Origin of the sequence: Endozoicomonas sp. (assembly GCF_965196975.1) — a bacterium.
In the GTDB taxonomy this organism is placed as follows: Bacteria; Pseudomonadota; Gammaproteobacteria; order Pseudomonadales; family Endozoicomonadaceae; genus Endozoicomonas.
The window spans coordinates 5,087,844-5,318,529 of record NZ_OZ239981.1 but is presented as its reverse complement, the minus strand read 5'-3'; the positions used below and the strand labels follow the sequence as shown (position 1 = coordinate 5,318,529).

The window sequence follows — 230,686 nt, the reverse complement described above, 5'->3', positions numbered from 1 at the left end:
CGACTTTGTTGTGGTGAGTATTTATGTCAATCCTCTGCAATTTGGTCCCAACGAAGACTACGATTCCTATCCACGAACCATGGAGCAGGACCAGCAACTTCTTATGGATCACGGTGTTGACTTGCTCTATGCAGCCAGTACCCATGAAATCTATCCTGAAGGCAGTGAAAACCACACGCATGTGAGTGTCGATGTGCTTGATGGTATGCACTGCGGTAACACCCGGCCAGGTTTTTTCCGCGGCATTGCAACGGTCGTCACCAAACTGTTCAACATTGTTCGTCCGGATATCTCAGTATTTGGTGAGAAAGATTTCCAGCAGCTGACCATTATTCGCAAAATGGTGAAAGACATGGTGATGCCGGTTGAAATTCTCGGCGCACCTATTGCCCGAGAACCGACTGGACTGGCCATGAGTTCACGCAACGGTTACCTGACACCGGAAGAGCGTGGTGAGATAGCACCTACTCTGTATCTCTGCCTGACGGAAGCCAGAGAGGCTATTCAGGCTGGTGAGACCGACTTTGACCTGCTTCGCAGAAATGCGTTTGCCAAAATGGCTCAGGCTGGGTTTAAGCCAGATTACTTTAATATCTGCAATCCTGAAACACTGTTGCCAGCTACCCATAATGAACATTCTCTGGTCATCCTTGCTGCCGGCTATCTGGGCAAAGCGCGGTTGATTGATAACATTTACGTAACTATTCAGCACCCTTCATATAAATCTGGAATTTTCTGATTTTTCGACCATCATCTTATACTCAATTTTTCTAACAAATCTCCAGTATGGAACCAGACTTCCCAGCTACTCCGTTTACCGAAGCTCTCCTTAAAGAGAATGAAGAGCTTCGGACCGAGAATGCGCTTTTACGGGAACGTTGCAGCGAACTGGAAGAAAGGGTTAATAAAAACAGTCAAAACAGTAGTAAGCCACCATCGTCAGATGGTTATCAAAAGCCCAGTAAAAAAGGGAGTGATAAAGGTGATACATCTTCCAAAGAAGCCCCCTGCTCCTCACAGGAAACACCGAACCCCAAAAGCCTTAGACCATCTTCAGGCAATAAACCAGGTGGCCAGAAAGGTCATCAAGGCTCTTGTTTGAGACGTGTCGCCTTACCCGATTATGTCAGGCATCTGAAGGTTGAAAAATGTTGCTGTTGCCAGTCTTCGCTTATCGATATTAAACCCACCAAATACATTGAGCGACAGGTTTTTGATCCAGGTAGACCCGGAGAATTTGAAGTTACCGCGTACTGGGCAGACGTTAAAGTATGTCCTTGTGGTAAACGGAACACCGCTGAGTTTCCCCAAGGAGTGAAAGCCGCTGCTCAATACGGAGAAGTGACTCAGGCAATGGCTGTTCATTTAAACCAGTATCACTTCATCCCATATCACCGGGTGTCTGAGTATTTCAATACTATTTATTGCATGAGTGTCAGCGCAGGCTCTGTTGCCAATTTTGTTGCCTATACCCATGAGAACCTGGCCTCTACTGAGCAGAGTATCCGCGATGCTTTACAAGAAAGTCCGGTTGCAGGAGCGGATGAAACTGGCATGCGGGTTGACGGTTCACTGTGGTGGTTACACATTATGCGAGATGACCAATGGACGCTTTACTACCTCTCAGAAAGGCGAGGTTGTGAAGCAATGGATGCAATGGGCATCCTGCTGACTTTTGCAGGCATTCTGGTTCACGATCATTGGAAGTCCTACTTTGCCTATGCGGCAGTGCATGTGCTTTGTAATGCCCATCATCTGAGAGAGCTTCAGGGAGTTGTCGATAGGGATGCGAATAAGCTGGCTCTGCGGCTGATGAAATTGCTTACGCTCTCCTGGCACTTCTGCAAGAAATACAAAGCAGCCGGTCTGACTCAAATGCCTGGTGCAATACAGCTTCGCATTGAGACGATATACGACCAAATCCTTCAAAGGGCTCTCACGAAGGAAACCGCTTATATGGAAAAACAACGACAGGTGCTTGGACGTAAGAAGGTCAGGAATACCAAGGCCTACAACCTGTTCAAAAGGCTTATTGAGTTTAAGGTTGAAACGTTGCGCTTCATGTCGGACTTTTCAATTCCCTTCGATAACAATGGCAGTGAACGTGATGCCAGGATGGCCAAACTTAAGCAGAAGATCTCAGGCTGCTTCAGAAGCGAAGACGGAGGTACCATGTTTACCCGAATCCGAAGCTATTTATCATCTGCTAAAAAGCAGGGGTTGAACATATTTCAGGCGCTTCTTAAAGCGGTTCGAAATTACAACAATACGCCTTTGCTGGGTGCTGAATAGTTACACATTTACTTTAAACGATAATTCTTTATCTAACTGGATTCAGATTTCTGAATCCAGTTCTAATAAATAGCATAAGGCTATTTATTCTACGCTATACCCATGAGCTTTATTTTGGAAATAAAATTGTGTATGAATCTATATCAAAACTTCTACGCACTCCCTCACCATCAAGGTCACACCATTGCCACGAGGACTCATCTTTAACTTCGAATTGACTCAACCAATCAATCATTGTTTCATCTTTAACAAGTTCGACCTGTGCACTTTGCTGCCATTGACCAAAGTTATCACAGATATCGATATTTAAACTTTTTGAAATACCAAAATAAACTACACCTTCAGGTTCTACCGTTTTTACCACAGCATCAAGAAAATCTGCTTGCATTTTATCGCTCAAAGCATCATAAGCTGCAGTCTTTCTAGTTGAGTCGGGAATTTCAGGAAAATCATACTTTTCGTTAAAGCAAGACTGTGCATAGTCTCTGATTAAAACGCTCAACTGAGAAAGTACAAGAGAAACGCTCACAAAATCTCCGCGAACATTTGGATACTCTCCCTGAAAAGACAAGCCTTTTCGATATACTTCATCCAGACGGGTTTCAAAAAGAGCCAATAGCTCCTCTTTCTCAGTATTTGTCTCGGGTGAGGGTAAACCATCAACAACATGACGGATTAACAAGCATAACTGGTTCATAACCCCCGTCAAATCAGCCTGCATATAAGCCAGTTTACTTTTGTATTCGCTCGATAATCGATTAGATATTGCTACTCTTGGACTAGAAGTATCAATATCGACAAGTGTTACTTTCTTATAGGTCTTCGCCAAAGTTTCTATGGGAATATCGGTAAGGTTACCAGCTCCCATAATAACTGCGTGATTCTTTTGAGAGGGTATACTGGCTGCTTTTTCTATAGACCTTCGAGAAAGAACAAAGTGCTTGCCGTCAAAATGGCTACCACTACGACGACTGGCCCCATCCTGAGTAAAATGCCTTACAACCTCAGGGTAAAGACAACATTCTCTTGCTCCACTGTTCACTACTTTTAAAGCTGGAGCCAGTTCTGAAAAATCGCCCCCTGCATTAATATTGCTTAACTTAACATTCATAATATTATTATTTAGTCAAAATAATGATTCATTGAAATAAAGCTGTTAACGCTAGCCTAAATACACAATAAGAAAATATAAGAACAAATGATCTCGTTGGGTGCTCTCTCTGAATGATTGAAACAATAGTGCTCTATTTTCACAGCTACTATGGGAACACCACTCATAATAGTTAACTGTCATGCCCGCTTCTGTTATTTCCAGCTCTACCAAAAGCATCGTTTTGCAAATTGAAGTTTCTATAGATTCAGGCAACATGCTGAATCTTGAAGATAGTTTACAGCGTGCACTCAATGAAGCCGGGCAGCTTGGAACAAAAGAGTTATTGGGGCTATTTGAATCACCCAATAAAGAACCTATCGTCGTTAATCAGCAGAAGTGGAACTACAAAGGAAAGGTTCTTAAGCACTATGAAACCTTATACGGTCGTATACCTTTGGAGCGCTCCGTATATCAGGGTGTCAGAGGTGGCAGTACTCTGGCAGCACTTGATCTTCGTGCCGGTATTATTGGTTCAGCTACCCCCAAATTTGCCAAGTCTATCGCCTGGAAATACAGCCAGATGCCAGCGCCTGCGGTAAAAGAAGATTTTGAGACCAACCATCAAAGGACGCTTTCAAATTCTTATATCAAGCATTTATCGGACAGAGTAGGTGCATTAATTGAAGACCAGCAAGACACTCACTACCACCTTCCTCCACTAAAAGAGCCTGTTGAAACAATAGCCATTGGTCTGGATGGAACCTGCATGCTGCTTTGTGAAGAAGGCTGGAGGGAAGCCATGTGTGGGACATTGAGCCTATATTCTGCAGATGGAGACAGGCTCCACACGATATATACAGCCAGTTCGCCAGAGTATGGTAAACAAAGCTTTATGAGCAAGCTCGACGAGGAGATTGCAGATCTAAAACGACTCTACCCAAATGCCACATACATCGGGGTAGCTGACGGGGCTAGAGAAAACTGGAGTTATTTGAAACAACATACCTCTGGGCAGATACTCGATTTTTATCATGCATCTGAATATTTAGCTGGAGCAGCGGAAGCACTGTTTCCAACCAGTAAGGCGAAGCGACACCAGTGGCTTGAAGACAGGCTACATAGTTTGAAAAACAAGCGTGGAGCAGCCAAAAAAATCCTTCAGGAAATTGAATCAGCCGAGCTCCCGAAAAAGACAATCGCACTGACAGAGAAGCGCTACAAAGCTGTGAGCTATTTTACAAACAATCACCAGTTAATGAATTATCATCAGGCGCTTAAACGCCATTGGCCAATAGGTTCAGGAGTTACTGAAGCGGCTTGTAAGACTCTGGTAAAGCAACGATTATGTGGTTCTGGAATGAGGTGGAAAGCAACAGGAGCGGAAGTGCTTTTGACAACAAGAGCACTGATCCAGAGTAAGGGGCGCTGGGAACAACTTTGGTCTGAGTTCATGACTGGAAAGGTTGAAGCTAACCTATGAGTCAGTTATCAAATTGAGAGAGCACCCATCTCGTTTATTTTAAATATTGATTGCCTTGGCTAGAAATCTTGCTTAATCCTGAGCTGATAATAACACCCTATTCATCATCACCTTTTATCAAACCCCCCCAAGTATGCGCACTTATTCTGTTAGAATTCGATTCAGTTATTGACCATAAGTTCCATATCATCCTATATAATCAATATGGTTGATTCGTATCATGCTAACTATTTTCCCACTATCAATAAGTAAGGTATATTCTCCACCTCGCTTATCCAGTCTACCTTCCACCCTTATCTAACGAGGCAAGACAGTGAGTATCTCAACTGCCCTGGACCACCTGCCCGCATCCAAAGATCTGACTGCTCTTCAGCAGCAAATGGCGACAACCCACCTGCGCGACTTGTTTGCTGAGGATCCCAACCTTTTTGATCGCTACAGCCTTGAAGCTGCAGGCCTGTTTCTTGATTACTCAAAGCACCTGATTAACGACGATGTAATTACATCTCTGATTAAGCTGGCGGAACAGGCTAATCTGGCACACGCTCGAGAAGCCATGTTTGCCGGTGAAAAAATCAATTACACGGAAAAGCGTGCGGTTCTTCATACCGCCCTGAGAAGCTTTGGCAATGCCCCGGTGATGGTGGATGGTGAAGACATCATGCCAATGATCCGTGAGACCCGAGCCCGCATGAAGGCCATGACTGAACAGGTCCACTCTGGTCAGTGGCTGGGTCATACCGGCAAACCCATCAAGCACATTGTCAATATCGGTATTGGAGGCTCTTATCTGGGACTCAAAACCGCTATTAATGCCATGACCCCATACCACGTTAAGGGTTTTGAACATCACTTTGTGGCGAATATTGATCCGAACGAATTATCTGAAGTTCTGCGCAGCATTGATCCAGAAACCACTCTGTTTATCGTTGCCTCCAAGTCTTTTGGCACACTGGAAACCCTGCAGAATGCTCAGGCAGCCAGAGCCTGGATGATCGAAAAAGGCTGTGCAGAGCAGGACATCCGCAAGCACTTTATGGCCATCTCCACCAACCTGAAAGCCATTGACCAGTTTGGTATTGCTCAGGAAAACACACTGCCGCTGTGGGACTGGGTCGGCGGTCGCTACTCACTCTGGTCCAGCATTGGCCTGTTGATTTCCATGGTTGTTGGCTACGACAACTTTGAGCGCCTGCTAAAAGGAGCTGAAGCCATGGACCAGCACTTCTGCTCAGCCCCTCTGGCGGGAAATATGCCGGTAATTGCTGGCCTGCTGGGCATCTGGTATCAGAACTTTATGGGTGCTGAATCTCATGCAGTCATCTCGTATGACTACTTCCTGCGTGATCTGCCGGGCCACCTGCAGCAGGTAGATATGGAAAGTAACGGCAAGCGTACCCGCGAAGACGGCAGCACCGTTCCATATCAAACTGGATCCGTAATCTGGGGAGGTACCGGCACCAATGACCAGCACGCATATCACCAGCTTCTGCACCAGGGCACTCGGTTAATTCCGGTGGACTTTATCGCGCCGGCCACAACCCATAACCCGATAGGCGAACAACATCCATGGCTGTTTACCAATGCACTGGCTCAGAGTCAGGCCATGATGCAGGGCAAAACACTCGAAGAAGTTCGAGATGAACTTACGGCTTCTGGTATGAGTACTGACGAGGTGGAGCGTCTGGCGCCTCACAAGGTGATTCCGGGGAATCGTCCTAACAGCATGATTGTTCCCGAGAAGATCACACCGGAAACTGCCGGTGCCCTGATTGCCATGTATGAGCATAAAGTCTTTGTACAAGGCACCATCTGGCAGATTAACTCTTTTGATCAATGGGGCGTTGAGCTTGGTAAGGTTCTGGGGGATCGCCTGATCGAGAAAATTCGCTCGAAAGATGAAACAGCGGATCAGGACAGCTCAACTAACGGCTTGATCAAACGCTTCAAACAATTTAACGGTTAAATTCCTATCCCGCCAGCCTCTCTAACCAGAGGGGCTGCCTCCCTCTTTACGACCATTGAGAATTGATTGTACAAGTTTTTTATTCGTACAGGATTAATGGCGATAGACGGGTTAATTCACTAAAAATCCTGTATATTCTTCCGTCAACAACTCTAACAGTCGGATTTGCATTAATGATTACAACATCCATTCCAGTCACTGATATTCACCGCCACCTGGACGGCAATATTCGACCTGAAACCATTCTTGCCCTGGGTCACAAGCACAGCCTTCAACTACCTGCCGATACGCTGGAAGACTTGATACCTCACGTCCGCGTGATGAGCCAGGAGCCAGATCTTATCAGCTTCCTCAGCAAACTGGACTGGGGAGTCAAAGTCCTTGCTGACTACGATGCATGCCGACAGGTAGCTTATGAAAATGTAGAAGATGCGCTGAATGCTCAAATTGACTATGCGGAACTCCGCTTCAGCCCCTGGTACATGGCAATGACCCATGGGCTTAACCCAGAGGGTGTGGTCGAAGCCGTTATTGATGGTGTTATAGCAGGCAGTCGAGACTTTGGGGTTAAAACCAACCTCATCGGCATTCTGAGCCGTACTTTTGGTCAGGAAGCCTGTCAGAAAGAACTGGATGCCTGCCTCGCTTTCAAAGATCAATTAGTCGCCATTGACCTTGCTGGTGATGAACTGGGCAAGCCCGGCGAGCTGTTTGTCGACCACTTCCGCCAAGTACGAGATGCGGGCCTGCAGATCACGATACACGCAGGAGAAGCAGCAGGACCTGAAAGTATGTGGCAGGCGATCAAAGAGCTTGGTGCTACCCGAATTGGTCATGGAGTGAAGGCCATTTACGACCCCAGATTGATGGATTATCTGGCAGAGCATAACATCGGTATTGAGTCCTGCCTGACATCCAATATTCAAACCAACACCTTCCCTAATATTGAGAGCCATCCACTTAAACAGTTTCTGGATCATGGCGTTCTTGCCACCATCAATACCGATGACCCGGCAGTGGAAGGCATTGAGCTTCCGCATGAATATGAGGTTGCAGCTCCCGCTGCAGGACTGACGGGGCAAGATATCCGTAAAGCACAGGAAAATGGTTTGACCATTGCTTTTTTAACTGATGAAGAAAAGGCTTCTCTTAAACTCAAAGTAAAAGACAGGAAATAGTCTGAAATCCATCATACAGATACCTGTTATCAAAAACAGGTATCCACTGTTCCAGATCCCTCTTTCCGACGAGCCGTTATCCAGCATTGCGCTATTCTGCCGAGTAATTATCAGTAAATAGCCATGAGCGGCCTCGGAAGAACCCCGCTCCTACCATCATGAAAATGGCATCAAAAGCTAGACGCTATATAACGGCATTTTCGTGGCTAACAGAGGTTAAAAGCTTGAACGCAGGGAAGGGATACGGGTCATGGATTCAGAACAAATTAAAAAAGGTACAGGCAACGAAGCTCTTTTCAATATAAGTGGTCCATTCCAGCCAGAGGGCAGCACCCCACTGGAATCAGCACCAGATTACCGTAAACTCAAAGGGCAAGTCGTTGCTCAACCTTCAGAAAAAGGTGTTCTAAAGCCTGCGGAACATCCTGTAGATCCATGGGAACATGACTCAGCCTCCATAGAGCAAAAACTGTTTTCTGACATAGACGTGGTGATGACAGTTGCTATCAGTGACAAAATTGAATTAAAGAAGAACCTATCAGACCTTTACAAACAAGCTCATGACCTGATGACTCGCTACAATCAGAGAATTCAGAGTCTATTGATGGAAGATCGCTTTTTATATCGACACTCGTCTGAAATTTCAGCGCTCATGATTCGTGGACTAATGCCTCCATTAGAAGAGATCAAAACACTGGAGAAATCACTCACATCAACGCGGAAAAAGCTGGCGGAAGAGCCAATTGATAAAATCCAGAAATCGTCGACTTCAGCGCTGGAACAAGTCGAGAAGGTTCTAAAGGATGCCAGGAATCGAATAATCAAGCATACCAAGCCATTGAAACCTGCCCAGCTACTGCAAAAGCAACTGGTTCAACAGCTGGACCAGAGAGCCTCTGAACTTCATCAGCACATTGAGAGCTCAACAACCACAGTTTCTGGAGGCAGCTCAGGTAATATTTCCAATAATGCGTTACCCACCATAAAAGCCCAGCCAGCCATTGCTCTTCCTTTCACATCCCATAAGGGTAATGAGCAAGATAAGTCGGTAGAAAGTTTGACCTCAAAGCAACTAAAAGCGTTGGCAATAAAGCTCGACACATCCGGCACAGAAGGTCGAAAGCGCTGTTTTCAGGATATAGTCAGCTACATAGCTTCAGAACACAAACATTATGCCACTCTAAAGCCATTCCTGTCCGTTGCAGAGCAGAAGTGTGAGCTGCTATCAATGAACTCGGATAAAGCCTGCAAAGCGTGTTTGGAAGCACTCCAATTACTTGAAACGTCTTCTCAGGGAGATGCAGACCTGTCACTGGACACATTGATCCAGGTTGACAAAGCCATCAACAGGCTGGCTTCATTTGATAAAAAAATACCGGGAGAAGTCTGGCAGTTATTAACAGAGCTGACACCTTACAATACCGATACCAGATATCATTTATTAAACCTGTTGTGCAGAAAGCTCCTGCTTGATGGTCCAACACCTTTAACGCAAAAAGCTGTGCTCAATAGATTCCGGGATGTTAGGCAGTGTCTGGTACTACTCCAAGAGAACACCAGTGACGAAATATTTGACCTGCAGTTTGCAGCTGTTTATGGCCAGATATTCACCTCACCAACTCAGCTGAAAAAAGCCCTTAATACGGTCAACAAGCCCCACGAAATTTATGCGTTGCTTAAGATATTTTCTCGTCAAACAAAACGTGAACAATCGCTACTCACTGGAGCTCTTGAAAAACTGAAAAATAGAGACAGTGAGAAATATGAAGATCTTCTTTCTGGAGCTGCAGCCTTTGAGTTCCTTGTGAAAGAGTTACCTGAAAAGTTATCATCCGAGATCAGTAAGTACCGTCATGCAGAGCCGAGTCAGACTCATAAGCAGTTAACGCAGTCTGTAATCAAGAAATACTCGGACTACTACAAAGCAATGGAGTTAGCTAAAAAACAGAAAGAAGATATAAATAAAGAAGAGCATCAGCAAAGAAATACTCTAAATCAGCTCGGCAGAGATTTATCAGAAGTTCAGATCAGCCTTGAAGCCTCAGGCAACACTGTTCTGACAAGAATTTGTGAAGAAATACAATCAATTATCTACCAAGCCCAGACAAACGGACAAACCATACAACCTCTTTCCGAATGCAGGACAAACATTATCCACGCACTGGTCACTAAGCATCTTGAAAGTGATCAAACCAGCACGATCATCAAGCTGTTTATTGAGGTTCAGACCGTAATAGAACAGGCGGGAGAGACAAGTTTACAGGAAAACTCGTTTCAGCCTCCCGAGAGCATCACCCAGGCACTGGCCTCTCTGTCAAACGGTGCTTCACCTAAATGGTATAACCAACTCTTTACAAGCCACCTTCAAGAACAAAGAACCAATACTCTGGAGATGGTGAAGGGCCTTTTCAAGGCTTACCAGCAAACCATTGCAGCGCCAATGCAAATAGGGGATTTCATTGAAGCAAGTGCCCTGGAAATTACAAAAGATAATGATGACCCATTGATCAAACAACTTGCGACAGAAATGCAGACCTACGCTCACCAGCTGAAAACACCTTAAATAGCGACCTCCCCCCCGTCGGCAGGTTTACTGTATAACCTGTCGACATATCATCATCCCCCTGCCCTTTTAGCGTCATAACCTTCTTTTTTGAGGTGATCGACCATGATATCCACATGATCCCCTTGAAGCTCAATATTGCCATCCTTAACAGCACCACCACCACCACAACGTTTCTTTAGCTGTTTAGCAAAGGCTTTCAAATCATTACCTGCTAATGGCAGGCCACTGATTACCGTTACAACCTTTCCGCCTCTCCCCTTTTTTTCTGGGCGAACACGGACATTGCCATCACCCACGATCTCAGGCTCATCCTTTTCTTCTTTAATTCTCCCGGAATCTGTGGAATAGACCAGCTTACTTTCAGGGTTACGCTGATACTTGCTCATCACCAACCTCTCAAAACAGAAAGCCACCTTTTTAACGTCATGAACCTTCATTGTCGAGATATACAAACAGAACCAACAAAAAAACCAGCCAAAATGGCTGGCTTTTCAAAAAAAGGGGATGAAGAAAATGTGAACTCACGCGCCTCTGGATAAAATATTACCTTTAACCGCTGACGACATAGACTGTGCTCTTTCACTCTCTGCATCGCTGCCGCGGTTAATCAACGCTTCACTTGCCTGTTGCTCATCCCGAACTCTGCCTGCCTCATCACTCCCCATTAATGCTTTTCTCAACCTTTCATCAAATTGCGCCTGCATCTCAAGCCGGTGCATATACCGTTTGAACTCTTCAGAGCTCATAGGCTCATGTGAGTAGGGATGAATAGGTCGACCGGATTGATCACTCTTGGGGATCATATCTTCAGGGTTCGGTCTCTGGAAAGAGATATCACTGTTTAAACCTTTTATTTGCTCAGACATCCTTTTCTCCTCGCATGACTACTTCTTTAACCCACCGCTTCGAGATCGGAACATTACCTCTGTGATTTAAACAGAAGTGAAAAAACCATCAAAATTAAGCTTAAGTCTAGCTAAAGAAAAACGGCCTTAAAGAAAAACAACGTTTAGTCATTAAGAATCAACAAGATAATAACCATCGTAAAGCTACAACTTCCGTTCCCTGGAAGTATTTTCATACATCCTCAGCAATCCTGAAGCCAACCATTTCGAACAGAAATATCAATTTGTTCAAGAACATAGGCCCATAATGCAGGAGCCAGCCTTTCCAGATGCTGATTTCGTCTCAGTACCTGACTACGAGTCACCTGATACGTGGCCCATGTACCGCCATCACTCTCCATATTCTGAATAACAGGCAATAAGCAATCCATCGCTTTAGCAAAACGTGCGTCAGGAGTTTCAACCTCCTCAAACTCGAGCCACAGCACTTTCATTTCTTCAGCCTGATCATCCGGCAAAAGACCAAACAGACGCTCTGCAGCAAGCACCTCCTTAGCCCCTTGCCCAGAAAGCTCCGAAGTATCGGCAAAAGCAAATGTGTCACCGGCATCAATCTCAACAATATCGTGAATAAGCAACATTTTGATAACGCGAAAGACATCAACAGGCTCTTCAGCATACTCAACCATGGTCATAGCCTGTATAGCAATATGCCAGCTATGCTCAGCACTGTTCTCTTGCCGGTTGTTATCCGGTTTTACTCTGGTTCGGCGATACACGGCCTTGAGTTTATCCAGCTCTTTTAAAAAGGTGAGCTGCTGCTCAAGCTTGGCAGTACTTTCAAACATCTTTTTTTGAACCATATTACTAAATAAGAGTCATACTTCATGATCGTAACAAATAAAGCAGTCACTTTTGAGAATTTATCTATAAAACTTGTAACTATTCAGCACCCTTCATATAAATCTGGAATTTTCTGATTTTTCGACCATCATCTTATACTCAATTTTTCTAACAAATCTCCAGTATGGAACCAGACTTCCCAGCTACTCCGTTTACCGAAGCTCTCCTTAAAGAGAATGAAGAGCTTCGGACCGAGAATGCGCTTTTACGGGAACGTTGCAGCGAACTGGAAGAAAGGGTTAATAAAAACAGTCAAAACAGTAGTAAGCCACCATCGTCAGATGGTTATCAAAAGCCCAGTAAAAAAGGGAGTGATAAAGGTGATACATCTTCCAAAGAAGCCCCCTGCTCCTCACAGGAAACACCGAACCCCAAAAGCCTTAGACCATCTTCAGGCAATAAACCAGGTGGCCAGAAAGGTCATCAAGGCTCTTGTTTGAGACGTGTCGCCTTACCCGATTATGTCAGGCATCTGAAGGTTGAAAAATGTTGCTGTTGCCAGTCTTCGCTTATCGATATTAAACCCACCAAATACATTGAGCGACAGGTTTTTGATCCAGGTAGACCCGGAGAATTTGAAGTTACCGCGTACTGGGCAGACGTTAAAGTATGTCCTTGTGGTAAACGGAACACCGCTGAGTTTCCCCAAGGAGTGAAAGCCGCTGCTCAATACGGAGAAGTGACTCAGGCAATGGCTGTTCATTTAAACCAGTATCACTTCATCCCATATCACCGGGTGTCTGAGTATTTCAATACTATTTATTGCATGAGTGTCAGCGCAGGCTCTGTTGCCAATTTTGTTGCCTATACCCATGAGAACCTGGCCTCTACTGAGCAGAGTATCCGCGATGCTTTACAAGAAAGTCCGGTTGCAGGAGCGGATGAAACTGGCATGCGGGTTGACGGTTCACTGTGGTGGTTACACATTATGCGAGATGACCAATGGACGCTTTACTACCTCTCAGAAAGGCGAGGTTGTGAAGCAATGGATGCAATGGGCATCCTGCTGACTTTTGCAGGCATTCTGGTTCACGATCATTGGAAGTCCTACTTTGCCTATGCGGCAGTGCATGTGCTTTGTAATGCCCATCATCTGAGAGAGCTTCAGGGAGTTGTCGATAGGGATGCGAATAAGCTGGCTCTGCGGCTGATGAAATTGCTTACGCTCTCCTGGCACTTCTGCAAGAAATACAAAGCAGCCGGTCTGACTCAAATGCCTGGTGCAATACAGCTTCGCATTGAGACGATATACGACCAAATCCTTCAAAGGGCTCTCACGAAGGAAACCGCTTATATGGAAAAACAACGACAGGTGCTTGGACGTAAGAAGGTCAGGAATACCAAGGCCTACAACCTGTTCAAAAGGCTTATTGAGTTTAAGGTTGAAACGTTGCGCTTCATGTCGGACTTTTCAATTCCCTTCGATAACAATGGCAGTGAACGTGATGCCAGGATGGCCAAACTTAAGCAGAAGATCTCAGGCTGCTTCAGAAGCGAAGACGGAGGTACCATGTTTACCCGAATCCGAAGCTATTTATCATCTGCTAAAAAGCAGGGGTTGAACATATTTCAGGCGCTTCTTAAAGCGGTTCGAAATTACAACAATACGCCTTTGCTGGGTGCTGAATAGTTACTAAAACTTATTAAGTTATCGAGTAATGAATCTCCCCCCCTCAGGTGATGTCTAATCATATCAATCACCGTTACATTCATTACCAATGATCTAATGACTTAATTCAAAAATGACAATTTATGAAACCATAAGACAGAACGTAACCAGGCTTACACGGCATGGATTGCCCAAATTAAAAGTCAGTAAAGTCCCAAGAGGTCAGTAAACACATGATAAACCTTCAAGCCAGCATCCCCCCTCCCTCTTTCATGGATGATGAACCCATAAGAACATGCTTTATTCGAAACAGTGGGGAAGTACAGGAACTTGAGCCTGCCCTAGGCTATACAGAAGCAGAATCCACGAGACGTTTGGAAGACCATTATGGATGCACTGTTTGTAAAGAAGTTGTTGAGGAAACCCCGTTACGAAGTCGAGCTTGCAGAATAAGGCATGGTGATCACACCAATCATATCTTATGTCGCCCCTGTTTTGATCAACTGACTCCAACACCAAGGACACACATTTTCGCAAGCGGGACCCTAACCAAAAAATGCCCTACATGCCGCGAGGAGCTTGACCCCCCTGAAGCTTTTGAACCCTGGATGCCTCAATTGCCTTGGTCGACCTGGTGGTCAGAACATCAAGTTATTGGACCAAAGCCAGATCCGTTGGAAAGGATACAAGACCCTACTATACTTGCAGACATTCAGAGCACCTATCAAAAGTGCCATGTTCATAGCAGTCAGCATGCCCAACCAGTTCCAACACCAGCACCCGCAACAGTTCCGATACCTGCTCCAGCGACCAGACGATCTGCCACATGGTCTGCAGGGTCAATTGCTCGAGAAGTTTTCTCGCTTCCATTTAGAATTACCAATACCGCGCTGAACTTTGGCCTCTTTGCAGGCTATTACGTTACTGTGATGGTGGGCACCACAATCGCAGCGCTTACTGGTATCGCGGTTGGTATAGCAGACGCAGTCTATAGCAAAATAACCAACCAGCAGCCCAGAAAAACAATTAAAGAATATTGTATCAGTTTTGCTAAAACAGCATTCGAACGATTATCAATGCCTTATAAGATGCTACCAAGACACTCACATGCGGCAGTATTGCCTGCATTAAGTAGTATTCTTTTTTTCGCTTTAGCAGTGAAAAGTTCAAGGGTCTCAGCTCCTATATACGGTCCTTCGATATATAGAGTATCTCAAGCTATTGGCGAATTAACATATCTCGTTTCAAATCCCTACAAACCAGTCACGGATAGAACCGTTAACCTATTCATTAATACACACCGCTACATGACAAACTTATGAAATTTGGAAATTAAGCTGTTATACAAAGGAAGCCTTTCTTAACCAGAGGTTTCCCTTGTATCACTTAACCCGATCTTACCCTTGCTCAAGCAATCGGCGCAGATCAATAATTGCCGCATTCGCTCTGGAAACGTAGTTGGCCATTACCAGAGAATGGTTGGCCAGGAAGCCAAAACCGGAGCCATTGAGAATCATCGGACTCCAGACGGTATCCTGAGTTGCTTCAAGCTCTCGAATAATCTGTCGGACGCTGACAGTTGCGTTTTTCTTTTCCAGAACGTCAGCAAAGTCGACTTCTACCGCCCTGAGAAGGTGTATCAAAGCCCATGAGGTGCCTCGAGCTTCATAAAACACATCATCAATCTGTGACCATGGTGTTTTTACATCCACCAGAACAACACCGTCCGTGGACTGAGCTGCTCCAGTATCACCCGCCAGGTCTGTATTCAGACGAGGCTTACCCACACTGGCACTCAATCGCTGGGAAAGGCTCCCAAGTCGGGTCTCTACATCCCCCAGCCAGCGGGTCAGGTTATCTGCTCTGGTGTAAAACTGAGCGGAGTCATTGGGGTCTGATAACCGGTTCATATAGCTTTCCAGCTTATTAATACCCCGCTGATACTCTCGTTCACTGGAGGGTAAGATCCAGCTTCTGGCATCAAAATTGAATTGCGGCTCGGCAACGGCCAAATCAGGGTCTTCCCTGGACTGGGACTGGGAACGACTAAAGTCCTTTCGGAGTGCTCTGGCCATATCCCGAACCTGAATCAACACCCCAACTTCCCAATTGGGCATGTTATCCATCAGCACACCTGGTGGCATAATATCGTTACGCAGAAAGCCTCCTGGCTTATTTAATAAAGTGTCTGCCAGTGTGTACAAAGTTGCGGTTGTCGTATAGCCGGTGACTACATCCTGCCCATTATCAGTTGCCAGTTTTTCGGCATTAGCCTGAACAGAGAACAACTCTGGCTCCTGACTCCAGTACCAGCCAATGAGTGAAAAAAGCAGTATAAGAACACCAGCACCAACCATCAGGGCTTTGCCATGCACCAAGCCCGATATGCTATGAATTCCTGACTGAAAGGTCTGTTTGATCTTGTCCAGCGCCATAGTCTCCTCGTTCGTCACCGGTCAGGCTTGTTATCCTGATTATGGCGTTCCAAAATGGATGCGCTTATCGAGCAGCCATTATCCTCTAATAATCATGGTTGTGCGAGCTTATACCCATCGTACTTTCTAACTACCATAATGAGTATGGTCGCTCGAAAGTTCGATTGGTATTTTACCTAAGAATCCAAAAGATGAATTACCCGAAACAGAGTCTGTAGCTACAAGTAATCATTTGCAGGGGAAATATAAAAGTTGTACTTCAAATAATAGAGCTTAGAGCCGCTCCGGCTGCCCCAGGAAGTATCCCTGACCACCGGCAATTCCCAATTGCTTCAAGGCTTCCCACTCTTCTTCTTTTTCAACACCTTGAGCCAAAACCCCAATATCCCTTGATTCAGCCAGCATAGAGAGCGTTCTTATATAGAGCTGATTCTCATAACTCAACGTAACATCTCTGGCAAAGCTGCCATCCACTTTCAGGTAATGAGCATTAATCATCTGAAGGAAGGTCAGTGCCTGACTGGAAACTCCAAAGTGATCAATTGAGAACTGACACCCAGTCGCTACCAGTTTATCCACCCGCTCAGCAACCCGTTCACCCACTAGCATCAACGTTCGCTCTGGTGTCTCAAGAATCAGGCGTTTTGCCAGATCCGGGCGAAGTTTAAGTGCATCCAGTAGCCAGTGGTAAAAGTCATCATCCATCAACGAGTAAGGTGAAATATTCAAGCAATAAATCCGATAGTCACCCCGCTCATCAATATAATCAGCCAGTGCAAAAAACACAGCACGGTCGAACTCCGCATACAAATCATAGCGTTCAACAATCGGTAGGAAAGAGTCAGCAGAAACCACATCATCATCCAACTTTATCCGTGTAAGGACTTCCGTAAAGGCAACATCACCTTTCACATCAAATATTGGCTGCCCATACAGTTCAATAAGACCTTCAGACATCACTTTTTCAAGTTTCTCAAGCCACTGGGAGTCACTCCACCGCATATAAGGGTAATCAGTCTCACCACTGACTTCCGTGACCTCCCAGCCATTCTTTACTCGAACTTCCTGCGCCAGTAGCTGCTTATCTCCATGATCCAACAGAAACTCTGGTGAGCAGCGCCCCTGATGGATGACAGAAGCAATGTGCAGGCTATTACTCCCTTCCGGGGAAGAAAAGAACTCCATGGCGGCCAGAACCCTGAAAAGCAGCTCGGTAATCCTGCGATTTTCAGTAACGCCGCAGGCAGGAATAAATACGGTAAAACTTGCCTCATTTCTCCGACCCAGGAATGCTTCCGGCCAGGGGAGCAGGGTTTTACCAATCCAGTGACTGATCGTCACCAGCAGGTCATCAACAAACTTCTGGCCAGATTTACGGTGTAATTCCTCTATTTCTCTCACCTGAATCAGAACCAGACTGCCGCCGGCTTCACCAGCTTCTTCATTTAAAACCGTATTCATCCGGCTTTTAAATGCCTTAATATTAAGCGCGCCTGTCAGAGAATCTTTTACTGACTTGCGACGCAGCTCTTCGGTTAATGCCACCTTTTCAGAAAAGGCCTTTTCCAACTTACCTGCCATGCGGTTCATGGCCTGTACAACTCTGCGAAGGTCTGTCGTTTTTGGCAACTCGGGCTGTATCTCAAAGTGACGATCGCAGATACGGTTTGCCTGATGCTCCATCCGTTTTAACGGTCGCAGAACCACCCCGAGAAGAATGTTCAACCCTACAATGGCAAATAGCAGGCCAGCACTGAACAGAAGGATATCCCCACTTAGTTTTGACCAGAGACTGCGATAGGCATAACCCGGATGGCTGGCCACAAGCAGCTGTCCCATTGGAACCCAGCCGCTATTGATCTCACTGGTAACTTCGGGAGCTTCGAGATCAATCAGTTTCACAAACCAGTCAGGCACGCCTTCCAGAACTACCGGGTGTTCACTGTTCACCAGTACGTTTCCAGACATATCGGTAAAGCGGATCTGTCGGTAGTACCCCCGGTCAAAAACCGCATCAATCATCGAGTCTATTGCGGCAGTATTGCCTACGCCTGCTGAAGCAATTGCGATACCCAGAGATGTAGCCGTATCCTGTGAATGGGAATTCAGCTGTTCCTGTAAATAATGACGGGCATCGCTTACCGTCAACGCAAAGCTGCCGGCAAACAGCAGAATCAAAAGCAACGTTAAAGATAGAGCCAATTCACGAAGTAGTGTCATGGTGGCATCCCTGTTCGTTTCCTGAGAAAGCAGTCTTATCCATTAGCTGCTCGCGTCATTTATTGTTCCCTGACTATTTGACTTCTGTAGCCGCCTGCGTAGCTCCGTCCAGGTTTTTATTTTATTAGATTCACCGACTCTGACACCCTCCCCCCGCTGACGTGATAGCCACAACCCATCACCGTTAAAATTGTAAACGGGAACAAGATCCTTGCGGCTGCTTGCAGGGCGAATCTCACTGATCAGATTGTCCAGAATCAACGGTTCTTCTCCCGGATTTGCAAAGTAGCTGAGCACCATATGGGCCTGATCAAGCTCAACCGCCTTTACATAAGTGATCCTCAGCTTTTCATCGGGAACGCCAAGCTCGCGGAGCGTAAAATATTTAGCAATAGAAAAGTCCTCACAATCGCCAGCGCCACTGGCCAGGAATTCCACAGGGGTTGCCCAGAAGTCCTCTTCCCCCCAGTGATCAATATCATTCATAAATCGCATGCGGTTAAAGAAGTCATTCACTTCAACCAGCTTCTGGGGCTCTGACAGCTTCTGACTGTACGTTATGAGATTCTGCCAATGGGTCAGCCGTTCAGCAGCAGCAACGCCATAGAGTTTGCGAGCACTATCCACCAGGGCTTTACCCACCACCAGATCTCCAGCCAATACAGCAGCAAAGAAAAAATGTAGCCATTTGGATGGAAGTAGGTGAGATAGCATCCAGAATATTACCAACCGATTCCTGATCTTATATAGAATCGGCAGCCATCAGGGTAGACTGTAAGGAAAAACCGGCAAAAGGCGATAACAGGGTTGGCGGCCGGGCAAATCTATGCGTATAATCCAACCCGCTTCAGGGCCTATAGCTCAGTTGGTTAGAGCAGTGGACTCATAATCCATTGGTCGCAGGTTCGAGTCCTGCTGGGCCCACCATTAAATAGCACCCCTTCCTTGCAAATAAGCATTCAATTTTGCCACCGGATTTGCTTCTTAAAGAGTAAGGGCAGCCTCACCTGTCAGATACTCCCTACACGGCATCTCAACAACCACATACCACACATAACTCAACCCCTGACAATGACAGCAGCATTTCTTTTTTCAAAAAACGTCCATTTTGACTAAGAGACTGCTTATCAAGCATGCCCCCATTTACATACAGGCCATTGACCAATCTCTATCCAACCAGATATAAACATAGGGATTCAGTAAACACTTTGTATATTGAATATTTTCGCATTGATGAATATCAAGGAAAGGCAATCTGATGACATCTATAGTTCGAGGCTGAAAAATAAACAGCTTTATTAGATAGTTATCAGTAGAAGACGCTGACATTCTTCTTTGTTATATTATCGAAACGATTAAACAATCCGGAAATCAGCCCAAATAAAGAGACAACTCAGGCTGAGTTGATGTAGATGAGAGCAAGCTGTGACGTCACTGAATAATACAATAAGCAGCCATGGAAGCGTCATTGCCCGCCAACTGACATCATCCAGATTTTTCAAGCTTCATCACCTCAGGACGCTCTGTCAGATTATTCTGATTGTTCTGCTAGCCAGGCAGCTGGCCATCATCACATGGCAGCTTCTGCCAGATAACACTCTCGAGCAATCAACGGTTCAAAGTATCAAGGCACAGATACCGTCTGCCAGAAACACCAGCAACATCAACCCGCTTTCTTCTCTGGAAAGCCTTCAACTCTTTGGTAAACCACCAGTAGCACAACAGGTGCAGGCTCCCGCACCTGAAGATGTCCCCGTTTCACGTCTGGCAGTTCGCATCACCGGCCTTGTTGCCAGCAACAACCCGGATGAGTCTCTGGTCATTATTCGCTCCGGTTCTTCCGATGCCACCTATCGTCCTGGCGACACGCTGAAAGGCACTCGGGCAACAGTGGACACAATTTATGCTGACCGGGTCATCATTCGCAATGGTGAACGTTACGAATCACTGCTGATGTATCCGGATGAAGCAAATAAACGACCGATTCAGAGAGCAACTCAGAAAACGACCACAATACAGCCGGCTAAAAGCAATACCGTTGCAGATATTCGCAGGAAGCTTCAGGATAAACCTGACTCATGGGCAGAGATTGTGACCATTTCACCCGTTCGCAGAGACGGGGAATTACAGGGATATCGGGTTAATCCGGCCCAATATCCGGATTATTTTACTCAGCTTGGCCTTAAAGCGAATGATATGGCAGTAGCCATCAACGGTTATGACCTGACAGACACTAATGAAGCAATGAAGGTCATTGGACAGCTGTCTTCAATGAATCAGATTTCATTAACCATTGAGAGAGATGGCCAGCGTTTTGAGATTGACCTGTCTTCCTGATTATTAAGATATATACGCCATGTGCGACTTTTAGGTTTGCATAAGGAGACATGACTGATCCTGCTTTCTGCTATTAAAAGCAGTAGAAAGCAAAGAAGGTTTCAGTCATGCCCGTTGAAGAGTTTATCACTACAGTCTACTGCTTGATCGACGATTTGGTAAAAGAGCTTTTTCCTGTACCACTGCGACTTCGAGGGTTTCCACCAAAGCTCACTGATAGTGAAGCGATCACCATGGAAGTTGTCGGTGAATGGCTTGGGCATCATAAGGACACTGAGATTTGGAAGTATTTTACCCGACACTGGCGACACCTGTTTCCTGACATTCCTTCACGCTCGGCATTTGTCAAACAGGCCGCCAACTTATGGCATGTGAAACAACGACTGCAAATTCGTATAGTCCAGATGATGCATGCAGATAATGCAGATATCCATTTAATCGATGGTTTTCCGATTGATGTTGTCGTCAGAACCCGTGCACCACAGAGCCGTATCTTTAAAGCTGAGGCTGGTTATGGTTACTGCGCTTCCAAGGACAAGAAGTTCTATGGCTTTCAGGGGCATTTGCTGGTTGAAGCACGAGGGATTCCTGTGGGTTTTACTCTGACCGCAGCGAACGTAGATGAGCGTGATGCAGCCTATGACATGCTCGAGACCATTTCTGGCCTCTTGCTTGGCGATAAGGGCTATATAAGGCCTGAGTTTAAAGCTGATTGTCAGGAATTAGGTATTGATCTTCAGACGCCACTGAGAAAAAACATGCAAGATGAACGTCCGAAGTCGTTTGTAAAGCTGGTATTACGGGTACGACGGAGAATAGAAACAGTGATAGGTCAATTGACAGAGCGCTTTGAAATAGAAAAGTGCCATTGTTGAGATAGATGGCATATGACATCACGTATCGCTCGGAAGTTACTGGCACATAATATTGGTTCTTATCTGAATATAATTGCTGGTCGTCCTGCAATACAGTTTGAGAACCTTATTTCCGAAGATTAAAAAACGGAAAGCAAATAATTGCGTGATTTTGAAGATACAACTTGGACTTACCATCATGCTAGCCCGGATATTTCATAAACGTGCTCCCGTTCTCGCTTGTCCTTTGCCGCCCTAAGGGAGTTTTGCTCGGTCGACCGTACTCCCCGGTACGGCACTCCCTCACAAAATCCCTTAGGGCGACAAAGTCCTGCCCGAGATTCGGGGCAGTTTATGAAATATCCGGGCTAGTAATTTGAGATAGTTTCAGACAAAGTCGCACATCGCGTATATATAGGTACCGCTATGTTTTCATCGTCGGTGTGCGCAGGGGAAATCCGTGCACTGATATCCAGGACGAGCTTTTTATCACTGCGCTGGCCGCAGGCACTATTAAAAGCTCTACCATTCGTGCTGGCGTTGCCTCTATCACCATCCGTGCTGGCAAACAACGCTCCTGCACCAAGCTACAACAGCAGTTATGCATCTTCCCACTCACTGTATTCTGCCAGTTTTGAAAAAGCGGATATCAAAGAGTTTATTCGTACGGTCAGTGCCAACCTGAATCGCACCATCATCATCGACCCTGGCGTTCGGGGTGAGGTGACCATCCGTGCTTATGAGCAACTGAATCGACAGCAGTACTACAAGATGTTTCTGTCGGTACTTTCCGTTCATGGATTTGCGGCAGTTGAAGATGAAAATGGCCTGGTAAAAATCATACCGGACAAAAATGCCCGTACCTCGTCCATACCAGTGGTTGCCGGTAAAAAGCTGGGAGACCAGGTCGCCCACGGTGGTGATGAGATGGTCACCTGGGTTCTGCCAGTCAACCATGTGCCTGTACGTGAGTTGTCACCTATTATCCGACAACTGGTTGATAGCTCAGGCAGTGTCGTACATTACGACCCATCAAACATTCTGATTCTCAGTGGCCGGGCCAATAACCTTGAGCGTGTTGCCGAGGTGGTTCGTCGTATCGACCAGGCAGGCATGCGCAATGTCCAGATCGTCCAGCTGTTCCACGCCTCTGCCAGTGAGATGGAACGAATCCTTATGGCGATCTACGCCGGACAGGGTCAGAAGCCCAACGGTATGCCGCCCATCATTGTCAGCAATGAGGCCAGCAACCAGATCATCCTGTCTGCTGATGCCCAGACCCTGCAACGCATGAAAAGCCTGTTGCTGCAAATGGACGCCGAGCGAAAATCCACGGGCAATATCCGTGTCTTCTACCTCCACTATGCCAAAGCAGAAGACCTGAAAAAGGTACTGGACGGCGTTGGTAAAATGCTGATTGCCTCCGGTAGCAGCAGCAAAAGTGCCTCTGGCGATTACAGCATTGAAGTCCATGAGCAGACGAATGCGCTTGTGGTTACTGCTCGCCCTGATGTGATGCAGGCCATGGAATCTGTGATTGAACGGCTGGATATCCGCCGTGCCCAGGTCATGGTGGAAGCCATCATTGTTGAAGTCGCTGATGGGGACGGCATTAATCTGTCATTCCAGCTGGCCAATGAAGATGGCACCAGCATGATGCAGTTCCAGGACGGTTCCAGCGTTCCTATCGGGGAAATTCTGATGGGGATGAAAGAGGCAGAAGATGAAAAAGGTTCCACCATTATCAATGATGATGGAACAACGATAAATCCTGATAAGCCCGGTGATTACACCGCCCTTGCCGCAGCACTGGCAAAAGTCTCCGGTGCTGCCTTCAGCATCACCTCCGGCGACTGGACTGCACTGCTTCAAGCCGTCACGACATCCAGCCAGTCCAATGTTCTGGCGACTCCAAGCCTGCTGACCCTCGATAACGAAGAAGCCTCTTTTATTGTGGGTGATGAAGTCCCCACTCTCACTGGCTCAACACCCAGCTCCGGTAACGACAACCCTTACCAGACCATCGAGCGAAAGGAAGTGGGTGTCAAACTGACGGTCACGCCGCAAATCAATGCCGGTGATGCCGTAAAACTGACGATTGAACAGGAAGTATCCAGTGTCAATGGCCGTACCCCCGTTGACGTAACCTTTGCCACCCGTAAGGTCAAAACATCGGTCATGGTAAAAACCGGGGACACTGTCGTCATAGGCGGACTGCTGGATGAAAACGTTCAGGAAAGTGTCTCAAAAGTACCGCTACTGGGTGACATACCAATCCTTGGTCACCTGTTCCGCTCGACCTCCAGTAAAAAGGTGAAGAAGAATCTGATGGTCTTCCTTCGTCCCACTATTATTCGGGATGACCTGACCATGAACGCCATCAGCGGCCAGAAGTACGATCTTATCCGTGCTTACCAGCTGGATAAGCAGGCCCAGGGTATTTCATTGATGCCCGGTTTCGATACCCCGGTTCTCCCGGAACAACCCACTGCCCGCGACTTCCTTGATGAACTCAGACGCCAGATGGATGAAGAGTCAGCAGAAGCTAAAGACGCTGAAGCGCAGGAAGAAACCTCAACTCAGGCATCCACAACGCCAGTGCGTCGTACCGGTGGGAGAAGGTAATGACGGAAGTTGCCTTGAGCCCTGAAATGTCGCAACGGGAAGAAGAAGCGTTGAGTGAAGAGCTGGCTCTGACTATCGAGAAACGGATGAGAGAATCGGTAATCTCCGAGCCAGAGCCTGCCAGCCAGGAAGAGCCTCTCAGCGTAAAAAGAGTGCGCAACTTACCGTTTTCGTTCGCCCGTCGCTTTAATGTGCTGCTCTCATACAGTGATCAGGGCAAGGCTCAGGTCTGGTACAAAGGGCTCCCTTCCACCGCTGCACTGCAGGAGGCCAGGCGCTTTGCCGGCACGTCACTGACCCTGATTGCTCTGGACGAAGATGAGTTTGAGCAGAAACTGGCAAACCATTATCAGCAGGACTCTTCCGCTGCACGACAGTTAATGAATGACATCGGCAATGATGAAGGCCTTCAGGCCCTGGCAGAAGAACTGCCAGAAGATGAAGACCTGCTGGAAGCGGATGATGGTGCTCCGATCATTCGCCTGATCAATGCCATGCTCAGTGAGGCGATCAAGGAAGGCGCGTCCGATATCCATATTGAGACCTTTGAGCGAAACCTGACGGTTCGCTTCCGGGTTGACGGTGTGTTACGGGAAATACTCCGTCCTCAGCGCAAACTGGCTGCCGTTCTGGTTTCCCGGGTAAAAGTCATGGCCAGGCTGGACATCGCGGAGAAGCGCGTTCCCCAGGATGGTCGCATATCTCTTCGTATTGGTGGCCGTGCTGTCGACGTTCGTGTATCCACTCTGCCTTCACGCCACGGAGAACGAATCGTTATGCGTCTGCTGGATCGCAACAGTGTCCAGCTGGATCTGGCCAGCCTTGGCATGGAAGGCCCCCTTTGCGAACAGTTTCGAGAGCAGCTGCATAAGCCTCATGGCATTCTTCTGGTTACCGGCCCTACCGGTTCCGGTAAGAGTACAACGCTCTATGCCGGGCTGAGTGCTATCAACAACAGTGAGCGCAATATTCTGACGGTTGAAGACCCGGTGGAATACGATCTGGAGGGCATTGGCCAGACCCAGGTTAACCCAAAGGTGGATATGACCTTTGCCCGGGGGCTGCGCGCGATTCTTCGACAGGACCCGGATGTGGTGATGATCGGTGAAATCCGCGATCTGGAAACTGCTGAAATAGCGGTACAGGCATCCTTAACCGGTCACCTGGTACTCAGCACACTGCACACCAATACCGCTGTTGGTGCCGTCACCCGTCTCAGGGATATGGGAGTTGAGCCCTTCCTGCTGGCCTCAAGTTTGCTGGGAGTACTGGCTCAGCGTCTGGTCAGAACACTCTGCCCGAACTGCCGACAACAGCGCCCTGCCACCGAACTTGAAATCAACCTGATGGGGCTTTCATCCGACCACCCGCTGTGGCATTCCACCGGTTGTGAGGAATGTCATAACACCGGCTACCGCGGCCGAACCGGTATCCATGAACTGTTTCTGGTCAATGACCAGGTACGCCGACTGATTCATGATGGTGCTGGTGAACAGGCCATTGAACAGGAAATACGTCATTCGTCGAATAGTATTCAAACGGATGGCTTCAGAAAAATCCTCAGCGGTATCACCACTCTGGAAGAGGTGATGCGTGTCACCAGGGAATAAAAGCGCATGAGCGTATTTGCTTACGAAGCCCTGGATGCCAAAGGGAAAAAAAGTAAGGGCGTAATAGAAGCCGACTCGCCTCGTCAGGTCCGGCAAAAGCTTCGGGTTTCGGGGCTGAACGCCATCGCGGTCAGTGAAGCCTCTAGTAAAGAAACATCAGATACAACCAAAAGTAATGGCTCATCGTCCGGTCGGAACAGTCTGTTTCGCTCTTTTTTTCGCTCTTATTTTCAAGAAAGGGCAACGGATGCTGAAGTAGCACTGCTGACACGGCAACTGGCAACGCTCGTTGCTGCGGGCATTCCCCTGGAAGAGTGCCTGCAGGCACTGGTAAGACAGCTGCGCAAGCCGCATCTGAAATCAATCATCACCACCGTTCGCTCAAAAATTCTTGAGGGACAATCTCTGGCCGACAGTCTGGCCTGCTACCCGAAAACCTTTGACCGGCTGTATCGTTCCATGGTGGCAGCGGGAGAAAAGTCTGGCCACCTGGATGGTGTACTGGAAAGGCTTGCCGACTTTACCGAGCACCGTCAGAAAATCAAAGGGCAGCTGATTCAGGCAATGATCTACCCGGCCATCCTGACACTGGTTGCCATTGGTGTGGTGGCAGCATTGCTGGTGACTGTCGTTCCCACGGTTGTTGAACAGTTCGCCCATATGGGTGAGCAGCTCCCCGCCATGACGCTCGCTCTGATCAGCATCAGTGACTTTGTTCGTGCTTATGGACCAACCATTGCCCTTGCCCTGCTGGTTGCCCTGGTGATACGTCATCAAATTTTGCAGCGAAGCCGAACCTGCCGACTGGTTCACGACCGCTGGCTACAAAAACTGCCACTGATCGGCAGTGTCCTCAGCGGAGTTGACTGTGCCCGTTTTGCCAGAACCCTGAGCATACTGACCAGCAGCACCGTGCCATTACTGGAAGGTATGGGGATTGCGTCAAAGGTGCTGGTGAATCAACACATGCAGGAATCACTGATCAAGGCGGCTGAACGGGTCAGGGAAGGTTCTTCCCTCTGGCAGTCACTGGAGCAGACCGAACTTTTCTCCCCCATGATGCTTTACATCATTGCCAGTGGTGAAAAGTCTGGCGAGCTGACCGGCATGCTGGCCAGGGCTGCAGACAATCAGGATCAGCAATTTGAGTCCCAGGTGAATATAGCGCTGGGTATTTTTGGCCCATTGCTGATCGTTGCCATGGCAGGTGTCGTACTTTTTATCGTTATGGCTATTTTGATGCCAATGCTCGACATGAACACATTCATTGGCAGTTGATTGATTTGAACGGCAAGGTGTCGATAAGTGCTCCTGCCCTATCGATACTTTGTGGTAAAAAACAGTATTAGACCATTAGGAAAACCCAATGAGCCTTATTAATAAAAGACAGAAGCAGTCAGGTTTCACCCTGCTGGAAATCATGGTGGTGATTGTCATTCTTGGCGTACTGGCCAGTATGGTCGCCCCTAATATTATCGGCAATAAAGATAAGGCCGATCTGCAGAAAGCCGTGAGTGATATCGTTGCTCTGGAAAATGCCCTGGACATGTACAAACTGGAAAATAATGTCTACCCCTCTACTCAGCAGGGGCTGGAAGCACTGGTCAGCAAACCCTCTGGCAGCCCTGAGCCACGATCCTACCGGGACAACGGTTACATTCGCCGTCTGCCAAAAGACCCATGGGGTAACGAGTACCTGATGCTCAGCCCAGGTGAACACGGTCCTGTGGATATCTTCTCCGCCGGCCCTGATGGTCAGCCAGGCACCGATGACGATACCGGAAACTGGAACCTGGATAGTTAACCACGCTCAATGGCTAACAACATTATACAGTCCGAAGCGGGACAGAGAGTAAAGCAGCACGGCTTCACACTGCTGGAAATCATGCTGGTAATGGTACTGCTGGGGTTAGCCATATCCGCCATTCTGCCTTCCATCATGCCTGATGACAGTGGTGCACTCATGCAGAAAGAGGCCCGGCGGCTGATCCTGCTGGCCCAAACCTCACAGGAAAAAGCACTGCTCCATGGCATGGATATGGGTCTTCTGCAGACGACAGAAGGCTATCAATTTCTGATTTATAAGCAGGGAACATGGCAGCCCATCAGCGGTGATCGAATCCTCTCACCGGTAGCATTGAATAAGGCTCTGCGGTTTGCCATTTTGCCAGGGGAGTCTGTATGGCGAGACACTCTGGATCTGGAGCAGGATAACGGTTTTACCTTTGACGCTTCTGATGAAAATTCTTCTTCAGACTCCGAACATGAGGCTGAACCAGACCTGTTCTTCTGGGCCACCGGAGAGATTTCACCGGCAGAGTTAAGGCTCTTTTCTGCAGATGACCCCAGGCATGCCCTGTCCATCAACCTGAAAGAGCATGGTGAAATCGCCCTGGCGGAAGGAGTCAAAAGATGACGCCCTCCAGAGTCTCTGCTGAACAGGGTTTTACTTTACTGGAAGTACTGCTGGCTCTTGCGTTGCTCGCCATTGCTGGCATGTCGGTATTGTCCATGAGTGGCGAAAGTGTGCGTAACACAACAGTACTGGAACAACGCACTCTGGCTCGACTCGTGGCTGATAATCAGATGACGGAAATTCATCTGCAAAAACAGTTGCCGACACTCAGCTGGCAAAGGGCAGAACATGAGCTGGCCGGGCAGCAATGGTTTGCCCGCTTTCGCAGCGTCAAAACCGCTGATAATGATTTTCGGGCGATTGATGTTGAAGTACGAAGCGAACAGGATGAGAAGAGCCCCATACTGGCGACGCTGAGAAGCTATATGGTCAAACAGGGATGATGCAGATCAAAAAAAAGCAGACGGGTTTTACCCTGCTGGAAATGCTAGCGGCCATCGCTATTTTCAGCATCATCAGCCTCAGTGCCAGGCAGATTTTTCAAGTCGTAATGACCGCCCATGATGTTGTGCTTAATAAAAACGAGCGCCTGCGACAGCTGCAATATACGCTGCTGCTGATTGACCAGGATCTTCAACAGATTGCCGACCGGGGAACCCGGGTTGATGGCAGCGTCACAGAACAAAGCCTGTTCAGTGACTCACAGATGCTGGACAGCGACGATGAAGCACTCGCACTGGTTCGCCATGGCTGGCACAACCCGGACTACCGTTTACCCAGACCAGAACTGCAGCGGGTATTTTACCGCCTCCGGGATAACCGTCTGGAGCGCCAGTATCATCATGTCCTCGACCCTGCCTCAATCAATGTCGAGCCGGTAACCCAGACCTTATTAACCAATATCAACTCACTGAAATTCAGTTTTTACATCAATGGCCAGTGGCTGGAGTCTTTACCCGCTGAAGGCGCTCTGCCAGAAGGGTTAAAAATTGAGTTTGGTATGAACGACCTTGGACGTATAGAACGACGTTATATACTGCCGTCACCCTGACAGTCTGCATCATGATGGGGTTCAAATATTATTCATCGCGAAGAGTTCATCAGCGCGCTTTAACGGATCGCCAGCAGGGTATTGCCCTGCTTAGCGTATTGCTGATGCTGACCCTGCTGGTTCTACTGGCCAATGAGTTAACACTCTCCTTTCGCACCCAGTTAACCAGAACCCAGTCCATGCAGGAGCGGGAGCAGGCACGCTGGTATGCCTTTTCTGGTGAGAGCCTGGCGATCAAAACGCTCAAACAGAACTTCAAAGATGATCCGGACATTACCCATCTTGGGCAGTACTGGGCCACTGCCAATGTCGTATTGCCGGTGGAAGGTGGCCACATTGCCGGTCAACTGAAAGACGCTCAGTCCTGTTTTAACATCAATGCCCTGGCAAAGCCGGCCGCAGAAGGGAGCGATACGTATCAGAAAACGCCTGAAAGTCAGGCATTTTCTGCTCTTCTTCAATACCTGGACATTCCCCAGTGGGAGTCCGACAGGATTACCCAGGCAACCCGTAACTGGGTCAGCAGTGAAGACCTTCGCCAGGGTGAAAGCGATACGGATTACCTTGTCCAGCCACTTCCCTATCTCAGTGGCAAAACCCTGATGCGGGATATCAGTGAATGGCGCGCCGTGGCCGGAGTATCAAAAGCGGTTGCTCAACAAGTAATGCCTTACCTCTGCACTCTCCCCATGGCTGAGCTGGCCATCAACGTGAATACCATCCCTGTTGACCAGCCCGAGATTCTGGCGGCTCTCTATATTGATCAGCTGCCCGTTGACCAGGCGCGTAGCATTCTGGAAACCAGGCCACGGGAAGGATGGGATGAGGTGGCTGATTTTACCAGCCAACCGTTACTGGCCAATTTCAGCAGCACGGGGGTAGGCAAACGCCTGACCATCGTCAGCCACTATTTTGAAATGCGTGCAACAGCCAATTACGGCGAAAGCGAAGTCAGACTGAATAGCCTTCTGGCTCGCTCTAAAGACAACCAACTAACGGTCATTCGCCGTAAATTTGGAGGAGTGTAATGAATCCTCACCTGCTATTGAGGCTACCTGAACATCCCGATCAACCGGTTTACTGGCTGCTTTTCTCGACTGAAACATCGAATGAAGAGCAATGTATTGCCAATGGCTCCTGGCCAACAGCATCTGATTTTATTGCAGAATATGCCGACACCACGGTAACCAGCGGAATGTTATCCGGTCAACCCATTGCAGCAATGAATGCTACGGTTCTGGTGCCTGCAGCCCGAGTGACACTCCATACGCTGACTCTACAGGGGCGGCTGACACCTGCCGTTCGACAGTCTCTTCCCTGGCGACTGGAAGAAGAGCTGAGCGATGATGTTGAAGACCTGCATTTTGCCATCCTGCACCACGGGGACAACCAGGCTCATCTGGCAGTCATGCAACAGGCAGACATGGAACAGTGGCAAGGCTGGCTGATGGATGCCGGGGTGATATCAAAACGCTGGGTACCCGATGCTCTGATGCTCCCTGTCGAAGAAAACCAGTGCCGTTTATTAACCATTGATGACCTGATCATTGCCCGGTATGGCCAGTGGCAGATAGCCGCCTGTGAATCACAGTGGTTAACCCTGTTTATGGAGGGACTTAAAAAGGAACAGCCTGAACTGGAGTTTTCAGAAGCAGAACTGCATTCTGCATCGCCATTAACACTGCTGGCTCCCCAAGCCAGGAATACACAGCTCAACGTGCTGCAGGGGCAGTGGCAGCCTGCCTCGCCCTGGCGCCAACGGCTACTTCCCTGGTGGTCAAGCGCACTAATGGCCAGCCTGCTTTTCATCATGCTAACCGTAAATTCAGTGCTGGATACCCACCAACTGGAGCAAACCGCGGCTTCTTATCAACAGCAGGCCAATGGTATTTACCAGCAACTCTTTCCGGGCGAACGGGTTGTCAGATTACAATCCCAGATGCGGCAGAAGCTGGCAGCATTACAGCAACCGGAAGAATCATCACAGAGTATGCTGACCATGCTGGCTCGGATTACCCCGGTGCTGAATACATTCCCTGAATTAAAGGCCAACTCAATGGACTACGACGGTGCACGACAAAGCCTTCGTATTCAGGCACAGGCCAGTGATTTCGAGCTTTTCACACGCTTCCGGGAGCAGTTTGAGAAAGAGCTTAATCGGGGCAGTGAGAAAGGGTTAACCATTGCTATAGAAGCCCTTGAGCGTACCGGAAACAAAGTGACTGGCATGCTGGTCATTTCAGGAGGAGTGTCCTGATGAGCGTCCTTACCAATGCCTTCGAAAGCGCAAAGCCCTTCTGGCAAAGCATGATTGGTCGGTGGCGGCAACTCTCCCAGCGGGAACAGTGGCTCACCGCCACGGCACTGATCACACTGTTTATCTGGCTGATCTGGCAGGGGATTATTACACCGCTTTCGGATCAACAGGCACTGGCAGAGAAGAAAGTAGCGGCCAGCCGCGCACAACTTACGCAGATACAACAGCAAGCTGAACAGATTCTCAGACTGAAAGCTGCAGGTGCCACCGCCCGCCCTGTCAGCAATACGCCCATGGATCAGACGGTCCACCAACTGGCAGGCAGATATCAACTGGTTATCCAGCGGGTGCAGAGCCGGGGTGAAACGCTGGATGTTGATCTGGCCAATGTCCGTTTCGATAAACTGATGAGCTGGCTGACCACACTGGAGCAGCAGCACCGGATCAAGGTTAAAAACATCCAGTTGGAATCCACGGATACCAGTGGTTTTGTCGAAGTGCGCCGCCTGCAGCTTGAACGTGGTTGAATAGAATATGAAACAGGGAAAAATCGGTAAAGTCATACTGCTATCAACGGTTGGTCTGGTCAGCTACAGCGGCTTTCTGATCGCCAATATGCCGGCAGAAAGAGTGTGGCACTACCTGCCAACAGAACAACTGCCCGTCAATATGTCCGGAATTACTGGCACTCCATGGTCGGGAGCCGCTGAAAGTGTAACGCTGACAATGTCACGAAAGCCACTGTCACTGCCATCCATCCGGTGGCAGATTGAACCAGCCTCCCTCCTGAAAGGTGAAGTTCAGGTTTCTGTAGAGCTGGGCAATGCGGCATCCCCTGTTGAAGGCCAGGGAGCTGTTGTGGTTAATCGCCAGATGCTGAGATTGAATAATGTCGAACTGGATACCACTGCACAGTGGCTTGTTGCAGCAACAGGGGGGAAAGTTCCCGGGGAAGTGAAAGGAAATGTTTTTCTGGAACTGGATGAACTGATTGTCAACGACAAAGGGTGCCTGACTATTGATGGTACTGCAGAACTTACAAACAGCGGGTTAGCCTCACCCTTTGGTCAGTTCGATCTCGGGAATTCAACTGCAGAATTAAGCTGTCAGAATAATAACCTGACCGCTAAAGTCAGCCAGAAATCGTCAATCATTAGCAGCTTCGGTGATTTTCAAATCAGCACTAATGGACGTTATACCTTTACCGGAAAAATGACACCGGATGCATCATTGCCTGATTCCATGAAACAAGGCCTGACTATCCTCGGCAAGCCTGACAGCAACGGCGCCTATCCTTTGCGCTTCAGGGGTGCAATTAAGTAATCCCATAAAAAAACCGGCCATATGGCCGGTTTCCAAACACAACACCTCAGGAGTCAGGGGATTACTTCAGAGGAAAGCTATAGGCGATATCAAACTTGGTGTCGTTAATCTTGCCCTCATTCTGCTTGTGGCCTTTATCATCGTAGAATGCCTGCTTAAAGTTAAAGCTCAAGCCTTTCAATGTCCCATGACGGAACAGGTAGCTGGCAGTAAAAGCATGCTCATCTTCATAGGTGTCACCGATAATAGATGTCTCACCATCACGGACGTTATCACTGTGGTAATTACTGCGGTGGTAACCGTAAGTGAACTTTAAGCCCTTCAGCCACTTGTTGCGGCTATAACGGAAGTCCATAGTATTTTCAACAGCCCAGACCTGACCGTTTGGTCTTCTCATACTGCCGTAGTTACCCGCAGTATCATTTTTCAGAACACCTTTCACGTTACCAAAACCGTAACTGAACCCACCGTCACCAATCCGGGTATGGTGGAAAGCAATGGTCCATGGGGACAGGGTCCAGGCAACGGTATAGTTCATCAACTCAGTCTGGTCAGGCTGATCTGCATACTTGCTTGGGTAGCCTTCCGTCTTTTCCCACTCCCAGACTGAGCCGTACTGATGATTTCGGTAGTACTGCGCGCGGAACATCAGATTGTCACGCTTGTTAAACTTCAGCGTGTAATCAGTTCTTGCGTGATAGCGACGCAGATACTCTCTGGCATCGGCTGCCGCCAGAACCAGATTCAACCCGCCAATTTTCTGGTTAAGACCGATGGAGTGAACAAAGTCAATTTTGCGTTTTTCGATATCTTCAGGCTGGCTGTAGTCATAATGACTGGCATAGTTAGGCATCGCCATAATGTCCTGAACACCAGAGTCATCATTGGACATCACACCATTTACGAAAACGTAATCCAGGCGGGTATTGCCCCAGCGGCCATCCAGTTCAAAACCAGTGTACGACGTTGGAATTACATCATCTTCATCACTGGAAGAGATCAACCCACCGTTATAAAAACCAAGACCAGTATTAAAGTTAAGCCGCTCATCACCTTCACCGGCTTTCATTTTAAAGTTAATCTGGGTAATACCTGACGCACCGGAGAACCCATCACAGCGGTACTGGTTACTGTTCCCATAGTAGTAACAGTCCGTCTGCTTCAGGATTTTCATACCATAATTATACAGGCTATATCCGGTGGCGGTTTCACTATACAGCTCACTTCGGCTCAGGGCGGAGAGATCAAGACCGAAGGTGTCACCGATATAACCGGAAATAAAGTTAACCCCCATGGTCAGCTGGGCTTCACCATTATTTTCATAGTCATTCAGCGGATCACCATTACCGTCTTTGGTGTAGTACTTTTCCCGGAACTTACTGTTCATACCCAGGTAAACATCGGAACTGGCACCGGAGAAAAATTCATCTCCCATCTGTTCCCAATCAGCTGCCAGAGCCTGACAGGAAAGAGTGCCCCCTATCAATAACACACCAATACCGGTTACTGCCTTCCTCATTACCACCTTACTCCTGATGATCCTGAAATCTGCCTGCTGCTCGATTGCTTTTATAAGCTTGCTTTGATCATTCTATTCAGGAGTATTCTCGAAGAAACGAAAGACAGATGAAAGATCCTGATATTGACTTCGGTCAACGGGGTAAGGAATTTGTCAGACTTTTGTCAGAAATCGATACTTTTTGATCACTATTCAAACAATTATTCCAATAATATAAACATAACTTGTCGTTTATATTACAAATACATTCATAAAAATCGTTTCAACAAGGAAAAAACAGATTAACACCTCTCAAAAACCTTCAGTTTCTTTACATTTATTAATCTGGATCAACACTTTTTCTTTCAAATCCTATCAGTATCTCCTGCGATAGTGTCGACCCTGGCCAGTGCCTCACACAGAAAACACAGATGACAACAGGCTCGGTCAACGTACGGCGATGGGTATATCAATCAGGCAGTAAATATCATGAGAACAATGAACGCAGGCAGAAAAACCTTACTGGCACTGGCAATTTCTTCAGTTATGGCTGGCAGTACAAATGTCATGGCTCAAGATTACACTCCTAAAGACCCCCTCCTTGACGCAAGTGGCAAACAGGAAATTCTGGCTACTGAAAAGATTCTTGGTGATACCTACGCCATCAAAGTTACAAATGGTAATGCCACTGGAGCGGTCACGAATAATGGCTGGATAGAAGCACAGAATGGCGCAGCCATACTTGTAGAAGAGGGCGGGAATATTGGTTATATCAATAATTCAGGTACTATTATCGGTGGTATTGTGACTCATGCTGATGGAACAAAAGAAAGAGTTGCTATCGATATAAGAGGGGCAAGTGTCCATCACCTTGATGCACTTAAAGTTGGAGAAAGCATAAAAGGTGAGCCAAATAAGGGTGGGACAGTTAAAGGTAATATCTACCTAAACTCCGAACACCTCTCCAACTACACTCCAGATAAAGAAGTTGATGATGGCAATGGTGGAAAAGTCATCATCGACGAGGTAATGAACTCAAGCTACATATCCTTCTATGGTAATAGCTCTGATAAAGCTATTTTTGATGGCACTAAGATAGCTGGAGCAGGAAGAGTTTTTGTTGAAAGTAATAGTTACTTATTACTTAAAGCACAGGACGAAACGATAAAATTCGAATTGGTTGATTACTATTTTGATAATGGTGTAGATAAAGAGAATTCAACCATTAGTAACGGCCATCTTACTCTAAAGAACGACTCGACTCTGGAGATGGAAATCAATGGCCAACTGAGTGCCGACCAGGCATATCTTGACGTAGATGGTGATGTAATTTTCAGCTCTGGTGCAAAGCTTCAGATCACAACTATTGGCGATGTCAATGATATGGTTGGCAGTCATAAAATAATTGAAGCCGACAGTGTTCAAGGCTACGACGAGAAAAATGTTAATGTTAGTGGCGGCTGGATCACTAAAGTCGAACTGATTGAAGGTGATGACAATACTGCCAACATCAAAATTACTCTTGATGAAAAAGTAACATCAGAAACTCTCATTCGAAATGCATCTGCTGGAGGAGCAGATGCAACAGAGCAGGCAGTAATAAAAGCATTTGGTGATTATGCACTTGATGGCTCAGAGGTAACCGAAGATGAGATTACCTACGCAGACACTGTTGCTAATGCAGACGTCAAACAAGAGCTCATTAATCTTTTGAATGCTGCCGGTGACCCTGACTCCGCAGCCCGTCTGTCTGGAGAACTGACTCCTGACCGTAGTGGGGCAGCATTACATGCAGCACAGAGAGCTCAAAACAAACAATTCGATACAATTAGCAACCGGTTGAACAGTCTCCGTGCTGACCAGTTCCATGCAGTGAATGCTTCGAATAGCGGTCTATGGATGCGTGTTTATGGTAATGATGCAAAACAAAACGTTGATGGTCGTATTGATGGTTACGATGTTCAGGGTATGGGGTTCAGCTTTGGTATTGACGGCGATCTGACTGAAAACCTGGTGACTGGTTTCTCCTTCAGCCAGAACTACCAGGATATTGATACCATAACCTACGACACCAATTACGAAGTTAACACCTATCAGTTCTCTGCTTATAGTCTCTGGAACCATGACCAGTACTTTGCGACTGCTGCAGTTAACGCTGGCGTTGATTACTACGATAGCTATAGAACCATAGGTGCCACTACTGGCTATACCGGTGAAACGCGTGCCAATGCAGAATACAAGGCTTTCCATTATGGAGCCCGGGTCACTGCCGGTATGGATCTGGCATTCGACAATATTCTGGTACAGCCAATTATTGCTGGCGAGCTGAATCGCGTAGAAATTGAAGACTACTGTGAAACAGGCTCACCTGCTTCCATAGACTATGGAAAGCAGACTGTTAACCAGGTCAAGCTTGGTATGGGTACCCACATCAGCTCCACATTCGAAATTGCTTCCGGCATTCTGACCCCAAGCCTGACAGCCATGGGTTGGTATGACTTCAAGGCTGGTAACGAGAATATCACTGGAGCTATTGCTGCTGATCCATCTGTAATCGGTGAAATTACTACCGCCACCGGTTCGACTGAAGTTCAGCTCAACCTCGCGGCAGGTATTGACTACACCATCGACGGTGGTCTGAGCCTTGGTCTGGGTCTGCAGCATGACTTCGTAGATGACGGCCATGACACCCAGCTTCAGGCACGTATGAACTACGCCTTCTAATTCAACATCCCCGTTGATACTCCTGAGCCCCTGACCACAGGTCAGGGGCTTTTTTTACCTTTTGAACCATGGAGGCCACAAAGCTCACAAAGAAAAGATCCTTTTTAACTCTTTGTGCTCTTCGTGACCTTTGTGGTTTAAAGCCAAATTCGAAAGATTATCGAAAGATTTTATCAGCTCAAAGATTACATTTTTAACCCAAATCAATTTTCGATTTTACAAAACAACATAAAATCCTCAGTCAGCATTCAGCGTTTACTGGCATGGGCAGGAACATCATTATGAGCAAATCCCGGGTTTCACGCAGACACTTCCTTAAGGGGCTGGCCGCCAGTGGCGCAGCAGTGGCATTAACCGGCTGTAATACCAGTCAGCCGACAAAAGCCGTGTCGGAAAAAACCAACATCCTGATCATTACTGCAGACCAGCTTTCCAAAAAAGGCGTCGGCGCTTACGGCAACCCGGTAGCACCAACCGATCATATCGATAAGATCATCAATGCGGGTACCCGCTTTGAGCAGGTTCATACGCCTTACCCACTCTGCTCTCCAGCCCGAGCCTGTTTCTGGACTGGCCACCTGCCTCAGGTTACCGGCGTCACCGGTAATGACAGTGCCAATATTCCAACTGAACTGACCACACTGGGCGATATCTTCAGCAAAGCCGGTTACAACTGCGTCCACTACGGTAAACGCCATGACTTTGGCGCGTTGAGAGGTTTTGATGCAACCCCGGAAACGCAGCTGCCACTGACCGCGCCGGAAGCCTTCCCTGTTGATTACGACTCTCGGGAAGACCTGTTTGCTCTGCAGAAAGCCCTGGAATTTTTCCAGGATCCAGGTGAAGAACCTTTCCTGCTGGCCGTTGAATTTAACAACCCCCACAACATCTGCAGCTGGGTCGGTGCCTTTGAAGGCCCCCATGGCGACATTCCCGGCATTGGTGAACTGCCTGAATTACCCGATAACTTTGAAGTACTGGACTGGGAGAGTCTACCAGCAGGTGTCGCCTATCAGTGCTGTAACCATTTCCGCGTAAAACAGGCTTCTCACTGGACCGATAAGAATTATCAACAGTACCTGAAGGCCTACTATCACTACACTGGGATGGGTGACACCTGCATTGGCCAGGTAATGAAAGCCCTGGAAAAATCCGGCAAGGCTGACAATACCCTGGTGGTATTCTTCAGTGACCACGGTGACGCCATGGGCAGCCATCGTCTGGTCACCAAACACGCCTTTTTCTATGAAGAAACCAGTAATGTACCTTTTGCTCTCGCAGGCCCCGGCATTCCAAAAGGAAAGTCCGTCGATGCCCTTGGCTCTCTGTGTGACCTGGTTCCGACCCTGTGTGACTACGCCGGCCTGCAGGCACCGGAAGGTATTTATGGCCGCAGCCTGATGCCACTGGTACAAGGTGACGAGCCCGCTGACTGGCGTCAGGAAGTGGTGAGCCAGTGGTTCAGTGAACGCAATGAAACCACCGACATGCCCGCTCGCATGCTGCGAACCAAAGACTACAAGTACACCGTTTATCGCGAAAACAACGACGAGCAGCTGTTTGATCTGAAAAAAGACCCGGGTGAAAACTACAGCCTGGTCAATGATCCTGCCTATTCAGAGGTTCTCGCCGACATGCGTGAGCGCTTCAAGAACTATGTTGCCGCCACTAACGATAATTTCTATCAGCAGTCGGTGACAGTGGATCCCCAGTGGCGCAGCCATAAGCCGGGCTATCCGAACCACACCGGTGGCAGCGCCATGGACGCCATCATCGAAAAACGCAAAGCCATTAACGAAGCCAAGGCTGCCAAGGACTTACAGGGAGCCTGATGTCAGTGAATAAGCAGTTCATGAATGCAATCCCCTTTACCGGAAAACGACAGCTGCTGACCGCTGCTGTCAGCGCAGCCCTTATGTTGAGCGGCTGCTCGTTATTAGAAACCAGAACGGCCCAGGGCGTCAGTGACCACCAGCCTGGTGGAGCGATGTACTTTTTCGAGAATGGGTTGCCAGAAACCATCTCAACCGACAGCAACTCAACCATCCAGCTATCCGGGAAGCACTACCGCGATGGAGCGCACTCCCTTCAGTGGAATTTCAACAATGGTAGTCAACTGACTTTTGATCAACCTGTTGGCTTCAAACATTTCAAGGCGAATGGCTCCAACCAGTCACGACACTCCTTTCTGGTCTGGATCTACAGCGAAGCGCCAGTTAATGATCACCTGACGTTCCAGTTTGGTGAAGATGACCAGGTGAAAACACAGTTCAAAATGAAGCTGGACTTTACCGGCTGGCGTCATGCCATTGTTCCCTTTGGGGAGATGGAAGGAAGCCCCACTGAAATGATGAATCGTCTGACGCTGATTGCACCAGAGAGCATCACCAGCGGCAGCCTGTATATTGACCAGATGATGCTGAGCATCCCTGTTGATCCCCGCTGGCCAACCCGTGATAACCAGCTCCCCTTTGTCAACCTGGCGGCTGACAGCGCTCCAAACAGCCACTGGCTGAGCCTGTACCGTTTTGATCAACTGGCGAAAAAAGCCGCAGTTTCCAACTCAGCATCCACGGAAGCAGTGATATCCGAAAGGTTTAATACCCTGCTGATGGATGAGGTTCGTCCATTAACGGATAAAAAACTGGAAGGGTGCTCTCTCAATTTGATAACTGACTCATAGGTTAGCTTCAACCTTTCCAGTCATGAACTCAGACCAAAGTTGTTCCCAGCGCCCCTTACTCTGGATCAGTGCTCTTGTTGTCAAAAGCACTTCCGCTCCTGTTGCTTTCCACCTCATTCCAGAACCACATAATCGTTGCTTTACCAGAGTCTTACAAGCCGCTTCAGTAACTCCTGAACCTATTGGCCAATGGCGTTTAAGCGCCTGATGATAATTCATTAACTGGTGATTGTTTGTAAAATAGCTCACAGCTTTGTAGCGCTTCTCTGTCAGTGCGATTGTCTTTTTCGGGAGCTCGGCTGATTCAATTTCCTGAAGGATTTTTTTGGCTGCTCCACGCTTGTTTTTCAAACTATGTAGCCTGTCTTCAAGCCACTGGTGTCGCTTCGCCTTACTGGTTGGAAACAGTGCTTCCGCTGCTCCAGCTAAATATTCAGATGCATGATAAAAATCGAGTATCTGCCCAGAGGTATGTTGTTTCAAATAACTCCAGTTTTCTCTAGCCCCGTCAGCTACCCCGATGTATGTGGCATTTGGGTAGAGTCGTTTTAGATCTGCAATCTCCTCGTCGAGCTTGCTCATAAAGCTTTGTTTACCATACTCTGGCGAACTGGCTGTATATATCGTGTGGAGCCTGTCTCCATCTGCAGAATATAGGCTCAATGTCCCACACATGGCTTCCCTCCAGCCTTCTTCACAAAGCAGCATGCAGGTTCCATCCAGACCAATGGCTATTGTTTCAACAGGCTCTTTTAGTGGAGGAAGGTGGTAGTGAGTGTCTTGCTGGTCTTCAATTAATGCACCTACTCTGTCCGATAAATGCTTGATATAAGAATTTGAAAGCGTCCTTTGATGGTTGGTCTCAAAATCTTCTTTTACCGCAGGCGCTGGCATCTGGCTGTATTTCCAGGCGATAGACTTGGCAAATTTGGGGGTAGCTGAACCAATAATACCGGCACGAAGATCAAGTGCTGCCAGAGTACTGCCACCTCTGACACCCTGATATACGGAGCGCTCCAAAGGTATACGACCGTATAAGGTTTCATAGTGCTTAAGAACCTTTCCTTTGTAGTTCCACTTCTGCTGATTAACGACGATAGGTTCTTTATTGGGTGATTCAAATAGCCCCAATAACTCTTTTGTTCCAAGCTGCCCGGCTTCATTGAGTGCACGCTGTAAACTATCTTCAAGATTCAGCATGTTGCCTGAATCTATAGAAACTTCAATTTGCAAAACGATGCTTTTGGTAGAGCTGGAAATAACAGAAGCGGGCATGACAGTTAACTATTATGAGTGGTGTTCCCATAGTAGCTGTGAAAATAGAGCACTATTGTTTCAATCATTCAGAGAGAGCACCCAACTGGAAGCCATTCGAGACCAGTATTACGGCTACCAGATCAAGCGTGAACATGGTCAGGTCTCTGGTATCCCCCTGGACAACACCAACCGCCTGAAAATTTTCCTCGATAAAGGCGTGAATAAGGGCTTACTGGATGACCAGGCCAGTGATCTGCTGTTCAAGAATGCGGACTTGAAGCCGTACGGTGAGCTGATGATGGACATCGCTTCCGCCTGGCACGGCACCGACAATGAAGTCACCAGGGAAGAACTGGCCACGATGTTCATTAACCTGGCCGACTACTTTGATGATCAGGGTTTTGCCTATGGCAGTTCCCTGGGTACCGTTCATCACTTTGGCTACTCCCTGCGCCCCCTGTTCAAGGCTCACTTCCTGATGCAGGACGTACTGAATGAGCGGAACCGCCTGGAGCGTACCCAGCAGATGCTGTCCTGGTTTGCCGGTGCCGGTCGTATCTTCGAGCCAGCGGACCAGATTGACAGCTTTAACATTGATGTTATGAACACCCAGCTGCAGGGAATCCTGGCGAGCATCCTGCTGATCAGCGACAGCAATGAACAGGCCCGCTGGTTAAGCCAGTTAAGCCAATGGCTCTCGACATCACTGGTAACTTCTCCCGGAACAGCGGGTGGCTTCAAGGAAGATGGCTCCATGTTCCATCACTCCCAGCACTACCCGGCTTATGGTAAGGGGGGCTTAAGAGGCCTGACGCCAGTCGTTTACATGCTGAGTGGTACAGACTACGCAATCAGCCAGGAAGCTCATGCCCTGTTGCGTAACGCCACACTGATGACCGCTGTCTATGCCAACCAGAACACGACACTGATGTCCATTGCTGGCCGTCACCCAACCGGCAAAGAGTCCATGGAAACGGATCCTTTCCTCTATATGGCACTGTCCGGCACACCGGATGGCGGGCAGACCATTGATCAGGAAATGGCCGCAACCTGGCTGAGACTGACGGACTCCCCTGCCCCCGCACTTGTGGATAAGTTTACTAGCATGGGTATCTCGGCAAACCAGCCAGCTGTGGGTAACTGGTCAATGAACTACGCAGGCCTTGCCCTCCACCGTCGTGATGGCTGGGTAGCAGGAGCCCGCGGTTTCAGCCGTTATCTGGTCAGTCATGAAACCTATGCCAATGCCAACCGCTATGGCCGTTACATCAACTACGGCATTCTGGAAATCCTGCCAGAAAATCCTGACAACCGGGCCTTCAGTCACGATGGCTGGAACTGGGCTCGCTGGCCGGGAACGACTGCCGTTCAGTTACCTGTCGATCAGTTGAATGCCGATCTGTTGAATGTGGATACCTTCAGTGGTCTGGAAGAGATGCTGTTATCGACACAGAGCTTTAACGGTGCTTGTAACTATTCAGCACCCAGCAAAGGCGTATTGTTGTAATTTCGAACCGCTTTAAGAAGCGCCTGAAATATGTTCAACCCCTGCTTTTTAGCAGATGATAAATAGCTTCGGATTCGGGTAAACATGGTACCTCCGTCTTCGCTTCTGAAGCAGCCTGAGATCTTCTGCTTAAGTTTGGCCATCCTGGCATCACGTTCACTGCCATTGTTATCGAAGGGAATTGAAAAGTCCGACATGAAGCGCAACGTTTCAACCTTAAACTCAATAAGCCTTTTGAACAGGTTGTAGGCCTTGGTATTCCTGACCTTCTTACGTCCAAGCACCTGTCGTTGTTTTTCCATATAAGCGGTTTCCTTCGTGAGAGCCCTTTGAAGGATTTGGTCGTATATCGTCTCAATGCGAAGCTGTATTGCACCAGGCATTTGAGTCAGACCGGCTGCTTTGTATTTCTTGCAGAAGTGCCAGGAGAGCGTAAGCAATTTCATCAGCCGCAGAGCCAGCTTATTCGCATCCCTATCGACAACTCCCTGAAGCTCTCTCAGATGATGGGCATTACAAAGCACATGCACTGCCGCATAGGCAAAGTAGGACTTCCAATGATCGTGAACCAGAATGCCTGCAAAAGTCAGCAGGATGCCCATTGCATCCATTGCTTCACAACCTCGCCTTTCTGAGAGGTAGTAAAGCGTCCATTGGTCATCTCGCATAATGTGTAACCACCACAGTGAACCGTCAACCCGCATGCCAGTTTCATCCGCTCCTGCAACCGGACTTTCTTGTAAAGCATCGCGGATACTCTGCTCAGTAGAGGCCAGGTTCTCATGGGTATAGGCAACAAAATTGGCAACAGAGCCTGCGCTGACACTCATGCAATAAATAGTATTGAAATACTCAGACACCCGGTGATATGGGATGAAGTGATACTGGTTTAAATGAACAGCCATTGCCTGAGTCACTTCTCCGTATTGAGCAGCGGCTTTCACTCCTTGGGGAAACTCAGCGGTGTTCCGTTTACCACAAGGACATACTTTAACGTCTGCCCAGTACGCGGTAACTTCAAATTCTCCGGGTCTACCTGGATCAAAAACCTGTCGCTCAATGTATTTGGTGGGTTTAATATCGATAAGCGAAGACTGGCAACAGCAACATTTTTCAACCTTCAGATGCCTGACATAATCGGGTAAGGCGACACGTCTCAAACAAGAGCCTTGATGACCTTTCTGGCCACCTGGTTTATTGCCTGAAGATGGTCTAAGGCTTTTGGGGTTCGGTGTTTCCTGTGAGGAGCAGGGGGCTTCTTTGGAAGATGTATCACCTTTATCACTCCCTTTTTTACTGGGCTTTTGATAACCATCTGACGATGGTGGCTTACTACTGTTTTGACTGTTTTTATTAACCCTTTCTTCCAGTTCGCTGCAACGTTCCCGTAAAAGCGCATTCTCGGTCCGAAGCTCTTCATTCTCTTTAAGGAGAGCTTCGGTAAACGGAGTAGCTGGGAAGTCTGGTTCCATACTGGAGATTTGTTAGAAAAATTGAGTATAAGATGATGGTCGAAAAATCAGAAAATTCCAGATTTATATGAAGGGTGCTGAATAGTTACCGGTGCTTTATCCATGAACGACAATGGACTTTTTGCCACCATTGTTGAAGGTCATCCGAAATACGATGGCAGCTTCAGCGCCAATAAATCCGTATTCTTCTTTGATGATCGGATTGTAGCCCTGGGCAGTGGCATCAAAACGGCCGATGACCAGCACAACACGGAAACAACGCTGTTCCAGCATGCCGTAAGGGCTGATGCCAAAGCCACCACCATCAATGGCAATAAGCTTGCTTCAGGCGACAGAAAGCAACTGGCCACCAGCAGCACACTGTTAATGGATCCAAACAGCAACGCTTATATCCTGCCAGAAGGCCAATCACTCCTGATTGAGCAGCAACAGCAGGAATCCCGTCACCAGAAAAACAGCAAAGTCACCCATGGTGAGTTTGCCACAGCTGTGTTAAGCCATGGTAAAGCACCTGAAAATGCCGGTTATGAGTACGCAGTGCTGGTGAATACCACTGTGGAAAAAGCAGAACAGTTCAAAAACAGCCTGTCTTCTGAACTGCAGCCTTACCAGGTTATCCGGAAAGACAATCAGGCCCATGTGGTAGAAGACCAGGCTTCAGGCATGACCGGTTACGCCCTGTTCAGTGCAGGTGTCGTAGATGCAGGCGTTGTAGCCTCGGTCGATACGCCGGTTCTGCTGATGACCGAAGGCAATGAGAACAAGCTGTCGCTTACCCTGGTTGACCCAGACCTGCGCCTTTACCAGGGCCGGGATGAAAGCCAGTACGATGAGCAGGGTGTGCAAAAGGAGGTCAGCATTTACTCACGGTCATGGCGCAAAGCACCTTCGATTCCTCACACTCTGACACTGGAGCTTAAAGGCCAGTGGCAACCGTCTTCTCTTCCTGATGATGTCGTGATCAAGGGATACCAGAACGGAAATACCCTGCTTGCCATTACGACAGAGCAGGCAAGAAATATTGAGTTTGAGTTAAAGAAATAACACAACCTTTGGGCTGGCTTTCTCTTTCTGCAGCAAAGCCAGCCGCCTTTTCAGGACGTCATCGTGAACAAACAGCTTAAAACGGTATTCAGGACGGCCAGCGCTCTGCTGGTCGCCATGCCCCTTATCCTTGTTTCCTCTTTCAAAGCTAACGCCAATACTCTGCCGATTCCGGGTATCAGCAAAGGCGAACTGCTTTATCAAAGCAAAATGGACTCTTCAGAATCGGTCAAAGACTGGGTCATGGAAGGTCCGGGCGAGATTGCCTTTGAAGACGGGTGGATGAGAATGTGGTCACCCAACGAAGAGTGGCAACATGTTTTCTGGGCTCCCGAACACTTTCCTGAAAGCTTTGTTGCCCAGTGGGAAATGCAGAACCTGAATATTGAAGCAGGCCTGACCATTGTCTTTTTTGCCGCCACCGGCCCCAATGGTGAAGATGTCATGGATGCGTCCCTGCCAGAGCGGGATGGCACCTTTAAGTTCTACAACAATGATGTACTGAACAATTATCACATCTCTTATTATGCCCACAATCCAGAAGCAGCAAGGCTTGGTGTAACCCGGCTGCGCAAAAACACCGGCAAACACCTCGTATCAGAAGGCCCGACGGGGATCAAACACGACTCTACCGATATTCACAAAATCACTCTGGTAAAAAACAGAGACCATATTGTCTTTTACGTGGATGACCGGGAAATCATTAACTGGGTTGATGATGGCTCCGTCAATGGCAAAGTTTATGGCGCTGGTCGTATTGCCCTGAGACAGATGGAATGGAGTGTATTCCGCTACCGTAATTTCAAAGTCTGGTCTGTTGATGAGCACATCGAGGGCGTAACCAAGCCATGAGTAAAAGAACGATCAGAAAAGCACTATTGATTGGCTGCAGCGCATTCATAATGACTGCGGGCTCTGCTCAGGCACAATTATCTGAAAAGCGGCCTGAAAACCTGACGCTGGCAGAGCACCTCTATTCTGACCAGTTTGAAAAGTCTCTGGATCAGTGGGTGATTGAACAGATTCCCGGCAGTAAAACCACCCAGCTCAATGGTCAGATGGACATTGATGATGCGGGCGGTACCACGGTCTGGTTTAAGGAAAAACTGCAGGCACCGGTGATGGTGGAGTTTGATGCCACCATGGTGATGGCTGGCGGCCCTAACGACCGTGGCAGCGATCTGAACTTTTTCTGGATGGCATCAGACCCTTCATCACCTGATGACTTCTTTGCTAAAAGCGAAGAGCGCAGCGGTTACATGCGCAAATACGATGGCATGAGCCTGTACTACGTTGGCTATGGCGCCAATGATAATACGACAACCCGTATGCGCCGTTATCCGGGCGATGGCACCCGTCCTCTTATGCCAGAGTATGATCTCAGTGGTGAGCCTTACCTGAACAAGATCAATACGCCCATGAAAATCCGGCTGGTACACGATGGTGTTCGCTGGAAAATGTGGCGTGATGAAGTGCTGGTGTATGACATCAAGGATGAGCAACCCTTCCTGGATGGCTACTTTGGTTTCCGTACCTGGAAGAGTCATATGCAGATTGACAACTTCAAGGTCTACCGGGTGAAGCCCGCTCTGGAGAAGAAAGTATTACCTCCGGCAAAAGAGCTTGCTGCCTACAAAGAGCAGATCGTTGGCTTCAAAACCTTTGCCAACAACAACAAGAAGCGGATGTCCTGGAAACAGGGGCCAACCATGCTGGGCGTTAACGCTGCCTACCTGGCTACGGGTGACCTGTCACTGTTTGATCAATCACTTCGCATGAGCGATGAGCTGCTGGCACGTCGAAACGACCCAGAAAAAGGTGAAATGGTTTATACCGCGGGTAAACGGGCACTGGTCTGGCCAACCATCAGTAAGCAATACATTGCCAAAGGACGCAAGCAAGCATTCACCAATACCATTATGACCGCCATGATTCTCCAGCCCATTGCTGAGAATGCGCGAATCATTATGGAAACCCCAGCCCTGTGGGAAAAGAAGGTCCCCTTTGGCGAACAATATCTGGCCGGCTCTGGCAAAACTTATGGGGATAAAGCTGCATTCTATCTCCAGGAAATCGAGAACACTCTGGACGATTTTATTTTTCCGGACTGGTACGACGCCAAGACCAATCTGCTGAGAACCCCAGACACCAAAGAGATGAGAGATATTGAGCCGGATCTGGCAGGTCGCTATCCAGCTTACAACCGATCACTGGCCATGATGCAGGTTCTGGACGATCTTGCCCGTACACGGCAGTTGATGGGAGATACCTCTGACAAAGCCGCTTTCTATCAGTCCATGGTACAAAGCCAGCTGGACGTCTTCTTTGAAGATATTCAGACCTATACCCAGAATGGCAAGAACTACTATTACTGGTATTACGCACCCGCGGACCGCGACAGCCGACAGGAAGACAGCAGCCATGGACGACTGGACCTGCAGATTCTTACCAAACTCTACAACGATGGTGACAACCCTTACGGTCTGACCCACGAGAAGATGCAGCCATTTGTGGATACCTTTCTCGATATTATGCTGACCAGTAATGACAAAGAGGTCACTGCATTTATCAAAGGCAGCATCGCGGACTTTCGTGAAAGTGGTTCGACCTCCAAAGCCAGAAAGAACAAAGGGGCTGGACCTTATATCGTCCTTGGCTGGGCTGGTGATGAGGTAATGGATGTTGCCGAAAAAACACTGAACGAAAAGCTGTCCCTGAGCTGGACCCCCTGGCTCTGGTATTACCGAAACGTTAACGCCAATTTGCAGGGATAACCCCTTTAATATTCTAACCACTTCACTCCGGCTATGAACCAAAGCCGGAGCTGCCACTCTGGACATCTCCAGTTATGAAACTCAACGTACTCTCTCTGGCCATTGGCTCTACGCTGATGATCAGTCTGTGCGGCCATGCCGTAGCGTCTGCACACCTGTCAGACTCAACCTCAAAAGCCGGAAACCTGTCTTCTACCTGGCAGGCCTGGGTTGATTCCCGGGCGCCAGACTCAGACTTGATGGCCAGTGACTTCAGCACTGCTTCACAGCCTGTGGTTACCAACTTTTCTTATGCTGGATACCGTCAAAGTGAGCAGCCACTGCCAACCTTGAACAACGCATTCAGCTGCAGCTCCGGAACCACTATTGACCCCGCCACCGGATACACCATTTTTGATGCCACCCAGTACGGCGCCATTCCCAATGATGGTAAAAGTGATAAAGCCGCCGTTCGTGATGCCATTGCCGTTGCCGAAAAAGCCATTCAGAAAGGCAGTGTAAAAGGTGCCGTACTGCTGTTTCCCAAAGGCCGTTACCGGATGAATGAGTCTTCGGATATGGCTCTTATTGATCCCGACAGTAAGGAGTCACTGGCCAGCCAGAGCATTACCGTGACGGAGAGCCACTTTATTCTGAGGGGCTGTGGCAGCGAAACCGAACTGTATATGGATCAGCCTCATCTGCCGATGGATCCGAAGAAGCTCTACTCCATTCCAAGACTCTTTTCCCTCGGAGATGGCCATCGCGAAAAGGTTAGTACCATTACACAACCGATAAAAGGTGGCACCAGTAAGCAGGTTCAGGTTTCTAAAACCGAAGGGCTTCAGGAAGGCGATTGGATTGAAATATTTGCCAAAGTTTCCAGACCGGATCGTATTCAAGAACATATGGGGCCGTACCGTGTTGAGCCCAGCATGAAGAAACTGAAGCAGGGTCTTGAGCTTCGGGAGATCCATCAGATCACGGCGATCAATGGCAATACTCTGACACTGGCTGCTCCCGTGCAGGTGGATATTCACCCCGGCGATAAATGGACCGTCTACCGCAGTGACCGAACCGAAGAGATTGGCCTGGAAAATCTGGCTTTCCGGGGGAACTGGAAAGAGAAGTTCAAACATCATAAGTCCGCCATACACGACAGCGGATGGGGTTTCGTCACGATCAGAAAATCCGCCAACAGCTGGGTGAAAAATGTCACCTTTACGGACTTTAACCAGGGGCTGCAGCTGACGGATACCGTGAACTCAACGGTTATGGATATCAGCTTCCATGGGAACCCAGGTCACCTTTCCCTGCAGTTCCAGCGTTCTTTCAACAACCTGAGTATGAATGTGCGGGACGAGGCCGATACCTGGCACTCTCCGGGCTTTTCTCACTACTCCTCTTCCAACGTTCACCTGAACACCTGGTATTCAAGCACCTCCTCTCCAGACCTGCATGCAGCACAACCACGGATCAACTTGTTTGACCGCACTGAGGGCGGCTGGATTTATGGTCGCTGGGGTGGTGCTACGGTAAACCAGCCCAACCACCTGGCTGGTCTGGTGTTCTGGAACCCCAAAAATACCGCTGTCGCCTACAGCAGTGATGAGCCTTATGAGTTTATGCGCCCTTCCGCATTTGGTCGCATGATTATGCCGATGGTTGTCGGTATGCATGGCAAACCCGTTCATTTTGCCAGTCAGCAGGACTATTACCGGTACATTAACCGAAAAGAACCACAACTTTATAAAGAGGCTCTGCCCGATGTGCCACAGGCTTATGTTGAGTACAATGGGCAGCCAGTATTACCGGGCTCGCTGTTTCTGGCGCAACTTGAATATCGGTTAGGCGAACTGCCTGAATGGATAAATCGCCGGTAATCAAAAAGGCCACCGGACTTAACGTTTGGTGGCCTTTTTGAACCTAGCCTGGTTACTGAAGATAAATAATATCTATCGTTTAAATCATCCTGCAGTAGCCAGCTGGGCCGTCTTTTTACGTCTGATCAGCATCGCTACTGCAACCAATGCGCTCACTACCACCAGGAACGGCAGAACTTCCATTAGCTGACCACTGGCTGTGAACGTGATGACCAGCATCAGCAGCCAGCCGCTGATCATCGGGATCAGGGTTCTGCGAACAATATCAAAGGGTGATAGCCCCGCTATACCAGCTACTGCAATAATAACTCCGGCAATGGGTGAAATAGTGCGCCCCATCCCTGCAGAAAGCTGGATAGGCAGAATCATCTCAGCAACATTCGCTCCGATCTTATCTGCAATCTGGGGAACCATTGGTGCGAACGAGAAAAATGCCGCATTACCGGACCCCATAAGGGCCGAAATGGTGAATGTCAGAATGGCCATAAACAACACAATAATGCTGGCCGAGAAGCCCGCCTGGCTTCCTGCATTCAGCAGAGCGTCAATGGCACCAATAGACTTAAGACCCATGGCAAAGGTTTCACCGGCAATAATCAGGGTTACTACCGTGGCAAACACTTTGCCCATATTGTCGAATATGTCCTGCAGCCTGCTGAACACAATCTTAACGTCACGGTGCCGAATGTATTCAAAAGCCAGACTGATAAATGAGCTGATCAGAATAGCCGTTGGCAGTCCCACACGGATGGTGCCCACTCCCATTTTGCTGAAAGTCAGCATCAGGAACAGTGGCAGTATCGGCAACAGGATATAGTACAGGGGAGCCTCTACCTCAGAAGAACTGACATTTTCGACCACGTCTGTCTGCACGTCTTGACGCTGATCTCTGGCGTCAAAATATTTCTGAACCAGGGCATGGATGATCCCGACGATCACAATAAGAACACTGATGACAGGAAGCTGCTTGTTCACAAAATACTCGGTAATCTCCAGACCAGCAGTCTGAGCAGCCAGCATCGAATTGCCTGACCCGGGACCAAACTCAATGGCGCAGGTGCTTGCAAGCACAGCTGCAACCGCGGCTTTACTGCATCCCAGGCGAATAAGTACCGGGTACAGCGTTGCCATCAACAACAGCCCAAGGCCGGTGGCACTGGAAATGAACAATGACAATGCCTGTCCCAGCATGAACGCCATGGCCAGCATCACATAGGGTGAGTTAAGCTGCATCAGAGGTTTGGCCGTGATCCGTACCATCACCTGACTGGCACCAATGGCGGACATCAAAACAGCGAAGCCCCCAATCAGCATAATCTGCAGACCAAGCCCTCCAGCACGGTTGGCAAATGTTTTACTGATGTATTCAAAAACATCAAAGCCCAGCCAGCCTGTTGACTGACTGACAAAGGAGGGGGTGCTGGTCAACATGGCAATGGCCATCATGGCGATGCCGGTTAAAAACAGTACTCCCTGCGGGTTGTAGTTCTTAAGGATAAGTCGACCGGCAAACAGCAGTCCGATCACAGCAATGATTAAACTCATGATTATTCCTTACTCAAAGTTGCCTGTGATCAGCAGTTCATGGTTCTGCATTAATGTGTTCCCACCGGCGATAACGCTATTCAGCGTGAAATCATCATTAAATACACAAATATCGGCATCCTGACCTACCTCAATGCGCCCTTTGCTGATACCAAGAGAGCTGGCCACGTTGGCGGTCATCATGGCTATTGCCTGTTCAGGGCAAACGCCCTGATCAATGATCAAGGGCAGTAACAGCAGATTGCTGTCGACCGAAGCGGCGGTCAGACCGATGGTTTCCCCCCGATCATTAAACTTTGGCAGACTGCCATTACCGTCTGAGCTGATGGTAATTCGGGAAGCGGGTACATCAGACTCCAGGGCCAGCTTTACCACCTGCTCAGGAGGCATAAAACGACTGCCGCCGGATGTAATGTCAATAAATCCACCTTTGTGGGCAAACTTCATCGCATCTGCAAACAGTGACTCTGTCCGGGCAACGTGTGTAGGAGATATGTGCTGAACCGGCACTCCCATGGCCAGAAGTTCATCAACCTGTTCAAATGGCTGTGGCAATCCACCCATATGGATATGAAGTACGCCTTTTTTACCGGCCAGCAGGCTGGCAATACGAATGTCAGAAACAATTCTTGCCAGTTCCTGAGTCGTTGGAAACGAGCTCCGATGGTCCGCCAGCGCTATCTTGACGCCAAGAATGGCTGGAATAAACGTCATATCATCCCGAATGGATCCGGTAATTGTTTTGGTTGGCACCTCGTAGGATCCGGTATGCATGTAGGCAGTGATGCCCTCTGCCGTCAATGCAGCAGCCTTGGCATACAGGTCTTTCGGTGAGCGTGAGATGCCATCCGTACCCAGAACACCGACAGCAGTTGTGGTTCCTGCCTTGATCAGTTTGGAAAGCGTTACCTGGGGTGTACGACTGCTGAAGCCTGCCTCACCACCGCCACCAGTAAGGTGTATATGCTGATCAATAAGGCCGGGCGTGACTGTTTTACCCTGACAATCAATGATGTTTACATCATTCAGGCCGCTGACATTCAATTCCGTTTCAATTGCCAGAATTTTTCCCTGGCCAAGCAGAATATCTGCCTTACCAACGTACTCTGGTTTGTATAGATTGGTATTCTTCAGAATGGTAAACATAACGTTTCTCAGCTTAATAAAGTGCCGACACCACGATTGTTATTCAAAAGTAGATAGAGGGTTTATGACTAAATAGATAACGAACTGAGAATAACCAGAGACATAATAAAATAGGACTTTCGCATTGACAGGCAGCTGTAAAAATTGCTAGATCAGCAAAAAATAGCGGATGTCGTCGTGCGTAGAAAGATAACAAGACCTACAACAGCTGGGTGTGATTTGCCGAAATATACAGGGTTTCTATTGTGTGAGCCGAAATCAGCAACCTGTACTCGCCTTAGTGAGATCGGAGATATGTCACACCACAGCGTTAACCGTTTTCTACAACGTGAAGACTTTGCTCCCAATGACCTTTTCATGGAAGTAGCCGCAAGGCTGATTCTTGATGGGGGCACGCTATCGGTTGATGATACGGTGCTGGATAAGCCGTACAGTAACTACACGGCATTCATCGGCTATCATTACTCGGGCAAGCATCATAAAGCCGTCAAGGGCATTAATCTCATAACGCTCTATTACACCGATATCAAAGGCTATAGCCTTCCTGTCAATTTCCGTATCTATGACTCTGCGGACGGAAAGTCCAAAAATGATTATTTTCTCGAGATGCTGAAAGAAGTACTTGTATGGGGCTTACGACCTGCATTTGTTACGGGGGATTCCTGGTATAGCAGTGCCGCAAACCTGAAGACTGTGAAAAACAACGGTCTGGGTTTTATGTTTGCCGTTAAAAGCAACCGTACTGTTTCTATCCAAAAGGGTGACTACCAACAAGTGCAGAGCCTGGAGATTCCTGAAGAGGGAATAACCGTTTGGCTACGTAATTTTGGTTCTGTGCGTTTGTACCGGACGCGGCTAAAAAACGAGCTGCGCCATTACGTCGTCTACACACCCCATGCTGGATCAGAGGTATCACCACAGGTAGGCTTTAATGAACTTCACCTGCACCATTGGGCGATCGAAGAGTATCACCGGGCGCTGAAACAACTCTGCAGTATTGAGCGCTTTCAGGTGAGAGGAAAGCAGCAGGTCAGGAACCATATTTTTGCCTCTATCTTTGGGTATGCCTGCCTTCAGGCCAAGAAAGTATCTGAATCTCTCAGTAGCATCTATCGCGTTAAGAATGATGCGCTCAAGGATGCTATTTGGGACTTCATTAAGAGCTTCTCTGATGGTAAAGACTGGCTGAGACCATCTTTTATCAGAGCTGTCAATGCGTAAGTTCTATAAAAGTATTTTGTTTTCTAGTAACTATTCAGCACCCTTCATATAAATCTGGAATTTTCTGATTTTTCGACCATCATCTTATACTCAATTTTTCTAACAAATCTCCAGTATGGAACCAGACTTCCCAGCTACTCCGTTTACCGAAGCTCTCCTTAAAGAGAATGAAGAGCTTCGGACCGAGAATGCGCTTTTACGGGAACGTTGCAGCGAACTGGAAGAAAGGGTTAATAAAAACAGTCAAAACAGTAGTAAGCCACCATCGTCAGATGGTTATCAAAAGCCCAGTAAAAAAGGGAGTGATAAAGGTGATACATCTTCCAAAGAAGCCCCCTGCTCCTCACAGGAAACACCGAACCCCAAAAGCCTTAGACCATCTTCAGGCAATAAACCAGGTGGCCAGAAAGGTCATCAAGGCTCTTGTTTGAGACGTGTCGCCTTACCCGATTATGTCAGGCATCTGAAGGTTGAAAAATGTTGCTGTTGCCAGTCTTCGCTTATCGATATTAAACCCACCAAATACATTGAGCGACAGGTTTTTGATCCAGGTAGACCCGGAGAATTTGAAGTTACCGCGTACTGGGCAGACGTTAAAGTATGTCCTTGTGGTAAACGGAACACCGCTGAGTTTCCCCAAGGAGTGAAAGCCGCTGCTCAATACGGAGAAGTGACTCAGGCAATGGCTGTTCATTTAAACCAGTATCACTTCATCCCATATCACCGGGTGTCTGAGTATTTCAATACTATTTATTGCATGAGTGTCAGCGCAGGCTCTGTTGCCAATTTTGTTGCCTATACCCATGAGAACCTGGCCTCTACTGAGCAGAGTATCCGCGATGCTTTACAAGAAAGTCCGGTTGCAGGAGCGGATGAAACTGGCATGCGGGTTGACGGTTCACTGTGGTGGTTACACATTATGCGAGATGACCAATGGACGCTTTACTACCTCTCAGAAAGGCGAGGTTGTGAAGCAATGGATGCAATGGGCATCCTGCTGACTTTTGCAGGCATTCTGGTTCACGATCATTGGAAGTCCTACTTTGCCTATGCGGCAGTGCATGTGCTTTGTAATGCCCATCATCTGAGAGAGCTTCAGGGAGTTGTCGATAGGGATGCGAATAAGCTGGCTCTGCGGCTGATGAAATTGCTTACGCTCTCCTGGCACTTCTGCAAGAAATACAAAGCAGCCGGTCTGACTCAAATGCCTGGTGCAATACAGCTTCGCATTGAGACGATATACGACCAAATCCTTCAAAGGGCTCTCACGAAGGAAACCGCTTATATGGAAAAACAACGACAGGTGCTTGGACGTAAGAAGGTCAGGAATACCAAGGCCTACAACCTGTTCAAAAGGCTTATTGAGTTTAAGGTTGAAACGTTGCGCTTCATGTCGGACTTTTCAATTCCCTTCGATAACAATGGCAGTGAACGTGATGCCAGGATGGCCAAACTTAAGCAGAAGATCTCAGGCTGCTTCAGAAGCGAAGACGGAGGTACCATGTTTACCCGAATCCGAAGCTATTTATCATCTGCTAAAAAGCAGGGGTTGAACATATTTCAGGCGCTTCTTAAAGCGGTTCGAAATTACAACAATACGCCTTTGCTGGGTGCTGAATAGTTACAAAATTTCTAAGATAGGATTAAAAACTAAAAAAGGTTAAGGTAACCAAATCACCTTAACCTTTTGTTCAAACAACTTGCTTTTTATGATTAAGCGCAGAGCCTGGCAACTTCTTCTGCCGCCAGCAGGAACGCACCTGCACCGTAATCAATGTTGTGCTCTTTTTTGGTCTCCCTTGGGTTAAAGGCGGGTAACTGAACCCATCCCATCATACCGTCATCGTGTACGCAGGTTTTCAGTGCAGCCCAGGCTTTTTCCAGGGCAGGCATATAGGCGTCACGATCCAGAACACCGTGGTTAATACCCCATGCCAGACCATGAGCAAATAGAGAAGTGGCACTGGATTCCGGTGCAGGGAAGCTCTGAGGATCAAGCATACTGGCACGCCAGAAGCCATCTTCGCCCTGCAGTTTGACAACAGCAGCCATCAGCTTTGTAAACAGATCAAGGTACTTCTGCCGATCGGCATAGTCTTCAGGCAGATGATCAACAACACGACAGATTGCAGAAACTACCCAGCCATTGCCCCGGCCCCAGAATACTTTCTCACCATTTTCTTCACGCAGTTCACTGCCCTGACCATCCGGAATATAGCGCTTGTCGCGGAAGAACAGGTCGGTTTCCGGATCGAAAAGGTGTTCAACACTGTCCCACCACATGCTATTCATGGCTTCCAGATATTTCTGGTCACCGGTCATTTCTGTCAGCATGGCAAACGCAGGAGGTGCCATAAACAGGGAGTCACACCACCACCAGTCTTCCCGACCCGGCTTTGGGTCGTTCAGCATCAGGTCAAACGCTGCCTTTGAAGACTCAGTCATAAAGTCTTCTTTCATCGCCTGATACAGCTCAAGATAGGTCTGGCAGCAGCAGTGGTCGTCAGCAAAACGGTCTTCAGGACCCACATCCCATTTATTGCTTTTTGCCCATTTGATAGCAGCGTTCAAATACTGACTGTCATCAGTGGCTCGCCAGGTTGCCATCACGCCGGGATACATAACTGCACGTTCCCAGTCGGTACCTTTTAATACCCGGGTTGCACCACTGCGACGGATCCAGGACTTGGTTGGATTAGCCAGCTGCCAGTCACACACCATACGCATCAGCTTCACTGCTTCTGCATGATCAAAAACGGCAGGAAGAGTCTTTTGTTCAGTCATCGTCGTATCAATCTGTTTTCGTGAAAAGCGCTTTCGTATGGTGGGAATCAGGAAATACAAAGGGCTTTTCTTTACCCATGAGCATGTGTAAATAAGGGCTCTGTTGAGCCCTTATTTATCTGGATTAACGAGCCAGCCAGCCGCCATCTACTGCTACGGTGTAACCGTTAACGTAGTCACTGGCAGCAGAAGCCAAGAAGACAACAGGGCCAGCCAGATCTTCTGGAGTACCCCAGCGGTTAGCAGGAATGCGGCCCAGGATTTCAGCATTACGCTTCTCATCAGCACGCAGGGCTGTGGTATTGTCAGTTGCCATGTAGCCTGGAGCGATGGCGTTAACGTTAATGCCGTGCTGAGCCCACTCACAGGCCAGCAGGCGGGTCAGGCCAGCAATACCACTCTTACTGGAAGTGTAGGAAGGTACGCGGATACCACCCTGGAAGGACAACATGGACGCAATATTAATGATCTTGCCGCCGTTACCCTGCTCCAGGAACTGCTTGGCAACCGCCTGGCTCAGGAAGAATGGGGTTTTCAGGTTAATATCCATAACCTCATCCCAGTCTTTTTCACTGAAATTCACGGAGTCTTCACGACGGATGATGCCCGCATTGTTGACCAGAACGTCTACACGACCAAATACTTCTACGGTTTCCTTAACAATACGCTCAACCGGCTCAATGCTCAGCAGGTTGGCTTCAACGAAATGAAAACGACGACCTGCTGCTTCGATTTTCTCACGGGTTTCTGGCGCATCAATATGACCAACGGCACAGATATCTGCACCCGCTTGAGCCAGAGCAACCGCCATACCCTGTCCCAGACCGGTATTCGCACCAGTTACCAGGGCAACTTTACCTTCGAGGCTGAAAGAAAACTGTTGAGTCATGGGAATCCCTTAATCTTGGTATTCCCAAAAACCGTACTGGGAATACCTGTTCTGAAAGCTTATATAAGTCGTTTGGTTCCCATGCACTGCATGGGAATAGAGCTGGCCTGTTACTTCAGGTCTGCCATTGGCACGAAGTCCATATCGGAGAAGGTCTGGTTCTCACCAGCCATGCCCCAGATGAATGTATAGTTGGAGCTGCCAACACCGGAGTGGATGGACCAGCTTGGGCTGATAACCGCCTGTTCGTTGCGCACTACCAGGTGACGCGTCTCTGTTGGTTCACCCATCATGTGGAAAACAACACCGTCGTCTTTCATATCGAAGTAGAAGTACACTTCCATACGACGCTCATGGGTATGGCAAGGCATGGTGTTCCAGATGCTGCCTGGCTCAAGAATGGTCATGCCCATCGCCAGCTGACAGGTGTCCAGAACGGCTGGCACCATGTACTTGTAAATGGTGCGACGGTTACAGGTTTCAGAGTCACCCAGTGTTTCCGGGCTGGCCATTTCCTGAGTGATTTTCTTGGTTGGATAGGCTGCGTGGGCTGGAGCACTGTTCAGGTAGAACTTGGCTGGCTTGTCAGCATCAACGCTGGCAAAGGCGACTTCTTTCGCGCCCATGCCGATATACAGGGCTTCGCGGCTGCCAATCTCGTGCTCAACACCATCAACAATGATGATGCCCGCTTCACCGATATTGATAGCACCCAGCTCACGACGGGCCAGGAAGAAGTCAGCACCAATTTCCTTACCAGCTTCAAGCTTCACCGCTTCAGTGCCAGGCATACAACCACCGGCAATCACACGGTCAACATGGCTGTAGGTCAGGTTAATGGTGCCGTTGGCAAAAATGCCATCGATCAGAAACTCACGACGCAGTCCTTCGGTGTCCAGTTGTTTGGCATGATCACTGTGAATAGGCTGACGGATTTCCATAAGTCTCTCTTTCTCTGTTCTTGCTCATCAAAAGATGTGTACTGACACACCTTCTTCGAATTCGGAAAAAAAAGTCCGCCCGAAGACGGACAAAGGCTACTTGGTTCTTTACACACTCAGCACCGCATTAAGCGCGATTGCTGCTTCCACACATATCAATCTTTTCGCGGATCAGGGCAGCCATGGCGTCTTTACCTGGCTCCATGTATTTACGAGGGTCATTGGCTTCAGGGTTAGCCAGGAAGTACTCCTTCACCTTGTCGGAGAAGGCAATCTTCAGTTCAGTGGCAACGTTTACCTTGGTAACACCCAGCTCGATGGTGCGACGTACATCAGCAGAAGCGATACCGGAAGCACCGTGAAGCACCAGCGGCGCAGTCGTTACGTTGCGAATTTCCGCCAGACGCTCAAAGTCCAACTTTGGCTCAGATTTGTACATACCGTGGGCAGTACCGATGGCAACCGCCAGAGAGTCGATACCAGTACGCTCAATAAATTCGGCAGCCTGTGCAGGGTTGGTGTACAGCGCATCTTTTTCATCAACAATCAGGTCATCTTCCTGACCACCCAGACGTCCCAGTTCTGCTTCAACAGTAACGTCACGGGCGTGGGCGTACTGAACGACTTCACGGACGATGCGGATGTTTTCTTCAAAATCGTGGTGAGAACCATCAATCATCACGGACTTCACACCCATATCAATCAATGGCTTGATCGCGCCCAGCGACTCGTGGTGATCCAGGTGCAACGCGATAGGGATATCGTGAATTTCAGACGCTGTCTGGGCAATCGCAACCAGGTAGCGGGCTCCTGCGTAGCTGATGGTACCCGGTGTGCCCGCCAGGATAATTGGGGAGCGCATTTCCGCAGCCGTTTCAACAACAACGCGAACAGTTTCCAGGTTATGGATATTAAAAGCTGGCACTGCGTATTGATTCGCCTGAGCATCCAGCAACATTTGTCTTGTTGAATAAAGTGCCATTAATTTGTCTCACTCCAAGCAGAAAATATCTGCTGACCTTTAACGAGTGTCAGCAGTACATTAAAATCGTCGTCCATTACCGTGAGGCTGGCTTCCATACCTGCAGCAATGGATCCCATCCGGTCATTTACCCCAAGAATTCGAGCGGGTACTTCCGATGCCATTCTGACGGCATCCCACTCAGGCACTTCTGCCAGACGGGTCATATTTCTAATGGCCATGTTCAGCGACAGTGTACTGCCCGCTAATGAACCGCATTCCGTGCGAGCTACGCCATTTTTTACCTGAACCGGTAATTCCCCCAACTGATACGTTCCATCAGGCAAGCCACCAGCACACATACAATCTGTAATGAGTGCAGACCTTTCCGTCCCCTTGCACTTCCAGCTCAGCTTAAGAACAGCCGGATGAACATGAACGCCATCTGCAATCATTTCTGCGATCACCGAGTCACTGGCCAGCATGGCGCCAACACAGCCTGGCTCGCGATGATGCAAACCACTCATCCCGTTGTAGAGGTGAACCCCGATAGTGGCACCCGCCTCAATGCAGTCTTCCACCTGGTCGTAGGTTGCATCGGTATGCCCCATGGCAACACGAACACCACTGGCAACGAGTTGTTTCGTTGCTTCAACAGCACCTTCGGTTTCAGGAGCCAGTGCAACAACTTTCAAAGAGTCACCGGCCACTTCAAGCAGGTCAGCAATACGCTCCTGAGAAGGAGCCAGAAAAAACTGTTCCGGGTGAGCACCTTTATGTCGGGGTGTAAAAAACGGGCCTTCAACATAAGTACCCAGGATTTCGGATCCGCCCTCTATACCAACAGCCATGGTGCTTTTGACATTAGCCAGCGCTGCCAGAATCTTCTGCCAGGGAGCCGTTACGGTGGTTCCCAGAAATCCAACGACACCCGTCTTTGGAAGATCTCTGGCAATGGTTGCCAGGGCTTCCGGAGTCGCATCCATGGTGTCTGCACCACTCTGGCCATGAATATGCATGTCAATCAGGCCAGGCATCAGCTTGTGATTGCCCAGATCCACCAGTGTGTAGTCAGCCTTGAGGCTGTCACTTACCGAATCAATGCGGCCATTACTGATGTGAACAAACGCATTTTCAAGAATGCCTTCAGGCGTAAAAACCTGAGCCGCTTTCAGTGCATAATGGCTGTCAGTGATGCAATCCATCATCATTCAGATTCCGTCATCCGCTGCATCAGTGCTTTTCACAGCACGCAGTTCCTGCTGAAAGCTCTTGATGTTTTCAACACCGGTTTCCATCACCTGTTTAACCAGCTCACCCAGCTCCATACCATCACGCTCAAGGCAGGCTTCGGCGGCCATCACCAGGTTGGTACCGGAAATAACATCTGCATTGCTCATTTCAGACGCAACCTTGGCAGAGCGCTGAAAAGGAGAGCCACCAGGAATGTCGGTCAGGAACAGAACACCGTCACCACTGTCAACCTTGTCAGCCGCTTCACGGATTTTCTGTTCCAGTTCGTCGGTAGACATGGACTCCAGAAAGTCCACATATTCAACCTGTTCACTATCACCAGCGATTGCATTGACTGCAGACTGATAACCAGTAGCGAAGTTAAGGTGCCCGGTGATTACGAGACCGATCATGTTGATTTCCTCATTACTTCAAATGCCATCCTGATGTGGTACAGGGAGAAGACGACACTTTTAAGGACGATTAAGAGCTAAGGTTTTCAAGAGGGGGAGTCATTCCCCCTGCCTGTATTGATTACAGAATGCCCAGATACTTACCGGCGATACCGATCACCATGGTCAGGCCAATCAGACCGCTGGGTGATTTACCCTTTTGCACTAGGTAGTACATCAGGAATACAAAGCCCAGAGGCAGAAGGTTCGGCATGATCTTGTCGAGCAGATCCGTCTGTATGTGCACTGTCGCCTGTCCAGCCTCCACCACCAGCGGTGTGGAGATCTTGATAAAGCTGGCACTCAGCGCGCCCACTACGGTCAGACCAAGAATGGTGGCCGCACGGGACAGCAGGACAGTTTTCTCTTTCAGCTGAGCCAGAGCGTTAACACCGGACTGGTAGCCGTAGAAAGTCAGCCAGAAGTACAGTGGGAAGTGCACCATCTGGTACAGGAAGAAGAACACAAAAGGTCCCGCCACACTGCCATCCAGGGCAATGGATGCACCGATACCCAGGGTAATTGGCATCAGGGTCATGTGGTCGATGGCATCACCGATACCACCTGTTGGCCCCATGGCCGCTACTTTCAGAGAACGAATGGTGCTTGGCTTCTCTTTGTTCTGTTCCATCGCTGCCACCAGGCCAACGATGAAGGTGAACAGCTTTGGAGAAGCATTGAAGAGCTCAAGGTGCATCTTCAATGACTTAGCCAGGTCATTCTTGTTCTTGTGGATCTTTTTCAGGATCGGGATCAGGGTGTAAGCCCAGCTGCCGGCCTGCATACGTTCATAGTTAAAGTTACCTTCCATGAACAGACCGCGGATAGAGATCTTCCACAGGTCTTTCTTGGTGATAACTTCTTCTTTGGACTGATCTTCAAAGAAATCCTGATTCAGGACTTCATCGCTGACACCGTCTACCAGCGCTTTGCTTTCAGCGATGTCGTTGCTGTATGTGGTATCAGATGCCATCGCTGAAATCTCCATGGGCAGAAGCAGGTTGAGCCTGAGCAACTGTCTGCTGACGTTCTACTCGCATCATGTAATCAAGTACGGCAACACAGGTACCGAGAATGGCAACAGCCAGTACCGGTAGCTTCAGGTAAGTCACCAGTACGAAGCCGATAAAGAAGTAAGCTGCCACTTCTTTCTTGAGCATGATTTTCAGCAGCATGGCAAAACCAATGGCAGGCATCATACGACCAGCGGCTGACAATCCGGCAAGTACTTCTTCTGGCAGCAGCGCAACAATGGCACCCGCAGTTTCTGAACCAAAGTAAATCGGTAGGAAAGCAACCAAAGCGTAGATAAAGGCACGAACACCAAGGCCCAGGTAGAGCATGTTATCGATACCACGGGTATTGCAGCTTCTGGCGTATTCATCACACTTGTGCATTACCGGAGCGAACGCAGTGAACAGCAGTACAATCAGACTCTGCATGGCCACAGCGAATGGCATGGCGATACCAATACCCACTTCAGGGTTTTCGCCGGTCAGGATAACGAATGCGGTACCAATAATGGCGCCGATGGTGACATCGGGTGGCTGGGCTCCAGCATTAGGAACCAGACCAAGCCAGGCCAGTTCCATGGCAGCACCGGCCATCAGGCCTGTCTGCAGGTCACCCATGATCAGACCGACAACAGTACCGGTGATCAGTGGGCGGTGAATATTCAGTGCAACATCGTACTTGTCGATGCCGCACAGCGCCGCCCAGAGGGCGACGAGTATGGCTTCCATTAACATACGTATCCCCTCAGAGTGCGCTCATGATTTCGATTGGTTCTTCTTCTGGCAGACGCTGAATGGTGCATTCAATGCCCATTTCAGTCAGCTCACGGAACGCGTCGATATCGCTCTGATCTACGGAAACGGTTTTGTGGATCTGGTTCTTGCCTTCACTGAAGTGCATGTTACCCACGTTAACCTTGGTGAAAGGCACGCCGCCTTTAGCCAGACGCAGAACGTCCTGAGGAGTTTCAACCACCATCACGATTTTCTGTGCAGCACTTGCCTTGTGAATAACGTCGATGGTCTTCTGAATAGAGAAATAACGGGTAGCCATTCCCGGAGGAGCAGCCATATCCATCAGGTTCTGGCGGACAGGGTCTTCAGATGCGGAATCATTCGCCACCAGAATCAGGTTACCACCAGCATGATGGCTCCAGGTAATAGCGATCTGCCCATGCAGCATTCGGTTATCAATACGAACCAGCACAATATTAGGGGTGTTCATGTACCGTACTCCTGAAAGTCTCTAACCAATAGATCTCAAATTTTTTTGAAAATGCCGCCGGAACATTTTCATTCCCTTATCAACGGGAGGTGGCGGCATTTCCAGCTCAAGGCTTTGTTATTGGGCTCAAGGCTGCTTGCTATAAGGGTGAATAATGACGCCCTGGACGACCCTGTTTACTTCACCTGTGGGACAGGGGTTATCCGGTGTTATTTGCAATTGTACGGATTTGAAGAATGCAAAAACTTGAGCTAGAGCAATGAAAGGAAACGAAAGCCAAACATTTTCATATCCTAAATTTTGTCCGAGGCTCATCACATTACCCTTTCGAACGTCATCGTCCTGTTCATCAGTAATGGCGAGAATGTGAGCAGCCTTGTCATCACGACGGAGCTCGGCCAGCAGGTCCAGGTCATACTGTCGTGTGTATGAGTCATTGGTCATGAATTCGATAATGACGGTCTTGTCATTAACGATGGACTTAGGTCCGTGACGAAAACCCAGTGGGGAATCAAATACAGAAACAACCTTACCGGCGGTCAGTTCCAGAAATTTCAAAGAGGCTTCCTGAGCCAGCCCCTTCAGGCTTGCGCTACCCAGAAACACCAGTCTTTCAAAGTCTTGCTCAGCCAGAGCTTTCAGCTCACCAATTTTTTCTTCCAGCAGTTGCTCAGTAACCTGACTCAGTTTTTCAACCAGCTCTGCAGTACCCTGTTCACGGTCAAAGATGCACAGCGCACTCAGCATCATACTGGTGTAACTGCTGGTCATCGCAAATCCTCTGTCGTTAGTACCTTCTGGCATTAACAGGCAGAACATGTTGCTGCGGGACTGACTGGCCAGAGCCAGATCACCTTCAGGGTTACAGGTCAGCAACAGGTGATAGCACTCATCAACCAGCTGATCAGCCAACTCAACAGTGGCAACACTTTCAGGACTACGGCCGGAACGGGCAATCGAGATCACCAGTGTTGGCACCTGTTCAGCAAAGCACTCAGCAGGTGAAGCAACGATATCAGTGGTGCTGACTGCTTCAAAACGACGACCAGTAACGCGAGCCAGGTGAGGCGCAACCACCTGACCTGCAAAAGCTGAAGTACCGGCTCCGGAAAGAACAACCCGCAGATTTTCTTTTGCCAGCAGTGGCGCAAGAAATGCATCCAGTTCTGCACGGCAGGCGTCGATATTAGCGAGAGCTTCACGCCATACCCTTGGCTGCTGGCTGATTTCTACTGCGGTTTGCTCGCCCCCGATATCACGAAGGTAGCTTTCATCTAAACCCAGGTAACTGCTCATCTCTCTTCTCTACTCTTTTCTTTAAACGATTTATTAAAAAACCGTTCAAAATTGCCAGTTAAGGTATCTTTCAGGTTTTGCCGGAGTGTTTCTGAGTTTTTTAAGGCCAGAAGAACCCCCTCCGACAAAACAGAACTTTTTGTCAGCGAATTTAAAAACGGATTTGTTTTCTAATGGTTTCAAGCCTTCTATGCGCTCAAGAAGACTGGAACCCGTGATCAACAGGCTTTCGCGTAATCTTCAGTCACCTGCATAACACGGTGATGAATCAGTGATCTGGCAGTGCCTTTGATTTCACCACGACGTATCGCCCAGTACTGCTCTGGCAGATACTGACTGACCAGCGGCATCGGAATAACTCGGGACTCCAGGTTTTCCAGCAGAGCCGTCAGTGCTTTTTCTGCTCTTTCGCTGTTCCAGTAGTAACGGATACGGTCGCTGTAACTGTAGGTTCTTGCAAAACGACGATCGTCGTCGTTACCAGCATAATACTTTTCCCAGTTACCGGGGTTGGCCATCATCTCTTCTTCCATGGCTTCACGGATATGAGAGCGCTTCGCTTCCGGCACCAGAGAATCTTCAATATGTGCAAGAGCATAAAGCGCTTCACGCATGGCAAAAGTGAGCTGTGGACCTACTTTCAATATGGCAAAATGATCACGAACCAGTGCTTTATAAGCATCAGGTGTTTGGTAATCGGTGGAATGCGCTTCAAAAACGATGTTCGGATCCGCTTCAATAAAGCGACTCAGATCAACAGCTTTTTCAGGCTGATAATCGATAACGGACGTGTGGTCGAACTCAACACCCGGCTGAACTACCAGACCGACTACACGCTGCCAGGCACTCTCAAGGCCAGCTTCTTCAAATATTTGTCGGTGGCAGTCCAGCGTATAACTGGCGCGTTCAGGCGTAGTGATATGAAGACCGGAAATTTCTTCCGCTTCACCACCCGGGACAGGAACTTCGGTTCCGATGACATAAACAATATTGGACTGACCGAAACACTCAACGGCCGTAGTTTCAGCCACTTTACACAGATCAGCGGCACGCTGGGCAACCACCTCATCGCTCAGAACGGCAGGGTCGTCCTGACAGCTCATGCTGGCATCCAGGTGAATTTTGGTAAATCCGGCGGCAACGTAAGCCTTGATCAGCTCACGGGACTTTTCCATCGCGGAGGCTGCTGGTTCATTCTGCCAGCAGTTAGGCCCCAGATGATCACCACCCAGCCAGATATTTTCTACCGGAAAATCAAGCTCACGGGCGATATCATAAACGTATTCGCGAAAAGCAACCGGGTTCATGTCGGTGTAACCACCGAATTGGTTAACCTGATTGGAGGTTGCCTCAATCAGGACTCCGGAGCCGTCTTTTCTGGCCTGCAGAATAGCGGCTTCAAGAACCAGCCGGTTAGCGGAGCAGATGGAGTAAACCCCACACTGTGCTCCCTGTTTATGACGCCTGATGATCTCAATTAAACTGCTCACAGCAACACCTTATGTACTGCTTTCGATTTAAGCTGCGGCGTCACCGATCAAGTGTTATTGCATGAAAGCTACAACCTTTCAATAACTTTGGAATCATCTGAGAAATCAGAAAACGACTTGAAAATTATCGAAAGCGATCAACTGTCAGCAATAATGACTCTGACTCCCTGACGCTGCAAACCTGCCATATAGTCTGCTGGTATCCCCTTATCGGTTACCAGCGTATGGAAAGCGCCAAAAGAGCGGATGAAGTGATAACCCTTGCGACCGAACTTGCTGGAGTCCGCCAGTAGAATAATTTCACTGGAAATGTCACACATCACACGGTTCAGGGTAGCTTCACGATCAAAATGCGTAGTCAGGCCTGCAACAAGATCAAATCCGTCAACCCCGAGGAACAGCTTGTCAAAACGGTATTGACGCAGAGCATCTTCCGCCTGTGAACCATAAAAGGAGTGCGACTTTGAACGGAGGGTTCCTCCGGTCATCATGATCTCAATACCGGAAGCCTTTACCAGCTCACTGGCAACATTAAGCCCGTTGGTCATTACCACCAGGTTCTTGTTGTTCACCAGATGCTTTGCCAGCTGCTGCGTAGTGGTACCAGAGTCAAGAATAATGGATTCACCATCATTAACGAGTCTGGCGGCCGCTGCGCCGATTGCTTCCTTCTGGGAGATGTTCACAGCGCCTTTATCGTCAAAAGGCATCTCTTTAACAACATCATCCAGGGCCATGGCACCGCCGTGAGAGCGAAGCAGGAGACCTTTGTTATCCAGGTAATTAAGATCGTTGCGGATCGTGACACTGGATACCTTGAAGTGCTCAGCCAACTCTTCCACCCGAGCCAGACCTTTGTCACGCACCAGGCGAACGATGGCTTCGCGTCTCTCAACAGTACTCATTTAAACCTCTCTTTCAACTGCGCTTTCACACAGTTGCAGCAAACATACAGGCTTTTCACTTGCCTTTCAATTTTTTGTTTCAAATTTTCACTTGTTAGTGATTTTGCTTTCAAAATAGCGATAAACTCAGTTTTTACACCAAAATATTTTCATTAATAATGATAGAGATCATTAAAATGAAAACTATTTTGTGAGAGCATCATCTAAACACGAAGGAATTCGAAAGACTATGACACTGATCATTAAGCCGGCTTCCATAGCATGCATTGGTGAATGCATGGTCGAACTCACTCAAACTGATGTTTTGGGTGAAAACAACAGCGAAAACGAAAAGTTTCTGAAAGTAAACTTTGCCGGCGATACACTTAACACCACTGTTTATATGGCAAGACTTCTTAAGGAAGCTTCAACCAGTCAACAGAAAGATATCGCTGTTCGCTACGTTACGGCCCTGGGACAAGACAACTTCAGCAGCCGGATGCTAGCCGCATGGCAGGGCGAAGGTATTGACACCCGTCATGTCTACAGTCTGTCGGGTAAGTTGCCCGGTCTCTATTCGGTCAATGTCGATGCAACCGGTGAAAGAAGCTTCCACTACTGGCGCTCAGAATCTGCTGCCCGTTCACTGTTTTCCGATGCTCTGACTCAGGATCAGATAGAAAGCATAGCTTCTGAAAACAGTCTGATCTTCTTATCCGGTATTACGGTTGCAATTTTACCTTACGAATCTCGAAAGCAGCTAGTTAATTTACTGAAAACAGCGAAACACAATGGTTCAATTATTGCTTTCGATACCAATCACCGTCCGGCTCTCTGGAAAGATGCTGAAGATGCAAGACACTGGTATAAGCAGGTTCTGGAGCTGACCGACATCGCTCTGTTGACCTTCGAAGATGAACAACTGCTGTTTAATGACCAGTCGGTAGAAGACACACTTCAGCGCCTTGAGCACATTCCTGAGCTGATTATCAAAAGAGGCTCGGCACCGTGCTTGGTGAAATCCAATGATGATGTACAAACCGTTGTTGCCCAAAAGGTCAGCACGCCCGTAGATACCACCGGCGCTGGAGATTCCTTTAATGGTGCTTACCTGAGCAGTCGCATGCTTGGAGCTTCACCCGTTGAAGCATGCCAGGCCGGTCATCGTCTTGCTGCTGAAGTGATCATGCATCGTGGTGGTGTTATTCCCAAAGAGGTTATGCCTGCGTTATAGCAGTCTCTTAAGAAGATATATAAAGGCATTGTCGTTTTATGAATCTAGGCCCTTCTTACAAAAGCGCTGACAAAAGAAGAAGTTCCATGACAAGCGAATACATTCTTTCAAAGGCTTACCCTGTTCTTCCGGTTATTGTTATTGAAGAGCTGAGCCACGCCGTTCCCCTTGCCCGAGCATTGTCAGCCGGTGGAATTAATGTATTTGAAGTTACCCTGCGCACATCCTGTGCTCTGGAAGCGATTCAGGCAATCAAAGCGGCAATGCCCGAGTGTATTACCGGGGCAGGCACAGTCACTTCTGCCAGTCAGGTAGAAGCCGTATTGAAAGCAGGTGCAGACTTTGCGGTATCGCCTGGAGCAACACCGGCATTATTAAAAGAAGCGAAAGAACAGGGACTTTCATTTCTCCCGGGTGTTTCTACACCGTCTGATGTTATTCAGGCCATGGAGCATGGCTATAACCTGCTGAAACTCTTTCCTGCTGAGCAGTCTGGCGGTATCAGCATGCTCAAAGCCCTTGCAGGCCCCTTCCCTGACGTTAAATTCTGCCCTACTGGTGGTATTGGCCTGCACAATGCAAAAGATTATCTGGCACTGACAAATGTTATGGCCATTGGTGGCTCCTGGGTGTGTCCGGGCAACCTGGTAAAAGAGGAGCGCTGGGATGAGATAACCCGGCTTGCAGGTGAAGCAGTAGACGGACTCCAGAAGGCATAACCATGAAACGCAGAAGTTTTTTAAAGACCCTTGGTATTACTGGCGCTTCCGCCATGCTCCCGCTGACTCTGGGAGGCTGCACCAGCGCCGCACAGCGGGTTAATCAATTACTGGGGGATAAAGAGAATCCGCCCAACATTATTTTGATGGTCACCGACGATCAGGGTTTTGGGCAGTTTGACTTCCTGCCTGAGAGTTATAACAAAACCGTTCTGGCAGAACGTTATGTCAGTGAGCGTTATGCTGTTGATCTGGATGCAGCTATCCATGCTTCCAGATCCGCCATGCCAACGCTGAAAAAACTGGCCGTTGACGGTGTTCGCTTCAGTAATGCACACGTTACTCACCCGGTCTGTGCCGCTTCACGTACCGGCATCATGACATCCCGTTACCCTCACCAGTTTGGTATTTACAACAACGACGATGTAAAACCTGGTGTTCCACTGGAAGAGACCTTCCTGCCAGAAGTCTTCCAGAAAAACGGCTACCGTACCGGCGCTATTGGTAAATGGCACTTGGCCAAGGTGCGTAAAGAAGCGGTGGAAGGCTCTACTTCCCGAGATTACCACGACAACTCGATCATCTGGGCAGAAGAAGGCTATCGTCCTACCGATCGTGGTTTTGACTACTTCTTTGGCTTCCATGCTTCCGGTGTATCCAGCTACAACTCACCGACCTGGATGCGCAATGGTGAACTGGCTGAATCCAAAGGCTACATGACAGACCAGATGACGGATGAAGCACTGGCCTTTATCCGCAGTGTGAAGAAAGATCAACCATTCTTCCTTTATTATGCTCATGCGGCACCCCATATACCGCTGACAGCCATGGCACCGGAAAAATACCTGGGCCGCTTTAATACCGGAAACCAGGAAGTCGACAATTACTACGCATCCATCGCTGCAATTGACGACAGCATCCTTCTGCTGATGAACGAGCTGGAAGCCTCTGGCCGTGCCGACAACACCATCTTCCTGTTCATGCCGGATAATGGCGGTGTTGCTGACTCACCCATGCCACAGAACGGCCTGTTAACCGGGAACAAAGGCTCTCTGATGGACGGAGGTGTTCACATCCCTCTGGTTGCCTGGGGCAAATCACTGCCCAAAGGCATGATTTACGATGGTCTGGTTTCTACCATGGACCTGATGCCCACTCTGCTGGCGGCTTCAGGCCTGAGCGCACCTCAGCCGGAAAAACTGGATGGTGTGAACCTGCTGCCTCACCTGAGCGGAGCTGACAGTGCTGAGCCACATGACATGCTGTTCTGGGCTGGCCCGCGGGCTTTCCACTGGGGAGAGCCGAACGATGACTTCTGGCGAGATTATTTTGAGTACGTATCCGGACGCTCCGAGTCCGATATTGAGCCCAGCAGTCCACACCTGGAAAAATATTCCACAGCCAGCTGGAGTGTACGCAAAGGTCAATGGTCCCTGCACTGGTGGCAGAACGACAACACCGTTCGCCTCTACAACCGTGCTGTTGACCCTGCTGAAGTCAATGACATTGCTGCCCAGCATCCGGCACTGGTCAAGGAAATGCAGGCCGGTATCAGAGAGTGGATTAAAGACAAGCCTGAGCCTGCTGTATGGGGCAAGGACTACTTCAAAGAATTGAAGAACAGCCTGTTAAAAGGCTGATGAATACAGAAAGCCAGTTACCGGCTTAAAGCGACCCATTTAAACATTATTGCGGGCTCCTGATAGAGCCCTGCAACCACCATTCAGGAAATGAAACCATGCAAACTGCACAAATCAAAGTAACCAACGAAAACGGCCTGCACACTCGTCCTGGCGCTGTATTTGTAAAAGCCTGCAAAGAGTTTTCCAGCGCGATCACTGTTGAGAACAAGGGACGTAAGGCCAACGCTAAAAGCCTGATGAAACTGATGTCTGCCGGTATCGTTAAAGACGACGTAATCACTCTGACGATTGAAGGGGATGACGAAGTAGCAGCTATGGAAAAACTGAAAGTCGTTATCGAAAACCTGGAAGGTTAATAAATCGCCGCCCGCTATCCGCTGTCCGGTAAAGCCACATCCGCTTTACGAACAGCGGGCAACGGGAAGCGGTTATCCCCCGTTTCGCAAGTTTCATCAGGTTCAGAGTTACATGATCAAGGGCATCATTGCATCCGAAGGTATCGCCATCGGTAAAGCGGTTATTCACTGTGAGCAGGAACTGATCCTGCCAGACTACAAGGTAACCGAAGACCAGCTTAACAACGAGATCGAGCGCTTTAAAATGGCTCGTGAACAGACGACTGCGCAGCTGGATCACCTGTACCGGGACATGCTCGGCAAGTTTGGCGAAGAAGAAGCTGCTGTATTTGAAGGCCACATGATGGTGGCGGAAGACGAAGAGCTGGAAGAAGAGATTTTCAGCCTGATTGGTGAAGGAAAACCAGCTGCCGTTGCTACTCATGAAGCCATACAGAGCAATATTCAGCTGCTGGAGACTCTGGAAGATGCCTACCTGAGAGAGCGTGTAGCAGACTTCCGCGATGTCGGCCTGAGAATGGTCAAGAACATTCTGGGCATTCGCATCTCCGGACTGGAAAACCTGGAAGAAAACTCAATCGTTATCGCCAACGACCTGACCCCTTCTGACACTGCCCAGCTGGATCTGGATAAAGTCATCGGTTTCGTAACTGACGTTGGTGGACGTACATCTCACTCTGCCATCATGGCCCGTTCTCTGGAAATTCCGGCCATGGTCGGCTGTCAGCAGGCAACCACTGCGATCCTGCACGGCGATCTGCTGATCCTGGATGCCATCAATAACGAAATCATTGTGAATCCTTCCGAAGAGCAACTGGCATCTGCCCGTACTCATCAGGAAACACTGGCAGCAGCCCGCAATGAACTGGCAAAACTGAAAGACCTGCCAGCAGCGACGGTCGATGGCAAACACTTCGAGCTTTGCGCCAATATCGGTACGCCAAAGGATGTCGATGGCGCACTGCGCAACGGTGCTGAAGGTGTTGGCCTCTACCGCACAGAATTCCTGTTCATGGACCGCAACTCACTGCCTTCTGAAGAAGTTCAGTTTCAGGCTTACAAGGAAGTAGCGGAAGCAATGGGAGAAAGACCCGTCATTATCCGTACCCTGGATATCGGAGGTGACAAGGATCTGCCTTACCTGGACCTGCCAAAGGAATTGAACCCATTCCTGGGCTGGCGTGCAGTGCGTATGTGCCTGGATCGTCCGGAAATCCTGCAGACTCAACTTCGCGCCATTCTGAGAGCCAGTGCTTTTGGTAAGCTGCGTATCATGTTCCCCATGGTCATTTCGGTCAATGAAGTGATGCAGCTGAAAGCGCATGTTGAGAAGGCCAAACAGAGCCTGAGAGATCAAGGTATTGCGTTTGATGAGCAGTGTGAGCTGGGCATCATGATTGAAACGCCAGCAGCTGTTATGATTGCTGATCAGCTGATTGAAGAGCTCGACTTTTTCAGTATCGGTACCAATGACCTGACTCAGTATATTCTGGCGGTAGATCGAGGCAATGAAAACATTGCTCACCTTTACGACAGTTTCTCTCCTTCCGTACTGAGAGCGGTTAAGCAGGTCATTGATGCTTCTCACGCTGCAGGTAAATGGACCGGGATGTGTGGTGAGTTTGCCGGCGATGAACGTGCTGCATTGATTCTGGCAGGGCTTGGCCTGGATGAGTTCAGTATGTCTGCACCGTCTGTTCCCATGATTAAGAAGATCCTGCGCGAACAGAACAGTGAAAAGCTTCAAGAGCTGGCAACACAATGTTTGAAAGCGAGAGATGCTGATGCAGTCAGAAGCTTAATTGATACTATACGCTAAAAAACACTATTCATTTTTGTGAACGCATTAAATGAGTATTGATTTTTAGATTTAGACCATATGGTAGAATCAGAGCCTATCTGTTCTCTACCATATGCCAGGGGAAGTACAAAACTATTTTATTGTGCTTTTCAGACCAGATATCAATGAAATATAAGATGCTTTGGTGTCCAATTATCCATCCAAAACAAAAAGCCAATAGATCAGACTATCTAAACTGAAGTAGTTCAGACTTAATCTGACATTTTCTTCTCATCAAAAGAAAAGGGTTACCGATTTAGAAAGAAGGTGTCTGTCAGGTCAAATTCAGGCTATGAACTTTTCCTTCCAGATCTCTTTCCCATCAATCAGTGTTTCTATCGGCGTTTTCCCGTTGCACTGCTTACCTTGATGGGTACGCTCAGTATTGTAGTGAATTAACCATTCGTCCAGATCTGACTGAATCATCTCAATACTCGTATACAGCGTCTTTCTCAATGCAGGTTGATAAAACTCCTGCAGAAGGGTGCTCTCTCTGAATGATTGAAACAATAGTGCTCTATTTTCACAGCTACTATGGGAACACCACTCATAATAGTTAACTGTCATGCCCGCTTCTGTTATTTCCAGCTCTACCAAAAGCATCGTTTTGCAAATTGAAGTTTCTATAGATTCAGGCAACATGCTGAATCTTGAAGATAGTTTACAGCGTGCACTCAATGAAGCCGGGCAGCTTGGAACAAAAGAGTTATTGGGGCTATTTGAATCACCCAATAAAGAACCTATCGTCGTTAATCAGCAGAAGTGGAACTACAAAGGAAAGGTTCTTAAGCACTATGAAACCTTATACGGTCGTATACCTTTGGAGCGCTCCGTATATCAGGGTGTCAGAGGTGGCAGTACTCTGGCAGCACTTGATCTTCGTGCCGGTATTATTGGTTCAGCTACCCCCAAATTTGCCAAGTCTATCGCCTGGAAATACAGCCAGATGCCAGCGCCTGCGGTAAAAGAAGATTTTGAGACCAACCATCAAAGGACGCTTTCAAATTCTTATATCAAGCATTTATCGGACAGAGTAGGTGCATTAATTGAAGACCAGCAAGACACTCACTACCACCTTCCTCCACTAAAAGAGCCTGTTGAAACAATAGCCATTGGTCTGGATGGAACCTGCATGCTGCTTTGTGAAGAAGGCTGGAGGGAAGCCATGTGTGGGACATTGAGCCTATATTCTGCAGATGGAGACAGGCTCCACACGATATATACAGCCAGTTCGCCAGAGTATGGTAAACAAAGCTTTATGAGCAAGCTCGACGAGGAGATTGCAGATCTAAAACGACTCTACCCAAATGCCACATACATCGGGGTAGCTGACGGGGCTAGAGAAAACTGGAGTTATTTGAAACAACATACCTCTGGGCAGATACTCGATTTTTATCATGCATCTGAATATTTAGCTGGAGCAGCGGAAGCACTGTTTCCAACCAGTAAGGCGAAGCGACACCAGTGGCTTGAAGACAGGCTACATAGTTTGAAAAACAAGCGTGGAGCAGCCAAAAAAATCCTTCAGGAAATTGAATCAGCCGAGCTCCCGAAAAAGACAATCGCACTGACAGAGAAGCGCTACAAAGCTGTGAGCTATTTTACAAACAATCACCAGTTAATGAATTATCATCAGGCGCTTAAACGCCATTGGCCAATAGGTTCAGGAGTTACTGAAGCGGCTTGTAAGACTCTGGTAAAGCAACGATTATGTGGTTCTGGAATGAGGTGGAAAGCAACAGGAGCGGAAGTGCTTTTGACAACAAGAGCACTGATCCAGAGTAAGGGGCGCTGGGAACAACTTTGGTCTGAGTTCATGACTGGAAAGGTTGAAGCTAACCTATGAGTCAGTTATCAAATTGAGAGAGCACCCCTGCAGAATCGTTTTATGGAAGCGTTCACAGATTCCATTCGTTTGTGGATGCCGGGTTTTCGTCTTCGTATGTTCAATGTCGTTCACCGCCAGGTAAAGTTGATAATCGTGTTGATCAGCACGACCACAATACTCTGTACCTCTGTCTGTCAGTATTCTGAGCACAGGCAGCTCTCGTGCTTCATAGAATGGCAACACGCGGTCATTGAGCAGGTCTGCAGCCGTAATTGGGGTCTTTGTCTTATAGAGCTTGGCCTGCGCTACCTTGGAGTAAGTATCAACATAAGTCTGCTGATAAACGCGGCCAACACCTTTAAAGGTTCCAACATAGAAAGTGTCCTGTGAACCAAGGTAGCCAGGGTGCGCTGTGTCAATCTCACCACTGGCCTCATCATCCAGATTCTTGCGCTCAAGTGCCCTGACCTGGGACTCGGTGAGAATGATTCCTTCTCGAGCCACTTTCTCTTCAAGGGCTTTGAGGCGCAGTTTGAAGCTTCCCAGATCATTTCTTAGCCAGATGCTTCTCACACCGCTGGGAGAGACGAAGATACCTTGCTTGCGAAGTTCATTGGAAACACGGGCCTGCCCATGGGCAGGATCTTCTACCGCATACTCAAGAACGGCTTTTTCAACAGCGGGGTCTACTCGGTTTTTGAGGTTTGGAACTCTTCGGCTTTGATCAAGAAGTGCTTCCACTCCACCTTCATCCACAGCATCCCGGTAACGATAAAATGTATCTCTGGAGACACCCATGGTTTTACAGGCTTTAGAGATGTTTCCGAGCTCATCTGCAAGGTTCAGTAGCCCAACCTTGTGCTTGATGATTTTCTGGTTGGTGTGAATCATAAGGGTCACCTTTAATGATTTAGATTTCAGTGAACTCACCTTCTTTGTAAATCGGTAACCTTTTTCTTTTGATGAGAAGAAGTTGTCAGATTAAGTCTGAACTACTCCAGCTTATGGACTCCATTCCCGGTTCTTCTTGTGCATCCCCAAAAACGACTATTTCTTCTGGAGATAAGTGTTGCGTTTGTCTTGACGATTTCAACGGTCGTGATGTTGCACCGACTATTGTCAAGTCTCAATGCGGCCACCGCTATGATCTGGACTGTATTTCTCAATGGCTATTGACTAGACCTGTAGGGTCACGCTTGTGTGCCATATGTCGGCAAGAGCCATTACCACTAATGCGTGAGGCTGGTGCCAATTTTTATGAAACATCCCCCTTTTGTGAAGCTACGCCCTTACAAGTCTGCCGTGCTGGTGATCTCAAACAATTACAGAACTTATTAGTACTGCATCCGAAGATTGTTCGGGAAAAGTTTCAATCTGCGATTTCCGGCGAGTTTACAAAACTGTTGTTCATCGCTGCCCTCAATGGTCACACCGAATGCGTGAAAGCTCTGCTCGATGCCGAAGCGGAGCCAAATGATGAACAGACACTTGGTCTCAACCCAGTGTTCATCTCTGCCCAAGAAGGCCATGTTGCCTGTCTGCAAGCACTGATCGATGCCAAGGCAAATTTGGACACTACAACGGCGACGGGAGCAACTCCAGCGTACATCGCTGCCGAGAACGGTCGCACCGAATGTCTGAAAGCTTTGATCAAAGGCGGAGCCGATTTTAATAGAGCAAAAGAGACAGGGGTCACCCCGGTATTCATTGCAGCCCAGAATGGACAGATCGAATGCCTGAAAGTCCTGATCGAAGCGAAGGCACAGTTGAACACCTCGAAAACGAATACTGGTACTACTCCTGTGTTCATCGCCGTATTGGAAGGGCGTACCGAATGCTTACAACTCCTGATCACTGCCGGTGCAGATTTTACTATCGCAAGCACGACGGATGGTGCCCCAGTGTTCGTTGCCGCTCAGTTCGGACAAACCGCATGCTTGAAAGTTCTCATCGAAGCTGGTGTGGATATTAATGCAGCGAGGACTTCGGATGGTGCCACTCCAACCTTGATTGCGGCTCAGCAAGGCCACAGAGAATGTCTGCAAGCCTTGATCGACGCTGGAGCTGATATTGATGCGGCGAGAACCACAGATGGTGCCACTCCCATGTCCATTGCTACCTTGAAAGGCCACCAGGAATGTCTACATGCCTTAATCAGAGCCAAGTGGGCTAGTGGAGTTGTTGATAACAATCTCCTCGAAGAATAACAGACCCAAGGAAAATGTCCTCCTGTTCCAAGTGCCTCAAGGTTGAGTGTCGTATGTTGCTGGTACTTTGTTTCAAAGGACGGCATTTTTCTAAGCAAACTACCGCAATTTATTGAGCCCCTTCTTGAGGTAATGGTAGCTGGGGGCTGTTTGCACCAATGCGCTGTCAGAAAGCTTAAACTTGACATCGCTATCAGGATGAAGACTGTAACTGTAAAGCTTTTGAACGACCTCATAGGGAGGGTTGGTTTCTTCAAGGTTGACAGTACGAGCATGTCCACTATCTGTAAGCCCCAGTCTTATCATCCAATCAGGCAGGTATTCCAAACGTTCGCAGCCGAAAAAAGAAAGATCATATGCTGCGTTGAGTTTCTTGGGAAGCGTTGTGAGACTATGGCAATTCTCAACTCTGAGGTCCGCTCCCACAACAAGGGTATCGGATAGAGTCGTGAGACTTTGGCAGTTCTCAATAGAAAGAGGCCCCTGTACGGTGAGAATCTCAGGCATAGTCTTCAGCTTGGGGCAATTTTGAACAGAGAGCCTCCCCTCGATAGTCATGTACTTGGGCAGAGCGTCTAGGCTTCTGACATGATCAAACTCAAGGCTACCTTTAACTTTGTAATGAACATCATCAGAAAATTGATTGTTTAAAATAAGCTCTTCCATTTTTTTACTGGAAATGTGGTCAGTTTTAAGCTGATTCAAGACCTGCAAATGCGGCGGAACCACCCTATCACTAGGTGTCACGAATTCCTCTGGAAGAATTTTAATAGGTGTCACGAATTCCTCTGGAAGAATTTTAACTTTTCTTGAAAATAAACTTTTGAAAAACGTTGCAGTTCGTTCAAACAGCAAGGATACAGCATTCATTAGTGATTTAGCTGCTCGACCCCATGCTGTGCCCGATTCTACGGACGATTCTTTAATGTGGTCAGATGTCGGTGGTATATTAACGACGGTATCCCTCTGTTTAATATTGCTATTGTCGTTTATAGGCATGTTACTTCTTCTCCCTTTATTTATTGCTTGAATTCAACTTTACCAGACACCTTGCTACTGAGGCTTATACAAAATATGACTATATTCTGCTTTGGTTGTTTTTTCTAGTTTATAACGCCATCTCTTTTTAGTTCACCATCTATCTGACACTGTTGCTGAGAAGATTATGAACAGGCTCTCAGAATGTCAAAAGATTGTCTTTTTAAATATCCACTCTTTCACTCTCTAGTATTGCCGTATATATTTGGCATTATGGGGGGGATTCCCAACAACAAAACCATCAAAAACATCCAACTTTAATTACTGGGGAATTTTTATGCAGAATAATGGCATTGGAGCTTCTTCTGGTAGGGTCGGCAGTATTAATACTGATACAAATAGGGCTTTGATTGACGGCCAAGATAAAACAGAATCCCCGTATTCTCAGGGCTTACGCACGAGTATTCTCATTTGCATTTAGCGATTAACTTAGCCAAGTTCTATTTCCACCGGATTACAGATATAGTCGCTGATTGGGTGCTCTCTCTGAATGATTGAAACAATAGTGCTCTATTTTCACAGCTACTATGGGAACACCACTCATAATAGTTAACTGTCATGCCCGCTTCTGTTATTTCCAGCTCTACCAAAAGCATCGTTTTGCAAATTGAAGTTTCTATAGATTCAGGCAACATGCTGAATCTTGAAGATAGTTTACAGCGTGCACTCAATGAAGCCGGGCAGCTTGGAACAAAAGAGTTATTGGGGCTATTTGAATCACCCAATAAAGAACCTATCGTCGTTAATCAGCAGAAGTGGAACTACAAAGGAAAGGTTCTTAAGCACTATGAAACCTTATACGGTCGTATACCTTTGGAGCGCTCCGTATATCAGGGTGTCAGAGGTGGCAGTACTCTGGCAGCACTTGATCTTCGTGCCGGTATTATTGGTTCAGCTACCCCCAAATTTGCCAAGTCTATCGCCTGGAAATACAGCCAGATGCCAGCGCCTGCGGTAAAAGAAGATTTTGAGACCAACCATCAAAGGACGCTTTCAAATTCTTATATCAAGCATTTATCGGACAGAGTAGGTGCATTAATTGAAGACCAGCAAGACACTCACTACCACCTTCCTCCACTAAAAGAGCCTGTTGAAACAATAGCCATTGGTCTGGATGGAACCTGCATGCTGCTTTGTGAAGAAGGCTGGAGGGAAGCCATGTGTGGGACATTGAGCCTATATTCTGCAGATGGAGACAGGCTCCACACGATATATACAGCCAGTTCGCCAGAGTATGGTAAACAAAGCTTTATGAGCAAGCTCGACGAGGAGATTGCAGATCTAAAACGACTCTACCCAAATGCCACATACATCGGGGTAGCTGACGGGGCTAGAGAAAACTGGAGTTATTTGAAACAACATACCTCTGGGCAGATACTCGATTTTTATCATGCATCTGAATATTTAGCTGGAGCAGCGGAAGCACTGTTTCCAACCAGTAAGGCGAAGCGACACCAGTGGCTTGAAGACAGGCTACATAGTTTGAAAAACAAGCGTGGAGCAGCCAAAAAAATCCTTCAGGAAATTGAATCAGCCGAGCTCCCGAAAAAGACAATCGCACTGACAGAGAAGCGCTACAAAGCTGTGAGCTATTTTACAAACAATCACCAGTTAATGAATTATCATCAGGCGCTTAAACGCCATTGGCCAATAGGTTCAGGAGTTACTGAAGCGGCTTGTAAGACTCTGGTAAAGCAACGATTATGTGGTTCTGGAATGAGGTGGAAAGCAACAGGAGCGGAAGTGCTTTTGACAACAAGAGCACTGATCCAGAGTAAGGGGCGCTGGGAACAACTTTGGTCTGAGTTCATGACTGGAAAGGTTGAAGCTAACCTATGAGTCAGTTATCAAATTGAGAGAGCACCCCGCTGATTTTGAACTCTAAATGCTTAAGCCTGCCCCTCTCATCATCTTACTAAATGATCTTAAAGACCCGCGTGCTCGCTCCAACGCCTGTGAACACAAGTTTATCGATATCCTGATCATAGCCATCTGCGCCATCATGAGTGGTGCAGAGACCTGGGAAGATATTGAAAGTTATGGTCATGATAAAAAGGACTGGCTCTGTACCTTTTTGGAGTTACCTCACGGTATTCCATCACACGACTGTTTTTACCGAATATTCTGCGTCCTTGACCCTGAAGCTTTGTAAGTCTGCTTTATTAGATGGTAACTATTCAGCACCCTTCATATAAATCTGGAATTTTCTGATTTTTCGACCATCATCTTATACTCAATTTTTCTAACAAATCTCCAGTATGGAACCAGACTTCCCAGCTACTCCGTTTACCGAAGCTCTCCTTAAAGAGAATGAAGAGCTTCGGACCGAGAATGCGCTTTTACGGGAACGTTGCAGCGAACTGGAAGAAAGGGTTAATAAAAACAGTCAAAACAGTAGTAAGCCACCATCGTCAGATGGTTATCAAAAGCCCAGTAAAAAAGGGAGTGATAAAGGTGATACATCTTCCAAAGAAGCCCCCTGCTCCTCACAGGAAACACCGAACCCCAAAAGCCTTAGACCATCTTCAGGCAATAAACCAGGTGGCCAGAAAGGTCATCAAGGCTCTTGTTTGAGACGTGTCGCCTTACCCGATTATGTCAGGCATCTGAAGGTTGAAAAATGTTGCTGTTGCCAGTCTTCGCTTATCGATATTAAACCCACCAAATACATTGAGCGACAGGTTTTTGATCCAGGTAGACCCGGAGAATTTGAAGTTACCGCGTACTGGGCAGACGTTAAAGTATGTCCTTGTGGTAAACGGAACACCGCTGAGTTTCCCCAAGGAGTGAAAGCCGCTGCTCAATACGGAGAAGTGACTCAGGCAATGGCTGTTCATTTAAACCAGTATCACTTCATCCCATATCACCGGGTGTCTAAGTATTTCAATACTATTTATTGCATGAGTGTCAGCGCAGGCTCTGTTGCCAATTTTGTTGCCTATACCCATGAGAACCTGGCCTCTACTGAGCAGAGTATCCGCGATGCTTTACAAGAAAGTCCGGTTGCAGGAGCGGATGAAACTGGCATGCGGGTTGACGGTTCACTGTGGTGGTTACACATTATGCGAGATGACCAATGGACGCTTTACTACCTCTCAGAAAGGCGAGGTTGTGAAGCAATGGATGCAATGGGCATCCTGCTGACTTTTGCAGGCATTCTGGTTCACGATCATTGGAAGTCCTACTTTGCCTATGCGGCAGTGCATGTGCTTTGTAATGCCCATCATCTGAGAGAGCTTCAGGGAGTTGTCGATAGGGATGCGAATAAGCTGGCTCTGCGGCTGATGAAATTGCTTACGCTCTCCTGGCACTTCTGCAAGAAATACAAAGCAGCCGGTCTGACTCAAATGCCTGGTGCAATACAGCTTCGCATTGAGACGATATACGACCAAATCCTTCAAAGGGCTCTCACGAAGGAAACCGCTTATATGGAAAAACAACGACAGGTGCTTGGACGTAAGAAGGTCAGGAATACCAAGGCCTACAACCTGTTCAAAAGGCTTATTGAGTTTAAGGTTGAAACGTTGCGCTTCATGTCGGACTTTTCAATTCCCTTCGATAACAATGGCAGTGAACGTGATGCCAGGATGGCCAAACTTAAGCAGAAGATCTCAGGCTGCTTCAGAAGCGAAGACGGAGGTACCATGTTTACCCGAATCCGAAGCTATTTATCATCTGCTAAAAAGCAGGGGTTGAACATATTTCAGGCGCTTCTTAAAGCGGTTCGAAATTACAACAATACGCCTTTGCTGGGTGCTGAATAGTTACATTAGATGGATTAAGTCATATTTCCCAATGGCTCTGCCCCTTGGAGAAAGCCAGACAGACATTGTTCCCATTGATGGCAAGACGATCCGTGTATCAAGAGGCAAGGGTAAACGGGCTGTGCACATGGTCAGCGCCTGGAGCAGCCGACTCAGGCTGGTGCTCGGTCAGAAAAAGGTCGATACGAAATCCAATGAGATAACGGCGGTTCCTGAACTGTTCGAGATCATTGATTTAAAAGGGGCTCTCATCACTGCCGATGCCATCAGTTGCCAAAAAAGCATTGCTGCTAAATGTATTGAGAAAGAGGCAGATTACCTGCTGGCGGTGAAAGGCAATCAGGAAACGTTACAGAACGATATTCAGGCAGTTGTTGAGAGCCATTGGGAACAAAATCCTGTTGACCAGCCATGCGACAACTTTGCCGAACAGAGAAACACAGGCCATGGCCGTCATGAATATCGTTGCTGTTGGGTCTTTAATGACCTTACCCTGCTCTCCACACTTACAGAATGGGAGGGTCTGAAACAATTTGGTGTCGTACAGGCAGACAGAACCATTGATGGAAAAGCGACGACAGCCCTTCGCTTATACATTACGAGCAAGGCAATGACCGCGGAGGAAATGCTGACTGCCACGCGAATCCACTGGGAAGTGGAGAATAATGTTCACTGGATGCTGGACATAGCCTTTAATGAAGATGCCTGTCTAACTCAGGATAAAAATGCGTCTGAAAACCTGTCAGTTTTACGAAGAATCTGTCTGAATATTTTTAATATGGATACAGCCAATAAAGGAAGCATGAAGCGTAAGCGCAAGAGGGCTGGTTGGAATAATGGCTATCTGGCAGGGCTGCTGAATAGGTATATATTCGGTGAGGATAGTGGCTCAAATGCGAATGATTATCCTCGTGCGTAAGCCCTGCCCGTATTCTCGTTTTAAAGTCTCTGTATCTGGCGGTGAAAAATTACTGCCTGCGGAAAATAACAATCTCAAAGATAATCAATCGCCTAATTTGAAAAGCAGAGTTTGCGTTCAATCAGATCACTTGGAAAGAATGATTCCGACATCTAAATAGCATCTAAAAGAATTAAAGGCCGATGTGCATCAAAGATATAAGTCTGAAAGAGCTGTCCTTGCAAATAACTTAAAAGACATTAGGAAAAAATTCCGTAGTGAAAAAAGCATTAAAAAAAACGTAACTATTCAGCACCCTTCATATAAATCTGGAATTTTCTGATTTTTCGACCATCATCTTATACTCAATTTTTCTAACAAATCTCCAGTATGGAACCAGACTTCCCAGCTACTCCGTTTACCGAAGCTCTCCTTAAAGAGAATGAAGAGCTTCGGACCGAGAATGCGCTTTTACGGGAACGTTGCAGCGAACTGGAAGAAAGGGTTAATAAAAACAGTCAAAACAGTAGTAAGCCACCATCGTCAGATGGTTATCAAAAGCCCAGTAAAAAAGGGAGTGATAAAGGTGATACATCTTCCAAAGAAGCCCCCTGCTCCTCACAGGAAACACCGAACCCCAAAAGCCTTAGACCATCTTCAGGCAATAAACCAGGTGGCCAGAAAGGTCATCAAGGCTCTTGTTTGAGACGTGTCGCCTTACCCGATTATGTCAGGCATCTGAAGGTTGAAAAATGTTGCTGTTGCCAGTCTTCGCTTATCGATATTAAACCCACCAAATACATTGAGCGACAGGTTTTTGATCCAGGTAGACCCGGAGAATTTGAAGTTACCGCGTACTGGGCAGACGTTAAAGTATGTCCTTGTGGTAAACGGAACACCGCTGAGTTTCCCCAAGGAGTGAAAGCCGCTGCTCAATACGGAGAAGTGACTCAGGCAATGGCTGTTCATTTAAACCAGTATCACTTCATCCCATATCACCGGGTGTCTGAGTATTTCAATACTATTTATTGCATGAGTGTCAGCGCAGGCTCTGTTGCCAATTTTGTTGCCTATACCCATGAGAACCTGGCCTCTACTGAGCAGAGTATCCGCGATGCTTTACAAGAAAGTCCGGTTGCAGGAGCGGATGAAACTGGCATGCGGGTTGACGGTTCACTGTGGTGGTTACACATTATGCGAGATGACCAATGGACGCTTTACTACCTCTCAGAAAGGCGAGGTTGTGAAGCAATGGATGCAATGGGCATCCTGCTGACTTTTGCAGGCATTCTGGTTCACGATCATTGGAAGTCCTACTTTGCCTATGCGGCAGTGCATGTGCTTTGTAATGCCCATCATCTGAGAGAGCTTCAGGGAGTTGTCGATAGGGATGCGAATAAGCTGGCTCTGCGGCTGATGAAATTGCTTACGCTCTCCTGGCACTTCTGCAAGAAATACAAAGCAGCCGGTCTGACTCAAATGCCTGGTGCAATACAGCTTCGCATTGAGACGATATACGACCAAATCCTTCAAAGGGCTCTCACGAAGGAAACCGCTTATATGGAAAAACAACGACAGGTGCTTGGACGTAAGAAGGTCAGGAATACCAAGGCCTACAACCTGTTCAAAAGGCTTATTGAGTTTAAGGTTGAAACGTTGCGCTTCATGTCGGACTTTTCAATTCCCTTCGATAACAATGGCAGTGAACGTGATGCCAGGATGGCCAAACTTAAGCAGAAGATCTCAGGCTGCTTCAGAAGCGAAGACGGAGGTACCATGTTTACCCGAATCCGAAGCTATTTATCATCTGCTAAAAAGCAGGGGTTGAACATATTTCAGGCGCTTCTTAAAGCGGTTCGAAATTACAACAATACGCCTTTGCTGGGTGCTGAATAGTTACTGCAATTTAATTTGTGTAAACGCTTGTCGTTAATACTCCAAAATGGAGAGTAACAATGAGCGTTGAAATCAACGAAAAACTGGTAGATCAAATAGCCAGTCAGATTAAAACTCAGGATCATCTTGCCGACTTCAGCCGTTTACTTATTAAGGCGACTGTTGAACGTGTTATGGCCGCTGAATTGGAAGAGCATCTGGGTTATGCCAAATACTCGCCTGAAGGCCATAACACGGGCAACAGCCGCAACGGCAGCACCTCAAAGAATATCAAAGGAGATTTTGGTGAGGTCGAAGTCAAAGTCCCCAGAGATCGAAATAGTGACTTTGTTCCTCAGCTGATAGCCAAAGGCCAGACTCGGCTAAACAAGCTTGATCAGCAAATCCTTACCCTCTATGCCCGAGGCATGACCACCCGTGATATTGCCGAAGCCATTCACGAGATGTACGGCGCTGAGGTGTCACCTACCTTGATATCCAAGGTAACTGATGCTGTCTACGATGAGGTCAGGACATGGCAGAATCGCCCGCTGGACAGGCTTTTCCCCATCCTGTATCTCGATGGCCTTGTGGTTAAGGTTCATCAGGATAAACGGGTTATTCGTAAAACCGTGTATGTTGCTCTTGGCGTGAACACTGAAGGCCATAAGGAACTGTAACTATTCAGCACCCAGCAAAGGCGTATTGTTGTAATTTCGAACCGCTTTAAGAAGCGCCTGAAATATGTTCAACCCCTGCTTTTTAGCAGATGATAAATAGCTTCGGATTCGGGTAAACATGGTACCTCCGTCTTCGCTTCTGAAACAGCCTGAGATCTTCTGCTTAAGTTTGGCCATCCTGGCATCACGTTCACTGCCATTGTTATCGAAGGGAATTGAAAAGTCCGACATGAAGCGCAACGTTTCAACCTTAAACTCAATAAGCCTTTTGAACAGGTTGTAGGCCTTGGTATTCCTGACCTTCTTACGTCAAAGCACCTGTCGTTGTTTTTCCATATAAGCGGTTTCCTTCGTGAGAGCCCTTTGAAGGATTTGGTCGTATATCGTCTCAATGCGAAGCTGTATTGCACCAGGCATTTGAGTCAGACCGGCTGCTTTGTATTTCTTGCAGAAGTGCCAGGAGAGCGTAAGCAATTTCATCAGCCGCAGAGCCAGCTTATTCGCATCCCTATCGACAACTCCCTGAAGCTCTCTCAGATGATGGGCATTACAAAGCACATGCACTGCCGCATAGGCAAAGTAGGACTTCCAATGATCGTGAACCAGAATGCCTGCAAAAGTCAGCAGGATGCCCATTGCATCCATTGCTTCACAACCTCGCCTTTCTGAGAGGTAGTAAAGCGTCCATTGGTCATCTCGCATAATGTGTAACCACCACAGTGAACCGTCAACCCGCATGCCAGTTTCATCCGCTCCTGCAACCGGACTTTCTTGTAAAGCATCGCGGATACTCTGCTCAGTAGAGGCCAGGTTCTCATGGGTATAGGCAACAAAATTGGCAACAGAGCCTGCGCTGACACTCATGCAATAAATAGTATTGAAATACTCAGACACCCGGTGATATGGGATGAAGTGATACTGGTTTAAATGAACAGCCATTGCCTGAGTCACTTCTCCGTATTGAGCAGCGGCTTTCACTCCTTGGGGAAACTCAGCGGTGTTCCGTTTACCACAAGGACATACTTTAACGTCTGCCCAGTACGCGGTAACTTCAAATTCTCCGGGTCTACCTGGATCAAAAACCTGTCGCTCAATGTATTTGGTGGGTTTAATATCGATAAGCGAAGACTGGCAACAGCAACATTTTTCAACCTTCAGATGCCTGACATAATCGGGTAAGGCGACACGTCTCAAACAAGAGCCTTGATGACCTTTCTGGCCACCTGGTTTATTGCCTGAAGATGGTCTAAGGCTTTTGGGGTTCGGTGTTTCCTGTGAGGAGCAGGGGGCTTCTTTGGAAGATGTATCACCTTTATCACTCCCTTTTTTACTGGGCTTTTGATAACCATCTGACGATGGTGGCTTACTACTGTTTTGACTGTTTTTATTAACCCTTTCTTCCAGTTCGCTGCAACGTTCCCGTAAAAGCGCATTCTCGGTCCGAAGCTCTTCATTCTCTTTAAGGAGAGCTTCGGTAAACGGAGTAGCTGGGAAGTCTGGTTCCATACTGGAGATTTGTTAGAAAAATTGAGTATAAGATGATGGTCGAAAAATCAGAAAATTCCAGATTTATATGAAGGGTGCTGAATAGTTACAAGGAACTTTTGGGTCTTTGGCTTGCCGAAACAGAAGGTGCCAAATTCTGGCTTTCTGTGCTGACAGAGCTTAAGAACCGTGGGGTTGAAGATGTCTTCGTTGCCTGTGTTGATGGGCTCACCGGATTCCCGGAAGCGATTAACACCGTGTTCCCAATGGCTCAGGTTCAGCTGTGTATTGTGCATCAGGTACGTAACTCGCTGAAATACGTCTCCTACAAGGACCGTAAATGCGTCGCCAGCGACCTGAAACGGATTTACCGGTCAGCGACTGCTGAAGAAGCAGAAATGGAGCTGGAAGCCTTTGAAGAAGCCTGGGGGGAGAAATTCCCATCGATTGGTAAGTCCTGGCGTAATAACTGGGATAACCTGATTACTCTGTTCGACTATCCTGAAGATATTCGAAAAGCGATTTATACAACGAATGCCATTGAGTCCTTGAACAGTGTCATTCGTAAGGCGATCAAGAACCGGAAGATTTTTCGGACGGATGAGTCAGTCATGAAGGTAATCTACCTGGCCATGGAAAAAGCTTCCGAGAAATGGACCATGCCGATCAGGAACTGGAAAGCCGCCATGAACCGGTTTGAAATTATGTTTCCTGACCGGTTCAAGGAGCAGTAGTTTTGGTGGCGTTTACACAGAATTATTTACAGGCTCAAATGGCAGTAAACCACTCAGACATAACAGTGCCTGTGATTGTAAGACTATCAGGTTACCGAGTTGGACAGTGGTGTTAAGTAGTTAGCCAAATGAAATCATATATTTCTGACCGACTTGCTCAAACACTCGTATCTAAACCTAACTTGATCTCTCTGATTTTCAAAGTCTCTCATAATATCTTCAACCGGGTGCTCTCTCAATTTGATAACTGACTCATAGGTTAGCTTCAACCTTTCCAGTCATGAACTCAGACCAAAGTTGTTCCCAGCGCCCCTTACTCTGGATCAGTGCTCTTGTTGTCAAAAGCACTTCCGCTCCTGTTGCTTTCCACCTCATTCCAGAACCACATAATCGTTGCTTTACCAGAGTCTTACAAGCCGCTTCAGTAACTCCTGAACCTATTGGCCAATGGCGTTTAAGCGCCTGATGATAATTCATTAACTGGTGATTGTTTGTAAAATAGCTCACAGCTTTGTAGCGCTTCTCTGTCAGTGCGATTGTCTTTTTCGGGAGCTCGGCTGATTCAATTTCCTGAAGGATTTTTTTGGCTGCTCCACGCTTGTTTTTCAAACTATGTAGCCTGTCTTCAAGCCACTGGTGTCGCTTCGCCTTACTGGTTGGAAACAGTGCTTCCGCTGCTCCAGCTAAATATTCAGATGCATGATAAAAATCGAGTATCTGCCCAGAGGTATGTTGTTTCAAATAACTCCAGTTTTCTCTAGCCCCGTCAGCTACCCCGATGTATGTGGCATTTGGGTAGAGTCGTTTTAGATCTGCAATCTCCTCGTCGAGCTTGCTCATAAAGCTTTGTTTACCATACTCTGGCGAACTGGCTGTATATATCGTGTGGAGCCTGTCTCCATCTGCAGAATATAGGCTCAATGTCCCACACATGGCTTCCCTCCAGCCTTCTTCACAAAGCAGCATGCAGGTTCCATCCAGACCAATGGCTATTGTTTCAACAGGCTCTTTTAGTGGAGGAAGGTGGTAGTGAGTGTCTTGCTGGTCTTCAATTAATGCACCTACTCTGTCCGATAAATGCTTGATATAAGAATTTGAAAGCGTCCTTTGATGGTTGGTCTCAAAATCTTCTTTTACCGCAGGCGCTGGCATCTGGCTGTATTTCCAGGCGATAGACTTGGCAAATTTGGGGGTAGCTGAACCAATAATACCGGCACGAAGATCAAGTGCTGCCAGAGTACTGCCACCTCTGACACCCTGATATACGGAGCGCTCCAAAGGTATACGACCGTATAAGGTTTCATAGTGCTTAAGAACCTTTCCTTTGTAGTTCCACTTCTGCTGATTAACGACGATAGGTTCTTTATTGGGTGATTCAAATAGCCCCAATAACTCTTTTGTTCCAAGCTGCCCGGCTTCATTGAGTGCACGCTGTAAACTATCTTCAAGATTCAGCATGTTGCCTGAATCTATAGAAACTTCAATTTGCAAAACGATGCTTTTGGTAGAGCTGGAAATAACAGAAGCGGGCATGACAGTTAACTATTATGAGTGGTGTTCCCATAGTAGCTGTGAAAATAGAGCACTATTGTTTCAATCATTCAGAGAGAGCACCCCTTCAACCTGCTTATAAAGATCTACTCGGGCTTTTTCCAGATCTTCGATTTTTCTATTAATATCCTTTAGCTCTTTATGATCTTTCTTGGTTACTTTTGAATGTTTCTCTTCATACATTTTTGCAGAATGGTAGGATCCATCACTACTCATATCCAATAAGTTCTGAGCCATCTTACCCTCTTCAAGTTCAACGATAATCGTAGGAACTTCTGGCTGCTCTTCTAGATTACTCAGTTTTTTTTCCATAAGTCGGTCAGCATAAGAGCTGAAGCTTACTCTTAATTTCTTATCTGGGGACCCAAGTGAGTCAGAGGATAAGTGCGATGAGATAAGGTGTCCTTCCACTATAAGCCCAGAACCATGAGGGGCACTCATTCCCTGTTCTTTCTTGAGAAAAGCAAACTCATTTCCTGCCTGAGGCAACATAATAACAAAATGTTCTTTACCACAAGCTCCATTGATATCGGTGCTACTTCTTGTGAACTCATAATGAGGTAATGTTTTCCTGACAGCTGGAATCAAATTTTTGATCTCATAGTCCAATCGTCTGGAGTGATCCGGATCTGTCAAGTTAAGAGAAAGAGTGAAGCCAAAGTGTAAATCATCCTCCTTCATTCCAAAATACACAGAATCTCTCTTAGTACTATTCGCCTCCAATGCACCAAATCGAATCGGCACGCTATATTCTTCATCAACGACAACATTGAATACTTTGCCTTTTAAAAAACACCCGCTCTGATTGTTCTCATTTATTTGTGCAGCGGCTAGATGCCCAGTATTAAAAAACGCAGAACTCATAATTAATGCGGGAAACAGACTCTTCCAAATCATATACTACAACCTATTTATCTCTGAGGTTTTCCCAGTATATGTTATATCCAGAATTTAGCCTATGTATTATCAAGTTATTTTTATTTTTTTAATACTTAGAAAAGAAAAAGACTTAAGAAATCATTAATAAAAAAGACGATACACTTATATTATCTATTATTAGTTAGACATCAAACATATCCACTAATTGCACACTTGATGTTCATAACTATTTTGATCATCTAGTTATACAGTTATTGAATGTCACTAAATAATTAGCCAGTTGTTATGGTTAACCGTAACAACTGGCTTCAACATTCAAATATCAGCTAACAATACTGGTAAAGCTACCAGATTCTCAGGCATTATTCATAATAACTGATACCACCAATCACACCCTGCCTGATCACCATTCCGGAGTCAGAGGTCAGAATCTCGGCAGCCTGTTCCAGAGAACCAATCGCTGCCATCTTTCCTCCATTGCGAACAAACTCAACAACTGACTCCACTTTTGGTCCCATGGAGCCGGCAGCGAAGTCAAACTGATCCATCGCCTCTGGCGTAGCACAGCGAATGTTACGAGAGTCAGGGTGACCGAAATTGGTCGCAACCGCAGGCACATCAGTGAGAATCAGGAATGCATCGGCCCCGAGCCCTTCTGCAAGGAGTCTGGAAGAGCGGTCTTTATCAATCACTGCTTCAATATTCTGAAGCTGACCGTCTGGACCACTGGTTACCGGAACACCGCCACCACCTCCACAGATAACCGTAATGTCTTCAGCAGAGATCAAATGCTGAAGCGATGGTAATTCCAGAATTTCTTTAGGTATCGGAGAAGCAACAACACGACGGAAGTGTTTGCCATCCGCTTTAACCGTCCAGTCTTCATGAGCTTTCAGTAATTCATCCGCCTGCTCACGGCTATATACCGGCCCGACAAATTTATCCGGATCACCAAAAGCAGGGTCATCCCGATCCACCAGAGTCTGTGTTGATACGGTACAGACTTTATGGCCCGGCATCTGATTACGCAGTTCCTGCTCGAACATAAAGCCGATCATTCCCTGCGTCTGGGCACCAAGTGCATCCAGTGGGTAGGGAGATACACCTTTATAAGCATCATTCATTAATGCCAGCAGGCCAACCTGGGGACCATTACCGTGTGTCAGAATAACCTGATGGTGACGGGCAATACGGGCAATCGCTGCCGCAGCCTTACGGATGTTTCTGCGCTGGGTTTCGCATTCAAGAGGTTCTCCACGTTGAAGGATTGCGTTTCCACCCAGGGCAATTACGATTCTCATGACTGTATTCCGTTAATAAATTTACTATTGGTCGTTTTTTAAAATCTCGTAACTATTCAGCACCCTTCATATAAATCTGGAATTTTCTGATTTTTCGACCATCATCTTATACTCAATTTTTCTAACAAATCTCCAGTATGGAACCAGACTTCCCAGCTACTCCGTTTACCGAAGCTCTCCTTAAAGAGAATGAAGAGCTTCGGACCGAGAATGCGCTTTTACGGGAACGTTGCAGCGAACTGGAAGAAAGGGTTAATAAAAACAGTCAAAACAGTAGTAAGCCACCATCGTCAGATGGTTATCAAAAGCCCAGTAAAAAAGGGAGTGATAAAGGTGATACATCTTCCAAAGAAGCCCCCTGCTCCTCACAGGAAACACCGAACCCCAAAAGCCTTAGACCATCTTCAGGCAATAGGTTGCTCTCTCAATTTGATAACTGACTCATAGGTTAGCTTCAACCTTTCCAGTCATGAACTCAGACCAAAGTTGTTCCCAGCGCCCCTTACTCTGGATCAGTGCTCTTGTTGTCAAAAGCACTTCCGCTCCTGTTGCTTTCCACCTCATTCCAGAACCACATAATCGTTGCTTTACCAGAGTCTTACAAGCCGCTTCAGTAACTCCTGAACCTATTGGCCAATGGCGTTTAAGCGCCTGATGATAATTCATTAACTGGTGATTGTTTGTAAAATAGCTCACAGCTTTGTAGCGCTTCTCTGTCAGTGCGATTGTCTTTTTCGGGAGCTCGGCTGATTCAATTTCCTGAAGGATTTTTTTGGCTGCTCCACGCTTGTTTTTCAAACTATGTAGCCTGTCTTCAAGCCACTGGTGTCGCTTCGCCTTACTGGTTGGAAACAGTGCTTCCGCTGCTCCAGCTAAATATTCAGATGCATGATAAAAATCGAGTATCTGCCCAGAGGTATGTTGTTTCAAATAACTCCAGTTTTCTCTAGCCCCGTCAGCTACCCCGATGTATGTGGCATTTGGGTAGAGTCGTTTTAGATCTGCAATCTCCTCGTCGAGCTTGCTCATAAAGCTTTGTTTACCATACTCTGGCGAACTGGCTGTATATATCGTGTGGAGCCTGTCTCCATCTGCAGAATATAGGCTCAATGTCCCACACATGGCTTCCCTCCAGCCTTCTTCACAAAGCAGCATGCAGGTTCCATCCAGACCAATGGCTATTGTTTCAACAGGCTCTTTTAGTGGAGGAAGGTGGTAGTGAGTGTCTTGCTGGTCTTCAATTAATGCACCTACTCTGTCCGATAAATGCTTGATATAAGAATTTGAAAGCGTCCTTTGATGATTGGTCTCAAAATCTTCTTTTACCGCAGGCGCTGGCATCTGGCTGTATTTCCAGGCGATAGACTTGGCAAATTTGGGGGTAGCTGAACCAATAATACCGGCACGAAGATCAAGTGCTGCCAGAGTACTGCCACCTCTGACACCCTGATATACGGAGCGCTCCAAAGGTATACGACCGTATAAGGTTTCATAGTGCTTAAGAACCTTTCCTTTGTAGTTCCACTTCTGCTGATTAACGACGATAGGTTCTTTATTGGGTGATTCAAATAGCCCCAATAACTCTTTTGTTCCAAGCTGCCCGGCTTCATTGAGTGCACGCTGTAAACTATCTTCAAGATTCAGCATGTTGCCTGAATCTATAGAAACTTCAATTTGCAAAACGATGCTTTTGGTAGAGCTGGAAATAACAGAAGCGGGCATGACAGTTAACTATTATGAGTGGTGTTCCCATAGTAGCTGTGAAAATAGAGCACTATTGTTTCAATCATTCAGAGAGAGCACCCAGGCAATAAACCAGGTGGCCAGAAAGGTCATCAAGGCTCTTGTTTGAGACGTGTCGCCTTACCCGATTATGTCAGGCATCTGAAGGTTGAAAAATGTTGCTGTTGCCAGTCTTCGCTTATCGATATTAAACCCACCAAATACATTGAGCGACAGGTTTTTGATCCAGGTAGACCCGGAGAATTTGAAGTTACCGCGTACTGGGCAGACGTTAAAGTATGTCCTTGTGGTAAACGGAACACCGCTGAGTTTCCCCAAGGAGTGAAAGCCGCTGCTCAATACGGAGAAGTGACTCAGGCAATGGCTGTTCATTTAAACCAGTATCACTTCATCCCATATCACCGGGTGTCTGAGTATTTCAATACTATTTATTGCATGAGTGTCAGCGCAGGCTCTGTTGCCAATTTTGTTGCCTATACCCATGAGAACCTGGCCTCTACTGAGCAGAGTATCCGCGATGCTTTACAAGAAAGTCCGGTTGCAGGAGCGGATGAAACTGGCATGCGGGTTGACGGTTCACTGTGGTGGTTACACATTATGCGAGATGACCAATGGACGCTTTACTACCTCTCAGAAAGGCGAGGTTGTGAAGCAATGGATGCAATGGGCATCCTGCTGACTTTTGCAGGCATTCTGGTTCACGATCATTGGAAGTCCTACTTTGCCTATGCGGCAGTGCATGTGCTTTGTAATGCCCATCATCTGAGAGAGCTTCAGGGAGTTGTCGATAGGGATGCGAATAAGCTGGCTCTGCGGCTGATGAAATTGCTTACGCTCTCCTGGCACTTCTGCAAGAAATACAAAGCAGCCGGTCTGACTCAAATGCCTGGTGCAATACAGCTTCGCATTGAGACGATATACGACCAAATCCTTCAAAGGGCTCTCACGAAGGAAACCGCTTATATGGAAAAACAACGACAGGTGCTTGGACGTAAGAAGGTCAGGAATACCAAGGCCTACAACCTGTTCAAAAGGCTTATTGAGTTTAAGGTTGAAACGTTGCGCTTCATGTCGGACTTTTCAATTCCCTTCGATAACAATGGCAGTGAACGTGATGCCAGGATGGCCAAACTTAAGCAGAAGATCTCAGGCTGCTTCAGAAGCGAAGACGGAGGTACCATGTTTACCCGAATCCGAAGCTATTTATCATCTGCTAAAAAGCAGGGGTTGAACATATTTCAGGCGCTTCTTAAAGCGGTTCGAAATTACAACAATACGCCTTTGCTGGGTGCTGAATAGTTACAAAATCTCTTTGTTTTTTTCACCAACGCATAACCGACGGGTGATCACCCGCTTTTCAGAAACAAGTTGATGAGGAATGCTTTCAGAAGTGATCGGGTGAATCCCTGAAACTGCAACGAAAGCGAAGGGTTGATATCATCCGGAATGATTCCGGTTTTTCTTTTGATCGATATTGATCACATTTTTTCTATACCCAAAGGATTTCAAGTTGCTACGCGACGGCAAAAGAGCGAATCCCCAGGAGCTTAGATAAACTAAGTGACTGGGGTGAGCGAGTGCAGCCAACAAAGTAGCACCTTGAAAGGCGACGGGTATATTTACCGGGTACTTGAATAAACCAGCCGTCCATCTACATAAGTGCGATAGATATTCCGATCATCTCCCAGCGTCATCAAAACAAACAGTTTCTCATCCAGTGCTTTGGAATTATCCCATCGCAATTGCTGAACCTGCGTAGCAACCGGATCCAGAACCACAAAGTCCGCCTCTTTACCGATATCAAAATTACCAATGCTGTCATCCAGATACAGCGCATGCGCTCCACCCAGGGTGGCCCGGTAAAAACCTTCAATAGCAGGCAGCTTTTCTTTCTGCATCTGAACAACCTTGTAAGCTTCGTTCAGTGTTTCAAACATATTGAATGAAGTACCTGCTCCCACATCCGTTGCCATACCGACACGCACACCACTGTCAGCAGCCCGGCGATACTTAAAGAGACCACTGCCAAGATACATGTTTGACGTTGGACAGAAGGCAACGGATGACCCGGTTTCTTCCATCACCTGCCACTCTTTGTCGGTCAGATGAATACAGTGGGCATAAACGGAACGCTCGCCGGTCAGACGGTAGTGGTTATACACATCCAAATAGCTGTCGTGTTCCGGATACAGCGATTTCACCCACTCAATTTCATTGAGGTTCTCGGATAAATGCGTCTGTACATAGGCATCAGGAAACTCTTCGCGCAGAGCCATGGCCTTCTCAAGCTGCTCTGGTGATGACGTTGGCGCAAACCTGGGAGTAATGGCGTACAAAAGTCGGTTGCGTTTGTGCCATTTCTTTAACAGTCGGCGGGAATCCTGGTAACTGCTGTCCGGTGTATCCAGCAGAGCTTCCGGAGCATTACGATCCATCATCACCTTGCCGGCAATCATCCGCATATTCCGACGGTCACATTCTTCAAACAGGGCATCTACTGATTCAGGATGAACACTGCAGAAAACCATGGCGGTCGTTGTACCGTTTTTCAGCAGCTCATTGACAAACAGACCGGCCATTTCGGTAGCGTAGCGCTTGTTGCCATACTTCTGTTCTGTTGGAAATACATAGGTATTCAGCCACTCCAGCAGCTGTTCACCATAGGCACCTATGATCTCCATTTGAGGATAGTGAATGTGTGTATCTACAAAACCGGGAACCACCAGCTTGCCACGGTAGTCGCAGATACGCAGTCCCTCTGGCAGCATATCGCGGCCATCTTCCCAACGGCCATGCCAGGCAACTTTTCCCTGGTCAATAATCAATAGTCCGTCACTGATGTAACGAAGGTTGTCCTCCAGATCGCGAGGATCACTCACAACCTTTTGGATATCCAGTAAAGCCCCCCTGACTGCCTTTACGGTATTGGAAAACATCATAATGGTCTGTTCCTGCTTATTTTTACTTCCGGGAGCAGCTCCCTTCCCCCGGAGCCTTCTCCCCCACCTTATTGCCTGTTCTTATTTCTCCGCCTGTTCCCTTTTGCTTCCATAAAACCTGTCTGAACAGGTTAATATTTCCTGGCTCCATCGACTGTACGGATGTAGTTAGCCCGTTCAAATGCTTCCGGATTCGCAACAGAACGCTGACTCATCAACCCGCGCATTTCATTCAGGTCTTCAAAATCCCGCTGTTTCAACCACACTTCCAGACCTTTCAACAGCACAGAAACATAGTCCGCACCATTACGGATCAGTGCTGAAGCCAGCATCACAGTATCCGATCCACCCAGCAGATATTTGATAATATCTTCATGATCATAAGCACCGGATGTTGCCGCCAGAGAAGCATTGATCTTGCCATGCAGTACACTGATCCAGCGAAGCGGTATACCGATTTCACCTGCTTTACTGATGGGCCAGTTGGGCTCCACCAGCATGTTGTTGAGATTAAAGTCAGGCTGCAGCATCCGGTTAAACATAACCAGTGCGTCAACACCAATCTCATCAAACTGCCTGGCCATGTTGCCAAAGGCACTGAAAAATGGGTCAATTTTCAGTGCAACAGGGATGGTGACACTGTTTTTCACACGTCTTGCGACGTCCAGATAAACTTCCTCAACCTGGCGTCCGGTAATATCCAGTGAGGGCGGGTTGTAATAAATATGCAGCTCAATGCCGTCTGCCCCCGCCTGCTCAATCTGCCGGGCATAATCCACCCATCCACCTTCTGAGCAACCATTCAGGCTGGCAATCACAGGAATATCAACCGCTGCCTTGGCTTTATGGATGGTATCCAGATATGCCTGGGAACCACGCTCCAGGGTCAGGCCTGAAGGCAGAAAAGAGGTAGCCTCCGGAAACAGGTTATTTCTGGACAGGGCAATTCGCTCTTCTTCTTCCTGTTCCCGGCGAATCTGCTCTTCAAACAGTGAAGGCAGAACCACAGCAGCAATGCCCGCCTTTTCCAGACGCTGGATGCTTTTTACTGTAGACGTCAGTGGACTGGCAGCCGCCATCAACGGATTTTTAAGGCTTAACCCCATATATTTGGTGGTCAAATCCATCATCTTTACTCCTCAATCACCACAAAAGCATCGGAATGCAGAACATTCTTCCTGCCCAGCTCTCCCACATGGGCAGGAGCCCTTTGCTTCTGTGGTCAATATTCTCTTAATGAACAGCCGACACCTTCTCGGGGACAAAGTCCATGGCATTGTGTGTTGCCATTTCCTCATAGACGCCCCACTTCCGGTTGATCACCTTCTGGGCTTCTTCCAGAATCGCTCCCGCCTCATCCGGACAGGCGATATTCAGTGCCCGATAGCGAACCTCACCGCGAATATAATCCGTTAAAGGTACATTGGGCCTCAGAGAATCCAGCTCAAACGGGTTCTCGTGGTGATCTGTGCGACCAGGATTGTATCGGAACAATGGCCAATGCCCGGAACGAACCGCCAGTCGCTGCTGCTCCATACCATGGGTCATGTTAATGCCATGGGCAATACAGTGAGAATAGGCGATCACCAGTGAAGGTCCTGGCCAGGCTTCTGCCTCACGCATGGCCTGCAGTGTCTGCTGTGGGCTGGCACCCATGGCAATCCGGGCCACATAAACATTGCCATAGGCAATGGCCTGAAGCGCAACATCTTTCTTGGCGGATCGTTTACCCGCAGCCGCAAATTTTGCAACAGCACCCATTGGCGTGGATTTTGACGCCTGACCGCCTGTATTGGAATAGACTTCGGTGTCCATTACCAGCACATTCACATTGCGGCCGCTGGCCAGCACATGATCAAGGCCGCCGGAACCAATGTCGTAAGCCCAGCCATCGCCACCAACGATCCAGACGACACGCTTCAGAAGTCGATCCAGAACCGCTCTCAGACTATCCGCTGCCGGTGTGTGGATACAGGCCAGTTTATCCCGGACCGTTTTCAGCCGATCGCGTTGCTGATGAACCTCTGTATCATTTCCCTGAGGAGCTTGAATAATGCTGTCCACAAGATCAGAACCCAGCATTTCACGGAAGGATTCCAACTCAAGCATGGCCTGCTCAGCCTGATGGTCACTGGACAGACGGAAACCAAAGCCAAACTCGGCATTATCTTCAAACAGGGAGTTCGCCCAGGCAGGCCCACGACCTTCGGCGTTCTTTGACCATGGGGTAGTTGGCAGGTTACCGCCATAAATGGAAGAGCAACCGGTAGCATTAGCCACCAGCAAGCGGTCACCAAACAACTGGGTCAGCAGTTTCAGGTATGGCGTTTCGCCACAACCGCTGCAGGCACCAGAGAATTCGAACAATGGCTCAAGGTACTGGATACCCCGTACGGTTGAGAAATCTACCTGCCGGCGATCATTAATGGGTAACTGCTCAAAGAACGACAGGTTCTGTTTTTCCTGCTCCAGAACCGGTTCCTTGTCCATCATATTGATGGCACGGTAACCGCTCTTCTTGGGATTACGAACCGGACACGCTTCCACACAGAGACCACAACCCGTGCAGTCCTCTGGATAGCACTGCAGGGTATAGCGGGTTTCGGGGAAACCACGGGCACTGATAGGTGCAGACTTAAAGTCCTCCGGTGCATCCGCCAGACTGGCCTCATTGTAGAATTTCGCACGAATAGCCGCATGAGGGCAGACCATGCTGCAGTTACCGCACTGGATACAGACCTCTTCATCCCAGACAGGAATCTGCAGTGCAATATTACGTTTTTCCCAACGGGTTGTGCCGCTTGGCCAGGTGCCATCTACTGGAATCTGGCTGACCGGGATCAGGTCACCCTGCCCACTTATCATGCGGCTTGTGACTTCTTTAACGAAGTCAGGCGCTTCTTCAGAAACTACCGGCTTCTCGACAATCTTTTCACCTGAAGAGCCCACTTGCTCAAGCTGCTCAGGGATTTTCACGGAGTAGAGATGTTCCAGAGTCTGATCCACCGCCCGGAAGTTCCGCTCAACCACATCAGCGCCCTTGCGTCGGTAGGTCTTCTCAATTGCCTGCTTGATACGGGCAATGGCCTCATCTCTGGGCAGAACACCGGACAAGGCAAAGAAGCAGGTCTGCATGATGGTATTGGTACGGTTGCCCATACCTGCCGATTTAGCCACAGCAGAACCATCAATCACGTGTAGCTTCAGTTTCTTCTGAATCAACTGCTCCTGCACACGCCGTGGCAGGTGAGCCCACACTTCATCGGGTCCAAAGGGACTGTTCAGCAGGAAGACACCGCCATCCTCGATATTGCCAAGAACATCGGTTTTCTCCAGGAAGTTGAACTGATGACAGGCAACAAAGCTGGCAGACTGAATCAGGTAAGGTGCTTCAATCGGCTGCTTACCAAATCTCAAGTGAGAGATGGTTTGAGAACCCGATTTTTTAGAGTCGTAAACAAAGTAAGCCTGGGCATTAAGCTGAGGGTCACTGCCGATGATCTTCACGGAGTTCTTATTGGCACCGACGGTACCATCGGCTCCCAGACCGAAGAACATCGCACGGACACTGTCCTGATCTTCGATAACAAAAGAGGCGTCATACTCCAGGCTGGAGCCCATCACATCGTCGTTAATGCCAACGGTAAAATGATTCTTCGGCTTTTCATTAGCTAGCTCATCATACACCGCCTTAACCATGGCGGGTGTAAACTCCTTGCTGGAAAGGCCGTAACGGCCACCAATGACCCGAGGCATTTTCTTCAACCGGTCATTCATATAGCCTTCGGACAGTACCGTCATCACGTCCTGGTAGAGAGGCTCCCCACTGGCTCCGGGCTCTTTAGTGCGGTCCAGCACCGCAATACTGGTTACCGATTCAGGCAGGATATGAAGGAATCGCTCTGCAGAGAATGGGCGATACAGGCGGACCTGAATCATTGCCACCTGATCATCTTCGGGCAGCTCCCGGTTCATCGCTTCCATGGTCATCTTGACCGTTTCCGCACCAGAGCCCATCACAATAATCAGGCGTTTGGCATTCTTTGGCCCATACCAGCTGAAAGGCCGGTAATGACGACCGGTCAGGCCGGCAAAACGCCACATGCAGGCTTCAACAATATCCGGTGTTTTTTCATAGAAAGGATTGGCACTTTCCCGGGCCTGGAAGTAAACATCCGGGTTCTGTGCAGTACCACGAATGACCGGACTTTCAGGATTCAGTGCTCTACGACGATGATCGTGTACCAACTGATCATCAATCATGGCCCGGATAACTGAGTCCGGAAGCAGAGAAATCTTGTTGATTTCGTGAGAGGTACGGAAACCATCAAAGAAGTGCATGAAAGGTATACGGGACTCCAGGGTCGCCGCCTGGGCAATCAAGGCCAGGTCATGGGCTTCCTGAACCGAGCTGGCGGCCAGCATGGCAAAGCCGGTGCTTCTTGCGGCCATGACATCCTGATGGTCACCGAAAATAGATAATCCCTGGGTTGCCAGTGAACGTGCTGCCACGTAGAACACTGCCGGGGTCAGTTCACCGGCAATCTTATACATATTGGGCAACATCAACATCAGCCCCTGAGAGGCGGTAAAAGTGGTGGTCAAGGCGCCGGTCTGCAATGAACCGTGAACCGCGCCAGCAGCACCAGCCTCACTCTGCATCTGAGCAACGTGTGGCTTGCCACCCCAGATATTTTTGATGCCTTCGGCAGCCCACTGCTCTGCCAGCTCCGCCATATTAGACGACGGCGTTATAGGGTAGATGGCACAGACTTCGTTGGTACGATAGGCTACGTAAGCGGCTGCCTCATTACCATCGATAGTGACACGAACAGGCTGTTCTTTAGATTGCTGAGACATTACCGTACCTCCATATGAGCAGCCATGACTGGCAATGAAACGTCCTGTTGAACGGCCTGCATCTCGATGGCGTGGCATGGGCACTGGCGGAAGCAGGCCATACAGCCGGTACAGAGGTCATGATTGACCTGATAGCCCTCCCCTTTGCCCAGTTTGGTAATGGCACCTTCCGGACAGGCCCCGAAGCAGCCATCGCATTCAAAACAGTTCCCGCAGGAGAAACAGCGGCTGGCCTCAAAACGAACCTGGGCTTCACTGAGCCCGTGCACCACTTCACTGAAGTCATTACGCTGTTCTGGGGAAAGCGCATCTTCATGCTGACGATCTGCCTGGGTACGGTACCAGAGGTGTAATCCGTCGTAGTCCACCAGATGCTTTACTGCGATTTCATTGACTTTTTTACCGGTTAACCAGCTGCCCATACAGCGGGCAGCTTTCTTACCATGCCCCACCGCAATGGTGGCAGTACGATCGGAAGGCACCATATCACCACCGGCAAAAATACCTTCGCAGCCAGTCATCATATTGTCATCAACGGTCAGTGAGCCCCAGCGATCAAATTCCAGACCGGGCACTCTGTCCAGCATGCCTCTTTCCACGTCCTGGCCAAGAGCCAGAATCAGAGAGTCCACCGCCAGTGTTTCATAACGGCCGGTAGGACGAGGGCGACCATCGTCCCCAATCTCCATGATCTCAACGTTAAAATCACTGCCTTCAATATTCTGGATGGTTCTCAACCAGTGGATATTGACGCCTTCGGCTTCGGCTTCATCCGCTTCGAAGCTGTGGGCAGGCATATGATCACGGTCGCGGCGATAGATGATCATGGCCTCATCGACACCCATTCTTTTTACCGTCCGTGCGGCATCCATCGCAGTATTACCGCCACCGTATACCGCCACCCGGCGACCAAGCACCGGCTTTTCCCCCATCCCGGTTTCCCGAAGGAAGCTGACTGCATCCAGCACCTTGCCAGCGTCACGGGCAGGGATATCCACCTGCTTGCCAATATGCGCACCAATGGCCAGATAGACTGCATCGAACCGTCCTTCCTGCTTTTCAGCCATCAGGTCTTCTACCCGGTGATTCAGGGTGATCGAGATTCCCATGGATTCAATACGGGCAATCTCCGCTGCGAGCACTTCCCGTGGTAAACGATAAGCAGGGATACCAAACTGCATCATGCCACCGGCAATCGGTGCCGCTTCACGAATCTCAACGGTATGCCCCTGCAGACGCAGATGGTAAGCGGCGGTCAGACCGGAAGGGCCTGCACCAATCACCAGAACTTTTTTACCGGTCTCATTTTTTGGGGCTGGCATATGCCAGTTCTGCTCAATGGCCATATCGCCCAGGAAACGCTCGATGGAATGAATACTTACACCGTCGTCCACCTGAACACGACTGCAGCCACCTTCACAGGGGTGATAGCAGATTCGACCATGGGTTGCCGGCAGCGGGTTATTCTTCATGAATGTGCGCCAGGCTTCTTCAAAGCGCCCTTCCTGAGCCAGTGCCAGAGCACCCTGGATATCATTCCCCGCCGGGCAGGTGTGATTACACGGGGGCAACGAGTTCTGATAAACCGGCTTGCGGGTAACGACCGGACCAGTACCCTGTACCGGAGATCTTCCGGGGGGTTGTGTCATATCCAGGGTATTCATAACGACTCCTTTACTGAACACTTTCCACCATACCAGAGCATTTCTGAGCAGCACTGATCAAAGTCATGGGAAGTGCTCGTCACATCAATTTCAAGACGCTAATTCAGTATTAAACGATGATTGTTTATTTACAGATTCTGCTTTTACCTGCTCAGGTTCTTCCATTTCCTGAGGCTCAGGAGAATCCTGTTTGAATAATTGATTCAACAGCACGGCAACCAGTGCTCCAGTGGTGATTCCTGAAGAGAGGCTGACCTGGAAGAATGAAGGCAGGTTAGAGAGAATATCCGGGCGAGTGGTAACGGCCAGACCGGCAGTGATGCTCACGGCCACAATGACACTGTTACGTTCATTAAGATCCACTCTCGAGAGCATTTTGATGCCCGCGGCGATGATCATGCCGAACATAATAATACTGGCACCACCCAATACCGGTTGTGGCACCGTTACGATCAATGCTGCCAGCTTGGGAAAGAGGCCAGCAATCATCAGTAATACACCGGTCAGTGCAACAACAAAACGACTGGCAACACCGGTAATGGCAACAATTCCCACATTCTGACTGAACGATGAGAATGGTGTGGTTCCAAATACCGCAGCCAGAGCACTGCCGACACCATCACACAGGATACCGCGAGACAGTCGTTTGCCGGTCAGTTTGCAATGACTGACTTCACTCAATGCCAGGAAATCACCGGTAGATTCCATAATGGTCACCAGATAAACAATCCCCATACTGATGACACCGGTAATCGGGAAGGTTAAGTCCACAGGCAGCAGGCTGGGAATTCGAATGAATGCAGCCTCACTGATTGGTGCAAAATTCACATCCCCCATCAGTACACTGAGCAAATAACCCGCAGCCATACCAATAACAATGGCACCGGTTTTGAATAGACCGGATCCTTTGCGGTTCAGCGTGATAACCACCACGGCAACCAGCAGACCAATCATCAGGTGAGGGAGGGCGCCATATTCGGCACTGCCTGGCAGAGCACCCGCAAACCAGTCTGTCCCCACTGGTACCAGAGAAACGCCAATCATCAAAATTACGGTGCCGGAAACAATGGGTGGAAACAGTTTCCGAACCTGCACCATGAACTGGCTACCAATGATCATGACCAGAGACCCGCCCAGGGCAGACCCCAGAATGCCGGATAACCCATGCTCCTGGCCGATGGCAATAGCCACGGCAACAAAGGTAAAGCTGGTGCCCATAACGCAAGGCATACGAATGCCGACAGGCCCAAGCCCCAGGCACTGAACGATGGTAATGATTCCGGAAACCAGCAAAGCAGCACTGACAATGCTGACCATCGTGCTTTCTGGCAGCCCCAATACTCCGCCCACAACCAGAGGGACAGCAATGATGGCACCGAAAGCAGCCAGCATATGCTGAAGAGCAAGAACAAGTGATGTTCCCAGTGGAGGCCGATCTTCAATCTCGTAAAACGACTTCATTGCTGTTTCCCCGAAATCCAGGCAAGACGATCCCGTCAACGCACCGGACTGGCTTGTTGTTGGTATGAAATAAATGGGTATTAGCTATGTTCTCTATCGAGGATGGCCTACTGCGAAGGTACTGTTAGTTTTCTGGTACTTTCGCAGTAGAGCCTCTTTGGTAAGAACAAACGTCAGCGTTACAGTACTGATTCCTTCAATGCGTTAAGCATTTTTTCCGGTGTAATGTGCCAGTCTCTGACCCAGACTCCGGTGGCGTCATGGATAGCGGATGCAATCGCTGGCGCTGCTGCATTCACGCTGATTTCAGAGACAGACTTGGCACCATAAGGGCCTACCGGGTCATCGCTGGGTACCAGTATTGCCTGGAAGTCCTCTGGCAAATCACCAACCATTGGCGCGCCATAGTCGGCAAAGTTGGCATTCACGACACGCCCCTGGTCATCATACTGAATGGCTTCCTGCAGCGTATGGCCAATTGCTCTCATGCTGGCACCGTAGATCTGACCAAGAGCCAGTTCCGGGTTGATGGGTGTGCCGCAATCCAGCAGCGCATGGAACTTGCGCAGCGATACCTTACCGGTACGGGTATCCACCGCCACTTCGGCAAAGTTGGCACCGTATGGGAAGGCAAACTCACTGGTAATAAAGCTGCCCTGCCCCATCAGCTGACCACATCCGGTACCACTTTCGGCATAGTGAGCAATTTCTCCGAAACTGATGGAACCCTTCTTGTTATGGACAGAGCTACGAACCACACCAGGGTATTCTACAATCAGCTCTTCCACTGGTTCTTCCAGCAGATGGGCTGCCGTTTTCAGAACCTTGCCGCGCAAATCCTCTGCGGCCAGACGAGCAGCGTTACCGGAGAAGCAGGTACCACTGGAAGCATAAGCACCCTTATCAAACAGACAGTGGTCAGTATCACCGGAGATTACATGGATATCAGCCAGTTCAGTGCAGAGCACTTCAGCGGTCAGCTTGGCAACCACCGTATCCAGACCAGTACCGATATCAGCACCGCCAGAGTGCACAATCAACGTGCCATCAGACGCCAGTTTGACCCAGGCATTGGCCTGATCAATATCCGGAATACCGGACTTCTGTTGCATGGTGGCAATACCACGGCCAATCTTGATGTGTGGATTTCCCGGTTCTTCTTTCGGGGTTCCCCAGCCAAATCCGACGGCGCCCTGCTCAAGGATTGGACCCAGAGCACAACTGTAGGCAGTGGGCACTTTGGATGGCAGTTTGCCTTCACCAACCTTGCCCAGCAGATCCAGCTTCTGGCCTTCTCTTACCCGGTTCTTCTCGATCATCTCCAGATGATCAATACCCAGGGCATCGGCCATTTCAGCCACAATCATCTGTACAGCGAAGTTACCCTTTGGACCACCGTATCCCTGGTAAGCACCGGTAGGCACGATATTGGAATAGTAAGTGTCTACCTTGAAGCGAACGTTAGGGCATGGGTACAGTGGCAGAGAGATCGCCGGTGCATTACAGGGTACGGTCAGGGCATGGTTGCCATAAGGGCCGGTATTGAAGCGGAAGTTCACATCAAACGCGGTGATGGTACCGTCTTTCTTCGCCCCCATCTTGATATCAATTTCAGCCACATGTCGTGTAGAGGTCGCAATAAACTCCTCTTCACGGGTATGACGGAACAGAACAGGGCGACCGGTAGTGTGTGTGGCAAAGGCGCAGACTTCTTCGACCAGAATGTCCTGCTTGGAGCCAAAGCCGCCGCCCAGACGCTCCTTGATTACATGCACCTTATGCTGCTTCAGACCAAGAACAATGGCAATCTTGCGACGGACATGCCATGGCACCTGAGTAGCTGCACGGACAACAATCCGGTCACCCTCCATATAGGTGTAGCAGAGGTGCTGCTCAGGAGGCAGTTGTTGAGACTGGCGTGACTGATAAGTCCGTTCCAGAATCATATCCGCTTCGGCAAAACCCTGCTCAATATCACCGATTTCACCATGACCACGGGCAGCAATGTTCTTCTTGGGATCGCCACCAAAGGGGAAGTTGAAATGAATCTTGCCATCACGGAGATCAGAGGTTTTGTTCTGCTCATCCAGATCATCCGGTGCTCCAACGCTGTAGCTGATCACACCGTTATGCACGACAGGTGCATCTTCCGCCATGGCTTCCTTGATAGAGAGCACCGGCTTGAGCACTTCATACTCAACCTTAATGGTCTTCAGGGCAGCTTCTGCCTGCTCTTCCGTTTCGGCAACTACCGCAGCAACACGGTCACCGTAATGCCGGACCTTCTGGCCAAACATACGACGATCCAGAGGAGAAGGTTCGGGTGCAGTCTGGCCACCAGGTGTGTAATACACGTCTGGGCAGTTGCGATGGTCAAATACGGCAACAACACCAGGCATCGCTTCGGCTTCGCTGGTATCAATACGGGTAATGTAGGCATGGGCATGAGGACTGCGCAGCATCTTCAGGACACAGGCATCCGGTGCGACAAAATCCTCAACAAAGCAGGGTTCAGCCTTGATGGAACGGGCTGCGTCCACTTTGCCACCGGGCTTACCGACCTGACGATTCTCTCCGGCAAAGGAAGGCACACTGGTAGCAACGTAGTCAGGATCTGATAGACGCTGACGGGCAATGTCGACCGCATCAAATACCTGCTGGTAAGCACTCTCACGCAGGAAGATGGACGACATTACATCGGTAATTTCGGCTTTGGTGGGGTTCGGGCTGCGCTTGAACAGGTCAGTAATCAATAACGCCAGTGCAGGATCGTTGTAGCCGGACTGAATAACACCCGCATCGATCAATGCTGACTGTACCGGACTCAACTTGCCATATTCATTCAGAGATTCAGGCGTAACCACTTCCCGGCCATCGAGCTGGGCTGCAATCAACAGGGATGCGTTGACAGAACAGCCATCCAGCAAAATAGTATCGGAACCGGCAAAGCCGTAGCCATCATCACTGTTACGGACAGCTCGCATGCCCAGTCGCTTCAGCAGTACCTGAACATTTTCACCGGCTTCTGCCTGAATCGCTTTCTGCTTGCCATTGAGGGTAAAGACGATTTCCACGATCAGTTACTCCGTCCATTAAACTCTTCCACCAGCAGGCCAACCAGGACACTGCTGAGATGACGCTTGTACTCGGCACTGCCAAGGAAATCAGTTTCAGGGAAGACTGATTTTCCAACGGCCTCTTCAATGGCTTCACGACCCTGCAGCCCCTGATCAGCAAGCAGGGCTTCTACGTCATGAAGTCGAATGGCTTTTTCAGCAACACCGGCCAGCGCAATACCAAACTGCTGCTTGCCTTCTTTAATGTTCACCGCCAGGGATACGCTGACGATTGGCAGACCTGCACAGCTCTTAACCACTTTCTCACTGCGGCAATAGTCCACACTGGCAGGGATGATAACTTTGGTGATTAATCCGTAGGGTTTTTGCTGCCAAGCCTCAACGGTCATGCAGCCACCTTCTGCCACTTCAACTTCTGCATCCATGGCCAGCAGTGCAGGAACAACCTGGCAAGCTTTCAAATTGGCAGCAATTTCGCCACCGAGAGTAATCTGGTTACGCATATTACGGCTGAAGATCAGGGCTGCAGCTTCCCGCAGGCCTTCAGGCAGCTCAGGACTGTCGATGACCTGCTGAAGTGTGGTCAGCGCGCCAAGCTCCCATCCTTTATCGGTTTGCACAATACCCTGCAGACCAAGACGGGAAAGACTGATGGCAATGGTTTTATCCGTCTTCGTCGGCGCAGCATTCAAACGTGCACCACTGGCCATATACACGGCCTGATCACCATGCTGCTCTTTCATGGCCAGAGCCTCTTGAAGAGTCTCGGGCTGCAAAAATTCCCTGATCATATTGTTTGCCTTTTATATACCGGAAGTTATATCTACAGGATCATGGATCTCTTTTTTCCGCAGCATAATTCAGGCCAGAAGGTAGCGCTGGTATGAGGAGATAAGCAGTGAATAAGAAAAAAATGACTTATGGCAAATCTGTTCCGGAAAGTTTTCACAAACTCTTAAGACAGTGATAAATCCAGCATCCTATTGTTATGGTTGCCATCCGAATACCTGGAAATATCGCTACATGAACACTGTGATTATCAGAATGATGCATCATTCTGATAATCACGTGGATCTGAAACAAAATCCTGCGAACATTGTCAAAATACCAATCGTGCTTTCTAACTCCCGTTATGAGCAAGAAGATTTGAGACTTAAGACAAGGCGTCGTGAGGAGTCATAGCCTTAGCTATGGCGACGATCGGCAACGCAGGATTAAGGCTCAAATCTTCAGCGCAATAGGGAGTTAGAAGGTACGATTGGTATAACAGAGAAGGGAAAATCAATACATACTGAAGGAGAGAAGATAGGATGTTGTGAAACTCAAAGCGAACCTCTCAGCCAGAATTTCACAACAACCTCACGCATGCGATAACGAGATTAGCCGCCTGTCTTATATGCCAAAGATAATAAACTTAAGTGCGAACATAATGGCCAGAGCCCAGACACTGATGCTCACCTCCTTAACACGTCCGGCCAGCAACTTGATGACTGGGTAAGCGATAAAGCCCAGGGCAATACCATTAGCAATGGAGAAACTCAACGGCATCATGATGGTAGTGATCACAACAGGACCCGCTTCGGTCAGATCGGACCAGTCCATCGCACCCAGGCTTCCGGTCATCAGAACGGCTACATACAGCAGAGCACCGGCAGTTGCGTAACCGGGAACCATGCCAGCCAGCGGAGAAAGGAAAAGAGTCAACAGGAACAGAAGGCCAATGAATACTGCAGTCAGGCCAGTACGACCACCGACAGCAACACCGGAAGCACTTTCGACATAGGTGGTCACCGTAGGAGCACCAAATACCGCACCAACCCAGGAGGCAGTACCGTCAGTCACCATGGCCTTGCTCATGTTTTCCATCTTGCCATTTTCATCAGCAAGACCGGCTTTATCACCAACCGCAATCAGCGTGCCGGTGGTATCGAACAGGTTGACAAACATGAAGGCCACGATAACACCGATCATATCGGGGTTCAGAGAGCCCATAATGTCGAGCTTGGCAAAAATGGGTTCAATACTGGGAGGAAGGGAAACAATGCCGGTAAACTGAACCTGTCCGGTAAAGAGAGAGATCAGCGTTACCACGGCAATAGAGACCAGTACCGCTGATTTCATCTTGCGGTAGCTCAGGGCAAGAATGAGGAACAGGCTAAGGCTCGCCATGACCTGGGCAAAACCGGTGATATCACCAAGACCAACAATGGTGCCGGGGTTAGCCACCACAATACCGGCTGACTTGAGTCCAATCAGAGCAAGGAACAAACCGATACCAGCGGTAATACCAATTCGCAGCCCTTTGGGAATGCTGTCAACAATCCACTCCCGGACTTTGAAGATACTCAGCAGCATAAAGCCGATACCCCCCCAGAATACGGCACCCATCGCCTGTTCCCAGGAGTAGCCCATGCCCAGAACCACGGCATAAGCAAAGAACGCGTTCAATCCCATACCTGGAGCCAGGCCTACAGGCCAGTTAGCTTAAAGCCCCATGGCAATACAGCTGATGGCGGAGATCAGACAGGTAGCAACAAACAGTGCTCCCCGGTCCATGCCTGCAGCGGACAACATTTCCGGCACAACAAACACCACATAACACATGGTGATGAAGGTGGTGCATCCCGCCAGCGCTTCCATCTTCACGGTTGTCCCGTGCTGCTTCAACTTGAAAAGTCGCTCCAGCAAAGAGTTGTCGTGAGACCCTGCATTCTTCTCTATGGAAGACTGGTCAACATCGGTATTTAGCATGATTTCCCCCAAAGGCCGGTTGTGTGGGAGAAACCATCAAAGGCTCTCCCCCGGCTTATGACTGATTATTTTTCAGCTGAGACTGTCCATACCTTTCCACAAACGCCGTGCCGCTTTCCGTGCTTCGGCATAAATTTCGTTGACATCAAATGGATAGCAACCGTCTTCCAACACAACGGCGCCATCAACAATAACGGTTCTCACACCACTGCTGTTCATTCCGAATGCCAGATGGCCCGGCAGGTTTTCTGCCTGCAGCGGTGTTGGGCTGTTGTAATCGTAAATGACCAGATCCGCCTGATAACCCGCTTCCAGTCGACCAAAATGACCACCGAAGTTTCTTTCCAGCAAGCGGTTACCGTTATTGAGGAACTTAACGAAACTGTCAGGCCACAGTGGACCACCGGCGTCACGGTGCTTGAAGAAAGCAAACTTCAGTTCTTCAAACATATCGCTGCCAATACCGTCTGTACCCAGAGCAACGTTTTTATAAGACGTGAGTTTTTTCGTTATAGCCCACATGGTTATTCATGTTGGAGCGTGGGTTATGCACCAGGAAGGCATCTTTCTCATTGAGTAATTCAATATCAGAATCCGCCAGATAGATGCCGTGCCCTATCAGGGTCTTGTCGTTGATCAGGCCAAAACTGTCCAGACGCTGAATCAGCTCCTGCCCATAATGATGACGGCTCCAGGTCGCATCGTACTTGTCTTCTGCAACGTGGATATGCAGGCCTCGACCGGTTTCACGTACCGCATCGGACAACATGCCCAGTCCATCATTGGAAACCGTGAAAGGTGCATGGGCGCCAATATGAGCTTCTACCAGATAAGGTTCATCCCCCCTGACTTTGGCACTGCTTACCAGGTTGGCAAATTCAATGTTCTCCCGAACACCGGCTTCAAGCTCTTTAATACCGCCATTACGGTCAGTGGTTTCAAAACAGGTCATGCCCCGCAGGCCTGCTTTGAGGAAAGCCTTCCGCAGTGTATTCAGGGAGCCTTTGATATAGGAGGGAGAAGCATGGTGGTCAATAACAGAAGTACAACCGGCCTTGATGGCATCCAGTGAGCAGATCAGGCCACTATAATAAAGAATCTCCTCATCAATGGCCCGGTCCACTTTCCACCAGAGGTTCTTCAGCGTGCTGACAAAATCAGGACAGGGTTTAATGTCAGCCATTACGCCCCGGGAAAGGCCGGAGTAGAAATGGTTATGGCTGCAGACAATACCCGGCATCACTAAACGACCGGCTGCATCAATAGTTCTGGTCGCCTTGGCACGATCCACCTGAGAGCCGACTTCCACAATTTTGTTGCCATCCACCAGAATATCCACCCCTTCGGTGACTCTGGCAGGTTCAAACTGAACAGCAGTGGCATTTTTTATCAGTAACATACAACGTGTCCTTATTCAAAAAGAACGCATCCCGCCTCCCGCTGCCCGCAACCCGAAAAAGCAAAGTGCCTCATACTTTTTCGGGAGACGGGCTGCGGATAGCGGGCAGCGGTCTTATGGATAGACCTTACCCAGCAGATAAGCGTTATTCAGGTAGACATGACTGATGATCCTGCACAGATCATCCTGTCCTCGGGGGATCTCGCTCAACTCGCCCATCACATTAATGGACATCTTGTTGACCCGCTCTTTTCCATCAGAGCCTGCACTGCGCAGCCAGACCATATCGTCCTGAACCAGGAAGCCGCTGTTGGTGCTGTTTTCAAAGTCCTCCATCAGACTGAAGACTGTGAACTTCTCTTTATAAGGCTTGCTTTCCCAGTTACAGAACTGGGCACAGTTGCCACATTCGTTGCAGTAAGCATCCAGGTGCAGAATCTGGTACTTCTCTTTGAAGCCCGGAATTTCAACAGCCACATTTGCACGGTTCGGACAGACATCCACACACTTGTTACAGATGTGGTTGCACTCAAGGCAGCGCTCACCTTCCTGGCGGGCAAAGGCTTCCACATCATCCGCTGGCACAGAGCTCATGGGAATCAGGCCGCGGCGGGCACGAATCACTTTCTCATCAGCCACAGGCACTTCAGTGCTCTTGTATTCAAAAGAGTGATGAACCAGAGCCTGATTACGAGCAATGGCGGTATCTGTCGCTCTTCTGGCTTCATCAATACAGCGAACCACAGTGGATGGACCGGTATGCGCGTCACCGATCAGGAAGACATTGCTGACGCCAGTCTCTTTGGTCTGACGATCAACAGCAGCCCAGCCATCGGTACCCAGTGGGATACCCATCTTGTTCAGCAGCTCAGAGTCCGCCTGCTCACCAATTGCGGTAATAATGGTATCAACTGCCAGTGTGCAGGTTTCTTCGGTGGCCACAGGACGGCGGCGACCACCGGCATCCGGCTCACCCAGCTTCATGATGCGGCAGGTGAGCATACCCTCTTCCGTCATGCTTTCAGGGTTGGTCAGGAACTGGAAGCGGGCACCGTCTTTAACGGCATTGCCATACTCTTCGCGGTCAGCTGGCATTTCCTCTTCAGTACGGCGGTAGAACACACGAACTTCTTCGACTCCAGGTACTTTCAGGGCAGCGCGCGCACTGTCCATGGCGGTATTACCACCACCAACCACCACCACTCGCTTGCCAAGCTTGATGGTTTCTGGTGCTTCATTGAACTGGCGAAGGAACTGCAGGGATGGCAATAAACGACTACGATCGCCTTCCAGTGGCATCCGGTTACCCTTCTCGGCTCCGATACCCAGGAAGACATAATCAAAGCCGCTGTGTTTCAGATCCAGTACATCCAGCTTTGGATCGCAGCCGAACTCGAACTGCACACCATGGGCTCTGACAAAATCGATGTCCTGCTGAATCACTTCGGCAGGGATACGGAAATTGGGCAGGACATTACGAATAATACCGCCGGCATCTCTTTCTTTTTCAAACACCACCACCGGGAAACCGGCACGAGCCATGAAATAAGCGGCAGACAGACCCGCGGGGCCAGCACCGATAACGGCACAGCGAGCGGTCTGCTCCTGAGCAGGTTTCTGCCAGGCGGCCTTGTAATCATCCCAGCCTTTTTCCATGGCAATCCGCTTCATATCACGGATACGAACAGCACCTTCGTAATCTTTACGGGAACAGCTGAACATGCACTGATGGTCACAGATATGACCGGTAATACCTGGCAGAGGGTTCTTGTCATAAATCAGACTGAGGGCCTGCTGGTATTCACCGTTAGCGACCAGCTGAATGTACTCAGGCGCATCCTGACCAATGGGGCATGCCTGCTTACAGGGAGCAATGGTGCAATCGGTCAGTGGTGAGGTGGCCTTCTGGCGCACAGGGGTTTCGTGCCAGTTCTTTTCAGTGTACTCATCAGCGGTTAACGCTTTGGCGGCCAGTGTTTCCAGGGCAGCAACATCAACAGTTTCACGAGCCCAGCTGTCGCACTCTTCCAGCGCCAGAGCGCAGTCACGCAGACGCATATAGCCACCGGGCTTCAGCATCTCGGTTGCCATGGTGATTGGACGGATACCGGTATTAAAGATATCAGTAACATTACCTTTCCAGGCACCGCCGGAGTAAGACATAGGCATCTGGCCATCAAATTCACGGGCGATAACGGCCGCAAGATTGATGGTCAATGGGTAGAGTGAGCGGCCAGACATGTACATCTCATCGCCAGGCAGACGTCCGCGATTATTCACACAACCCAGAGTATTCGAGAGTTTGACCCCAAAGCTCAGCCCCAGGTCAGCACCGGTTTTGCGCAGCCGGTGCAGCATGGGGATTGCATCTTCCATCTGCAGGTCATGGCTGAAAGACTCTTCTTTCAAACCAATGTATCCAAAGCCTCTGTCGTCCAGAACCTTACGTACATAGGCGAAACCCAGCAGGGTCGGGTTCAGTTTTACATAAGTATCAATGTGCTTTTCTGTCATCATGTAGTGACAGATCGCTTCGATCTCGTGGGGAGGGCAACCGTGCATGGTTGAGAGGGTAACGGAGCGGGCAATCTTGCCGGAGATTCGATCAACGGTTGCCAGCAGTGAATCCACCCGGTTTTTGCACTGGAAGGTTTCCTGAACGGCTTCGCTCTTCAGCCATTCCCGGGCAACGGCCTGATACTGGGCAAACTTCTCATGACCGCTGCTGTCCATCATATTATCAATGAAGGTCTGCATGGGCACGGTCTTGATGCCCTTGAGGTCGTAACCGACACTCATATTAAAGATAAAGCTCTTTTCACGACCAGATCCCATTGCAGGATCAAACATCTCTTCCAGCACATGGAGAACCACCCAGGCTTTCAGGTATTCATCGTACGCTTTTGGCAGGGTAAATTCGGTAGACCATTCGGTGTTGTAACACTCATCTTCCGGATCGATACAGGGCTTTTCGATCTCCAGAGTGTCCATGATCTGAACGGTTTTCAATTCGATAAAGCGACCACCGACTGCCCAGGAGGCAATGATGTTCTGTGCCAGTTGAGTGTGTGGGCCAGCGGCAGGACCTACAGCAGTGGATGCCGTTTCTGAACAGACCTTGATGCTCTGGTCTTTCTTTTTGCGAAAGAGCAGGTCTGCCCGGATACCAAAGAGGGATTGGCTGCTTTTGTACTCTCCATGGATTCGGTCCAGCATTTCCCTCAAAGGGACAGGACGCATGATATCACCCATTGTCGAAACTCCTCATCCTCAAGATTCTCAAGCTTTCTTGGAAAGTCAGCGGCTGCCACCCTTAATGTGCAAATCCTCAAAGGGCTTCGTTTTTCCGCTTTTATCTGCCTTTCATTGCAGGCAGACGCTCTTGTATAGATGCAGAGAAAAACGCAGGATTCAGGCCAGATTTGACAGATGACCGTACCAGGAGAGTGAATACCCATTGATAAAATGACCTGAAGCAAATTTATGATCAAAAATGTTCACAAATTTTATTTCTGGTATTTTTGTCCTACCCAGAAAGTCACAATCGATAAATGACCTGAATCAATGTCTGATATTTTCACATTGGATTCGATTTAAGGCTGTCGTTTACTAAATGAGAGTAATTATTATCTGGTTGATCATGGATTAGCCTCTACTTCAATAATGAGAAGGGATTTATCATTTTGATGGATCAAGCTGAGAAAGCAAAGCAGTAAGTTAAACTCATATAAAAAATCATACGTTAGTAGTTAGGTGTCTTATAGTCATCGCCTTATAACTCGGCAAAAAAGATTCGTTATTATATTAGAGATAAAACGCTTTCCTTACACTGGACATATAATCCTTTACCTAAATAACAAAAATGTATTTCAACTCTTATTAAGATCAGTACTACTTTATATGTTTAATTGTAATCACCCTATAATTTATAACTATTACTTCTCTGGAGAAAAAGATGACCTGAGAACACGTCAATCCAGTAAAGCACCAATTCTTATTCAAAAGCTAGGAGTCAATTATGTTTATCGATACACCATTCCAAACCAGTGAAATTTTAAACACCACATCACTTGTAACTTGTTTATATCGCCACAAAAAACCAAATCATACCGCCCAATCAGAACACATAAAGTCAAAAACATTAAATATCAACCAACACCATTGTTTACAAAAAATCCATCTAAAAAATTTTTCCATCTTTAATTAATAAAGATACACCCGGTTAAGAAAAATTATTTTCCCAACACATCACTTACTTGATCGTTGTGCCTGTCCACAATGGTTTCATCTGACGTGTTAAATATCGATAGAAATCTTCAAAAAAACAAATAAAGAGTGAGAAATTCTGATGTCGAATGTAAGCACAAGCTATGCGACACCACCATCGGCGCAAGGTGGATTTTCTATGGAATCCATGGAAATGGAAAACATTCATACCCCCGAGGATGTAAGATTAGAAATAGGTGAAGAAAGTAAAGCTCAAGATACAAATGAAAGAACTCCACTAAATCCTGAGCTAAAAACACATGAACATAACCTGCCACATCAAAGAGCAACGAATGAAAAGCACAAAGGATCACTACCAGGAATTAATCTATTAGAAACAAGCTCAACTGCCTCAAAGGTAGATCTAATAAAAAAGTTAAGAGATGAGGGGGATACTATCAGAATTAATCTACCTGCTCCTGATGGCCAAAGTGAGAATATCGAATACCCTTTAACAATAACCCTTGAATTAAGCCAGCCAGATCCAGGTTGCAGGCTATTGAAGAAAGGAGAGCATATTGTTGTCACAGTCAAAACCGCGTCAGGCAAAGAGACTAAAACTGAGGCAATAGGAGGTTACTGGATTCAAAGCGGTCCAAAAGTACACTGTGTTCTTGATCATAGAGAGCAGCGCCTTATGGACTACCAGTTGACGGTACCTGAAACAGACATGGATCCTATGTGTTCAAAAGATTGCAGTGGTGAGAAAGCACCTTATCAAGCCGAAGGCTCCACACTTCAAGTTAAAGATTTTGTTGTTCCAAATGTTACACACCTTGAAAAGGCAGCTCATACTGATGGCTATTATCAAACACATAATGCCGTGCTGCCTGATGGTTTCTCCATACCGACCGCTTTAATTGAACATGATTTTGAACAATGGAACAGTACTCCTCATGCAGTTGGCAGATTGTTCAGGAGTATTGCGGGCATCATTAGCCATGCTTCTAAGAACCCTGGATTTGATACAAGAACTATCTGTCATATTCTCGCTGCTGTCGGGATTGGAACTGGGGGTTTTTTGGGAGGTGATGAGCTATCAGCATTGATCCAGACAGCAGCCGGCTTCCCTGCCAAAAGCTTTTTAGGCGGAGACATTACTGACCCTACAATGAAGAAATCACTAACCCTTGGTTTCTTTCTTAGCCTTTTAACCTATTTCGGTTTTGAAACAACAAAAGATGCTATGGGTGTTAGCACCCAATTTGTGAGCGATCCCGCCGAGAAACGAAAAATCGCTACCAAAATGGCTCTTTTGGAAGTTTTTGGAGGGCAAGTCATAACAGGGCTGGTCATAGCTGCTTCAACATTAACAGGGCAAAAATTGGCAAATGGCAGCGTGCCTGGTGGTGAAATAGCCAAAACATTAATAAATATGCTTGTTCCTCAAACACTGGGAAATGGAATTGCAACATTAGTACAATCATATCTCATCTCCGAGAAAAACTGGCCAGCTTATAAAGCCTGGTTTCCATTTTTGGGGCTCAGAATTTTATGTTATCGGGGGCTTGCACTCGGCACTCAGGCATTAACAGCTCATTTCTTCGAGGAAGGTGGTATTACCAAAGACAAAATTTACAGCATATTAATTGCAAATGCAGTTAATGAAGCTGTAATGGGTGCTATGAATGGTTTGTCTTACCTTGCTGGCTATTTTAAATCGACAGATGGTTCTGAAGAAGACCTAATGGCCTACGAACAAGATATGAAAAAAATGCTTGCAGAACAGCTGAAACTTGCAGGCATCGATGAAGATACGTTGATTCAATCTCTTGAAGCTGCTGGAACATCCATAGATGAGATGACCAAATTACTTGAAGGTTCTGGCTTATCAATGGAAGAGTTACACAGGCAGGCAAAATTAGTGGGAGAGAGTAACACCCAGGACCAAATGAAAAATATTCAAGAGTTGGTCACTCAACTTACCAGACAACTTGAATTCAATACAGAGACAGGAGAGCAGCTTGCCACGGAGTTGGGTGCTATGCGAACGTCCTTGGCAAAACTTACCGAAGAGCTTGAATTCAGCGCTCTGCCAAAAGGAAAAATCGCTGAACAGCTTACATCAATGAGTAGATTTCTAGAAATGGCAAAGGTTCGTTTTGTAACTACAAGGCCAGAAGGGCAAGTGGTTACTAAAGCAATAGCTGATAGCCAGGAAAAGCTGGAAGATATGCAGGCAACATTAGAAGGTTCTGGGGCAATGGCTTCAGGTGCCTCAGAATCTCTTATGGCATTACAAGCAGAACTTGATAAGGAATTAGCAACAATAGCGTCAGGTATTACAGAGTTAGGTAGTTTAGAGCATGAATTGTTAAAGAAAAAAGATGAATCAGCTCCCAGTGCTCAATCCATGGATGGAACCTCTACTCAAGTGGGTGAGCAGCTTGAATCTACTGAGAAAGTGCTTACGCAACTCGTACAACTATTTGGCTCAGCAGATATCTCGGATCAGAAACTTGAAGAATATGCAGCCACTATCGGCTTGAAAGTGAATGGATTACATAGGTTCCGACTGAATGTAAGCCGAACGATTGATAAGGTTGATACTCTTCCCAAAACGGCATGGAGCAAAGTTTCTAACTATTTCATGAATAGAAATCCAGACAGTATTGCTACCAGAGTTGTTACCAGTCCATTTGTCAGCGCCCTTGTAGGTGAGTCTGACTATTCATATGAGCAAACTCAAAAAAATCTAGAGTCTTTGCGAAAAGCCCGCGAACAACAACAGGCTGAGGATGCTGCAAAAGCCTCAGAGACGCCCCTGCCTGCTGAACTTCAAGTACCAATGAAAGCAAAAACACCCTTATCAGAAGCACGAGGAGAGCCTGCTGTTTTACAGGAAACAAGAAAAGCCTTGCATGAGCGTGTTGTGAGCGCTCCACCCAGCAGAACGTGGACAGATACATTCAGGTCATTAGGTCGAAATCTAATTCAAGTTTAGTTACCTAAAATATTGATGCTTACATTTATAAATTTTGAGGCTGAGTAACGCTATGCAAAGTGATGACAGTTGTAAAAAATATTTTTCATTCTTTAGCCCTGACAACAACTTTTCTGATAAGGATCTTGATTTGCAGGGCACAGATAGCCCAACAGAAAAAAAACTAAAAACCTACCTCAAAGAGAAGCAGGAAACTTATAAGGGCAAAAAAATTGAAGACATGAATAATGAAACAATGGAGTCTGAAATTAGTGAACTGAGCAACCTATTAGGAGAGCTTGGAGCTTCTGACGAAAAGAATAAAACTGATATTATGGAAGCATTATCTTATGCACTTACTGAAATGACTGATTTTATGCTTCATGAGCCTGATCAACACTTCTCCTTAAGCGAGCAAGATAGGGAGCAGCTGCATAAGTCAATGATTAGCACAATGAAAAATATGGGGGTATCAGAAGAGCAATCTGTCTTATGTGAATCAGTATTCCCTGAGGTGGTAAGTCAGCTAGAGCTCTTGATGGCAAAATTAAAAACTCCTCGAGTTTGAGAACTAGCTGAATAACTCATTTACTTCATGTTCGAGATCATATTTCTTAATCTTACGATAAAGTGTGGCAATGCCTATTCCCAGTTCATCTGCCACACGCTGCTTTCCTTCGCTCTTGCCAAAAGAACGAAGTGCCCTGCTTACCAGGAGTTTTTCCATTCTTTCCAGATTAAAGGCTTCCTGGTTCTTTGAAAATGTTTGGGTATCAACATCGATATGGCTTTCCAAATCATCTATTGGTAATGGGGCCATATCATTATTACAAATATTTGCAGGCAGTAAATCGACAGTGACCGACTCTCCAGGTTCAGCCATATTCACCAGATATTCAATAGTATTCGCCAGCTCCCGAACATTACCAGGCCAGGACCACATAGTCAGCACATCCATTGCCTCCATGGTTATTCCAGGTTTTGTTACCCCAAGAGCCAGTGCATGCTTTTTTAGAAAGAAGTCAACGAGCAAAGCAACATCACCAACCCGATCACGCAGCGGTGGCAATTCCAGAGGAATCACATTCAGGCGGTAAAACAGATCTTCCCGGAATTTTTTTGCACTGACCAGACTTTCAAAATTCTGATGGGTGGCTGAAATAACCCGGATATCCACAGGAATGACATTGGAGGCACCTACCGGAATGATCTCCCTGCGATCCAAGACTCGAAGCAACTTTGCCTGCAGATGCAGAGGCATATCGCCAATTTCATCCAGAAAGAGCGTACCGCCATCGGCCTTTTTCACCAGGCCTTCCCGCCCCTGGTTAGATGCTCCGGTAAATGCCCCTCTGGCATAGCCGAACAGTTCACTTTCCAGAAGCTGTTCAGGGATAGCTGCACAGTTAATGGCAACAAATGGCTGGTCTGCAGAGTTGCCAGACTCATGAATCATCCGCGCCACGACTTCCTTACCCGAACCGCTTTCCCCACGGATCAGCACACTGGAAGGGCTGGATGCAATTCGTGCAATCTGTTGACGTAGCTTATTAACGGCGGGAGAGCTCCCAACCATTTCTGTTCGATTACCAGGAAGAGGTTTTACACCTTGCACAGAAAACTGTGCCCGGAGCACAAGGAAACGGCGCTCATCCAGTATCAGCATGCGACCGGGCAGTATCTTTTCCTGCTCGCCCACCTGAATAATAAACTCCTCCTGTTGATGGTTACCTTCCCTGGTTCTCCCAAAAGGCCTTACCTGAACACCATTGATCCGGCTATTGGACTCCACACCCAGTAACTTTCTGGCAGCTGCGTTCATATGCTGGCATACTCCCTTACTATCCAGCTCCAGCAACCCTTCAACCAAATCTTCCCCGACTTCCTTGAGCATCAATTCACTGCGGCGAACCTTATCGTGGTAGATACTCTCCATGGTTTTGGCAATAAACAGCTGTGCCGTGTTTTCAATGGACTCAATATAGAAGTCGATGTTACCCAGCAGTTTTTCCCGCTGCTCTTCGCTGAAACAGACAAGACTGATCACGCCAATACAGTCACCGTGAAAGATAACCGGGACACCAAGAAACGCTTTTTCCCTGCAACCCACACGCCGACTGCACATCAAACATTCCGGATCCTGACCAGAACGCTCAATCACTTTATGACGACGGGTGCTGATGACAGACTTGAAGGCATTGGTCCCCGTCGTCAGCGGACGACCAAGATTGCTGGAATAGGGTCCCGTACCGGCAATCCGTACCAGGTTGTCATCCACCACTTCCACATCCAGATTCAACATTCTGGACAGAACCTGTACAAAACGGAGCACCGTAGACTGGATGGACATCAAGCGGGATGTGGACTGCATCTTTTAGGGTCTTCTTGTGTGATTACCCCTTTATTGTCCATTTCAGAAGAGCTCAGTACCTTGAGCCAGAGCAGTATTTTTTACAGTAGACTTGACCCATCTCTCATTTTTTGGAGTAAATAGTACAGCCTCATACCTGATAGCAAATGACTTACTTCTATAAGCCTCAATTACTTCAGAGCCATACTGTTTCAACAGTTTTTTATGGAATGCTTCTGAACCTGTTAACCATACACCTGCAAAGGATCTTCTCAGACCGATAAACAAGATTGGACCGCGGCACGCCCAAGCATCCAATATTTCTACATCATTAGGATTACTGATAACTCCACCTTGTATCTCCCGATCACCTGGCGGCCAGGAAATAACCAAAAATTCAGCTTGTCTATTTTTTCTTATGGCAGAAACAGCATCCATTTCCAGTACATCAACGCCAATGCAATGAGTGGCCTCTGAGACAATATGTTGATGGGTTTTAAAGATATCCGTCGCTTTCACTTTTAGTTCATAATTTTCATTAAGAAAATGAGAAAGTGCTCCCTGACCTGCCATTATCTCAAGCCCTTCACCTGAAAACTCTCGTGAGAATTTAGCCCTTAGCTTATCAACAGCAATTCCCATCCAAGCTTTTGAAGGTACAAAATACAGGCCGAAATCATCCTCTAACTTTGAATTTTCCCCCTCAAGATACCTTAGCAGACCAAATATGTAGATATTTCCTACATTAAGAGCCTTAATTCTCTGCCACTTATCTTCAGAAAGCTGGTATGTATAGTCAGACGGTAAATTACCCGCCCTTAGTTGCTGATAGTAATCAGCATTGTTATCAGCAACCCCTTTAACACTCATGATATCCTGATAAGTAGCTGCACTTATTGCGTTAAGCCCTCGTCGAGCCTCTTCGTACTCATCAACATTGCAATCCCCATACATTTCATTGATGTAGCATTCTTGTAAACTTTCAGCCTCTTCACTGAGTTCATTTGCTGTTATTTGCCAACTGAATAAAGGCTTGTGTTCTAGAGCCTCAGTATTAGATGGATCACCTTCCAAGCTATTTGACAGTTGAGTAGCTAATTCATCCGAGGACAACTCTCTGACTGGCTTATTCCTTACTAACGGCGGCCCTGAATCAGATGTAAAGTAACTCCATATGCGAGAGAAGACACTCCCAACAGACATACCCCTATAACTCCTCAATATTAATGTTTCGAATAAAAGTAAAACCTCAATCGCTGACATTAATATCGAAGATCAGTTCAATTGTTTTCACAGATATTCAATTCGATTAACTGCCTGTTATTGACTCAAGTCACGGACAGCCAGTGCGCATCATTGTCATGCTAATTGCAGCTGCTGGTAGCGTTCTGGCGTATCAATATCCTGGTGAATGGCTTCGGTGCCAACCGAGATAAAACGATGGGGGCCAGCCATTAACAGGGATCTCATCCGGGAGTGAGAAGGAGCATTCAGGACTGCCTCAAATACACTGTGATGCAAAAGGGCTGGGTGTCCCGGCTGCTCATCAACGGTACTTACTACTGGAAAGAGGGTATCAAAGTCCCGTTGCCGCCAGAGTTCAGAGAATACGGTGGGAGGAATCAATGGCATATCACCATGGGTGATAAACAGATAGTCCGTTTCACAGTGACTGATTCCCGTTTGAATTGAGCTGAAAAGTCCCAGGGAATACGACGGATTGTGAACCAGCTTGATTCGGGGGTGATTCTCATATCGTGAGTGAATTTCTTCACCTCGGTAGCCCGTTACCAGAATAACCCGCTGACAGAAACAGAGCGCATTGGCAATGCTGCAGTCAAGAATGGTTTCACTGCCATCCAGCTCTTTATTTGACTCTCTGTTCGGTTCCCTGCTGGAGAAGGGCAACATCATTTTCCAGCGACCCATTCGTGATGAGAGCCCTGCTGCGGTGATCAGACAATCCACAGGTTTGGTTAAATCCGCTGACATAGTGAAGCTCTCATCGATTCAAGGGAGAATGTCATGTTCAAGTTTCCAGGTAGCCTGTCATGGATAAACCCGGAAGAAGACCGCATTATTGCGGCAACCGGGGCCGGAGGAAAGACCAGCTGCCTGGAATACCTTGCGCTTCAGTTCAAGCAGTTGGGACACAGAGTACTGCTGACCACGACGACACGAATTTTCCGGCCTTCTCAAACTGGCTTTGGTCAATATATAGACCGACTGATTGAAAGTAATGTTCTTGAACAGGCAGGAATCGAACCCAAGGCGTCATCAATCACGTTAGCAGGCTTCCCAGACGAGAACCCTGAAAAACTGAAGGGACTGTCTCTCGCAGATATCCAGCAACTGATCGAACTTGATATATACGACAACATCCTTATAGAGGCCGATGGTTCCAGACAGCGGCCATTAAAAGCCCCCAGAGATGATGAACCAGTTCTGCCTGACGACTGCCAGATCATTATAGGTGTGACCGGCTGGAATGGTATCTCTAATCCTGTCAGCCCACAGAATATTCACCGCTGGGAACAGTTCGTCAATATTACCGGGTTGTCTGAAGGTGAAAGACCAACCCCCAGAACCCTGTTTCCACTACTTAATGACAAGCACGGCCTTTTCAAAAATGCACCAGCCAGCGCACGCAAGGTCTGGCTAATCAATCAGGTAGACCAGCTTTCAGACCGCACATGTGCCAGAGAATTTATCGCATCGGTGCAATCCCTTTCACCACCACTTCATCACTATGTCATTAGCAGTTTCCGGAGCCAGTCAGCCCCATTTGTAGAGGGTATCACCTGGAAAACTGAATCATCTGAGAATAATCATTTAATTTGATAATGGGGGAAACCAATGAACATTTTTGCAGAAGCGGCTCGACTCTATGAACAGAATACCCCTTTTGCTTTAGCCTCAATTATAGAAACCAAAGGGTCTGCTCCCCGTCATGATGCCATACTGCTCATTCAGGAAGATGGCCGGACCCAGGGCACCATTGGTGGCGGTATGATTGAGCGGCATGTGATCAGTGAAGCCATTGATGCATTAAAGGAAGGTCGCTCAAGAGTGGTAAAAGGCAGTATGTCCAGAACCGGCAAAGATGCCATGGATATGGATTGCGGTGGCACTATGACCGTCCATATTGATGTACAGGGTATTCGCCCGGATATGCTGTTAATCGGTGGAGGTCATGTGAACCGCGCGGTGGCCAAGCTGGCATCCGAGCTGGGTTACCGGATTACCGTTGCAGACTCATGGGAACCCAACCTGAATGCAAAGCTGTTTCCACCCAATACTCAACTTATTCTGGGAGAGACTATTCAGGATGCCATCGACCAGGTGACCATTCGAGACAATACACAGGTCATCATTGCAACCAACCATGAAGACACGACCGCATTACCAGCCATTCTTAAAAGTCCTGCCCGTCATATCGGCCAACTGGCCAGTCGTCGCAAGGTAGAAACGCTTCATAATAAATGTCTGGAACTCGGAATCAGCGAAACACGTTTTCAAGAGGTTCGCACCCCGGTAGGTCTGGATATTGGAGCAGAAAGCCCGGAAGAAATTGCGGTGAGTATTATGGGAGAAATTCTGGCACTTTCCCGTGGCAAGACATTGAGAAAAAGTGGCGGGAAGCCAGCAATACTCTCTTCTGTAACCAATGGTCATGATAATCTTGTGATCATCCGGGGTGCTGGTGACCTGGCATCCGGTACTGCCGTCAAACTGCATAACAGTGGCTATAAAGTGGTCATGCTGGATCTGCCAAAACCAACGGTGATTCGTACCAATGTTTCTTTCGCTGGTGCTCTATTGAACGAAAGTGGTCAGATAACCGTTGAGGGCATCACTGCACAAAAAGCCCGGTCCGTTGCTGATGCACTGAGAATTATCAATAACGGTCGTATCCCGATCATGGTCGATCCGGATGGCCAGACACTCCGTCAGTTTAAACCGGCGGTACTGGTTGATGGCATTCTGGCCAAGCAAAACCTGGGGACGCATCGGAAAATGGCACCGGTGACCATTGCGCTTGGCCCTGGATTCAATGCGGGACAGGATGTTGATGCCGTCATTGAGACCTGCCGGGGTCATAACCTGGCCAGAGTCATTTACCAGGGAGAAGCTGAACCCAATACCGGAAAGCCTGGCACTATCATGGGCTACGCAGAAGAGCGAGTATTACGGGCCCCCTGTGCCGGTCAAGTTATCCCAGAAGTAGCCATTGGTGAGCTGGTTGAAGAAGGACAGATCGTTGCAAACATCAGTACAGAGATTGGAAACCAGCCGGTGATTACCCGGATTGGAGGTAAGGTTCGGGGTATGATCAGCACAGGATCTGAAGTCCCTCCAGGATTCAAAATTGGTGATATTGACCCACGAGGAGCCAGTGTTGATCATACAACAATTTCTGATAAAGCCCGTGCTATTGCCGGTGGGGTTCTGGAAGCGATACTGAAACTTTCAATACCTTGAGATTACTTTTTGAACCATGGAGGTCACAACGTTCACAGTGGAAATGCAAACGCTTTCTTTGTGCTCTTCGTGATCTCCGTGGTTCAATCAGTGCATGCAGAACATGTAGACATACTCAATTTAATCCAAACCCCCATTCCACTATAAAGCCCCCTTTTTATTTCTCTCATCAATAAAACCGATGACATTCTGAAGCTCTGCTATGCTGATCATGCAGTCAGTGCACAGCTGTATCTATAAAACTGCCATCACCTGAATACCAGGTTGAAAAATAGCACTCGCTTTTTTACAAAAATTTTTAATACGAGTGCTTTATGGCTGTCTAAATACAAAATGTTTAAACACAAGGCTTTGTAACACAACAAAAGACAGGTAGCTGTATGTCGCTAGAAACAAGAGTTGAGATGCTGGAGAAACAACACCAGTCCCTCTACAACACGATTCATGGCCTGGTGAAAGCGATGGCGGATATCAAACACATCGCGCTTAAAAACCAGCATGAAATCATTGGCGTCAAAGTCAACATGTCTGGGATTCAGGCTGAAGTTACCGGCGTTAAGGAAGATGTCTCGGAGCTGGCTCAGGCCACATTGTCCGGTTTTGAGCGTACCAGTGAGTTAATGGATAACACCCACAAGATTCTGGATGATATCAGCGAGCATCTGGACACCATTAATGGTCGGCTGGATGAAACCAATAAACTGGTCGATGGTACCCATGAGCGTGTTGATGAAACCTATGAACGGTTAAACGAGACGAATGAACGTCTCGGTGAAAACAATGAACGACTTGACGAAGCCAATGAACGGCTGGATGAAAACAATGAGCGACTCAGCAGTACCAATGAATGGCTTGGTGGCATTAACCAACGCCTTGAAGGTGTGGAGAGTCAGGTAAAAGAGGTTCGAAAAGACATTCTCACTCTTGGTCAGATGATCAAGCATCGTCTACCAGAAAAGTAATTTTTCGACCTCCCTTGTTGGCACATCTGGCAGGTACCTTAGGTTTTGTTGACATAAGCCCTGCCTCATTTAACCAAACTACTGTCACTTTGATTATCAACGCACTTTAAAATTATCAAACTGATAGATCAAAACGAACCTGTCGCATCTTTGGGGCTGATAAAAATTTGCTTCAAGTCATTTTTTTATTTTCTGCCAGCCTCACCTCTATTAACTTACTTTTTAACCAGTCGTCCAAAACCCTCAGTTATCAATGGCTGCAGGATAATAACGAACAGAACACATCGAACTCCATCCCTGTTTTTCCTTTTCTCACAGCATCCTCACAAAAGTTGGCACGTAAGTTGGCTATTAAAAGATACCAGTTAGCCATCTGACTGATTTACCAGGGTCGCCTCTTCAACTGCGCCAGACTCAGTCAAACAACAACCCCAGATCCGATAGCACTGTCTTCGCTCAAAGGGTCTGATATTCAGAAAAAAGGAAATACCGTGAGCAATTTCGACCAGTTACTTCAAGATATCAAGGCACTGAACACCAAACTGCATAGCAAAGACTTTCTCCTGACCTGGGAACAGTCTACCGATGAATTGAAGCAGGTATTGAAAGTAGCAGAAGGCCTGCGCCTGCTGCGCAACGAAAACATCTCTACCAAAGTTTTCGACAGCGGCCTCGGTGTTTCCCTGTTCCGTGATAACTCTACCCGTACCCGTTTCTCCTTCACCTCCGCCTGTAACATGCTGGGTCTGGCGATCCAGGATCTGGATGAAGGTAAGTCCCAGATTGCTCACGGCGAAACCGTTCGTGAAACCGCCAACATGATCTCTTTCTGCGCTGACGTAATCGGTATCCGTGATGACATGTACCTGGGCTATGGTAACCAGTACATGCGTGAAGTGGGCTCAGCTCTGGACTTCGGCAAGGAAAACGGTGTTCTGGCTCAACGTCCTGGCATGGTAAACCTGCAGTGTGATATCGACCACCCAACCCAGAGCATGGCTGACCTGGCATGGCTGATCGAGCATTTTGGCAGTCTGGAAAATCTGAAAGGCAAGAAGATTGCCATGACCTGGGCTTACTCTCCAAGCTACGGCAAGCCTCTCTCCGTACCACAGGGCATCATCGGCCTGATGACCCGCTTCGGTATGGATGTCACTCTGGCTCACCCAGAAGGCTATGACCTGATTCCTGAAGTCGTTGAAACTGCGGGTCGCCAGGCAGCAGAAAGTGGCGGCAGCTTCACTCAGGTAAGCACCATGGCTGAAGCCTTCAAGGATGCTGATATTGTTTATCCTAAGTCCTGGGCACCTTACCACGTCATGGGTCGTCGTACTGACCTGCTGAAAGCTGGCGACCACGCTGGTCTTAAGACTCTGGAACAGGAATGCCTGGCTCAGAACGCTCTGCACAAAGACTGGCACTGCACCGAAGAAATGATGAAGCATACCCGCAACGGTGAAGCGCTTTACATGCACTGCCTGCCTGCAGACATCACCGGCGTTTCCTGCAAGGAAGGAGAGGTAACTGAAGGTGTATTCAACAAGTACCTGATCGACACCTACAAAGAAGCTGGCTGGAAGCCTTACATCATCGCTTCCATGATCCTCAACCGCCGCTTTGCCAACCCAGACGTAGTGCTGGAAAACCTGATGAAGAAAGGCGCCCGTCGCGTTGACGCCTGATTAAGGGTTATATGAATAACCACAAAGTCACAGAGACACTAAGGAAAAGAAACAATCTTTGTGGCTTCGTGACTTTGTGGTGAAAAAGCTTTTTGGCATATAGCGGCTTAGGGGGCATCTGATGTCAGAATTCAGTTTATCCATAAAACAGGAGCCTAACCGCTTCTTTAACGGTGAATCTTCACCACTCTTCAGTACCGAAGTGGCCAGAATAGCCCGTGAATTCCACCAGCGAATTCCTGGTTATGAACCAACACCACTTCGCTCTCTTGACCAGCTGGCTCACCAGCTTGGCCTGAAAAAAATTCTGGTCAAAGACGAATCCTATCGTTTCGGCCTGAACGCATTCAAAGTGCTCGGTGGCTCTTACGCCATTGGCAAGTGCGTCAGTAATAAACTGGGTATTCCACTTGAAGAATTCAGCTTTGACAGCCTGAAAGGACAAGAGCCCATTACCTTTGCCACTGCGACGGATGGAAACCACGGCCGAGGTGTGGCCTGGGCTGCCATGCAACTTGGCCAGAATGCCGTTGTTTACATGCCCAAGGGTGCTGCCAAAGAGCGTGTAGAAAACATCCGTCGTTTAGGTGCCGAGTGCATTGTTACCGACCTGAATTACGACGATGCCGTACGCCTTGCCTGCAAGAATGCCGACGAGAATGGCTGGCTGATGGTTCAGGACACGGCTTGGGAAGGTTATACCGAAATCCCGACCTGGATCATGCAGGGTTACATGACCATGGCTGATGAAGCTGTTGAGCAAATGCAGACTATGGGCATTGATCGACCTACTCATACGATTTTGCAGGCCGGTGTAGGCGCCATGGCCGGTGGTGTTCTCGGCTATTTGGCCAACCGTTTTGGGGCTGACCGCTTTACCGGCATTACCGCCGAACCTCATCAAGCGGACTGTATTTATAAGTCTGGCTGCAGTGGCGAAGGTTCTGCCGTCAATGTTACCGGGGATCTGGATACCATCATGGTCGGCCTGGCCTGCGGTGAGCCAAACCCACTGGGCTGGGAAGTCCTGAGAAACTGCAGCCGTCACTTCATGTCTGTAGAAGACCGTACCGCAGCCCTGGGCATGCGCATCCAGGCCAGCCCATTGCCTGGCGATGAACGGATTATCGCGGGTGAATCCGGCGCTATTGGTGTCGGCACACTTTACGCCATCGCACACCACCCTGATGGCAAAGCCATCATGAAAGATCTGGGACTTGACCAGAACTCTGTTGTCCTGCTGTTCAATACCGAGGGTGATACTGACCCGGTTAATTACCAGGACGTGGTCTGGGAAGGCAAATACGGCATCTGATCAATCAATTTTTTAAACAGAAAAAACCGGCAGTGCAGCAGTGGATTCATTCGTTCAATCCTTCACTGCATCGCCCGCTAACAAAGGATAGATAACCATGAGCAGTGAACTGAAAATCCCCTTCGCAGAAATTCTCAAAAAAGCCGAAGAGTACAAGCCAGATATGACCCGTTTCCTGCGGGACATGATCGCTATTCCCAGTGAATCCTGTGATGAAGAGAAAGTAGTACTTCGCATCAAGGAAGAAATGGAAAAGGTTGGCTTTGATAAGGTAGACATCGATCCACAGGGTAACGTGCTTGGCTATATCGGTCATGGTAAGCACATTATTGCCATGGACGCTCATATCGACACCGTCGGTGTGGGTAACCTGAGCAACTGGACCTTCGACCCTTATGAAGGCTACGAAGATGAAGAAACCATCGGTGGTCGTGGCGCATCTGACCAGGAAGGCGGTATGGCTTCCATGGTTTACGCCGGTAAGATCATCAAGGACCTCGGCCTTGAAGACGACTACACACTGGTAGTGACCGGTACCGTTCAGGAAGAAGACTGCGATGGTCTGTGCTGGCAGTACATCATCAATGAAACCGGACTGCGTCCTGAGTTTGTTGTCAGCACCGAACCTACTGACTGCAACATTTACCGCGGCCAGCGCGGTCGTATGGAAATCCGTGTAGATGTCAGCGGTGTCAGCTGTCATGGCTCTGCACCAGAGCGTGGTGACAACGCCATCTTCAAGATGGGCCCAATCCTGAACGAGATCAAAGAACTGGCTGACAATCTGGGCGATGATGAGTTCCTGGGCAAGGGTACACTGACGGTTTCTGAAGTGTTCTTCACCTCTCCAAGCCGCTGCGCCGTTGCAGATAGCTGTGCTATCTCCATCGACCGTCGTCTGACCTGGGGCGAAACCTGGGAAGGTGCTCTGGAAGAGATCCGTGCATTACCTGCCGTTCAGGCAGCGGATGCCAAGGTTTCCATGTACAACTATGACCGTCCAGCATACACCGGTCTGGTTTATGAAACCGAGTGCTACTTCCCTGCATGGGTACTGCCAGAAGATCACCTGGTCACCAAAGTTACCAGTGACTGCTTCGAGCTCCTCTTCGACAAGAAGCCTCTGGTGGACAAGTGGACGTTCTCTACCAACGGCGTTTCCATCATGGGCCGTTATGGTATCCCGGTTGTTGGTTTTGGTCCTGGTAAAGAGCCAGAAGCTCATGCTCCAGACGAGAAGACCTGGAAAGACCATCTGGTTAAGTGTGCTGCCATGTATGCTGCTATTCCTGGCATGTACCTGCATAACCTGGAAGAAAAATAAGCAAAACCAGTAAACCCCTCGCTCTCATGCTTTTCGTGAGAGCGAGCTGATAACAAAAAGGTACGGGACCATGAACGTCCTTATAAAAAATGCAACGCTGGTGAATGCCGATACCAGTGAGCGGGCGGACCTGTTGACCCGTGACGGTATCATTGAGCGTATTGCCCCGAATATTGAATTACCTGAAGACCCTTCTGTCGAAATCATTAACGCCGCCGGTCACTATGTCATACCTGGCGGCGTTGACGTTCATACTCACCTGAATATTGATGTAGGTATCGCCCAGAGCTGCGATGACTTTTACAGCGGCACGGTGTCAGCAGCCTGCGGTGGAACCACCACGATTGTTGACCATATGGGTTTTGGCCCCGCCGGATGCTCCCTGCACCATCAGCTTGAACGTTACCACGCATTTGCCCGTGACAAGGCCGTTATTGATTACAGTTTTCACGGCACCATCCAGCATATAGACGACAGTATACTTGAAGAAATGGAGTCCATGGTGCTGGAAGAAGGAATCTCCAGCTTCAAACTCTACCTGACCTATGGTTACAAACTGGATGACAGTCAGGTTCTTGCAGCACTGGAACGTTTAAACCAGCTGAATGCCCTCACCTGCGTTCACCCTGAAAACGACGGAGCTATCCGCTTCCTGAAAGAAAAGGTTCTCGCCCAGGGTTCCAATGCCCCCATTTATCACGCCTTGAGCCGTCCACCAGAGTGTGAGGCCGAAGCAGTGGGTCGCATGATCAACCTCGCCACACTGGCAGGCGATGCACCGATCTATATCGTTCACCTTTCCAACGGCATTGGTCTGGAATACATCCGTCAGGCACATCAGCGAGGACAGGCGGTCTTTGCGGAAACCTGCCCCCAGTACCTGTCACTGGATATCAATAAATACAACAGCTCCACCGGTGAGAATGGTGCAGCTGAACACCCTTATGATGAAGGGTTGAAATACATCATGAGCCCTCCCCTGCGTGACAGCTACCACCAGAATCAACTCTGGCAGGGGGTAATGGACGGAACCATCAGTACGGTAGCTACCGATCATTGCGCGTTCACCATGTCACAGAAACGCGCGGGGCGGGATGGCTTCCAATATTGCCCTAATGGTATTCCCGGCGTTGAAAACCGTGTGCCCCTGCTCTTCTCTGAAGGGGTGATGAAAGACCGTATTTCCATCAACCATTTTGTTGAACTGGTCAGTACACGCCCTGCCCAGTTGTTTGGGCTCTACCCACGCAAAGGCCTGATCGCAGAGGGAGCCGATGCTGATCTGGTAATTATTGATCCAAATAGAGAGGTAACACTCAGCCAGCGACTGATGCATGGTCGCTCTGATTACTGCCCATATGAGGGTATGAAAATGCAGGGCTATCCGATCATGACCCTGTCCAGAGGCGAAATTATTGTGCGGGATGGCCACTTTACCGGTAAGCCGGGTCATGGACAGTTCCTGCATCGCCAACCGTTGAATGAATGCTTCCGTTACTGGGAAAAGTGATTTCGGCAGGCATTTTTTGAACCACAAAGAGCACGAAGCTTTTTAAAAATAGGCCTTCGTGATCTTTGTGGTTCAGCGCTTTTTTGTCACGCGTCAACACCGATCTACTTTTGTGGAAACAATAGGAATCAACCATGTCTGTCGGACTCTCACAGGAGCGCCTGGATGCCAAAGCCAAGGTAACCGGCCGCTGTCGTTTTACTGGTGATCTGGCTCTTCCCGGTACACGCATTGCCAAATATCTTCACAGCAACATAGCTCACGGCAGGGTGGTTGATATTGATACCACTGAAGCCCTTGCCATAACCGGTGTTGAAGCCTTTTTCACCTTTGCGGATATTCCCAGGATACCCTTTGCCACCGCCGGTCATGCTTTTAACCTTGACCCGGCAGCAAGGGATAAGGAAGACCGTCTCCTGCTGACAGACTATGTCCGTTACCACGGTGATGAAATTGCCATTGTCGTCGCGGTCGATGGTTTGACGGCCAGCAAGGCACTGAAAAAAATCAAGGTCACTTATGAAGAGTATCCAGCCATTCTGAATCATGATCAGGCGCTGGATGAGAAGGCCACAGAGTTACACAATGGCAGTGGAAACCGCGTCGGCGAGCATAATTATCAATGTGGTGATGTTCAGGCTGCTATTGCTGCAGCCGATCACTCTCTGACGGGGCAGTTCCAGACCCAGATGGTTCAGCACTGTCACATGGAAAACCACATTGCCTGGGCCTATATGGACGACACTGACCATATTGTGGTCATGTCATCCACCCAGATTCCCCACATCTGCCGCCGAATTGTCAGCCAGGCTCTGGATATTCCCATGAGCACCGTTCAGGTGATCAAACCTGCTATTGGGGGGGGCTTTGGTAACAAGCAGGATGTCGTGCTTGAGCCGATGGTTGCTTTCCTGACGAAAAAATTAGGCGGCATTCCAGTGATGCTGGAACTGACCCGTGAGGAGTGCCTGAGCAGTACCCGAATTCGTCACCCATTCCGGGTGAATGTGGAATGTGCAGTGAATAATGATGGCGCACTCAAAGCCCTGACCATGGATGTTTCTTCCAATACCGGTGGCTATGCCTCTCATGGCCATTCCATTGCCAAAGCGGCCGGTTCCAAAGTCGTTCCTCTTTACCCCAATGCAGCGCTCTCCTATCAGGCAATCACTCACTACTCCAACCTGCCATCTGCAGGTGCCATGCGTGGCTATGGCTCACCCCAGCTGGTTTATGCCGTTGAGTCCATGATGGAAGAGGCTGCCAGAAAGGTTGGTATGGACAGCATTGATTTCCGCCTTAAGAATGCTGCACAGACTGGAGATATCAACCCTCTGACTGGCAAGGTCATTGAGAGCGCGGGTATTCGTGAATGTCTGGCAAAAGGCCGTGAGACATTTGGCTGGGATCAGAAAAAGCAGGATCACCAGACATTCAAGACAGGAAACATACGACGAGGACTGGGTGTTGCGTGTTTCTCATACGGCAGCGGAACCTACCCTGCATCCGTAGAAATTGCCGGCGCTCGGATGATTCTGAATCAGGATGGCCGGGTCACCGTTCAAATCGGTGCTACCGAAATTGGCCAGGGCTCAGATACCGTTATTGCCCAGATGGCTGCGGAGAAACTGGGTATCCCCGTCTCTGCCATTCGCCTGGTGTCCACCCAGGATACTGACACGACACCCTTTGACCCGGGATCCTTTGCCTCAAGACAGACCTATATTGTCTGCCAGGCCGTAGCAGAGACCGGTGATCTTCTCAGGCAGCGTATCCTCGAGTATGCCAGTACCATGCTTGAGCTGCCTGTTGATCAGCTGACCATCTCTGGAGATGCGGTACTCAATCGTGATGAAACAGTCCGCCTCTCCTTAAACGAGCTGGCCCTTGATGCTTACTATCACAAAACCCGCGGACAGCAGTTAACCGCTGAAGTTTCCCGAAAGGTGACCACGAACGCCTATTCCTATGGCTGCACCCTGGTGGAAGTGGAAGTGGATATTGCCCTCTGCCAGGTGTCGATCCTTGGCATTCGCAACGTTCATGACTCTGGCAAAATCATCAACCCTGACCTGGCTGCTGGACAGGTTTATGGTGGTGTCGGCATGGGTATTTCCGGAGCCCTCAGTGAAGAGCTGCTGGCAGACCCGGAAACCGGCTGGATCTACAACAATAACCTGCTGGATTACAAAATCGCTACCATGATGGATGCTCCAGACATCAGCTGTGACTTTGTTGAAACCCATGAGCCGACAGCCGCCTTTGGTAACAAATCCCTGGGTGAGCCTCCTCTGCTTTCCGTTGCGCCGGCCATTCGCAATGCCATTCTGGATGCGACGGGTGTTGCCATGAACCAGCTGCCCATGTCTCCCAAGGCATTATTCACCGCATTCCGTGATGCAGAGTTAATTTAGGGCAGCCTTGAGCGCTATATAAAGGTGGAGAGAAAGCATGTTCCCCATTGATCACTATCATCGAGCCAGCAGCATTGAACACGCCTGTCACCTGTTGGCCGAAAACCCCGGCAGCAAACTGATTGCCGGGGGAACCGATGTACTTATAAGACTGAGGGAAGGTAAATCCGGTTTTAGCTCTCTTGTGGATATCCATGACCTGGACGAACTGACCTGGATCACCCACACCCCGGATGGTGCACTTCAGATCGGCTCCGGGGTGACGTTTACCCGGCTGATTAACTTCCTCAAGAATGATGGGCTGCTGCCCGCCCTGGTGGAAGGCTCCTCCTCAATTGGAGGTCCCCAGTTGCGTAATATGGCGACCCTGGGTGGCAATATCTGCAATGGCGCACCCAGTGGCGACAGCGCCGCCCCTCTGCTGGTGTTTGATGCCAGAGTCACCCTGCAAAGCCACAGGGGAACACGGGAAGTGCCCGTTGAAGAGTTCTACGCAGGCCCGGGTAAAGTTCATATTGAGGATGATGAGATGGTGACCCGCTTCACTATCAATCCTGAAAGTCATCAACATACCGGCAGTCATTTTTATAAATACGCCATGCGTAAAGCGATGGATATTGCCACTATCGGCTGTGCTGCTGCCTGTAAACTGGAAGATAACCGCATCGAAAGCCTGCGCCTGGCCTACACGGTCGCAGCCCCAGTACCCAAGCGCTGCCGAGTGCTTGAAGAACAAGTTATTGGACAGCCGGTTTCCAGAAAGCTGATTGCAGATATTGCCTCCATGGTGCTTGAAGAGCTCTCGCCCAGAAACTCCTGGCGGGCCAGTAAGGATTTTCGCGAACACATCATCCGTACGCTCGCTGACAGAGTGATCAGCGAAGCCATGATTCGGGCTGGAGGCCAGCTATGAAACAGATTATTCAATGCCAGCTGAATGGAAAACCGGTGGAACTGGTCATCGATGTTCGTCAGTCATTGCTTGAAGCATTGAGAGATCACGGTCTGACCGGATGCAAGGAAGGCTGTGGTGTTGGCGAATGTGGAGCCTGTACGGTACTGATTGATGAAGTGCCTGTTGATAGCTGTATTACCCTGGCGATCAGGGCTGAAGGCAGGGAGATACGTACCATTGAAGGAGAAAGCGTCAATGGCGAGCTATCTCCGGTGCAACAGGCCTATGTGGATGCCGGAGCCGTGCAGTGCGGCTTCTGTACCCCCGGACTGGTGATGAAAACCACTTCTTATGTAGAGGGGCTTGCTCAATCTGCCGGGGGCTGCTGTCAGAGTGGCAGTAACGGCATCAACCGTGATGATATTCGCAGGGAGCACGCAGGTAACCTCTGTCGTTGCACAGGTTATCAGACGGTGGTGGACGCAGTAGAGAAGAGCATTCAGTACTGTGGTAGTGGGCAGAAACCCACTTCAACAACTGATACTAAATTATCTAAATGGTAATAAAAACATAGAAAGTTCTGTCGGGTTCTTTATTTGAATCTGGCGGGAACTTTCTGAGAACCTTCCGCTCTTTAACTAGGATTCATAAAACTTAATATCACATCATAAGTTTACCATATCATGAACTCCACACCTCCATCATCATTGAATACTTCTATAAACCAACTTTCCCGTAATTTATCTAGACTAAATGGGGAAGCTGTTGCACAGGCACGCAACTTTGGGCATCGTATAGTATCAGTCGAAACGTTTGGACCAACTCAGATTAAAGCCAATACAAAGTGCTATTTACCACCAACAAACAATCAACGTTGTGATGGAATTGGAGGGTTGTTTTTTGATACGACAGTCCGGGGCTTAAGATTGGTAAACTCTGATTTCTGTCATAGCCGTTCCTGCGCAAATAGCAACGGCCTATCAATGCTGTTCTCTACGATGCAAGTTATTGAGCCATCAGCTACAGAGGTAGCTTTATTAGACTCAATAATTGCTCAGCCCTCTGATGAGGGTTGAAAAACTGCAACTTTTTCCCATTTAATAATTATGTGGTAACTATTCAGCACCCAGCAAAGGCGTATTGTTGTAATTTCGAACCGCTTTAAGAAGCGCCTGAAATATGTTCAACCCCTGCTTTTTAGCAGATGATAAATAGCTTCGGATTCGGGTAAACATGGTACCTCCGTCTTCGCTTCTGAAGCAGCCTGAGATCTTCTGCTTAAGTTTGGCCATCCTGGCATCACGTTCACTGCCATTGTTATCGAAGGGAATTGAAAAGTCCGACATGAAGCGCAACGTTTCAACCTTAAACTCAATAAGCCTTTTGAACAGGTTGTAGGCCTTGGTATTCCTGACCTTCTTACGTCCAAGCACCTGTCGTTGTTTTTCCATATAAGCGGTTTCCTTCGTGAGAGCCCTTTGAAGGATTTGGTCGTATATCGTCTCAATGCGAAGCTGTATTGCACCAGGCATTTGAGTCAGACCGGCTGCTTTGTATTTCTTGCAGAAGTGCCAGGAGAGCGTAAGCAATTTCATCAGCCGCAGAGCCAGCTTATTCGCATCCCTATCGACAACTCCCTGAAGCTCTCTCAGATGATGGGCATTACAAAGCACATGCACTGCCGCATAGGCAAAGTAGGACTTCCAATGATCGTGAACCAGAATGCCTGCAAAAGTCAGCAGGATGCCCATTGCATCCATTGCTTCACAACCTCGCCTTTCTGAGAGGTAGTAAAGCGTCCATTGGTCATCTCGCATAATGTGTAACCACCACAGTGAACCGTCAACCCGCATGCCAGTTTCATCCGCTCCTGCAACCGGACTTTCTTGTAAAGCATCGCGGATACTCTGCTCAGTAGAGGCCAGGTTCTCATGGGTATAGGCAACAAAATTGGCAACAGAGCCTGCGCTGACACTCATGCAATAAATAGTATTGAAATACTCAGACACCCGGTGATATGGGATGAAGTGATACTGGTTTAAATGAACAGCCATTGCCTGAGTCACTTCTCCGTATTGAGCAGCGGCTTTCACTCCTTGGGGAAACTCAGCGGTGTTCCGTTTACCACAAGGACATACTTTAACGTCTGCCCAGTACGCGGTAACTTCAAATTCTCCGGGTCTACCTGGATCAAAAACCTGTCGCTCAATGTATTTGGTGGGTTTAATATCGATAAGCGAAGACTGGCAACAGCAACATTTTTCAACCTTCAGATGCCTGACATAATCGGGTAAGGCGACACGTCTCAAACAAGAGCCTTGATGACCTTTCTGGCCACCTGGTTTATTGCCTGAAGATGGTCTAAGGCTTTTGGGGTTCGGTGTTTCCTGTGAGGAGCAGGGGGCTTCTTTGGAAGATGTATCACCTTTATCACTCCCTTTTTTACTGGGCTTTTGATAACCATCTGACGATGGTGGCTTACTACTGTTTTGACTGTTTTTATTAACCCTTTCTTCCAGTTCGCTGCAACGTTCCCGTAAAAGCGCATTCTCGGTCCGAAGCTCTTCATTCTCTTTAAGGAGAGCTTCGGTAAACGGAGTAGCTGGGAAGTCTGGTTCCATACTGGAGATTTGTTAGAAAAATTGAGTATAAGATGATGGTCGAAAAATCAGAAAATTCCAGATTTATATGAAGGGTGCTGAATAGTTACATTATGTGTTTAGTGAGAGGAAGCTGATGACTGCAAACCCGGATCCGGTCACCCTGATGATTGCCAATACCATAAGGCCCGGCAAGCTGGAGGAGTACCGAATCTGGGTAAAAGGTATCAGTGATGCCGCCAGAAAGTTTGACGGCTATGAAGGAACCCAGTTCATCAAGCCCCCAACCGAAGATGATCATACCGTTCATGCCATGATTCGTTTTCGGGATCATGTATCACTGTCTGCCTGGGAAGAGTCCGAAATTCGTCAGCAATGGCTTGATAAGCTCCCTGAACTGGTCGAATCGAGACAGGCAGAGAAGATTGAAGGCATCGAATTCTGGTTTGAACCACCGAATACCCCTCTGCAGAAGCCGCCTAAATATCGCATGGCCCTGGTAACGCTGCTGGCAATTTATCCACAGATTCTGTTCATCCCTCCCCTTATATCCATGCTGTTACCGGATGATGTGCCCCGCTTCCTGGCCATTCTGGTGAGCTGCATGTGTACCGTATTGCTGATGACCTGGGCAGTCATGCCCGCCATGACCAAAATTTTCTCATTCTGGTTATTTCGGAAATAGCCGATAAAACGGTATCAACGGGATCTGTTTAAATAGCAGGCTATATTTTTCTGGCTACTTGGACGGGTGCTATAAAAGGCAAAATGCAGGGGCATCCCCGTAGCGGTATAACTGGATTTGTAGTGCGGCAGAATGCCTGAACAAAACAAGGAGTCAAAATATCTGACTTCATATAACTTGCTGCTTATCTCTGATTCAGGGTTAATAATTCATGGAAAAGGACAGTCCCGACAAAGGATCTAGCCAACAAAACAATCAGACAACTTCCGGGATAAAGAAGCGGAATATCATCTCACAGCAGGATGTAAAGCGGACGTTGCTATCCAGTGCAGAATTCCCCCGTCCAGAAGTAAAGCCTCTTGCAGAGCGATTGGTCAGCCAGAAACCGGCTACCCTGAAAGAGGCACTGAAACCACTGAAAGAAGGCGTAAATTACGCTTCTGACCTTATTCATCGCCTTAAGGATGCTCACCCTTCAGTTAAGCGGGAAAAACGACAACACGCTAACCGTATCAAAGACACCATTCACCTATTGGAGGGGTTACAGAAAGCCCTTGAGAAAGAGACAAAAGACCTGTTTAACGGACATAACGAAGTAGAGATGGGTATGCAAGACGAGACGTCAGAAGACCATGCCCTCTATATGGAGTCATCAGCGTTACTGAACACACTTAAATCTTATATTCAAACATTAGAGAAGATGAAATCGACATCTGTTGAATAGACAATTCATCTTACCTATTCAACAGACATTCAAGATACATCAAACAACTGCAGGACTACGGTCAAACAAAAAGCGGTCAAAAGAATCTTCTGTTTTGTCAGATACACGCAGCAGGGTGGTTTTCACATTTTCCAGATGCTGCCACATGGCATTTCGCGCGGCCTCAGGATTTTTACAGGACAGGGCATGAATGATTTTATCGTGATCATCAACCCACTCTTCCAGATAATCCACATCATCAATCCACTCATGCAGGCGCTTCCACATGGGGCTTTTTCTGCGGATCTCCCAAAGCTGTTGGGTTAGTGCCACCAGCACACTGTTCTGAGTGGCCTCAGCCACCGCCATATGAAACAGCTCATCCCCTTTGCCGGTGTTCACCCCCTGGCTCAACTCCTGCTTTTCCAACTCAAGCGCCGAACGCATATTCTGGAGGTTGGTTTTATTCAGCTGAGTGGCGGCAAAAGAGGCAATATGACTTTCAATTAACTGCCGGGCCTGGAGTAACTCAAATGGACCGACATCGTTAAAAGCCGCAGTTTCATTTTCGGAAGCTGTGGCCGCATTCTGGGTATTTTCACTGGCAATAACGTGTATACCGGACCCTTTGCGCACTTCAATCAGCCCTTCCAGCTCAAGCATGATCAATGCTTCACGGACAATCGTACGGCTGACATTCAGCATTTCCGCAATATCACGTTCAGCAGGCAAGCGGCTACCTACTTCGTAGACACCATCAACAATCTGCTGACGGATATCACGACCAATCTTCTGATATAACCGCTTGGGTTCTGCCAGGCCCAGCATTTACTTTCTCCAACTTGATTTGTAAACAGGGTAACCACCAGAAGCAGTAAGATCGATTTTCTCTAACTTACTGCTCTAATGTGGCTAGCCCAGAGTAACCTCTTTGGCTAACCGGGTAATTTCAGCCCAGTTAGCACGCTCCACGGCTGATTTCGGTACTAACCAGGAACCACCTACACACTCAACATTGCCCAGAGCCAGGTAGTCCCGATAATTATCCTGACCAATGCCACCGGTTGGACAAAAGCTGACCTGAGGAAATGGGCCGGCCAGTGATTTTAACATAGACTGGCCACCAACAACCTCAGCAGGGAATAACTTCAGGACATTAAAGCCAAAGCCCATGGCCTGCATGACATCCGATGCAGAGGATACGCCCGGCAGCAGCAAAATGTTTTGATCACGGGCAGTTTCCAGCAGTTCAGCAGTGGCACCCGGTGTAATCACAAAATCAGCACCCGCCTGGTGAACCGTCTGTAACTGCTCGATATTGATTACCGTGCCAGCGCCGACCAGACAGTCCGGCATATTGCTTTTGATCAGCTCAATAGCAGCAACGGCACAATCAGAACGGAGGGTGATCTCAAATACAGAAATGCCACCGTCGTACAGCGCCTGTGCCATTGGCAGCGCCTGTTCAATGGTTTCAATGACCATCACCGGCATGACCGGGTAGGCCCGCTTTAATACATCCTGTGCTGTCAGCATGATGTTTCTATTTCCAATAACTGTGAAGTCACTGCTTCGGGAATGATCGCCCCTTTATACTGAATCACCGTCCCTGCCAGCTTATGCGCAAACGCTGCAGCAGCTTCAGGGGAGTCACCCAGCATGCGACGGGCCAGATAACCACCATTAAAGGAGTCACCGGCGGAAGTGGTATCAATAACCTCACTGACGGGTGTCGTTGGTACATAAACCGTGTTCTGGTTATGTACAATCGTACATCCCTCACTGCCCTGCTTGATGACCACTTCACCAACGGATGACAGTCGGGTCAGTGTTTGAGAGACGGACTGGTCATGAAACAGTGCCTGCTCATCTTCAAAGGTCACCAGCGCAATATCCGTCAGCACCAGAAACTCCAGGGTAACCGCCTGTGCTTCTGCCTTTGATTTCCAGAGCCTTGGGCGGTAGTTACTGTCATAAGCCACTCTGGCACCCCGTGCACGAGCGCGAATCAGAACCTGCTTGAGCAGCGAGCGACTATGATCATCCAGAATCGCCAGGCTGATGCCGGAAAGATAATAAAGGTCAAAGGACTCGGCCAGCTCTACAATCTGCTGCTCTTCCAGGCCATGACTGAACAGTGACCTGGCTGCAGAGTCATTGCGCCAGTAGCTGAAACTGCGTTCACCGTACTGGTCCAGCTCAATGGAGTACAGACCGGGCAACTTGTCCGCCAGCCGAACAACCCATTGGCTATTGATGTTTTCACTCTGGAAGAAATCAATCATTCGATCACTGAAGTGGTCATTACCCACCGCAGTGATATAACTGGTATCAATGAACTTGCCGGCAGTACGGATGGCATAGATTGCAGTATTCAGGGTATCCCCGGCAAAGGCCTGTTTATACAGGCCCCGGTCCGCAGGAGACAACTCCACCATACATTCGCCTATGCATGCCAGGCGAGGGAGGCTCCGGGTTGTCATTACAGGCTCCGCTCAATACCCATCATCAGACCCCGCAGTTCTGCCAGACCACGCATACGGCCAATGCAGGAATAACCGGGGTTGGTCTGCTTGGCAAGGTCATCCAGCATCTGGTGACCGTGATCCGGACGCATGGGAATCAGACAGTCTACCCGCCCTTCTTCCTGACGACGACGCTGTTCCATAATCAGTGCACGCGTCACGTCGTACAGGTTAGCCATGCCTTCCAGATGATTGGCTTCATAGAAACTGCCATCGTCTTCACGCTCAACACTGCGCAGGTGCACAAAATGAATGCGACTGCCCAGCCTTTCGACCATACCCGGCAGGTCATTGTCTTCCCTTGGACTGAGCGAACCAGTACAGAAGGTAATGCCGTTATAAATGCTATCCACCGCCTGAGTAATACGAATGAAATCGTCTTCGGTACTGGCAATACGTGGCAGGCCCAGAATAGCCCAGGGTGGATCATCCGGATGAATGCACAGGCGCACACCGGCCTGTTCAGCCGCAGGAACCACTTCACGCAGGAAAGAAAACAGATTCTGGCGCAGCCCTTCCGCATCGATATGGGCATAGCTGTCCAGTGCCTGCTGGAACTGCTCCAGCGTATAACCTTCTTCAGCACCCGGCAGGCCTGCAATCAGGTTTTTGGTCAAACGGGTGATGTCATCTTCCGTCATGGTTGCAAAGCGTTCTTTAGCCTTGGCCTGATCGTCTTCACTGTAATCAACCTCTGCACCAGGACGCTTGAGAACGTAGAGTTCAAAAGCTGCAAACTCATATCGGTCAAAACGAAGCGCTCGACTACCGTCTTTCACTTCGTAGGAAAGATCGGTGCGTGTCCAGTCCAGAACCGGCATAAAGTTGTAGCAGACAACATCAACACCGCAGGCACCCAGGTTCAGCAACGTAGTGCAATAGTTTTTAAGGTGACGCTCATAGTCTCCGGTGCGCTTCTTGATATCTTCTGATACCGGTACACTTTCTACCACTGACCAGCGCAGGCCGGTTGAGCGGCCTTTTTCTTCGTCCCACTCGATTTCACGCTTACGCTTTTCGATCTCTTCAACGGTCCACACTTCACCATTAGCAATGTGGTGCAGAGCGGAAACAATACCGGTTGCACCGGTCTGCATGATGTCACGAATGGTTACCGGGTCTTTGGGTCCGTACCAGCGCCAAGTCTGTTCCATGATGTAATCCTCTCAACGTGCCTCTATCCTGTTTCACTGTTCGCGGACAGAGGCAAAATATGTCGTTTAAATAGTTTCAGCCAGCAGAGCGACCGCCTGTTTGGCACCCTGCTCACGAATGGTGTTGTAGGCGTGGGTTACCGCTTCTACAAAACGCTCATTCGCCGCAAGGGAAGGATCGAACACTGCATCCAGTGACAGGAAAGCCTTCACCAGCTGCGCAGGCTCGCCCTGATGCTCAATGGCAACGGCCTTCAGCTGTTCAGCCATCGGATCACGGACGTCAATTGCATTGCCCTGCTCATCCGTGCCAGAGACGTAGTGCATCCAGCCACCAATACCCAGTGCAATGGCAGCAAATGCCTTCTCTTCCGCCAGCAGTGTTCTTGCGGCGTTCAACCAGCGCTGTGGTACCTTCTGGGATCCATCCATGGCAATCTGCCAGGTTCTGTGTTTCAGGCCCGGGTTGGTAAAGCGCTCAATCAGTTTCTCGGCGTAGCTGGCAAAATCAGTGGGTTCTGGCATTTCCAGGGTGACTGCCGCTTCGTTGTTCATGTAGTGACGGGTCACTTTCACGAACCGTTCATCCTGCATGCAGGCATCAATGGTTTCATAACCGGCAAGGTAGCCAAGGTAAGCCAGAATGGAGTGGCTGCCATTGAGCATGCGCAGCTTCATCTCTTCGTAAGGCTGTACATCGGATACGAACATCGCGCCGTCTACCTTGTCCCACTCAGGACGCCCCATGGTGAAGTGATCTTCAATCACCCATTGGCGGTAGGCTTCGGTCACAATGGCACCTTTGTCTTCAACGCCCAGGTAAGACTGGACATCGGCAAAACTTTCTTCCGTCATGGCCGGTACAATGCGGTCAACCATGGTGCATGGGAAGGCCACTTCTTCACGAATCCAGACTGCCAGCTCTGTATCCATCGCTTCTGCCATCTGAATGACCGCAGCACGCGCACGTTTGCCGTTGTCCGGCACGTTGTCACAACTTAATACCGTGAATGGCAGCATGCCCTTTGCCTTGCGCTGTCCCAGTGCGGCAACAATCAACCCCAGCGCCGTCTTTGGGTTTCGAGTGTTTTCCAGATCATGAGCAATCAGAGCGTTATCGACCATCAGTTCACCGGTGGCCGGGTTCAGGCAGTAGCCCTTTTCGGTAATCGTCAGAGAGACAATACGTGTGGTCTCTGCAGACATAATGTCCAGCAATGGTCTGCGGTCGTCTTCTACGGCCAGTGACTGAGCAATGGCAGCAGCCAGTTTTACCGTACGGGAACCGTCCGGATTCATCTCGGTCACGGTATAAGCGTTATCCTGCGCCTGCAGTTCCTGAACCAGCTCCTGACCACCGAAAATATTGGCAGCACAGATTCCCCAGTGAAATTCACCGGTGGCAGCAATGGTTTCATGGGTGTACAGCGCCTGGTGAGCACGATGAAAAGCCCCCAGGCCAATATGCACAATACCTGCGGTCAGCTCAGTGCCGTCATAGCCCCTGGCAACCATTTTTTCACTATGATACTGCTTACTAATCATTTGTTTTCCGCTCACAATCTGTAGGCTTTTTTGGCCAGTCCACTGGTCAGTTCATGGGCCAGGTCAAAGGCTTCTTCTTCGGTTATACGGTGCTCACAAACCAGAGATGCCAGGAAGTTACAGTCCACACGACGGGCAACATCGTGACGGGCCGGAATACTCAGAAATGCACGGGTATCGTCGTTAAAGCCAACAGTGTTATAGAAACCGGCGGTTTCGGTCACCATTCGACGGTAACGCATCATCCCTTCAGGGCTGTCATGGAACCACCAGGCAGGACCGAGCTTCAGTGCAGGGTAATGACCAGCCAGCGGTGCCAGTTCACGGGCATACACATCCTCATCAAGGGTGAAGAGAATGATGGTCAGATTCGGGTCATTGCCCACTTCATTCAGCAGCGGACGAAGGTTGTGAACAAATTCGGTTTTCAGCGGAATGTCGGCACCTTTATCAGCACCAAATCGTGTGAAGAGTGACTGGTTATGGTTGCGGAACACGCCACAGTGAACCTGCATCACCAGACCATCCTCCTGAGACATACGGGCCATTTCCACCAGCATATGTCCACGGAACTGATCGGCTTCCTGTCCAGTAATGGTGCCTGCCAGTGCCTTGCTCAGCAGGTTCTGACACACCTCATCCGTCAACACTGTGGTATAAGGCGTCGGGAAGCTGTGATCGGTTGCGGTTGCACCTGTGCTTTTGAAGAAGGCACGACGCGTGCGCAGTGCATTGAGATAGTTTGCCCAGTTGTGGATATCTTCACCGGTCTGCTCAGCCAGAAGTTTCATATGTGCAGTAAAGTCTGGATGATCAGGATCCGTTACCGAGTCAGGACGGAACGTAGTGATAACCCGTCCTTTCCAGCCACTGTCGTTAATGCGGAGGTGGCTGTCCAGCGTGTCGACTGCGGTCTCCGTAGTCGCCAGAACGTCAATATTGAACCGTTCATAGAGACTGCGTGGCAGGAAAGCGTCCGTTTTCAGCTGGGCATCAATATGTTCATAAATAGACTGGGCAGTTTTACTGTTCAGAGGCTGATCAACACACAGCACTTCTGTCATGGCATGATCCATCCACATACGGCTTGGGGTACCACGGAACAGGTGATAATTATCCGCAAAAACCTGCCACGCTTTACGCGGGTCCTGCTCTACCTCAACCATTGAGTCTCTGGCAGGAATGCCCAGACTCTCCAGAGCGATGCCCTGGCTGTAGAGCATACGAAAGGCATAGTGATCAGGCTGAAGCAGCAGAGCTGCTGGATTACCAAATGGCTTATTGTCGGCAAACCAGGACGGGTCAGTATGACCGTGCGGGCTGACAATAGGCAGTTGTCTTATTTCCTGATACAGGGCACGAGCTACGCTGCGAATGCTGCTATCAGCATCAAAAAGGCGGTCGGGGTGTAACGAATAGGCTTGGGACGACATAATGGCTGCTGACTGATCGATGGGTTAATGACGAACATATCTCTGCAAACCTGTTATACCAAAATCAGGAAAATTGGATCAACCTATTTTCATAGAATGATGATAAGATTTTGATTTAGCGCAGTTTTGCAAACGCCATAAAAAAAGGGCCACCAAATAGCGGCCCTTTTTTCAATGTAAGAGAGCGAATCAAGCGCCCGCTTTGCGGATTTCTTCAACAATGGCAGACAGCTCTGCATTGTTTTTCTTCAGTTCTACGTACATCGGCTCAACAGATTTTACGAAAGGTGTCTTGTCGATAGACATAAAGGTAACACCCATCTTTTCTTCTGCGTATTTGCGATTCTTGTCTTCTGCCTCAGCCCACAGGTCTTTCATCTCCATGGAAGATTCAAGAGCCGCCTGCTTCAGAGCTTTCTGTTCGTCAGCACTCAGCTTGTCCCAGGAAATTTTGCTGATGACCAGTACGTCGGGAATCATGGCGTGTTCGCTGAAGCTGAACTGCTTGGCCACTTCACCATGACGGCTGGTCACAAAGGAGGTGATGTTGTTTTCTGCAGAATCCACAACACCCTGGTCCAGTGCGGTATACAGTTCACCGTATGCCAGAGGGGTTGGGGATGCACCCATATGCTGAACCATGCTGACCGCTGTCGGGCTTGGCTGAACACGTACTTTCATGCCTTTGAGGTCCGCAGGGGACTGAATCGGCTTCGCTGCGTAGAAGTTACGGGAACCGGCATCGTAATACGTCAGACCAATAAAGCCTTTATCTTCAGAAGAGGCCAGGATTTTTTCACCGATTTCACCCATGGTCACCTGATAGAAGTGGTCTCTATCCCGGAACAGGTAAGGCATATTGAATGCAGAGTAGGTGGACTCAAAGGACTCTAGCTCACTGGCATTGGACTTGACCATGTCCAGAGCGCCAATCTGCAGCAGCTCTGTAGACTCACGCTGTGTACCCAGGGTGGCATCAGGATAGATGCGGACCTTCAGGGAACCACCGCTGAGCTCTTTGGCACGCTTGGCCATGAACTGCATAGCTTCATGCACCGGGTGATTCCGGTCATGGTTATGACTCAACTTCAGGGTAGCGGCAGATACAGAAGCACTGCAGGCCAGTACGGCGGTAGCGACGATACTACTAACCAGCTTATTGATTGCCATTTGAGATAACCTTTTTGCTGTTTTTAAGAAATGGGGCAAAGCAGTTGTTATACCAATGAGTGGTAGGCTATCTCAGTCGGACCATCCAATAAAAGACAGAAGTTGTAAATCTCTGTGATATTTTCCAATAGGTTGACCAATATCAAATAAACCGGGATGACTTGCCACACAAGGAGCCCCGCGCACAAAAATACAGCAATACACTGAAATAAAAGAGCCTTTCTGCAATACCCATCTCTTTGATCTGCATCAACAAGACGACAGTAACTCTCTCCTATCATAGCGCCACACTCAATATTGGTCAGACCAGTTTGCCTTATCCCGGGCAAGTGGACAGGAAACAGGTAGAAAGCTGTCATGCAAGCTCTCATTAATGTTGTAAACAGGTCATTAGCAGGCCTGGTGATTCTATTATCGTGCTCGTTGGTTGCCTGCGTGGTATGGCAGGTGTTAAGTCGATACCTGTTGGGTGATCCAAGCACCATCACCGATGAACTTGCCCGATACCTTTTCATGTGGACCGGCCTGATCGGTGCGGCCTACACTTCCGGCCAGAAAAAACACCTCGCTATTGACCTGCTGACCATGAACCTGACCGGTACACGCAAACGCATCTCCGAGCTGTTCATTGAAGCCACTACCATCCTGTTCGCTTCGGTCATCATGATTTACGGCGGCGGCAAACTGTTCCTGAAAGTACTCGCCATGGGGCAGGTATCTCCAGCACTCGGTATGCCTATGGGCCTTGTCTATCTGGCGATCCCAGTATCTGGCGCACTGATTCTTTTTTACAGCGTTCTCAGCATCATGAATCTCCTCCGTGGCACGGCTGATGCCTGATGGATGAACAACTCTGAATCGTATTAAGCAGCTTTTCAGCGTCTCATCACGCTGGCCCTGATCACTGAACAATGCGGGTATCAAGAGTCCCGGCATTATCATAAAAACTGGAGAAACATCGTGGATTGGCTTTCAATACTTGCCCTGTTTGGCACCTTCGCCGTCCTGCTGGCATTAGGTGTGCCCATCTCTTTTGCTATTGCCCTGTCCAGCCTTGCATCCATACTGCTGGCACTGCCTTTTGAACCTGCCATTGCCGTTATTGCCCAGAAGATGGCAACCGGTCTTGATAACTTTGCCCTGCTGGCCATTCCTTTCTTTATTCTGGCGGGCAACATTATGAATAATGGCGGTATCGCATCCCGTCTTATCAACTTTGCCCAGATTCTTACCGGCCGCCTGCCAGGGTCTCTGGCCCACTGTAACGTAATGGCCAATATGCTGTTTGGTGCCATCTCCGGTTCTGCGGTGGCTTCTGCGGCGGCCATTGGAGGTGTAATGTCGCCTATTCAGAAGAGCAAGGGCTACGATCCGGCTTATTCTTCAGCAGTGAATATTGCCTCCTGTCCAACGGGTCTGCTGATTCCCCCCAGTAACACCCTAATCGTTTACTCTCTGGTCAGTGGCGGTACTTCCATTGCAGCCCTGTTCCTGGCCGGTTACCTGCCAGGTATCCTGATGGGACTCGGCATCATGACCGTTGCCGGCATTATTGCCAAGCGTCGTGGTTACCCGGTAGAAGCCCGTCCTACTTTCCGACAGTTTCTGAAAGTCACCTGGGAAGCGGTACCAAGCCTGTTCCTGGTATTCCTGATCATGGGTGGCATTATTGGTGGTATCTTCACTGCAACAGAAGCTTCAGGTATTGCGGTCGTCTATACGCTGGTACTGGCCATTTTCTTTTATAAAGAAGTGTCATTGAAAGACCTGCCAAAAATCATTCTGGACTCTGCCATCACCACCGCCATCGTCCTTCTGCTGATCGGTGCTTCCATGGGCATGTCCTGGGCCATGACCAATGCTGACATTCCTTATATGGTGTCTGATGCACTGCTGGCACTGTCGGATAACCCAACCGTCATCATGCTGACCATCACCCTGATCCTGCTGCTAGTGGGTACCTTTATGGACATGACACCGGCCATGCTGATTTTTACCCCAATCCTGCTGCCAGTAGCGCTGGAGCTGGGCATTGATCCAATTCACTTCGGCATCATGATGACCTTCAACCTCTGTATCGGTATCTGTACACCACCGGTAGGCAGCGCTCTGTTTGTGGGCTGTTCGGTCAGTGGCGTCCAGATTTCTGATGCCATTAAAAACATCCTGCCTTTCTATGCAGTGCTCTTTATCACCCTGCTGCTGGTTACCTTCATTCCAGACATCAGCCTGATACTGCCACGCATGTTTGGCTTCTAATTATTGTCATTGACTGCAGGATCTCCTTTGGGAGGTTCTGCAATCAATTAGCGATGAATATGATCAACGTCAGTTAATTAATCAAAAAGGTACTCATTAAATAAAGTACGTATCCATAACAATAAAAATCAAATCAGCTCCAAAACAGATTAATCAAAAAAGAAAGCACAGTCGTTTTTTATTCAATTTTTGAAATCCGTTAAAAACCAAAGCAAGTCGATTAACCGGGGGAAAACATGAAACACACTCTTTTAAGAGTTGCGCCTTTGGCATTCGCCATTGCGCTGGCCGGCTGTGATTCTGACAGCAATGATGACAACAGCCAGAGCTTTACCCAACCGGCAATATCCACTCAAACGAAACCATTACTCTCTGTATCCGGCTATTCCTTTAAAGACTCTAATAACAATGGCACTCTGGAACCTTATGAAGACTGGCGGCTCTCAAGTACGGAGCGGGCAGAAGATCTGACCAGTCGAATGACACTGGAAGAGAAATCAGGGATGTTGCTGATTGATACATTAAATGCCGACTTTGGTGGTGATGTATCAAACCTGGCCTATCAATACATTGAACAGGAGAAAATGACCCGTTTCATTTTCCGCAACGCGATTGTCGATAACCCACAGCCCAGTGACGGAAATGGCAGTCCAATGGCGGGGGCTCAGATTACCGCCAGAGAAGCTGCCGAGTTTATGAACCAGGTACAACAGCTGGCAGAAGAAACACGACTGGGTATTCCTTTACTGTTCAAATCCAACGCCCGAAACCATATTGACCCTGATGCCAGAGCCGGAATTAACGTCTCCGCAGGTTCATTCTCCAGCTGGCCAAAAGAGGCTGGTCTTGCGGCAACTGGCGATATGGAATTAATCAAAGAGTTTGCGGAAACCATGCGTTCTGAATGGACGGCAGTGGGTATTCGCAGCATGTATGGTTACATGATGGATCTCGCCACTGAACCCCGCTGGTACCGTGTGCATGAAACCTTTACGGAAGACGCGGTCCTGGCCTCAAACATTCTTTACTCCATTGTTGAAGGCCTCCAGGGTAAACGCCTGGATAAAGACAGTGTAGCCCTGACCATCAAGCACTTCCCTGGCGGTGGCCCACAGGAAGGTGGTGCTGATCCCCATTATGATTTTGGCAAAAACCAGATCTATCCTGCCGGCATGTTTGACTACCATATGAAACCTTTCAAGGCTGCGATTGATGCTGGCGCCACCTCCATCATGCCTTACTACGGTATTCCAGTTGATCAGGGTTATGGCATTCAACTGGAAGGCGAAGATCAGCCGAGAGACGTCGGCATGGCCTTTTCAAAAGGGATAGTTTCCGACCTGCTGCGGGGTGAACTGGGCTTCACCGGATACGTCAATTCTGATACTGGCATTATTGGTGACCGGGCCTGGGGACTTGAAGACCTGACCGTTGAAGAACAGATTGTTCTCTCAATTGATGCAGGTACAGATGTCCTGTCAGGCTTCCATGAAAATGCCACCATCAAAGGACTGGTTGACAAGATGCTGGTTGCTGAAGAACGGATAGACCTTTCCGTTAAGCGTCTGCTGAAAGAACAGTTCGAACTTGGCCTTTTCGAGAACCCCTATGTTGATCCAGACCATGCTGAAACACTGATTGCCAGCAAGGAGCTTCAGAAGAAAGCCGACCTTGCCCAGCGAAAGTCCATTGTTCTTCTGCAAAACCAGAATCAAACGCTGCCATTGCCGGAACCAGTTGCAACCCCAACCACGCTTTACACCATGGGAATGGATGCAGCTGTCGCTGGTGACCCACAGTGGGGCTTTAGCGTAATTGATGGCAGCTATGATGCTGAACAAAGTGAGCAGAGACCCGCAGCAAACAGCGCTGACTATGCACTGATCCGTGTCAGTGTCAGCAATGAAGGTGCCGACCCGAACCTGTATTTTGGAGGCGCGAACCCGGATGAACTGGACTACCTAGCATTCTCGGATATGGTTGGCAAACATTCCTGGAAAATCTCTCCCAGCCTTGCTGATATTCAAGCGGTCATGAATGAAGTAGGCGCTGAGAACACCATCCTCTCCATCTACTTCCGCTACCCGTTTGTTCTGGATGATGCCAGCGGCATGAAAAATGCCGGAGCGATTCTCGCCACCTATGGCGTAACGGATCCTGCGATTATGGATGTTGTCTCAGGACAGTTTAATCCTCAGGGCAAACTGCCAATATCTCTGGCAAACAATGCGCGTGCCATTGTTGACCAGGCACCGGATGCTCCGGGATATGCTGAAGAAGATACCCTGTTCCCATTCGGCCATGGCTTAAGTTATGAAGCCAACGCTGAAACGAGTCATTGATACCCCTTAATGAGAGAAGCCTTATGGCTTCTCTTATCTTCGTAGAAATACCACGTATTCAATCGATAAACCCTGCCTGCATAATAAACGACAATTAACATTTAATTATTAGTATTCCATCAGCCTGACATTGCCCTGCAAACCAACAAGCTGATCATTCAAAGAGAAACAGTGATGTTTATTGCCCAACTTGTTGGTGGATTCGCCTTCCTGATCGGCATCATGGCCTTCTGGCAAAAAGATGACGTGAAGTTCCGCTATCAAATGACTGGCTACTGCTTTGTGATGGCACTGCACTTTTTTCTGATGGGTGCGACAGTGGCTGCAATAGGTGCGGTTATTAATGGCCTGCGCAGCTATGCATCAGTTAAGAGTCAATCAAAAGTCCTGATGGCCATTTTCATCGCCCTGCTTATCGGCCTTACCTTTCCCAATGTTGAGCAGTGGTATGAGATACCTACCATTGTTGGTTCAGCCATTGCCACCTGGGCCCTGTTTTCCACAAGAGGCATTCCACTACGATCGCTGATACTGTTGAACTCCTGCTGCTGGCTCGTTCACAACCTGTTAACCGGGTCCATTGGCGGCAGCCTGATTGAAGCGACATTTGTGGTTACTAACAGCATTACCATCTATCAATTGTTCAAGACTCAAACATCAACAGGTTTGCATGGAGTTGAACCTGGAAAGTAGTCATTCATGGTTATTTCCAGGTGAACAAACCATCACACTGCCTCCATCCGGTTTCACTGTTTACGGAAGGAGGCAAAATATGTCGTTTAAATAGTTTCAGCCAGCAGAGCGACCGCCTGTTTGGCACCCTGCTCACGAATGGTGTTGTAGGCGTGGGTTACCGCTTCTACAAAACGCTCATTCGCCGCAAGGGAAGGATCGAACACTGCATCCAGTGACAGGAAAGCCTTCACCAGCTGCGCAGGCTCGCCCTGATGCTCAATGGCAACGGCCTTCAGCTGTTCAGCCATCGGATCACGGACGTCAATTGCATTGCCCTGCTCATCCGTGCCAGAGACGTAGTGCATCCAGCCACCAATACCCAGTGCAATGGCAGCAAATGCCTTCTCTTCCGCCAGCAGTGTTCTTGCGGCGTTCAACCAGCGCTGTGGTACCTTCTGGGATCCATCCATGGCAATCTGCCAGGTTCTGTGTTTCAGGCCCGGGTTGGTAAAGCGCTCAATCAGTTTCTCGGCGTAGCTGGCAAAATCAGTGGGTTCTGGCATTTCCAGGGTGACTGCTGCTTCATTGTTCATGTAGTGACGGGTCACTTTCACAAACTGTTCATCCTGCATGCAGGCATCAATGGTTTCATAACCGGCAAGATAGCCAAGGTAAGCCAGAATGGAGTGACTGCCATTGAGCATGCGCAGCTTCATCTCTTCGTAAGGCTGTACATCGGATACGAACATCGCGCCGTCTACCTTGTCCCACTCAGGACGCCCCATGGTGAAGTGATCTTCAATCACCCACTGGCGGTAGGCTTCGGTCACAATGGCACCTTTGTCTTCAACGCCCAGGTAAGACTGGACATCGGCAAAGCTTTCTTCCGTCATGGCCGGTACGATGCGGTCAACCATGGTGCATGGGAAGGCCACTTCTTCACGAATCCAGGCTGCAAGCTCTGCATCCATCGCTTCTGCCATCTGAATGACCGCTGCCCGCGCACGTTTGCCGTTGTCCGGCACGTTGTCACAGCTTAATACCGTGAATGGCAGCATGCCCTTTGCCTTGCGCTGCACCAGTGCGGCAACAATCAACCCCAGCGCCGTCTTTGGGTTTCGAGTGTTTTCCAGGTCATGGGCAATCAGAGCGTTATCGACCATCAGTTCACCGGTGGCCGGGTTCAGGCAGTAACCTTTTTCGGTAATGGTGAGAGAGACAATGCGTGTGGTCTCTGCAGACATAATGTCCAGCAGTGGTCTTCGGTCGTCTTTTGCTGCCAGCGATCGGATAAGGGCTGTTACCAGTTTCACAGTCCGGGAACCATCCGGGTTGATCTCAGTAACGGTGTAAACGTTGCCCTGAGCCTGCAGTTCCTGAGCCAGCGGCGGATTACTATTAATACTGGCAGCACAGATTCCCCAGTGGAATTCACCGGTAGCAGCAATGGTTTCATGAGTATAGAGTGCCTGATGAGCACGATGAAAAGCCCCGAGGCCAATATGAACAATACCGGTCGTCAGCTCGGCACAGTCATAGTCCCTGGCCGCTATTTTTTTGATCTGGTTCTCGAATAGAGAAAGCTTATTAGTCATTTCATTCACTTCGGCTTTCAACAGGTTCGCAAACATTATGCGCCTGATGATCTTTTTATTTTCACCACAGAGATAACCAGTGTATCTCTTTTTCGTAAATGTAAGTTCAGTGACATTACAATAATACTTACCATCGGCCTGCTTCACAGGACACGAACTACACAGCAAACACTGTTATTCGAATTAAAAGACAGTCGATGCTTAAAAAACAATTTCAGGAAAACATTATGGCTACTGATTGACCTCTAACCTGACCATAAATACATCACTCGAAATCTGTTATACCAAAAAGCGCAAAAATTGATCAACGACAAGTGAAGTATTATTACCTGCAATATTTGACTTAAGCGTTTTTTTCTTTAAAAATCCTACAAAAAAAGATAAAAAATAGCCACAGCATCAACAAAGACCAACAACAAAATTGGTCAAACCAAAGCAATATAAAACTATAAAAACAATGAATTGGTTGGTCATCTTGAGAACCAAGAGCGTTATATCCATCTCCTTTGGGTATATAACCAGACTGCTCAGAACGGGTCTGAAGTTCTGCTTATCCGAGATGCAGTTCGATGTCAGGGGACACACTCAATGGCAAAAATACTAACAATAGCCAACAGGGTCGGTTACGGGCTTGGGGATCTTGCCAATACACTGTCGTTTGGTATGACCGCTGGATTTCTTCTGGTTTACTACACGGATGTGCTGGGTATTTCTGCTGCTGCGGCTGGCACTCTTTTCCTGGTGGCCAGAATCTGGGATGCAATCAATGACCCGATGATGGGCACACTGTGCGATAAGCTTTTCCAGAAAAATAACGGAACGGGCGATAAATTTCGGCCATTTCTCCTGAAAGGAAGCTGGTTACTGCTGGTCTCCAGCATACTCGTATTCTGGGCTCCTGAGGGACTTTCAGATACCCAGAAACTCATCTGGGCTTATGTAACCTATATCACCTGGGGTATGTGTTACACCTTCATCAATATTCCCTATGGTTCACTCGCTACCGTCATGACCCAGGATCCCGCTGAGCGTTCATCACTGGCTGGGGCACGAGCCATGGGAGGGGTTATTGGAGCTGTAGCCCCCAACCTGGTGGTCCCCCTCTTTCTCTCAATTTTTGCTGACGCTATGGGGCAGGCTTACCTGTACAGCATTGCGTTACTGGGTGGCATTGCTCTACTTTGCCACCTTGTCGCCTATCGTTTTACTGAAGAGCACATCAAATACACACCCACAGCACAGACAAGCAGCCCACTCAGTTTTGCCGAAACACTCCGCACAATGAGTAAAAACAAGCCATTTATCTGTGTCAGCATTGCTTCCATGCTGATATTGACCGCCATGATGGGACAGGGCTCCATCTCTTATTATTATGTCTCTCAAAATCTGGATGGAGCGGTCTGGATCATCAGTGTGACAGCCATTTTCCAGGTCGCTGCCATCATTATTCTTGGCTCAGTCATCGGTAAGCTCACCACTCGCTTTGGTACCAAAAAAATCATGGTCAGCGCATTTTCCGGTGTTGCCATTGCCTCAGTAATTGCTTTCCTGCTACCCACATCGATTGCCGGCCTGTTTGTTTTCTACGCGATTGGCACCCCGGCTTTCATGCTCACCCATATCCTGGTCTGGGCCAATGTTGCTGACTGCATTGATTATAACTACGAGATTTCCGGCCAGCGCCAGGAAGGGCTGATCTACTCATCTTACTCATTCATGCGCAAAATGGGGCAGGCCATTGCCGGTTTTATTGCCGGCATGGGCTTGAGTGTCATTGGCTATGATGCAGCCCTGGAAATACAGAAGGACAGCACTCTTATGGGCATCAAGGCCATCATGTTCCTGATGCCCGCCGTATGTGCTGCCATCTGCGTGCTTCTCTACAAAAGCATGTGGACCCTTGACTCCTCCAGCAAAGCAGGAGGTCAAGAAACCAGTGCAGAGCCGGAAGTCGTTTAATAAACAACAATAAAATCCGTTTCACCAGGAGTAGACCATGACAGCATTTCTTTACCCACATGAAACCAGAACCCGTCGCATTGTCGATATCAGTGGCATCTGGAAATTCCGGCTCGACAACAATAATGAAGGTCGTGCCAATGGCTGGAAAGATGGCCTGACCGATACCACTCTGATGGCAGTTCCTTCCAGCTACAACGACATTACGACAGAGAAAGCCCTGCGCGACCATTGTGGCGATGTCTGGTATGAAACCGAGTTCTATGTTGCTGAAGAGTGGCAGATGCGTGATGTATTTGTTCGTTTCGGCAGTGCTACTCATCGAGCCACCGTATACGTAAACGGTGAAGAAGTGGTCAGTCATGACGGTGGCTATATGCCATTCGCCGGAAAGCTGAATGATGTCGTTCAGTTTGGCGAAAAAAACAAAATGGTGGTTGTCGTCAATAATGAACTCAGCCATTCCACCATTCCGGCAGGCACCATTGTTAAACATGCCAACGGTACCCGCGAGATCAAACCATTTTTTGATTTCTTCAACTACGCCGGTATTCATCGTGCCGTTAAACTGATGGCCCTGCCAACAAGCCGGATCGAAGATATCACGGTGCTGACCGACTTTGACCAGGATCTGGGCAAGGTGGATTACCAGATCAGCGCCCTGGGGCAAGGTGATGTCACCGTGGAGCTGCTGGATGAAGAAGGAAAAACCGTAGCGACCAGTGAAGGCAATGAAGGCGTTTTGGAAATCGACAACGTCAATCTCTGGCAACCAGGTAATGCTTACCTGTACACCCTGCAGGCCAGCCTGAGCGACGATGGCCAGCTGATCGACCAGTACCCACTGGAGGTTGGCGTACGTACCGTTAAAGTAGAGGGCACAAAATTCCTGATTAATAACGAGCCTTTTTACTTCAAGGGCTTTGGCAAGCACGAAGACTCCGCAATCCGCGGCCGTGGCTACGACGCCGCTCTGAACCTGCGGGATATGGAACTGCTGGAATGGATCGGAGCCAACTCCATCCGCACTTCTCACTACCCCTACTCTGAAGAGTTTATGCAACTGGCTGACCGCAAAGGTCTGGTGGTTATCAATGAAACACCGGCCGTTGGCCAGTTTGATGTCATGATGAACTTTATGTCTGCCGCAACAGGTGGTCAGTCCCAGTCCAACTTCTTTGATCGTCCGGATGTTCAAACCCAGGGGATGGAAGCTCATAAACACGCCATTGCGGAGTTATTCAAACGTGACAAGAACCATGCCTGTGTCGTGATGTGGGCACTGTCAAACGAGCCAGACACTTCTCAGGAAGCATCGGAGCCTTACTTCAAAGAGATTTTCTCCTACGCCCGTGAGCTGGACCCACAAAACCGTCCACTGACACTGGTCAACTTTATGATGGCCCCGTACGGTACCTGCCGCGCTCACCAGTACGTCGATGTTATCTGCCTGAATCGGTACTATGGCTGGTATATGATGGGTGGCCTGGAAATGGACAACGCCGGAAATATGTTTGCCATGGAGCTGCAGGGCTGGTCGAACGAGGGCAAGCCTATAGTAATCACCGAGTACGGTGCCGACACTATGGCCGGCATGCATAAACTGCCCAGCGTACAATGGTCTGAGGAGTATCAATGCGAGTACCTGGATCAGCAGCATATGGCCTTTGATGGCTGTCCCGCAGTAGTCGGGGAGCAGATGTGGAACTTTGCTGACTTCCAGACCTGGGAAGGTATTATGCGTGTAGATGGGAACAAAAAAGGTGCTTTCACCCGAGACCGTCAGCCCAAGATGTCAGCCCATCACCTGAAGCGTCGCTGGGATAAAATTGACAGCTTCGGTTACAAAGAATGAGCATTGACGCACTCTGACAGCAGGCAATACCAGGAAAATGGCCAGGCTGTACTGTCCATGGTCTTCCTTACCAATCGTTCCCACGACTCCCCGTGGGAACTTATTCTCTGCAATTCCATTGCGATCGCTGACACTTTTTAACTATTTCTACTTTTCCCTTGAAACACCGCATTAATATCCCGAATAATAAAAGCTGAATATTATTCATATTTCCGGTTTCATGCCATTGGCGTCACCGGTTCCTGGGGAAGTGGGGAAATGAGATGAAGACCAGTAGCGTGCTCTATCACCTTGTAACGGCAGTAATGCTTTTGTTTCCACTGCACCTGATGGCTCAAGGGGGAAACCAGCCGGTGAAGCAGTTAAAAGTCCTGCAGTTCAACATCTGGCAGGAAGGTACCGAAGTTAAGGGCGGATATGACGCCATCATTGATGAGATCGTGCGATCCGATGCGGACCTGATCGCATTAAGTGAAGTTCGCAATTACTGGTTTCGAAACCTTCACACCCGGCTGGTTAACTCTCTGAAGGAAAAAGGCTACCAATATTACGGTGAAAAGAGTGAGGACACAGGCTTACTGTCCCGCTATCCGATCATTGAGCAGACCGCCCTGTACCCTGTGAGCTTTAACCACGGTTCAATTACCAAAGCCAAAATAAAGGTCGATGGTCATACAGTAGCGTTTTACTCTGCTCACCTGGATTGGAAAAACTGCAGCTTATACCTTCCCCGGGGTTATCACAGCAGTAACTGGCGACAGCTGGATGCCCCCGTTGTGAACATCGATGACATTCTCAAGGACAACAAAAAATCCAAGCGGGACGAAGCGATACAGGCTTTCATCACTGACGCCAATAAAGAAAGAAGCGAAGGCAATCTGGTCATACTGGGGGGTGACTTTAATGAGCCCTCTCATCTGGACTGGGTTTCCACTACCCGAAACCTTTACGATCATCAGGGGCTGGTTATTCAATGGCCAACAACCCTCAGTCTTGAAGCAGCGGGTTTTCAGGACGCCTATCGAGAACAATACCCTGATCCGGTTTCTCACCCCGGTTTTACTTTTCCATCGGACAATCCCGCCGTGAAAGTCAGCAAGCTGGCCTGGGCACCAAAAGCGGATGAACGGGATCGCATTGACTTTATTTTCTATGACCCGTCACACAACCTGTCACTGAAAGATATTGTCATTATTGGCCCCAGCCGTTCCATTGTCAGGAACCAACGGGTAGAGGAAATGAGTGAAGATCCTTTTATAGCTCCAGTGAATATCTGGCCCACGGATCACAAAGCGCTGTTAGCGACCTTTTCTATGCCTGTTATAACAGCAGAAAAGCCTTAAAAGACAGTTATACGATAACTATTGTTTAAAATGTGCCGGCTAATCAGGCAGACATTAAAAAACCCCACTCGAAGGTGGGGTTTTTTAATGTCTGCCTCAGAGAATAAGGCCGAACATAATGGGTTTAGAAGTCATAACTCAGGCTAACACCCCAATTACGACCAGGCTGAGTTCTACGATCAATGCCCTGATCATCTGCTGGAATACCGGTTACATCCTGGTATAGCCAGTACTTCTTATCAAAGGCATTGAACAGTCCACCACGAACCATCATGTTTTCCATTGGCTCATAGTACGCTGTCATATCTACGACGGTGTAGCTAGGCGCATCCATATTGTCTTTATTTTCTTCAGACCAGTCGCCACCGGTTTTGCCGGCTACATGAGTAACATCCAGAGCACCACCCCACTTTTCACTGGGTGCATCATAACCAAGGCCGACAATCGTTGTCAGAGGTGCTACGGTGTCCAGGCTGCCCCCCGTATCCTTATTCTTACCATTTGCATAGGCAATAGAAAGACGAGAGTACATACCCACCGGTGCATTGAATGCTTCATCCAGATAAAGCATACCGGTAAACTCTGCACCATAGATTTCAGCATTGCCTACGTTGACTTTGGTTACCTTACCATCAGGGTATGCTGGGTCGCTGGTATCTGTTCGTTCTTCAATAAAGTTGGTGTAGTCATTGTAGTATCCGGCCAGTTCAAGGCTACCGAACTGGTTTTCTGCACGAATACCCAACTCATAAGAGTTGCTCTCTTCCGCTTTCAAATCTGGGTTAGGCACCAATTCGTAACTGCCTCCTGTATATGAGTAGTACAGGTCCTGTAACGTTGGCGCCTTGAAGCCCTGACTGAACTGGGCATAAGTACTGAAACCCGGAGTCCAGTGATAAACACCACCCAGCTTTGCAGTCACTGCATCATTCTTGCTCTCGGCGTAATCGCTATCACCGCCAGGCTTAGCCTTGAACGCGTCGTAACGCAATCCACCCGTAATCACAAGTGCGTCATCCATCAGGAACAGCTGGTCCTGTGCATAGATACCCCACTTTGTGGAATCCGCTTCTGGTATTTCTGGTGTCTTTGGCGTCGTCTCACCGCTATCCAGATCAGTGTCGGTGTAATTCAGAGAGAAACTGTCTTTAGAGCCTGATACACCATACGTCAGTTGATGCATTGAAGAACCAAAGATGTAACTATTCAGCACCCTTCATATAAATCTGGAATTTTCTGATTTTTCGACCATCATCTTATACTCAATTTTTCTAACAAATCTCCAGTATGGAACCAGACTTCCCAGCTACTCCGTTTACCGAAGCTCTCCTTAAAGAGAATGAAGAGCTTCGGACCGAGAATGCGCTTTTACGGGAACGTTGCAGCGAACTGGAAGAAAGGGTTAATAAAAACAGTCAAAACAGTAGTAAGCCACCATCGTCAGATGGTTATCAAAAGCCCAGTAAAAAAGGGAGTGATAAAGGTGATACATCTTCCAAAGAAGCCCCCTGCTCCTCACAGGAAACACCGAACCCCAAAAGCCTTAGACCATCTTCAGGCAATAAACCAGGTGGCCAGAAAGGTCATCAAGGCTCTTGTTTGAGACGTGTCGCCTTACCCGATTATGTCAGGCATCTGAAGGTTGAAAAATGTTGCTGTTGCCAGTCTTCGCTTATCGATATTAAACCCACCAAATACATTGAGCGACAGGTTTTTGATCCAGGTAGACCCGGAGAATTTGAAGTTACCGCGTACTGGGCAGACGTTAAAGTATGTCCTTGTGGTAAACGGAACACCGCTGAGTTTCCCCAAGGAGTGAAAGCCGCTGCTCAATACGGAGAAGTGACTCAGGCAATGGCTGTTCATTTAAACCAGTATCACTTCATCCCATATCACCGGGTGTCTGAGTATTTCAATACTATTTATTGCATGAGTGTCAGCGCAGGCTCTGTTGCCAATTTTGTTGCCTATACCCATGAGAACCTGGCCTCTACTGAGCAGAGTATCCGCGATGCTTTACAAGAAAGTCCGGTTGCAGGAGCGGATGAAACTGGCATGCGGGTTGACGGTTCACTGTGGTGGTTACACATTATGCGAGATGACCAATGGACGCTTTACTACCTCTCAGAAAGGCGAGGTTGTGAAGCAATGGATGCAATGGGCATCCTGCTGACTTTTGCAGGCATTCTGGTTCACGATCATTGGAAGTCCTACTTTGCCTATGCGGCAGTGCATGTGCTTTGTAATGCCCATCATCTGAGAGAGCTTCAGGGAGTTGTCGATAGGGATGCGAATAAGCTGGCTCTGCGGCTGATGAAATTGCTTACGCTCTCCTGGCACTTCTGCAAGAAATACAAAGCAGCCGGTCTGACTCAAATGCCTGGTGCAATACAGCTTCGCATTGAGACGATATACGACCAAATCCTTCAAAGGGCTCTCACGAAGGAAACCGCTTATATGGAAAAACAACGACAGGTGCTTGGACGTAAGAAGGTCAGGAATACCAAGGCCTACAACCTGTTCAAAAGGCTTATTGAGTTTAAGGTTGAAACGTTGCGCTTCATGTCGGACTTTTCAATTCCCTTCGATAACAATGGCAGTGAACGTGATGCCAGGATGGCCAAACTTAAGCAGAAGATCTCAGGCTGCTTCAGAAGCGAAGACGGAGGTACCATGTTTACCCGAATCCGAAGCTATTTATCATCTGCTAAAAAGCAGGGGTTGAACATATTTCAGGCGCTTCTTAAAGCGGTTCGAAATTACAACAATACGCCTTTGCTGGGTGCTGAATAGTTACGCTTTTTCTTTTCCGGGGAGGGCTGTTTCAGCCAGAACAGGAGCGGTTTGAGCAAGAGAAACTGTGGCCGTCATCACAGCCAGCGCCAGCGTATTTTTTGAAAACTTCATTAATTTCAATCTGTACCAGTGTGGGCTTTGACAGCCACCAATATTGCTATTATGACAGCCGACAATGACCGTCTACTTTTTCTGATCCTCATGCCAAAAATAAGCAATGAGAATAAACAATGTCGGCATAATAATTATAAAAACTATCAAATGCAAATCATTATCATTTAGTTTGATATTGGCGCAGACCTGCCTGGCATCCCTTCCAGGCCGGCTGGTAATCAGACGAATAGCATATTAAGACTGTCTTTTTATAGGCGTTCCTCCCTGTTTATTTTTCTCTTTTCCAGCAAAAACACTTAAGCGAATTCGACACATTTGTCATGGCAGAGGTTAGAACATGTATCGAAGGTTCAGGCGATAGCTGCGACCGGGCTGATACAGTTCCTGCCAGGCAACACGATAGTATTTATCTGCAGCGTTTTTAATCGTGAAATCAGCTTTCAGTCCTTTCAGGCTTCCAGAAGCCGGCTCATAACTCGCATAAAGATCCACCAGATCATAGCCTTCATACTGGCTAACGGTATTATCTGGATCGACCCTATTCTGATCATTCACATGCGTATATCGTGTCCCTACTTTTACATCGCCCTGGAAAGCCAGGTAGGCCAGATCAGCTACGATCTTATCCGCTGGAATATTATCCAGTGCCAGACCTGTACTTTTGTCCTTGCCACGGGTCTGGCCATAAGAAAGTCCGGCTTCAACATTTTGGATACGATACTTTCCTGCTATTTCAAAACCTTTAAGTTCAGCATCTTCAACATTGATCCACGTTGTCTTACTGTCGATCAATTGTCCAAACACCAGCTGAGGATCATAGGTAATTTGATTGATAAAATTGTTTACATCATTTTGGAAAAGGCTGGCATTCAGCTTAAGTTCATCGCCCCCGAGGATTTCATTAAACTCCATACGGGCAGATAGTTCTTTATTCTTTGCTTCTTCTGGCTTCAAATCCGGGTTTGGAACAAATTCATTTTTGAAGAATGGCCCCATGGAAAAGTGTGTACCTGTTGAAAACATCTCTTCCATGCCTGGTGCACGAAATGCTTCATTATAACTTGCGGTCAGAGTAAGCCATTCATTCGCAGACCAGATAACCCCCACAGAAGGAGACAATGCCTGATCGGTTTGTTTCTTGTTCGTTACATCCGAATTTGACCGATTGTCTTCTGAAGAAAAATGGTCATAACGAACGCCAGCCTGCAGTGTCCAGTCCCTGGCAATCGGCATACTTCCCTGAATAAAACTTCCCATGGTCGTAGACTGCCCATCCAGGCCTTCAGGTCTGGAGTCTGAAGCACCGCCTGTGGTATCACGAACGGTCGTAATCTTGTTCTGGTAAGCATCCAACCCATAAACCAACTCAATAGTGTTAACCATGGAAAGGTTAGTTAGAGCCAGCCCATTCGTTTTATAACGCGTATCGTCTTTCTGACCTTGAGAAATACGATCTTCTTTATAACGAGTGTCGTTGTAAAACAGCTGCAACTTACCATCAATTAATTCACTTTCAGGGTCAAACAACCAGGCAGCGGACAGGTTTGAGCTTTTCGAGTCTCTTTCCACCAGTGGCGAAGAGGTACCTTCATTTGCAGCAGGGTTACTCGGAACCAACCCGTTATACAGTAAGTGCTGGGCTTTAAATTCAAGCCGACTATCGTTGTTTACATCCCAACCCAGTTTAGCCATACCTCCCTGCTCTCTGGATCCGGAGTTTTCTAAATCCTGGCCATTACCCAGCTCATAGTTTTCACCATCGTTGTAGTAACCATTGAGCAACCAGTCAACATCTCCCTGTATTCCATACACTGCACCACTGGTCAATGAACGACTGTTATTGCTGTGGTAACCCTGAGAAACATAGCCACCCAGAGTTTTACCGTCTTCCAAAAGGTCCTGAGCATCCTTTGTGTTCTGAACAACAACACCCCCAATAGCACCGGACCCCCACAGGCTGCTTGATGGGCCTTTAACAACTTCAACCGATTTCAGTAATTCAGGGTCAGTAAAATACGTTCCGCGGTGACCATTAGAGAAATTCTGCCTCGCCCCATCAACCACCTGAAGAACACGAGTACCGCCAAGGCCACGAATATTGATTCCCTGAGCACTGCCCCTTGGGCCACCAGTCACTGATACATTGGGTAGATACTCCATTAATTCCGGCACTGATGAAGCCTGTTGCTGTTCAATTTCTGCCTGATCAATCACTTCAATACTCTGGACGACATCAGAATGATCTTTTTCCGCCCTGGTTGCAGTGACTGTCACCTGCTTCAATAAAACGGGTTTTGATTGAGCTTTATTTTCCTTCTCTGCCACTTCTTCAGCAAAAGCGACCTGAGTAGAAGCAAGAGAAACCGTAGCGGCCATCACCGCCAGAGCCAGCGTGTTTTTCGGGAACATCATTGTTTTTCTGTACCAGTGTTAGTGTTATCAGCAAGCGGGAAATACCAATTAAATTTTCTAAACCCGTTGTGAGCATGGTGATCCGGGTAGAAAGGCAAGGCAAAGTGACGAGTCATAGCCGAAGCTATGGCAAGGAGCTTTAACGTAGCATTTCTGCCCGGATCAACAGCGCAATAGGGATTTAGAAAATGCAATTGGTATAACAACCCTGTCTGTTTTTTTATTTTTACGCTTCGGTAATGAGGGTTCCGAAGCAGTAGTGGGCGCCATCATATTGCCTATTTATATTTAATGCAAATCATTATCATTTAGCTTTGTATAAATATTTACACAATGAAAGGAAAACGACGGCAAAAAAGATTAAGGGTTCAGGGAGTTAGGCTATCGTTTGTTCATCAGGGGGAGTGGGTTCACAGGCGCTATAGTTCAGAGATTTAGAAGTTTGATAGCCAGCATTGATTTTTTACACGACGAATAATTTTTATTTTTTACACTCATTTTTACCCAGAATCGGCCCTAAGCGGCGAGATAGACCGTGACGGTTTTTCGCAAACAATGAATAGCCAAAGTCGGCAATACAGGCGACACCCGGCCAGCGCAGAGGAGCAACAAAACAGCCCATACCGACGGCTTCCCAGGCAGCCAGCGTGGCATCAACACCTTTAACTACACGACCATCGGCCAATTTCGCATGAATAAACCGATCCAGCTCTACTACGTCAAATTCCGGATATTTTTCCTGAAAACCATCCTGTCTGATATCAATCAGCTTTAGGAGTCCTTTTCTGTTCTTTTTGGACAGGTGATCAATTTCACGCATGCACAGAGGACACTCCCCATCGTAGAACAACGTAACTGGCAGTGAGATTTCTTTTCTTTTTAGTACCATAACTGTGACCACCGAAATTGAATGATTTCTTAGATGTTTAAGGGTCTTAAATAGACATTTTTTTGGCATTTTTACGGCCCAGATAGTGCTCTAGATCAAATAATCAACGGATATTACTAATTAGCACAAATAATGCGAATTATTATCATTTAGGTTATTGAACACATTTTATGCTTCGAGTAACCTACGCTCCTGTTATTAGGTCGATTAACACTATTACTGTTCCTGGTCATGCCTAAAAAAGCCTTATTCACATTGCTGATCTCCATTGCGACCCACGTGGCCGTCGTGGTTGCGCTGGATCACCAGGAATCTGAGCCCAGAACCATCCACATGGGTTCTATCCAGGCACCGGTTTCCCTGAGTTTTTCTACCGTCAGTCAACCTAAACCACCGATCGAAGAGCCGGTTGTTAAAGAAGAACCCAAGCCTGAGCCTGAACCAAAGGTCGTTCAGAAGCCGATAGAGAAGGCCAAGCCTGTTCTTAAAAAGAAAGAACCCAAACCTGAGCCTGTAAAGAAAAAACCAAAAAAAGCGGTTGAAAAGCCCAAGCCGATTGAGAAGAAACAACCTGAAGTGACTGAGCCTGCAGAGCCAGTAATGGAGAAAACCGTTACGGAAAAGAGCCAGTCTCCAGGTCTGAGCAATGAACCCGTGATGGTGACTGAGCCAGAAATCCGTGACTGGGTTGAGCCTCGTTATCCAAAACTGGCTCAGCGGAGAAATCAGCAGGGCGTGGTTATGCTGGATGTGATTGTTGATGAACGTGGTTTTCCGCTCACCATCGACATTCTTGAGTCGTCCGGTTACCCCGTTCTGGATAAGGCAGCCATTGATGCCGTTAAGCGCTGGTCATTCAAACCAGAGCAACGTAATAGCCAATTTGTGAAATCCCGGGTGCATATCCCCGTCGCATTTGAAATCAGTTGATTCAGCTAACCATTTATAGACGTCAGATACTTAGCAGGTAACGCCATGTTGACAGAACATCTTGCATCACTGGGGATCATGGCCTGGCCATTACTGATCACCTCTTGCCTTGGACTGGCCATGATTCTTGAGCGGCTGGTGACCTATGCCCTGCTGCCTTCAATGAATCGCAAGGGACTGACAGAGCTGTTTAATGAAGTCCGTCAATGCTGTGGCTGCGAAAAGCACGCTGAAAGCAAGAGCAACCTGTGCCAGAACCTCTGCAAAGGCAAAGGCATTCGTCAGGGTGTCGCAGTCCTGCTCAGTCACAACACCTGTGAAAAGTCGGTGCGTGAAGAAGTTGCCGGTCTTTGGCTGCTCAAACAGAAGCGCAGCCTGAATGCCTGGCTGAAGCCGCTGATGCTGATTGGTGTGCTTGCCCCAATGCTGGGTCTGCTGGGTACCGTATTGGGCATGATCGATATGTTCCGTGATATTGCTGCCGCTGCCGGTCCAGTGACTCCAGACATTCTGGCCGCTGGCCTCTGGCAGGCGATGTTCACAACCGCATTCGGTCTGATTATTGCGATTCCAGCCCTGGCCGCTGCACACGGCTTTGGTGTCTGGGCCAACCATTATCTTTCTAAGCTGGAGTTTGCACTGAATCACACCAACCTGCTTCTGGAAGGTCTGACCATGGACGACGATGGTTTAGCAACCACACCTTCAGCATCTACGGTTAAAGGTTTTACGGTAAAAAAGGATAGTGCCAGCTCACAAACTGGCCACCCTGAAATCATCGATGCCGGAGCGGTAGCGGCATGATTCGCATCAACGATATTGATGAAACCAGTGCATCACTCTCCATGGCGGATCTGACGCCGCTGTTGGATGTAGTGTTTATCGTCATGGTGTTTCTGCTGTTCACAGCCAATGTACAGACACTGAGCCTGCCGGTGGAACTGCCTCAGGCGACCCAGCAGGAAGTCCCGTTAACCACGGCGCCAAAGACACTGACCGTCAGTATTCTGGAACAAGGCGAGCCCTGGGCTATTGGCGAACAGAAGTTCGATCAGTGGGAAGTATTTGCTACGTCGCTACTGAAAAAGGTCAAAGAAGCTCCCGACACCACAGTACTGATTGCCGGTGATAAAGATGCCCCTCTGGGCAACCTGGTTAAGCTGATGATGTTTTTGAGCCAGCACAAGATTGAGGCTGCGCAAGTGTTGATGGAACAAGAAAATGGAAAAGGCGACTCATGAAGAAAACGTTTAAACCACTGTTTCTATCCACCGTTATGGCTGTTTCTGCAGCCATGGGCGCCAACACTGCACTAGCTCATAATTCACACGACAATCAGCGTATTGTTTCTGCCGGTAACGGAGTTACCGAGATTATCTACGCACTGGGTGCTGGCGATCAGGTAATCGCCGTTGACCAGACCAGCACCTGGCCAACGCAAGTCAACCAGCTGCCAAGACTCGGCTATCATAAACAGCTGTCTGCTGAGGGAATTCTGGCGCTTGAGCCCACCATGCTGATTGGTACGGAAGACATGGGACCACCTTCAACCCTGGCTCAACTGGAAAGCGCTGGTGTTGAGGTAGAAGCCCTGCCCCTGAAGCATACCGCTGAAAGTATTGAAAACCAGATCAAGTCTCTGGCAAGCATTCTTGGTAAAGAGCAACAGGGCAATGCATTGTGGGAGGACATTGAAGACTCTCTGGACGAAGCCAAAGCGCTGGCCGCTTCTTATGAGAAGAAGTATGAGAAGAAAGTACCGGTTCTTTTTGTGTTGGCCATGGGCGGACGCTCTCCAACCATCGCAGGCACGGGGACTGCGGCTAATGCCATGATTGGTCTGGCCGGTGGATACAACCCTGCTGCAGAGCAGTTCAAAGGGTATAAGGCGCTTTCCAATGAAGCCATGCTGTTGCTGGCACCCGAGGTGATCATTTTCCCAGGGTCCACCAGTAACCCGAATATGACTCCGGAAACACTGCTGGAGCAGATGCCTATCCTGAAGCAGACGCCTGCGGGTAAAAGCGGCCGGGTGGTTGCCATTGATGGTAATATGCTACTGGGCGGTCTCGGCCCAAGAACAGGAGACGTTGCATTGTCTCTGGCAAAATCTTTTTACTTAGACCAAGGTAATCCATCCTCCAATGAGTCGTAACCATCAGGGGGCACTGCTGTTAACCGGACTGGCAATCCTGCTGCCAGTCGTGGTGATTGTGTCCATTGGAGTTGGCGCTGTTCCAATTCCCGCAGGCGATATTCTGACCATACTGCTTGACCGGCTCGGTTTATCTGACAGCGCCATCAGCAGCCAGTCAGCTCTGATTATTGAGTCAATTCGTTTACCCAGAACCCTGCTGGGCCTTATTGTCGGTGGTTCGCTGGCCGTGGCTGGTGCCTCCATGCAGGGCTTGTTCAGGAACCCGCTGGCTGACCCCAGTATCATTGGTGTGTCCACGGGAGCGGCCCTGGGAGCAGGCATTGCTATCGTTCTTGGTGGCCTGCTGTTTGCTGGTGCATCGTCCCTGATTCAAAGCTACAGCGTATCCATTCTTGCCTTTGCAGGTGGAGTATTGTCCACATGGCTGGTGTATAAAGTGGGCACCACTAACAATGGTACTTCTGTTGCCACCATGCTGCTGGCCGGTGTCGCTATCAACGCCCTGGCCGGTGCTGGTATGGGCATGCTGAACTACATCGCTGATGACACCATGCTCCGCAACCTGACCTTCTGGCAAATGGGCAGCCTTGGTGGTGCTACCTGGGATCTGGTCATCATCTGTGCCACGTTATTAGTCCCCGTTATCCTGATCCTGGGTCGTTATGGCCTGGTACTAAACGCGCTGCTGCTGGGTGAGTCTGAAGCCCGTCATCTGGGCATTGACGTACAGAAGGTCAAACTGAAACTGATCTTCCTGACCGCTCTGGCTGTGGGTGTATCCGTTTCCGTCAGTGGTGTTATTGGCTTTGTAGGGTTGGTGGTTCCGCACCTGATCCGATTAGCCGTTGGCCCCGATCATCGTATTCTTCTGCCAGCCTCAGCCATGCTGGGCGGTATTCTGTTACTGGCAGCGGATATGATTTCCCGCACCATTGTCGCCCCTGCAGAACTTCCCATTGGTATTGTCACTGCCTTGATGGGTGCCCCTTTCTTCCTGTCACTGTTGTGGCAGCAGCGTAAAAGGATTGCCTGATATGGAAAGAGCAGTAGTAAATACTCTGGAAGTTCAGGGAGTCTCGGTTCAGATCGAAGGCAGGAGCCTGCTTCAGGACATTAACCTGACCCTGAAGCCCGGTGAAGTGGTTTCTGTACTTGGTCCGAACGGTGCCGGTAAAAGTACGTTGATGAAAGTCATCAGCGGCGAGAGAAAACCATCCAGTGGCGATGTACTGCTTAATGGCCGGAATGACTGGCCATTGAATCATCAAGCGTTAATGCTCGGTGTTTTGCCACAGTCGTCCTCATTGAGTTTTCCCTTTACCGTGGAAGAAGTGGTGCTGCTTGGCCGAATTCCCTGCGCCAGTCATCATGATGAAAATCTTATGATTACCCGGGAAGCCCTTAAGAAAGTTGATGGCTTACACCTTAAGGATCGTCATTACACCACCCTGTCCGGTGGTGAGCGCCAGCGTGTTCATATGGCACGGGTTCTGGCACAGATCTGGGATGAAAGCCCTCATGGTCAGCGTTATCTGTTACTTGATGAACCTACGTCGGCGCTGGATCCAGCCCATCAGCAGCTGACCCTTAAAATGGCCCGGCAGGAAGCGGATCAGGGTATTGGCGTTATGGTCATCATGCATGACCTGAATCTGGCAGCACGATATTCTGACCGGATTGTGATCCTGAAGAATGGAAAGATGGCAGCGGAAGGAACACCTCATCAGGTTCTGACACCAAAAACCATTGGGCAGGTGTTTGATATTGAGGTCAGTGTATCGGATCATCCTGCCTATCACTGCCCGCTGGTAGTCAATCATTGATAAAAATAGCGGTATTTCAGAATACAAAAAAAGGTTTGGATCAAAAAACCAAACCTTTTTTTTAAAGATTATAATGTGTTCAAATAATAACGCCATGTGCGACTTTTAGGTTTGCATAAGGAGACATGACTGATCCTGCTTTCTGCTATTAAAAGCAGTAGAAAGCAAAGAAGGTTTCAGTCATGCCCGTTGAAGAGTTTATCACTACAGTCTACTGCTTGATCGACGATTTGGTAAAAGAGCTTTTTCCTGTACCACTGCGACTTCGAGGGTTTCCACCAAAGCTCACTGATAGTGAAGCGATCACCATGGAAGTTGTCGGTGAATGGCTTGGGCATCATAAGGACACTGAGATTTGGAAGTATTTTACCCGACACTGGCGACACCTGTTTCCTGACATTCCTTCACGCTCGGCATTTGTCAAACAGGCCGCCAACTTATGGCATGTGAAACAACGACTGCAAATTCGTATAGTCCAGATGATGCATGCAGATAATGCAGATATCCATTTAATCGATGGTTTTCCGATTGATGTTGTCGTCAGAACCCGTGCACCACAGAGCCGTATCTTTAAAGCTGAGGCTGGTTATGGTTACTGCGCTTCCAAGGACAAGAAGTTCTATGGCTTTCAGGGGCATTTGCTGGTTGAAGCACGAGGGATTCCTGTGGGTTTTACTCTGACCGCAGCGAACGTAGATGAGCGTGATGCAGCCTATGACATGCTCGAGACCATTTCTGGCCTCTTGCTTGGCGATAAGGGCTATATAAGGCCTGAGTTTAAAGCTGATTGTCAGGAATTAGGTATTGATCTTCAGACGCCACTGAGAAAAAACATGCAAGATGAACGTCCGAAGTCGTTTGTAAAGCTGGTATTACGGGTACGACGGAGAATAGAAACAGTGATAGGTCAATTGACAGAGCGCTTTGAAATAGAAAAGTGCCATTGTCGAGATAGATGGCATATGACATCACGTATCGCTCGGAAGTTACTGGCACATAATATTGGTTCTTATCTGAATATAATTGCTGGTCGTCCTGCAATACAGTTTGAGAACCTTATTTCCGAAGATTAAAAAACGGAAAGCAAATAATTGCGTGATTTTGAAGATACAACTTGGACTTACCATCATGCTAGCCCGGATATTTCATAAACGTGCTCCCGTTCTCGCTTGTCCTTTGCCGCCCTAAGGGAGTTTTGCTCGGTCGACCGTACTCCCCGGTACGGCACTCCCTCACAAAATCCCTTAGGGCGACAAAGTCCTGCCCGAGATTCGGGGCAGTTTATGAAATATCCGGGCTAGTAATTTGAGATAGTTTCAGACAAAGTCGCACATCGCGTAATAATACTAAGCTCCCACAGGCCGAAGAACTCGTCCACCTGTTGGTTTAATATTAAAGAGTCCAGACCCTTGTACAAATTTTTCAAAGACCTTTGATACGTGCTTTTCAAGAGAACGCAACCCGGGGTCTGTATCTGTTTCAATAAATGCAAAGATCTCATCATAGCCTTGCTTAGGAAGGGAAAAGTCAGCAAAGTGCTTCCCAGCAGATCGAAACCGCCTTTCCTTGTTAGGAATCATGATATTGCTCACAATATCCCACTTGGCTGCTTTATCAAACCCTTCAAATACAACCTTATCAAGCCTGGAAGCCATAGCTTGAAGCTCATAGTCATCTCTACTTAATTCGTGAATATCCTGATTACCCGCCAAAATAATAGTGTCCGGAAGTCGAATGTCTGTTTTCAAATAAGGATTATGGAAAGAACGATTTGCTGGATTAAGAAGCTTTAACATGAATGAAAGTACATCCTTGGTTTTTTCATTGCCAGAGATAAATAAGCGATCAAATTCATCAATCAACAGGATTTGATTATGATGGTTGAGATCAAGACTTGAATCAGTACGAGCAATAATTGCGTCCAAGAGACGTCCAGCTTTGGCCTCAGCACTTTCGAAGGGAGCGCCGATAATGTCCTCTATTGTGGCACCATCCAAAGTGACAACGGCAAGGTTGGTACCCATCGCCTCAGCCAGCTTCTGCGCCGCATAAGTTTTCCCAGTGCCAGGGACACCTTGGAAGTAAACAGGGTAATGGCTATCTGCAATAGCAGAGTCTGTCTGCTGATAAATTAATTCCGCTTGAGCAAAGAGTTTCAATCTTTCAGAAAGATTTTTGGGATAATTTCGCAAGTATTTATCGATTTTACCTTCATCATAGCCCAGCTCTTTTGAATAAAATGGTAGCCTTAACGCTTTATCCAAACTTTTCTGTAGTCTGTACAAAGCATCACTACTGGGGCTTCTCCAAAAGCCATAGAAAAGCTCGTCCTCTATGTACGACTGAGTCCTTTTATCCAGCAGCCATTTCTTTGCACCGTAGGCCAGTATGAGATTCTCTTCCGGGAGCTCTGGGGGGAATGCCACATAATACCCATGGCTAATTATAGCGATCGTAGGAATTATAGAAAAAATAGCAAAAATTGACCCTAGAGAAAATTTAAAAGCCCCAATATCGGCTCGTGGAATATTTAACCGAAGTATCCAATTTGGCAGTTGCTTATATGCATAACCTCCCGCCGCGGCGACTACCGCCATATAGGCTACGAAAGGCAGTGCATCCCATAGTGGATACTCTCGCAGAATCCACCTATACTGCCGCTCAGCTTCTGCAAGCCCTTCCTTAACCTGCTGCTCAATAGTGCCTCCTGTCGTGATGGGTTGAATTCTGTTAAAAAAATGATGCTTCGCCATGTATTGACGAAGATAACTGATGTGTATTTTCGTTGGTGACCCGGCGACTTCATCAGCTTGGGTGACTGGTAAGAAGGCGAGATAGGTTATCAGGAATACACCTAATAATTTCAGGAACTTCATTCTTAAAACCTTATCAATTTAATTTCTTGTCTTTAAAAGACCATGGTTTTCAAACAACATTCGCCATTAGAAATTCATACCACGAAACACCTTTGTCTGTTTATTTGATCAGTAAAAAACCTTTAATCATAGTTTAAAAATTTAAAATTAATATTTAACAAAAAAATTATCTTCTAACCATTAGAAATAACTGAAGTAATTTCTTTACCAAAATAAAAATATATAATTTGAAAAATATATTCAGACTACCAATCGGGCAAATATAATAAGCCACCAGTTTTTCGACGTTAACTGACAGTGAATACTACGTTTGTTCAGGCTGAACCAAACTCAGGCCAGAGAGGGTGCTCTCTCAATTTGATAACTGACTCATAGGTTAGCTTCAACCTTTCCAGTCATGAACTCAGACCAAAGTTGTTCCCAGCGCCCCTTACTCTGGATCAGTGCTCTTGTTGTCAAAAGCACTTCCGCTCCTGTTGCTTTCCACCTCATTCCAGAACCACATAATCGTTGCTTTACCAGAGTCTTACAAGCCGCTTCAGTAACTCCTGAACCTATTGGCCAATGGCGTTTAAGCGCCTGATGATAATTCATTAACTGGTGATTGTTTGTAAAATAGCTCACAGCTTTGTAGCGCTTCTCTGTCAGTGCGATTGTCTTTTTCGGGAGCTCGGCTGATTCAATTTCCTGAAGGATTTTTTTGGCTGCTCCACGCTTGTTTTTCAAACTATGTAGCCTGTCTTCAAGCCACTGGTGTCGCTTCGCCTTACTGGTTGGAAACAGTGCTTCCGCTGCTCCAGCTAAATATTCAGATGCATGATAAAAATCGAGTATCTGCCCAGAGGTATGTTGTTTCAAATAACTCCAGTTTTCTCTAGCCCCGTCAGCTACCCCGATGTATGTGGCATTTGGGTAGAGTCGTTTTAGATCTGCAATCTCCTCGTCGAGCTTGCTCATAAAGCTTTGTTTACCAGTAACTATTCAGCACCCTTCATATAAATCTGGAATTTTCTGATTTTTCGACCATCATCTTATACTCAATTTTTCTAACAAATCTCCAGTATGGAACCAGACTTCCCAGCTACTCCGTTTACCGAAGCTCTCCTTAAAGAGAATGAAGAGCTTCGGACCGAGAATGCGCTTTTACGGGAACGTTGCAGCGAACTGGAAGAAAGGGTTAATAAAAACAGTCAAAACAGTAGTAAGCCACCATCGTCAGATGGTTATCAAAAGCCCAGTAAAAAAGGGAGTGATAAAGGTGATACATCTTCCAAAGAAGCCCCCTGCTCCTCACAGGAAACACCGAACCCCAAAAGCCTTAGACCATCTTCAGGCAATAAACCAGGTGGCCAGAAAGGTCATCAAGGCTCTTGTTTGAGACGTGTCGCCTTACCCGATTATGTCAGGCATCTGAAGGTTGAAAAATGTTGCTGTTGCCAGTCTTCGCTTATCGATATTAAACCCACCAAATACATTGAGCGACAGGTTTTTGATCCAGGTAGACCCGGAGAATTTGAAGTTACCGCGTACTGGGCAGACGTTAAAGTATGTCCTTGTGGTAAACGGAACACCGCTGAGTTTCCCCAAGGAGTGAAAGCCGCTGCTCAATACGGAGAAGTGACTCAGGCAATGGCTGTTCATTTAAACCAGTATCACTTCATCCCATATCACCGGGTGTCTGAGTATTTCAATACTATTTATTGCATGAGTGTCAGCGCAGGCTCTGTTGCCAATTTTGTTGCCTATACCCATGAGAACCTGGCCTCTACTGAGCAGAGTATCCGCGATGCTTTACAAGAAAGTCCGGTTGCAGGAGCGGATGAAACTGGCATGCGGGTTGACGGTTCACTGTGGTGGTTACACATTATGCGAGATGACCAATGGACGCTTTACTACCTCTCAGAAAGGCGAGGTTGTGAAGCAATGGATGCAATGGGCATCCTGCTGACTTTTGCAGGCATTCTGGTTCACGATCATTGGAAGTCCTACTTTGCCTATGCGGCAGTGCATGTGCTTTGTAATGCCCATCATCTGAGAGAGCTTCAGGGAGTTGTCGATAGGGATGCGAATAAGCTGGCTCTGCGGCTGATGAAATTGCTTACGCTCTCCTGGCACTTCTGCAAGAAATACAAAGCAGCCGGTCTGACTCAAATGCCTGGTGCAATACAGCTTCGCATTGAGACGATATACGACCAAATCCTTCAAAGGGCTCTCACGAAGGAAACCGCTTATATGGAAAAACAACGACAGGTGCTTGGACGTAAGAAGGTCAGGAATACCAAGGCCTACAACCTGTTCAAAAGGCTTATTGAGTTTAAGGTTGAAACGTTGCGCTTCATGTCGGACTTTTCAATTCCCTTCGATAACAATGGCAGTGAACGTGATGCCAGGATGGCCAAACTTAAGCAGAAGATCTCAGGCTGCTTCAGAAGCGAAGACGGAGGTACCATGTTTACCCGAATCCGAAGCTATTTATCATCTGCTAAAAAGCAGGGGTTGAACATATTTCAGGCGCTTCTTAAAGCGGTTCGAAATTACAACAATACGCCTTTGCTGGGTGCTGAATAGTTACGTTTACCATACTCTGGCGAACTGGCTGTATATATCGTGTGGAGCCTGTCTCCATCTGCAGAATATAGGCTCAATGTCCCACACATGGCTTCCCTCCAGCCTTCTTCACAAAGCAGCATGCAGGTTCCATCCAGACCAATGGCTATTGTTTCAACAGGCTCTTTTAGTGGAGGAAGGTGGTAGTGAGTGTCTTGCTGGTCTTCAATTAATGCACCTACTCTGTCCGATAAATGCTTGATATAAGAATTTGAAAGCGTCCTTTGATGGTTGGTCTCAAAATCTTCTTTTACCGCAGGCGCTGGCATCTGGCTGTATTTCCAGGCGATAGACTTGGCAAATTTGGGGGTAGCTGAACCAATAATACCGGCACGAAGATCAAGTGCTGCCAGAGTACTGCCACCTCTGACACCCTGATATACGGAGCGCTCCAAAGGTATACGACCGTATAAGGTTTCATAGTGCTTAAGAACCTTTCCTTTGTAGTTCCACTTCTGCTGATTAACGACGATAGGTTCTTTATTGGGTGATTCAAATAGCCCCAATAACTCTTTTGTTCCAAGCTGCCCGGCTTCATTGAGTGCACGCTGTAGACTATCTTCAAGATTCAGCATGTTGCCTGAATCTATAGAAACTTCAATTTGCAAAACGATGCTTTTGGTAGAGCTGGAAATAACAGAAGCGGGCATGACAGTTAACTATTATGAGTGGTGTTCCCATAGTAGCTGTGAAAATAGAGCACTATTGTTTCAATCATTCAGAGAGAGCACCCGCCAGAGATATTGTTTTATTTCATCAAAAAATCATCTACTTGGTGTAGTGAAACCACTTATAAATAGTACTAGCAAACCATAATACTTACACGACACCGGTAAACCGAAGTTTATCCTCCGAATTTTGTTGATCTCTATCAATTGCACACCAGCCGATAAATACAAATAATAATAATTCTCATTTTTAGATTAGAACGATCCAATTATGGTTGCCAGACACACCCTGGGTCCCGAGCTGACCGGGATATCATCCCCTGATCCACTGAAGTTTGCCTTTGCCGGCAAAAAGTCAGCCCATACCCACAGCGGCTCCATTCCGGTTCCTGCAGAGCAGACTCAGGACGTGTACCGGCAACTGATGGATAGCCCTGCAAACCCTCTGCTGCTCGCTTCTGGTAAGCGACTGGCCTATATCCACATCCCTTTTTGTCGCACTCATTGCTCTTATTGTGGTTTCTTTCAGAACACCACGAAGAAAGATGAGGTAGCCCGTTATGTTGATTACCTTGAACGGGAAATTCGCATGTCGGCGCAAGATGCCTGGACACAGGAAGGCCTGTTCCATGGTGTTTATTTTGGCGGTGGTACCCCCACGGATCTAACACCAGAACAGATTCTTCGTCTTGGCAATGCGGTTCGAGAGTCCTTGCCGCTGGCCAATGACGTAGAGATGACCTTTGAAGGTCGCTTTCATGGCTTTGATAACGACAAAATTGCTGCCTGTCTGGAATCAGGGTTTAACCGATTCTCACTGGGGGCACAGAGTTTTAATACGACATTGCGCCGTCGCATGAGCCGTATTGATTCGGGTGAATTCCTGCTGGAAAGACTGGACTACTTTAACAGTCTCAACAACGCAGCAGTCGTCGTAGACCTGATGTTTGGTTTGCCTGGTCAAAGCCTGGATGACTGGGAGCAGGATCTTCACACCTTCCTGCAATCCAAAGCTCATGGTGTAGACCTTTATCAGCTGATTCTTCTGGGCTCCAGCCGAATGAAACAGTCCATTGAAAAAGGTTCCATGCCACAGCCAGCCAGTTCACCTGAGCGTGCAGAAATGTTCCGCAGGGGTGTTGATATCCTGAGCTCCCACAAAGTAGGGCGACTGAGCGTCAGCCACTGGGGAAGGGATACCCGTGAACGGAATATCTACAACCATGGTGTAAAGTCTGGTGCCGAAATCATGCCGTTTGGTTCCGGTGCAGGTGGTAACTTTGCCGGGCACAATGCCATGAGTCTTAGAACGCTACCTGCTTATTACGAAGCTCTGGATGCTGGCAAAAAACCCCTGATGATGATGAGCAAGGCTACGGGAAATAAGCCGCTATTGGGCACCATCGGCTCTGGCTTTGACCGTGGCTGGCTGGAAATTGGCAAGCTTGATCATGTCGGCGGAGAAGGAATGAGCGAGCACTGCATGCCACTTTTTGAAGCGTGGCAGGACAACGGTCTGGCCACTATTCACCATGGAATTCTCGACCTGACGCTACCAGGTCAGTTCTGGAACGTGACCATGCACCAGGCACTGATTAACTTTCTTGAACAACACCCATTAGACGGACAAAACACGGAGAAAGCTGCATGACTCTGGCTCAACAGGTGCAGGATATTCTGACTAAAAACCCGGCGATTTTACCTGCAGAAATGGCTAACAAGCTGAATGCCAGCGAACTGGACGTGATTCAGGCCATGCCTGCTGACATGGTGACATTGATTGATGCCAGCCATTACCTGGATGTACTGAGGGATATCAAAACCTGGGGTGAACTGACTCTGGTTATTGATGTAGATGGTTCTATTTTTGAAATGGTCGGCCATTTTCCAAAAGGCGGTGAGAAATTCGGCTATTACAATCTGAGTGATCGCCGTACACCACTGAAAGGACACCTGAAGGTGGATAATGTTGCTGTTATCGCTCTGGTCAGCAAGCCATTCCATGGTGTAGAAACCCGTTCTGTTCAATTTTTAAGCAAACAAGGCCGTATGTTGTTTAAAGTTTACCTCCGGCGGGATAAAGAGAAGAGCTTCTTACCTGATCAGCTGGAAAAGTTTGAGGCATTGAAGAAGCTCTCAGCAATATAACTTTTATATATCTGGTGACTAATGTACCTTTCTTTAGTTACCAGAACATATTTTGGTTATGCTCTAACGACAATTTCATTACTATCTGGTGGACTGCTATCTACTGCAACCTCCGTTTTTCTGATGGGATAATAGTGACGGTAGCTATTGCCAATACATAGAGTTGGAAGATTTTCATCAGTTTTATTTGGGTGCTCTCTCAATTTGATAACTGACTCATAGGTTAGCTTCAACCTTTCCAGTCATGAACTCAGACCAAAGTTGTTCCCAGCGCCCCTTACTCTGGATCAGTGCTCTTGTTGTCAAAAGCACTTCCGCTCCTGTTGCTTTCCACCTCATTCCAGAACCACATAATCGTTGCTTTACCAGAGTCTTACAAGCCGCTTCAGTAACTCCTGAACCTATTGGCCAATGGCGTTTAAGCGCCTGATGATAATTCATTAACTGGTGATTGTTTGTAAAATAGCTCACAGCTTTGTAGCGCTTCTCTGTCAGTGCGATTGTCTTTTTCGGGAGCTCGGCTGATTCAATTTCCTGAAGGATTTTTTTGGCTGCTCCACGCTTGTTTTTCAAACTATGTAGCCTGTCTTCAAGCCACTGGTGTCGCTTCGCCTTACTGGTTGGAAACAGTGCTTCCGCTGCTCCAGCTAAATATTCAGATGCATGATAAAAATCGAGTATCTGCCCAGAGGTATGTTGTTTCAAATAACTCCAGTTTTCTCTAGCCCCGTCAGCTACCCCGATGTATGTGGCATTTGGGTAGAGTCGTTTTAGATCTGCAATCTCCTCGTCGAGCTTGCTCATAAAGCTTTGTTTACCATACTCTGGCGAACTGGCTGTATATATCGTGTGGAGCCTGTCTCCATCTGCAGAATATAGGCTCAATGTCCCACACATGGCTTCCCTCCAGCCTTCTTCACAAAGCAGCATGCAGGTTCCATCCAGACCAATGGCTATTGTTTCAACAGGCTCTTTTAGTGGAGGAAGGTGGTAGTGAGTGTCTTGCTGGTCTTCAATTAATGCACCTACTCTGTCCGATAAATGCTTGATATAAGAATTTGAAAGCGTCCTTTGATGGTTGGTCTCAAAATCTTCTTTTACCGCAGGCGCTGGCATCTGGCTGTATTTCCAGGCGATAGACTTGGCAAATTTGGGGGTAGCTGAACCAATAATACCGGCACGAAGATCAAGTGCTGCCAGAGTACTGCCACCTCTGACACCCTGATATACGGAGCGCTCCAAAGGTATACGACCGTATAAGGTTTCATAGTGCTTAAGAACCTTTCCTTTGTAGTTCCACTTCTGCTGATTAACGACGATAGGTTCTTTATTGGGTGATTCAAATAGCCCCAATAACTCTTTTGTTCCAAGCTGCCCGGCTTCATTGAGTGCACGCTGTAAACTATCTTCAAGATTCAGCATGTTGCCTGAATCTATAGAAACTTCAATTTGCAAAACGATGCTTTTGGTAGAGCTGGAAATAACAGAAGCGGGCATGACAGTTAACTATTATGAGTGGTGTTCCCATAGTAGCTGTGAAAATAGAGCACTATTGTTTCAATCATTCAGAGAGAGCACCCTTTTATTTATAATCTCATCCTCTCTTTCAAAAAATCCCGTTCCATAATTAAATTCAAAATCACCCACTAACACAATTTTCACTTCCAATGCTATAGCCAAGACTAACCCTTCCACATTATGTCGTCCCCAAAAGGTGCCACCATTTATAATTAATAACTTATATTCAGAAAAATCTTCATAAAAAATTGACTGTGGATCTTGATTATTTTCCATTACTAGACACTTTAAGTGGGTGCTCTCTCAATTTGATAACTGACTCATAGGTTAGCTTCAACCTTTCCAGTCATGAACTCAGACCAAAGTTGTTCCCAGCGCCCCTTACTCTGGATCAGTGCTCTTGTTGTCAAAAGCACTTCCGCTCCTGTTGCTTTCCACCTCATTCCAGAACCACATAATCGTTGCTTTACCAGAGTCTTACAAGCCGCTTCAGTAACTCCTGAACCTATTGGCCAATGGCGTTTAAGCGCCTGATGATAATTCATTAACTGGTGATTGTTTGTAAAATAGCTCACAGCTTTGTAGCGCTTCTCTGTCAGTGCGATTGTCTTTTTCGGGAGCTCGGCTGATTCAATTTCCTGAAGGATTTTTTTGGCTGCTCCACGCTTGTTTTTCAAACTATGTAGCCTGTCTTCAAGCCACTGGTGTCGCTTCGCCTTACTGGTTGGAAACAGTGCTTCCGCTGCTCCAGCTAAATATTCAGATGCATGATAAAAATCGAGTATCTGCCCAGAGGTATGTTGTTTCAAATAACTCCAGTTTTCTCTAGCCCCGTCAGCTACCCCGATGTATGTGGCATTTGGGTAGAGTCGTTTTAGATCTGCAATCTCCTCGTCGAGCTTGCTCATAAAGCTTTGTTTACCATACTCTGGCGAACTGGCTGTATATATCGTGTGGAGCCTGTCTCCATCTGCAGAATATAGGCTCAATGTCCCACACATGGCTTCCCTCCAGCCTTCTTCACAAAGCAGCATGCAGGTTCCATCCAGACCAATGGCTATTGTTTCAACAGGCTCTTTTAGTGGAGGAAGGTGGTAGTGAGTGTCTTGCTGGTCTTCAATTAATGCACCTACTCTGTCCGATAAATGCTTGATATAAGAATTTGAAAGCGTCCTTTGATGGTTGGTCTCAAAATCTTCTTTTACCGCAGGCGCTGGCATCTGGCTGTATTTCCAGGCGATAGACTTGGCAAATTTGGGGGTAGCTGAACCAATAATACCGGCACGAAGATCAAGTGCTGCCAGAGTACTGCCACCTCTGACACCCTGATATACGGAGCGCTCCAAAGGTATACGACCGTATAAGGTTTCATAGTGCTTAAGAACCTTTCCTTTGTAGTTCCACTTCTGCTGATTAACGACGATAGGTTCTTTATTGGGTGATTCAAATAGCCCCAATAACTCTTTTGTTCCAAGCTGCCCGGCTTCATTGAGTGCACGCTGTAAACTATCTTCAAGATTCAGCATGTTGCCTGAATCTATAGAAACTTCAATTTGCAAAACGATGCTTTTGGTAGAGCTGGAAATAACAGAAGCGGGCATGACAGTTAACTATTATGAGTGGTGTTCCCATAGTAGCTGTGAAAATAGAGCACTATTGTTTCAATCATTCAGAGAGAGCACCCCTTTAAGTGTTCTTTTACTTCTAAGGTCTCGAGTAAAACCACTTTAAGAATATCATACTCTGGTCGCTGATCCCCCTTTGACCACTCTTCATTTCCAAGCTCAGAAAAATACGTATCGAACAGCTCTCTTCTTTTATTATCACTTATTCCTTGCCATATAGAGTCATACAGACAATCACCGTTATCCACCGAAAGTAATTTTTCATAATCGTTTGTGAGATCAGATGACCGCACTTTATTCCGAGAAAGATCAAAATGTTTGCAAATACCTTCAAAAACAGCCTTGCATTGATCATCATCCTTAATAAACCACTGTTTTTGTAAATCCGAATTCGAATTAAAATATTCAGAAAAATACTTCTTTAAGTCTTGCAGCAACTCAACTCGCCTATCGATATCCGAAGGCAGGATAGATAAGCTCACTTCCCATAGACTCTCAAATTTCTGTAGAAGAGCTATTGGGTTGTTCAAATCAAACTCCAGGGCTTTTGTTTCAAGTAAATGAGTCCGTTCGTGTGATAAGCCTGTTGATGAACTACAAACCATTTGAGGAAGAGAACAGGCTTCTGTATTAATATTCCCAATGCATTGTTCTAAATCCTCAAGATTGTGATTTCCAGACGTAAAATAATGATATGCCCTCAACCCAAAATAAAAAGCCTCTGCCAAAACTGTCATTATTGGAAAGGTAATATAAATAGCAGGACTTCTTTGTTCTATTCCAACCCCTGTACAAATACCACCAACAAGAACCATACCCGCCGCAGTCAACTTTGAAACCGTGCTTTTACTTTCTGATATGAGGAACCCTTTCCAAGTAGCAGCAGGGTTAGAAGCACCAGAACCCAGGCTTCTGAGATCAACACTCCTCACTCTGGCAATATCAACAGGTCCTTCAGCTCCATTAGAGAGCATAGGAAACTCCCACTCCATGAATTATGGTTCTTATGATCAGCTACATTAATCTATAAACGATTAACACATCACTTTAATCAGCGTGTTCGCCACAGTCTCAACCTGTTCACTAGCCATACCTGGATATATCGGCAATGAAAGGCAGTGCTCTGATAACTGCTCGCAGACTGGTAATTCATATTCACTTGCCCCCCCTGCCAGAGCTCTTTGTTTATTTAAAGGCAAAGGGTAATAGATCGCACTGGCAATCCCCTTACTGGCAAGCCGTTTCTTAACCATATCTCTCCCTGAAGGCAAGACAACTGTATATTGATGATAGATATGCTCCTCTTGGTCTGAAGGGAAAATGACTTCCGTATCTTTCAAAAGTTCACGGTACCATTGAGCAACTTGCTGGCGTTGAGCATTGAATTCGTCAATATGCTCTAATTTGACTCTTAACAGCCCCGCCTGAATGGCATCCAGACGACTGTTGTAGCCTGTGCACTCGTGATAGTACTGACAGGCACTGCCATGATTACGCAGCATGCGTACCGTTTCGGCTGCTTTTAAGTCGCTGGTAATGATCAATCCACCATCTCCAAACCCGCCAAGATTTTTACTGGGAAAAAAACTGAAGGTACCAAGCAATCCGAAATTGCCCGTTTTTCGAGATTGGTAAGATGCACCAAAAGACTGTGCACAGTCCTCCAGCAGAATTAAACCATGGCGATCACAGACAGCCTGAATCTCTGACAGAGCCACAGGCAAACCAAAAAGATGAACAACCAGTACGGCTTTACATCGGGACGAAATACTTCGCTCCAGCTCAAGCGGATCAATATTGAATGTCTCAGAGTCTATATCAACCAGAACGGGAGTTGCTCCCACCTGCAGAATGGCTTCGGCGGTGGCAAAGAAGGTAAACCCGGTTGTTAATACCTCATCCCCTGGTCCAATACCAGCTGCATGCAGTGCCAGAACAAGAGCATCGGTACCATTCGCACAGCTGATGGCATACTTGGCTCCAAGATAATGAGCCACCTCCTGCTCAAACGCCTCAACTTCTTCCCCCATAATAAAACGACCACTGCGCAATATCTCCAGTGCTTTTTTTTCTAACCGCTCCTGAATTGGACGATGCCACGCCTGCACATCCACCATTGGAATGTTATTCACGCTATTTTGAGTCATGACTCCCCTTTTGCAATTCAGAAAATGGTACCAATCTTTCACTCAAACCAATGGCTTTCTACCCTTTATAGTTTATAACGCGCTTATAGACTCAAACCCGTCTCCGCAATAATTTCCGAAATTCGGTTGGCGGTATTCAGTGCATCTCTACCATCTTCACCACTGACCTTCGGTGGGCTTGATGCTTCAACACTCAGAAGAAAGTCTTCAATTTCCAATCTGAGAGCATCACTCCCCTGATAGCTTTGCTCATTACACTCAATGGCAGGAATTCCCGGATGCAGCTCACCTTCCCCTTTAAAGAAATGACTGACTTTTAATTCCTGAAAGTCAACACAGATGCAAGAGCTCTTCTGAAAAATGCGCATCTTTCTTTTGCTTTTCTGACTGATTCGGCTGGCGGTCACATTTGCAACGCAACCATTAGCAAAAGACAAACGCGCCTGGGCAATATCAATCGTCTCCGACAATACCGCACTGCCATTTGCGGCAATATCCATTATCGGTGAATCAACAATATTCAGAATAATATCCAGATCATGAATCATCAGATCCATAATCACGTTGATGTCCATGGATCGAGGTTTAAAGCTGGCCAGTCGATGAGACTCAATAAACCGGGGCTGCTTAACCTTATCAGAAACGCTGCCCAGTGCAGCGTTGTATCGCTCCAGAAAGCCGACCTGGAGAATGAGCTGTTTCTCCCGGGCAAGCTTAATCATCTCTTCAGCTTGAGATAAATTACTGGCAATAGGTTTTTCCACAAGCACATGTACGCCTGCCCTGAGAAAGTCACTGGCAATGGAGTGATGCATGGAGGTAGGGACAACAATGCTGACGGCATCAACCTGACCAATCAGATCCCGGTAATCACTGAAATAGTGGGTATTGCAGATACTGGCCACTTGCTGGCCACAGACCTTGTCAATATCCGCAATGCCCACCAGATGGCTGGATGCCAGTCGAGCATACTTCTCTGCATGAAATTTCCCGAGATAACCCGCACCAATCACCGCCGTTCGTAGCATTTACTAGCATCACTCTTTAACTGATATGAACGCCGCCACTCTAGAGCACTATTTAGCCGGATATACAATAAGTTGAGTAAACGGTATTCCCTGATCAAGGTAGTCGATAAATAGAAACAGTAAAGATAGACAGAAATTGCAGTTCTGCTAGGTGAATGGAAAGAATTAGGAAGGATATGAAAGGCAGCAAGACACGCTGCCTTTAGGAGGCTCTTTAAATAGAATCAGCTGCGCTTACCGTATACCGTCACTTCAGCATACTTATGGCCACCAACAGCCGTTTTGTAGTCCATCTCAATCTTGTTGATGATGCGGTCACCATCCAACAGGCGGAATGGCAGAGAACGCTTGCCTCTGTGCAGACGCTTGTTGATGTGGATGGTCTGTGACTTACCATTACCAAAGACAACTCTGATCTTTTTCATGAAAATCGGAGCTCTGTCCACTTTAAAGGCGATGGTGTCGTACTTACCCTTGAAGCCGCTAACATGGATTACATCCTGCTCGCTCTGGAAAGAAACACGACGCTCACCAAGTTTCTTCCAGTCATCGGCCATAACGCCAAAGCTCAGCACACTCATCAGTGCCAGGGTCAAAAGCTTTTTCATGGTAATCCTTATCTACTCTTACATCGTACAAAAATTCGAGCGGATATTAAGGAAACTGAAGCCACAGCCATAGTCAGTAGACACCCAAAAATACGACGGAATACTGCTACCTGACGAGATCACAGCACGTAAGCACTCAACCATTTGAAGCCATATTTACTAACCACAGATGACCGAGCACCTAGCGAGATTAATTAATCAAATCCCGAAAAAGATAAATTTGAGAATAAATAATGCGGCCAGCACCCACACACTGATACTGACTTCACTGGCCCTGCCTGCCAGCAGTTTTACCAGAGGATAAGCAATAAACCCGAGCGCAATGCCATTAGCAATAGAGAAACTCAGCGGCATCATGATGGCGGTAATCAGTACCGGGCCCGCTTCTGTCAAATCATTCCAGTCAATATTCGCCAGGCTACCGGCCATCAACACCGCGACATAAATCAGGGCACCTGCGGTTGCATAGGCTGGAACCATTGCTGCCAGTGGTGAAAGGAACATGCAGAGCAGGAACAAAACACCCACAGTGACGGCTACCAGACCTGTTCGACCGCCTGCAGCCACACCTGACGCACTTTCTACATAGGAGGTAACCGTCGGTGTTCCCACCAGTGCTCCAGCCCAGGAAGCAGTTCCGTCGGTAATCATCGCCCGATTCATGTTATGCATCTTGCCATTCTGATCAGCCAGACCCGCTTTATCGCCAACAGCAATCAATGTTCCAGTGGTGTCAAACAGATTCACAAACATGAACGCAACGATAACACCCAGCATCTCCGGTTTCAGAGCTCCCATGATATCCAGCTTGCCAACCACAGGTTCAAGGCTGGGCGGGGCAGAGTATACTCCTTGAAAGGCAATATCTCCGGCCAGAAGGCCTATTCCCGAGACAACAACAATGGCTAACAGCACAGCTGCTTTAAAGCCACGATAAGCCAGCCCCAGAATCAGCAGCAGGCTAAGACAGGCCATCACAGGGCTGAACTGCGTAATATCACCCAACGTGATAATGGTCCCCGGGCTGGCAACCACTATACCGGCGTTTTTCAGGCCAATCAGTGCAAGGAAAAGGCCGATACCTGCAGTAATACCCACTCGCAGGCCTTTCGGAATGCTGTCAATAATCCACTCACGGACTTTAAACAGGCTCAGCAGCATAAACCCAATACCACCCCAGAAAACGGCGCCCATGGCCTGTTCCCATGAGTAGCCCATTCCCAGAACAACGGCATAGGCAAAGAAAGCATTCAGGCCCATACCGGGAGCCAGGCCTACGGGCCAGTTGGCATACAGGCCAATAGCAATGGAACTTAAACCTGCGACAAGGCAGGTAGCCGCAAACAAGGCGCCTTTATCCATTCCTGCATCGGACAGCATACCTGGTATCACAAACACCACGTAACACATGGTAATAAAGGTGGTGAAACCGGCCACCAGCTCTGTTTTTACCGTTGTATTATGAGCTTTAAGCTTGAACAGCCGATCCAGAAACGCTGGCTTATCATCTGCCGATGATAGTGACTTCGTATCCACTGAGTTCATAGAAACTTCCAGTCCTGTATTTTTTATTTTTTATGTTCTGCGCATTGAGGATTTTTTATCCAGCCTGGCAAGACTAACAAGTTGATCTGAATCAATGCAAATTTCTGACTTTATGGTCAACAAAATTCACAGCTGATCCCTTGCTATTTTCCTGACCAGATAGTCAAATTAATAAAAAGTAAAAAGCTGGAAATGTCATACAGCCTATCTAACGAAAGCTTCAACGAGCTGTCATGGCATTCTCGTCATAGAAAGTCATAATAAAAAGAATGAAAAAGGGACATTGCCATCGTGATTCGCTTTCTTTTAAACGATCGGCTCGTCGTAGTTGAGGACACCGCTTCAGACACCACGGTTCTTGATTATCTTCGAGGCAATACTGAAACGAGCTCTTCAAAGCCTGTGGCTGATGAAAAGCGTACTGGAACCAAAGAGGGCTGCTGCTCGGGTGACTGTGGCGCATGCACCGTTGTGGTCGGTGAGCCAGAAGGTGGACAGCTGAAATACAAGACTATGAACGCCTGTATTGCCCTGATGCCTTCGCTTCATGGTAAGCAGCTACTGACGGTAGAAGATCTTGCAGGCTCTCACGAGGCCGACCAGCACAATAAAAAGGGTGAGTTGCACCCTGTACAGCAGGCACTGGTTGATCACCATGGATCCCAATGTGGCTTCTGCACACCGGGCATTGTGATGTCGTTGTTTGCTCTTCACCATGAAAGTGCAGAAGACAAACCCGATGTTCTTGAAGCCCTTGGTGGAAACCTGTGCCGGTGCACCGGCTACCGCCCCCTGGTTGATGCGGCTAACAGCCTGGCCAATGCTCAACCAGATGATGAGTTTTTCAGAAACCGTGAGGAAACCCTGTCCAAGCTACAAACCATAGAGCAGCAAGGCAGTGTGAATGGTAGCGGTGCATGTATTCCTGCCAGTGAAGATGAGCTCGCACAGTATCTGTTGGATAACCCTGACGCCAGAATTCTGGCCGGTGGTACCGATCTTGGGCTCGATGTAACCCAGCAACTGAAGAAAATTGAAAAACTGGTCTCCGTTAAGAATATTCCTTCTCTGCAGACCATTCATGAAGATAACAATGAACTGGTAATTGGCTCTGCGGTCACTTATCGGAGCATAAAGTCCATATTTACAAAGTACTATCCTGAGTTTGCTCAAATGCTGGATCGGCTGGGCTCCCAGCAGATACGTAATCAGGGAACCCTGGGTGGCAACATCGGCAACGCCTCACCCATAGGCGACACGCCTCCTGTTTTATTGGCTCTTGATGCGTCTCTGGATCTTCGTCACGGAGATAACATCAGGAATATCCCGCTTAACCAGTTTTTCCTGGATTACAAAAAGACCGAACTTACCTCGGGTGAATACATTGCCCGAATTCGTATTCCCAAAAAACCTCACCAGCTAAAAGTTTATAAACTCAGTAAGCGCTATGGTGATGACATCTCTACCGTCCTTGCCGCGATTAATCTGGAGACCAATGGTGATGGTCAAATAACAAGGGCAAGAGTGGCGTTGGGCGGCATGGCGGCCATTCCCAAGCGAGCGGAATTGTGTGAGCAGATTTTAACCGGATCACCACTGAATAACGAAACGCTCAGTCGGGCAAAAGCAGCTATCCGTCAGGAGTTCAAACCCATGTCGGATGTTCGGGCCAGCAGCGAGTACCGCCTTGAAGCTGCCTGTAATTTGCTGGAGCGTTATTTTATGGAACTGTCTGGCCAGAATGTAAGGATTATCTGTCATGCGTAAACTACCGGATCTGGCCAGTGAACTGAAACAGACTCATAAGCTCGATGGCAGCCCTGAGTTCAATGACAGCCATGAGCTGACGAACAGCCCTGAACTGATCATGAGCAAAGAAACTGAAACTCCGATTTCGGCTGACGAGCGTCACGCTCTTCACATGAGCGGAAACCGTTCCGCTAAACACGACAGTGCTCACCTTCATGTGACTGGTAAAGCACTCTATATTGATGATCGCCCGGAAATGGCCAACCAGCTGCATGCCGGATTTGGCCTTTCGACAGAAGCCCATGCAGAGATCGTCAGCATCAATTTTGATGAAGTATGGAATACTCCCGGTGTTGTGGCAGTCATAACCGCAGACGACATCCCGGGTCACAAAGATATCGGCCCTGTTTTTCCGGGAGACATGCTGCTGGCTGAAGGCCGGGTGGATTATATCGGACAACCGATTTTTGCAGTGGCAGCAACTTCCCATAAAGCCGCAAAAAGAGCCGCTCGAAAAGCCGTTATTCAGTATCGCGCACTTGATGCCATTCTGAGTATTGATCAGGCCATGGAACAAAACTCGTTTGTTCGGCCTGACCACACCATGAAGAAAGGTGATGCCAGACAGGCCATCAGTCATGCTGATCACCAGCTGTCAGGACAGATGTCGAACGGTGGTCAGGAACATTTCTACCTGGAAGGGCAAATCGCCAGCGTTATTCCCCAGGAAGATGGTCAGCTTCATGTATACACGTCAAGCCAGCACCCTTCAGAGGTTCAGAAACTGGTTGCTGAAGTCATCGGCGTACCGCTGAGTAAAGTAGTGGCCGATGTGCGCCGCATGGGCGGCGGTTTTGGTGGCAAGGAAACCCAGGCAGCCGCCCCGGCCTGTATTGCAGCGCTTCTGGCAGTAAAAACCGGCAGACCGGTCAAGTTTCGAGTTGATCGACAGCAGGATATGGTGTCTACCGGTAAGCGTCACCCTTTCCGCCATCGCTACAACGTCGGTTTTGATCAGGAAGGCATGCTGGAAGGTGTTGATATCGAGCTGGCCGGTGATGCCGGACACTCCCCGGACCTGACCGACGCCATTGTCGACCGGGCCATGTTCCACTCAGATAATGCCTATTATCTGAATAACGCTACCGTGATCGGTCATCGCTGCCGAACCAATACCGCATCCAATACCGCCTTCAGGGGCTTTGGTGGGCCTCAGGGCATGCTGGTCATTGAACGGATTATGGACGACATCGCACGCTCAACTGGCCTGGATCCTCTGGAGGTTCGCAAGAGAAACCTCTATGGCATTACGGAACGGAACACCACTCATTATCACCAGCGGGTAGAACATAACGTACTGCACGATGTTATCGGTAAGCTGGAAGAAAGCTCTGACTACTGGCAACGAAGAGAAGCAATCAGTGCCTTCAACCAGCAAAGCCAGGTACTGAAAAAAGGACTGGCTTTGACACCGGTAAAGTTTGGTATCTCTTTTACCGCGAAACACCTGAACCAAGCCGGTGCTCTTGTCCATGTCTATACCGATGGCAGTATTCAAATCAACCATGGCGGAACAGAGATGGGCCAGGGTCTCTACACCAAAGTCGCCCAGATCGTAGCCAACGAGTTCGGCGTTTCTCTTGAGCGGGTTCAGGTCACGTCGACCCGAACCGATAAAGTACCCAACACTTCACCTACCGCGGCATCCAGTGGTTCCGACCTGAATGGCAAGGCAGCACAGGATGCTTGTCAGAAAATCAGGGATCGTCTGATTGAGTTTGCTGTTGAGCACTATGGTGTTTCAGGCCAGGAAGTTTCATTCCATGATAACGAAGTGCATCTGGGTGAGCGTCAAATGCCGTTTGAAGGCTTTATTCAGGCCGCTTATCTGAACCGTATCTCTCTATCCAGCAGTGGCTTCTACAGCACTCCGGAAATTCACTACGACCGGGAAACCGCCAGTGGTCGGCCTTTCTATTACTTTGCCTGCGGTGCTTCCGTTTCAGAAGTGACAGTGGATACTCTAACGGGAGAGTATAAGGTTGATCGAGTGGACATTCTTCATGATGTGGGTCACTCACTGAACCCGGCTATTGACCAGGGGCAGATTGAAGGTGGCTTTATCCAGGGCATGGGCTGGATGACAACTGAAGAGCTGGTATGGGACGACAATGGACGGTTGCTGAGTAACAACCCTGCCACCTATAAAATCCCAACCATTGAAGATATTCCACCGGTATTTAATGTTGAGCTGTTCCAGCAGGCGAACCCGAAGCACACGATCTATCACTCAAAGGCGGTCGGTGAGCCCCCCTTTATGCTGGGTATGTCGGTGTGGTGCGCCATTCGGGATGCGGTATCCAGCCTTGCTGATTATCAGGTAAATCCACAAATTGATGTGCCTGCTACTCCGGAAAGGGTATTGACGGCAGTCACATCCATAAAAAATGCAGCGCTATAAAAAGACCGATGTGAGAGGGACAGAGTATGTGGATTGACGCATTGGCCAATCTTCAGAAAACCGGTGAGTCTGGTGTACTGGTTACCATTCTGGGTTCAGCAGGCTCTGCCCCCAGAAAGTCCGGCAGTAAAATGCTAGTCACGGCTGACCAGTGCTTTGATACCATCGGTGGCGGGCAGCTGGAGTTTCTGCTGATCCAGAAAGCCCGGGAGCTGCTGCTTAATGATCATTCAGAGCCGGTTCTGGAACACTTCCCTCTTGGCCCCAAACTCGGGCAGTGCTGTGGTGGCAGCGTCAGTGCGCTGCTGGAACCCATCACCACCTGTGGTTTTCGCATTGCCCTGTTTGGCGCCGGTCATGTTGGCCATGCGCTGGTGAATGTTCTGGCACCTCTGGATTGCCAGATTACCTGGATCGACAGCAGAGCAGAGCTGTTTCCAGAAGAGATACCGGGAAATGTCCAGGTCTGTATCAGCGATCAGCCCGAGCTGGAGGTCGAAGACCTGCAAGAGGATACGTTTGTTCTGGTCGTCACTCACAACCATCAGCTGGATTTCGCAATTACTGAAGCAACATTGAAGCATGACAACAGCCGTTGGCTGGGCGTTATTGGCTCAGAAACCAAGGCCAAGCGTTTTCGCCAACGGCTTGAGCACAAAGGCAATTTCTCACAAGCCCAAATTGAGCATATGCGCTGCCCGGTTGGACTGGAAAGTATTGGCGGCAGAAAGCCTGCTGAAATAGCCATTGCGATTGCCGCTGAAATTCTGGCCACACAAAATGGGAATAGAGGTGAGAACCATAAAAAGCGGGAAGGCGTTGCTTGGCAAGACTTAAAAAAACTCTTACATTCTCATGAGCATGAAGTTGCTAAATGATAATAACTAACTTGTGTCGACCATATGCTGTCATCTCTTCCTTCTTTTCTTAGAGGTTTTATATCCGCGAGTGTGCTCGGGATAAACACACTTATTCTGTGTATACCTCTACTTGCGTTCAGTCTTAGCCATTTTCTAATCCCCATAAAACCGTGGCACAAATTATGTACCCGTATATGCATCGCTATTGCTGAATGCTGGATCAGTATCAACAGTGGTTGGATGAAACTCACCCGCCCTATGCTGTGGCAGGTTGAGGGGCTGGAAAGCCTCAAGAAAGATGAATGGTATCTTGTAACGTGCAATCACCAGTCGTGGGCGGATATTTTTATTGTTCAACACCTGCTGAACCGCAGAATTCCAATGCTGAAGTTCTTTCTGAAACAGGAGCTGATCTGGGTGCCGGTCATCGGCTTGTGTTGGTGGGCTCTGGACTTCCCTTTTATGAAGCGCTATTCAAGAGCCTATCTGGAAAAGCACCCAGAGAAACGCGGTGAAGATCTAAAGGCCACCCAAAAAGCCTGTGAGAAGTTTCGTGATGTTCCCGTATCGGTTTTCAATTTTATACGCCATGTGCGACTTTTAGGTTTGCATAAGGAGACATGACTGATCCTGCTTTCTGCTATTAAAAGCAGTAGAAAGCAAAGAAGGTTTCAGTCATGCCCGTTGAAGAGTTTATCACTACAGTCTACTGCTTGATCGACGATTTGGTAAAAGAGCTTTTTCCTGTACCACTGCGACTTCGAGGGTTTCCACCAAAGCTCACTGATAGTGAAGCGATCACCATGGAAGTTGTCGGTGAATGGCTTGGGCATCATAAGGACACTGAGATTTGGAAGTATTTTACCCGACACTGGCGACACCTGTTTCCTGACATTCCTTCACGCTCGGCATTTGTCAAACAGGCCGCCAACTTATGGCATGTGAAACAACGACTGCAAATTCGTATAGTCCAGATGATGCATGCAGATAATGCAGATATCCATTTAATCGATGGTTTTCCGATTGATGTTGTCGTCAGAACCCGTGCACCACAGAGCCGTATCTTTAAAGCTGAGGCTGGTTATGGTTACTGCGCTTCCAAGGACAAGAAGTTCTATGGCTTTCAGGGGCATTTGCTGGTTGAAGCACGAGGGATTCCTGTGGGTTTTACTCTGACCGCAGCGAACGTAGATGAGCGTGATGCAGCCTATGACATGCTCGAGACCATTTCTGGCCTCTTGCTTGGCGATAAGGGCTATATAAGGCCTGAGTTTAAAGCTGATTGTCAGGAATTAGGTATTGATCTTCAGACGCCACTGAGAAAAAACATGCAAGATGAACGTCCGAAGTCGTTTGTAAAGCTGGTATTACGGGTACGACGGAGAATAGAAACAGTGATAGGTCAATTGACAGAGCGCTTTGAAATAGAAAAGTGCCATTGTCGAGATAGATGGCATATGACATCACGTATCGCTCGGAAGTTACTGGCACATAATATTGGTTCTTATCTGAATATAATTGCTGGTCGTCCTGCAATACAGTTTGAGAACCTTATTTCCGAAGATTAAAAAACGGAAAGCAAATAATTGCGTGATTTTGAAGATACAACTTGGACTTACCATCATGCTAGCCCGGATATTTCATAAACGTGCTCCCGTTCTCGCTTGTCCTTTGCCGCCCTAAGGGAGTTTTGCTCGGTCGACCGTACTCCCCGGTACGGCACTCCCTCACAAAATCCCTTAGGGCGACAAAGTCCTGCCCGAGATTCGGGGCAGTTTATGAAATATCCGGGCTAGTAATTTGAGATAGTTTCAGACAAAGTCGCACATCGCGTAATTTTATGGAAGGAACTCGCTTTACGGATGCCAAGCACAAACAGCAAAAGTCGTCTTTTCAACACTTGCTGAAACCCAGAGCCGGTGGCGTTGGTTTTGTACTTGGGGCCATGGGACAACAACTTCGTACCTTAATTAATATCACCATTGTTTATCAGGAAGGCGTTCCATCTTTTTGGGGTTTTCTGTGTGGCAGAGGTGACAAGATCAGAGTGAAAATTGAAAAACAGGCAATCTCTGACGCTTATCTTGGCAGAGATTACAGCAATGACGAAGTGTTCCGTGATCAGTGTCAACACTGGGTGAATGAGCTATGGACTCAAAAGGACCAATTGATCCTATCGATAAAGGAAAACCATGCAAGAGAAGAGGCTGCTGAGCATGTATAAATTAATGCAGCCAAATCTCCGGCTGCCACAGCAACCAGCTTTTTTCAGGTTCATCGGCAAGATCAAAACGATGCCCTGACTGAATAGGCCGCTCTGGCTTTTCTGGCGTCGCAAAAGCGATCCCTCCCGCCAGTAGAGCCTCCAATGAGTCGGCCCTGATACTGGTTCCCCGAAACAGACCAACATCAATATCAATACCACTGACATTCCAGAACCGACTATCATTACTGATCAGTCTTCGGTAACGGTCTTCAATATTAACAATAATAACCACCTGATCAGCCGGGTTAGCCAGACGGTACCCAGTGACGTCACCAACCGGTACATCCCGATAATAGACTGGACTGCCCCGCTGTATTGAACCCAGGCTCTCACTCACCAGCTCAAGAACCAGGCCTTTTGCTTTTGGAATATCATCTGGCTCTCGGTGCTGACCAATAAACCTTGTTGTCTCTGGTCCCGGGATGGCCGGCATTTCAACCTGAATGTATGGACCGATGATCAACGTTTCCAGATTCGATGTTCGAGCAAGCCCCAGTTTTGGTTCAACCAGCCAGAAGTGGACGCCTTTCCTCATCAACCAGGACTTATCATTGTCAATCAGTGCTTTAACAGTCACCCCCTGATTTTCTCTGCTGACCAACAAACGGGTAACCCGACCGACTTCTACACCACGAAAGCGAATTTGAGTGCCTTCACTTAAGCCATCAGCACGATCGAAGTGAATCTCTATCTCCTGATCACCACTGAGCGCAATGGTCTGATCTGAAAAGAGGGGAAATTTTGCCCCATTCTCTACTCTTTCCGCATCCGGTTTACCTGTGCTAAAAGCAATGCCTCCAGATATCAGACTTTTAATGGAAGCCATATCAACCCGAAAAGTCCGTAGATCCCCCTCAAACTGAAGCCCACTGACATTCCAGAAGCGACTGCTCATATTAACCAGATGTTGGTAACGTGCTTCTATAAGAACCTGGATGGATAAACCACGGCCTTTCAAATCATAGGACTGAACAAATCCAACAGGAACGTTCCGGTACAAAACCGGGCTTCCTATATCGATACCTTTCAGCGCATCTGTCTCGAGCGTCAGACTCAAACCGATGGCCCCTATGGGTGTTGCCGGTCGGGTCTCCATACCTTTAAAGTGACTGACTGCCGAGCCCGCCTGCATCACCCTTTTGTTGATATCCATTGCCACATACCGGCCACTGATCAACGTATCCAGATCAGACACACCATCCAGCCCCAGCTTGGGTTCAACAACCCAGAATCGTGTACCAGCAACCAATGCAGGCTTTACTTCCGGCCTGACAATCGCTTCAGCAATGACACGGCTGACATCCTCGCTGACGTCCACAGAACGAATCCGCCCAACCTCCTGACCATGAAAACGAATGGGGATATTACTGTCGCCAAGAGAAACCCCGAGAGGGAACTCAATAGTAATGGGTATCCCGGCTTCGGCAGTGTCGTAGTCACTGTAAAGGGAAAACTCTGCACCACTTGAGACTACCGGCTTCACTTCTTCCCATTCAGGCGTATAAAAGGCCACACCACCCTTTAATATGGAAACCAGTGATTGAGCCTGTACTTCCAGGTTGGTCATATTAGCGGAAACTTTTAAGCCACCAGCGCTCCAGAAACGGGTATTCTCATGCACTAACTTTGAAAACTCAGACTGGATGTAGATTTGTGTCTCTACGAAAAGGCCATCTTCTGACAGGCCATAATCAAACACCTCCCCAACCTTTAGCTTTCGATAGAAGACCGGACTGCCAATTTCCAGTGATGGCAGTTCATCAGACGTTAATGTAAGGCGAAGTCCATCCCTTCCTCCCATCATTCCCGGCGCTCTTTTTAACGCCGTAAATTGGGTTTTCATAAGACCTTCAGACGATGGGCTGAACGCGATGTAGTTACCGGTGATCAAGGTATCCAGACCAGAAACTTCTGTCAGGCTCAACTGAGGCTCAACCAGCCAGAAAGCGCTGTTTTCAGTAAGAAGCGGTTTGAAGCGCTGGGTCATTTTCACCGTTACATTAACCGCATCAAAGTCATGGCTGGGAGCAAGCCTGGTAACATGACCAACCGGAATACCGTTGTGCAGTACTTCCGTTTTATCCACAGTAATGCCGCGACCATTTTCAAACTGGATCATGACCTCGATACCGCCGTGGTCCAGCTCACGCCATAGCAGCCAACCAACTGCAATCAAAACAGCCAGAGGCAATAACCAGATGGGTGTAAAGTTCAGTCGATCTTCAATATTCGCGCCAACAGGTGCTTCTCCACTCCCTGCTTGATCAACCTCAGAATGATGATTTTCCTGGCCCATTCAACGGCACCTCCTGTGCCTGATCTCTTACTTACTTTCTGTCTTGTAATAAACGATGGTTATCCCACAACAGCCGTGGGTCAAAGCAGTTGGAAGCCAGCATGGTAAGAATGACAACCGCAGCAAATGCCCAGGCTCCCGCTCCAGGTTCAACCTGCCCGAGCTGGTCGAACTGAATCAGCCCCGCCAGCAGAGAAATAATGAAAATATCCAGCATTGACCAGCGACCAATCCAGGAGATCACTCGGTAAAGTTGCACCTTCTGTCTTATCCCCAGCCCCATTTCATAACCAAACTGAATAGAGAACAGCAAAACAGCCATTCCCATGAGCTTCATTAACGGAATTACGATACTGGCAACAAAAACCAAAACAGCAATGAGTGCCATATCGTTCTCAATAAGCTTAACAACACCAGAAATGATGGTATCTGGCACCCCTCCCTGTCCCAACCAGCTAATGGTCATCATTGGGAATATATTGGCCGGAATATAGAGAAGTGCTGCAGCCAATGTCAGAGCCCAGGCTCGGGCAATACTGTTTTTTCTCCTCATCAACACTCTGCCACCACAACGTTGACACCTTCTCTGTGATTGAGGACAGACCTGATAACACACAAGACAAAGCTTCAGGCCAAGATCAATACCGTTCATTGATAACTGTTTTCCCTTCAACAGCCTTTGCCCCAGCATCCCTGCCCAGAGCGATCCATAATCTTGCCTCATTCAGCGTTATGCTGATGGCGATCTCGATCAGCATCAGACCGGTGTAGCAAAATACCCCAAGACCAGCTTCGACTGTCGCCATATCGACCAGCTTTATTGCAGAGATCAGTACACCTAGCATGTAGATTTTTGCCATTCCCCACTGACAGAGAAAAAGGTAATCACGAAACAGAGACCGGGAAAATCGAGATCCATCCCTTAAGAGAGATGCCCAAATGATGGGCAGCAGCATTATTAATCGCAACAGCGGGACTAGAATGACAAAAACAAACACCAACGTAGCAACAATCGGCAGGCCATCACGCCACAATGCGACCACACCTCCCCAGATAGTACTGCTGTGTTGTCGCCCTGCCAGCTCCAAGGTTAAAACGGGATAGATATTGGCAGGGATGTAAAGCAGTAATCCGGTAATCACTAATGCGAGCAACGTTTGAATACGGTAGTAAGCATGCTTTTCCAGTGTACGGAAACAACGTGGGCAAGTGGCGGCCTGTTTTTGTTTTAATGCTGGAATGGTGATCAGTAAGTCGCAGTCTGGGCACAGGAGTGCATGAGGCCGTTCAGCCTTCTTATCCATTCGTTGCTTTTGAATCAGCAGCGCCTGTATATGCCTACTAAACCCTTTTCTGACTCTTTCATTTTCCATAAACAAACCCAAAGCAAATAAGGCTATATCTGTGAATGAAAAGTTGGGAATACTTCCTCATTCTGGTGATATAATCCCCCGCAAAATGCCCATTGACCGGTCTTCTGCATACGAGTGCTATCAGTTCAATACCGTAAGGTAACCCTGTAAGCCCCTCTTACGGGAAATTACTATCTCTGAATACTCATCGGCAGCAAGCATTATTACCGTTGGTCGAGTCCTGAAAATCTGATTCGCTACCCGGTTAGATCAACAGAACGGGCAAACTGATCATGCTCCATTTAAAGAGGTACAACTATGCTCCCGGTTGAACGTCGCGAACACATTCTTGCTTTTGTTGAAGAAAAAGGCTGTGCCAACATCGAAGAGATGGCCGAGCGTTTCGATGTCTCCCAAATGACCATCCGTCGTGATATTCGCACTCTGGAGCAAGAAGACAAGCTGCGCGTGACTTATGGTGGCGCCGTGTCCAAAAGCTTCCTGATGGAAGACATTCCTTACGAAAAGAAAAACGCAGTTAATATTGAAGAGAAAAAATCCATTGCTCATGAGGCCCTGAAGCAGATTCGTGAAGGGCAGATCGTCCTGCTGGACTCTGGCACCAGCACAATGGCTCTGGCCAAGCTCATGATGCGTATGAAGGTGACTGTCATCACCACTGACCTGAAGATTGCCCTGCAGCTGTCAGACTCTTCAACGGTCAAGGTATTCACCACCGGTGGTAATGTCAGTGCCATCACTAAAGCCCATACTGACGTTGCAGCACTGTCATTTCTGGACAGCATCAATGCGGATATTGCCTTCCTGGCAACCAACAGCTGGAGCCTGAACAATGGCGTGACCACGGCATCCAATGATCATTACTACATTCGCCGTAAAATGATGGAACGGGCCAATAAAACCGTTCTTCTGGCTGATTCCAGTAAATTTGGTGCCTCCAGCATGAAAACCATCGCTCGCCTGGAAGACCTGGATTGTATTATCACCGACAGCAAGTTTGATGAAGAGAATCTGGCGGCAATCCGCGAAGCCGGTGGCAACATCATTCTGCCATCCTGATCAGCAGGATCGTGTTTTCAGGGAGCCCTAAGGCTCCCTTTTTTGTGGCACCCAGCATTCCTGCTAAGCTGATAAAGTTTTCCAGTCTTGCAGGCGGTCGTGGTATGACCGATAGCAGAAATGCCTCCCCTGATCTGTATTCCAATGGGTGACCCAGCCGGTATCGGCGCAGAGATCGTTATCAAATCTCTATGCAGCCCAGAGCTTGCAGGAATCTGCAGGTTAGTAGTGATTGGTGACCATCAATGGCTGGGACAGGCTGCCAGCATCTGTAAGAAAAAGGTGAGTTTCCAATTGATCAAGGACTCCCCACCCGGCCTGCATTGTCCAGGACAAATCAACCTGATCCACAGTCCAATTTCGAATATCGATACTATTATCTTTGGGAAAGTCTCTGCGGCATCGGGAGTGGCAGCATACCAGTTCATTGAGCAGGCTGTTCACTATGTTCAACACCAAAAAACAAGTTCAATCGTTACCCCTCCCATCAATAAGATGTCTCTCAAATCTGCAAAGATTCCTCATATAGGTCATACGGAAATACTGGCATCACTGACTCACACCCATGACCCGATTACTCTCTTCCAGGTTGCTGATCTCAGGGTCTTCTTTCTTACCCGCCACCTGTCACTGAGACAGGCCTGTGATGCCATTCTGGAAGACAGGGTTTTCAAGGGCATTTACAAGTCATACCAGATTCTCAAGTCGCTGGGCATACCTTCCCCATCGCTGGCCGTTGCCGGCCTGAATCCCCACTGTGGAGAAAATGGGCTGTTTGGAGATGAGGAAGTCTGCGCCATTGAACCTGCGGTTATGCGGGCCAGAAAGGAAGGATGGAATGTCAGCGGCCCAATTCCTGCGGATTCAGTTTTTCATCAGGCGCTTAACGGAGCCTACGACGGCGTGCTGTCCATGTACCACGACCAGGGCCATATTGCGACCAAGATGGTGGACTTTGAACGTACTGTTTCCATTACCTGTGGCCTGCCATTTCTGAGGACCTCTGTCGATCATGGAACAGCCTATGATATTGCTGGCACTGGTCAGGCCAGCGAAGTCAGTCTGACGGAAGCGATCAAACTTGCCATACAGTATACAAAGATAGGGTCTGTTGACGTTTCATTATGAAGCACAGTGACTCTGATGCGCTGTGAACGTAATAAAACGCCAACAGCCTCTGATGAAGCCTATTGGAATCAGTAATCAGCCTTATGCTTCAGGATCTCACGACGCTGCTTTTTATCGGGACGGTGATCGGGTCTTGGCATTGCACCTCTCAAGGCTTTTCGATTAGCGGCTGCTTCTTCCCGGGCCTGAAGGCTCTCAGGCGTTTCCTCATAGAGCTGTTGAGCCAGCTCTGCCTTCTGGCGCTTATCATTAAGCGCCTTAACGATAACGATTCGCTCATCCCAGCCAGCCCGAAGTTTTATCACATCACCAACCCTAGGCTCTTTTCCTGGCTTGCAACGCTGACCATTCAGATGCACTTTGCCGCCATCAATAGCTTCCTTGGCGATATTTCGGGTTTTATAAAAGCGTGCTGCCCATAACCATTTATCAAGTCTGATCTTTTCGCTATTACTCATTCTGTCACCCTGACTGCTTTTTATCATGAAAAGACTGCGACAGTTCAAGCTCAAAACCTCAGGCAGTCTTTTCAGGGCAAATGATCTTTAAGAAGAAATAAACAGTTCCCGGAAGTCCTCAACCGCATTATAGGATCCTGTATCCCAGGGTCCTTTTTGACTGTCCGGGTGACGGATGGCCAGCAACTCTGCTACACCATAGGTTTTTGCTGAATTAAGAATGCCGATATTGTCATCTATGAACAGAGCATGCTCCTTATCAAGCGCAATATCGTCTTCCAATGCCCGCCAGAAACTTTGGTCTTCCTTGGGATACCCATAGTCATGGGAACTGATTAACTTATCAAAGTAGTGTGCCATGGGGAGACGTTCCAGTTTCAGAGAGAGACTGTCACGATGAGCATTGGTGATCATAATCACCTGCTTGCCATGATCCTTGATATTCTGAAGAAACGCATCGGCGTAAGGTCTGAAAGAGATGAGATGAGTGATCTCATGCTTCATGGCCATAATATCCAGATCCAGCTCTCTGGCCCAGAAATCCAGACAGTACCACTGTAGCTTGCCATAGGTTTGTTCAAACCGTGGGTTGAGCTCTTCTTTAGCTCTTGTTAAAGAAATACCATGTTTTTCTGCGTATTTCTCCGGCACATATTCCTGCCAGAAATAATTGTCGAAATGCAGATCCAACAACGTTCCATCCATATCCAGCAGAACTGTGCTTATCGAGTTCCAGTTAATCATGATGGCATCTCATCGAAAGCAGTTTGGGAAAGAGACCATGCGCTACCAGGAGCAAAAAGTAACCAATACATGCTCGATAACCATAGATACTTAACCCTCCATAGCAGCACCAACTGCTTGGTATAATTGGAGGTGTCACTAGCAAATTACCAGCTCAGAGCCAGTTTATCAGCACAGTCGTACAATAGACATTCTGTATATTAAATTCCGGACGAGCCAAGATAACTCGGGTTATGCCGCTAAAAGTGAAGAAGAGAGAACTATTCTCTTATGGGGCTCAGTGGCGATATGGAAGAGAACCACATAACAACAAGGAAGTATAAAATCGTGGAATACGCCTCCGACTCGGGCTATCCCCCAGCTAGAAGCCTATCCGAGAATAGACTCCTAGAGGCAATAAATAGAGTGGTATTTCCGCTACTTACTCATTTTTACCAGGAATTGGAAGCAAGGACTTCCCTGGAAATGCAGTTGCTGATGGATCAGAAGAGCCCTCATCGTCAGTTAACTCTAAAACGATCATGCCCATAACAAAGAATTTTTGCAGATAAGAGCCTAAGGCTTTCCACTCTCCTGATACTTTAACAAGTACCATTGTATCCGACTCATCATCCTGCTCTACATCACCAGTATCTTGAGTATTAAATTTCACCTCTACTGCTTGATCGTTTAGAACTTTGATGCTTTTAACCTGCAATTCAAAAGCAGGCTGATCGGTTGGTGTAACCCCCAGTTCACTCATTAATTGAGTGAACACCAGCCTGGTCAGTTCATCGGCTGGCATATTTTCAAGATCTGACAGAGTTATACCTTTTAAAAATGATTTGAATTCTTCATCCTCATAAGAATCCACAATCATTTCCTTAAAGAGAATCAGTCCTTCATTACTAAAAAAAGATGGGACTTCTAAATAATTGCCAGACCTGAAACTCAATAACAGCTTACTCATCACCTCTGAGATTTCATTCTTATCTTTTTCTGAAAGCACATCTTTAATAAGGGTGTACTCTTTCGATAACACCCCACTCCCCTTATTCAGCGAACCCTGATGGACTTCTGACAAATCAGCAAAGGCAACTGCATTATAAAGAAATAAACTGCAGAAAATCAGGTTACGAAGTTTCATTCTATTTTCCTCATAAAGCCAAATAAGCACTGATGAGTGTAGTATCAACAACACCCACGATGGCCAATACTCTGAAACAGGTAGAAAACGCTTATGAATTTAGATTATATAAAAGAAGGTAGGTTCCCAGTTTAGCCGATGAATTTATAGAAATTGTGCATGTTTCTGTTTCATCATACTCCCTAGTAAAGCCCACTATAAAAAGTTCAGCCAAACCATAGAGTAAAGTAGAATAGTTTTTTTGGCAGGGTTTCCCATAATGCCCTCGCCCAAGCTAGTCACAGCCCGTTCATTAAAATTAATACTGTAATATTTTCAACACTCTTATGCCAAAAGACCATGTAAGTAACCATTTGCCAGAAATTCGATCACGTAGAGAGATTACACGGACCCGGCTTTTCAAAATAGAAGAGCTGAATATCCGCTTCTCGAACGGAGCAGAGCGACTTTACGAACGTCTGGGTGATTTTGATACCGGTCACCGCGGTGTCATGGTGGTACCTCTTATCGATTCACAGCACTTCATGATGATCCGGGAATATGCCGCCGGTACTGAAAGCTACCAACTAACCCTTCCAAAGGGATTAGTTGAACCAGGAGAGTCTCTTGAAGAGGGAGGAAACCGGGAGCTTAAAGAAGAAATTGGTCTTGGCGCTCGTCAATGGCAGTCCCTTGGAGACTTCACTCTGTCACCCAACTATATGACACGCAAGATTCACGTTCTGATCGCTCAGGACCTTTTTGAAGAGAGACTTGAGGGAGATGAGCCTGAGCCACTGGAAGTAGAGCACTTTTCTTTCGATCAACTAATGGAACTTTGTGCACGACCAGACTTTACTGAGGCGAGGGTAATAGCAGCACTGTTCCTTGTACGTGAACAAATCAGAACCGGTTTATTGACCTGCAAATGACGTGTTTATACAGCATAGAGTAAAGTGTAGAAGTTCAGACCTGACCTGACAGTTACCGATTTTCAAGAAGGTGTCTGTCAGGTTAAATTCAGGCTATGAACTTTTCCTTCCAGATCTCTTTCCCATCAATCAGTGTTTCTATCGGCGTTCTCCCGTTGCACTGCTTACCTTGATGGGTACGCTCAGTATTGTAGTGAATTAACCATTCGTCCAGATCTGACTGAATCATCTCAATACTCGTATACAGCGTCTTTCTCAATGCAGGTTGATAAAACTCCTGCAGAATCGTTTTATGGAAGCGTTCACAGATTCCATTCGTTTGTGGATGCCGGGTTTTCGTCTTCGTATGTTCAATGTCGTTCACCGCCAGGTAAAGTTGATAATCGTGTTGATCAGCACGACCACAATACTCTGTACCTCTGTCTGTCAGTATTCTGAGCACAGGTAGCTCTTGAGCTTCATAGAATGGCAACACGCGGTCATTGAGCAGGTCTGCAGCCGTAATTGGGGTCTTTGTCTTATAGAGTTTGGCCTGCGCTACCTTGGAGTAAGTATCAACATAAGTCTGCTGATAAACGCGGCCAACACCTTTAAAGGTTCCAACATAGAAAGTGTCCTGTGAACCAAGGTAGCCAGGGTGCGCTGTGTCAATCTCACCACTGGCCTCATCATCCAGCTTCTTGCGCTCAAGTGCCCTGACCTGGGACTCGGTGAGAATGATTCCTTCTCGAGCCACTTTCTCTTCAAGGGCTTTGAGGCGCAGTTTGAAGCTTCCCAGATCATTTCTTAGCCAGATGCTTCTCACACCGCTGGGAGAGACGAAGATACCTTGCTTGCGAAGTTCATTGGAAACACGGGCCTGCCCATGGGCAGGATCTTCTACCGCATACTCAAGAACCGCTTTTTCAACAGCGGGGTCTACTCGGTTTTTGAGGTTTGGAACTCTTCGGCTTTGATCAAGAAGTGCTTCGACCCCACCTTCATCAACAGCATCCCGGTAACGATAAAATGTATCTCTGGAGACACCCATGGTTTTACAGGCTTTAGAGATGTTTCCGAGCTCATCTGCAAGGTTCAGTAGCCCGACCTTGTGCTTGATGATTTTCTGGTTGGTGTGAATCATAAGGGTCACCTTTAATGATTTAGATTTCAGTGAACTCACCTTCTTTCTAAATCGGTAACCCTTTTCTTTTGATGAGAAGAAAATGTCAGATTAAGTCTGAACTACTCCAAGTAAAGGATATGACTGAAACTAACCTTGAACCTCTAGTATCTCAGTTGATCAATATCGCCCGTGAAGCAGGCCATGCCATCCTGACGATCTACCATCAGGATGATCGGGGTATTAAAACCAAAGCAGATACTACACCGGTCACTAACGCAGACATTGCGGCTAATTCAGTCATAGAGTCAGGGCTTAACAAATTGTCAGTCCAATACCCCCTGCTCTCTGAAGAATCTGAACATACGACCTGGTCAGAGAGAAGGGACTGGAAACGCTACTGGCTGGTAGACCCTTTGGACGGCACCAAGGAGTTTATTAACCGAAATGGCGAGTTTACAGTCAACATTGCTCTGATCGACAACAACTATCCCCTGCTTGGCATTGTCCATATTCCCACCACTGATACCACTTACTGGGGAGGTATGAACCTTGGTGCCTGGAAACAGGCTCAGACCGGGAACGCAACCCCCATAGCACCCAGAAAACTCAACACTGACCAGCAATTGGTCGTTTTAGGCAGCCGAAGCTATGGAACCCCTGAGGCCCAACGGTATCTTGAATCTTTGAAGTCTATTTATCCAAATCTTGAGTTCCAACAAGTAGGCAGCGCTCTTAAAAGCTGTCTCATAGCGGAAGGAAAGGCGGATATTTACCCAAGGCTTGGTCCTACTTCAGAGTGGGATACGGGAGCGGTTCAGGCAGTAGTTGAGGGAGCCGGGGGTATATTCCTGACCCCTGATGGCAAACGCTTCAGCTATAACCGTAAAGAGAGCCTTATCAATACCGATTTTCTGGTGATGGGTGATAAATCGACACGGTGGGCTGATTTCTGGCCACCTGAAAATGTTATCTGAAATTAAAATATCACCAAAGATTTTAACTATAAATATTCAGCATGTAATTAGAAAACATAATGAATATCATCGACTTCTACCCTTGGAGCTCTTTCAGGGGGGTTGTCTACCTCTCCCTTGATGACAACAGGAGAGTTTAATTTAACCCTATGATCCGGCTTTGCGGATTCTTCGATCACTACTTTGATCTCACCGGTTTCTCCGCGAAAAAGGTAAATCTTTCCTTTGATTTTTTTAACAATTTCACCAGAAATTTTCACCAGTTCTTCATCATCGGATTTATTTAAAATCTCCTCAACACTGTGCTTTTGATATAAAGGTTTATCAAACTGTGACTTTTGATCAAGAACAGAGTTTTTTTCATGTGCGTTAGCAATAGCAACGAAACCTGAAAGAATCACTGCCAATAAATATCCTTTTCTCATCATACTTATCTCTTATTCGGTCCATTACTGTTTTTCGCATACACCATATTTATGGCGAAAATCCATTCAACCCATTGAAAGATATAGCTTTTTATAAATCGCTATCAACAGATAGATTCCACTCAATATTTCCAAGCACAGCATAGCAAATATTTATGAATGCACGTCAAAAAGAATAACCATATGTCGATATAACTGTCTGAATTATCATAGCATTAGTTAATTAGAAAACATCGAATCATTAATTTAATGATATAGAGAAGCCGATTATCTTTTAATAATAAAGGATATTAATATGTCTGGATACAAAAGCCTGCCATTCACAATCAATTACTTGATTTTAATAATGGCTTTTTTTGTAAGCAACAGCAGTCCAGCAGAAGAAGAAGGTTGTACTAGCCTCTATGAACAGGATCAATACTCTGGCCAGTCTTTCTCTCTATGCTCAGATACTTCTAACACACAAGTTTTCTATGTTAATCAACACTTTACAGATAACTCCATCACCTCCATTAACCTGGCATCAGGCCATGCTTTAGAAGCATGTGAACACCCGGATGGAAATGGAGTTTGTCGAACGTACTTTAGCTCTTCCAAACACGTCGGAGAGCAGCTCAATGATACATTCTCATTGGCTCGCCTGATTCACTTTAAATACAATGATTTTCATATGGCTTTTCTGTCTGACCCACAATACCCATGGTCCTGCAAGAAATCGGGGGAAAACTGTGATGATCAGAATAAAGCCTGGCAGGAAAATACAAATCACATTCATAGCCTGAATGCTTTAAAAAGCAGCATTGGGAAAGACCGATTTGCAGGTGCAGTCATTAATGGTGATTTAACGGCTTTTGGTCATGACTGGCAGTTCAATGCCTATAAAGAACTTTATCACCAACAACTGGATATGAATGTTTATCCGGGTTTGGGAAATCATGATATTTCCAATAATGTTGATGACTGCTTTGTTAATAATTGTGCATCAAGAATGGCTATTTATCTTAGAGATCAGGTTAGAACTCTCAATGTCAGAAGTTTTGATTATTATGATACGGGCGTTATTTATGAGTTCCCATCTTTAAAAAAAGAGTACAGCAAAAGCTTTGCTTACTCATGGGATATTGGGAATATCCATTTTGTCCAACTTAATAATTACCCGACCTACACTGCCAAATGGAATGGTTGGAACTTTAGCCGGGCTCGTTATGATTATTTTAATATCCAGTCTGCCAGAAACTGGCTAATCAATGATCTAAAAAAAGCCAGAAAAGAAGGTAAGCACATCATCCTTAATTATCATATTTCAGGATACACGAATGAAATTAAGGACATTCTGCGCAGATATCAAGTTTCAGCGATCTTCGCTGGCCATCTCCATCCCTACATTGGTCTTATGAACTCACACACTTTATGGAACGGGTGCTCTCTCAATTTGATAACTGACTCATAGGTTAGCTTCAACCTTTCCAGTCATGAACTCAGACCAAAGTTGTTCCCAGCGCCCCTTACTCTGGATCAGTGCTCTTGTTGTCAAAAGCACTTCCGCTCCTGTTGCTTTCCACCTCATTCCAGAACCACATAATCGTTGCTTTACCAGAGTCTTACAAGCCGCTTCAGTAACTCCTGAACCTATTGGCCAATGGCGTTTAAGCGCCTGATGATAATTCATTAACTGGTGATTGTTTGTAAAATAGCTCACAGCTTTGTAGCGCTTCTCTGTCAGTGCGATTGTCTTTTTCGGGAGCTCGGCTGATTCAATTTCCTGAAGGATTTTTTTGGCTGCTCCACGCTTGTTTTTCAAACTATGTAGCCTGTCTTCAAGCCACTGGTGTCGCTTCGCCTTACTGGTTGGAAACAGTGCTTCCGCTGCTCCAGCTAAATATTCAGATGCATGATAAAAATCGAGTATCTGCCCAGAGGTATGTTGTTTCAAATAACTCCAGTTTTCTCTAGCCCCGTCAGCTACCCCGATGTATGTGGCATTTGGGTAGAGTCGTTTTAGATCTGCAATCTCCTCGTCGAGCTTGCTCATAAAGCTTTGTTTACCATACTCTGGCGAACTGGCTGTATATATCGTGTGGAGCCTGTCTCCATCTGCAGAATATAGGCTCAATGTCCCACACATGGCTTCCCTCCAGCCTTCTTCACAAAGCAGCATGCAGGTTCCATCCAGACCAATGGCTATTGTTTCAACAGGCTCTTTTAGTGGAGGAAGGTGGTAGTGAGTGTCTTGCTGGTCTTCAATTAATGCACCTACTCTGTCCGATAAATGCTTGATATAAGAATTTGAAAGCGTCCTTTGATGGTTGGTCTCAAAATCTTCTTTTACCGCAGGCGCTGGCATCTGGCTGTATTTCCAGGCGATAGACTTGGCAAATTTGGGGGTAGCTGAACCAATAATACCGGCACGAAGATCAAGTGCTGCCAGAGTACTGCCACCTCTGACACCCTGATATACGGAGCGCTCCAAAGGTATACGACCGTATAAGGTTTCATAGTGCTTAAGAACCTTTCCTTTGTAGTTCCACTTCTGCTGATTAACGACGATAGGTTCTTTATTGGGTGATTCAAATAGCCCCAATAACTCTTTTGTTCCAAGCTGCCCGGCTTCATTGAGTGCACGCTGTAAACTATCTTCAAGATTCAGCATGTTGCCTGAATCTATAGAAACTTCAATTTGCAAAACGATGCTTTTGGTAGAGCTGGAAATAACAGAAGCGGGCATGACAGTTAACTATTATGAGTGGTGTTCCCATAGTAGCTGTGAAAATAGAGCACTATTGTTTCAATCATTCAGAGAGAGCACCCTATGGAACTTCTATGGACCCGGTAAACACCTACCGGTATTTTTAGGCAGTGCAGCAGTTTTTCAGAAGTATCTGCTGGTTCGTTTTAAAGAGAATCGCTTTGAAGTCAGTATTGTAAACAGCACTCAAGGTGCTAACTATCAACTTGTGAAAGAGGGAGTATATCCACTGTATTAACCCCCCATGTACAACACTATTTTGCAGGGGACGCCCCCAGTTTACTTTTTATTTCCAAAGCAAGATTAAGAGTATTGGAAGGCATTTGCCAATGCCGGTCATGCTCAAGCTTTGTCTTACCTAATATCTGTTCACTACCTGTTAATATCATTTTTTTAATAATTGCTGAACAGTTCCGCGTCAGTACATTAAACGTCTTTCCTTTTATACTTTCCCGCCACTTCTTTAATATGGCTTTATTATCCATACCTTCTAACTTAACAATATTTTTTTCAGCCAGCATATCCTCAAAGGCATAAATGTCATACGCCAGTTCATTAATTCCACCTCCTCTTTCTTTGTAACTTTCCTCAGCACCAAAAGAGAGATAAACCGGCTTCTGCAGAATGTCATCATAAACCAGCATGGCACTATGGCGGCTTCCCCGGAATGTCAAAACAACAGTATCCCCCGGCTTAGTACACCTATTCATTAAGTCCTGCGCCCGTTGATGGCGGATTTCTGGCTTCTCAATCCCGGTCAATACGGCATGCTTATCTTTGGCTCCTCTAGCCCAGTTTACGATACCTGCCAGAGGTAGCTTTCTCGGTTTTTTCCTTTGAACGCCCAGTTGGTCAATCTGGCCTTCTGAAACACTTCTGGTTAAATGAGCAGGCCTTGGGGGAAGTTCTGGTGGAAGGTCTGGCAGGCTATATGGATCCTCATCAATGGCTTCATCCTTAAACTGATCCATCCCTGTGTCTAATGACCTACTCCTCGCAGGCTTCGAAGGCTTGAATAGTTCATCGACCTCCTCATCAAAGACGGTGTCATAAATAGGATCTTCGTCGCCAGGAAGACGTTGATACCCATCTTCTTCAAGATCCAGATGTTCGTTTGAGATATTAGAGCTCTGTGCTGTCCAACCACTTTCATCGACCGTGTCATAGTCAGGGTCGCTTCCCGAAACGGGAAAGGCTTTTGTGTTCAGTTGGCACTCATTTATTGTTGAATAAGGCGGATCATTATGCTCACTGGTATCAATCTTCGGTTCTGTAAGGTCTTCCCTATTTTCAGGGATTATCGAATAAGGATCTTCAGGAATTATCGAATAAGGATCTTCCTCAACAACTGTCTCTTTGCTCCCGTCTTTACCTTGCAATGTCGATAACAGGTTACTATCCGTTAAACTAGCGCCCTCTTGATCTCTTCCAACATGGACATCACCACTTTCATCATCTTCTGTCAAATAAAGTCTTGGGGGTAAGGAAGGAGCTGCTTTAGTAGAATCAGAGTCTGGGTCAGAATAATCATTCTCAACCGAAAGCAATCCATCACTACTGCTCGATTTCTGAGCAGACACCTTGCCTTCATCAGATACGCTCAGCTTATCCGGCCGTGGACTTTTCTGAACTTTTGCATAAATTGGGATAGTTTTCGTTGCCTGCTTGCTCTCATCTTCGGAAACAGACTGATCTTGGCCTGAGCGTCTGCTATCTCCCGACACAAATGTTTTACCCGATTTATCATTGGTATCTGAAATACTGTAATCGGATAACGCTTTTTTTGTTGTCTGCGCTTTTGGCGAAAATGACTCTTTGAGGGATAGCAGCCCTTTTTTTATAGGAGATACGCGATGTGCGACTTTGTCTGAAACTATCTCAAATTACTAGCCCGGATATTTCATAAACTGCCCCGAATCTCGGGCAGGACTTTGTCGCCCTAAGGGATTTTGTGAGGGAGTGCCGTACCGGGGAGTACGGTCGACCGAGCAAAACTCCCTTAGGGCGGCAAAGGACAAGCGAGAACGGGAGCACGTTTATGAAATATCCGGGCTAGCATGATGGTAAGTCCAAGTTGTATCTTCAAAATCACGCAATTATTTGCTTTCCGTTTTTTAATCTTCGGAAATAAGGTTCTCAAACTGTATTGCAGGACGACCAGCAATTATATTCAGATAAGAACCAATATTATGTGCCAGTAACTTCCGAGCGATACGTGATGTCATATGCCATCTATCTCAACAATGGCACTTTTCTATTTCAAAGCGCTCTGTCAATTGACCTATCACTGTTTCTATTCTCCGTCGTACCCGTAATACCAGCTTTACAAACGACTTCGGACGTTCATCTTGCATGTTTTTTCTCAGTGGCGTCTGAAGATCAATACCTAATTCCTGACAATCAGCTTTAAACTCAGGCCTTATATAGCCCTTATCGCCAAGCAAGAGGCCAGAAATGGTCTCGAGCATGTCTTAGGCTGCATCACGCTCATCTACGTTCGCTGCGGTCAGAGTAAAACCCACAGGAATCCCTCGTGCTTCAACCAGCAAATGCCCCTGAAAGCCATAGAACTTCTTGTCCTTGGAAGCGCAGTAACCATAACCAGCCTCAGCTTTAAAGATACGGCTCTGTGGTGCACGGGTTCTGACGACAACATCAATCGGAAAACCATCGATTAAATGGATATCTGCATTATCTGCATGCATCATCTGGACTATACGAATTTGCAGTCGTTGTTTCACATGCCATAAGTTGGCGGCCTGTTTGACAAATGCCGAGCGTGAAGGAATGTCAGGAAACAGGTGTCGCCAGTGTCGGGTAAAATACTTCCAAATCTCAGTGTCCTTATGATGCCCAAGCCATTCACCGACAACTTCCATGGTGATCGCTTCACTATCAGTGAGCTTTGGTGGAAACCCTCGAAGTCGCAGTGGTACAGGAAAAAGCTCTTTTACCAAATCGTCGATCAAGCAGTAGACTGTAGTGATAAACTCTTCAACGGGCATGACTGAAACCTTCTTTGCTTTCTACTGCTTTTAATAGCAGAAAGCAGGATCAGTCATGTCTCCTTATGCAAACCTAAAAGTCGCACATGGCGTAGGAGATATAAGGTACTGCCAACGACTCCCTTTCTTCTGAGGTGCACTGCTTTCATGTATATGCGGCGTCCTACTCTGCTGAATAGGAGAGGAGTTTAAATCGTTTCTCATCAGAAGGCCTGTTATCAAAGAGCTGACTATCAGGTTATCGACCTCGAAGAAACCGCCTTGATAGATTCACTAAGTATCACCGAACGTCTTGTCAGAGATATCATAAAAGCCACAAGCTCTTAAGGAAGCTTTAAACATTTACATGGAACCTCTGATTCAAGAGATACAGACTGCCCCCCTTGGCCTGAGAGCGGGATCAGATCATAATTCGCCATTGAACTAACAATAAGAATAGTGAAGTCATGTCAAAAGCTATCAGTCTTACTTTCTGGGCTCTTGCTCTTGTTTATATCCTGCTAATGAGTCAACTGCCTGTTGTACTAGCAGTAGTATCAAAAGCAGCACCAATTATTCTGCTACTGATTCCTGTCTGGAAACTTCTTTCCGGTAAGTTACGGTTAGGCATGGTAATAGCGATTCTGTTTTCTGCCGGTGGGGACATTCTGCTGGCTCTGGATGACGCGGTTGGAAATTTCTTTGTCCCTGGTCTTGGCAGTTTTTTAATAGCACAGGTGACTTATGCCATCCTGTTCTGGCAACACTGCAGATTTAATAGCCAACGACAATGGCTGGCTGCAGGCTATATTCCCATTGCTTTCATCCTAGCCTGGTTTATTTTACCAGCCAGTGGAGAACTCCTTATTCCGGTAACTGCCTATTTAACCGCCATCAGCGCCATGGTGCTTGGGGCAGCCTTCTGCAATCGCCCGTGGCAATGGTTGTTTGTGGGTGCCAGTACGTTTGCTCTATCTGATAGTTTGATTGCCATTGATAAATTCATACAACCGCTCCCTTATGCCAGCGTAGCAATTATGGTGACCTACTATCTGGCGCAGTATATGATCGTGAGCGGAATGATTAAGCCAGAAGATAAAGATCTGTGAAGACGATTGGGTTGCTTGGCGGAATGAGTTGGGAGTCCACTGCGAACTATTACCGACTCCTGAATGAAGGTGTAAAAAAGACCCTGGGGGGGCTGCACTCAGCAAAAATTTGTCTCTACAGCGTAGATTTTTCAGAGGTGGAGCAACTGCAGCATCAGGGAAAATGGGAAGACGCCGGGGCATTACTTGCCAATGCCGCAAAAAATCTGGAGACCGCTGGTGCAGAAGGTCTGATGATCTGTACCAATACCATGCATAAAGTGGCTCCTGCCATTGAGCAGGAGCTATCGATCCCACTGCTTCATATTGCCGATGCGACAGCTCAGCTGCTGGTCGCTGATGGCATCTCAACCGTTGGCCTGCTGGGTACAGCATTCACCATGGAGCAGGACTTTTACAAAGGCCGGTTAACTGATCATTATGGTCTGCAGGTTCTCACACCAGATGAGCTCCAGAGAAAAGTGGTCCACGATATTATCTATAACGAGCTCTGCCTGGGGGATATTCATGAATCATCCCGTCAGTCCTATATCGATATTATTAACAGCTTGAAAAAGCTGGGGGCTGAGGCTGTGATTCTGGGGTGTACTGAGATTGGCCTTTTAGTCCAACAGCAACACGTTTCCATTCCTTTGTATGATACAACTCGAATTCATGCAGAATCTGCTGTGAAATGGATGCTTCAAGAGCCAAACTCAGTTGCTGATAACCTATTATAAGACAGTCGATGCATTAACGACGGTAGTCTGGAGGGTGTATTACGCCTGTCCCGTAAAAAAATATGGGCATGGGCCAGCCCCTTTACCGATCGGTTGGTAGGGGGGTTGATATGCACCACCCACTCAAAGCCTGATTCACTGAATAGCTCTGGAAAGTGTAGCTTTAGCAACTCTTCTGATTTCTGTTCCAGGGCTTCCCTATCCCAGACTGGGTCTGTGGAAAACATCAGCAGCTGGTAGACGCCATCCTCCAGCCAATAACCATAGTTATTGGTTACCAGCCGGTATTGTTCAGGACACCCCTGCTCGACACACCAGGCTGCCCTGTGTTTATCCATACCAAAGATGTTCTGATACACAGAGAACTCCGGCGAAAGATTTTGTGCCTTCAACTCAGCAAGGTACTCATCGTAAATACGCTGACCTTCTGCTGTCCTTACCGGCAGGAGCTGTCCTGACTTAATCTGCTGCCAGGTAACGGCTTCAGTGAGGGCTCCCTGATGACACCCAAAGAGTACCAAGGCAAGAAATGCTGGCTTAACAAGACTTTTCATATTCCAAGTCAGTCAGTTTCAATAACTCCACTATAGACCGGACAGTGAAAACGGAGCTTCAGATATGCGCACCAAACAGGACCACTTTTATGCCTGCTTTTTGGTGATGTATCAAAACTGTTGATAGTGGTTTCGCGAGATAAATTCCCCGATAACCTTATCATGAATGTCTATTGATCTTGAGAAGCAAATAGTCCTTCTGGATAACCGTTTCAAGCAAGTTCTCAAGGTCAGATTCTGCCGCTCAATCCGCTGAGTAAAGTGCTTTCCAATGATATGTTTATCTTCTGGTAAACAGGATGTGTATGGCTGCCAGTCATCTGTGCAGTAAAAACTAACTTTGAAGCGGGCCAGACGCCCCAACAGCTTTTTGAGCGTCTCTGTGCTTCTGGAGCCGAACGCATGGGCAATGATCTTCTTGAAACGTGGCTCCCATGCATAAAACAGCCAGCGTTGCTGCTTCTTGCTACCAACAAATGACCACTGCTCATCCATTTCGAAAATAATCTTGACTTGGGCATTTTCGAAGGGGAGTTGTGTTACTGTTGGCGGGTCGAGTTTTTTAAATGAGCCAATACAGTCGTTGGACTGATCTCAAGGACACGTCCGATATCTCTGACCCCGGAGCCATTCATGGTCATCTTTATGATCTGCTCATGAGTACCAGGCAGATTGCCATTATAGCGATACTCAAGTTGGAAGCTCTTATTACAGTCCTTGCATCTATACCGCTGGTGACCCGTTTCAGCTTTCCCGTTCTTAACAACATTGATCGTTTGTTGACAATGGATACAGGCAACTTGAACTACAGCCATAGATGACTCAAAAAGTTAGGAATGTATCAGATCAACAGCTCTGACACATCACCTGCTTTTTGGGCAGGTAACACATTTAACGCTACGGCGTAATTATTAACTACTCCTCAATTCACCGCAATCCATGAATCAACAGATGAAAAAACAAATAGTTAGAAGCCATATCCTGTTAAGCGACAGTAAATCTGACTAATTGGCCAGTTAATTGCTTAAGCACTAAAAGCTGATGATTTAGTCAGCAATTAACAAGCCTGACAATTATAAAAAATAAACAGCTGACAGGGTGACAGCTGAAAGGGGAAACATATGCACAGTGAAAAGGCAGAAGCTGGAAATCAGGATCTTATCTATCAACTGGATGACCGGCCACCAGCACCGCAGGCGTTTTTCGCAGCCCTTCAGCATGTACTGGCCAGTTTTGTCGGAGTGATTACTCCGACACTGATCATTGGAGGGGTCCTTGGCCTGGGAGAACACATTCCCTACCTGATCAGCATGGCGCTTATCGTTTCCGGGGTGGGTACCTTTATTCAAGCCCGACGGTTTGGGCCTGTTGGTGCAGGCATGATCTGCCTTCAGGGTACCAGTTTTGCCTTCCTGGGCTCTGTACTCGCAGCGGGGTTTATTGCCAAGAGTCAGGGGGGAGGGCCTGAAGAAATTCTCTCTTTGATTTTTGGTATCTGTTTCCTGGGTGCGTTTGTGGAAATAGTCCTGTCCCAGTTTCTTGATAAACTGAAAAGAATCATTACGCCTCTGGTAACCGGTATTGTCATCACCATTATCGGAATTTCACTCATAAAGGTTGGCATGACCGATCTGGCTGGAGGATTCAAAGCGCCCGACTTTGGCAGCCTGCAGAACCTGGCACTGGGTGGTTCGGTACTGGCAGTCATCATTATGCTCAATCGATCCAGTAACCAATGGCTGCGACTGTCGTCCATTGTCATTGGTTTGATTACCGGTATGGCTCTGGCCCTGTTTATGGGTAAAACCAGCACTGCAGCCATTATGGAATCGATTTCGCAGCAACCATGGCTCAGCATTCCCGTTCCCTTCAAATATGGCTTCTCTTTTGACTGGGTCGCCTTTCTGCCCATTGCCATCATTTATCTGATCACAGCCATTGAATCTACCGGAGACCTGACCGCTAACTGCATGATCTCCAAGCAGCCCATTCAGGGAGAAAACTACCTTCGTCGCATTAAAGGCGGTGTTCTGGGTGATGGTTTCAACTCCATGCTGGCTGCTGTTTTCAATACCTTCCCCAACACCACCTTCAGCCAGAATAACGGGGTTATTCAACTGACTGGTGTGGCCAGCCGTTATGTCGGTTATTTTGTGGCTGGCATTCTGGTCATTCTCGGCTTGTTCCCTGTGGTAGGTGCCATCCTGCAGCAGATTCCCAAGCCTGTTCTGGGTGGAGCAACGCTGGTTATGTTTGGCACCGTTGCCGCCGCTGGGGTCAAGATTCTGGCAGCAGAACAACTGGACCGTCGAAAGCTGCTGATTATGGCGGTCTCTTTCGGGATTGGACTGGGGGTTACGCTGGTACCCGATCTGTTGAAAGAAATGCCGAAAGTGGTGCAGAACATTTTTGGCTCGGCAGTCACTTCCGGAGGCCTCTCTGCCATTCTCCTGAGTCTTCTCCTGCCATCTGATGAAGCAAAAGAAGAACACGTTTCTCCTGCGGTTGCCGAGCAGGTCTGACGTTTCCACCATCTATTAATTCCTAATTCCAAGAATCCACCGCTGAAGGCCTAGGCCTTCAGTGTCAGGGAAGCTTTGTCCTGAAAATAACAACCCAAAAGGAAGTCACCATGAAAATGAAAAAAACGATAACCGCCTTTGCCTCTGTACTGGCACTAACCTCTATAAAAGCTGAAGCTAAAACCCTCTGGAGTGATAACAGCATCAGCCTACTCTATGGCTCAACCTTTGAAGGTGCTGAAGAAGATAAGAAAAAGGTCACCTTGACCCTGGAGCATGCCAGTGGCCATAGCTGGGGGGATGTATTCTTCTTTATGGATCGCTTGAGGGCAACGGAAGGGGATAACAACAGTGAAGTCTGGTCAGAACTGCATCCACGCTTCAGTATTCCCAACTTGATGGGAATGGACTGGGACAGTGGACCGATCAAAGATTTTTATCTCTCAACACAGATTGAAATGGGCAGCAATAAAAACGTGAACCAGACTAACTATCTGGTCGGTGCAGGCGTTGACTTCGATGTGCCCGGATTCAAGTTCCTGAAGCTGAACGCATACAGTCGATCCAATGAAAACTACGACAGTAACTACCAGGTTTCTCCCGCATGGGCAGTACCCATTGAACTCGGCAATCAGAAGTTTCTCTTTGATGGCTGGATCGACTGGGTCAGTAAAACGAAAAATAACGGCGCAGATGTTGCCTCAAACTGGCAGACCCATCTGCAACTCAAATATGACCTGGGCAATCTCTGGGGTAGTGAGCATACCGTTTATGTAGGCACCGAATATCGTTACTGGCACAACAAGTTTGGCGTAAGTGGCTGGAATGAACGAGTGTGGCAGGGCTTGATAAAAGTGCATTTGTAATATCGAAACATACTGCTTTTGAAGTATCATACCGGCTTGGTATCACCCTCCCGGCCATGCCGGTATCAGGAATGATACTTCTTCTCTCATCACCTGAGGTTACAACCATTAGCAGGATTGAATGAGCATATGGAAGCAGTTGCGAAAAAATACCGTCCCGGCAAGATTCGGGAAAATAATAAAAAAAGCATTCTGGCCGCTGCCGAACAAGAGTTTGTGACCCACGGCTTTAAGGGCGCTACCATGCAGCGTATCGCTGAACGGGCAAACCTTCCCAAAGCCAACGTTCACTACTACTTCAGCAGTAAACTCTCGCTGTATGCTGCCGTTCTGTCGAACATCCTTAAGCTATGGGATCAGAGCTTTAACCGTTTGAGTCCCGAGGATGCCCCAGAAGAAGCACTGGCAGCCTATATACATACCAAAATCATGTTCTCCCGAAAGAATCCCCTGGCATCCAGAATCTTTGCCCAGGAGATCATCAATGGCGGCCCTCATCTGACGGAATATTTTGGTGAAGATTATCGAACGTGGTTTCGTGGACGGGCACAGGTATTCAAGGCCTGGTCTGACCAAGGGAAAATGGATCCGGTCGATCCTGTGCACCTGATCTTTCTGCTCTGGTCATCCACTCAGCATTATGCAGATTTTTCCTACCAGATCGCCCAGGCCCTTGGGAAAGACAAGCTTGAGCAGTTTGACTACGATCAGGCAACAGAGACGTTAACCCGGATAATTCTGAAGGGACTGGGCATTACTCCAAACCAACGTTAACGCTACTTGCAAGATCGGCCTATCTCGCCTCATTCCAGCGACGAAAGGTCGATATCATTGCCTGAGCAGCCCTGTCATCACGGGTATGGGCAGGCAGCTTATTGTATTCCTGCCAGCTTCGGTAATGCTCAATAAGCGCTTTAGGCGCAAGTTCACGATAAGTTTCCGGATTCTTACGACCATACTCCCACTTCTGAAAGGCTGATCGAATCGAGTTCAATCCCATTGGAGTCTGGTGACAATCTGAGCCCTCTTTATCCATAAGTGCATGAACTGGCTGGCAAAATAATAGAAAGCAAACAACGGTAATAGAAAAAACATGTCGAAAGGGAAACACGAAAGCACTCCTTAATTCTTTACACTCCTTATGTAAATAATAGGCCTTAATTTTACCTTTAACGGGTGCTCTCTCAATTTGATAACTGACTCATAGGTTAGCTTCAACCTTTCCAGTCATGAACTCAGACCAAAGTTGTTCCCAGCGCCCCTTACTCTGGATCAGTGCTCTTGTTGTCAAAAGCACTTCCGCTCCTGTTGCTTTCCACCTCATTCCAGAACCACATAATCGTTGCTTTACCAGAGTCTTACAAGCCGCTTCAGTAACTCCTGAACCTATTGGCCAATGGCGTTTAAGCGCCTGATGATAATTCATTAACTGGTGATTGTTTGTAAAATAGCTCACAGCTTTGTAGCGCTTCTCTGTCAGTGCGATTGTCTTTTTCGGGAGCTCGGCTGATTCAATTTCCTGAAGGATTTTTTTGGCTGCTCCACGCTTGTTTTTCAAACTATGTAGCCTGTCTTCAAGCCACTGGTGTCGCTTCGCCTTACTGGTTGGAAACAGTGCTTCCGCTGCTCCAGCTAAATATTCAGATGCATGATAAAAATCGAGTATCTGCCCAGAGGTATGTTGTTTCAAATAACTCCAGTTTTCTCTAGCCCCGTCAGCTACCCCGATGTATGTGGCATTTGGGTAGAGTCGTTTTAGATCTGCAATCTCCTCGTCGAGCTTGCTCATAAAGCTTTGTTTACCATACTCTGGCGAACTGGCTGTATATATCGTGTGGAGCCTGTCTCCATCTGCAGAATATAGGCTCAATGTCCCACACATGGCTTCCCTCCAGCCTTCTTCACAAAGCAGCATGCAGGTTCCATCCAGACCAATGGCTATTTTTTCAACAGGCTCTTTTAGTGGAGGAAGGTGGTAGTGAGTGTCTTGCTGGTCTTCAATTAATGCACCTACTCTGTCCGATAAATGCTTGATATAAGAATTTGAAAGCGTCCTTTGATGGTTGGTCTCAAAATCTTCTTTTACCGCAGGCGCTGGCATCTGGCTGTATTTCCAGGCGATAGACTTGGCAAATTTGGGGGTAGCTGAACCAATAATACCGGCACGAAGATCAAGTGCTGCCAGAGTACTGCCACCTCTGACACCCTGATATACGGAGCGCTCCAAAGGTATACGACCGTATAAGGTTTCATAGTGCTTAAGAACCTTTCCTTTGTAGTTCCACTTCTGCTGATTAACGACGATAGGTTCTTTATTGGGTGATTCAAATAGCCCCAATAACTCTTTTGTTCCAAGCTGCCCGGCTTCATTGAGTGCACGCTGTAAACTATCTTCAAGATTCAGCATGTTGCCTGAATCTATAGAAACTTCAATTTGCAAAACGATGCTTTTGGTAGAGCTGGAAATAACAGAAGCGGGCATGACAGTTAACTATTATGAGTGGTGTTCCCATAGTAGCTGTGAAAATAGAGCACTATTGTTTCAATCATTCAGAGAGAGCACCCCCTTTAACCGTAAGACAGGGGAGACTTTATGACTGGATAAAACCAAAAAAACTCAGGATTCTTTCAGCAATTAGAGGTTACGAATGATTATTTTAATAGCACCAAGTTCAACACGGGTCAAAATCAAGTCTTAAGCCAGAGAGGTAGTTATTTTATAGGCAGACTTTAATTAACTTATTTACCGGACAAAAAGCACGCAGCCAAAAGGAATAAGATCAACTGGGCTTTGCAGAGCAAAACCCATGAGGAATAACTATTTCAACTATCTGATTTTATCAGCATGACTGCAATTATAGGCATTCGCCATCATGGTTACTGAACTTAAAAAACCAAATGGCCGATAGAGATACAGCGTGTCCGCATCCATTTCCACAGCCTTTATACTCATCTGATTAATAGTGCCCCAGACCATATCGCGATCACTGTGCAGCCAGTAATCGTAAAAATGGCCTTCAGAACCATAGACGGTTCCCTTCAACTCACATCCTTCAATTCGATCCGTTTCATCCCAGATGACCTGTACCTTTCCTGAATCTTCTGTTGGGAAGGTAATACAGCCCGTCAGGCTCAACGATACGATCAGCCCAAAAAGACACTTTTTAACATTCATAAGGTTCTGTCTGTCAAACACGAAATGCTGGGCAGTATAAGGAAAAGGGGGCATAAGAGAATAAGTGTAAATCCACTGCCAAAAACGACTACCTACCGTTTTCTGCAAAAAACAAAGCCCCGACTGGCGGGGCTATAATCTCAGTACTTCCTCGTTGTTGTTATTATTTCCCTGGGGAGGCCATCCTTGGCCTGTACTTCCTTCCTGGAACCGGTACTGAGTTGTATCCTTTCAACCTAATATAATCACTTTGCATGCCAACTATGGCTATTATCACGAATACCAGAGCTTTGAGCACAAACACCAAATTTACAAAACCTATATATTTGAGTAAGTGTTACTAATAAGATGTCACCAAGAGAAACAAATCACCATTCAGTGCTATCTTAATAGCGTCACGTTTAGTCAATTTCTTTAGAAAGCATTTCAACAACCATTTTCAGACTGGATTATGTCAAGAAAATTCCAGTGTTTGCAGTTTGGTTCCTGTGAGATATGTGGCCTTGCTCAACTGCCTGAGCAGCTATCTTTTCTTATGATTCCACTTGATACTAACAAGAGTCGCTTCTTTACTCTTTTTTATTGTTCTGATAACCCTCAATGCCACCTGAAAGCAATTGACAAACTTTCAGAAAAAGAAAAACAGCGCTATTCAGGTATCCGTTGCCGTGAAGCGGATTGACTCTGATAAAGGCCCCATTAAATATCCCAGCAGAGTCCGCTTTCCAGCCAGAATATTTAACTCAACGGTCATGCCCGGAATCAGCTGGCTGTTTTTATCAAAACCAGAACTCTCCGTTTCAATCATTGCCTTGTAATAATGTTTGGCAGTGATATCGTCCTTATAAGTATCCGCACTGACCTCAAGAACCTTCCCTTTAAGGGAACCATAGGTTGTATAGTCATAGGCCGATACACGGACATTGACCTCCTGCCCGGGCCAGACCTTAGCTCGATCATAAGGCGCCACCATAGCTTCCACCATCAGGGGAACACCATCTGGAACAATCTCAGCCAATACCGTGCCCGAGGGTACTACTTCACCAATGGTATTGACATGCAGGGTATGCAGAGTACCTGTCACCGGTGCAGCAACCTTTTCACGCACCTCTCGCTCCCTGGATGAACGAATCTGTTCCTGAATCTGGGCAATATCCAAACGAATTTTATTGTATTCGTGTTGAGCTTCTTCACGAAAATCTGTCGAAAGCTTGTTTTGCTTTAAACGCAATTCGGCAAGTCGTGCCTCAATAACAGGAATCTGCTTCATGGACTGGTTTATCCGGGTTTCAATTTTTAACAGAACCATCTTCTTTTCCAGTTGGTTCTGAACAGATCCCGCACCTTTTCGTAAAAGGGTAGAAAGAATATCCAGCTGTTTCTGGGCAACTGCACGCTCGTTATTCATATCCTTGATCACCTGATCAAGCTCTGACAGTTGAGCTTCTTCTTTGCTAATCTGTTGACGAACAATAGATACCTGCCCGTTTAGCTTTTTAATGCGCTTTTTATAAAGTTCCAGCTCATTCAGATAATATTCATCATTCTGTGAAATCTGCTCAATTGAGGCCGTCAGATCCTCTCCGGTCATTTCCGCATACAACCGCTGAGCCTTGGCAACCAGTCCTCTGAGCTTCTGCTTCAAGATACTGATATTCTCGGTTAAAGTAGGATTCATTACTGAAAACAGCACCATATCCTTGCTGACACGCTGACCTTCCGTCACGTGCAAACCCGTTAAGATTCCTCCCTCAAGATGCTCAACGACCCGATTATTACTGAAGGTCGTCACCCGACCATCACTTTTCACGACTACGTCAATTTGAACAACGGCAGACCAGATCAGGAAAAAAAGTACAATAAAACTGATGACAAAAATAATGGAGTACCGAGTAAATAACCGATGTTGCATACGATTCAGTAGTGGCTTCATGAGTCTTTCTCCACTACTTTGATGATAACTTCGTTTCGCTGATCGGTTCCTGAGTCATCAAGCCTGATTTTAATATTTCCCGAAGGAACACCCTGTTTGGTTAAAATAGATCGGATTAATGTTATTCGACTGAATGACACTTCATAATTAACCGTTTTGGCTATTTCAGAACTATTAAGTAGACTGATGATATAGATTGTCTTTTCCTGAATCTTATCTAGATTTTCTTTCAACCATTTATCAAGCTCTGCCCTTGCAGCTTCAGATAACTTGGCATTGAAGTCCTGATATTTGATACGTATCAGCTTATCCTTCAACTCGGTATTAACCTGACTTTCCAGATTCACTTCCAATGCTTCAGAAACAATTTCCTTATCAAAGTCTGCTTCTACTGAAGCCTGCTGGCCAATATCCAGAGCATCCAGAGTCCCTGCACTTTTCTTATCCGTTTGAATAACCGACTTTGCTATATCAAAGCCAACCTGCACACTCAGTGCGGTTACCACCAGAATCAGTACCACCACCAGGAATACAAATACCAGTAGCGTTGTTGAAAGCGCATCTACGAATCCGGGCCATGGGTTACTTTCGGGTTGTTTCGCCATTACGCTCCACCAGCGGATCAACAGTGTTGTGATTAATGACTATCTGAACAACCTTGCTGGTTTTCAGTACAAGCATGTCGCCCGAAAAATCGTCTCCTTATTTTATCGCCTGAACGCACCCTTTCTTGATCAGTACTGCATTATTCTGGCCACCTGAAGTAGCCAAATTCCATTACAGCTCTCACGGCTCTGGCCGATGAAAACAGGGATTATTTCCAGTATAAAACGGATACAGGCGGAACTAACCTTATGAAGCTGAAATGTTTGGTGGGAGTTTCTTCATTACTGCTCCTGACCCCAGCTCATGCACTCACATTAACAGAGGCTGTTGACAGAGCTCTGGAGTTTAACCCCATAGTCAAATCTCTCGAAGCGTCCGTTGATGTGAATAAAGCCAGATTACGCCAGAGTTATTCTGATTATCAGCCCGCTATTACCTGGCAAGCCGAAAAAGGAAAGTCCAGAAGTACTGGCAGTGAGTGGGAGGATAAAACAAAATCAACGGTTAGCTTGAATCAGGTAGTTTATGATTTTGGCCGTATCTCCAATACCGTAGATTCCAGAAAGCACAAACTCACTGCTGCTGAGCATACCTACAAAGATGGAAGTGAGAAACTGGCGCTTCTGACCACAAAAGCCTATCTGGAAATTCTCAAACTAGAAGAAGTTATTGACTTTGTGGAAGAGAATATTGCGTTCTATAAACGCTTTCTGGGTATTCTTGAGACACGAAACGAGGCAGGTGCAGCAAGTAAATCGGATGTACAACGCCTGAACAGTTTGAGTCAGAACGCTGAATTGGAACTGATTCAATACAAAACTGACCTGACCTTTGCCAGAAAAACATTCAAAAGCCTGACAGGGATTGAGCCAGACAACCTCACTTCCCCAGTGCTTGACGGTATTGTGATTGAACACACTCTCGAACAATTGGTTGAATTTGCGACCAGCAGGAGTTACCAGATTCAAGCACTTAAGGCCAATATTCATTCCGCTGAAGAAAATAGGGATAAGGCCAAATCAGACCTTTATCCTTCATTCGGTCTTAAGCTTGAAACAACCAGAGAGTTTTCGCAGGACACATCAGCCGCTTGGAAGACAACAGAATCTGGTCTGGTGACCATGACCTATAAGCTCTGGGATGGCTTTAAAACACGTCGAAAAGTTGATGAAAGCAATGCCAGAGTTATGCAGGCAGAGTATCGTCTTCGGGAAGCAGCGCTAACACTGGAGAAAAAGGTGGAAGAAGCTTACAGCTCCACCTTAAAACTGATGGATGAAAAGGTTGTGAATGACCGGGCAATGGAAACCAACCGTGAAATCGTTGACCTCTACTATAAAGAGTTCGAGCTTGGCGAGAAAACACTGCTGGACATAACAACGGCCCAGGGTGATTACCATATCAGCCGCATTCAAAGCGCTGTTTTTCAGTACGACTTTTACAAAAGCGTATTAGACATCCGTTTCTATCTGAATGATGTCATCAACACAATCCGAAGTTTGCAAGATAGTTAAAACCCTTTCAGAGCCCGGACTTGCTCTGGTTTAGAACAAAGGCAGACCAAAAGGTAAACAGGGACATGTCTGAGCTGCATATTGCCGACCCACAAAGGATTGTTGGCTTTCTGAAGAAAATGAGCGGCGTAGTAGTTGCTACCATAGGGCTGGTTTTCTTTACAAGGGACTTCTTTGGTCCTGCACTCATGTCGAACCTGCCATTGAACGGAACCATTCTATTCGTTTTCGTCCTTGGCTCTTTTCTCTCTTTTTTGTACGTATCTCACCTGAAAGATGACGTACAGGTAATTGCCAGCCTGGATGACATCTTGTTTGGAGACGAAGAGAGCCAGCCACCCAAGCTGAAAATGCACCTAATGTCGACAACCGTTGTTCTGCTCAGAAACAACGTTGCCTCATTGGGCCTGATCAAACTCTCTGCACCAGCAACCAGAGCACTGATAGACTCTCTTCAGGACAGTCTTGATGAGAAGATTGCGTTCATTCGTTACTTCACAGACTTACTGGTCTTTATCGGACTGCTCGGTACCTTCCTGGGTCTGACCATTACCATCGGTTCCATAGGGGGCATCCTGGCAGACCTGGCTGAGGGCCTCGGTGGTGATGTTGATATTATGACCACTCTGGTAAAACTCATCAAAGGCCTTGAAGGTCCTCTCGGTGGTATGAGTACCGCGTTCGGATCATCGTTGATGGGGCTGAGTACTTCTTTGGTACTGGGCATTCTTCAACTTAACCTGAACAAAGCCAGCAGCTATTTCTCTTCCGCCATGGAAAACTGGCTTGCACAGCACACCGTAGAGCACCTTGCCGGCGGTGGAATGAGCGTCAGTGGTTCACAGACCATATCAACCGGTACTGCACCAGCTCCGGTGATTGATAACAGTCAGCTGAGTCAGATTAATCAACAGCTAGGAAATATATCCACTATTTTGAAAGGCATTGCTGAGCATGGATCTGTCGGTGAAAAGCAGTGGAATGAACTGACAACGCTCATCAGTACCAACCATAAGGAAATGATTGAACAAACGTCGTTAATTTCCGGAACCGTACAACAGGCTGGAGAACACCTTGGAAGCGTGGTTGAGTTGCAGTCCAGTCAACTGACTGAAACAGAGCTGCAGCGTAGAGAGACTGAAAAACTACGCCAGCTATACACTACCCAGACCGATGCCAGCATTGAAGCCCTGGGTGCAGTCCAAGAAAGCAAACACCGACTGGTTCAGATTGTCACTGCACTGCTAAATGAACAGAAAACACTTCATCAAAGTCAGCTGAAAACCAGTGAGAGTGTTGCTGGCGTAAAAAATACGCTCACAGATAAAGTGATCAGCTCTTCGAAAGAGTTCAATGATGTTGCCAGCCAGATAGAAGACTGCTCAGAACAACTGCAAAGCCTCTCGGAAATTGTACAGGAAGAAAATCAGAAAACTGAGAAGCGTCAATCCAGGCTGGACAAACTCTTTAACGCTCTGACCAAAGCGGTCGTTGATCTAAAAAATAAACTTTAAATACCGACCAGCCTGAACACTCATGAAAAGACAGCTATTTCAATTGATCTGGTGTCTGACAACGTCTGTTTCCGCCGCTGAAAAGCCTCAGTTCATCTTTCCTGTCGATTGTGATTACGGCGTTGACTGCATTATTCAGAATTACGTTGATAACGATCCGACAGACGCTTACCGGGATTATCACTGTGGTCACCAGACCTATAATGGCCACACCGGAACTGACATCAGAATCATAAACCTTCCTCAAATGGCTTCAGGCATAGCAGTGCTTGCTGCTGCGGACGGCACCGTGGTTGCCATCCGTGATGGCGTGCCTGATATCTACCTTGATCAAAAAAAGCGTGATGAGATCAGTAAAATAGGGCTTGGTAATGCGGTTGTTATTGAACACAACGATGGCTGGCGCACTCTCTATGGGCATCTCAAGCGGGAAAGCCTGATGGTTCAAAAAGGAGATATCGTTACCAGCGGACAGAAATTGGGGGATATTGGTCTTTCAGGTTTAACTCAGTTCCCTCACGTCCATTTTCAAGTGCAATACCTTGGACAGACCACAGACCCATTCACTGGGTTACAACGTTTCTCCCTATGTGAAGATACTGAAAATAACCTCTGGAGTGAGGATGCCTTTGAGCAGGTAATTTACCAGTCAGGCTTTTTACTGGATTATGGGGTCAATGACCGGCCTCCAGTCAGCTACCGGGACATAGAGAGCGGAGAATTTAATCAAGGCACCAATGATGACAGCGAGAACCTATTTGCCTGGGTAAGATTCATTGGGCTTCCTGCAGGCTCCCAGGTAACCCTCAGCATCACATCCCCAGACGGGGAAACAGTAAAATCCAAAACATTTGATAAACTCAAGACCAGCAAGGCGCAAAACTTCTACTACATGGGAATGCCCAACCCGGTAGATCAACCCGGAAGCTGGCAAGCAGAAGTTATTTTGAAGCGCCCATCCCAACCTAAAAGCAGGCAAGTATTCTCTTACACTGTCGATGCAGTAGAGGACTGAGAAAGCTCCTCCAGAACGCGGTTTCTATTATCATCGGCGATGATACGCCCTTCTGCCATCACAATAATACGATCCACCAGCTGCAAAAGATTCATTCGGTGAGTGATCAGAATCAAAGTTTGATTATCTTGCAGTATGCTGGGTAAACGCTGACAGAACAGGGTTTCAGTGTAGTTATCGTAAGCACTGGTAGGCTCATCAAGAATGGTCAGGCGGCTACGTCTCAAAATCGCTCGAGCAAGGCAGAGAGCTTGCCGCTGGCCACCGGAAAGGTTTTCCCCCCGCTCCAGAACCTTATGGGCATATCCTCGTGAACACTGTCTTACAAAACCGTCCAGGCCAGCTACATGACATGCTTCATCCAAACGTTCAGTCGATACAGAGCTTTTGCCAATCATCAGGTTACTTTTCAGGGTTCCACTAAATACTGAAGGTTTTTGAGGTGCGACGGCACAATGGCTGCGATAATGCTCCAGGTTCAAGTGAGTCAGGTTCTGTCCATCAACCAGAATGTTCCCTTCCGAAGGTTCAACCAATCCCTGCAACATTCGAATCAAGGTACTTTTTCCTGAGCCGGAAGCCCCAAGAATAGCGACACGCTCACCTGGTCGGATTTTAAGATTAATGTCCTTCAAGATTTCAGGCTCAGATGGCGAGTAACGATATGACACCTTTTCAAACTCAATATCGCCTTTCAGAACCGGAACATTGATCTTGTCGTTATTATCATCTTCACCAGAGAGCCCAAGAAGCTCATTAATTTCTTTTAATGACTTAAGCGAGAAATTCAATCGGTTAACGGCCATTGCCAGATTCATCAATGGAGCAATCGCCCGACTGCCAAGAATAATACAGGCAAAGAGCGTTCCTGGAGAAATGCTACCACTGTGGATCTGGTAAACGCCAAGTACCAGCATACCAATCACGACACACTGAGTAGCACTGGCAATCACAGTATTCAGCAGGACATTTGCCTGCTTGCTGGACAACGATGCACTGGCCGAATTCGTTACCAACCCTCGCCAGCGGGCCAGTGCTTTTCGGCTGGCTCCCAGCGTTTTGATGGCTTCCAGCTCTGAGCTGACCTCATAAAGGAATGTGCTTTTTGCGTTATTCGCCTTAGTCAGTTGATTGGCCTGCTCCCGTGATCGTCGGTAACTGACAATAGTAATGGGCACAAGACAGGCGGCAATCACCAGAGGAACCATCACCATTGCGCCCCCAATCAACCCAATAACCAGAGTAAACAGCAGGAAAAATGGAACATCCAGGATGGATAGAATAACGGTACCAGAGAGAAATTCTTTGACCCGCGAAAAATTTTCAATCGCATGGGTTATTCTGCCTGGAGAATCTGGTAGCTCACTCTGTTTCAACTGGACCAACCGCCCTAGAATGAACTGCTCACTCCGCTTCTCAATAAGCCGGCATGCATCATCCACAAAAAAGCTACGTAACCAGCGCAGTATAAAATCGAAAGCCACAACACACAGCATGCCAATGCTGACCGTCAACAATGTATCTGTCGCAAATGTGGGTATGAGCTTGTCAAAAACCATGTTCGTAAACAGCGGTAATGCCAGAGTCAACAGGTTAACCATGAACGTTGCCAGGAGTACCTGCACATAGTGTGGCCAGAGCTCTCCCATCTGATCACGAAACCAGGCTGGCATTAATGATTTGACCAGAAATGTCCTTTCTTTCCGTTCAGTGAAACGATAGATCACGCCTGAATAGACATTGACCAGTCTGGCTATTGGCATCCAGATACCAATATTCTGTTTGCGGGAGGCAACAAAACACTCACCTTCACGAATCTCCGTGACAATCATGAAGTGCTTTTTCTTTAACTGAAGAATACAGGGAAGGTCATCTTCTGAAAGATCAATCAAGTCCCTTTGACTTTTTACAACATTCAGCCCGCAATAGGCTGCAGCCCTTTGCAGACAGCGAAGATCAAACTCCTGTCCATCACGGGTAAGCGCTTCTATATCTTCACTGACGAGATCGGCGCCAATATAATGGCAAATTGCCAGGAAGCTCTCTTTGAGGTTGAATTTAAGCATATACGCCACTGCAATCCGTTGTCGGTGGCCCTCTGAGTAGCTAAGAAGAAGATCAGAGGAAGTTCACGGTTATCGTATTGCCGCTACCATCGGTATAGATATCCTGGCCGGCATTGTTCTGAACATTGGTAGCATCATTCACCGTAACTCCATCGGTGCCATTATCTACATCAATGACCAGACTATTCCCTCCAGTAATGGAACTGACATCATTCATGGAGATAGTGATGGTATCGGCACTTCCTCCGGTGAAATCAATGTTTTCGACATTGTCGATCAGATTGGCATAACTGCTGAGATTGAAGGTAACTCCTTCATCCAGGTTGAGAGTATCGTTGTTTGCTCCACCATTCAGAACTGTTGAAGCATTCTGCAGAGCAGCAAGGTTTGTATTCAGGACATCATCACCAGCACCACCAATAAGCTGGTCACCTGCAAAGCCCGTTAATGTATCATTACCGGCATTACCTTCCAGTATATTGGCAATGGTGCTGTGAGCAGTCAGGTTATCACCCGAGATCGTGCTGTTAGAGCCAAGAACCTTCTCAATACTGTTAAGGGTGTCGGTACTGCCGCTGGCATCCGTTGCCGAACCAGACTGCAGATTGACGGTGACACCACTGGCATCATTACTGTAATCAGCAGTATCCGTGTTATTACCCCCATTCAGCGTATCGGCTCCTGAACCGCCTTCCAGAATATCATCACCATCACCGCCATTCAGGGTATCATTACCATTGTTACCTCGAAGGATATCTGTACCTCGGCCACTGGTGAGAATGTTATTGGCATTATCACCAATCAGGGTGTCATTACCATGGTCAGTGGTGACGTTCTCAAACCCTTTAACCAGGTCAGTACCAGTGTTCGCGCCACCACCATAACTCTTGTTAACGGTGATATACCCCTGGGCATTTGGAGTAGCAGAAAGGTCAACGGTAATATCATCCGGTGTGTCACTAGCGCCGGTAACATTACCAACCATATCCAGAGTATCACCAGCGGCCGTATTTGAGCCCCCATCCAGAGTATCATTACCGAAGCCACCGTGGATGGTATCGTCTCCAGCATCACCGTTGATGGTATCGTTACCCTGATTACCGTTGATATCATCATTACCGGTACCACCATTTAACGTATCAGCACCAGCACCACCAGCAATATCATCGTTACCGCCGCCACCATTAATGATATTGGCTAAGCCATCACCGCGCAGGATGTCACCAGTCGCGTTATCAGAACCAGTAATATTTTCAATGCCAGATAATGAGTCGAAACCACCACCACCATCCAGGCCAAAGGTACCAAAGAGATCAACAGTAACTGCACCGGTATCCTGACTGTAATCCACCGTATCATTATCAGCACCACCAATCAGTGTATCACCGCCAGCACCGCCAATAAGTACATCGTCTCCCGCTCCACCATCCAGACGGTTTACCGAATCATTACCAGTTAACGTATCCTGGCCCGAGGTCCCGGTAACATTTTCAATACTCCTCAGCGTATCAGAGCCACTGGTTTTCGTAGCAGAGCCGTCACCACTATTCGCCAGTGTGACTGTCACACCTCCAGAGATAGTTGAGTAATCAGCCGTGTCTGTATTTGCTCCACCATCCAGAATATCGTTGCCCGCACTGCCAGAGAATGTGTCGTTACCACCGTTACCTTCAAAACTGTTGTTACTGCCATCTCCAGCAAAAGAGTCTATAGCTGAGGTACCAATAACGTTCTCAACATTGC

The 230,686-nt window shown here is 47.7% G+C and carries 184 protein-coding genes, 1 tRNA gene and 8 pseudogenes (2 of these 193 only partly in view); 103 read left to right on the top strand and 90 right to left on the bottom strand.

Going from position 1 to position 230,686, the window contains the following annotated elements; all coding sequences use genetic code 11:
* Positions 1-739 carry the 3' portion of a pantoate--beta-alanine ligase gene (gene panC / locus ACOCLE_RS23630; protein ID WP_419534498.1) on the top strand. Its footprint begins 143 nt before the window's first position, so 739 of the gene's 882 nt are visible here — the last part of the coding sequence; the start codon falls outside the window, past its left edge; it ends in the stop codon at positions 737-739.
* 47 nt (positions 740-786) lie between these two features.
* Complete coding sequence (tnpC, locus tag ACOCLE_RS23625) at positions 787-2,292, top strand: IS66 family transposase (protein WP_419532963.1); 1,506 nt, start codon at positions 787-789, stop codon at positions 2,290-2,292.
* A 109-nt stretch (positions 2,293-2,401) separates the two neighbouring features.
* Here the strand turns inward: tnpC (ACOCLE_RS23625) and ACOCLE_RS23620 are convergent, their stop codons facing one another.
* Entirely contained in the window at positions 2,402-3,403 is a 1,002-nt protein-coding gene (locus ACOCLE_RS23620) for a hypothetical protein (protein ID WP_419534497.1), read from the bottom strand.
* 181 nt (positions 3,404-3,584) lie between these two features.
* Here ACOCLE_RS23620 and ACOCLE_RS23615 point away from each other — a divergent pair, with 181 nt between their 5' ends.
* From ACOCLE_RS23615 to ACOCLE_RS23600, 4 genes are all read left to right on the top strand, one after another.
* On the top strand, positions 3,585-4,865 hold the full coding sequence (locus ACOCLE_RS23615; RefSeq protein ID WP_419532972.1) for an ISKra4 family transposase: 1,281 nt from the start codon (positions 3,585-3,587) through the stop codon (positions 4,863-4,865).
* 313 nt (positions 4,866-5,178) lie between these two features.
* Positions 5,179-6,831: a glucose-6-phosphate isomerase gene (gene pgi / locus ACOCLE_RS23610; protein ID WP_419534496.1), complete on the top strand. Its 1,653-nt coding sequence runs from the start codon at positions 5,179-5,181 to the stop codon at positions 6,829-6,831.
* Between the two features lie 173 nt (positions 6,832-7,004).
* Positions 7,005-8,009 (top strand): adenosine deaminase, encoded by a 1,005-nt coding sequence (gene add / locus ACOCLE_RS23605; RefSeq protein ID WP_419534495.1) that lies wholly within the window; start codon positions 7,005-7,007, stop codon positions 8,007-8,009.
* A 250-nt stretch (positions 8,010-8,259) separates the two neighbouring features.
* Positions 8,260-10,572, top strand: coding sequence for a hypothetical protein (locus ACOCLE_RS23600; RefSeq protein WP_419534494.1), 2,313 nt, complete (start codon positions 8,260-8,262; stop codon positions 10,570-10,572).
* Positions 10,573-10,625: 53 nt separating this feature from the next.
* Here the strand turns inward: ACOCLE_RS23600 and yciH are convergent, their stop codons facing one another.
* The 3 genes from yciH to ACOCLE_RS23585 form a co-directional block, all read right to left on the bottom strand.
* A complete protein-coding gene (gene yciH, locus ACOCLE_RS23595) occupies positions 10,626-11,012 on the bottom strand; it encodes a stress response translation initiation inhibitor YciH (protein WP_419534493.1) in 387 nt (128 codons plus the stop codon).
* An 84-nt stretch (positions 11,013-11,096) separates the two neighbouring features.
* Positions 11,097-11,441: a hypothetical protein gene (locus tag ACOCLE_RS23590; protein ID WP_419534492.1), complete on the bottom strand. Its 345-nt coding sequence runs from the start codon at positions 11,439-11,441 to the stop codon at positions 11,097-11,099.
* Between the two features lie 221 nt (positions 11,442-11,662).
* On the bottom strand, positions 11,663-12,268 hold the full coding sequence (locus ACOCLE_RS23585; RefSeq protein ID WP_419534491.1) for an HD domain-containing protein: 606 nt from the start codon (positions 12,266-12,268) through the stop codon (positions 11,663-11,665).
* A gap of 179 nt (positions 12,269-12,447) precedes the next feature.
* On the opposite strand from ACOCLE_RS23585, the gene tnpC (ACOCLE_RS23580) reads away from it, so the two are divergent.
* Positions 12,448-13,953 (top strand): IS66 family transposase, encoded by a 1,506-nt coding sequence (gene tnpC / locus ACOCLE_RS23580; RefSeq protein ID WP_419532963.1) that lies wholly within the window; start codon positions 12,448-12,450, stop codon positions 13,951-13,953.
* A gap of 587 nt (positions 13,954-14,540) precedes the next feature.
* Positions 14,541-15,254, top strand: coding sequence for a hypothetical protein (locus ACOCLE_RS23575; protein ID WP_419534490.1), 714 nt, complete (start codon positions 14,541-14,543; stop codon positions 15,252-15,254).
* Between the two features lie 75 nt (positions 15,255-15,329).
* On the opposite strand, the gene ACOCLE_RS23570 is transcribed toward ACOCLE_RS23575, so the two are convergent.
* The 3 genes from ACOCLE_RS23570 to ACOCLE_RS23560 form a co-directional block, all read right to left on the bottom strand.
* Positions 15,330-16,367 (bottom strand): DUF2333 family protein, encoded by a 1,038-nt coding sequence (locus ACOCLE_RS23570; protein WP_419537258.1) that lies wholly within the window; start codon positions 16,365-16,367, stop codon positions 15,330-15,332.
* 273 nt (positions 16,368-16,640) lie between these two features.
* Positions 16,641-18,587: an EAL domain-containing protein gene (locus ACOCLE_RS23565; protein WP_419534489.1), complete on the bottom strand. Its 1,947-nt coding sequence runs from the start codon at positions 18,585-18,587 to the stop codon at positions 16,641-16,643.
* A gap of 42 nt (positions 18,588-18,629) precedes the next feature.
* Complete coding sequence (locus ACOCLE_RS23560; RefSeq protein WP_419534488.1) at positions 18,630-19,301, bottom strand: transglutaminase-like cysteine peptidase; 672 nt, start codon at positions 19,299-19,301, stop codon at positions 18,630-18,632.
* Positions 19,302-19,437: 136 nt separating this feature from the next.
* On the opposite strand from ACOCLE_RS23560, the gene ACOCLE_RS23555 reads away from it, so the two are divergent.
* From ACOCLE_RS23555 to ACOCLE_RS23490, 14 genes are all read left to right on the top strand, one after another.
* Positions 19,438-19,514, top strand: a tRNA-Ile gene (locus tag ACOCLE_RS23555).
* A gap of 498 nt (positions 19,515-20,012) precedes the next feature.
* Complete coding sequence (gene gspC / locus ACOCLE_RS23550; protein ID WP_419534487.1) at positions 20,013-20,924, top strand: type II secretion system protein GspC; 912 nt, start codon at positions 20,013-20,015, stop codon at positions 20,922-20,924.
* A 107-nt stretch (positions 20,925-21,031) separates the two neighbouring features.
* Complete coding sequence (locus tag ACOCLE_RS23545) at positions 21,032-21,799, top strand: IS982 family transposase (protein ID WP_419534486.1); 768 nt, start codon at positions 21,032-21,034, stop codon at positions 21,797-21,799.
* Positions 21,800-22,204: 405 nt separating this feature from the next.
* Positions 22,205-24,403, top strand: a complete 2,199-nt coding sequence (gene gspD, locus ACOCLE_RS23540; RefSeq protein WP_419534485.1) for a type II secretion system secretin GspD — start codon at positions 22,205-22,207, stop codon at positions 24,401-24,403.
* Between the two features lie 86 nt (positions 24,404-24,489).
* Positions 24,490-26,013, top strand: a complete 1,524-nt coding sequence (gene gspE, locus ACOCLE_RS23535) for a type II secretion system ATPase GspE (protein ID WP_419537257.1) — start codon at positions 24,490-24,492, stop codon at positions 26,011-26,013.
* 6 nt (positions 26,014-26,019) lie between these two features.
* On the top strand, positions 26,020-27,291 hold the full coding sequence (gene gspF, locus ACOCLE_RS23530) for a type II secretion system inner membrane protein GspF (RefSeq protein ID WP_419534484.1): 1,272 nt from the start codon (positions 26,020-26,022) through the stop codon (positions 27,289-27,291).
* 88 nt (positions 27,292-27,379) lie between these two features.
* Positions 27,380-27,817: a type II secretion system major pseudopilin GspG gene (gene gspG / locus ACOCLE_RS23525; protein WP_419534483.1), complete on the top strand. Its 438-nt coding sequence runs from the start codon at positions 27,380-27,382 to the stop codon at positions 27,815-27,817.
* A gap of 9 nt (positions 27,818-27,826) precedes the next feature.
* Entirely contained in the window at positions 27,827-28,429 is a 603-nt protein-coding gene (gene gspH, locus ACOCLE_RS23520) for a type II secretion system minor pseudopilin GspH (protein ID WP_419534482.1), read from the top strand.
* Positions 28,426-28,812 carry a type II secretion system minor pseudopilin GspI gene (gene gspI, locus ACOCLE_RS23515; protein WP_419534481.1) on the top strand — a complete coding sequence of 129 codons (387 nt, stop codon included), beginning with the start codon at positions 28,426-28,428 and terminating at the stop codon, positions 28,810-28,812. The genes gspH and gspI overlap by 4 nt, the downstream gene beginning before the upstream one ends.
* Positions 28,809-29,420 (top strand): type II secretion system minor pseudopilin GspJ, encoded by a 612-nt coding sequence (gene gspJ / locus ACOCLE_RS23510; RefSeq protein ID WP_419534480.1) that lies wholly within the window; start codon positions 28,809-28,811, stop codon positions 29,418-29,420. The genes gspI and gspJ overlap by 4 nt, the downstream gene beginning before the upstream one ends.
* Positions 29,421-29,431: 11 nt before the next feature.
* Complete coding sequence (gene gspK / locus ACOCLE_RS23505) at positions 29,432-30,448, top strand: type II secretion system minor pseudopilin GspK (protein WP_419534479.1); 1,017 nt, start codon at positions 29,432-29,434, stop codon at positions 30,446-30,448.
* Positions 30,448-31,677: a type II secretion system protein GspL gene (gspL, locus tag ACOCLE_RS23500; protein ID WP_419534478.1), complete on the top strand. Its 1,230-nt coding sequence runs from the start codon at positions 30,448-30,450 to the stop codon at positions 31,675-31,677. The genes gspK and gspL overlap by 1 nt, the downstream gene beginning before the upstream one ends.
* The gene (gene gspM / locus ACOCLE_RS23495; RefSeq protein ID WP_419534477.1) at positions 31,677-32,204 is read left to right on the top strand and encodes a type II secretion system protein GspM; all 528 of its coding nucleotides are present in this window, start codon (positions 31,677-31,679) and stop codon (positions 32,202-32,204) included. Before gspL ends, gspM begins: the two co-directional genes overlap by 1 nt.
* A gap of 7 nt (positions 32,205-32,211) precedes the next feature.
* Entirely contained in the window at positions 32,212-33,000 is a 789-nt protein-coding gene (locus tag ACOCLE_RS23490; RefSeq protein ID WP_419534476.1) for a type II secretion system protein N, read from the top strand.
* 61 nt (positions 33,001-33,061) lie between these two features.
* Here ACOCLE_RS23490 and ACOCLE_RS23485 read toward each other — a convergent pair whose 3' ends face one another.
* Positions 33,062-34,519 (bottom strand): OprD family outer membrane porin, encoded by a 1,458-nt coding sequence (locus ACOCLE_RS23485; protein WP_419534475.1) that lies wholly within the window; start codon positions 34,517-34,519, stop codon positions 33,062-33,064.
* A 477-nt stretch (positions 34,520-34,996) separates the two neighbouring features.
* Between ACOCLE_RS23485 and ACOCLE_RS23480 the strand changes: the two genes are divergently transcribed.
* The 3 genes from ACOCLE_RS23480 to ACOCLE_RS23470 all read left to right on the top strand — a co-directional run bounded on the left by ACOCLE_RS23480 (position 34,997) and on the right by ACOCLE_RS23470 (position 39,905).
* Positions 34,997-37,222, top strand: a complete 2,226-nt coding sequence (locus tag ACOCLE_RS23480; protein WP_419534474.1) for an autotransporter outer membrane beta-barrel domain-containing protein — start codon at positions 34,997-34,999, stop codon at positions 37,220-37,222.
* Between the two features lie 281 nt (positions 37,223-37,503).
* Positions 37,504-39,054 (top strand): sulfatase-like hydrolase/transferase, encoded by a 1,551-nt coding sequence (locus tag ACOCLE_RS23475; RefSeq protein ID WP_419534473.1) that lies wholly within the window; start codon positions 37,504-37,506, stop codon positions 39,052-39,054.
* 5 nt (positions 39,055-39,059) lie between these two features.
* Complete coding sequence (locus ACOCLE_RS23470; RefSeq protein WP_419534472.1) at positions 39,060-39,905, top strand: chondroitinase family protein; 846 nt, start codon at positions 39,060-39,062, stop codon at positions 39,903-39,905.
* Here the strand turns inward: ACOCLE_RS23470 and ACOCLE_RS23465 are convergent.
* Complete coding sequence (locus tag ACOCLE_RS23465) at positions 39,900-41,180, bottom strand: ISKra4 family transposase (protein WP_419532972.1); 1,281 nt, start codon at positions 41,178-41,180, stop codon at positions 39,900-39,902. The two genes, ACOCLE_RS23470 and ACOCLE_RS23465, sit on opposite strands and share 6 nt — an antisense overlap.
* Between ACOCLE_RS23465 and ACOCLE_RS23460 the strand changes: the two genes are divergently transcribed.
* On the top strand, positions 41,179-42,669 hold the full coding sequence (locus ACOCLE_RS23460) for a chondroitinase family polysaccharide lyase (protein WP_419534471.1): 1,491 nt from the start codon (positions 41,179-41,181) through the stop codon (positions 42,667-42,669). The genes ACOCLE_RS23465 and ACOCLE_RS23460 overlap by 2 nt on opposite strands.
* Here ACOCLE_RS23460 and tnpC (ACOCLE_RS23455) read toward each other — a convergent pair.
* The gene (gene tnpC, locus ACOCLE_RS23455) at positions 42,636-44,141 is read right to left on the bottom strand and encodes an IS66 family transposase (RefSeq protein WP_419532963.1); all 1,506 of its coding nucleotides are present in this window, start codon (positions 44,139-44,141) and stop codon (positions 42,636-42,638) included. The genes ACOCLE_RS23460 and tnpC (ACOCLE_RS23455) overlap by 34 nt on opposite strands.
* Before the next feature lie 102 nt (positions 44,142-44,243).
* Here tnpC (ACOCLE_RS23455) and ACOCLE_RS23450 point away from each other — a divergent pair, with 102 nt between their 5' ends.
* A complete protein-coding gene (locus ACOCLE_RS23450) occupies positions 44,244-45,185 on the top strand; it encodes a polysaccharide lyase family 8 super-sandwich domain-containing protein (RefSeq protein ID WP_419534470.1) in 942 nt (313 codons plus the stop codon).
* Here ACOCLE_RS23450 and ACOCLE_RS23445 read toward each other — a convergent pair.
* Complete coding sequence (locus tag ACOCLE_RS23445) at positions 45,174-45,389, bottom strand: hypothetical protein (RefSeq protein WP_419534469.1); 216 nt, start codon at positions 45,387-45,389, stop codon at positions 45,174-45,176. The two genes, ACOCLE_RS23450 and ACOCLE_RS23445, sit on opposite strands and share 12 nt — an antisense overlap.
* A gap of 6 nt (positions 45,390-45,395) precedes the next feature.
* Between ACOCLE_RS23445 and ACOCLE_RS23440 the strand changes: the two genes are divergently transcribed.
* The 3 genes from ACOCLE_RS23440 (at position 45,396) to ACOCLE_RS23430 (ending at position 49,821) form a co-directional block, all read left to right on the top strand.
* On the top strand, positions 45,396-46,037 hold the full coding sequence (locus ACOCLE_RS23440; RefSeq protein ID WP_419534468.1) for a DUF1961 family protein: 642 nt from the start codon (positions 45,396-45,398) through the stop codon (positions 46,035-46,037).
* Entirely contained in the window at positions 46,034-47,959 is a 1,926-nt protein-coding gene (locus tag ACOCLE_RS23435; protein ID WP_419534467.1) for a DUF6250 domain-containing protein, read from the top strand. The genes ACOCLE_RS23440 and ACOCLE_RS23435 overlap by 4 nt, the downstream gene beginning before the upstream one ends.
* A gap of 74 nt (positions 47,960-48,033) precedes the next feature.
* Entirely contained in the window at positions 48,034-49,821 is a 1,788-nt protein-coding gene (locus tag ACOCLE_RS23430; RefSeq protein WP_419534466.1) for a DUF4955 domain-containing protein, read from the top strand.
* 84 nt (positions 49,822-49,905) lie between these two features.
* Here the strand turns inward: ACOCLE_RS23430 and dcuC are convergent, their stop codons facing one another.
* Positions 49,906-51,366 (bottom strand): C4-dicarboxylate transporter DcuC, encoded by a 1,461-nt coding sequence (gene dcuC, locus ACOCLE_RS23425; protein ID WP_419534465.1) that lies wholly within the window; start codon positions 51,364-51,366, stop codon positions 49,906-49,908.
* Between the two features lie 9 nt (positions 51,367-51,375).
* Positions 51,376-52,512 carry a beta-aspartyl-peptidase gene (gene iadA / locus ACOCLE_RS23420; RefSeq protein ID WP_419534464.1) on the bottom strand — a complete coding sequence of 379 codons (1,137 nt, stop codon included), beginning with the start codon at positions 52,510-52,512 and terminating at the stop codon, positions 51,376-51,378.
* 177 nt (positions 52,513-52,689) lie between these two features.
* On the opposite strand from iadA, the gene ACOCLE_RS23415 reads away from it, so the two are divergent.
* Entirely contained in the window at positions 52,690-53,733 is a 1,044-nt protein-coding gene (locus tag ACOCLE_RS23415) for a transposase (RefSeq protein WP_419533005.1), read from the top strand.
* Between the two features lie 115 nt (positions 53,734-53,848).
* Entirely contained in the window at positions 53,849-55,354 is a 1,506-nt protein-coding gene (gene tnpC / locus ACOCLE_RS23410) for an IS66 family transposase (RefSeq protein ID WP_419532963.1), read from the top strand.
* A 92-nt stretch (positions 55,355-55,446) separates the two neighbouring features.
* Here the strand turns inward: tnpC (ACOCLE_RS23410) and ACOCLE_RS23405 are convergent, their stop codons facing one another.
* From ACOCLE_RS23405 to agaR, 12 genes are all read right to left on the bottom strand, one after another.
* Entirely contained in the window at positions 55,447-56,517 is a 1,071-nt protein-coding gene (locus ACOCLE_RS23405) for a glycoside hydrolase family 88/105 protein (protein ID WP_419534463.1), read from the bottom strand.
* Positions 56,518-56,641: 124 nt separating this feature from the next.
* Complete coding sequence (kduD, locus tag ACOCLE_RS23400; RefSeq protein ID WP_419534462.1) at positions 56,642-57,406, bottom strand: 2-dehydro-3-deoxy-D-gluconate 5-dehydrogenase KduD; 765 nt, start codon at positions 57,404-57,406, stop codon at positions 56,642-56,644.
* 110 nt (positions 57,407-57,516) lie between these two features.
* Positions 57,517-58,347 carry a 5-dehydro-4-deoxy-D-glucuronate isomerase gene (kduI, locus tag ACOCLE_RS23395; RefSeq protein ID WP_066016775.1) on the bottom strand — a complete coding sequence of 277 codons (831 nt, stop codon included), beginning with the start codon at positions 58,345-58,347 and terminating at the stop codon, positions 57,517-57,519.
* A 127-nt stretch (positions 58,348-58,474) separates the two neighbouring features.
* Entirely contained in the window at positions 58,475-59,329 is an 855-nt protein-coding gene (locus ACOCLE_RS23390) for a tagatose bisphosphate family class II aldolase (protein WP_419534461.1), read from the bottom strand.
* Complete coding sequence (nagA, locus tag ACOCLE_RS23385; protein ID WP_083232739.1) at positions 59,329-60,519, bottom strand: N-acetylglucosamine-6-phosphate deacetylase; 1,191 nt, start codon at positions 60,517-60,519, stop codon at positions 59,329-59,331. Before nagA ends, ACOCLE_RS23390 begins: the two co-directional genes overlap by 1 nt.
* Positions 60,520-60,954, bottom strand: a complete 435-nt coding sequence (agaF, locus tag ACOCLE_RS23380) for a PTS galactosamine/N-acetylgalactosamine transporter subunit IIA (RefSeq protein WP_066016777.1) — start codon at positions 60,952-60,954, stop codon at positions 60,520-60,522. It abuts the gene before it with no gap.
* A gap of 121 nt (positions 60,955-61,075) precedes the next feature.
* On the bottom strand, positions 61,076-61,966 hold the full coding sequence (locus tag ACOCLE_RS23375) for a PTS system mannose/fructose/sorbose family transporter subunit IID (protein ID WP_419534460.1): 891 nt from the start codon (positions 61,964-61,966) through the stop codon (positions 61,076-61,078).
* Entirely contained in the window at positions 61,956-62,741 is a 786-nt protein-coding gene (gene agaW / locus ACOCLE_RS23370) for a PTS N-acetylgalactosamine transporter subunit IIC (RefSeq protein ID WP_066016779.1), read from the bottom strand. The genes ACOCLE_RS23375 and agaW overlap by 11 nt, the downstream gene beginning before the upstream one ends.
* Positions 62,742-62,751: 10 nt before the next feature.
* Positions 62,752-63,231 (bottom strand): PTS N-acetylgalactosamine transporter subunit IIB, encoded by a 480-nt coding sequence (agaV, locus tag ACOCLE_RS23365; protein WP_066016780.1) that lies wholly within the window; start codon positions 63,229-63,231, stop codon positions 62,752-62,754.
* Positions 63,232-63,357: 126 nt separating this feature from the next.
* A complete protein-coding gene (locus tag ACOCLE_RS23360) occupies positions 63,358-64,527 on the bottom strand; it encodes an SIS domain-containing protein (RefSeq protein ID WP_419534459.1) in 1,170 nt (389 codons plus the stop codon).
* A gap of 218 nt (positions 64,528-64,745) precedes the next feature.
* Complete coding sequence (locus ACOCLE_RS23355) at positions 64,746-66,017, bottom strand: D-tagatose-bisphosphate aldolase, class II, non-catalytic subunit (RefSeq protein WP_419534458.1); 1,272 nt, start codon at positions 66,015-66,017, stop codon at positions 64,746-64,748.
* 137 nt (positions 66,018-66,154) lie between these two features.
* Positions 66,155-66,922, bottom strand: coding sequence for a transcriptional repressor AgaR (gene agaR, locus ACOCLE_RS23350; protein ID WP_066017242.1), 768 nt, complete (start codon positions 66,920-66,922; stop codon positions 66,155-66,157).
* Positions 66,923-67,151: 229 nt separating this feature from the next.
* Between agaR and ACOCLE_RS23345 the strand changes: the two genes are divergently transcribed.
* The 5 genes from ACOCLE_RS23345 to ptsI all read left to right on the top strand — a co-directional run bounded on the left by ACOCLE_RS23345 (position 67,152) and on the right by ptsI (position 72,672).
* Positions 67,152-68,135, top strand: coding sequence for a sugar kinase (locus ACOCLE_RS23345; RefSeq protein WP_419534457.1), 984 nt, complete (start codon positions 67,152-67,154; stop codon positions 68,133-68,135).
* Between the two features lie 86 nt (positions 68,136-68,221).
* Positions 68,222-68,854: a bifunctional 4-hydroxy-2-oxoglutarate aldolase/2-dehydro-3-deoxy-phosphogluconate aldolase gene (locus ACOCLE_RS23340; RefSeq protein ID WP_419534456.1), complete on the top strand. Its 633-nt coding sequence runs from the start codon at positions 68,222-68,224 to the stop codon at positions 68,852-68,854.
* A gap of 2 nt (positions 68,855-68,856) precedes the next feature.
* Positions 68,857-70,494 (top strand): sulfatase-like hydrolase/transferase, encoded by a 1,638-nt coding sequence (locus tag ACOCLE_RS23335; protein ID WP_419534455.1) that lies wholly within the window; start codon positions 68,857-68,859, stop codon positions 70,492-70,494.
* A 98-nt stretch (positions 70,495-70,592) separates the two neighbouring features.
* A complete protein-coding gene (locus ACOCLE_RS23330) occupies positions 70,593-70,853 on the top strand; it encodes an HPr family phosphocarrier protein (protein ID WP_066017238.1) in 261 nt (86 codons plus the stop codon).
* 112 nt (positions 70,854-70,965) lie between these two features.
* Positions 70,966-72,672, top strand: a complete 1,707-nt coding sequence (gene ptsI, locus ACOCLE_RS23325; protein ID WP_419534454.1) for a phosphoenolpyruvate-protein phosphotransferase PtsI — start codon at positions 70,966-70,968, stop codon at positions 72,670-72,672.
* A 306-nt stretch (positions 72,673-72,978) separates the two neighbouring features.
* Here ptsI and ACOCLE_RS23320 read toward each other — a convergent pair.
* Positions 72,979-73,179 (bottom strand): annotated as a pseudogene (locus ACOCLE_RS23320) (IS481 family transposase); the annotation flags it as partial.
* A gap of 79 nt (positions 73,180-73,258) precedes the next feature.
* Between ACOCLE_RS23320 and ACOCLE_RS23315 the strand changes: the two are divergent.
* Positions 73,259-74,539, top strand: coding sequence for an ISKra4 family transposase (locus ACOCLE_RS23315; RefSeq protein WP_419532972.1), 1,281 nt, complete (start codon positions 73,259-73,261; stop codon positions 74,537-74,539).
* A gap of 30 nt (positions 74,540-74,569) precedes the next feature.
* Here ACOCLE_RS23315 and ACOCLE_RS23310 read toward each other — a convergent pair.
* Positions 74,570-75,412 (bottom strand): annotated as a pseudogene (locus ACOCLE_RS23310) (IS481 family transposase); the annotation flags it as partial.
* A 71-nt stretch (positions 75,413-75,483) separates the two neighbouring features.
* Between ACOCLE_RS23310 and ACOCLE_RS23305 the strand changes: the two are divergent.
* A pseudogene (locus tag ACOCLE_RS23305) lies at positions 75,484-75,675 on the top strand (hypothetical protein); the annotation flags it as partial.
* Between the two features lie 78 nt (positions 75,676-75,753).
* Positions 75,754-76,728: an ankyrin repeat domain-containing protein gene (locus tag ACOCLE_RS23300; RefSeq protein WP_419537256.1), complete on the top strand. Its 975-nt coding sequence runs from the start codon at positions 75,754-75,756 to the stop codon at positions 76,726-76,728.
* Positions 76,729-76,827: 99 nt separating this feature from the next.
* Here the strand turns inward: ACOCLE_RS23300 and ACOCLE_RS23295 are convergent, their stop codons facing one another.
* Positions 76,828-77,727, bottom strand: a complete 900-nt coding sequence (locus ACOCLE_RS23295) for a hypothetical protein (RefSeq protein WP_419534453.1) — start codon at positions 77,725-77,727, stop codon at positions 76,828-76,830.
* 597 nt (positions 77,728-78,324) lie between these two features.
* Here ACOCLE_RS23295 and ACOCLE_RS23290 point away from each other — a divergent pair.
* The 6 genes from ACOCLE_RS23290 (at position 78,325) to ACOCLE_RS23265 (ending at position 84,983) form a co-directional block, all read left to right on the top strand.
* The gene (locus ACOCLE_RS23290) at positions 78,325-79,605 is read left to right on the top strand and encodes an ISKra4 family transposase (protein WP_419532972.1); all 1,281 of its coding nucleotides are present in this window, start codon (positions 78,325-78,327) and stop codon (positions 79,603-79,605) included.
* 46 nt (positions 79,606-79,651) lie between these two features.
* A complete protein-coding gene (locus ACOCLE_RS23285) occupies positions 79,652-79,918 on the top strand; it encodes a transposase family protein (RefSeq protein ID WP_419534452.1) in 267 nt (88 codons plus the stop codon).
* Between the two features lie 106 nt (positions 79,919-80,024).
* On the top strand, positions 80,025-81,530 hold the full coding sequence (gene tnpC, locus ACOCLE_RS23280; protein WP_419534451.1) for an IS66 family transposase: 1,506 nt from the start codon (positions 80,025-80,027) through the stop codon (positions 81,528-81,530).
* Positions 81,520-82,449, top strand: a complete 930-nt coding sequence (locus ACOCLE_RS23275) for an ISAs1 family transposase (protein WP_419534450.1) — start codon at positions 81,520-81,522, stop codon at positions 82,447-82,449. The genes tnpC (ACOCLE_RS23280) and ACOCLE_RS23275 overlap by 11 nt, the downstream gene beginning before the upstream one ends.
* 369 nt (positions 82,450-82,818) lie before the next feature.
* The gene (gene tnpC / locus ACOCLE_RS23270) at positions 82,819-84,324 is read left to right on the top strand and encodes an IS66 family transposase (RefSeq protein WP_419532963.1); all 1,506 of its coding nucleotides are present in this window, start codon (positions 82,819-82,821) and stop codon (positions 84,322-84,324) included.
* Positions 84,325-84,383: 59 nt separating this feature from the next.
* A complete protein-coding gene (locus tag ACOCLE_RS23265; RefSeq protein WP_419534449.1) occupies positions 84,384-84,983 on the top strand; it encodes an IS256 family transposase in 600 nt (199 codons plus the stop codon).
* Here ACOCLE_RS23265 and tnpC (ACOCLE_RS23260) read toward each other — a convergent pair.
* Positions 84,984-86,489 (bottom strand): annotated as a pseudogene (gene tnpC / locus ACOCLE_RS23260) (IS66 family transposase). It abuts the gene before it with no gap.
* A gap of 89 nt (positions 86,490-86,578) precedes the next feature.
* Between tnpC (ACOCLE_RS23260) and ACOCLE_RS23255 the strand changes: the two are divergent.
* A pseudogene (locus ACOCLE_RS23255) lies at positions 86,579-87,202 on the top strand (IS256 family transposase); the annotation flags it as partial.
* 252 nt (positions 87,203-87,454) lie between these two features.
* On the opposite strand, the gene ACOCLE_RS23250 reads toward ACOCLE_RS23255, so the two are convergent.
* From ACOCLE_RS23250 to ACOCLE_RS23240, 3 genes are all read right to left on the bottom strand, one after another.
* Entirely contained in the window at positions 87,455-88,735 is a 1,281-nt protein-coding gene (locus ACOCLE_RS23250) for an ISKra4 family transposase (RefSeq protein ID WP_419532972.1), read from the bottom strand.
* A 60-nt stretch (positions 88,736-88,795) separates the two neighbouring features.
* Positions 88,796-89,650 carry a hypothetical protein gene (locus ACOCLE_RS23245; protein ID WP_419534448.1) on the bottom strand — a complete coding sequence of 285 codons (855 nt, stop codon included), beginning with the start codon at positions 89,648-89,650 and terminating at the stop codon, positions 88,796-88,798.
* A gap of 344 nt (positions 89,651-89,994) precedes the next feature.
* Positions 89,995-90,933 carry a carbamate kinase gene (locus tag ACOCLE_RS23240; RefSeq protein ID WP_419534447.1) on the bottom strand — a complete coding sequence of 313 codons (939 nt, stop codon included), beginning with the start codon at positions 90,931-90,933 and terminating at the stop codon, positions 89,995-89,997.
* Between the two features lie 218 nt (positions 90,934-91,151).
* Here ACOCLE_RS23240 and ACOCLE_RS23235 point away from each other — a divergent pair.
* Positions 91,152-91,244: pseudogene (locus tag ACOCLE_RS23235) on the top strand (DUF6444 domain-containing protein); the annotation flags it as partial.
* Positions 91,245-91,374: 130 nt separating this feature from the next.
* On the opposite strand, the gene ACOCLE_RS23230 reads toward ACOCLE_RS23235, so the two are convergent.
* Entirely contained in the window at positions 91,375-92,655 is a 1,281-nt protein-coding gene (locus ACOCLE_RS23230) for an ISKra4 family transposase (RefSeq protein ID WP_419532972.1), read from the bottom strand.
* A gap of 126 nt (positions 92,656-92,781) precedes the next feature.
* On the opposite strand from ACOCLE_RS23230, the gene tnpC (ACOCLE_RS23225) reads away from it, so the two are divergent.
* Positions 92,782-93,975 (top strand): IS66 family transposase, encoded by a 1,194-nt coding sequence (gene tnpC / locus ACOCLE_RS23225; RefSeq protein WP_419533273.1) that lies wholly within the window; start codon positions 92,782-92,784, stop codon positions 93,973-93,975.
* 320 nt (positions 93,976-94,295) lie between these two features.
* On the opposite strand, the gene guaD is transcribed toward tnpC (ACOCLE_RS23225), so the two are convergent.
* The 11 genes and pseudogenes from guaD to ygfK all read right to left on the bottom strand — a co-directional run bounded on the left by guaD (position 94,296) and on the right by ygfK (position 114,079).
* Positions 94,296-95,615, bottom strand: a complete 1,320-nt coding sequence (gene guaD, locus ACOCLE_RS23220) for a guanine deaminase (RefSeq protein ID WP_419534446.1) — start codon at positions 95,613-95,615, stop codon at positions 94,296-94,298.
* 131 nt (positions 95,616-95,746) lie between these two features.
* Positions 95,747-96,745: a dihydroorotate dehydrogenase-like protein gene (locus ACOCLE_RS23215; RefSeq protein ID WP_419534445.1), complete on the bottom strand. Its 999-nt coding sequence runs from the start codon at positions 96,743-96,745 to the stop codon at positions 95,747-95,749.
* A gap of 103 nt (positions 96,746-96,848) precedes the next feature.
* Positions 96,849-100,475: a pyruvate:ferredoxin (flavodoxin) oxidoreductase gene (gene nifJ / locus ACOCLE_RS23210; protein ID WP_419534444.1), complete on the bottom strand. Its 3,627-nt coding sequence runs from the start codon at positions 100,473-100,475 to the stop codon at positions 96,849-96,851.
* Entirely contained in the window at positions 100,475-102,139 is a 1,665-nt protein-coding gene (locus ACOCLE_RS23205) for an NAD(P)-binding protein (RefSeq protein WP_066018260.1), read from the bottom strand. The genes nifJ and ACOCLE_RS23205 overlap by 1 nt, the downstream gene beginning before the upstream one ends.
* Before the next feature lie 90 nt (positions 102,140-102,229).
* Positions 102,230-103,600: a nucleobase:cation symporter-2 family protein gene (locus ACOCLE_RS23200; protein WP_419534443.1), complete on the bottom strand. Its 1,371-nt coding sequence runs from the start codon at positions 103,598-103,600 to the stop codon at positions 102,230-102,232.
* Between the two features lie 179 nt (positions 103,601-103,779).
* A complete protein-coding gene (locus tag ACOCLE_RS23195; protein WP_419534442.1) occupies positions 103,780-106,674 on the bottom strand; it encodes a molybdopterin-dependent oxidoreductase Mo/Fe-S-binding subunit in 2,895 nt (964 codons plus the stop codon).
* Positions 106,675-106,676: 2 nt separating this feature from the next.
* Entirely contained in the window at positions 106,677-107,420 is a 744-nt protein-coding gene (locus ACOCLE_RS23190; protein WP_419534441.1) for an FAD binding domain-containing protein, read from the bottom strand.
* A 649-nt stretch (positions 107,421-108,069) separates the two neighbouring features.
* Positions 108,070-109,317: pseudogene (locus ACOCLE_RS23185) on the bottom strand (NCS2 family permease).
* Between the two features lie 183 nt (positions 109,318-109,500).
* The gene (locus ACOCLE_RS23180; protein WP_419534440.1) at positions 109,501-109,950 is read right to left on the bottom strand and encodes an amidohydrolase family protein; all 450 of its coding nucleotides are present in this window, start codon (positions 109,948-109,950) and stop codon (positions 109,501-109,503) included.
* On the bottom strand, positions 109,916-110,827 hold the full coding sequence (gene ssnA / locus ACOCLE_RS23175; protein ID WP_419534439.1) for a putative selenium metabolism protein SsnA: 912 nt from the start codon (positions 110,825-110,827) through the stop codon (positions 109,916-109,918). The genes ACOCLE_RS23180 and ssnA overlap by 35 nt, the downstream gene beginning before the upstream one ends.
* 114 nt (positions 110,828-110,941) lie before the next feature.
* Positions 110,942-114,079, bottom strand: a complete 3,138-nt coding sequence (gene ygfK / locus ACOCLE_RS23170) for a putative selenate reductase subunit YgfK (RefSeq protein WP_419534438.1) — start codon at positions 114,077-114,079, stop codon at positions 110,942-110,944.
* Between the two features lie 1,096 nt (positions 114,080-115,175).
* Between ygfK and ACOCLE_RS23165 the strand changes: the two genes are divergently transcribed.
* The gene (locus tag ACOCLE_RS23165; protein ID WP_419534437.1) at positions 115,176-118,037 is read left to right on the top strand and encodes a hypothetical protein; all 2,862 of its coding nucleotides are present in this window, start codon (positions 115,176-115,178) and stop codon (positions 118,035-118,037) included.
* 52 nt (positions 118,038-118,089) lie between these two features.
* The gene (locus ACOCLE_RS23160) at positions 118,090-118,584 is read left to right on the top strand and encodes a hypothetical protein (RefSeq protein ID WP_419534436.1); all 495 of its coding nucleotides are present in this window, start codon (positions 118,090-118,092) and stop codon (positions 118,582-118,584) included.
* A gap of 3 nt (positions 118,585-118,587) precedes the next feature.
* Here ACOCLE_RS23160 and ACOCLE_RS23155 read toward each other — a convergent pair whose 3' ends face one another.
* The 3 genes from ACOCLE_RS23155 to ACOCLE_RS23145 all read right to left on the bottom strand — a co-directional run bounded on the left by ACOCLE_RS23155 (position 118,588) and on the right by ACOCLE_RS23145 (position 122,358).
* Entirely contained in the window at positions 118,588-120,387 is a 1,800-nt protein-coding gene (locus ACOCLE_RS23155) for a sigma 54-interacting transcriptional regulator (RefSeq protein ID WP_419534435.1), read from the bottom strand.
* Positions 120,388-120,429: 42 nt separating this feature from the next.
* On the bottom strand, positions 120,430-121,440 hold the full coding sequence (locus ACOCLE_RS23150) for a hypothetical protein (RefSeq protein WP_419534434.1): 1,011 nt from the start codon (positions 121,438-121,440) through the stop codon (positions 120,430-120,432).
* Positions 121,441-121,725: 285 nt separating this feature from the next.
* On the bottom strand, positions 121,726-122,358 hold the full coding sequence (locus ACOCLE_RS23145) for an NTP transferase domain-containing protein (protein WP_419534433.1): 633 nt from the start codon (positions 122,356-122,358) through the stop codon (positions 121,726-121,728).
* A gap of 33 nt (positions 122,359-122,391) precedes the next feature.
* Here ACOCLE_RS23145 and yqeC point away from each other — a divergent pair, with 33 nt between their 5' ends.
* The 10 genes from yqeC (at position 122,392) to ACOCLE_RS23095 (ending at position 135,513) form a co-directional block, all read left to right on the top strand.
* Positions 122,392-123,207, top strand: coding sequence for a selenium cofactor biosynthesis protein YqeC (yqeC, locus tag ACOCLE_RS23140; RefSeq protein ID WP_419534432.1), 816 nt, complete (start codon positions 122,392-122,394; stop codon positions 123,205-123,207).
* A gap of 15 nt (positions 123,208-123,222) precedes the next feature.
* On the top strand, positions 123,223-124,848 hold the full coding sequence (yqeB, locus tag ACOCLE_RS23135; protein ID WP_419534431.1) for a selenium-dependent molybdenum cofactor biosynthesis protein YqeB: 1,626 nt from the start codon (positions 123,223-123,225) through the stop codon (positions 124,846-124,848).
* Positions 124,849-125,228: 380 nt separating this feature from the next.
* The gene (locus tag ACOCLE_RS23130) at positions 125,229-125,810 is read left to right on the top strand and encodes a coiled-coil domain-containing protein (RefSeq protein WP_139117216.1); all 582 of its coding nucleotides are present in this window, start codon (positions 125,229-125,231) and stop codon (positions 125,808-125,810) included.
* Positions 125,811-126,301: 491 nt separating this feature from the next.
* Complete coding sequence (gene ygeW, locus ACOCLE_RS23125; protein WP_066013970.1) at positions 126,302-127,492, top strand: knotted carbamoyltransferase YgeW; 1,191 nt, start codon at positions 126,302-126,304, stop codon at positions 127,490-127,492.
* Between the two features lie 121 nt (positions 127,493-127,613).
* Positions 127,614-128,807: a diaminopropionate ammonia-lyase gene (dpaL, locus tag ACOCLE_RS23120; RefSeq protein ID WP_066013971.1), complete on the top strand. Its 1,194-nt coding sequence runs from the start codon at positions 127,614-127,616 to the stop codon at positions 128,805-128,807.
* A 97-nt stretch (positions 128,808-128,904) separates the two neighbouring features.
* On the top strand, positions 128,905-130,131 hold the full coding sequence (locus ACOCLE_RS23115; RefSeq protein WP_066013972.1) for a YgeY family selenium metabolism-linked hydrolase: 1,227 nt from the start codon (positions 128,905-128,907) through the stop codon (positions 130,129-130,131).
* A 70-nt stretch (positions 130,132-130,201) separates the two neighbouring features.
* Positions 130,202-131,641 carry a dihydropyrimidinase gene (gene hydA / locus ACOCLE_RS23110; RefSeq protein ID WP_419534430.1) on the top strand — a complete coding sequence of 480 codons (1,440 nt, stop codon included), beginning with the start codon at positions 130,202-130,204 and terminating at the stop codon, positions 131,639-131,641.
* A 134-nt stretch (positions 131,642-131,775) separates the two neighbouring features.
* On the top strand, positions 131,776-134,055 hold the full coding sequence (gene xdhA, locus ACOCLE_RS23105; protein ID WP_419534429.1) for a xanthine dehydrogenase subunit XdhA: 2,280 nt from the start codon (positions 131,776-131,778) through the stop codon (positions 134,053-134,055).
* Between the two features lie 37 nt (positions 134,056-134,092).
* Positions 134,093-134,968, top strand: a complete 876-nt coding sequence (xdhB, locus tag ACOCLE_RS23100) for a xanthine dehydrogenase subunit XdhB (RefSeq protein ID WP_419534428.1) — start codon at positions 134,093-134,095, stop codon at positions 134,966-134,968.
* Positions 134,965-135,513: a (2Fe-2S)-binding protein gene (locus ACOCLE_RS23095; protein ID WP_419534427.1), complete on the top strand. Its 549-nt coding sequence runs from the start codon at positions 134,965-134,967 to the stop codon at positions 135,511-135,513. The genes xdhB (ACOCLE_RS23100) and ACOCLE_RS23095 overlap by 4 nt, the downstream gene beginning before the upstream one ends.
* 552 nt (positions 135,514-136,065) lie before the next feature.
* Here ACOCLE_RS23095 and tnpC (ACOCLE_RS23090) read toward each other — a convergent pair.
* Positions 136,066-137,571, bottom strand: a complete 1,506-nt coding sequence (gene tnpC, locus ACOCLE_RS23090) for an IS66 family transposase (RefSeq protein WP_419532963.1) — start codon at positions 137,569-137,571, stop codon at positions 136,066-136,068.
* Positions 137,572-137,665: 94 nt separating this feature from the next.
* Here tnpC (ACOCLE_RS23090) and ACOCLE_RS23085 point away from each other — a divergent pair, with 94 nt between their 5' ends.
* Positions 137,666-138,235, top strand: coding sequence for an antibiotic biosynthesis monooxygenase (locus ACOCLE_RS23085; RefSeq protein ID WP_419534426.1), 570 nt, complete (start codon positions 137,666-137,668; stop codon positions 138,233-138,235).
* Between the two features lie 211 nt (positions 138,236-138,446).
* Positions 138,447-138,959, top strand: coding sequence for a hypothetical protein (locus tag ACOCLE_RS23080; protein ID WP_419534425.1), 513 nt, complete (start codon positions 138,447-138,449; stop codon positions 138,957-138,959).
* 39 nt (positions 138,960-138,998) lie between these two features.
* Here ACOCLE_RS23080 and ACOCLE_RS23075 read toward each other — a convergent pair whose 3' ends face one another.
* The 7 genes from ACOCLE_RS23075 to ACOCLE_RS23045 all read right to left on the bottom strand — a co-directional run bounded on the left by ACOCLE_RS23075 (position 138,999) and on the right by ACOCLE_RS23045 (position 146,765).
* Positions 138,999-139,766 carry a GntR family transcriptional regulator gene (locus ACOCLE_RS23075; protein ID WP_419534424.1) on the bottom strand — a complete coding sequence of 256 codons (768 nt, stop codon included), beginning with the start codon at positions 139,764-139,766 and terminating at the stop codon, positions 138,999-139,001.
* A gap of 84 nt (positions 139,767-139,850) precedes the next feature.
* Positions 139,851-140,474: a bifunctional 4-hydroxy-2-oxoglutarate aldolase/2-dehydro-3-deoxy-phosphogluconate aldolase gene (locus ACOCLE_RS23070; protein WP_419534423.1), complete on the bottom strand. Its 624-nt coding sequence runs from the start codon at positions 140,472-140,474 to the stop codon at positions 139,851-139,853.
* Entirely contained in the window at positions 140,468-141,376 is a 909-nt protein-coding gene (locus ACOCLE_RS23065) for a sugar kinase (RefSeq protein WP_419534422.1), read from the bottom strand. The genes ACOCLE_RS23070 and ACOCLE_RS23065 overlap by 7 nt, the downstream gene beginning before the upstream one ends.
* Positions 141,377-141,420: 44 nt before the next feature.
* Positions 141,421-142,617, bottom strand: coding sequence for a mannonate dehydratase (uxuA, locus tag ACOCLE_RS23060; RefSeq protein WP_419534421.1), 1,197 nt, complete (start codon positions 142,615-142,617; stop codon positions 141,421-141,423).
* 66 nt (positions 142,618-142,683) lie between these two features.
* A complete protein-coding gene (locus ACOCLE_RS23055; protein ID WP_419534420.1) occupies positions 142,684-144,162 on the bottom strand; it encodes a mannitol dehydrogenase family protein in 1,479 nt (492 codons plus the stop codon).
* 11 nt (positions 144,163-144,173) lie between these two features.
* Complete coding sequence (gene uxaC, locus ACOCLE_RS23050; protein WP_419534419.1) at positions 144,174-145,595, bottom strand: glucuronate isomerase; 1,422 nt, start codon at positions 145,593-145,595, stop codon at positions 144,174-144,176.
* A gap of 189 nt (positions 145,596-145,784) precedes the next feature.
* Positions 145,785-146,765, bottom strand: a complete 981-nt coding sequence (locus tag ACOCLE_RS23045) for a TRAP transporter substrate-binding protein (protein ID WP_020583226.1) — start codon at positions 146,763-146,765, stop codon at positions 145,785-145,787.
* 357 nt (positions 146,766-147,122) lie between these two features.
* Here ACOCLE_RS23045 and ACOCLE_RS23040 point away from each other — a divergent pair, with 357 nt between their 5' ends.
* The 4 genes from ACOCLE_RS23040 (at position 147,123) to ACOCLE_RS23025 (ending at position 152,059) form a co-directional block, all read left to right on the top strand.
* Positions 147,123-147,605, top strand: a complete 483-nt coding sequence (locus tag ACOCLE_RS23040) for a TRAP transporter small permease (protein WP_020583227.1) — start codon at positions 147,123-147,125, stop codon at positions 147,603-147,605.
* A gap of 120 nt (positions 147,606-147,725) precedes the next feature.
* On the top strand, positions 147,726-149,024 hold the full coding sequence (locus ACOCLE_RS23035; protein WP_419534418.1) for a TRAP transporter large permease: 1,299 nt from the start codon (positions 147,726-147,728) through the stop codon (positions 149,022-149,024).
* 236 nt (positions 149,025-149,260) lie between these two features.
* Positions 149,261-151,366, top strand: coding sequence for a glycoside hydrolase family 3 N-terminal domain-containing protein (locus ACOCLE_RS23030; RefSeq protein ID WP_419534417.1), 2,106 nt, complete (start codon positions 149,261-149,263; stop codon positions 151,364-151,366).
* A 174-nt stretch (positions 151,367-151,540) separates the two neighbouring features.
* Positions 151,541-152,059 carry a YgjV family protein gene (locus ACOCLE_RS23025; RefSeq protein ID WP_419534416.1) on the top strand — a complete coding sequence of 173 codons (519 nt, stop codon included), beginning with the start codon at positions 151,541-151,543 and terminating at the stop codon, positions 152,057-152,059.
* Between the two features lie 86 nt (positions 152,060-152,145).
* Here ACOCLE_RS23025 and ACOCLE_RS23020 read toward each other — a convergent pair whose 3' ends face one another.
* Positions 152,146-153,636 carry a mannitol dehydrogenase family protein gene (locus tag ACOCLE_RS23020; RefSeq protein ID WP_419534415.1) on the bottom strand — a complete coding sequence of 497 codons (1,491 nt, stop codon included), beginning with the start codon at positions 153,634-153,636 and terminating at the stop codon, positions 152,146-152,148.
* A gap of 588 nt (positions 153,637-154,224) precedes the next feature.
* Between ACOCLE_RS23020 and ACOCLE_RS23015 the strand changes: the two genes are divergently transcribed.
* The 3 genes from ACOCLE_RS23015 (at position 154,225) to ACOCLE_RS23005 (ending at position 158,793) form a co-directional block, all read left to right on the top strand.
* On the top strand, positions 154,225-155,595 hold the full coding sequence (locus ACOCLE_RS23015) for an MFS transporter (RefSeq protein WP_419534414.1): 1,371 nt from the start codon (positions 154,225-154,227) through the stop codon (positions 155,593-155,595).
* A 37-nt stretch (positions 155,596-155,632) separates the two neighbouring features.
* On the top strand, positions 155,633-157,450 hold the full coding sequence (gene uidA / locus ACOCLE_RS23010; RefSeq protein ID WP_419534413.1) for a beta-glucuronidase: 1,818 nt from the start codon (positions 155,633-155,635) through the stop codon (positions 157,448-157,450).
* 263 nt (positions 157,451-157,713) lie between these two features.
* Positions 157,714-158,793 (top strand): endonuclease/exonuclease/phosphatase family protein, encoded by a 1,080-nt coding sequence (locus ACOCLE_RS23005; protein WP_419534412.1) that lies wholly within the window; start codon positions 157,714-157,716, stop codon positions 158,791-158,793.
* A 124-nt stretch (positions 158,794-158,917) separates the two neighbouring features.
* Here the strand turns inward: ACOCLE_RS23005 and ACOCLE_RS23000 are convergent, their stop codons facing one another.
* The gene (locus ACOCLE_RS23000) at positions 158,918-160,006 is read right to left on the bottom strand and encodes a TonB-dependent receptor domain-containing protein (protein ID WP_419534411.1); all 1,089 of its coding nucleotides are present in this window, start codon (positions 160,004-160,006) and stop codon (positions 158,918-158,920) included.
* 74 nt (positions 160,007-160,080) lie between these two features.
* Here ACOCLE_RS23000 and tnpC (ACOCLE_RS22995) point away from each other — a divergent pair, with 74 nt between their 5' ends.
* Complete coding sequence (gene tnpC / locus ACOCLE_RS22995) at positions 160,081-161,586, top strand: IS66 family transposase (RefSeq protein ID WP_419532963.1); 1,506 nt, start codon at positions 160,081-160,083, stop codon at positions 161,584-161,586.
* Positions 161,587-162,033: 447 nt separating this feature from the next.
* Here tnpC (ACOCLE_RS22995) and ACOCLE_RS22990 read toward each other — a convergent pair whose 3' ends face one another.
* Positions 162,034-164,115 (bottom strand): TonB-dependent hemoglobin/transferrin/lactoferrin family receptor, encoded by a 2,082-nt coding sequence (locus tag ACOCLE_RS22990; protein ID WP_419534410.1) that lies wholly within the window; start codon positions 164,113-164,115, stop codon positions 162,034-162,036.
* Between the two features lie 481 nt (positions 164,116-164,596).
* Positions 164,597-164,935, bottom strand: a complete 339-nt coding sequence (locus ACOCLE_RS22985; RefSeq protein WP_419534409.1) for a thiol-disulfide oxidoreductase DCC family protein — start codon at positions 164,933-164,935, stop codon at positions 164,597-164,599.
* Positions 164,936-165,235: 300 nt separating this feature from the next.
* On the opposite strand from ACOCLE_RS22985, the gene ACOCLE_RS22980 reads away from it, so the two are divergent.
* The 7 genes from ACOCLE_RS22980 (at position 165,236) to ACOCLE_RS22950 (ending at position 170,988) form a co-directional block, all read left to right on the top strand.
* Positions 165,236-165,934, top strand: coding sequence for an energy transducer TonB (locus ACOCLE_RS22980; protein ID WP_419534408.1), 699 nt, complete (start codon positions 165,236-165,238; stop codon positions 165,932-165,934).
* Between the two features lie 45 nt (positions 165,935-165,979).
* Positions 165,980-166,738, top strand: coding sequence for a MotA/TolQ/ExbB proton channel family protein (locus ACOCLE_RS22975; protein ID WP_419534407.1), 759 nt, complete (start codon positions 165,980-165,982; stop codon positions 166,736-166,738).
* The gene (locus ACOCLE_RS22970) at positions 166,735-167,175 is read left to right on the top strand and encodes an ExbD/TolR family protein (RefSeq protein WP_419534406.1); all 441 of its coding nucleotides are present in this window, start codon (positions 166,735-166,737) and stop codon (positions 167,173-167,175) included. The genes ACOCLE_RS22975 and ACOCLE_RS22970 overlap by 4 nt, the downstream gene beginning before the upstream one ends.
* Positions 167,172-168,089, top strand: coding sequence for a heme/hemin ABC transporter substrate-binding protein (locus tag ACOCLE_RS22965; RefSeq protein ID WP_419534405.1), 918 nt, complete (start codon positions 167,172-167,174; stop codon positions 168,087-168,089). The genes ACOCLE_RS22970 and ACOCLE_RS22965 overlap by 4 nt, the downstream gene beginning before the upstream one ends.
* A complete protein-coding gene (locus ACOCLE_RS22960; protein ID WP_066014104.1) occupies positions 168,079-169,125 on the top strand; it encodes a FecCD family ABC transporter permease in 1,047 nt (348 codons plus the stop codon). Before ACOCLE_RS22965 ends, ACOCLE_RS22960 begins: the two co-directional genes overlap by 11 nt.
* A 1-nt stretch (position 169,126) precedes the next feature.
* A complete protein-coding gene (locus ACOCLE_RS22955) occupies positions 169,127-169,915 on the top strand; it encodes a heme ABC transporter ATP-binding protein (RefSeq protein WP_419534404.1) in 789 nt (262 codons plus the stop codon).
* Between the two features lie 182 nt (positions 169,916-170,097).
* Entirely contained in the window at positions 170,098-170,988 is an 891-nt protein-coding gene (locus tag ACOCLE_RS22950) for an IS982 family transposase (RefSeq protein ID WP_419533099.1), read from the top strand.
* 273 nt (positions 170,989-171,261) lie between these two features.
* Here ACOCLE_RS22950 and ACOCLE_RS22945 read toward each other — a convergent pair whose 3' ends face one another.
* Together ACOCLE_RS22945 and ACOCLE_RS22940 are read right to left on the bottom strand one after the other, a co-directional pair.
* A complete protein-coding gene (locus tag ACOCLE_RS22945; protein ID WP_419534403.1) occupies positions 171,262-172,791 on the bottom strand; it encodes an AAA family ATPase in 1,530 nt (509 codons plus the stop codon).
* A gap of 369 nt (positions 172,792-173,160) precedes the next feature.
* A complete protein-coding gene (locus ACOCLE_RS22940; RefSeq protein WP_419534402.1) occupies positions 173,161-173,748 on the bottom strand; it encodes a hypothetical protein in 588 nt (195 codons plus the stop codon).
* 105 nt (positions 173,749-173,853) lie between these two features.
* Between ACOCLE_RS22940 and tnpC (ACOCLE_RS22935) the strand changes: the two genes are divergently transcribed.
* Complete coding sequence (tnpC, locus tag ACOCLE_RS22935; RefSeq protein ID WP_419532963.1) at positions 173,854-175,359, top strand: IS66 family transposase; 1,506 nt, start codon at positions 173,854-173,856, stop codon at positions 175,357-175,359.
* Here tnpC (ACOCLE_RS22935) and ACOCLE_RS22930 read toward each other — a convergent pair.
* Positions 175,326-176,048: a hypothetical protein gene (locus ACOCLE_RS22930; RefSeq protein ID WP_419534401.1), complete on the bottom strand. Its 723-nt coding sequence runs from the start codon at positions 176,046-176,048 to the stop codon at positions 175,326-175,328. The two genes, tnpC (ACOCLE_RS22935) and ACOCLE_RS22930, sit on opposite strands and share 34 nt — an antisense overlap.
* 289 nt (positions 176,049-176,337) lie before the next feature.
* Here ACOCLE_RS22930 and hutW point away from each other — a divergent pair, with 289 nt between their 5' ends.
* The gene (gene hutW, locus ACOCLE_RS22925) at positions 176,338-177,717 is read left to right on the top strand and encodes a heme anaerobic degradation radical SAM methyltransferase ChuW/HutW (RefSeq protein WP_419534400.1); all 1,380 of its coding nucleotides are present in this window, start codon (positions 176,338-176,340) and stop codon (positions 177,715-177,717) included.
* Positions 177,714-178,214 carry a heme utilization cystosolic carrier protein HutX gene (gene hutX / locus ACOCLE_RS22920; protein WP_419534399.1) on the top strand — a complete coding sequence of 167 codons (501 nt, stop codon included), beginning with the start codon at positions 177,714-177,716 and terminating at the stop codon, positions 178,212-178,214. The genes hutW and hutX overlap by 4 nt, the downstream gene beginning before the upstream one ends.
* Before the next feature lie 216 nt (positions 178,215-178,430).
* Here the strand turns inward: hutX and ACOCLE_RS22915 are convergent, their stop codons facing one another.
* The 8 genes from ACOCLE_RS22915 to ACOCLE_RS22880 all read right to left on the bottom strand — a co-directional run bounded on the left by ACOCLE_RS22915 (position 178,431) and on the right by ACOCLE_RS22880 (position 186,685).
* Positions 178,431-179,711 carry an ISKra4 family transposase gene (locus ACOCLE_RS22915; protein ID WP_419532972.1) on the bottom strand — a complete coding sequence of 427 codons (1,281 nt, stop codon included), beginning with the start codon at positions 179,709-179,711 and terminating at the stop codon, positions 178,431-178,433.
* 60 nt (positions 179,712-179,771) lie between these two features.
* Positions 179,772-180,008 carry a hypothetical protein gene (locus tag ACOCLE_RS22910; RefSeq protein WP_419534398.1) on the bottom strand — a complete coding sequence of 79 codons (237 nt, stop codon included), beginning with the start codon at positions 180,006-180,008 and terminating at the stop codon, positions 179,772-179,774.
* Positions 180,009-180,052: 44 nt separating this feature from the next.
* Positions 180,053-181,333 carry an ISKra4 family transposase gene (locus ACOCLE_RS22905; RefSeq protein ID WP_419532972.1) on the bottom strand — a complete coding sequence of 427 codons (1,281 nt, stop codon included), beginning with the start codon at positions 181,331-181,333 and terminating at the stop codon, positions 180,053-180,055.
* 68 nt (positions 181,334-181,401) lie between these two features.
* A complete protein-coding gene (locus ACOCLE_RS22900) occupies positions 181,402-182,331 on the bottom strand; it encodes a hypothetical protein (RefSeq protein WP_419534397.1) in 930 nt (309 codons plus the stop codon).
* 60 nt (positions 182,332-182,391) lie between these two features.
* Positions 182,392-183,504 carry a DegT/DnrJ/EryC1/StrS family aminotransferase gene (locus ACOCLE_RS22895; RefSeq protein WP_419534396.1) on the bottom strand — a complete coding sequence of 371 codons (1,113 nt, stop codon included), beginning with the start codon at positions 183,502-183,504 and terminating at the stop codon, positions 182,392-182,394.
* A gap of 83 nt (positions 183,505-183,587) precedes the next feature.
* Positions 183,588-184,532 carry a Gfo/Idh/MocA family protein gene (locus ACOCLE_RS22890; RefSeq protein ID WP_419534395.1) on the bottom strand — a complete coding sequence of 315 codons (945 nt, stop codon included), beginning with the start codon at positions 184,530-184,532 and terminating at the stop codon, positions 183,588-183,590.
* Positions 184,533-184,756: 224 nt separating this feature from the next.
* Positions 184,757-185,140, bottom strand: coding sequence for a hypothetical protein (locus ACOCLE_RS22885; protein ID WP_419534394.1), 384 nt, complete (start codon positions 185,138-185,140; stop codon positions 184,757-184,759).
* A 198-nt stretch (positions 185,141-185,338) separates the two neighbouring features.
* Complete coding sequence (locus ACOCLE_RS22880) at positions 185,339-186,685, bottom strand: NCS2 family permease (RefSeq protein WP_419534393.1); 1,347 nt, start codon at positions 186,683-186,685, stop codon at positions 185,339-185,341.
* A gap of 291 nt (positions 186,686-186,976) precedes the next feature.
* Between ACOCLE_RS22880 and xdhA (ACOCLE_RS22875) the strand changes: the two genes are divergently transcribed.
* From xdhA (ACOCLE_RS22875) to ACOCLE_RS22850, 6 genes are all read left to right on the top strand, one after another.
* A complete protein-coding gene (xdhA, locus tag ACOCLE_RS22875) occupies positions 186,977-188,452 on the top strand; it encodes a xanthine dehydrogenase small subunit (protein ID WP_419534392.1) in 1,476 nt (491 codons plus the stop codon).
* Positions 188,445-190,895: a xanthine dehydrogenase molybdopterin binding subunit gene (gene xdhB / locus ACOCLE_RS22870; RefSeq protein ID WP_419534391.1), complete on the top strand. Its 2,451-nt coding sequence runs from the start codon at positions 188,445-188,447 to the stop codon at positions 190,893-190,895. The genes xdhA (ACOCLE_RS22875) and xdhB (ACOCLE_RS22870) overlap by 8 nt, the downstream gene beginning before the upstream one ends.
* A gap of 26 nt (positions 190,896-190,921) precedes the next feature.
* Positions 190,922-191,773 carry a xanthine dehydrogenase accessory protein XdhC gene (xdhC, locus tag ACOCLE_RS22865; protein WP_419534390.1) on the top strand — a complete coding sequence of 284 codons (852 nt, stop codon included), beginning with the start codon at positions 190,922-190,924 and terminating at the stop codon, positions 191,771-191,773.
* Positions 191,774-191,797: 24 nt separating this feature from the next.
* On the top strand, positions 191,798-192,379 hold the full coding sequence (locus tag ACOCLE_RS22860; RefSeq protein WP_419534389.1) for an acetyltransferase: 582 nt from the start codon (positions 191,798-191,800) through the stop codon (positions 192,377-192,379).
* Between the two features lie 53 nt (positions 192,380-192,432).
* On the top strand, positions 192,433-193,323 hold the full coding sequence (locus tag ACOCLE_RS22855; protein ID WP_419533099.1) for an IS982 family transposase: 891 nt from the start codon (positions 192,433-192,435) through the stop codon (positions 193,321-193,323).
* Between the two features lie 272 nt (positions 193,324-193,595).
* Positions 193,596-193,979, top strand: a complete 384-nt coding sequence (locus ACOCLE_RS22850) for a hypothetical protein (RefSeq protein WP_419534388.1) — start codon at positions 193,596-193,598, stop codon at positions 193,977-193,979.
* Between the two features lies 1 nt (position 193,980).
* Here the strand turns inward: ACOCLE_RS22850 and ACOCLE_RS22845 are convergent, their stop codons facing one another.
* From ACOCLE_RS22845 to ACOCLE_RS22835, 3 genes are all read right to left on the bottom strand, one after another.
* Complete coding sequence (locus ACOCLE_RS22845; protein ID WP_419534387.1) at positions 193,981-196,317, bottom strand: intermembrane transport protein PqiB; 2,337 nt, start codon at positions 196,315-196,317, stop codon at positions 193,981-193,983.
* A gap of 31 nt (positions 196,318-196,348) precedes the next feature.
* Positions 196,349-196,870, bottom strand: a complete 522-nt coding sequence (locus tag ACOCLE_RS22840; RefSeq protein WP_419534386.1) for a paraquat-inducible protein A — start codon at positions 196,868-196,870, stop codon at positions 196,349-196,351.
* Positions 196,871-196,955: 85 nt separating this feature from the next.
* Positions 196,956-197,690, bottom strand: a complete 735-nt coding sequence (locus ACOCLE_RS22835; RefSeq protein ID WP_419534385.1) for a paraquat-inducible protein A — start codon at positions 197,688-197,690, stop codon at positions 196,956-196,958.
* Between the two features lie 297 nt (positions 197,691-197,987).
* Between ACOCLE_RS22835 and ACOCLE_RS22830 the strand changes: the two genes are divergently transcribed.
* Together ACOCLE_RS22830 and pdxA are read left to right on the top strand one after the other, a co-directional pair.
* Positions 197,988-198,749, top strand: a complete 762-nt coding sequence (locus ACOCLE_RS22830; RefSeq protein WP_419534384.1) for a DeoR/GlpR family DNA-binding transcription regulator — start codon at positions 197,988-197,990, stop codon at positions 198,747-198,749.
* Positions 198,750-198,869: 120 nt separating this feature from the next.
* Entirely contained in the window at positions 198,870-199,877 is a 1,008-nt protein-coding gene (gene pdxA / locus ACOCLE_RS22825; RefSeq protein WP_419534383.1) for a 4-hydroxythreonine-4-phosphate dehydrogenase PdxA, read from the top strand.
* 68 nt (positions 199,878-199,945) lie between these two features.
* Here pdxA and hslR read toward each other — a convergent pair whose 3' ends face one another.
* From hslR to ACOCLE_RS22810, 3 genes are all read right to left on the bottom strand, one after another.
* A complete protein-coding gene (hslR, locus tag ACOCLE_RS22820; protein WP_066014087.1) occupies positions 199,946-200,335 on the bottom strand; it encodes a ribosome-associated heat shock protein Hsp15 in 390 nt (129 codons plus the stop codon).
* Positions 200,336-200,422: 87 nt separating this feature from the next.
* Positions 200,423-201,079, bottom strand: a complete 657-nt coding sequence (gene yrfG / locus ACOCLE_RS22815) for a GMP/IMP nucleotidase (protein WP_419534382.1) — start codon at positions 201,077-201,079, stop codon at positions 200,423-200,425.
* A gap of 421 nt (positions 201,080-201,500) precedes the next feature.
* Entirely contained in the window at positions 201,501-202,205 is a 705-nt protein-coding gene (locus tag ACOCLE_RS22810; protein ID WP_419534381.1) for a hypothetical protein, read from the bottom strand.
* Positions 202,206-202,531: 326 nt separating this feature from the next.
* Between ACOCLE_RS22810 and nudE the strand changes: the two genes are divergently transcribed.
* Positions 202,532-203,116 carry an ADP compounds hydrolase NudE gene (nudE, locus tag ACOCLE_RS22805; protein WP_419534380.1) on the top strand — a complete coding sequence of 195 codons (585 nt, stop codon included), beginning with the start codon at positions 202,532-202,534 and terminating at the stop codon, positions 203,114-203,116.
* 88 nt (positions 203,117-203,204) lie between these two features.
* Here nudE and ACOCLE_RS22800 read toward each other — a convergent pair whose 3' ends face one another.
* Complete coding sequence (locus ACOCLE_RS22800; RefSeq protein WP_419533178.1) at positions 203,205-204,239, bottom strand: IS481 family transposase; 1,035 nt, start codon at positions 204,237-204,239, stop codon at positions 203,205-203,207.
* Between the two features lie 119 nt (positions 204,240-204,358).
* Here ACOCLE_RS22800 and cysQ point away from each other — a divergent pair, with 119 nt between their 5' ends.
* Positions 204,359-205,195 carry a 3'(2'),5'-bisphosphate nucleotidase CysQ gene (cysQ, locus tag ACOCLE_RS22795; RefSeq protein ID WP_419534379.1) on the top strand — a complete coding sequence of 279 codons (837 nt, stop codon included), beginning with the start codon at positions 204,359-204,361 and terminating at the stop codon, positions 205,193-205,195.
* Positions 205,196-205,242: 47 nt separating this feature from the next.
* Here the strand turns inward: cysQ and ACOCLE_RS22790 are convergent, their stop codons facing one another.
* Complete coding sequence (locus tag ACOCLE_RS22790) at positions 205,243-205,623, bottom strand: NirD/YgiW/YdeI family stress tolerance protein (protein WP_419534378.1); 381 nt, start codon at positions 205,621-205,623, stop codon at positions 205,243-205,245.
* 292 nt (positions 205,624-205,915) lie between these two features.
* Between ACOCLE_RS22790 and ACOCLE_RS22785 the strand changes: the two genes are divergently transcribed.
* Positions 205,916-207,070, top strand: coding sequence for a metallophosphoesterase (locus ACOCLE_RS22785; protein ID WP_419534377.1), 1,155 nt, complete (start codon positions 205,916-205,918; stop codon positions 207,068-207,070).
* On the opposite strand, the gene ACOCLE_RS22780 is transcribed toward ACOCLE_RS22785, so the two are convergent.
* Positions 207,065-208,345, bottom strand: coding sequence for an ISKra4 family transposase (locus tag ACOCLE_RS22780; RefSeq protein WP_419532972.1), 1,281 nt, complete (start codon positions 208,343-208,345; stop codon positions 207,065-207,067). The genes ACOCLE_RS22785 and ACOCLE_RS22780 overlap by 6 nt on opposite strands.
* On the opposite strand from ACOCLE_RS22780, the gene ACOCLE_RS22775 reads away from it, so the two are divergent.
* Positions 208,344-208,604, top strand: coding sequence for a hypothetical protein (locus ACOCLE_RS22775; RefSeq protein WP_419534376.1), 261 nt, complete (start codon positions 208,344-208,346; stop codon positions 208,602-208,604). The two genes, ACOCLE_RS22780 and ACOCLE_RS22775, sit on opposite strands and share 2 nt — an antisense overlap.
* A gap of 16 nt (positions 208,605-208,620) precedes the next feature.
* On the opposite strand, the gene ACOCLE_RS22770 is transcribed toward ACOCLE_RS22775, so the two are convergent.
* On the bottom strand, positions 208,621-210,090 hold the full coding sequence (locus ACOCLE_RS22770) for a hypothetical protein (RefSeq protein WP_419534375.1): 1,470 nt from the start codon (positions 210,088-210,090) through the stop codon (positions 208,621-208,623).
* A gap of 513 nt (positions 210,091-210,603) precedes the next feature.
* Positions 210,604-211,071: pseudogene (locus tag ACOCLE_RS22765) on the bottom strand (IS982 family transposase).
* Between the two features lie 746 nt (positions 211,072-211,817).
* Between ACOCLE_RS22765 and ACOCLE_RS22760 the strand changes: the two are divergent.
* Together ACOCLE_RS22760 and ACOCLE_RS22755 are read left to right on the top strand one after the other, a co-directional pair.
* Positions 211,818-212,459 carry a lysoplasmalogenase gene (locus ACOCLE_RS22760; protein WP_419534374.1) on the top strand — a complete coding sequence of 214 codons (642 nt, stop codon included), beginning with the start codon at positions 211,818-211,820 and terminating at the stop codon, positions 212,457-212,459.
* Positions 212,456-213,178, top strand: coding sequence for an aspartate/glutamate racemase family protein (locus ACOCLE_RS22755; RefSeq protein ID WP_419534373.1), 723 nt, complete (start codon positions 212,456-212,458; stop codon positions 213,176-213,178). Before ACOCLE_RS22760 ends, ACOCLE_RS22755 begins: the two co-directional genes overlap by 4 nt.
* Here the strand turns inward: ACOCLE_RS22755 and ACOCLE_RS22750 are convergent.
* On the bottom strand, positions 213,142-213,732 hold the full coding sequence (locus ACOCLE_RS22750; protein WP_419534372.1) for a DUF3605 domain-containing protein: 591 nt from the start codon (positions 213,730-213,732) through the stop codon (positions 213,142-213,144). The genes ACOCLE_RS22755 and ACOCLE_RS22750 overlap by 37 nt on opposite strands.
* Before the next feature lie 111 nt (positions 213,733-213,843).
* A protein-coding gene (locus ACOCLE_RS22745; protein WP_419534371.1) for an IS1 family transposase occupies positions 213,844-214,547 on the bottom strand; the annotation gives its coding sequence in 2 pieces (ribosomal slippage) (positions 213,844-214,304 and positions 214,304-214,547; 705 coding nt in all).
* A gap of 306 nt (positions 214,548-214,853) precedes the next feature.
* Here ACOCLE_RS22745 and ACOCLE_RS22740 point away from each other — a divergent pair.
* The 3 genes from ACOCLE_RS22740 (at position 214,854) to ACOCLE_RS22730 (ending at position 217,894) form a co-directional block, all read left to right on the top strand.
* On the top strand, positions 214,854-216,254 hold the full coding sequence (locus ACOCLE_RS22740; RefSeq protein ID WP_419534370.1) for a nucleobase:cation symporter-2 family protein: 1,401 nt from the start codon (positions 214,854-214,856) through the stop codon (positions 216,252-216,254).
* Between the two features lie 110 nt (positions 216,255-216,364).
* On the top strand, positions 216,365-217,120 hold the full coding sequence (locus ACOCLE_RS22735) for an outer membrane protein OmpK (protein ID WP_419534369.1): 756 nt from the start codon (positions 216,365-216,367) through the stop codon (positions 217,118-217,120).
* A gap of 129 nt (positions 217,121-217,249) precedes the next feature.
* A complete protein-coding gene (locus tag ACOCLE_RS22730) occupies positions 217,250-217,894 on the top strand; it encodes a TetR/AcrR family transcriptional regulator (protein WP_419534368.1) in 645 nt (214 codons plus the stop codon).
* 19 nt (positions 217,895-217,913) lie between these two features.
* Here ACOCLE_RS22730 and ACOCLE_RS22725 read toward each other — a convergent pair whose 3' ends face one another.
* Positions 217,914-218,120: a hypothetical protein gene (locus tag ACOCLE_RS22725; RefSeq protein WP_419534367.1), complete on the bottom strand. Its 207-nt coding sequence runs from the start codon at positions 218,118-218,120 to the stop codon at positions 217,914-217,916.
* A gap of 201 nt (positions 218,121-218,321) precedes the next feature.
* Positions 218,322-219,602: an ISKra4 family transposase gene (locus tag ACOCLE_RS22720; RefSeq protein ID WP_419534366.1), complete on the bottom strand. Its 1,281-nt coding sequence runs from the start codon at positions 219,600-219,602 to the stop codon at positions 218,322-218,324.
* A 14-nt stretch (positions 219,603-219,616) separates the two neighbouring features.
* Here ACOCLE_RS22720 and ACOCLE_RS22715 point away from each other — a divergent pair, with 14 nt between their 5' ends.
* Entirely contained in the window at positions 219,617-219,772 is a 156-nt protein-coding gene (locus ACOCLE_RS22715; protein WP_419534365.1) for a hypothetical protein, read from the top strand.
* 175 nt (positions 219,773-219,947) lie between these two features.
* Here ACOCLE_RS22715 and ACOCLE_RS22710 read toward each other — a convergent pair whose 3' ends face one another.
* The 3 genes from ACOCLE_RS22710 to ACOCLE_RS22700 all read right to left on the bottom strand — a co-directional run bounded on the left by ACOCLE_RS22710 (position 219,948) and on the right by ACOCLE_RS22700 (position 222,734).
* On the bottom strand, positions 219,948-220,295 hold the full coding sequence (locus ACOCLE_RS22710) for a DUF4156 domain-containing protein (protein WP_419534364.1): 348 nt from the start codon (positions 220,293-220,295) through the stop codon (positions 219,948-219,950).
* A gap of 652 nt (positions 220,296-220,947) precedes the next feature.
* On the bottom strand, positions 220,948-222,228 hold the full coding sequence (locus ACOCLE_RS22705; protein ID WP_419534363.1) for an HlyD family type I secretion periplasmic adaptor subunit: 1,281 nt from the start codon (positions 222,226-222,228) through the stop codon (positions 220,948-220,950).
* Complete coding sequence (locus ACOCLE_RS22700; protein ID WP_419534362.1) at positions 222,225-222,734, bottom strand: hypothetical protein; 510 nt, start codon at positions 222,732-222,734, stop codon at positions 222,225-222,227. Before ACOCLE_RS22700 ends, ACOCLE_RS22705 begins: the two co-directional genes overlap by 4 nt.
* Before the next feature lie 127 nt (positions 222,735-222,861).
* Here ACOCLE_RS22700 and ACOCLE_RS22695 point away from each other — a divergent pair, with 127 nt between their 5' ends.
* The 4 genes from ACOCLE_RS22695 to ACOCLE_RS22680 all read left to right on the top strand — a co-directional run bounded on the left by ACOCLE_RS22695 (position 222,862) and on the right by ACOCLE_RS22680 (position 226,877).
* Positions 222,862-222,990 (top strand): hypothetical protein, encoded by a 129-nt coding sequence (locus ACOCLE_RS22695; protein WP_419534361.1) that lies wholly within the window; start codon positions 222,862-222,864, stop codon positions 222,988-222,990.
* A gap of 92 nt (positions 222,991-223,082) precedes the next feature.
* Positions 223,083-224,348 (top strand): TolC family protein, encoded by a 1,266-nt coding sequence (locus ACOCLE_RS22690; protein ID WP_419534360.1) that lies wholly within the window; start codon positions 223,083-223,085, stop codon positions 224,346-224,348.
* Between the two features lie 65 nt (positions 224,349-224,413).
* Entirely contained in the window at positions 224,414-225,862 is a 1,449-nt protein-coding gene (locus ACOCLE_RS22685; protein ID WP_419534359.1) for a hypothetical protein, read from the top strand.
* A 22-nt stretch (positions 225,863-225,884) separates the two neighbouring features.
* Positions 225,885-226,877, top strand: coding sequence for a peptidoglycan DD-metalloendopeptidase family protein (locus tag ACOCLE_RS22680; protein WP_419534358.1), 993 nt, complete (start codon positions 225,885-225,887; stop codon positions 226,875-226,877).
* Here the strand turns inward: ACOCLE_RS22680 and ACOCLE_RS22675 are convergent.
* Both ACOCLE_RS22675 and ACOCLE_RS22670 read right to left on the bottom strand, forming a co-directional pair.
* Positions 226,850-228,943: a peptidase domain-containing ABC transporter gene (locus tag ACOCLE_RS22675; RefSeq protein WP_419534357.1), complete on the bottom strand. Its 2,094-nt coding sequence runs from the start codon at positions 228,941-228,943 to the stop codon at positions 226,850-226,852. The two genes, ACOCLE_RS22680 and ACOCLE_RS22675, sit on opposite strands and share 28 nt — an antisense overlap.
* A gap of 52 nt (positions 228,944-228,995) precedes the next feature.
* Positions 228,996-230,686, bottom strand: partial view of a hypothetical protein gene (locus tag ACOCLE_RS22670; RefSeq protein ID WP_419534356.1) — the end only. The gene runs 43,060 nt beyond the window's last position; 1,691 of the gene's 44,751 nt are visible here — the last part of the coding sequence; the start codon falls outside the window, past its right edge; its stop codon occupies positions 228,996-228,998.

Coding starts and splice junctions, on each gene's coding strand:
- tnpC (WP_419532963.1), top strand. CDS start 787: ATGGAACCAGACTTCCCAGCTACTCCGTTTACCGAAGCTCTCCTTAAA.
- ACOCLE_RS23620 (WP_419534497.1), bottom strand. CDS start 3,403: ATGAATGTTAAGTTAAGCAATATTAATGCAGGGGGCGATTTTTCAGAA.
- ACOCLE_RS23615 (WP_419532972.1), top strand. CDS start 3,585: ATGCCCGCTTCTGTTATTTCCAGCTCTACCAAAAGCATCGTTTTGCAA.
- add (WP_419534495.1), top strand. CDS start 7,005: ATGATTACAACATCCATTCCAGTCACTGATATTCACCGCCACCTGGAC.
- ACOCLE_RS23600 (WP_419534494.1), top strand. CDS start 8,260: ATGGATTCAGAACAAATTAAAAAAGGTACAGGCAACGAAGCTCTTTTC.
- yciH (WP_419534493.1), bottom strand. CDS start 11,012: ATGAAGGTTCATGACGTTAAAAAGGTGGCTTTCTGTTTTGAGAGGTTG.
- ACOCLE_RS23590 (WP_419534492.1), bottom strand. CDS start 11,441: ATGTCTGAGCAAATAAAAGGTTTAAACAGTGATATCTCTTTCCAGAGA.
- ACOCLE_RS23585 (WP_419534491.1), bottom strand. CDS start 12,268: ATGTTTGAAAGTACTGCCAAGCTTGAGCAGCAGCTCACCTTTTTAAAA.
- tnpC (WP_419532963.1), top strand. CDS start 12,448: ATGGAACCAGACTTCCCAGCTACTCCGTTTACCGAAGCTCTCCTTAAA.
- ACOCLE_RS23575 (WP_419534490.1), top strand. CDS start 14,541: ATGCCTCAATTGCCTTGGTCGACCTGGTGGTCAGAACATCAAGTTATT.
- ACOCLE_RS23570 (WP_419537258.1), bottom strand. CDS start 16,367: ATGGCGCTGGACAAGATCAAACAGACCTTTCAGTCAGGAATTCATAGC.
- ACOCLE_RS23565 (WP_419534489.1), bottom strand. CDS start 18,587: ATGACACTACTTCGTGAATTGGCTCTATCTTTAACGTTGCTTTTGATT.
- ACOCLE_RS23560 (WP_419534488.1), bottom strand. CDS start 19,301: ATGCTATCTCACCTACTTCCATCCAAATGGCTACATTTTTTCTTTGCT.
- ACOCLE_RS23545 (WP_419534486.1), top strand. CDS start 21,032: ATGCCCGTTGAAGAGTTTATCACTACAGTCTACTGCTTGATCGACGAT.
- gspD (WP_419534485.1), top strand. CDS start 22,205: ATGTTTTCATCGTCGGTGTGCGCAGGGGAAATCCGTGCACTGATATCC.
- gspE (WP_419537257.1), top strand. CDS start 24,490: ATGAGAGAATCGGTAATCTCCGAGCCAGAGCCTGCCAGCCAGGAAGAG.
- gspF (WP_419534484.1), top strand. CDS start 26,020: ATGAGCGTATTTGCTTACGAAGCCCTGGATGCCAAAGGGAAAAAAAGT.
- gspG (WP_419534483.1), top strand. CDS start 27,380: ATGAGCCTTATTAATAAAAGACAGAAGCAGTCAGGTTTCACCCTGCTG.
- gspH (WP_419534482.1), top strand. CDS start 27,827: ATGGCTAACAACATTATACAGTCCGAAGCGGGACAGAGAGTAAAGCAG.
- gspI (WP_419534481.1), top strand. CDS start 28,426: ATGACGCCCTCCAGAGTCTCTGCTGAACAGGGTTTTACTTTACTGGAA.
- gspJ (WP_419534480.1), top strand. CDS start 28,809: ATGATGCAGATCAAAAAAAAGCAGACGGGTTTTACCCTGCTGGAAATG.
- gspK (WP_419534479.1), top strand. CDS start 29,432: ATGATGGGGTTCAAATATTATTCATCGCGAAGAGTTCATCAGCGCGCT.
- gspL (WP_419534478.1), top strand. CDS start 30,448: ATGAATCCTCACCTGCTATTGAGGCTACCTGAACATCCCGATCAACCG.
- gspM (WP_419534477.1), top strand. CDS start 31,677: ATGAGCGTCCTTACCAATGCCTTCGAAAGCGCAAAGCCCTTCTGGCAA.
- ACOCLE_RS23490 (WP_419534476.1), top strand. CDS start 32,212: ATGAAACAGGGAAAAATCGGTAAAGTCATACTGCTATCAACGGTTGGT.
- ACOCLE_RS23485 (WP_419534475.1), bottom strand. CDS start 34,519: ATGAGGAAGGCAGTAACCGGTATTGGTGTGTTATTGATAGGGGGCACT.
- ACOCLE_RS23480 (WP_419534474.1), top strand. CDS start 34,997: ATGAACGCAGGCAGAAAAACCTTACTGGCACTGGCAATTTCTTCAGTT.
- ACOCLE_RS23475 (WP_419534473.1), top strand. CDS start 37,504: ATGAGCAAATCCCGGGTTTCACGCAGACACTTCCTTAAGGGGCTGGCC.
- ACOCLE_RS23460 (WP_419534471.1), top strand. CDS start 41,179: ATGACAGTTAACTATTATGAGTGGTGTTCCCATAGTAGCTGTGAAAAT.
- ACOCLE_RS23465 (WP_419532972.1), bottom strand. CDS start 41,180: ATGCCCGCTTCTGTTATTTCCAGCTCTACCAAAAGCATCGTTTTGCAA.
- tnpC (WP_419532963.1), bottom strand. CDS start 44,141: ATGGAACCAGACTTCCCAGCTACTCCGTTTACCGAAGCTCTCCTTAAA.
- ACOCLE_RS23450 (WP_419534470.1), top strand. CDS start 44,244: ATGAACGACAATGGACTTTTTGCCACCATTGTTGAAGGTCATCCGAAA.
- ACOCLE_RS23440 (WP_419534468.1), top strand. CDS start 45,396: ATGGACTCTTCAGAATCGGTCAAAGACTGGGTCATGGAAGGTCCGGGC.
- ACOCLE_RS23435 (WP_419534467.1), top strand. CDS start 46,034: ATGAGTAAAAGAACGATCAGAAAAGCACTATTGATTGGCTGCAGCGCA.
- ACOCLE_RS23430 (WP_419534466.1), top strand. CDS start 48,034: ATGAAACTCAACGTACTCTCTCTGGCCATTGGCTCTACGCTGATGATC.
- dcuC (WP_419534465.1), bottom strand. CDS start 51,366: ATGAGTTTAATCATTGCTGTGATCGGACTGCTGTTTGCCGGTCGACTT.
- iadA (WP_419534464.1), bottom strand. CDS start 52,512: ATGTTTACCATTCTGAAGAATACCAATCTATACAAACCAGAGTACGTT.
- tnpC (WP_419532963.1), top strand. CDS start 53,849: ATGGAACCAGACTTCCCAGCTACTCCGTTTACCGAAGCTCTCCTTAAA.
- ACOCLE_RS23405 (WP_419534463.1), bottom strand. CDS start 56,517: ATGACTGAACAAAAGACTCTTCCTGCCGTTTTTGATCATGCAGAAGCA.
- kduD (WP_419534462.1), bottom strand. CDS start 57,406: ATGACTCAACAGTTTTCTTTCAGCCTCGAAGGTAAAGTTGCCCTGGTA.
- kduI (WP_066016775.1), bottom strand. CDS start 58,347: ATGGAAATCCGTCAGCCTATTCACAGTGATCATGCCAAACAACTGGAC.
- ACOCLE_RS23390 (WP_419534461.1), bottom strand. CDS start 59,329: ATGGCACTTTATTCAACAAGACAAATGTTGCTGGATGCTCAGGCGAAT.
- nagA (WP_083232739.1), bottom strand. CDS start 60,519: ATGATGATGGATTGCATCACTGACAGCCATTATGCACTGAAAGCGGCT.
- agaF (WP_066016777.1), bottom strand. CDS start 60,954: ATGATCGGTCTCGTAATCACCGGGCACCTTAACTTCGCTACTGGTTAT.
- ACOCLE_RS23375 (WP_419534460.1), bottom strand. CDS start 61,966: ATGGCATCTGATACCACATACAGCAACGACATCGCTGAAAGCAAAGCG.
- agaW (WP_066016779.1), bottom strand. CDS start 62,741: ATGTTAATGGAAGCCATACTCGTCGCCCTCTGGGCGGCGCTGTGCGGC.
- agaV (WP_066016780.1), bottom strand. CDS start 63,231: ATGAACACCCCTAATATTGTGCTGGTTCGTATTGATAACCGAATGCTG.
- ACOCLE_RS23360 (WP_419534459.1), bottom strand. CDS start 64,527: ATGAGCAGTTACCTGGGTTTAGATGAAAGCTACCTTCGTGATATCGGG.
- agaR (WP_066017242.1), bottom strand. CDS start 66,922: ATGAGTACTGTTGAGAGACGCGAAGCCATCGTTCGCCTGGTGCGTGAC.
- ACOCLE_RS23345 (WP_419534457.1), top strand. CDS start 67,152: ATGACACTGATCATTAAGCCGGCTTCCATAGCATGCATTGGTGAATGC.
- ACOCLE_RS23340 (WP_419534456.1), top strand. CDS start 68,222: ATGACAAGCGAATACATTCTTTCAAAGGCTTACCCTGTTCTTCCGGTT.
- ACOCLE_RS23335 (WP_419534455.1), top strand. CDS start 68,857: ATGAAACGCAGAAGTTTTTTAAAGACCCTTGGTATTACTGGCGCTTCC.
- ACOCLE_RS23330 (WP_066017238.1), top strand. CDS start 70,593: ATGCAAACTGCACAAATCAAAGTAACCAACGAAAACGGCCTGCACACT.
- ptsI (WP_419534454.1), top strand. CDS start 70,966: ATGATCAAGGGCATCATTGCATCCGAAGGTATCGCCATCGGTAAAGCG.
- ACOCLE_RS23315 (WP_419532972.1), top strand. CDS start 73,259: ATGCCCGCTTCTGTTATTTCCAGCTCTACCAAAAGCATCGTTTTGCAA.
- ACOCLE_RS23300 (WP_419537256.1), top strand. CDS start 75,754: ATGCGTGAGGCTGGTGCCAATTTTTATGAAACATCCCCCTTTTGTGAA.
- ACOCLE_RS23295 (WP_419534453.1), bottom strand. CDS start 77,727: ATGCCTATAAACGACAATAGCAATATTAAACAGAGGGATACCGTCGTT.
- ACOCLE_RS23290 (WP_419532972.1), top strand. CDS start 78,325: ATGCCCGCTTCTGTTATTTCCAGCTCTACCAAAAGCATCGTTTTGCAA.
- ACOCLE_RS23285 (WP_419534452.1), top strand. CDS start 79,652: ATGCTTAAGCCTGCCCCTCTCATCATCTTACTAAATGATCTTAAAGAC.
- tnpC (WP_419534451.1), top strand. CDS start 80,025: ATGGAACCAGACTTCCCAGCTACTCCGTTTACCGAAGCTCTCCTTAAA.
- tnpC (WP_419532963.1), top strand. CDS start 82,819: ATGGAACCAGACTTCCCAGCTACTCCGTTTACCGAAGCTCTCCTTAAA.
- ACOCLE_RS23265 (WP_419534449.1), top strand. CDS start 84,384: ATGAGCGTTGAAATCAACGAAAAACTGGTAGATCAAATAGCCAGTCAG.
- ACOCLE_RS23250 (WP_419532972.1), bottom strand. CDS start 88,735: ATGCCCGCTTCTGTTATTTCCAGCTCTACCAAAAGCATCGTTTTGCAA.
- ACOCLE_RS23245 (WP_419534448.1), bottom strand. CDS start 89,650: ATGATTTGGAAGAGTCTGTTTCCCGCATTAATTATGAGTTCTGCGTTT.
- ACOCLE_RS23240 (WP_419534447.1), bottom strand. CDS start 90,933: ATGAGAATCGTAATTGCCCTGGGTGGAAACGCAATCCTTCAACGTGGA.
- ACOCLE_RS23230 (WP_419532972.1), bottom strand. CDS start 92,655: ATGCCCGCTTCTGTTATTTCCAGCTCTACCAAAAGCATCGTTTTGCAA.
- guaD (WP_419534446.1), bottom strand. CDS start 95,615: ATGATGTTTTCCAATACCGTAAAGGCAGTCAGGGGGGCTTTACTGGAT.
- ACOCLE_RS23215 (WP_419534445.1), bottom strand. CDS start 96,745: ATGATGGATTTGACCACCAAATATATGGGGTTAAGCCTTAAAAATCCG.
- nifJ (WP_419534444.1), bottom strand. CDS start 100,475: ATGTCTCAGCAATCTAAAGAACAGCCTGTTCGTGTCACTATCGATGGT.
- ACOCLE_RS23205 (WP_066018260.1), bottom strand. CDS start 102,139: ATGAATACCCTGGATATGACACAACCCCCCGGAAGATCTCCGGTACAG.
- ACOCLE_RS23200 (WP_419534443.1), bottom strand. CDS start 103,600: ATGAAGTCGTTTTACGAGATTGAAGATCGGCCTCCACTGGGAACATCA.
- ACOCLE_RS23190 (WP_419534441.1), bottom strand. CDS start 107,420: ATGAAAGAGCAGCATGGTGATCAGGCCGTGTATATGGCCAGTGGTGCA.
- ACOCLE_RS23180 (WP_419534440.1), bottom strand. CDS start 109,950: ATGTGGGCTATAACGAAAAAACTCACGTCTTATAAAAACGTTGCTCTG.
- ssnA (WP_419534439.1), bottom strand. CDS start 110,827: ATGTTACTGATAAAAAATGCCACTGCTGTTCAGTTTGAACCTGCCAGA.
- ygfK (WP_419534438.1), bottom strand. CDS start 114,079: ATGGGTGATATCATGCGTCCTGTCCCTTTGAGGGAAATGCTGGACCGA.
- ACOCLE_RS23165 (WP_419534437.1), top strand. CDS start 115,176: ATGTCGAATGTAAGCACAAGCTATGCGACACCACCATCGGCGCAAGGT.
- ACOCLE_RS23160 (WP_419534436.1), top strand. CDS start 118,090: ATGCAAAGTGATGACAGTTGTAAAAAATATTTTTCATTCTTTAGCCCT.
- ACOCLE_RS23155 (WP_419534435.1), bottom strand. CDS start 120,387: ATGCAGTCCACATCCCGCTTGATGTCCATCCAGTCTACGGTGCTCCGT.
- ACOCLE_RS23145 (WP_419534433.1), bottom strand. CDS start 122,358: ATGTCAGCGGATTTAACCAAACCTGTGGATTGTCTGATCACCGCAGCA.
- yqeC (WP_419534432.1), top strand. CDS start 122,392: ATGTTCAAGTTTCCAGGTAGCCTGTCATGGATAAACCCGGAAGAAGAC.
- yqeB (WP_419534431.1), top strand. CDS start 123,223: ATGAACATTTTTGCAGAAGCGGCTCGACTCTATGAACAGAATACCCCT.
- ACOCLE_RS23130 (WP_139117216.1), top strand. CDS start 125,229: ATGTCGCTAGAAACAAGAGTTGAGATGCTGGAGAAACAACACCAGTCC.
- dpaL (WP_066013971.1), top strand. CDS start 127,614: ATGTCAGAATTCAGTTTATCCATAAAACAGGAGCCTAACCGCTTCTTT.
- ACOCLE_RS23115 (WP_066013972.1), top strand. CDS start 128,905: ATGAGCAGTGAACTGAAAATCCCCTTCGCAGAAATTCTCAAAAAAGCC.
- hydA (WP_419534430.1), top strand. CDS start 130,202: ATGAACGTCCTTATAAAAAATGCAACGCTGGTGAATGCCGATACCAGT.
- xdhA (WP_419534429.1), top strand. CDS start 131,776: ATGTCTGTCGGACTCTCACAGGAGCGCCTGGATGCCAAAGCCAAGGTA.
- xdhB (WP_419534428.1), top strand. CDS start 134,093: ATGTTCCCCATTGATCACTATCATCGAGCCAGCAGCATTGAACACGCC.
- ACOCLE_RS23095 (WP_419534427.1), top strand. CDS start 134,965: ATGAAACAGATTATTCAATGCCAGCTGAATGGAAAACCGGTGGAACTG.
- tnpC (WP_419532963.1), bottom strand. CDS start 137,571: ATGGAACCAGACTTCCCAGCTACTCCGTTTACCGAAGCTCTCCTTAAA.
- ACOCLE_RS23080 (WP_419534425.1), top strand. CDS start 138,447: ATGGAAAAGGACAGTCCCGACAAAGGATCTAGCCAACAAAACAATCAG.
- ACOCLE_RS23075 (WP_419534424.1), bottom strand. CDS start 139,766: ATGCTGGGCCTGGCAGAACCCAAGCGGTTATATCAGAAGATTGGTCGT.
- ACOCLE_RS23070 (WP_419534423.1), bottom strand. CDS start 140,474: ATGCTGACAGCACAGGATGTATTAAAGCGGGCCTACCCGGTCATGCCG.
- ACOCLE_RS23065 (WP_419534422.1), bottom strand. CDS start 141,376: ATGGTGGAGTTGTCTCCTGCGGACCGGGGCCTGTATAAACAGGCCTTT.
- uxuA (WP_419534421.1), bottom strand. CDS start 142,617: ATGGAACAGACTTGGCGCTGGTACGGACCCAAAGACCCGGTAACCATT.
- ACOCLE_RS23055 (WP_419534420.1), bottom strand. CDS start 144,162: ATGATTAGTAAGCAGTATCATAGTGAAAAAATGGTTGCCAGGGGCTAT.
- uxaC (WP_419534419.1), bottom strand. CDS start 145,595: ATGTCGTCCCAAGCCTATTCGTTACACCCCGACCGCCTTTTTGATGCT.
- ACOCLE_RS23045 (WP_020583226.1), bottom strand. CDS start 146,765: ATGGCAATCAATAAGCTGGTTAGTAGTATCGTCGCTACCGCCGTACTG.
- ACOCLE_RS23040 (WP_020583227.1), top strand. CDS start 147,123: ATGCAAGCTCTCATTAATGTTGTAAACAGGTCATTAGCAGGCCTGGTG.
- ACOCLE_RS23030 (WP_419534417.1), top strand. CDS start 149,261: ATGAAACACACTCTTTTAAGAGTTGCGCCTTTGGCATTCGCCATTGCG.
- ACOCLE_RS23025 (WP_419534416.1), top strand. CDS start 151,541: ATGTTTATTGCCCAACTTGTTGGTGGATTCGCCTTCCTGATCGGCATC.
- ACOCLE_RS23020 (WP_419534415.1), bottom strand. CDS start 153,636: ATGACTAATAAGCTTTCTCTATTCGAGAACCAGATCAAAAAAATAGCG.
- ACOCLE_RS23015 (WP_419534414.1), top strand. CDS start 154,225: ATGGCAAAAATACTAACAATAGCCAACAGGGTCGGTTACGGGCTTGGG.
- uidA (WP_419534413.1), top strand. CDS start 155,633: ATGACAGCATTTCTTTACCCACATGAAACCAGAACCCGTCGCATTGTC.
- ACOCLE_RS23005 (WP_419534412.1), top strand. CDS start 157,714: ATGAAGACCAGTAGCGTGCTCTATCACCTTGTAACGGCAGTAATGCTT.
- tnpC (WP_419532963.1), top strand. CDS start 160,081: ATGGAACCAGACTTCCCAGCTACTCCGTTTACCGAAGCTCTCCTTAAA.
- ACOCLE_RS22990 (WP_419534410.1), bottom strand. CDS start 164,115: ATGATGTTCCCGAAAAACACGCTGGCTCTGGCGGTGATGGCCGCTACG.
- ACOCLE_RS22985 (WP_419534409.1), bottom strand. CDS start 164,935: ATGCGTGAAATTGATCACCTGTCCAAAAAGAACAGAAAAGGACTCCTA.
- ACOCLE_RS22980 (WP_419534408.1), top strand. CDS start 165,236: ATGCCTAAAAAAGCCTTATTCACATTGCTGATCTCCATTGCGACCCAC.
- ACOCLE_RS22975 (WP_419534407.1), top strand. CDS start 165,980: ATGTTGACAGAACATCTTGCATCACTGGGGATCATGGCCTGGCCATTA.
- ACOCLE_RS22970 (WP_419534406.1), top strand. CDS start 166,735: ATGATTCGCATCAACGATATTGATGAAACCAGTGCATCACTCTCCATG.
- ACOCLE_RS22965 (WP_419534405.1), top strand. CDS start 167,172: ATGAAGAAAACGTTTAAACCACTGTTTCTATCCACCGTTATGGCTGTT.
- ACOCLE_RS22960 (WP_066014104.1), top strand. CDS start 168,079: ATGAGTCGTAACCATCAGGGGGCACTGCTGTTAACCGGACTGGCAATC.
- ACOCLE_RS22955 (WP_419534404.1), top strand. CDS start 169,127: ATGGAAAGAGCAGTAGTAAATACTCTGGAAGTTCAGGGAGTCTCGGTT.
- ACOCLE_RS22950 (WP_419533099.1), top strand. CDS start 170,098: ATGCCCGTTGAAGAGTTTATCACTACAGTCTACTGCTTGATCGACGAT.
- ACOCLE_RS22945 (WP_419534403.1), bottom strand. CDS start 172,791: ATGAAGTTCCTGAAATTATTAGGTGTATTCCTGATAACCTATCTCGCC.
- ACOCLE_RS22940 (WP_419534402.1), bottom strand. CDS start 173,748: ATGAGCAAGCTCGACGAGGAGATTGCAGATCTAAAACGACTCTACCCA.
- tnpC (WP_419532963.1), top strand. CDS start 173,854: ATGGAACCAGACTTCCCAGCTACTCCGTTTACCGAAGCTCTCCTTAAA.
- ACOCLE_RS22930 (WP_419534401.1), bottom strand. CDS start 176,048: ATGCCCGCTTCTGTTATTTCCAGCTCTACCAAAAGCATCGTTTTGCAA.
- hutW (WP_419534400.1), top strand. CDS start 176,338: ATGGTTGCCAGACACACCCTGGGTCCCGAGCTGACCGGGATATCATCC.
- hutX (WP_419534399.1), top strand. CDS start 177,714: ATGACTCTGGCTCAACAGGTGCAGGATATTCTGACTAAAAACCCGGCG.
- ACOCLE_RS22915 (WP_419532972.1), bottom strand. CDS start 179,711: ATGCCCGCTTCTGTTATTTCCAGCTCTACCAAAAGCATCGTTTTGCAA.
- ACOCLE_RS22910 (WP_419534398.1), bottom strand. CDS start 180,008: ATGGAAAATAATCAAGATCCACAGTCAATTTTTTATGAAGATTTTTCT.
- ACOCLE_RS22905 (WP_419532972.1), bottom strand. CDS start 181,333: ATGCCCGCTTCTGTTATTTCCAGCTCTACCAAAAGCATCGTTTTGCAA.
- ACOCLE_RS22900 (WP_419534397.1), bottom strand. CDS start 182,331: ATGCTCTCTAATGGAGCTGAAGGACCTGTTGATATTGCCAGAGTGAGG.
- ACOCLE_RS22895 (WP_419534396.1), bottom strand. CDS start 183,504: ATGACTCAAAATAGCGTGAATAACATTCCAATGGTGGATGTGCAGGCG.
- ACOCLE_RS22890 (WP_419534395.1), bottom strand. CDS start 184,532: ATGCTACGAACGGCGGTGATTGGTGCGGGTTATCTCGGGAAATTTCAT.
- ACOCLE_RS22885 (WP_419534394.1), bottom strand. CDS start 185,140: ATGAAAAAGCTTTTGACCCTGGCACTGATGAGTGTGCTGAGCTTTGGC.
- ACOCLE_RS22880 (WP_419534393.1), bottom strand. CDS start 186,685: ATGAACTCAGTGGATACGAAGTCACTATCATCGGCAGATGATAAGCCA.
- xdhB (WP_419534391.1), top strand. CDS start 188,445: ATGCGTAAACTACCGGATCTGGCCAGTGAACTGAAACAGACTCATAAG.
- xdhC (WP_419534390.1), top strand. CDS start 190,922: ATGTGGATTGACGCATTGGCCAATCTTCAGAAAACCGGTGAGTCTGGT.
- ACOCLE_RS22860 (WP_419534389.1), top strand. CDS start 191,798: ATGCTGTCATCTCTTCCTTCTTTTCTTAGAGGTTTTATATCCGCGAGT.
- ACOCLE_RS22855 (WP_419533099.1), top strand. CDS start 192,433: ATGCCCGTTGAAGAGTTTATCACTACAGTCTACTGCTTGATCGACGAT.
- ACOCLE_RS22850 (WP_419534388.1), top strand. CDS start 193,596: ATGGAAGGAACTCGCTTTACGGATGCCAAGCACAAACAGCAAAAGTCG.
- ACOCLE_RS22845 (WP_419534387.1), bottom strand. CDS start 196,317: ATGGGCCAGGAAAATCATCATTCTGAGGTTGATCAAGCAGGGAGTGGA.
- ACOCLE_RS22840 (WP_419534386.1), bottom strand. CDS start 196,870: ATGAGGAGAAAAAACAGTATTGCCCGAGCCTGGGCTCTGACATTGGCT.
- ACOCLE_RS22835 (WP_419534385.1), bottom strand. CDS start 197,690: ATGGAAAATGAAAGAGTCAGAAAAGGGTTTAGTAGGCATATACAGGCG.
- ACOCLE_RS22830 (WP_419534384.1), top strand. CDS start 197,988: ATGCTCCCGGTTGAACGTCGCGAACACATTCTTGCTTTTGTTGAAGAA.
- pdxA (WP_419534383.1), top strand. CDS start 198,870: ATGCCTCCCCTGATCTGTATTCCAATGGGTGACCCAGCCGGTATCGGC.
- hslR (WP_066014087.1), bottom strand. CDS start 200,335: ATGAGTAATAGCGAAAAGATCAGACTTGATAAATGGTTATGGGCAGCA.
- yrfG (WP_419534382.1), bottom strand. CDS start 201,079: ATGATTAACTGGAACTCGATAAGCACAGTTCTGCTGGATATGGATGGA.
- ACOCLE_RS22810 (WP_419534381.1), bottom strand. CDS start 202,205: ATGAAACTTCGTAACCTGATTTTCTGCAGTTTATTTCTTTATAATGCA.
- nudE (WP_419534380.1), top strand. CDS start 202,532: ATGCCAAAAGACCATGTAAGTAACCATTTGCCAGAAATTCGATCACGT.
- ACOCLE_RS22800 (WP_419533178.1), bottom strand. CDS start 204,239: ATGATTCACACCAACCAGAAAATCATCAAGCACAAGGTCGGGCTACTG.
- cysQ (WP_419534379.1), top strand. CDS start 204,359: ATGACTGAAACTAACCTTGAACCTCTAGTATCTCAGTTGATCAATATC.
- ACOCLE_RS22790 (WP_419534378.1), bottom strand. CDS start 205,623: ATGATGAGAAAAGGATATTTATTGGCAGTGATTCTTTCAGGTTTCGTT.
- ACOCLE_RS22785 (WP_419534377.1), top strand. CDS start 205,916: ATGTCTGGATACAAAAGCCTGCCATTCACAATCAATTACTTGATTTTA.
- ACOCLE_RS22775 (WP_419534376.1), top strand. CDS start 208,344: ATGACAGTTAACTATTATGAGTGGTGTTCCCATAGTAGCTGTGAAAAT.
- ACOCLE_RS22780 (WP_419532972.1), bottom strand. CDS start 208,345: ATGCCCGCTTCTGTTATTTCCAGCTCTACCAAAAGCATCGTTTTGCAA.
- ACOCLE_RS22760 (WP_419534374.1), top strand. CDS start 211,818: ATGTCAAAAGCTATCAGTCTTACTTTCTGGGCTCTTGCTCTTGTTTAT.
- ACOCLE_RS22750 (WP_419534372.1), bottom strand. CDS start 213,732: ATGAAAAGTCTTGTTAAGCCAGCATTTCTTGCCTTGGTACTCTTTGGG.
- ACOCLE_RS22740 (WP_419534370.1), top strand. CDS start 214,854: ATGCACAGTGAAAAGGCAGAAGCTGGAAATCAGGATCTTATCTATCAA.
- ACOCLE_RS22735 (WP_419534369.1), top strand. CDS start 216,365: ATGAAAATGAAAAAAACGATAACCGCCTTTGCCTCTGTACTGGCACTA.
- ACOCLE_RS22730 (WP_419534368.1), top strand. CDS start 217,250: ATGGAAGCAGTTGCGAAAAAATACCGTCCCGGCAAGATTCGGGAAAAT.
- ACOCLE_RS22725 (WP_419534367.1), bottom strand. CDS start 218,120: ATGGGATTGAACTCGATTCGATCAGCCTTTCAGAAGTGGGAGTATGGT.
- ACOCLE_RS22720 (WP_419534366.1), bottom strand. CDS start 219,602: ATGCCCGCTTCTGTTATTTCCAGCTCTACCAAAAGCATCGTTTTGCAA.
- ACOCLE_RS22715 (WP_419534365.1), top strand. CDS start 219,617: ATGAGTGGTGTTCCCATAGTAGCTGTGAAAATAGAGCACTATTGTTTC.
- ACOCLE_RS22710 (WP_419534364.1), bottom strand. CDS start 220,295: ATGAATGTTAAAAAGTGTCTTTTTGGGCTGATCGTATCGTTGAGCCTG.
- ACOCLE_RS22705 (WP_419534363.1), bottom strand. CDS start 222,228: ATGAAGCCACTACTGAATCGTATGCAACATCGGTTATTTACTCGGTAC.
- ACOCLE_RS22690 (WP_419534360.1), top strand. CDS start 223,083: ATGAAGCTGAAATGTTTGGTGGGAGTTTCTTCATTACTGCTCCTGACC.
- ACOCLE_RS22685 (WP_419534359.1), top strand. CDS start 224,414: ATGTCTGAGCTGCATATTGCCGACCCACAAAGGATTGTTGGCTTTCTG.
- ACOCLE_RS22680 (WP_419534358.1), top strand. CDS start 225,885: ATGAAAAGACAGCTATTTCAATTGATCTGGTGTCTGACAACGTCTGTT.
- ACOCLE_RS22675 (WP_419534357.1), bottom strand. CDS start 228,943: ATGCTTAAATTCAACCTCAAAGAGAGCTTCCTGGCAATTTGCCATTAT.